The 223,532-nt window shown below is 63.9% G+C and carries 222 protein-coding genes, 3 tRNA genes and 2 pseudogenes; 161 read left to right on the top strand and 66 right to left on the bottom strand.

Annotated features, from left to right (window positions below):
* The first annotated feature begins 37 nt into the window (after positions 1–37).
* The 7 genes from AAC640_RS06865 to AAC640_RS06835 all read left to right on the top strand — a co-directional run bounded on the left by AAC640_RS06865 (position 38) and on the right by AAC640_RS06835 (position 10,466).
* A complete protein-coding gene (locus AAC640_RS06865; protein WP_340265377.1) occupies positions 38–1,477 on the top strand; it encodes an aldehyde dehydrogenase in 1,440 nt (479 codons plus the stop codon).
* A 25-nt stretch (positions 1,478–1,502) separates the two neighbouring features.
* Positions 1,503–2,663, top strand: a complete 1,161-nt coding sequence (locus tag AAC640_RS06860; protein ID WP_340265340.1) for an LLM class flavin-dependent oxidoreductase — start codon at positions 1,503–1,505, stop codon at positions 2,661–2,663.
* 337 nt (positions 2,664–3,000) lie between these two features.
* On the top strand, positions 3,001–5,244 hold the full coding sequence (locus tag AAC640_RS06855; protein ID WP_340265339.1) for a TonB-dependent receptor: 2,244 nt from the start codon (positions 3,001–3,003) through the stop codon (positions 5,242–5,244).
* Positions 5,245–5,363: 119 nt separating this feature from the next.
* Complete coding sequence (locus AAC640_RS06850) at positions 5,364–6,716, top strand: serine hydrolase domain-containing protein (RefSeq protein WP_340265338.1); 1,353 nt, start codon at positions 5,364–5,366, stop codon at positions 6,714–6,716.
* 122 nt (positions 6,717–6,838) lie between these two features.
* Positions 6,839–8,356 carry an alpha/beta hydrolase domain-containing protein gene (locus AAC640_RS06845; RefSeq protein WP_340265337.1) on the top strand — a complete coding sequence of 506 codons (1,518 nt, stop codon included), beginning with the start codon at positions 6,839–6,841 and terminating at the stop codon, positions 8,354–8,356.
* 145 nt (positions 8,357–8,501) lie between these two features.
* Entirely contained in the window at positions 8,502–10,247 is a 1,746-nt protein-coding gene (locus tag AAC640_RS06840; protein WP_340265336.1) for a CocE/NonD family hydrolase, read from the top strand.
* Between the two features lie 30 nt (positions 10,248–10,277).
* Complete coding sequence (locus AAC640_RS06835) at positions 10,278–10,466, top strand: hypothetical protein (RefSeq protein WP_340265335.1); 189 nt, start codon at positions 10,278–10,280, stop codon at positions 10,464–10,466.
* Between the two features lie 31 nt (positions 10,467–10,497).
* Here the strand turns inward: AAC640_RS06835 and trmB are convergent, their stop codons facing one another.
* From trmB to AAC640_RS06810, 5 genes are all read right to left on the bottom strand, one after another.
* Entirely contained in the window at positions 10,498–11,193 is a 696-nt protein-coding gene (trmB, locus tag AAC640_RS06830) for a tRNA (guanine(46)-N(7))-methyltransferase TrmB (RefSeq protein WP_340265334.1), read from the bottom strand.
* A 191-nt stretch (positions 11,194–11,384) separates the two neighbouring features.
* Positions 11,385–11,564, bottom strand: coding sequence for a hypothetical protein (locus tag AAC640_RS06825; RefSeq protein WP_340265333.1), 180 nt, complete (start codon positions 11,562–11,564; stop codon positions 11,385–11,387).
* Positions 11,565–11,759: 195 nt separating this feature from the next.
* On the bottom strand, positions 11,760–12,965 hold the full coding sequence (gene metK / locus AAC640_RS06820) for a methionine adenosyltransferase (RefSeq protein WP_340265332.1): 1,206 nt from the start codon (positions 12,963–12,965) through the stop codon (positions 11,760–11,762).
* A 58-nt stretch (positions 12,966–13,023) separates the two neighbouring features.
* On the bottom strand, positions 13,024–14,619 hold the full coding sequence (gene lnt / locus AAC640_RS06815) for an apolipoprotein N-acyltransferase (RefSeq protein ID WP_340265376.1): 1,596 nt from the start codon (positions 14,617–14,619) through the stop codon (positions 13,024–13,026).
* A gap of 8 nt (positions 14,620–14,627) precedes the next feature.
* Positions 14,628–15,263, bottom strand: coding sequence for a YqaA family protein (locus AAC640_RS06810; RefSeq protein WP_340265331.1), 636 nt, complete (start codon positions 15,261–15,263; stop codon positions 14,628–14,630).
* Positions 15,264–15,435: 172 nt separating this feature from the next.
* Between AAC640_RS06810 and AAC640_RS06805 the strand changes: the two genes are divergently transcribed.
* From AAC640_RS06805 to AAC640_RS06795, 3 genes are all read left to right on the top strand, one after another.
* Complete coding sequence (locus tag AAC640_RS06805; RefSeq protein WP_340265330.1) at positions 15,436–16,194, top strand: hypothetical protein; 759 nt, start codon at positions 15,436–15,438, stop codon at positions 16,192–16,194.
* Between the two features lie 98 nt (positions 16,195–16,292).
* The gene (locus AAC640_RS06800) at positions 16,293–16,940 is read left to right on the top strand and encodes a glutathione S-transferase family protein (protein WP_340265329.1); all 648 of its coding nucleotides are present in this window, start codon (positions 16,293–16,295) and stop codon (positions 16,938–16,940) included.
* Between the two features lie 157 nt (positions 16,941–17,097).
* Complete coding sequence (locus AAC640_RS06795) at positions 17,098–17,733, top strand: hypothetical protein (protein ID WP_340265328.1); 636 nt, start codon at positions 17,098–17,100, stop codon at positions 17,731–17,733.
* Positions 17,734–17,816: 83 nt separating this feature from the next.
* Here the strand turns inward: AAC640_RS06795 and AAC640_RS06790 are convergent, their stop codons facing one another.
* Positions 17,817–18,275 carry an acetyltransferase gene (locus AAC640_RS06790; RefSeq protein WP_340265327.1) on the bottom strand — a complete coding sequence of 153 codons (459 nt, stop codon included), beginning with the start codon at positions 18,273–18,275 and terminating at the stop codon, positions 17,817–17,819.
* Positions 18,276–18,351: 76 nt separating this feature from the next.
* Here AAC640_RS06790 and AAC640_RS06785 point away from each other — a divergent pair, with 76 nt between their 5' ends.
* The 9 genes from AAC640_RS06785 (at position 18,352) to AAC640_RS06745 (ending at position 24,469) form a co-directional block, all read left to right on the top strand.
* Positions 18,352–19,686, top strand: coding sequence for a DNA-packaging protein (locus AAC640_RS06785; protein ID WP_340265326.1), 1,335 nt, complete (start codon positions 18,352–18,354; stop codon positions 19,684–19,686).
* Between the two features lie 61 nt (positions 19,687–19,747).
* On the top strand, positions 19,748–20,086 hold the full coding sequence (locus AAC640_RS06780) for a hypothetical protein (RefSeq protein ID WP_340265325.1): 339 nt from the start codon (positions 19,748–19,750) through the stop codon (positions 20,084–20,086).
* Positions 20,087–20,205: 119 nt separating this feature from the next.
* Complete coding sequence (locus AAC640_RS06775; RefSeq protein WP_340265324.1) at positions 20,206–21,333, top strand: phage portal protein; 1,128 nt, start codon at positions 20,206–20,208, stop codon at positions 21,331–21,333.
* A gap of 20 nt (positions 21,334–21,353) precedes the next feature.
* Positions 21,354–21,674 carry a DUF6127 family protein gene (locus tag AAC640_RS06770; RefSeq protein WP_340265323.1) on the top strand — a complete coding sequence of 107 codons (321 nt, stop codon included), beginning with the start codon at positions 21,354–21,356 and terminating at the stop codon, positions 21,672–21,674.
* Positions 21,671–22,081: an HK97 family phage prohead protease gene (locus AAC640_RS06765; RefSeq protein ID WP_340265322.1), complete on the top strand. Its 411-nt coding sequence runs from the start codon at positions 21,671–21,673 to the stop codon at positions 22,079–22,081. Before AAC640_RS06770 ends, AAC640_RS06765 begins: the two co-directional genes overlap by 4 nt.
* Before the next feature lie 71 nt (positions 22,082–22,152).
* Positions 22,153–23,268, top strand: coding sequence for a phage major capsid protein (locus AAC640_RS06760; RefSeq protein WP_340265321.1), 1,116 nt, complete (start codon positions 22,153–22,155; stop codon positions 23,266–23,268).
* A 66-nt stretch (positions 23,269–23,334) separates the two neighbouring features.
* Entirely contained in the window at positions 23,335–23,874 is a 540-nt protein-coding gene (locus AAC640_RS06755) for a head-tail connector protein (protein ID WP_340265320.1), read from the top strand.
* On the top strand, positions 23,871–24,068 hold the full coding sequence (locus tag AAC640_RS06750; RefSeq protein WP_340265319.1) for a hypothetical protein: 198 nt from the start codon (positions 23,871–23,873) through the stop codon (positions 24,066–24,068). Before AAC640_RS06755 ends, AAC640_RS06750 begins: the two co-directional genes overlap by 4 nt.
* On the top strand, positions 24,065–24,469 hold the full coding sequence (locus tag AAC640_RS06745) for a DUF3168 domain-containing protein (RefSeq protein ID WP_340265318.1): 405 nt from the start codon (positions 24,065–24,067) through the stop codon (positions 24,467–24,469). The genes AAC640_RS06750 and AAC640_RS06745 overlap by 4 nt, the downstream gene beginning before the upstream one ends.
* 114 nt (positions 24,470–24,583) lie before the next feature.
* Here AAC640_RS06745 and AAC640_RS06740 read toward each other — a convergent pair whose 3' ends face one another.
* The gene (locus tag AAC640_RS06740; RefSeq protein ID WP_340265317.1) at positions 24,584–24,910 is read right to left on the bottom strand and encodes a hypothetical protein; all 327 of its coding nucleotides are present in this window, start codon (positions 24,908–24,910) and stop codon (positions 24,584–24,586) included.
* Between the two features lie 55 nt (positions 24,911–24,965).
* Between AAC640_RS06740 and AAC640_RS06735 the strand changes: the two genes are divergently transcribed.
* The 11 genes from AAC640_RS06735 (at position 24,966) to AAC640_RS06685 (ending at position 34,825) form a co-directional block, all read left to right on the top strand.
* Positions 24,966–25,373, top strand: a complete 408-nt coding sequence (locus tag AAC640_RS06735) for a phage tail tube protein (RefSeq protein ID WP_340265316.1) — start codon at positions 24,966–24,968, stop codon at positions 25,371–25,373.
* Positions 25,370–25,684, top strand: a complete 315-nt coding sequence (locus AAC640_RS06730; RefSeq protein WP_340265315.1) for a gene transfer agent family protein — start codon at positions 25,370–25,372, stop codon at positions 25,682–25,684. Before AAC640_RS06735 ends, AAC640_RS06730 begins: the two co-directional genes overlap by 4 nt.
* Positions 25,681–25,944 carry a phage tail assembly chaperone gene (locus tag AAC640_RS06725; protein ID WP_340265314.1) on the top strand — a complete coding sequence of 88 codons (264 nt, stop codon included), beginning with the start codon at positions 25,681–25,683 and terminating at the stop codon, positions 25,942–25,944. Before AAC640_RS06730 ends, AAC640_RS06725 begins: the two co-directional genes overlap by 4 nt.
* Positions 25,945–25,990: 46 nt before the next feature.
* Positions 25,991–26,539 (top strand): tail tape measure protein, encoded by a 549-nt coding sequence (locus AAC640_RS06720; RefSeq protein ID WP_340265313.1) that lies wholly within the window; start codon positions 25,991–25,993, stop codon positions 26,537–26,539.
* Entirely contained in the window at positions 26,536–28,866 is a 2,331-nt protein-coding gene (locus tag AAC640_RS06715; RefSeq protein WP_340265312.1) for a DUF2460 domain-containing protein, read from the top strand. The genes AAC640_RS06720 and AAC640_RS06715 overlap by 4 nt, the downstream gene beginning before the upstream one ends.
* Positions 28,863–29,678 (top strand): DUF2163 domain-containing protein, encoded by an 816-nt coding sequence (locus tag AAC640_RS06710; RefSeq protein WP_340265311.1) that lies wholly within the window; start codon positions 28,863–28,865, stop codon positions 29,676–29,678. The genes AAC640_RS06715 and AAC640_RS06710 overlap by 4 nt, the downstream gene beginning before the upstream one ends.
* Entirely contained in the window at positions 29,675–30,070 is a 396-nt protein-coding gene (locus AAC640_RS06705) for an NlpC/P60 family protein (RefSeq protein ID WP_340265310.1), read from the top strand. The genes AAC640_RS06710 and AAC640_RS06705 overlap by 4 nt, the downstream gene beginning before the upstream one ends.
* A gap of 11 nt (positions 30,071–30,081) precedes the next feature.
* Positions 30,082–32,271, top strand: coding sequence for a phage tail protein (locus AAC640_RS06700; RefSeq protein WP_340265309.1), 2,190 nt, complete (start codon positions 30,082–30,084; stop codon positions 32,269–32,271).
* 27 nt (positions 32,272–32,298) lie between these two features.
* Positions 32,299–32,805 (top strand): DUF2793 domain-containing protein, encoded by a 507-nt coding sequence (locus tag AAC640_RS06695; RefSeq protein ID WP_340265308.1) that lies wholly within the window; start codon positions 32,299–32,301, stop codon positions 32,803–32,805.
* Positions 32,806–32,984: 179 nt separating this feature from the next.
* Positions 32,985–34,055, top strand: a complete 1,071-nt coding sequence (locus AAC640_RS06690) for an OmpA family protein (RefSeq protein ID WP_340265307.1) — start codon at positions 32,985–32,987, stop codon at positions 34,053–34,055.
* A 221-nt stretch (positions 34,056–34,276) separates the two neighbouring features.
* Positions 34,277–34,825 carry a superoxide dismutase family protein gene (locus AAC640_RS06685; protein WP_340265306.1) on the top strand — a complete coding sequence of 183 codons (549 nt, stop codon included), beginning with the start codon at positions 34,277–34,279 and terminating at the stop codon, positions 34,823–34,825.
* Between the two features lie 7 nt (positions 34,826–34,832).
* Here the strand turns inward: AAC640_RS06685 and thpR are convergent, their stop codons facing one another.
* A complete protein-coding gene (gene thpR / locus AAC640_RS06680) occupies positions 34,833–35,393 on the bottom strand; it encodes an RNA 2',3'-cyclic phosphodiesterase (protein WP_340265305.1) in 561 nt (186 codons plus the stop codon).
* Between the two features lie 122 nt (positions 35,394–35,515).
* Between thpR and AAC640_RS06675 the strand changes: the two genes are divergently transcribed.
* A complete protein-coding gene (locus AAC640_RS06675; protein WP_340265304.1) occupies positions 35,516–36,253 on the top strand; it encodes a Bax inhibitor-1/YccA family protein in 738 nt (245 codons plus the stop codon).
* A gap of 55 nt (positions 36,254–36,308) precedes the next feature.
* On the opposite strand, the gene AAC640_RS06670 is transcribed toward AAC640_RS06675, so the two are convergent.
* The 3 genes from AAC640_RS06670 to AAC640_RS06660 form a co-directional block, all read right to left on the bottom strand.
* Positions 36,309–36,938 (bottom strand): glutathione S-transferase family protein, encoded by a 630-nt coding sequence (locus tag AAC640_RS06670; RefSeq protein WP_340265375.1) that lies wholly within the window; start codon positions 36,936–36,938, stop codon positions 36,309–36,311.
* A 223-nt stretch (positions 36,939–37,161) separates the two neighbouring features.
* Positions 37,162–39,480 (bottom strand): ATP-dependent Clp protease ATP-binding subunit ClpA, encoded by a 2,319-nt coding sequence (gene clpA, locus AAC640_RS06665; RefSeq protein ID WP_340265303.1) that lies wholly within the window; start codon positions 39,478–39,480, stop codon positions 37,162–37,164.
* A 155-nt stretch (positions 39,481–39,635) separates the two neighbouring features.
* Complete coding sequence (locus AAC640_RS06660; RefSeq protein WP_340265302.1) at positions 39,636–39,833, bottom strand: DUF1192 domain-containing protein; 198 nt, start codon at positions 39,831–39,833, stop codon at positions 39,636–39,638.
* A gap of 101 nt (positions 39,834–39,934) precedes the next feature.
* On the opposite strand from AAC640_RS06660, the gene AAC640_RS06655 reads away from it, so the two are divergent.
* The 7 genes from AAC640_RS06655 (at position 39,935) to AAC640_RS06625 (ending at position 46,554) form a co-directional block, all read left to right on the top strand.
* On the top strand, positions 39,935–40,939 hold the full coding sequence (locus AAC640_RS06655) for an NAD(P)H-quinone oxidoreductase (protein ID WP_340265301.1): 1,005 nt from the start codon (positions 39,935–39,937) through the stop codon (positions 40,937–40,939).
* 101 nt (positions 40,940–41,040) lie between these two features.
* Positions 41,041–41,904, top strand: coding sequence for a UDP-2,3-diacylglucosamine diphosphatase (locus AAC640_RS06650; RefSeq protein ID WP_340265300.1), 864 nt, complete (start codon positions 41,041–41,043; stop codon positions 41,902–41,904).
* Between the two features lie 16 nt (positions 41,905–41,920).
* Entirely contained in the window at positions 41,921–42,949 is a 1,029-nt protein-coding gene (locus AAC640_RS06645) for a glycosyltransferase family 4 protein (RefSeq protein WP_340265374.1), read from the top strand.
* 114 nt (positions 42,950–43,063) lie between these two features.
* Entirely contained in the window at positions 43,064–43,747 is a 684-nt protein-coding gene (locus AAC640_RS06640; RefSeq protein WP_340265373.1) for a DUF1013 domain-containing protein, read from the top strand.
* 154 nt (positions 43,748–43,901) lie between these two features.
* The gene (locus AAC640_RS06635) at positions 43,902–45,608 is read left to right on the top strand and encodes a long-chain-fatty-acid--CoA ligase (RefSeq protein WP_340265299.1); all 1,707 of its coding nucleotides are present in this window, start codon (positions 43,902–43,904) and stop codon (positions 45,606–45,608) included.
* Between the two features lie 42 nt (positions 45,609–45,650).
* Positions 45,651–46,184, top strand: a complete 534-nt coding sequence (msrA, locus tag AAC640_RS06630; RefSeq protein WP_340265298.1) for a peptide-methionine (S)-S-oxide reductase MsrA — start codon at positions 45,651–45,653, stop codon at positions 46,182–46,184.
* A gap of 100 nt (positions 46,185–46,284) precedes the next feature.
* On the top strand, positions 46,285–46,554 hold the full coding sequence (locus tag AAC640_RS06625; protein WP_340265297.1) for a hypothetical protein: 270 nt from the start codon (positions 46,285–46,287) through the stop codon (positions 46,552–46,554).
* A gap of 18 nt (positions 46,555–46,572) precedes the next feature.
* Here the strand turns inward: AAC640_RS06625 and AAC640_RS06620 are convergent, their stop codons facing one another.
* Positions 46,573–47,529: an L-threonylcarbamoyladenylate synthase gene (locus tag AAC640_RS06620; protein WP_340265296.1), complete on the bottom strand. Its 957-nt coding sequence runs from the start codon at positions 47,527–47,529 to the stop codon at positions 46,573–46,575.
* A 108-nt stretch (positions 47,530–47,637) separates the two neighbouring features.
* Here AAC640_RS06620 and AAC640_RS06615 point away from each other — a divergent pair, with 108 nt between their 5' ends.
* The gene (locus AAC640_RS06615) at positions 47,638–48,456 is read left to right on the top strand and encodes an ATP-binding protein (RefSeq protein ID WP_340265295.1); all 819 of its coding nucleotides are present in this window, start codon (positions 47,638–47,640) and stop codon (positions 48,454–48,456) included.
* A 9-nt stretch (positions 48,457–48,465) separates the two neighbouring features.
* On the opposite strand, the gene AAC640_RS06610 is transcribed toward AAC640_RS06615, so the two are convergent.
* Together AAC640_RS06610 and AAC640_RS06605 are read right to left on the bottom strand one after the other, a co-directional pair.
* On the bottom strand, positions 48,466–49,794 hold the full coding sequence (locus tag AAC640_RS06610) for a PQQ-dependent sugar dehydrogenase (RefSeq protein WP_340265294.1): 1,329 nt from the start codon (positions 49,792–49,794) through the stop codon (positions 48,466–48,468).
* A 60-nt stretch (positions 49,795–49,854) separates the two neighbouring features.
* A complete protein-coding gene (locus tag AAC640_RS06605; RefSeq protein WP_340265293.1) occupies positions 49,855–50,028 on the bottom strand; it encodes a hypothetical protein in 174 nt (57 codons plus the stop codon).
* Between the two features lie 220 nt (positions 50,029–50,248).
* On the opposite strand from AAC640_RS06605, the gene AAC640_RS06600 reads away from it, so the two are divergent.
* Entirely contained in the window at positions 50,249–50,458 is a 210-nt protein-coding gene (locus AAC640_RS06600) for a hypothetical protein (protein WP_340265292.1), read from the top strand.
* Between the two features lie 22 nt (positions 50,459–50,480).
* Here the strand turns inward: AAC640_RS06600 and argC are convergent, their stop codons facing one another.
* From argC to AAC640_RS06580, 4 genes are read right to left on the bottom strand one after another with little or no spacing between them, the layout of a single operon-like run.
* Positions 50,481–51,425 (bottom strand): N-acetyl-gamma-glutamyl-phosphate reductase, encoded by a 945-nt coding sequence (gene argC / locus AAC640_RS06595; protein WP_340265291.1) that lies wholly within the window; start codon positions 51,423–51,425, stop codon positions 50,481–50,483.
* Positions 51,422–52,330: a C40 family peptidase gene (locus tag AAC640_RS06590; RefSeq protein WP_340265290.1), complete on the bottom strand. Its 909-nt coding sequence runs from the start codon at positions 52,328–52,330 to the stop codon at positions 51,422–51,424. Before AAC640_RS06590 ends, argC begins: the two co-directional genes overlap by 4 nt.
* Complete coding sequence (locus AAC640_RS06585) at positions 52,290–52,697, bottom strand: MarR family transcriptional regulator (protein WP_340265289.1); 408 nt, start codon at positions 52,695–52,697, stop codon at positions 52,290–52,292. The genes AAC640_RS06590 and AAC640_RS06585 overlap by 41 nt, the downstream gene beginning before the upstream one ends.
* A gap of 55 nt (positions 52,698–52,752) precedes the next feature.
* Positions 52,753–54,156 carry a leucyl aminopeptidase family protein gene (locus AAC640_RS06580; RefSeq protein WP_340265288.1) on the bottom strand — a complete coding sequence of 468 codons (1,404 nt, stop codon included), beginning with the start codon at positions 54,154–54,156 and terminating at the stop codon, positions 52,753–52,755.
* Between the two features lie 140 nt (positions 54,157–54,296).
* Between AAC640_RS06580 and AAC640_RS06575 the strand changes: the two genes are divergently transcribed.
* On the top strand, positions 54,297–54,497 hold the full coding sequence (locus AAC640_RS06575) for a hypothetical protein (RefSeq protein ID WP_340265287.1): 201 nt from the start codon (positions 54,297–54,299) through the stop codon (positions 54,495–54,497).
* Entirely contained in the window at positions 54,497–55,357 is an 861-nt protein-coding gene (locus AAC640_RS06570) for a DUF3298 and DUF4163 domain-containing protein (protein ID WP_340265372.1), read from the top strand. The genes AAC640_RS06575 and AAC640_RS06570 overlap by 1 nt, the downstream gene beginning before the upstream one ends.
* A 21-nt stretch (positions 55,358–55,378) precedes the next feature.
* Here AAC640_RS06570 and rimO read toward each other — a convergent pair whose 3' ends face one another.
* From rimO to serS, 3 genes are all read right to left on the bottom strand, one after another.
* Complete coding sequence (gene rimO, locus AAC640_RS06565) at positions 55,379–56,761, bottom strand: 30S ribosomal protein S12 methylthiotransferase RimO (RefSeq protein ID WP_340265286.1); 1,383 nt, start codon at positions 56,759–56,761, stop codon at positions 55,379–55,381.
* Positions 56,762–57,026: 265 nt separating this feature from the next.
* Entirely contained in the window at positions 57,027–57,791 is a 765-nt protein-coding gene (gene surE / locus AAC640_RS06560; protein WP_340265285.1) for a 5'/3'-nucleotidase SurE, read from the bottom strand.
* A gap of 25 nt (positions 57,792–57,816) precedes the next feature.
* Complete coding sequence (gene serS / locus AAC640_RS06555) at positions 57,817–59,094, bottom strand: serine--tRNA ligase (RefSeq protein ID WP_340265284.1); 1,278 nt, start codon at positions 59,092–59,094, stop codon at positions 57,817–57,819.
* A gap of 90 nt (positions 59,095–59,184) precedes the next feature.
* Here serS and AAC640_RS06550 point away from each other — a divergent pair, with 90 nt between their 5' ends.
* The 4 genes from AAC640_RS06550 (at position 59,185) to AAC640_RS06535 (ending at position 61,851) form a co-directional block, all read left to right on the top strand.
* Entirely contained in the window at positions 59,185–59,625 is a 441-nt protein-coding gene (locus AAC640_RS06550; RefSeq protein WP_340265283.1) for a host attachment family protein, read from the top strand.
* 172 nt (positions 59,626–59,797) lie between these two features.
* Entirely contained in the window at positions 59,798–60,304 is a 507-nt protein-coding gene (locus AAC640_RS06545; protein ID WP_340265282.1) for a hypothetical protein, read from the top strand.
* Between the two features lie 659 nt (positions 60,305–60,963).
* Positions 60,964–61,428 carry an RNA polymerase-binding protein DksA gene (gene dksA, locus AAC640_RS06540; protein ID WP_340265281.1) on the top strand — a complete coding sequence of 155 codons (465 nt, stop codon included), beginning with the start codon at positions 60,964–60,966 and terminating at the stop codon, positions 61,426–61,428.
* Positions 61,429–61,491: 63 nt separating this feature from the next.
* Positions 61,492–61,851 (top strand): PilZ domain-containing protein, encoded by a 360-nt coding sequence (locus AAC640_RS06535; protein ID WP_340265280.1) that lies wholly within the window; start codon positions 61,492–61,494, stop codon positions 61,849–61,851.
* A gap of 165 nt (positions 61,852–62,016) precedes the next feature.
* Here AAC640_RS06535 and AAC640_RS06530 read toward each other — a convergent pair whose 3' ends face one another.
* Positions 62,017–62,175 (bottom strand): YdcH family protein, encoded by a 159-nt coding sequence (locus tag AAC640_RS06530; RefSeq protein ID WP_340265279.1) that lies wholly within the window; start codon positions 62,173–62,175, stop codon positions 62,017–62,019.
* Between the two features lie 190 nt (positions 62,176–62,365).
* Here AAC640_RS06530 and AAC640_RS06525 point away from each other — a divergent pair, with 190 nt between their 5' ends.
* From AAC640_RS06525 to AAC640_RS06505, 5 genes are all read left to right on the top strand, one after another.
* Positions 62,366–62,545: a YdcH family protein gene (locus tag AAC640_RS06525; protein ID WP_340265278.1), complete on the top strand. Its 180-nt coding sequence runs from the start codon at positions 62,366–62,368 to the stop codon at positions 62,543–62,545.
* A 118-nt stretch (positions 62,546–62,663) separates the two neighbouring features.
* Positions 62,664–63,143: a DUF1465 family protein gene (locus AAC640_RS06520; RefSeq protein ID WP_340265277.1), complete on the top strand. Its 480-nt coding sequence runs from the start codon at positions 62,664–62,666 to the stop codon at positions 63,141–63,143.
* A gap of 97 nt (positions 63,144–63,240) precedes the next feature.
* A complete protein-coding gene (locus AAC640_RS06515) occupies positions 63,241–65,304 on the top strand; it encodes an autotransporter assembly complex protein TamA (RefSeq protein WP_340265276.1) in 2,064 nt (687 codons plus the stop codon).
* The gene (locus AAC640_RS06510; RefSeq protein WP_340265275.1) at positions 65,304–69,482 is read left to right on the top strand and encodes a translocation/assembly module TamB domain-containing protein; all 4,179 of its coding nucleotides are present in this window, start codon (positions 65,304–65,306) and stop codon (positions 69,480–69,482) included. The genes AAC640_RS06515 and AAC640_RS06510 overlap by 1 nt, the downstream gene beginning before the upstream one ends.
* Before the next feature lie 137 nt (positions 69,483–69,619).
* The gene (locus tag AAC640_RS06505) at positions 69,620–70,273 is read left to right on the top strand and encodes an outer membrane protein (RefSeq protein WP_340265274.1); all 654 of its coding nucleotides are present in this window, start codon (positions 69,620–69,622) and stop codon (positions 70,271–70,273) included.
* 49 nt (positions 70,274–70,322) lie between these two features.
* Here AAC640_RS06505 and pyrF read toward each other — a convergent pair whose 3' ends face one another.
* Both pyrF and AAC640_RS06495 read right to left on the bottom strand, forming a co-directional pair.
* On the bottom strand, positions 70,323–70,997 hold the full coding sequence (pyrF, locus tag AAC640_RS06500; RefSeq protein WP_340265273.1) for an orotidine-5'-phosphate decarboxylase: 675 nt from the start codon (positions 70,995–70,997) through the stop codon (positions 70,323–70,325).
* Positions 70,994–71,335, bottom strand: a complete 342-nt coding sequence (locus AAC640_RS06495; protein WP_340265272.1) for a hypothetical protein — start codon at positions 71,333–71,335, stop codon at positions 70,994–70,996. The genes pyrF and AAC640_RS06495 overlap by 4 nt, the downstream gene beginning before the upstream one ends.
* 168 nt (positions 71,336–71,503) lie before the next feature.
* Between AAC640_RS06495 and ku the strand changes: the two genes are divergently transcribed.
* From ku to AAC640_RS06480, 3 genes are all read left to right on the top strand, one after another.
* Positions 71,504–72,418, top strand: coding sequence for a non-homologous end joining protein Ku (gene ku, locus AAC640_RS06490; RefSeq protein WP_340265271.1), 915 nt, complete (start codon positions 71,504–71,506; stop codon positions 72,416–72,418).
* A gap of 3 nt (positions 72,419–72,421) precedes the next feature.
* Positions 72,422–74,914 (top strand): DNA ligase D, encoded by a 2,493-nt coding sequence (ligD, locus tag AAC640_RS06485; RefSeq protein ID WP_340265270.1) that lies wholly within the window; start codon positions 72,422–72,424, stop codon positions 74,912–74,914.
* 63 nt (positions 74,915–74,977) lie between these two features.
* A complete protein-coding gene (locus tag AAC640_RS06480) occupies positions 74,978–75,166 on the top strand; it encodes a hypothetical protein (RefSeq protein WP_340265269.1) in 189 nt (62 codons plus the stop codon).
* 109 nt (positions 75,167–75,275) lie between these two features.
* On the opposite strand, the gene AAC640_RS06475 is transcribed toward AAC640_RS06480, so the two are convergent.
* Positions 75,276–75,644: an EF-hand domain-containing protein gene (locus AAC640_RS06475; protein ID WP_340265268.1), complete on the bottom strand. Its 369-nt coding sequence runs from the start codon at positions 75,642–75,644 to the stop codon at positions 75,276–75,278.
* Positions 75,645–75,920: 276 nt separating this feature from the next.
* Between AAC640_RS06475 and purB the strand changes: the two genes are divergently transcribed.
* Together purB and putA are read left to right on the top strand one after the other, a co-directional pair.
* Positions 75,921–77,237 carry an adenylosuccinate lyase gene (gene purB, locus AAC640_RS06470; RefSeq protein ID WP_340265267.1) on the top strand — a complete coding sequence of 439 codons (1,317 nt, stop codon included), beginning with the start codon at positions 75,921–75,923 and terminating at the stop codon, positions 77,235–77,237.
* A gap of 110 nt (positions 77,238–77,347) precedes the next feature.
* Positions 77,348–80,950: a trifunctional transcriptional regulator/proline dehydrogenase/L-glutamate gamma-semialdehyde dehydrogenase gene (gene putA / locus AAC640_RS06465; RefSeq protein WP_340265266.1), complete on the top strand. Its 3,603-nt coding sequence runs from the start codon at positions 77,348–77,350 to the stop codon at positions 80,948–80,950.
* 45 nt (positions 80,951–80,995) lie between these two features.
* On the opposite strand, the gene AAC640_RS06460 is transcribed toward putA, so the two are convergent.
* A tRNA-Pro gene (locus AAC640_RS06460) sits at positions 80,996–81,072 on the bottom strand.
* A 104-nt stretch (positions 81,073–81,176) separates the two neighbouring features.
* Positions 81,177–81,476, bottom strand: coding sequence for a JAB domain-containing protein (locus AAC640_RS06455; RefSeq protein WP_340265265.1), 300 nt, complete (start codon positions 81,474–81,476; stop codon positions 81,177–81,179).
* A 169-nt stretch (positions 81,477–81,645) separates the two neighbouring features.
* Between AAC640_RS06455 and thyA the strand changes: the two genes are divergently transcribed.
* The 4 genes from thyA (at position 81,646) to AAC640_RS06435 (ending at position 86,311) form a co-directional block, all read left to right on the top strand.
* Positions 81,646–82,593: a thymidylate synthase gene (thyA, locus tag AAC640_RS06450; protein ID WP_340265264.1), complete on the top strand. Its 948-nt coding sequence runs from the start codon at positions 81,646–81,648 to the stop codon at positions 82,591–82,593.
* Between the two features lie 104 nt (positions 82,594–82,697).
* Complete coding sequence (locus tag AAC640_RS06445; RefSeq protein WP_422794960.1) at positions 82,698–83,993, top strand: 3-methyl-2-oxobutanoate dehydrogenase (2-methylpropanoyl-transferring) subunit alpha; 1,296 nt, start codon at positions 82,698–82,700, stop codon at positions 83,991–83,993.
* 38 nt (positions 83,994–84,031) lie between these two features.
* A complete protein-coding gene (locus tag AAC640_RS06440) occupies positions 84,032–85,036 on the top strand; it encodes an alpha-ketoacid dehydrogenase subunit beta (RefSeq protein ID WP_340265371.1) in 1,005 nt (334 codons plus the stop codon).
* A 6-nt stretch (positions 85,037–85,042) separates the two neighbouring features.
* A complete protein-coding gene (locus AAC640_RS06435; RefSeq protein WP_340265262.1) occupies positions 85,043–86,311 on the top strand; it encodes a dihydrolipoamide acetyltransferase family protein in 1,269 nt (422 codons plus the stop codon).
* A gap of 9 nt (positions 86,312–86,320) precedes the next feature.
* Here AAC640_RS06435 and AAC640_RS06430 read toward each other — a convergent pair whose 3' ends face one another.
* On the bottom strand, positions 86,321–86,788 hold the full coding sequence (locus AAC640_RS06430; protein ID WP_340265261.1) for a hypothetical protein: 468 nt from the start codon (positions 86,786–86,788) through the stop codon (positions 86,321–86,323).
* Between the two features lie 160 nt (positions 86,789–86,948).
* Between AAC640_RS06430 and AAC640_RS06425 the strand changes: the two genes are divergently transcribed.
* Positions 86,949–88,103 (top strand): AI-2E family transporter, encoded by a 1,155-nt coding sequence (locus AAC640_RS06425; protein ID WP_340265260.1) that lies wholly within the window; start codon positions 86,949–86,951, stop codon positions 88,101–88,103.
* 41 nt (positions 88,104–88,144) lie between these two features.
* Positions 88,145–88,221: transfer RNA gene (locus AAC640_RS06420), tRNA-Asp, on the top strand.
* A 123-nt stretch (positions 88,222–88,344) separates the two neighbouring features.
* Here AAC640_RS06420 and AAC640_RS06415 read toward each other — a convergent pair.
* From AAC640_RS06415 to AAC640_RS06400, 4 genes are all read right to left on the bottom strand, one after another.
* Positions 88,345–88,584: a DUF2842 domain-containing protein gene (locus AAC640_RS06415; protein WP_340265259.1), complete on the bottom strand. Its 240-nt coding sequence runs from the start codon at positions 88,582–88,584 to the stop codon at positions 88,345–88,347.
* The gene (locus tag AAC640_RS06410) at positions 88,581–89,159 is read right to left on the bottom strand and encodes a 5-formyltetrahydrofolate cyclo-ligase (protein ID WP_340265258.1); all 579 of its coding nucleotides are present in this window, start codon (positions 89,157–89,159) and stop codon (positions 88,581–88,583) included. Before AAC640_RS06410 ends, AAC640_RS06415 begins: the two co-directional genes overlap by 4 nt.
* 241 nt (positions 89,160–89,400) lie before the next feature.
* Positions 89,401–89,736: a cell division protein ZapA gene (locus AAC640_RS06405; RefSeq protein ID WP_340265257.1), complete on the bottom strand. Its 336-nt coding sequence runs from the start codon at positions 89,734–89,736 to the stop codon at positions 89,401–89,403.
* The gene (locus tag AAC640_RS06400; RefSeq protein WP_340265256.1) at positions 89,729–89,920 is read right to left on the bottom strand and encodes a hypothetical protein; all 192 of its coding nucleotides are present in this window, start codon (positions 89,918–89,920) and stop codon (positions 89,729–89,731) included. Before AAC640_RS06400 ends, AAC640_RS06405 begins: the two co-directional genes overlap by 8 nt.
* 174 nt (positions 89,921–90,094) lie before the next feature.
* On the opposite strand from AAC640_RS06400, the gene tkt reads away from it, so the two are divergent.
* From tkt to AAC640_RS06380, 4 genes are all read left to right on the top strand, one after another.
* Positions 90,095–92,065: a transketolase gene (gene tkt / locus AAC640_RS06395; protein ID WP_340265255.1), complete on the top strand. Its 1,971-nt coding sequence runs from the start codon at positions 90,095–90,097 to the stop codon at positions 92,063–92,065.
* 31 nt (positions 92,066–92,096) lie between these two features.
* Positions 92,097–93,107, top strand: coding sequence for a type I glyceraldehyde-3-phosphate dehydrogenase (gene gap / locus AAC640_RS06390; protein WP_340265254.1), 1,011 nt, complete (start codon positions 92,097–92,099; stop codon positions 93,105–93,107).
* Between the two features lie 102 nt (positions 93,108–93,209).
* Entirely contained in the window at positions 93,210–94,382 is a 1,173-nt protein-coding gene (locus AAC640_RS06385; protein WP_340265370.1) for a phosphoglycerate kinase, read from the top strand.
* 93 nt (positions 94,383–94,475) lie between these two features.
* A complete protein-coding gene (locus AAC640_RS06380) occupies positions 94,476–95,372 on the top strand; it encodes a fructose bisphosphate aldolase (protein WP_340265253.1) in 897 nt (298 codons plus the stop codon).
* On the opposite strand, the gene AAC640_RS06375 is transcribed toward AAC640_RS06380, so the two are convergent.
* Complete coding sequence (locus AAC640_RS06375; protein ID WP_340265252.1) at positions 95,342–95,533, bottom strand: hypothetical protein; 192 nt, start codon at positions 95,531–95,533, stop codon at positions 95,342–95,344. The two genes, AAC640_RS06380 and AAC640_RS06375, sit on opposite strands and share 31 nt — an antisense overlap.
* A 430-nt stretch (positions 95,534–95,963) precedes the next feature.
* Here AAC640_RS06375 and thiE point away from each other — a divergent pair, with 430 nt between their 5' ends.
* From thiE to AAC640_RS06255, 24 genes are all read left to right on the top strand, one after another.
* Entirely contained in the window at positions 95,964–96,653 is a 690-nt protein-coding gene (gene thiE / locus AAC640_RS06370) for a thiamine phosphate synthase (protein ID WP_340265251.1), read from the top strand.
* A gap of 93 nt (positions 96,654–96,746) precedes the next feature.
* Positions 96,747–97,841, top strand: a complete 1,095-nt coding sequence (locus AAC640_RS06365; protein WP_340265250.1) for a L,D-transpeptidase family protein — start codon at positions 96,747–96,749, stop codon at positions 97,839–97,841.
* Positions 97,838–98,422, top strand: a complete 585-nt coding sequence (locus AAC640_RS06360; protein WP_340265249.1) for a M23 family metallopeptidase — start codon at positions 97,838–97,840, stop codon at positions 98,420–98,422. The genes AAC640_RS06365 and AAC640_RS06360 overlap by 4 nt, the downstream gene beginning before the upstream one ends.
* A 100-nt stretch (positions 98,423–98,522) precedes the next feature.
* Complete coding sequence (efp, locus tag AAC640_RS06355; RefSeq protein ID WP_228166819.1) at positions 98,523–99,086, top strand: elongation factor P; 564 nt, start codon at positions 98,523–98,525, stop codon at positions 99,084–99,086.
* Positions 99,086–99,448 (top strand): hypothetical protein, encoded by a 363-nt coding sequence (locus tag AAC640_RS06350; RefSeq protein WP_340265248.1) that lies wholly within the window; start codon positions 99,086–99,088, stop codon positions 99,446–99,448. Before efp ends, AAC640_RS06350 begins: the two co-directional genes overlap by 1 nt.
* A gap of 37 nt (positions 99,449–99,485) precedes the next feature.
* On the top strand, positions 99,486–100,298 hold the full coding sequence (locus AAC640_RS06345) for an inositol monophosphatase family protein (RefSeq protein WP_340265247.1): 813 nt from the start codon (positions 99,486–99,488) through the stop codon (positions 100,296–100,298).
* 122 nt (positions 100,299–100,420) lie between these two features.
* A complete protein-coding gene (locus AAC640_RS06340; protein WP_340265246.1) occupies positions 100,421–100,795 on the top strand; it encodes an NADH-quinone oxidoreductase subunit A in 375 nt (124 codons plus the stop codon).
* Entirely contained in the window at positions 100,786–101,340 is a 555-nt protein-coding gene (locus AAC640_RS06335; protein ID WP_422794959.1) for a NuoB/complex I 20 kDa subunit family protein, read from the top strand. Before AAC640_RS06340 ends, AAC640_RS06335 begins: the two co-directional genes overlap by 10 nt.
* 1 nt (position 101,341) lies before the next feature.
* Positions 101,342–102,115, top strand: coding sequence for an NADH-quinone oxidoreductase subunit C (locus tag AAC640_RS06330; RefSeq protein WP_340265245.1), 774 nt, complete (start codon positions 101,342–101,344; stop codon positions 102,113–102,115).
* On the top strand, positions 102,115–103,350 hold the full coding sequence (locus tag AAC640_RS06325) for an NADH-quinone oxidoreductase subunit D (protein WP_340265244.1): 1,236 nt from the start codon (positions 102,115–102,117) through the stop codon (positions 103,348–103,350). The genes AAC640_RS06330 and AAC640_RS06325 overlap by 1 nt, the downstream gene beginning before the upstream one ends.
* Positions 103,350–104,018, top strand: coding sequence for an NADH-quinone oxidoreductase subunit NuoE (nuoE, locus tag AAC640_RS06320; protein ID WP_340265243.1), 669 nt, complete (start codon positions 103,350–103,352; stop codon positions 104,016–104,018). Before AAC640_RS06325 ends, nuoE begins: the two co-directional genes overlap by 1 nt.
* A complete protein-coding gene (gene nuoF, locus AAC640_RS06315) occupies positions 104,015–105,331 on the top strand; it encodes an NADH-quinone oxidoreductase subunit NuoF (protein ID WP_340265242.1) in 1,317 nt (438 codons plus the stop codon). The genes nuoE and nuoF overlap by 4 nt, the downstream gene beginning before the upstream one ends.
* Positions 105,332–105,333: 2 nt before the next feature.
* Positions 105,334–107,340, top strand: a complete 2,007-nt coding sequence (gene nuoG, locus AAC640_RS06310) for an NADH-quinone oxidoreductase subunit NuoG (RefSeq protein ID WP_340265241.1) — start codon at positions 105,334–105,336, stop codon at positions 107,338–107,340.
* On the top strand, positions 107,337–108,386 hold the full coding sequence (gene nuoH, locus AAC640_RS06305; RefSeq protein WP_340265240.1) for an NADH-quinone oxidoreductase subunit NuoH: 1,050 nt from the start codon (positions 107,337–107,339) through the stop codon (positions 108,384–108,386). Before nuoG ends, nuoH begins: the two co-directional genes overlap by 4 nt.
* Positions 108,383–108,868: an NADH-quinone oxidoreductase subunit NuoI gene (gene nuoI, locus AAC640_RS06300; RefSeq protein ID WP_340265239.1), complete on the top strand. Its 486-nt coding sequence runs from the start codon at positions 108,383–108,385 to the stop codon at positions 108,866–108,868. The genes nuoH and nuoI overlap by 4 nt, the downstream gene beginning before the upstream one ends.
* 29 nt (positions 108,869–108,897) lie before the next feature.
* Positions 108,898–109,509 carry an NADH-quinone oxidoreductase subunit J gene (locus tag AAC640_RS06295; protein WP_340265238.1) on the top strand — a complete coding sequence of 204 codons (612 nt, stop codon included), beginning with the start codon at positions 108,898–108,900 and terminating at the stop codon, positions 109,507–109,509.
* Positions 109,506–109,811 carry an NADH-quinone oxidoreductase subunit NuoK gene (nuoK, locus tag AAC640_RS06290; protein ID WP_340265237.1) on the top strand — a complete coding sequence of 102 codons (306 nt, stop codon included), beginning with the start codon at positions 109,506–109,508 and terminating at the stop codon, positions 109,809–109,811. The genes AAC640_RS06295 and nuoK overlap by 4 nt, the downstream gene beginning before the upstream one ends.
* A gap of 7 nt (positions 109,812–109,818) precedes the next feature.
* Positions 109,819–111,864 (top strand): NADH-quinone oxidoreductase subunit L, encoded by a 2,046-nt coding sequence (gene nuoL, locus AAC640_RS06285; RefSeq protein WP_340265236.1) that lies wholly within the window; start codon positions 109,819–109,821, stop codon positions 111,862–111,864.
* Positions 111,864–113,417, top strand: a complete 1,554-nt coding sequence (locus AAC640_RS06280; protein ID WP_340265235.1) for an NADH-quinone oxidoreductase subunit M — start codon at positions 111,864–111,866, stop codon at positions 113,415–113,417. Before nuoL ends, AAC640_RS06280 begins: the two co-directional genes overlap by 1 nt.
* On the top strand, positions 113,417–114,853 hold the full coding sequence (gene nuoN / locus AAC640_RS06275; protein WP_340265234.1) for an NADH-quinone oxidoreductase subunit NuoN: 1,437 nt from the start codon (positions 113,417–113,419) through the stop codon (positions 114,851–114,853). The genes AAC640_RS06280 and nuoN overlap by 1 nt, the downstream gene beginning before the upstream one ends.
* Positions 114,850–115,557 (top strand): biotin--[acetyl-CoA-carboxylase] ligase, encoded by a 708-nt coding sequence (locus AAC640_RS06270; RefSeq protein WP_340265368.1) that lies wholly within the window; start codon positions 114,850–114,852, stop codon positions 115,555–115,557. Before nuoN ends, AAC640_RS06270 begins: the two co-directional genes overlap by 4 nt.
* Positions 115,558–115,573: 16 nt before the next feature.
* Positions 115,574–116,353, top strand: coding sequence for a type III pantothenate kinase (locus AAC640_RS06265; RefSeq protein ID WP_340265233.1), 780 nt, complete (start codon positions 115,574–115,576; stop codon positions 116,351–116,353).
* Positions 116,353–117,990, top strand: coding sequence for a ribonuclease J (locus tag AAC640_RS06260; protein ID WP_340265232.1), 1,638 nt, complete (start codon positions 116,353–116,355; stop codon positions 117,988–117,990). Before AAC640_RS06265 ends, AAC640_RS06260 begins: the two co-directional genes overlap by 1 nt.
* A gap of 11 nt (positions 117,991–118,001) precedes the next feature.
* Positions 118,002–118,262: a DUF1467 family protein gene (locus AAC640_RS06255; protein ID WP_340265231.1), complete on the top strand. Its 261-nt coding sequence runs from the start codon at positions 118,002–118,004 to the stop codon at positions 118,260–118,262.
* Between the two features lie 12 nt (positions 118,263–118,274).
* Here AAC640_RS06255 and AAC640_RS06250 read toward each other — a convergent pair whose 3' ends face one another.
* Positions 118,275–119,123, bottom strand: coding sequence for a class I SAM-dependent methyltransferase (locus AAC640_RS06250; RefSeq protein WP_340265230.1), 849 nt, complete (start codon positions 119,121–119,123; stop codon positions 118,275–118,277).
* A gap of 41 nt (positions 119,124–119,164) precedes the next feature.
* Here AAC640_RS06250 and AAC640_RS06245 point away from each other — a divergent pair, with 41 nt between their 5' ends.
* The 5 genes from AAC640_RS06245 to AAC640_RS06225 all read left to right on the top strand — a co-directional run bounded on the left by AAC640_RS06245 (position 119,165) and on the right by AAC640_RS06225 (position 121,632).
* Complete coding sequence (locus AAC640_RS06245) at positions 119,165–119,917, top strand: double zinc ribbon domain-containing protein (protein ID WP_340265367.1); 753 nt, start codon at positions 119,165–119,167, stop codon at positions 119,915–119,917.
* 48 nt (positions 119,918–119,965) lie between these two features.
* Positions 119,966–120,223 (top strand): glutaredoxin 3, encoded by a 258-nt coding sequence (grxC, locus tag AAC640_RS06240; RefSeq protein WP_340265229.1) that lies wholly within the window; start codon positions 119,966–119,968, stop codon positions 120,221–120,223.
* A gap of 3 nt (positions 120,224–120,226) precedes the next feature.
* Complete coding sequence (locus AAC640_RS06235) at positions 120,227–121,057, top strand: carbon-nitrogen hydrolase family protein (RefSeq protein WP_340265228.1); 831 nt, start codon at positions 120,227–120,229, stop codon at positions 121,055–121,057.
* On the top strand, positions 121,054–121,521 hold the full coding sequence (locus tag AAC640_RS06230) for a DUF1178 family protein (RefSeq protein ID WP_340265227.1): 468 nt from the start codon (positions 121,054–121,056) through the stop codon (positions 121,519–121,521). The genes AAC640_RS06235 and AAC640_RS06230 overlap by 4 nt, the downstream gene beginning before the upstream one ends.
* Before the next feature lie 34 nt (positions 121,522–121,555).
* Positions 121,556–121,632, top strand: a tRNA-Arg gene (locus AAC640_RS06225).
* Positions 121,633–122,405: 773 nt separating this feature from the next.
* On the opposite strand, the gene AAC640_RS06220 is transcribed toward AAC640_RS06225, so the two are convergent.
* Positions 122,406–123,431 carry a sensor histidine kinase gene (locus AAC640_RS06220; protein ID WP_340265226.1) on the bottom strand — a complete coding sequence of 342 codons (1,026 nt, stop codon included), beginning with the start codon at positions 123,429–123,431 and terminating at the stop codon, positions 122,406–122,408.
* Between the two features lie 353 nt (positions 123,432–123,784).
* A complete protein-coding gene (locus AAC640_RS06215; RefSeq protein ID WP_340265225.1) occupies positions 123,785–124,693 on the bottom strand; it encodes an alpha/beta fold hydrolase in 909 nt (302 codons plus the stop codon).
* 320 nt (positions 124,694–125,013) lie between these two features.
* Here AAC640_RS06215 and AAC640_RS06210 point away from each other — a divergent pair, with 320 nt between their 5' ends.
* The 6 genes from AAC640_RS06210 (at position 125,014) to AAC640_RS06185 (ending at position 134,870) form a co-directional block, all read left to right on the top strand.
* A complete protein-coding gene (locus tag AAC640_RS06210) occupies positions 125,014–125,598 on the top strand; it encodes an RNA polymerase sigma factor (protein ID WP_340265224.1) in 585 nt (194 codons plus the stop codon).
* Positions 125,564–126,544, top strand: a complete 981-nt coding sequence (locus tag AAC640_RS06205) for a FecR family protein (RefSeq protein WP_340265223.1) — start codon at positions 125,564–125,566, stop codon at positions 126,542–126,544. Before AAC640_RS06210 ends, AAC640_RS06205 begins: the two co-directional genes overlap by 35 nt.
* 180 nt (positions 126,545–126,724) lie before the next feature.
* Entirely contained in the window at positions 126,725–129,283 is a 2,559-nt protein-coding gene (locus AAC640_RS06200; RefSeq protein ID WP_340265222.1) for a TonB-dependent receptor, read from the top strand.
* A 42-nt stretch (positions 129,284–129,325) separates the two neighbouring features.
* Positions 129,326–130,348: an alpha/beta hydrolase family protein gene (locus AAC640_RS06195; RefSeq protein ID WP_340265221.1), complete on the top strand. Its 1,023-nt coding sequence runs from the start codon at positions 129,326–129,328 to the stop codon at positions 130,346–130,348.
* A gap of 923 nt (positions 130,349–131,271) precedes the next feature.
* The gene (locus AAC640_RS06190; RefSeq protein WP_340265220.1) at positions 131,272–133,641 is read left to right on the top strand and encodes a TonB-dependent receptor; all 2,370 of its coding nucleotides are present in this window, start codon (positions 131,272–131,274) and stop codon (positions 133,639–133,641) included.
* Entirely contained in the window at positions 133,641–134,870 is a 1,230-nt protein-coding gene (locus tag AAC640_RS06185; RefSeq protein WP_340265219.1) for a dipeptidase, read from the top strand. The genes AAC640_RS06190 and AAC640_RS06185 overlap by 1 nt, the downstream gene beginning before the upstream one ends.
* A 92-nt stretch (positions 134,871–134,962) precedes the next feature.
* Here the strand turns inward: AAC640_RS06185 and AAC640_RS06180 are convergent, their stop codons facing one another.
* Both AAC640_RS06180 and htpG read right to left on the bottom strand, forming a co-directional pair.
* On the bottom strand, positions 134,963–135,844 hold the full coding sequence (locus AAC640_RS06180) for a Rossmann-like and DUF2520 domain-containing protein (protein WP_340265218.1): 882 nt from the start codon (positions 135,842–135,844) through the stop codon (positions 134,963–134,965).
* Between the two features lie 3 nt (positions 135,845–135,847).
* Positions 135,848–137,734: pseudogene (htpG, locus tag AAC640_RS06175) on the bottom strand (molecular chaperone HtpG).
* Between the two features lie 143 nt (positions 137,735–137,877).
* Between htpG and yaaA the strand changes: the two are divergent.
* A complete protein-coding gene (gene yaaA, locus AAC640_RS06170; RefSeq protein WP_340265366.1) occupies positions 137,878–138,630 on the top strand; it encodes a peroxide stress protein YaaA in 753 nt (250 codons plus the stop codon).
* Between the two features lie 70 nt (positions 138,631–138,700).
* Positions 138,701–139,387, top strand: coding sequence for a CDP-alcohol phosphatidyltransferase family protein (locus AAC640_RS06165; protein WP_340265217.1), 687 nt, complete (start codon positions 138,701–138,703; stop codon positions 139,385–139,387).
* A gap of 27 nt (positions 139,388–139,414) precedes the next feature.
* Here AAC640_RS06165 and AAC640_RS06160 read toward each other — a convergent pair whose 3' ends face one another.
* The 6 genes and pseudogenes from AAC640_RS06160 to AAC640_RS06135 form a co-directional block, all read right to left on the bottom strand.
* Positions 139,415–139,960 carry a pseudouridine synthase gene (locus AAC640_RS06160; protein ID WP_340265216.1) on the bottom strand — a complete coding sequence of 182 codons (546 nt, stop codon included), beginning with the start codon at positions 139,958–139,960 and terminating at the stop codon, positions 139,415–139,417.
* Positions 139,960–141,117 (bottom strand): JmjC domain-containing protein, encoded by a 1,158-nt coding sequence (locus AAC640_RS06155; RefSeq protein ID WP_340265215.1) that lies wholly within the window; start codon positions 141,115–141,117, stop codon positions 139,960–139,962. Before AAC640_RS06155 ends, AAC640_RS06160 begins: the two co-directional genes overlap by 1 nt.
* A 30-nt stretch (positions 141,118–141,147) precedes the next feature.
* Positions 141,148–141,378: pseudogene (locus AAC640_RS06150) on the bottom strand (hypothetical protein); the annotation flags it as partial.
* Between the two features lie 272 nt (positions 141,379–141,650).
* Positions 141,651–141,800 carry a DUF6771 family protein gene (locus AAC640_RS06145; RefSeq protein ID WP_340265214.1) on the bottom strand — a complete coding sequence of 50 codons (150 nt, stop codon included), beginning with the start codon at positions 141,798–141,800 and terminating at the stop codon, positions 141,651–141,653.
* A gap of 323 nt (positions 141,801–142,123) precedes the next feature.
* Positions 142,124–144,343 carry an amylo-alpha-1,6-glucosidase gene (locus tag AAC640_RS06140; protein ID WP_340265213.1) on the bottom strand — a complete coding sequence of 740 codons (2,220 nt, stop codon included), beginning with the start codon at positions 144,341–144,343 and terminating at the stop codon, positions 142,124–142,126.
* A 17-nt stretch (positions 144,344–144,360) separates the two neighbouring features.
* Positions 144,361–145,461, bottom strand: coding sequence for a glycosyltransferase family 4 protein (locus tag AAC640_RS06135; protein ID WP_340265212.1), 1,101 nt, complete (start codon positions 145,459–145,461; stop codon positions 144,361–144,363).
* Positions 145,462–145,721: 260 nt separating this feature from the next.
* Between AAC640_RS06135 and AAC640_RS06130 the strand changes: the two genes are divergently transcribed.
* From AAC640_RS06130 to epsC, 9 genes are all read left to right on the top strand, one after another.
* Entirely contained in the window at positions 145,722–146,297 is a 576-nt protein-coding gene (locus AAC640_RS06130) for a hypothetical protein (protein ID WP_340265211.1), read from the top strand.
* 77 nt (positions 146,298–146,374) lie between these two features.
* Entirely contained in the window at positions 146,375–146,815 is a 441-nt protein-coding gene (locus AAC640_RS06125; RefSeq protein ID WP_340265210.1) for a hypothetical protein, read from the top strand.
* Complete coding sequence (locus tag AAC640_RS06120) at positions 146,812–147,522, top strand: response regulator transcription factor (RefSeq protein WP_340265208.1); 711 nt, start codon at positions 146,812–146,814, stop codon at positions 147,520–147,522. The genes AAC640_RS06125 and AAC640_RS06120 overlap by 4 nt, the downstream gene beginning before the upstream one ends.
* 147 nt (positions 147,523–147,669) lie before the next feature.
* Positions 147,670–148,368 carry a carbonic anhydrase gene (locus tag AAC640_RS06115; RefSeq protein WP_340265207.1) on the top strand — a complete coding sequence of 233 codons (699 nt, stop codon included), beginning with the start codon at positions 147,670–147,672 and terminating at the stop codon, positions 148,366–148,368.
* 3 nt (positions 148,369–148,371) lie between these two features.
* Complete coding sequence (locus tag AAC640_RS06110) at positions 148,372–149,868, top strand: SulP family inorganic anion transporter (protein WP_340265206.1); 1,497 nt, start codon at positions 148,372–148,374, stop codon at positions 149,866–149,868.
* Positions 149,869–150,155: 287 nt separating this feature from the next.
* Complete coding sequence (locus tag AAC640_RS06105) at positions 150,156–150,998, top strand: TorF family putative porin (RefSeq protein WP_340265205.1); 843 nt, start codon at positions 150,156–150,158, stop codon at positions 150,996–150,998.
* Positions 150,999–151,201: 203 nt separating this feature from the next.
* Positions 151,202–151,912, top strand: a complete 711-nt coding sequence (locus AAC640_RS06100; RefSeq protein ID WP_340265204.1) for a response regulator — start codon at positions 151,202–151,204, stop codon at positions 151,910–151,912.
* On the top strand, positions 151,909–153,240 hold the full coding sequence (locus AAC640_RS06095; RefSeq protein WP_340265203.1) for an ATP-binding protein: 1,332 nt from the start codon (positions 151,909–151,911) through the stop codon (positions 153,238–153,240). Before AAC640_RS06100 ends, AAC640_RS06095 begins: the two co-directional genes overlap by 4 nt.
* Positions 153,241–153,351: 111 nt before the next feature.
* Complete coding sequence (gene epsC / locus AAC640_RS06090; RefSeq protein WP_340265202.1) at positions 153,352–154,362, top strand: serine O-acetyltransferase EpsC; 1,011 nt, start codon at positions 153,352–153,354, stop codon at positions 154,360–154,362.
* A gap of 18 nt (positions 154,363–154,380) precedes the next feature.
* Here the strand turns inward: epsC and AAC640_RS06085 are convergent, their stop codons facing one another.
* Positions 154,381–156,012 (bottom strand): alkaline phosphatase family protein, encoded by a 1,632-nt coding sequence (locus AAC640_RS06085; RefSeq protein WP_340265201.1) that lies wholly within the window; start codon positions 156,010–156,012, stop codon positions 154,381–154,383.
* Between the two features lie 71 nt (positions 156,013–156,083).
* Between AAC640_RS06085 and AAC640_RS06080 the strand changes: the two genes are divergently transcribed.
* The 8 genes from AAC640_RS06080 (at position 156,084) to AAC640_RS06045 (ending at position 162,393) form a co-directional block, all read left to right on the top strand.
* On the top strand, positions 156,084–158,105 hold the full coding sequence (locus tag AAC640_RS06080) for a protein-disulfide reductase DsbD family protein (protein ID WP_340265200.1): 2,022 nt from the start codon (positions 156,084–156,086) through the stop codon (positions 158,103–158,105).
* Positions 158,105–158,842, top strand: a complete 738-nt coding sequence (locus AAC640_RS06075; protein WP_340265199.1) for a TlyA family RNA methyltransferase — start codon at positions 158,105–158,107, stop codon at positions 158,840–158,842. The genes AAC640_RS06080 and AAC640_RS06075 overlap by 1 nt, the downstream gene beginning before the upstream one ends.
* 286 nt (positions 158,843–159,128) lie before the next feature.
* Positions 159,129–159,677, top strand: a complete 549-nt coding sequence (locus AAC640_RS06070; protein WP_340265198.1) for a TspO/MBR family protein — start codon at positions 159,129–159,131, stop codon at positions 159,675–159,677.
* A gap of 40 nt (positions 159,678–159,717) precedes the next feature.
* Positions 159,718–160,017 carry an accessory factor UbiK family protein gene (locus AAC640_RS06065; protein ID WP_340265197.1) on the top strand — a complete coding sequence of 100 codons (300 nt, stop codon included), beginning with the start codon at positions 159,718–159,720 and terminating at the stop codon, positions 160,015–160,017.
* A 111-nt stretch (positions 160,018–160,128) separates the two neighbouring features.
* On the top strand, positions 160,129–160,635 hold the full coding sequence (locus AAC640_RS06060) for a type III secretion system chaperone family protein (RefSeq protein ID WP_340265196.1): 507 nt from the start codon (positions 160,129–160,131) through the stop codon (positions 160,633–160,635).
* A gap of 10 nt (positions 160,636–160,645) precedes the next feature.
* Entirely contained in the window at positions 160,646–161,455 is an 810-nt protein-coding gene (gene proC / locus AAC640_RS06055) for a pyrroline-5-carboxylate reductase (RefSeq protein WP_340265195.1), read from the top strand.
* Between the two features lie 47 nt (positions 161,456–161,502).
* Positions 161,503–162,003 carry an asparaginase domain-containing protein gene (locus AAC640_RS06050; protein WP_340265194.1) on the top strand — a complete coding sequence of 167 codons (501 nt, stop codon included), beginning with the start codon at positions 161,503–161,505 and terminating at the stop codon, positions 162,001–162,003.
* A 150-nt stretch (positions 162,004–162,153) separates the two neighbouring features.
* The gene (locus AAC640_RS06045) at positions 162,154–162,393 is read left to right on the top strand and encodes a hypothetical protein (protein ID WP_340265193.1); all 240 of its coding nucleotides are present in this window, start codon (positions 162,154–162,156) and stop codon (positions 162,391–162,393) included.
* A gap of 102 nt (positions 162,394–162,495) precedes the next feature.
* Here the strand turns inward: AAC640_RS06045 and AAC640_RS06040 are convergent, their stop codons facing one another.
* The 4 genes from AAC640_RS06040 to AAC640_RS06025 all read right to left on the bottom strand — a co-directional run bounded on the left by AAC640_RS06040 (position 162,496) and on the right by AAC640_RS06025 (position 166,662).
* Positions 162,496–163,023 carry a CarD family transcriptional regulator gene (locus tag AAC640_RS06040; protein WP_340265192.1) on the bottom strand — a complete coding sequence of 176 codons (528 nt, stop codon included), beginning with the start codon at positions 163,021–163,023 and terminating at the stop codon, positions 162,496–162,498.
* A 298-nt stretch (positions 163,024–163,321) separates the two neighbouring features.
* A complete protein-coding gene (gene fdxA / locus AAC640_RS06035; protein WP_340265191.1) occupies positions 163,322–163,660 on the bottom strand; it encodes a ferredoxin FdxA in 339 nt (112 codons plus the stop codon).
* An 85-nt stretch (positions 163,661–163,745) separates the two neighbouring features.
* The gene (locus AAC640_RS06030) at positions 163,746–164,042 is read right to left on the bottom strand and encodes an RNA-binding S4 domain-containing protein (RefSeq protein ID WP_340265190.1); all 297 of its coding nucleotides are present in this window, start codon (positions 164,040–164,042) and stop codon (positions 163,746–163,748) included.
* Positions 164,035–166,662 (bottom strand): helicase-related protein, encoded by a 2,628-nt coding sequence (locus tag AAC640_RS06025; protein ID WP_340265189.1) that lies wholly within the window; start codon positions 166,660–166,662, stop codon positions 164,035–164,037. Before AAC640_RS06025 ends, AAC640_RS06030 begins: the two co-directional genes overlap by 8 nt.
* A gap of 227 nt (positions 166,663–166,889) precedes the next feature.
* Here AAC640_RS06025 and AAC640_RS06020 point away from each other — a divergent pair, with 227 nt between their 5' ends.
* Both AAC640_RS06020 and AAC640_RS06015 read left to right on the top strand, forming a co-directional pair.
* Positions 166,890–168,431, top strand: a complete 1,542-nt coding sequence (locus AAC640_RS06020) for a peptidoglycan DD-metalloendopeptidase family protein (RefSeq protein ID WP_340265188.1) — start codon at positions 166,890–166,892, stop codon at positions 168,429–168,431.
* A gap of 85 nt (positions 168,432–168,516) precedes the next feature.
* Positions 168,517–169,299 carry a nucleotidyltransferase family protein gene (locus tag AAC640_RS06015; protein ID WP_340265187.1) on the top strand — a complete coding sequence of 261 codons (783 nt, stop codon included), beginning with the start codon at positions 168,517–168,519 and terminating at the stop codon, positions 169,297–169,299.
* A gap of 3 nt (positions 169,300–169,302) precedes the next feature.
* On the opposite strand, the gene AAC640_RS06010 is transcribed toward AAC640_RS06015, so the two are convergent.
* Positions 169,303–169,662 (bottom strand): hypothetical protein, encoded by a 360-nt coding sequence (locus AAC640_RS06010; protein WP_340265186.1) that lies wholly within the window; start codon positions 169,660–169,662, stop codon positions 169,303–169,305.
* A 374-nt stretch (positions 169,663–170,036) separates the two neighbouring features.
* On the opposite strand from AAC640_RS06010, the gene AAC640_RS06005 reads away from it, so the two are divergent.
* The 8 genes from AAC640_RS06005 to lpdA all read left to right on the top strand — a co-directional run bounded on the left by AAC640_RS06005 (position 170,037) and on the right by lpdA (position 180,255).
* Entirely contained in the window at positions 170,037–170,825 is a 789-nt protein-coding gene (locus tag AAC640_RS06005) for a succinate dehydrogenase iron-sulfur subunit (protein WP_340265185.1), read from the top strand.
* 4 nt (positions 170,826–170,829) lie between these two features.
* Entirely contained in the window at positions 170,830–171,288 is a 459-nt protein-coding gene (locus tag AAC640_RS06000) for a PaaI family thioesterase (RefSeq protein WP_340265184.1), read from the top strand.
* The gene (zapE, locus tag AAC640_RS05995) at positions 171,285–172,397 is read left to right on the top strand and encodes a cell division protein ZapE (RefSeq protein WP_340265183.1); all 1,113 of its coding nucleotides are present in this window, start codon (positions 171,285–171,287) and stop codon (positions 172,395–172,397) included. Before AAC640_RS06000 ends, zapE begins: the two co-directional genes overlap by 4 nt.
* Positions 172,398–172,624: 227 nt before the next feature.
* Entirely contained in the window at positions 172,625–173,587 is a 963-nt protein-coding gene (mdh, locus tag AAC640_RS05990) for a malate dehydrogenase (RefSeq protein WP_340265182.1), read from the top strand.
* Positions 173,588–173,689: 102 nt separating this feature from the next.
* Positions 173,690–174,574: a succinate--CoA ligase subunit alpha gene (gene sucD / locus AAC640_RS05985; protein WP_340265181.1), complete on the top strand. Its 885-nt coding sequence runs from the start codon at positions 173,690–173,692 to the stop codon at positions 174,572–174,574.
* A gap of 85 nt (positions 174,575–174,659) precedes the next feature.
* Entirely contained in the window at positions 174,660–177,455 is a 2,796-nt protein-coding gene (locus AAC640_RS05980; protein WP_340265365.1) for a 2-oxoglutarate dehydrogenase E1 component, read from the top strand.
* An 8-nt stretch (positions 177,456–177,463) separates the two neighbouring features.
* Positions 177,464–178,711: a 2-oxoglutarate dehydrogenase complex dihydrolipoyllysine-residue succinyltransferase gene (gene odhB, locus AAC640_RS05975; protein ID WP_340265180.1), complete on the top strand. Its 1,248-nt coding sequence runs from the start codon at positions 177,464–177,466 to the stop codon at positions 178,709–178,711.
* A 143-nt stretch (positions 178,712–178,854) separates the two neighbouring features.
* On the top strand, positions 178,855–180,255 hold the full coding sequence (gene lpdA, locus AAC640_RS05970) for a dihydrolipoyl dehydrogenase (RefSeq protein WP_340265179.1): 1,401 nt from the start codon (positions 178,855–178,857) through the stop codon (positions 180,253–180,255).
* 54 nt (positions 180,256–180,309) lie between these two features.
* Here lpdA and AAC640_RS05965 read toward each other — a convergent pair whose 3' ends face one another.
* Together AAC640_RS05965 and AAC640_RS05960 are read right to left on the bottom strand one after the other, a co-directional pair.
* Entirely contained in the window at positions 180,310–181,491 is a 1,182-nt protein-coding gene (locus tag AAC640_RS05965; protein WP_340265178.1) for a GGDEF domain-containing protein, read from the bottom strand.
* A 132-nt stretch (positions 181,492–181,623) separates the two neighbouring features.
* Positions 181,624–182,292, bottom strand: coding sequence for an HAD family hydrolase (locus AAC640_RS05960; protein WP_340265364.1), 669 nt, complete (start codon positions 182,290–182,292; stop codon positions 181,624–181,626).
* A 161-nt stretch (positions 182,293–182,453) separates the two neighbouring features.
* Here AAC640_RS05960 and glmU point away from each other — a divergent pair, with 161 nt between their 5' ends.
* From glmU to glmS, 3 genes are all read left to right on the top strand, one after another.
* Positions 182,454–183,746, top strand: coding sequence for a bifunctional UDP-N-acetylglucosamine diphosphorylase/glucosamine-1-phosphate N-acetyltransferase GlmU (gene glmU / locus AAC640_RS05955; RefSeq protein ID WP_340265363.1), 1,293 nt, complete (start codon positions 182,454–182,456; stop codon positions 183,744–183,746).
* The gene (locus AAC640_RS05950) at positions 183,746–184,600 is read left to right on the top strand and encodes a metallophosphoesterase (RefSeq protein WP_340265362.1); all 855 of its coding nucleotides are present in this window, start codon (positions 183,746–183,748) and stop codon (positions 184,598–184,600) included. The genes glmU and AAC640_RS05950 overlap by 1 nt, the downstream gene beginning before the upstream one ends.
* A gap of 91 nt (positions 184,601–184,691) precedes the next feature.
* The gene (glmS, locus tag AAC640_RS05945; RefSeq protein WP_340265177.1) at positions 184,692–186,515 is read left to right on the top strand and encodes a glutamine--fructose-6-phosphate transaminase (isomerizing); all 1,824 of its coding nucleotides are present in this window, start codon (positions 184,692–184,694) and stop codon (positions 186,513–186,515) included.
* Here the strand turns inward: glmS and AAC640_RS05940 are convergent.
* The gene (locus AAC640_RS05940; protein ID WP_340265176.1) at positions 186,502–186,696 is read right to left on the bottom strand and encodes a KTSC domain-containing protein; all 195 of its coding nucleotides are present in this window, start codon (positions 186,694–186,696) and stop codon (positions 186,502–186,504) included. The two genes, glmS and AAC640_RS05940, sit on opposite strands and share 14 nt — an antisense overlap.
* A 58-nt stretch (positions 186,697–186,754) precedes the next feature.
* Between AAC640_RS05940 and AAC640_RS05935 the strand changes: the two genes are divergently transcribed.
* A complete protein-coding gene (locus AAC640_RS05935; protein ID WP_340265175.1) occupies positions 186,755–187,969 on the top strand; it encodes an FAD-dependent oxidoreductase in 1,215 nt (404 codons plus the stop codon).
* Here the strand turns inward: AAC640_RS05935 and AAC640_RS05930 are convergent, their stop codons facing one another.
* Together AAC640_RS05930 and AAC640_RS05925 are read right to left on the bottom strand one after the other, a co-directional pair.
* Entirely contained in the window at positions 187,970–189,583 is a 1,614-nt protein-coding gene (locus AAC640_RS05930) for a GNAT family N-acetyltransferase (RefSeq protein ID WP_340265174.1), read from the bottom strand.
* A 95-nt stretch (positions 189,584–189,678) separates the two neighbouring features.
* Positions 189,679–190,899: an NADP-dependent isocitrate dehydrogenase gene (locus AAC640_RS05925; protein WP_340265173.1), complete on the bottom strand. Its 1,221-nt coding sequence runs from the start codon at positions 190,897–190,899 to the stop codon at positions 189,679–189,681.
* Positions 190,900–191,062: 163 nt separating this feature from the next.
* Here AAC640_RS05925 and AAC640_RS05920 point away from each other — a divergent pair, with 163 nt between their 5' ends.
* Both AAC640_RS05920 and AAC640_RS05915 read left to right on the top strand, forming a co-directional pair.
* Positions 191,063–191,797, top strand: coding sequence for a phosphatidylserine decarboxylase (locus AAC640_RS05920; RefSeq protein WP_340265172.1), 735 nt, complete (start codon positions 191,063–191,065; stop codon positions 191,795–191,797).
* Positions 191,794–192,570 (top strand): CDP-alcohol phosphatidyltransferase family protein, encoded by a 777-nt coding sequence (locus AAC640_RS05915; protein ID WP_340265171.1) that lies wholly within the window; start codon positions 191,794–191,796, stop codon positions 192,568–192,570. The genes AAC640_RS05920 and AAC640_RS05915 overlap by 4 nt, the downstream gene beginning before the upstream one ends.
* Before the next feature lie 3 nt (positions 192,571–192,573).
* On the opposite strand, the gene AAC640_RS05910 is transcribed toward AAC640_RS05915, so the two are convergent.
* Positions 192,574–192,798, bottom strand: coding sequence for a hypothetical protein (locus AAC640_RS05910; protein ID WP_340265170.1), 225 nt, complete (start codon positions 192,796–192,798; stop codon positions 192,574–192,576).
* Between the two features lie 248 nt (positions 192,799–193,046).
* On the opposite strand from AAC640_RS05910, the gene rpsB reads away from it, so the two are divergent.
* The 12 genes from rpsB to rpmE all read left to right on the top strand — a co-directional run bounded on the left by rpsB (position 193,047) and on the right by rpmE (position 204,591).
* Entirely contained in the window at positions 193,047–193,808 is a 762-nt protein-coding gene (rpsB, locus tag AAC640_RS05905; protein WP_340265169.1) for a 30S ribosomal protein S2, read from the top strand.
* Positions 193,809–193,909: 101 nt separating this feature from the next.
* Positions 193,910–194,842 (top strand): translation elongation factor Ts, encoded by a 933-nt coding sequence (gene tsf, locus AAC640_RS05900; protein ID WP_340265168.1) that lies wholly within the window; start codon positions 193,910–193,912, stop codon positions 194,840–194,842.
* A 356-nt stretch (positions 194,843–195,198) separates the two neighbouring features.
* On the top strand, positions 195,199–195,924 hold the full coding sequence (pyrH, locus tag AAC640_RS05895; protein ID WP_340265167.1) for a UMP kinase: 726 nt from the start codon (positions 195,199–195,201) through the stop codon (positions 195,922–195,924).
* A gap of 7 nt (positions 195,925–195,931) precedes the next feature.
* Entirely contained in the window at positions 195,932–196,489 is a 558-nt protein-coding gene (gene frr / locus AAC640_RS05890) for a ribosome recycling factor (RefSeq protein ID WP_340265166.1), read from the top strand.
* Positions 196,490–196,533: 44 nt separating this feature from the next.
* Entirely contained in the window at positions 196,534–197,274 is a 741-nt protein-coding gene (gene uppS, locus AAC640_RS05885) for a polyprenyl diphosphate synthase (protein ID WP_340265165.1), read from the top strand.
* Positions 197,275–197,279: 5 nt separating this feature from the next.
* On the top strand, positions 197,280–198,056 hold the full coding sequence (locus tag AAC640_RS05880; protein ID WP_422794958.1) for a phosphatidate cytidylyltransferase: 777 nt from the start codon (positions 197,280–197,282) through the stop codon (positions 198,054–198,056).
* Positions 198,056–199,213 carry a 1-deoxy-D-xylulose-5-phosphate reductoisomerase gene (locus AAC640_RS05875; protein WP_340265163.1) on the top strand — a complete coding sequence of 386 codons (1,158 nt, stop codon included), beginning with the start codon at positions 198,056–198,058 and terminating at the stop codon, positions 199,211–199,213. The genes AAC640_RS05880 and AAC640_RS05875 overlap by 1 nt, the downstream gene beginning before the upstream one ends.
* Positions 199,210–200,343 carry an RIP metalloprotease RseP gene (gene rseP / locus AAC640_RS05870; protein WP_340265162.1) on the top strand — a complete coding sequence of 378 codons (1,134 nt, stop codon included), beginning with the start codon at positions 199,210–199,212 and terminating at the stop codon, positions 200,341–200,343. Before AAC640_RS05875 ends, rseP begins: the two co-directional genes overlap by 4 nt.
* An 89-nt stretch (positions 200,344–200,432) precedes the next feature.
* On the top strand, positions 200,433–203,090 hold the full coding sequence (gene bamA / locus AAC640_RS05865; protein WP_340265361.1) for an outer membrane protein assembly factor BamA: 2,658 nt from the start codon (positions 200,433–200,435) through the stop codon (positions 203,088–203,090).
* Positions 203,090–203,752: an OmpH/Skp family outer membrane protein gene (locus AAC640_RS05860; RefSeq protein ID WP_340265161.1), complete on the top strand. Its 663-nt coding sequence runs from the start codon at positions 203,090–203,092 to the stop codon at positions 203,750–203,752. Before bamA ends, AAC640_RS05860 begins: the two co-directional genes overlap by 1 nt.
* A 10-nt stretch (positions 203,753–203,762) precedes the next feature.
* A complete protein-coding gene (fabZ, locus tag AAC640_RS05855) occupies positions 203,763–204,245 on the top strand; it encodes a 3-hydroxyacyl-ACP dehydratase FabZ (protein WP_340265160.1) in 483 nt (160 codons plus the stop codon).
* Between the two features lie 121 nt (positions 204,246–204,366).
* Positions 204,367–204,591 carry a 50S ribosomal protein L31 gene (rpmE, locus tag AAC640_RS05850; protein ID WP_340265159.1) on the top strand — a complete coding sequence of 75 codons (225 nt, stop codon included), beginning with the start codon at positions 204,367–204,369 and terminating at the stop codon, positions 204,589–204,591.
* 155 nt (positions 204,592–204,746) lie between these two features.
* On the opposite strand, the gene aroB is transcribed toward rpmE, so the two are convergent.
* Positions 204,747–205,859: a 3-dehydroquinate synthase gene (gene aroB, locus AAC640_RS05845; RefSeq protein WP_340265158.1), complete on the bottom strand. Its 1,113-nt coding sequence runs from the start codon at positions 205,857–205,859 to the stop codon at positions 204,747–204,749.
* On the bottom strand, positions 205,850–206,398 hold the full coding sequence (locus AAC640_RS05840) for a shikimate kinase (RefSeq protein WP_340265157.1): 549 nt from the start codon (positions 206,396–206,398) through the stop codon (positions 205,850–205,852). The genes aroB and AAC640_RS05840 overlap by 10 nt, the downstream gene beginning before the upstream one ends.
* An 81-nt stretch (positions 206,399–206,479) precedes the next feature.
* Here AAC640_RS05840 and AAC640_RS05835 point away from each other — a divergent pair, with 81 nt between their 5' ends.
* The 5 genes from AAC640_RS05835 to AAC640_RS05815 all read left to right on the top strand — a co-directional run bounded on the left by AAC640_RS05835 (position 206,480) and on the right by AAC640_RS05815 (position 211,919).
* Positions 206,480–206,668, top strand: coding sequence for a hypothetical protein (locus AAC640_RS05835; RefSeq protein ID WP_340265156.1), 189 nt, complete (start codon positions 206,480–206,482; stop codon positions 206,666–206,668).
* A gap of 5 nt (positions 206,669–206,673) precedes the next feature.
* Positions 206,674–208,497, top strand: a complete 1,824-nt coding sequence (locus AAC640_RS05830) for a hypothetical protein (RefSeq protein ID WP_340265155.1) — start codon at positions 206,674–206,676, stop codon at positions 208,495–208,497.
* A 3-nt stretch (positions 208,498–208,500) separates the two neighbouring features.
* Complete coding sequence (locus AAC640_RS05825) at positions 208,501–209,418, top strand: tyrosine recombinase (RefSeq protein ID WP_340265154.1); 918 nt, start codon at positions 208,501–208,503, stop codon at positions 209,416–209,418.
* An 11-nt stretch (positions 209,419–209,429) separates the two neighbouring features.
* The gene (locus tag AAC640_RS05820; RefSeq protein ID WP_340265153.1) at positions 209,430–210,374 is read left to right on the top strand and encodes an acetyl-CoA carboxylase carboxyltransferase subunit alpha; all 945 of its coding nucleotides are present in this window, start codon (positions 209,430–209,432) and stop codon (positions 210,372–210,374) included.
* A 105-nt stretch (positions 210,375–210,479) separates the two neighbouring features.
* Positions 210,480–211,919, top strand: coding sequence for a M48 family metalloprotease (locus tag AAC640_RS05815; protein WP_340265360.1), 1,440 nt, complete (start codon positions 210,480–210,482; stop codon positions 211,917–211,919).
* A gap of 77 nt (positions 211,920–211,996) precedes the next feature.
* Here the strand turns inward: AAC640_RS05815 and AAC640_RS05810 are convergent, their stop codons facing one another.
* The gene (locus tag AAC640_RS05810; protein ID WP_340265152.1) at positions 211,997–212,158 is read right to left on the bottom strand and encodes a Flp family type IVb pilin; all 162 of its coding nucleotides are present in this window, start codon (positions 212,156–212,158) and stop codon (positions 211,997–211,999) included.
* 130 nt (positions 212,159–212,288) lie between these two features.
* The gene (locus tag AAC640_RS05805) at positions 212,289–212,474 is read right to left on the bottom strand and encodes a Flp family type IVb pilin (RefSeq protein ID WP_340265151.1); all 186 of its coding nucleotides are present in this window, start codon (positions 212,472–212,474) and stop codon (positions 212,289–212,291) included.
* Positions 212,475–212,556: 82 nt separating this feature from the next.
* Here AAC640_RS05805 and AAC640_RS05800 point away from each other — a divergent pair, with 82 nt between their 5' ends.
* A complete protein-coding gene (locus AAC640_RS05800) occupies positions 212,557–212,964 on the top strand; it encodes a (deoxy)nucleoside triphosphate pyrophosphohydrolase (protein WP_340265150.1) in 408 nt (135 codons plus the stop codon).
* Between the two features lie 68 nt (positions 212,965–213,032).
* Here AAC640_RS05800 and bfr read toward each other — a convergent pair whose 3' ends face one another.
* The 3 genes from bfr to AAC640_RS05785 form a co-directional block, all read right to left on the bottom strand.
* Positions 213,033–213,512 (bottom strand): bacterioferritin, encoded by a 480-nt coding sequence (gene bfr, locus AAC640_RS05795; RefSeq protein WP_340265149.1) that lies wholly within the window; start codon positions 213,510–213,512, stop codon positions 213,033–213,035.
* Positions 213,513–213,671: 159 nt separating this feature from the next.
* Positions 213,672–213,842, bottom strand: coding sequence for a (2Fe-2S)-binding protein (locus AAC640_RS05790; RefSeq protein ID WP_340265359.1), 171 nt, complete (start codon positions 213,840–213,842; stop codon positions 213,672–213,674).
* A gap of 54 nt (positions 213,843–213,896) precedes the next feature.
* Complete coding sequence (locus AAC640_RS05785) at positions 213,897–215,141, bottom strand: DUF418 domain-containing protein (RefSeq protein ID WP_340265148.1); 1,245 nt, start codon at positions 215,139–215,141, stop codon at positions 213,897–213,899.
* A 61-nt stretch (positions 215,142–215,202) separates the two neighbouring features.
* Between AAC640_RS05785 and AAC640_RS05780 the strand changes: the two genes are divergently transcribed.
* Positions 215,203–215,973 carry a methyltransferase domain-containing protein gene (locus tag AAC640_RS05780; RefSeq protein ID WP_340265147.1) on the top strand — a complete coding sequence of 257 codons (771 nt, stop codon included), beginning with the start codon at positions 215,203–215,205 and terminating at the stop codon, positions 215,971–215,973.
* A 130-nt stretch (positions 215,974–216,103) separates the two neighbouring features.
* Here the strand turns inward: AAC640_RS05780 and purL are convergent, their stop codons facing one another.
* Positions 216,104–218,281 carry a phosphoribosylformylglycinamidine synthase subunit PurL gene (gene purL, locus AAC640_RS05775; RefSeq protein WP_340265146.1) on the bottom strand — a complete coding sequence of 726 codons (2,178 nt, stop codon included), beginning with the start codon at positions 218,279–218,281 and terminating at the stop codon, positions 216,104–216,106.
* A gap of 191 nt (positions 218,282–218,472) precedes the next feature.
* Here purL and AAC640_RS05770 point away from each other — a divergent pair, with 191 nt between their 5' ends.
* On the top strand, positions 218,473–218,907 hold the full coding sequence (locus AAC640_RS05770) for a DUF805 domain-containing protein (RefSeq protein ID WP_340265145.1): 435 nt from the start codon (positions 218,473–218,475) through the stop codon (positions 218,905–218,907).
* A 78-nt stretch (positions 218,908–218,985) separates the two neighbouring features.
* Here the strand turns inward: AAC640_RS05770 and AAC640_RS05765 are convergent, their stop codons facing one another.
* Complete coding sequence (locus tag AAC640_RS05765; protein ID WP_340265144.1) at positions 218,986–219,366, bottom strand: hypothetical protein; 381 nt, start codon at positions 219,364–219,366, stop codon at positions 218,986–218,988.
* A 169-nt stretch (positions 219,367–219,535) separates the two neighbouring features.
* Between AAC640_RS05765 and AAC640_RS05760 the strand changes: the two genes are divergently transcribed.
* From AAC640_RS05760 to queA, 5 genes are all read left to right on the top strand, one after another.
* Positions 219,536–219,796 carry an exodeoxyribonuclease VII small subunit gene (locus AAC640_RS05760; protein WP_340265358.1) on the top strand — a complete coding sequence of 87 codons (261 nt, stop codon included), beginning with the start codon at positions 219,536–219,538 and terminating at the stop codon, positions 219,794–219,796.
* 23 nt (positions 219,797–219,819) lie between these two features.
* On the top strand, positions 219,820–220,716 hold the full coding sequence (locus AAC640_RS05755) for a polyprenyl synthetase family protein (RefSeq protein WP_340265143.1): 897 nt from the start codon (positions 219,820–219,822) through the stop codon (positions 220,714–220,716).
* A 3-nt stretch (positions 220,717–220,719) separates the two neighbouring features.
* Positions 220,720–221,232, top strand: a complete 513-nt coding sequence (coaD, locus tag AAC640_RS05750; protein ID WP_340265142.1) for a pantetheine-phosphate adenylyltransferase — start codon at positions 220,720–220,722, stop codon at positions 221,230–221,232.
* A gap of 112 nt (positions 221,233–221,344) precedes the next feature.
* A complete protein-coding gene (locus AAC640_RS05745) occupies positions 221,345–222,103 on the top strand; it encodes a peptidylprolyl isomerase (protein ID WP_340265141.1) in 759 nt (252 codons plus the stop codon).
* A 27-nt stretch (positions 222,104–222,130) separates the two neighbouring features.
* Positions 222,131–223,159, top strand: coding sequence for a tRNA preQ1(34) S-adenosylmethionine ribosyltransferase-isomerase QueA (gene queA, locus AAC640_RS05740; RefSeq protein ID WP_340265140.1), 1,029 nt, complete (start codon positions 222,131–222,133; stop codon positions 223,157–223,159).
* Positions 223,160–223,189: 30 nt separating this feature from the next.
* On the opposite strand, the gene AAC640_RS05735 is transcribed toward queA, so the two are convergent.
* The gene (locus AAC640_RS05735; protein WP_340265139.1) at positions 223,190–223,528 is read right to left on the bottom strand and encodes a DMT family protein; all 339 of its coding nucleotides are present in this window, start codon (positions 223,526–223,528) and stop codon (positions 223,190–223,192) included.
* Positions 223,529–223,532: the final 4 nt, after the last annotated feature.

The raw sequence follows: 223,532 nt of genomic DNA, 5'->3' as shown, positions 1-223,532 counted from the left end.
CAAACCACGGTGCTTGCACTGCCGCTAACTCCCGCGAATACTCCCCTATCGCAAGGCGGCCGCTATCGGATGCGTACCTTTCACCGGAAAGACTTGGGCAAGAATCCCGCGTTGCGGCGCCGCCGAAGCTGCCGAAGCCGCCGAGGCTGCGCATCGCGCACTCGATGGGCCATGGGGCAAGATGACCGCTTCGGATCGCGGGATGTTGTTGTATCGCCTGGCCGATCTGCTGGCCGAAAATGCCGAGATGCTCGCCGATCTCGAGGTCACGGACAACGGCAAGCTGCGCAACGAGATGCTGGGGCAGATGCGCTACATCCCGCGTTGGTTTCAATATTATGGTGGTCTGGCCGATAAAATCGAAGGCTCCGTGACGCCCATCGATAAGCCGGGAATGTTCCATTACATCGACCACGTTCCGGTAGGCGTTGTCGCCGCGATCACGCCATGGAACTCCCCAGTTCTGCTTACCGTGTGGAAGCTGGCGCCCGCGTTGGCCGCCGGATGCACTGTCGTCATCAAGCCGTCCGAGTTCACTTCGGCCTCGATGCTCGCCTTTTGCGAGTTCTTCGAGAAGGCGGGCTTCCCCAAGGGCGTCGTGAACATCATCACGGGTTATGGCGGTGAGGTAGGCGAGGCGCTGATCCGTCATCCCAAGGTAGCACGGATCGCCTTCACGGGTGGTGACGTCGGCGGCCGGAAGATCGCCGAATCCGCAGCCGGAAGCTTCAAGCGCGTCTCCCTCGAACTAGGAGGCAAGTCGCCGAACATCATCTTCGATGATGCTGATATTGACGCCGCCGTAAAGGGGGCTGTGTCGGGCATCTTCGCTGCAACCGGCCAGACCTGCATGGCCGGCTCGCGCCTGCTGGTGCAGCGCTCCATCCACGATGCGTTCGTTGCCAAGCTGGTGGCGTTCGTGGAAGCCGCCAAGCTAGGAGACCCCCGCAATCCGGACACCAATGTCGGGCCGATCGCCACGCGCCCGCATCTGCAAAAGGTGCTCGATTACATCGAGGTCGCCAAACGGGAGGGCGCAAAGCTGGTTCTCGGCGGTGAACGGGTGACAGACGGTGAGTGTGCCAACGGCTTCTTCGTCAGACCAACGATCTTCACCGGCGTCCGCAATGACATGCGGATCGCGCAGGAAGAGGTGTTTGGCCCAATCCTGTCGATCATCCCCTTCGAGGACGAGGAAGAGGCGATCCGCATCGCCAACGACACTCAATACGGTCTTGCAGCAGGGATTTGGACGAGCAGCATCGCCCGCGCCATCAACATACCCAAGCGCCTGCACGCCGGCACGGTCTGGGTGAACGCGTATCGTACGGTCAGCTACATGGCGCCGTTCGGTGGCTTCAAGGCCTCAGGCATCGGGCGCGAGAACGGCATCGAGGCGGTCGGGGAATATCTTGAGACCCGATCCGTCTTCATCAACACCGACCTCAATATCCCCGACCCCTTCAATATGCGCTGAACAACGAGAGAACAGGAGGAGAGCAGTGAATAGCTTAACCAACGCGCAAAGCCGCGAGAGCATCAACCCGATCTTCAACGACAACAAGATGAAGCTGGGCGTGTTCGGTTTTAACGCCAGCAATGGCTGCGCCGTGACGATGGCGCCCGAGCGTCACATTCCCGATTGGGATCGGGATTTACTGATGGCGCAGGCTGCCGACCGCATGGGTTTCGAAGCTTTGGTGCCGTTGGGTCGCTGGCGCGGGTTCGATGGTGAGACCAACTTCAATGGCGCGTCTTTCGAGACCACCACCTGGGCGGCTGGTCTTGGCGCATCCACACGTAATCCCTCGATCATGGCAACCCAGCACGTTCCTACTGTTCATCCGATCGTGGCCGCCAAACAGGCCGCTACGGTCGATCAGATCAGCGGTGGCCGGTACGGCCTAAACATCGTCTGCGGTTGGTTCACGCCGGAAATGGAAATGTTCGGCGGCAAGATGATGGAACACGATCTACGCTACGACTATGCGCAGGAGTGGATCGACGTCGTGAAGATGCTGTGGTCGAAGGAGGATTATTTCGACTTCGAAGGTAAGTTCTTCAACATCAAGAAGGGCTTCTCGCAGCCAAAGCCGATCCAGAAGCCGTTCCCACCGCTGATGAATGCGGGCGGTTCGCCCAAAGGTATGGATTTCGCCGCCCGCAACTGCGAGATGGTCTACCTGCTGCTTGATCCGGTCGATGTCGACAAGGCCCGTGCCCAGGTCGCCAAGTATAAGGATCTCGCCCGTGAGCGGTACAACCGCGACATCCAGGTCTGGTGCTATGTCTACGTCGTTCAGCGCGACACCCAAAAGGAAGCCGAGGACTTCCTGAAATATTATGCCGAACAGCATGGCGACGACGTGGCAACGGACAACATCCTGAAGACCCTTGGTGTCGAGACCGGGATCTGGTCACCCGAGGAGGCAGAACGCTTCAAGTTCCACTTCAAGGCAGGCTGGGGCGGGTACCCCCTGGTTGGCACGCCGGAACGTATTGTCGACACGATCCAGACGCTGTCGGACATCGGCCTCGACGGGATTTCGCTGACTTGGGTCGACTACACCGATGGCATCGAACGCTGGGAAAAGGGCGTCATGCCTTTGCTCGAGCAATCGGGCTTGCGTAAGTCATTTGTCAAAACCTCGATGGCGGCCTGACGGGTGACAGCGGCGATCGCACGCGAGTCCGGCAGCATTAACGCGCACTTTAGGCAAGCGATGCGTCAACTTGTCCGTTTTTGGGAGGTGGGTGAATGGTCAGCCGTCGCGAATACAAAAGGCGGGGAAGCGATTGTTTATTTCGCATCCCTCATTGGCCCAAAGAAATAGAGAATACTGTTAAAGTTTATGTCCAAATTGTCCTTCTTTGTCAGCGGAGGGATATTACAGCGGATGGAGATTATACGGCGTCCTGAAACATATCATAAGTTCGTGCACCGGTCGATTTTTCGATAAGACATAAATAATACACAACAACAAATGGGGGGGGATTATCATGAGAAAATTTGGACCTGTGGCGATTGCGCTTGGCGGGCTGCTGTCTTCAGCGAGCTACGCACAGACCCGAGCCAGCGCGCCACCTACGACGTCAGCCGAGGCGGACGCGGCCAGCAGTCGCACTACCGAGATCATCGTCACTGCTCAGCGCAGGGCGGAAAAATTGCAGGACATTCCAATTGCGGTAACGGCGGTGACGGCCGAGACCGCGCAGAATCTCGGACTTTCCAAAGCCGTTGACATCGCTGCGATTACGCCAGGTGCCAATTTCACTGTCAGTGCCGGCTTCTTTTCACCCAATATTCGCGGGCTTGGTGTGGCTTTTACGGCAGCGGGGCTAGAATCTCCGGTCGCAATCTATGAAGATGGCGCGTATCTGACGAATAGCCTCGCCGCCAATGAAATTCTCGATAATTTCGACATCAGCAGCATCCAGGTGCTCCGCGGTCCGCAAGGTACGCTGTACGGCCGCAATGCGTCGGGCGGCGTGATCATCATCAACAGCGCCGATCCGACGTTCAAACTCGGGGGACGCGTGCGTGGGGAGGTCGGCAACCTCGATCATCAGCAGTTGAGCGGAATGATCAACCTGCCGCTGGCTCAAGATCTTGCCTTGCGTATCACCGGAAACTACAAACATAATGGTGGTTACATCCGCAACGCGATCACGGGCGAAAACAACGGCTGGGAAAAAAACCATAACGTAAGGGCGAAGTTGCGCTGGAATCCGGGGGCAGCCAACATCGTTCTTGGGGGCGAATATTATAACCTCCGCAATACCTTGACGCGGACTTCAGCTTTGTCGCGCTACGACGACACTTGCCTTGGCTGCGTCCTCGCGCCCGGCCTTATCCCTGCCTCGGTCGGTTTCTACGAGCAGATTGGTCGATCGTTGGTGCCGCCTCTGCACACCAAATATTATGGCGGCACCCTCAAAATGGATTTTGACTTCGATAACTTCACGTTATCAAGCTTGACGACATACCGTGATCAAAAGTCAGCCAACAATGGCGGTGATACCGATGGAACACCACTTAATCTGTTCGAATTCGTCGGATTCAAGGTCGGTGGAAAGACATTGTCGCAGGATCTTCAAGTATCATCGAATCTGGATGGCAAATTCAACTATATTTTTGGCCTGAACTATCTACGCGACAGGCGCTATTTCAGGGCAGCGTTTCTCGGGGCCTTTGCCGGCGGCGCGATGGACCCTAACACCTCGCCAGGCTTCTTGAACGAGGGGAGCACAGATTCATACGCGGCCTTCCTGGAGGGCTATTACAAGCTTACCGACGAACTGAAGGTCACGGTTGGTGGGCGCTATACCTATGACGAGCGCGGCATGCACGCAGAAGCGTTCGGGTTCTCCGCTGATGGGCGTACGACGCAGCGCGCATTCACGCCGCGTTTCGTGCTGGCGTGGGATAATGGGCCGACCAATCTCTACTACAGCTTCACCCGCGGCTTCAAGGCGGGTGGCTTCCCGGATGGGCAGACAACTGGACCACTTACAACAGTCAGGCCCGAAAAGATTTCCAGTCACGAGATCGGAATCAAGCAATCGATGCTGGACAAGCGGCTCACCCTGAATGCGGCCGCGTTCTACTTCAAGAACAGGGATCAGCAAGTTCAGACGATCCGTGACGTCACTCAAGGTGCTGCCCGCACCTCGAACGCAGCTTTGGAAAACTACGGTGTTGAGGTTGAGGTACGAGCTGTTCCTACGGAAGGGCTTAATGTCGGCATTACGGGTGCCTGGCAACATCCGCGGTACAAGCCGTTCGACGGCGTTATAGGGCTCATATGCTATGACGCTGCTCGGGGGCTGGCAGCGCCGACATTATATTCTTGTAATCCCTTGGTTGATGTCTCGGCGACGAACCTCACCGGCACTGCGCCTCCGCAAGCTCCGCAATGGGCTGGATCGTTCAGCGCCAATTACGAGTTCGCCATCGCATCTTGGACTGCATCGCTTTCGGGTCTCGCGACATACCGCTCCTCGATCAATTTCCAACCTGGTGCGGGCGGTGAACTGAAGCATGATCGCGACGGAAGTCTGTTCCTTGCGAATGCGTCGGGCTATGTCAGCCCTCCCGGGCAGAACCTCCGGATCGGTTTTTACGTCAACAACCTGTTCGACAAGAAGTACGTCACGCGCCGCCAAACGCTCACGCCATTTGGCACATCCTATAATGCCGGCCTCCCGCGCACCTACGGCCTGCGCGTAGAGTATATGTTCTGACCCCGCGCCTCGACCATTAATCGGCCACAGAACCCTGTGGATAGCTGCAGCTTTGGGTATCCACAGGGGACGCGGACGGGCCGATGATGTCAGCGCGGCCTTTCATAAGGAAATATGGAATGAACCAGAGAATGTCGCGTCGGCAAATGGTCGGCACTGCCGTGGCGCTGCCGCTCGCGGCCGCGTGTCCCGCATTTGCGAAGCCGGCGCGATCCCGGCTGAATCCGGCTAAGATCGCCGCGATCCCGTCCGCGCTGCAGTCCTATATCGATCGCGGCATTCTGGCGGGTATTGTCACCATGACCTGCCATCGTGGCCGGATCGTTCAGGTCAATACCCTCGGCTGGAGGGACATCGACACGCGCTCGCCAATGCAGCGCGATACCTTGTTCCGCCTGGCGTCGATGACCAAGCCGGTCACTTCGGTCGCGGTGCTGATGCTGATGGAAGAGGGCAAGCTCAAACTGTCCGACCCGGTGATCAAGTGGATTCCGGAACTCGCGAACCGCCGCGTGCTCCGCAAGAGAGACGGACCGATCGAAGATACGGTTCCGGCGCAGCGGAACATAACGGTCGAGGATCTGCTGACCCACAGAGCCGGTCTGGGCTTGTCATTTATCCTGACCGGCCCGATTGCGCACGCGTACGAAGCGACGATCGGGAGGTCGGTGCATTCGCGCAGCAGGACGACGGATGAATGGCTGGCGGCGATGGGCACGTTGCCGCTGCTCGATCAGCCTGGGGAGCGGATGCAATATGGGCACTCGACGGATGTGCTCGGCTTTCTGCTCGAACGTATCGAGGGCAAGACATTGCAGGATGTGCTGCAGGCCCGCATCTTCGCGCCGCTCGGCATGAAGGATACCGACTTCTGGGTGCCGCCTGCAAAGCAGGATCGGCTCGCCTCCATGTATCAGTTCGATTTAGAAAAGAACGCCCTTGCGAAGGTCGCTGCAAACGAGGTTCTGACGGGAGACGTTACCAAGCGTCCTACCATCTTCTCTGGCGCGGGGGGGCTGATCTCCTCGGCCGACGATTATCTAACATTCGCACAGATGCTGATGGCCGGCGGCCGGCATGGCCGCGTGCGCCTCTTAAAGCCGGAAACGGTGCGCGCAATGCGTACCAACCGGCTTACCGCTGCCCAGCGCCAATTCCCGTTTATCGGTTTGCGGATTTGGCAGGACATGGGCTTCGGACTCGGGGTGGCGATCGTCGAAGAACGGAAGAAGACCAATATCGCCAACGGCAGTGTCGGCTCGTACAGCTGGCCCGGCGCCTGGGGCACCTGGTGGCAGAACGACCCCGTGGAAGACCTGACTATGGTTTACATGATCCAGCAGGCTTACCCGCTCGGCCCCAATTCCGGCGCGTTGCTCGCCGGAGGACGCGGAATGGCGTTCCGGGAAGCTTTGCCGCTATTCGAGCGTATGACCTATGAGGCGGTAGGCTCCCCCCCGCCCCAAACATAAGAGCTTTCGACTTCGCTCGTGGCGGCCGAAGCGCTTGCGCGACCGGCTGGCTGCCCTGCGCATCGGCCTCCGAGCGATGCCTCGACTAAATCGTGCGTCGTTCGCTAGGACGAGTTAAGACTTTGACAAAACGCAATCCACGGCTCGGAGCAATGAGCCACTGGTGTAGCGGCAACCCGATGGAGGGTTTGATGGTAGGTAAGGGATTTTGGTCGAAGCTTGGCGTAAGTGTCAGCCTGGGCGCTCTGCCATTATGGGGATCGATATCTGCGGCGGAGCGTCCGGCGGCACCTGGGGTGATCTCCAACCCGGCGAGACTGCCGACACGCGTTTCGGAGCCCCCGATGGGCGCGGGCAAAGCGCACCTTGCCGATGCAGACCTGCCTTCCAACTATATCGAGAAAGAGTATCTCGTTAGCGGTCTTGCGAACATTTACGGCCATGATGCCGCCGGTCGTCTTGTGGTGGAAAAGGCAGATCAGCCCTATACAACGCGGATCCTGATCCGGCGCCCGCGTGATCGAGCAAAATACAGCGGCGTCGTCATATTCGATCTGCTGCACCCCGAAGCGGGAGTGTCGACACTATGGCCCAGTCTGCGCGACTACATCATAAGAAGCGGAGACGCCTATGTGCAACTCACGACGCGTCGGGAAGCGCGCAATCCGGTGCTTACAGGCACGCCGGGCGCCATCGACCGTTTGAAGCAGGAAGATCCGGTGCGCTACGGCCCCATTGATTTTCGCGACGGCGGGTTGACATGGGACATCATTTCGCAGGTGGGCCGTCTCATCAAGACGAGCTCTTCTGAAAACCCGATGCGGGCCTTCCGGCCCCATTCGACCCTGGCGGGAGGGTTCTCCGGTTCAGGAGCCTTGACCCTGTTCTACATCAACGAAGGCTTCGCCGATGGAGCGCGCATGCCGGGCGGCAGACCGATATTTGACGGCTATTTCGTTGGTGAACCCAGCTGGTATCCGCGCGTGAATTCGACCGTGCCAGCTTCCCTGGACATCGACGACTTCGATCCCAGGCAGCGAGTGAAACCGCGTGATGTGCCAGCGATCTCGCTCTATTCGATGTTGTTTGTCTCTCCCTTCGGGATGGGGCGGGTGCGGCCGGATAGCGACGCTCCGGATGATCGCTACCGATTGTATATAGTATCAGGCGCCTCTCACATGGCGCGTAGGCAGATGGAGGGCGAGTTCAGCTCGCTGGCGCCCAAATGCGACTATCCGGCCAACACTTTACCGCTCGGCCATTATTTCGCACTCACTTTCGAGTATTTGAAGCTCTGGAGCAAGGGGAAGGGTCCCCCGCCGCACGCGCCCCGGCTCGAGCTGGATGCGGCGGGCGCGGTCCTCGACGCCAACGGCAATCCCACGGGGGGAATCCGCTCAACCGCGCTGGACGTGCCGATTGCGCGCTACTTCAAAGGCTCCCCGGGCTTCCTCTGCGAGTTGATGGGCGCCCAGGAACGATACTCGCCCGAGAAGCTACGCCAGATCTATGGTTCTGAAGCCACCTATGTGGCGCGCGTGACGGATCGAGCTCATCAGCTTGTAAATGAAGGCTGGCTTTTGCCCCAGTCCGCCGACGAGGTGATTCACGAGGCCAAAAGCGTGAAATTCGATGATTGAAGCGCCAGCGCCATCAGTCCAGATAAAATCGCTGGCTCAAAGGGCAAGCAAGGTCAGTTCCATAGCGTCAAGCGCAGCGAGAAGATCGTCATGAAGGTAGTCGGCGACCGTCCCGCTCCCCGTCCGTTAAATATGAGGAAGAACGATGAAGGCTGTATTTGAAGCGGACGTTCGCGTGCCGATGCGCGATGGCGTCACCCTGGCCACGAGCGTCTGGCGGCCTGCCGGTGACGAGAAGGTGCCGGCGGTCATGATGCGCACGCCCTACCAGAAGGACGATCTCAAGTTGGGGGTCTTGATGCTGCCCGGCCAAATCGCCCTGCTCCGCGCGGGCTACGCGGTCATCGCCCAGGATGTTCGCGGAACGTTCCGTTCCGACGACAGCTTCGTGCCGCATTCCCAGGATCTGCTCGATGGCGAGGACACGATCCGTTGGCTGGCCGAGCAACCGTGGTGCGACGGGAATGTCGGAATGTATGGCCCATCCTATCTCGGGCTGGTGCAGTGGCAGGCAGCAGCGGCCGACACGCCGGCCCTGAAGGCGATCGTGCCGATGGTGACATGTGCGGATATCTATTCGCTATGGTATTCGCGCGGCGGCGCCCTGTCGCTGCAGCTGCTGCTTTTCTGGAGCACCATCATGGCATTGAACGCCGCCATGCGCGCGCTGCCAGGAGGCAAGGCGGACCTGGCCGATATCCAGCAGCTCGCCGCCACTCTCCAGAACCCCGACCCCCTCTATTGGGCGAAGCCGGTCGGCGATCAGCCCTTGCTGAAGAAGTATCTGCCCTGGTTCGATGATGTCATGGCGCATCCCATGCGAGATGACTTCTGGAAAGCCTTGTCAGTGGTGGACAGGGCCGAGAAGGTCACGACGCCCGCCTTGTCGATCGTCGGATGGTACGATCTTTATGCGACACAACAACTGCGGGATCATCAGGCGTTCAGCCAGCGTGCCGGATCGGCGCAGGCCCGGGCCGGCCAGCGGCTGCTGATCGGGCCGTGGAGCCATATGGTTCACGGCCAGTTCGGCGTTTTTGGAGACCGGGATTTCGGCCCTGCCGCGAACGCGCTGGCGTTCGGCTTCGACGAAGTCCACGTTAACTTCTTTGATCGGTGGCTCAAGGGCCGCGAGGGCGCGCTGGACGGCACGGCACCCGTGCGCCTGTTCGTCATGGGCATCAACCAGTGGCGCGACGAGCAGGCATGGCCGCTTCCGGACACAAACTATGTCGACTATTTTCTCGGCGGGGCGGGGCCCGCGAATACGGCGGGCGGCGCCGGGCTGCTCACGACGAATCGTCCCGCTCATGACATGGTCGATCGCTACCTCTACGACCCGCTCCGCCCCGTGCCGACCGTGGGGGGCGACACGCTGGACATGCGTACCGACGGTCCCAGGGATCAGTCGGCGATCGAGACCAGGGACGATGTCCTGTGCTTTACCACCGCCGTGCTGGATGAGCCGGTCGAGGTCACCGGACCGGTCACGCTCAAGCTGTTCGTGTCCTCGTCGGCGCCGGACACCGATTTCACCGCCAAGCTGGTCGACGTCTCTCCGGACGGACGCGCCATCATCCTCTGTCACGGCGTACTGCGGATGCGCTACCGACAGTCGCTGGATAGCTGCGATCTGATGAAGCCCGATGAGATCTACGAGATCGATATCGACGTGGGGGCTACTTCCAATGTTTTTCTGCCGGGTCATCGCATTCGGCTGGAGGTGTCGAGCAGCAACTTCCCCCGCTATGACCGCAACAGTAATACCGGCGGCGACATCAATAGCGAAAGCGCTGGAGATATGATCGTGGCGTTGAACAAGGTGCACCGGGGACCCGCGCGCCCAAGCCGCATCATTCTTCCCGTCATTCCAGCTAACCGGTCCTCTTGATGATTGGTTTTGGAAGTGGAAAGACTGAAAGTGACCGCCGATCTGGTCCGCCGAAGCCCGAAGGCGACGTTTATCCTGACCGCGGGGGAGAGTTTGCTCCGATTAGGAAACCCCGTGCTTGCGGGTTTCCGCTCGCCTCAGGAAACCACGCTTCTGTTCGCGCAGCCCGAACTGATCAAGCATTTCTCCAACTGCTTTACTTTGGCCTGCTTCGGATAAGATAAGTTCGCGAACTTCGCTGAAGTAGATTCTATCGACGACGATATCTCATATACCAGACTTCATGGCCAAGGCGGCGGGCCTTGGCTTCGTAGCGGGTTTCGGGCCAGCCACCCGGCCGGGTGAGGAAGTCGCTGGGTTCGTGCGCGAGCCAGTCGAAATCCGGGTGGCCGTTCATGACCATGAGCGCCCAGCGGAGATAGATGGGGTGATCGGTGCCGAAGCGGAACTCGCCCCCAGGCTTCAGCTTGCGCGCGATCAGGGCGACCGGGCCGGGGTTCATCATGCGGCGCTTGGCATGGCGTGCCTTGGGCCATGGGTCGGGGTGGAGGAGATAGACAAAGCTCAGCGCGCCGTCCGGAATGCGGCTGAGCACCGACAGCGCGTCGCCCATGTGCAGGCGGACATTGCCCAGCGCCTGGTCGCGGATATGGCCGCAGGCGGTGACGACGCCGTTCAGAAAGGGTTCGCAGCCGATGAAACCGTGATCGGGCAGCAGGTCGGCGCGATAGGCGAGATGTTCGCCGCCGCCGAAGCCGATCTCGAAATGGAGCGGGCGGTCGTAGCCGAAGAGGCTGGCGGCGGTGATCTCGCCCTCCTCCGGCACAGAAAGGGCGGGCAGCAGCGTGTCGACAAGCTGCTGCTGGCCGGCGCGGAGCTTGTGGCCGGACTGGCGGCCGTAAAGACGGTTGAGCGTGGTGGGATCGCCGGATGTGTGCGCGGTCATGCGCGGGCGCTTAGCCCCGTGGCGTGACCGGGGCAAGCGGAGACGCGCTGGAGCCATGTCGTGCCTCCCGCAGCCCGTGAGGAGACGAAGCGGAGCGGGAGGCACGCAGAGCCATGGCGTCAGGTGCAGCGGCCGGCGCCAGGGCCCTTTCCTTTGGAAGCCGGCGGATTGCGCGCGGCCGATCCGTCAGGTCAGTGGCATTTGGTGAAGCGGCCCTTGGCGTCCTTGCACGGCCCCTTCTTGGCGACCGGCTTGGGTGGGCATTTCATGAACTTGCCCTTGGCGTCCTTGCAGGGGGCGGCCAGCGCGGGTGCGGCGCTGCCGACGAGCAGGGCGAGGCAGGCAAGGGCAGATGTCACGGATCGGGTCATCGCCAGTTCTCCTTCAAAGGAGGTTGCCGAACCCGACAGGGGTGGCGGGTTCGACCCCCTTCTTATGGCGCGCCAGTGCGACCGGGCCTAATGAACTTTTCGTCATCTTATGGTGAGGTTGAGCGGCGCCGCCCAACGCGAAACGGCGCGCAGGGCAAGTGCCTGCGCGCCGCTTTCCCGACCGGAGCCGATGGCTTAGAGAGCAGCCTTGAGTTTGTCGACGAGGTCAGTCTTTTCCCAAGGGAAGAAGTCGCCTTCGGGCCTGCGGCCGAAATGGCCATAGGCGGCCGTGGGGCGGTAGATCGGCTTGTTGAGGCCAAGATGGGTGCGGATGCCGCGCGGGGTCAGGCCGCCCAGTTCCTTGATGTTCTTGATCGCCTGCTCGATCTTCGCGTCGTCGAGGCTGCCGGTGCCGTGCGTGTCGACATAGAGCGACAGCGGCTCGCTGACGCCGATGGCATAGGCGAGCTGGATCGTGCAGCGACGGGCAAGGCCGGCGGCGACGATATTCTTGGCGAGGTAGCGGGTGATATAGGCGGCCGAGCGGTCGACCTTGGTCGGGTCCTTGCCCGAAAAGGCGCCGCCGCCATGGGGCGCCGCGCCGCCATAGGTGTCGACGATGATCTTGCGGCCGGTGAGGCCGGCGTCGCCGTCCGGGCCGCCGATTTCGAAGCTGCCGGTGGGGTTGATATGATAGACGGTCTCGGCCGAGAGCAGTTCGCCGGGCAGGACATCGGCGATGACGCCCTTCACATAGTCCTTGAGTTCTGCTTCGTTGGCGCCTTCGTCATAGCCCTTGCCATGCTGGGTCGAGACGACGATCGCGGTCGCGGCGACGGGCTTGCCATTTTCGAAGCGCAGCGTGACCTGGCTCTTGGCATCCGGCTCCAGAAAGGGGGCGCGGCCCGAATGGCGGTCATGCGCCATCTTCGCCAGGATCTTGTGGCTGTAGTCGAGCGTGGCCGGCATGAGGTCGGGCGTTTCGTCGCAGGCGAAGCCGAACATGATGCCCTGATCGCCGGCGCCTTCATCCTTGTTGCCACTGGCGTCGACGCCTTGCGCGATGTGCGCGGACTGGGCGTGGAGGTTGTTTTCGAAGCGGAAGCTTTCCCAGTGGAAGCCGTCCTGTTCATAGCCGATGCGCTTGACTGTATCGCGGACGGTGCGCTCAATCTCTTCCTGCGCGCCTGCGGCCCATTCGCCATTTTCATAGACGCCCTTGCAGCGGATTTCGCCGGCGAGAACGACGAGCTGGGTCGTGGTCAGCGTTTCGCAGGCGATGCGGGCTTCCGGGTCCTTGGACAGGAACAGGTCGACGATGGCGTCGGAAATCTGGTCCGCGACCTTGTCGGGATGGCCTTCGGACACGGATTCCGAGGTGAAGAGATAATTGCTGCGCATGGGACTCCCGTTAGCAGGCTGCTGTCAAAAGCGACATAAAGAAAAGTTTATGTGGCTATTAGCTTCTCGACCGGCGCGTGGCAATGGTCAGTCCGACGAGCAGTACCATCAAGGCGAAGGGCGCCCAGTTACCGATGCGGCTGAACAGCGTCGGAGCAAGCGCGAGCGGCAGCGCAGTGTCGAGGAAGCCCGCCCGGTGCAGCCCGAGCGCGTGGAGCACATGACCCCGCGCGTCGACCACCGCCGACACGCCGGTCGGGGTGGAGCGGATGATCGGGATGCCTTCCTCAATGGCGCGCAGGCGCGCTTGCGCCAGATGCTGGACCGGACCCCAGTTGCCGAACCATGCATCGTTGGAGGGGTTGAAGAGGAAGGCGGGGCGGTTCTTCGCGTCGACCACATGGCCCGAGAAGATGATCTCGTAGCAGATCTGGACGCCCATCTTGAGGCTGGGGCGGCCGAGCGTGGCGGGGAGCGTCAGGCTTTGCGGGCCGGGGCCGGGCCAGAAATCAGCCTCGCCGGGCACGAGGCGGGAGAGGCCGATCGGCTGAAGGATGGCGCGCATCGGCAGATATTCGCCATAGGGCACGAGATGCGCCTTGTCATAACGGCCGAGCAGCTGGGCGCGGGGCGAGACGATGAAGAGGCTGTTGTTCGCGCCGGCGAGCGCGTTGGTGGGCACGCCGTCCTTTTCGACCTGCTTGAAATAGACTTTGGTCGCGCCGGTCATCAACAGGTCGCCCGGCCCCAGCAGTCCCGCCAGGCGTTCGCGCCAGTCCGGTTCCATATCAAGATAAGCGGGGACGGCGGCTTCGGGCCAGAAAATGAGGCGCGGGGCGGGTCGGGGCTGGCCCGACAGAGCCGCGAGCGTGCGGAAATGCGCCTGTTCGAGCTGGGGCGAATATTTTTCGTCCTGGCCGATATTGGGCTGGACCACGCGGATGCGCGGGGCTCCGGCGGGCGTGGCGGGGGCGTGGGATAGCTGGCCCCATAGCGCCAAGGCGCAGAGCGGCGCGGCGATCGCGGCGGCGGGAATCCAGCGGCGGTGCAGGGCGAGGAGGATGGTACCGGCGGCGACGATGACGAGCGCGCCCAGGCCGTAGGTGCCGATGATCGTCGCGGCGATGGCCACGCCGGTGGGAAGCAGGATGACGCCGAGTGGGTTCCAGGCAAAGCCGGTAAAGAGGACGGCGCGCAGATATTCGCTGGCGATCCAGCAGGCGGCGAATAAGAGAAGGAGGGGGATGGCCTGTTCCGGGGGCTGCGGGCCATTGCTGATGCGATTGATCGGTTGCCCGCGCGGCAGCAGCCTGCGCTGAAACCACCATGCGCCCAGGGTCGCAAGCCCCGGATAGACGGCGAGATATAGCGAGAGCAGGATGACGGCGCCATAGCCGAACCAGTGCGGCATGGCGTCCTGGAAGGTGAAGGCGTGAGCGATCCAGTTGAGGCCCAGGGTGAAATGGCCGAGGCCGAACAGCCAGCCGCGAAGGAACGCCGCGCGCCGGTCGGGGGCTTTCTGAATCAGGGTGATGAGCAGCGCGATGCAGGCAAGGGTGATGGGCCAGAACTTCAGCGGCTCGAACCCCGTTGCCGACAGGAAGCCGGCGAGCAGCGCGGCGAGTCGCGGAAAGCGGCCGATCAGGTCCTTCATCAGGCGGGTCAGCGCAGCGTGGCCATGGTGGCGTGGCTGCACTTGTCGGTCTTGCCGCCGCCACCCGACAGGGCCGAGGCCGCGACGAAGCCGCCGACGATCAGCACCAGAAAGGCGGCGGAGAGCAGGCCGAGATATTTTTCGATGAACGCCTTTATCGGGCTGCCGAACTTCCAGAAGAGGAAGCCCACCAGCATGAACTGGAAGGCGCGGCTGAGGATGCTGGCCCAGAGGAAGGTAATGAGGGACAGGCCGATGAAACCGGCGGTGATGGTGATAAGCTTGAAGGGGATGGGCGTGGCGCCCTTCACCAGGATGATTTCCGCGCCATAATCGCGCAGATAGCAGGCGGCGACCGGAAATTTGGCGGTGAGGCCGAGCGCGTGGAGGATCTGTTGGCCGACGGCTTCATAGAGGAAATGGCCGATCGCGTAGCCGAGCAGGCCGCCCAGCACCGAGGCGACGGTGCAGATGATGCCGAAGCGGATCGCCCGTTCCGGCCGGGCAAGGCACATAAGTCCGAGAAGCGGATGCGGGGGGATGGGAAAGAAGCTGGATTCCATGAACGATATCAGGAAAAGCCAGCGTTCGGCATGGGCGTGGGCGGCTTTGGCCAGCGTCCATTGATAGAGCTTGGTGAGCATCGGGGGCGGGCCTAGCGGAGATGGAGATAGGCTGCCAGAGCTTTTATGATTGTTGCGATTTCGAAACGATATCATCGGCGTTCCATGCACAGGCAGGACGGCGTTGACGGTCGGACGGCGTCTGGGCAAGACGATAGCGCAGCCAGTTCTTGTTGGGCGGACCCTTAATCACGTGACTCCAGTTTCCCTGTCCTGGACCAAGACGCGCGAACGCGGCGGCGGCTTGCTGTTTGCGCTGGCGCTGAACGCGCTGCTGCTGCTGGCGCTGCTGACGCTGGCTCCGCGTCCCGAGCCGCGCGTGGACGATCCGCGCCATCCGGTAAGCTTTACGCTGGCGCCCGCGCAGCAGGCGGAAAAGGCCAAGGCACACAAGAGCAAGGCGCGCAAGCGGCGGGTGGAAAAGGCGGCCGAGCAACGGCAGGCGCCGCCGGCGGTCCGCCCGCCGCGGCCTGTCGTCCGACCTGCAAAGGATGCGTCGCTGCCGTTCCTCGTTATCGACAGCGCGCAGATGGCCTCGGCCGATATCGGGCGGATGCCGGCGAAGGACGCAGGGCAGGGCACCAGCGGGCAGGGGCAGGGGCAGGGGCAGAGCGCCGCAGCCGCGGGGCCGGGCGAGGGGCCGGGCGGGGTGCAGCTGTTCGAGGCGGAATGGTATCGGCGGCCGAGCCCCGCCGAGCTGTCGACCTATATTCCGGCCGATGCGCCGGCCAGCGGATGGGGCCTTGTGGCGTGCAAGACGGTGGATGATTTCCATGTCGAAAACTGCCAGGCGCTGGGCGAATCGCCCGTCGGATCAGGCTTTGCCCGCGCGGTGCGGCTGGCCGCGTGGCAGTTTCTGGTGCGCCCGCCGCGCGTCAATGGCAAGCTGATGGTCGGCAGCTGGGTACGCATCCGAATCGATTATAGCCGGTCCAGCAGCGTGGCCGGGTGAGAGGGGCTGGGTGAGACGGGCAATGAGAGGTCGCGGACCCGAAGGCTGCCGTCTTGCCGAGATAATATGATGCTTGCCGACAGTCCGGAGAAGAAGAAATGATCATTTATGGCGCGCGCCCGTCGCCCTTTGTCCGCAAGGTCGTGATCTTTGCGCATGAGAAAGGGCTGGAGCATGACGTGAGGCCCGGCGGCTTTGGCCAGGGAGGGGATGTGTTCGCTCAAGCATCGCCCTTCGGCAAGATGCCGGCGCTGGAGGATGGCGACTTCCTGATCAGCGACAGCAGTGCCATCATAACCTATATGGATGCTATACAGCCCAGGCCAAACCTTATCCCCACCGAGGCGAAGGCGCGCGCGCGGACGATATGGTATGAAGAGTTCGGCGATACCATTTTGCAGCCGGCGGGCATGCCGATGTTCTTCAACCGCATGGTCGCGCCGCTGCTGGGGGTGCCGCAGGATCTGTGCGCGGCGGACAGGGCCGAATCGGAATCCTTGCCGCCAGCGCTGGACTATTTGGAAAAAACCCTGCCGGACAGAGGGTTCATGGTCGAGGATCGCTTCACCCTGGCGGACATCGCGATCGTGTGCCCGCTCATCAATATCGGTTATTGCAGCGGCGTGCTGGCCGAGGGACGCTGGCCCCGGATCGCGCAGTGGATCGCGACGATGCGGACACGGCCCAGCATCGCAGCGGCGCTGGCGGCGGAGGCGAAGGCGATCGCGCGGATGCGCGCAGTGTGAAATAACCTATATGGAACATTTTGGTTGACATCGTCACGCTGTTCTGGCAGATAAGTCGACAGTGGGAAAATGTGAGTCGCCAGCGCGGCGGGAAAGAAGGGCTGGTCCTTTGGGGCCGGCCCTTCTTGCGTTGGGAGGGCGGGTGAAAGGACGGGGCGTGGCGAACAGGGACGGGAAGGATGGCAAGCAGGCGACGAGCGCCAGGGGCGCGACGCGCCGCTTTTCGGGAAAGGCAGGCGACGGGGCGGATCGCGAACTGACGATGCAGCGCAGCCCGCGTGGCGGCGCCGCGAACGGGGCACAGTTGCGCGCGGTGCGGAAGGATGGCTGGACGGTCGAGCGGCGGCGCATCTTCATGGAGACGCTGGCGGTAACCTGCAATGTCAGCGAAGCGGCGCGGGCGGCGGGCAAGAATCTGTCGAGCGCCTATTATCACAAGCGGCGCGATCCCGGCTTTGCGCGCGAATGGGCGCAGGCGATGAGCATCGGCTATGCCGAACTGGAGGCGCTGCTGCTGCGCCAGTCGCTGTTCGGGAGCGAGGTCGAAGAGGTGGTGCTGGACCCGGAGGGCATGGTGAAGAGCCGCAAGGTGAAGCGCGGCCATCCCCATGCCGTGGGCGTGCGATTGTGGGTGCAGCATCGGCGCGAGGTAACGGAGACGCAGGCCGGCGATCAGGTCGACAGGCCCGATGGCGAAGAGGCGCGCGAGCGGTTGCGCGCGGCGCTGGATCAGGTGCGGGAGAGAAGCGGCGCGGTGGTGGCGTTGCCTGCGCCCGACCCGCGATTGTCTTGAGCCTATGGCGGCAGCGGCATGGAAGGAGCCTGCCGGATGTCCTTTCCGCCGCGCTTCCTTTTCGTGGCCTGCGCCCGTCCGGCTCAGCGCCCCGGGTCGGGCGCGTAGCGCAGGTGGAGAAGGGGGTAGGGGCGGCCCTGACCGTCGCGGTCGGAGCGGCCGGCGCGGGCGAAGCCCATGCGCTCATAGAAGCCGAGAGCGCCGTCATTCTGTTCGTTGACATCGGTGGTCATGGCGGGATGAAGTTCGAGCGCGTGAGCGACGAGCGAGCGGCCGACACCCTGCCCATGCCAGTCTGGGTCGATGAAGAGCGCGTCCATATGCGTGCCTTCGATCAACATGAAGCCAACAGCCTGGTCGTCAGCGTCGGTGGCGAGCCACGCGGCCGAGCGGGGAAGGACGTCGGCGACTTCGGCGTCGATCGCGCCACGATCGGCGGGATCGAGGAAGTGATGGGTCGCGTCGACGGCGCGGCGCCAGATGTCGAGCAGGCGGGCGCCATCGGCGGCGCGGGCGGGGCGGATGGAGATCATGCGCGGCATATAGGCGCGAAGCGAGCGGATCGCGAGGCGGCGGGCGACGGACGCAGGGCGAAGCGCGGCGAGGGGAGCGGAGCCGATGGAGGCGATTTCGGATTTCGAGCGGCTGGCGCGCTTGCCGGCCGAGGCCCGCGAGCGCGTGCTGGCGGGCTTGAATGGCGCGGCGGCGCAGGCGCTGGCACATGACTGGCAGTGGCTGGCCCGGCCGGGCCAGCTGGCGCCGTCGGGCGACTGGCAGGTCTGGTTGATGATGGCGGGGCGAGGTTTCGGCAAGACGCGCGCGGGGGCGGAATGGGTGCGGGCCATTGCGGAAAAAGACGGCAGCGCGCGCATCGCGTTGGTCGGTGCCACCCTGGGCGAGGCGCGCAACGTGATGGTGGAGGGACCTTCGGGATTGCTGGCGATCGCGCCTTGGTGGAACCGCCCGGCCTTTTCGCCGGCCCTGCGACGGCTGATCTGGCCCAATGGGGCGATGGCGACGCTGTTCGGCGCGGCGGAGCCGGAATCGCTGCGCGGGCCGCAGTTCAGCCATGGCTGGGCCGACGAGATCGCCAAATGGCCGGGCGGCGAGGCGGCGTGGGACAATCTGGCGATGGGTTTGCGCCTGGGCGCGCGGCCACGCCTGCTGGCGACGACGACGCCGCGGCCGGTGCCGCTGGTGCGCAAGCTGGTGGCGCGGGATGGCGGCGACGTGGTGGTGACGCGGGGGCGGACGGCGGACAATGCCGCCAATCTCGCGACCGGCTTCGTTGCGGCGATGGAGCGCCAATATGGCGCGACGCGGCTGGGGCGGCAGGAACTGGACGGCGAACTGATCAGCGACGTCGAGGGCGCGCTGTGGAGCCGCGACCTGCTGGAGCGGTGCCGCGTGGCGCATGTGCCGGAGCGCGAAGACGGCGAGCCCTTGCTGGCGCGGGTGGTCGTGGGTGTCGATCCGCCCGCTTCGGCGCATGGCGATGCCTGCGGGATCGTCGTCGCCGGGATCGGGCCTGACGGGCGTGCCTATGTCATCGCCGATGCGAGCGTCGAGAAAGCGTCACCCGAAAAGTGGGCGCGCGCGGTGGCGGCGGCGGCGGCGGTCCATGGCGCGGATCGCGTGGTCGCCGAGGCGAATAATGGCGGGGCGATGGTGGAAAGCGTGCTGCGCGCGGCGGACGCGGTGCTGCCGGTGCGCCTGGTGCATGCAAGCCGGGGCAAGGTGGCGCGGGCGGAGCCTGTGGCGGCGCTTTATGAAGCCGGCCGGGTGCGGCATCGCGGCGCTTTCTGGGCGCTGGAGGATGAATTGTGCGGGCTGGTCGCGGGCGGCCCCTATGTCGGGCCGGGACGGTCGCCCGATCGGGCGGATGCGCTGGTCTGGGCGCTGACCGAGCTGATGCTGGGGCGGCGCGGTGACGCACGGGTGCGCGGGCTGTGAGGAACTTGCCCGTTGCTTTCGATTTATTGCTACAGATCAAGTTGACGAGGAGGACAATTCCATGAGGCTGGCCACATTCCTGATGATTGCGGCAGGTGCGTCGCTGGTCGCGACGCCGGTGATGGCGGCTTCGCTGAACAGCAAGGAACGGGCGCGGGTGGCGCGTTCCGCCCCGCGCGACCGGGACGAGGTGCGCTATTGCCTGTTGCAGGCGAAGAAGGGGCGTGATCGCGGCACGGTGATCGGCGCTGCGGGCGGCGCCGGGGTCGGCGCGCTGGCCGGAGGGAGCCTGGGCGAATCCCTGCTGGCAGGTGCGGCGGGCGCGGTCGCCGGGCGCGTGATCGGCAAGAGCGAAGGGACCAACGCGGCCTGCGACCGGGTGCTGGCGCGTAACCCTTGAGATAGCGGGCATCCTGCTGGCCCGGGGCCAGCCAGGGCCTGTCGGGGCAGCTGGCGCTGCCGGGCTTCACCATCCTCTCCCCTGACGGGGGGAGGATTTTTCTTTGTGGCGGGGTTTGCATGAAATTCTTTGGGACGAAGGCGTCGCGCAGTGGCGCGCGGCCGGTGCTGGCGCGCGCCTGGGGCGCGGGTGCGGTGGCGCTGGGGGAGTGGCCGGCGAGCTATGAGGCGCAATTGCGCGCGGGGATCATCAGCAATCCGGTGGCGCAGCGGGCGATGCGGCTGGTGTCCGAAGGGGCGGGGAGCACGCGGCTGACCGCGAGCGGGATCGCGGACGAAGAGGCGGCACGGGTGCTCGCCCTGGTGCTGCGCTGTTCGGGCGGGCAGTCGCTGGTCGAAACGCTGGCGAGCCATCTGCTGCTGCACGGCAACGGCTATGTGCAGATATTGGCGGGCGTGGACGGGAGTCCGGGCGAGCTCTATGCGCTGCGGCCCGAGCGGGTGAGCGTGGAGGCCGATGCGCGGGGGTGGCCGGTGGCCTATCTCTACCGCGTGGGCGACAGCGTCACGCGGCTGCTGCCCGAGGACGGCGCCGGGCGCGCGTCGATCCTGCATCTCAAAGCCCTGCATCCGCTGGACGACCATTACGGGTTGGGCTGTGTCGGCGCGGCGGCGGGCGCGGTGGCGATCCACAATGCGGCGACGGTGTGGAACAAGGCGTTGCTCGACAATGCGGCGCGGCCGTCAGGTGCCATGGTCTATGATCCCAAGGACGGGTCGGTGATGGCGCCCGAACAGTTCGAGCGGGTGAAGCGCGAGATGGAAATGGCCTTTTCCGGCGCGGCGAACGCGGGGCGACCGATGCTGCTGGAAGGCGGGCTCGACTGGAAGGCGATGAGCCTGACCCCGGCGGAGATGGATTTCGTCGGCCTCAAGGCTGCGGCGGCGCGCGAGATCGCGCTCGCCTTCGGCGTGCCGCCGATGCTGATGGGGCTGCCGGGCGACAACAGCTACGCCAATTATCGCGAGGCGAACAAGGCGCTGTGGCGGCAGGCGATTTTGCCACTGGTGGGCAAGATCTGCGGCGGGCTGGCCCAGGGATTGCAGGACTGGTGGCCGGGACTGGCGCTGGCGGCGGACCTGGATGCGGTGCCGGCCCTGTCGGACGAGCGGGTGGCGCTGTGGCAGCGGGTGTCGGCGGCGGACTTCCTGACGGCCGAGGAGAAGAAGGCGCTGCTGGGGATCTGAACCAGGCGGGAGGCGGGGCGATGAAATATGATGGCGAGATGCTGGCGCGGCTGGTGGCGCAGGCCGAGGGCGCGCCGGGGCAGATGGACATGGTGATGATCCGCGCGCTGATCGAGGAGGCGAGCGAGCTGGGCGCCGGGCGGGCGCTGGAACGGCTGGGGCTGGCCGACCGGGGTGCGGAGGGGGATGTGCGCGAACTGCGCGAACTGCTGTCGGCCTGGCGCGACGCGAAGAAGGCGGCGCGCGGCGCGGTGGTCGGCTGGGCGGTGCGGATCGTCATGGCGCTGGTGCTGCTGGGCGTGGCGGTGAAGGCGGGGCTGATCGGCATGGTGCGCGGATGAGTGGGCGCCCTGGCGAGCAGGATGTGCGCTTTGCCGGCTATGCGGCGGTATTCGATCGGGTCGATCGGGGCGGCGACGTGGTGCGGCCGGGCGCCTTTGCGGGCGCGGCGGCGGGGGTGCCGCTGCTGTGGCAGCATCATCCCGGCGCGCCGATCGGAACGGTCGAGCGGATCGAAGAGGACGGGCGCGGCCTGCGCGTGATCGGGCGCGTGTCGGGGCGCACCGCTGCCGGGCGGGAGGCGGCGCGGGCGCTGAAGGAGCGCGCGGTGGACGGGCTGTCCTTTGGCTATCGGGTGCGGGCGGCGCGGGGGCACGGTCCGCGCGAATTGCTGGCGCTGGAGGTGGTGGAGGTGAGCGTGGTGACACATCCGATGCAGCCACTGGCGCGGGTGATCGCGGTGGAGTGACCGGGCGTTCGTCAAAGATCGAGTGTTTTTCAGGCGGTCCTTCCGGGCCGCCTTTTTTGTGGGAGTGGTGAATGACGGATCAGTTGGAATCGAGCTTTGACATGGTCGCGCAGGGTGACCGGATCGAGGCGATGGAGGGGGAGATCGCGGCGCTGAAGGGGGCGTTGATTTCAGCGCAGCGGCCGGCGCTCGACGGGGTGAAGGGCGGGGCGGTCGATCCGGCCCGGGCGGCCTTTGTCGAGCGCTATCTGCGGCAGGGCCATGAGGCCGGCTTGGAGCTGAAGAGCTTTTCGGGCGCGAGCAACAGTGCGGGCGGCTATGCGGTGCCGCGTGAGATCGACCAGATCATCGACGCGACGCTGAAGAGCATTTCGCCGATAAGGGGCATCGCCAATGTCGTGCGCACAGGGACGGCGGGCTATCGCAAGCTGGTGACGTCGGGCGGCATCGTGTCCGGCTGGGCCAGCGAGACGGGCGCGCGGGCCGAGACGGCGACGCCGAGCTTCAACGAGATCGTGCCGCCGTCGGGCGAGCTTTACGCCAATCCGGCGGCGAGCCAGGCGATGCTGGACGACGCGCAGTTCGATGTGGAAGGCTGGCTGGCGAGCGAGATCGCCCGCGAGTTCGCGGCGGCCGAGGGTGCGGCCTTCGTCAACGGCAATGGCACGAACAAGCCCAAGGGATTCCTGACCTATACGGCCACCAACGAGGCGGACGGAGTGCGCGCGTTCGGGTCGCTGCAATATGTCGCGACGGGCGTGTCGGCTGCGTTCCCGGCGTCGAGCCCGCAGGACAAGCTCATTGACCTGGTGCAGAGCCTGCGCGCGCCCTACCGCCAGGGCGCCTGCTTCGTGATGAACTCGGCGACGCTGAGCGTGATCCGCAAGATGAAGACCAGCGACGGCGCGTTCGTCTGGCAGCCGTCGCTCGCGGCCGGGCAGCCAGCGACGCTGTTGGGCTATCCCGTGGTCGAGGCGGAGGACATGCCGGATATCGCGGCAGGATCGCTGTCGATCGCCTTCGGCAATTTCCAGGCGGGCTATGTGATTTCCGAACGCAGCGATACGAGCATCCTGCGCGATCCGTTCAGCAACAAGCCGTTCGTACATTTCTACGCGGTCAAGCGCGTCGGCGGCGCGGTCGCCAATTCGGAGGCGATCAAGCTGATGAAATTTTCGGCTTCCTGACCCTCGCTCCTTCACCTTTATCTTGGGGCATCCTTCGCGGGTGCCCCCTTTTTTCGGGAGGGGCGGATGGTGCTGGTACGGGAAGATGCCGGGGCGGCGGGGGCGTCGCTTGCCGAGCTGAAGGAATATCTGCGGATCACGGGCAGCAGCGAGGACGGGCTGCTGGAGGCGTCGCTCCAGAGCGCCACGGCCTTGTGCGAACAGTTTATCGGGCAGTGGCTGATCGCCGGGGAGGCGCGCGAAACGGTGGTCGGCGACGCCAGCTGGCAGCGGCTGTCGGCGCGGCCGGTGGTGGCGATAACGGGCGTTGATGCGGTCGGGCCGGATGGCGATGCGGTCGCGCTGGGGCCGGGCGATTACGCAATCGACATCGATGCGGCAGGAGATGGCTGGGTGCGGGCGCGGCCAGGTGGCGGGCAGTCGGTGCTGGCCGTGCGCTATCAGGCGGGAATGGCGCAGGAGGTGGAAGGCCTGCCCGCGCCGATCCGGGAGGGGATCATCCGGCTGGCGGCCGAACATTTCGCGGCGCGCAGCGGCGATGTCGCCAGCCCGCCCGCGGTGGTGAGCGCGCTGTGGCGGCCGTTACGCCGGATGCGACTGACATGATGGGCGATCGGCTGGCGCGGCTGGCGGAACAGCGGGCTGAGCGCCGCCGCCGGGCGGTGGTCGAGGCGATGCTGGCTGCCGGGGTGGAGGAAGCGCGGATCGAGGGTGAGGCGGTGCGGCTGTCCGGGCGCGGGTTGCTGCGGCGGTGGTTGAGCGACCTGGATCTGCGCGAACGGGCGAGGGGTGGGCTATGAGCGCGGAAGTGACGGTGCGCGCGGCGGTGATCGCGGCGCTGCGGAATGACGGGGCGCTGCTGGGCGCGATCAACGGGCTGTTCGACGGCACGCCGGCACGAGCGAGCGTGCCCTATGCGGTGGTGGGAGAGTGCATCGCCAGCGAGTGGGGCGCGAAGGATGTGGACGGGCGGGAATTGCGGCTGACGATCAGCCTGTATGATGCGGGCGGGACGCCGGGGCGGCTGGCGGGCCCGCTGGGACAGATTGATCGGGCGGTGCAGGCGGCGGACGCGAGCGCGGAAGGATGGCGGATCGTCGGCGCGCGGCTGGTGCGGTCGCGCGTGATGAAGATCGGCCCGCGGGACGGCGATAGCTGGCAGGCGGTTTTGGACTACCGGCTGCGGGTTGTGGCGCTGTGACGGGTTGTCGTGGCGGCCGACGGGTTTCCTGGGCGATGTCGCCGCCTGTCCGATGACATCCCGACCTTGGCCGGGCGACGGACAGGCGAGGTGGCGAGCCCGGATCAGGCGGGGTCAGCCGCCCTTGGCATAATCTTCGAACTCACCGGTAATCTTGTCGACATATTCCGAAACCTGGTCGTCGGCGTCGGATGCCGCGTCCTTGGCGGCCATGCCGCTGGACTTGTCATCGGCCAGGACGGCGGCGCGGAAGGCGGCTTCCTTGTCGCCGCATTTTTCCTTCAGCATGGCGCGGAAGTCAGAGAGCGTCACCTTCTTGTCCAGCGCGGGCTGGATCTGCTTCGATAGGCATTCCGAAAAGGCCTTCCGGCCCATGCCAACGGCGTCCGGGCTCTGCGGGGCAGCGGCGAGCATCATCATGAGGGGGGCAGCAACAAGCATCAAAGCCTCTCCAAGTCCCAATTCCTACACGGTTTATCTTACAGGAGAATGCGCCATGAGCGTCGAAAAGGGAAGTGCGTTTCTGTTGAAGGTGGGCGATGGCGGATCGCCGGCCGCCTATGCGACGGTCGCGGGGATGCGGACCACGCAGCTGTCGGTGAACGGCGAAGGCGTCAACGTCACGTCGAAGGATTCGGGGGGCTGGCGCGAACTTCTGTCGGGCGCGGGAGTGCGGTCGGTCAGCGTGTCGGCGGCGGGGATATTCACCGGATCGGCGGCGGAAGTACGCGTCCGCAACCATGCGCTGGCCGGCACGATCGAAGAGTATGAGCTGAGCTTCGAAAGCGGCGAGCGCATGCGCGGACGATTCCTGGTGACGCGGCTCGACTATGCGGGCGACTATAATGGCGAGCGCAACTATGCGCTAAGCCTGGAAAGCTCCGGCCCGGTGGTGTCCCAATGAGCGGGGTGGCGAACCCCGCGCGGGGCGAGATCGCGCTGGAGATGGGCGACGACAGGCTGCGGCTGCGGCCGAGCTTCGCCGCGCTGGTGGCGGCGGAGGAGGAGCTGGGGCCGTTGTTCGACCTGGTCGACAGGGCGGCGGATGGCAAATTGGCCCTGTCCGACATCGCGGCGTTGTTCTGGCACTGTCTGGTCGACCCGCCGCAGGGGTGGACGCGCGAAGGGCTGGGCGAGGCGATCGTCGAGGCCGGGCTGGCGAAGCTGTCGCCGGTGCTGCGCGGGATATTCAAACAGATACTGGCGGGACGATGAACTTCTTCAAGGCAGCGGCGCGGCTGGCGGGCGTGGCCGGCTGGCTGCTGGGGTGGCGGCCGGACGAGTTCTGGCGCGCGACGCCAGCGGAACTGGAGGCCGTGTTGCGCGCGGCCAGGGGCGAGGAGGCCCCCGCGGCGGGGATGGATGCGCGGGAACTGGAGCGATTGCGGGCGGTGATGCCGGATCAGGAGCGCGCGCTCCCGTTTCTCGACGGCGCTCGAAACGAACGGCCTTGGGGCGGTGGGTCCCGCTCCTGACCCCTCATCTGAAAAGGGAGGGGTTTTTTAGTCCTGGAGGCAAGGGATGGACGAGGAAATTGAGACGTTGGTGGTGCGGGTGCGCGCCGACACGCAAGGCCTGGCACGGGATGTCGAGGCGATGCGTGGAGAGATGGAAGGGCCGCTGGCGAGTGGCGCGGAGCGGGCGGGTCGGCGGATCGAGCAGGGATTGTTGCGCGCCGTCCGATCGGGCCGCTTCGGCTTTGAGGAATTGAGGCGGGTCGCTTCGGCGGCGCTGGAGGAGATCGCGGCGGGCGCGGTGCGGTCGGCGGCCGGGAGCATTGGCGGGACCGGGGGTGCGCTGTTGAATCTGGCTTCGATGGCCCTGGGCTTGCCCGGCCGGGCGACCGGCGGGCCGGTGGCGCCGGGGCGGGCCTATGTCGTGGGCGAGCGCGGGCCGGAGTTGTTCGTGCCGACGACCAGCGGGCAGGTCGTCGCCCATGGCGGCGGGGCGCGGGATGTGCGCGTGCAGATTGCCGTGTCGGGACGGGGCGAGGGACGGGATAGCGCGCGGATGCTGGCGCGCAGCGCGCGGCAGGTGGCGCGGGCGGTGAAGGGGGCACTGAACGGATGAGCGGGCTTGATTACTGGCTGGCCGAGGCCCGGCGCGGGCAGGAGACGCGCTTCATGAAGCGGTTCGCGCCGACCCACTGGACCGTCAATTTCCCCCGGCCGATGATGGCGAGCATCGTGACAATGGCGGCGGACGCGCTGCGCGTGGATGCGGTTTTCTACGGCTCTGGCGATCTGGCGGGGTTGATCTGGGAAGCGGAGGACAAATGGAGTCATCCTCTGCTGGCCTATGAGACGGCGCGGGATTTTCGACAATGCGTGCTGCGGTTCCGCTGGCGCAGCGGGGGCCTCAAGCGGCTGGACGAGGTGCATGGGCCGACGCTGACGATCGAGGGGCGCGACGCGGCGGGCGCGCCGCGCAACTGGTATGTGCGGCTGTGGAACTATGCGAGCGGTGATCCGCAAGATGCGGACATCGTGCTGGATTTCGCGGCGCTGGATGGCGGCTTCCTGCTGCCGGGCGAGGCCGATCCGGTCTGGGCGGGCGATGTCGACCGGATGTTCGTCTCGCTGGCGCCGCCCGGTTATGATGCGGGCGTCACCCCCTTCGCGGCTGGGGTCGAGGGTTGGGCTGAATTGTCCGACATGCGTTGCGAGGGGGCGGGATCGACGCTGGGCGTCGGCGATGTGATGCTGCCCGAACATGGGCTGTCGATGGCGACGGGCTATGACGACTGCTTCAATCAGACACCGGAGCGGATCGTCGCATCGATCCATGCGCTCGGCTATCGCGGCGACATCAACCATTATGTGGGGATGAGCCATTATTTCCGGCTCGAACCGCTGGGCGGGGGCTTATACATCAGCCTTGCGAGCGGGGTGCTGAACGCGCCTTGCGCGGCGTGGCACGCGGACTTCGCGGCGCGGGCGAAGGCGCTGGGCTTCGGGATCATCTGGTCGCTGTCCTATGAGCTGCTGGACGCCCATTGCTGGAACGACTGGAAGCAGCGGGCGGAAAATGGCGATCCGGCGCTGACGGGCTGGGTGCCGGCATCGACGCTGCTGTCGCCAGCCCATGCGGGAGCGATGAGCTATTTGCGGCTGGTGGCGGGCGCATTTGTTTCCATAGGCTTGGCGACAGGTATTCCGATCAAATTTCAGGTGGGCGAGCCGTGGTGGTGGGTGATGCCGGGCGACGGGCGCATCTGCCTCTATGACGATGCGGCGCAGGCAGCCTTTGGCGGGAGCCCGGTGTCGATCCCGGACGTGAGGGGGACGCTGACCGCTGCGCAGAAGGGATTGCTGGACCAGGCGGGCGCGGTGCTCGCGGCGTCGACGGCGGCGCTGTGCGCGTGGGTCAAAGGGATCGCGCCAGATGCGGTGACGCATCTGCTGGCCTATCTGCCGACCGTGCTCGATCCGCTGGCGCCCGAAGCGAAGCGGGCCAACATGCCGGTCGGTTGGGCATCGCCGGCCTTCGATGTGTTGCAGCTGGAAGATTATGACTGGGTGACGGAAGGGCGGCGGAGCCTGACCGCGCGCGGCGTGGAACTGGCGACGGCGCGCCTCGGCTATCCGGTCGAGCAGCAACATTATTTTTCGGGCTTCGTGCTGCTGCCAAGCCAAGCCGCGCAGTGGCGGCGGATTGCCGATGCCGCCGAGGCGTCGATGGCGCGAGGGACGGCGGCGACCTTCATCTGGGCGCTGCCGCAGGTGGCGCGCGACGGCTTCACCTGCTTTCGATTACAGGGGGACGAACCTATGCAGGCATTTGACGATGTGGCCTTTCCTCTGGCCATCGGGCGGGAGGCGAGCCTGGCGCCCGCCTTTTCGACGCAGATCGTCGAGAGCCCTTCGGGGCATGAGCGGCGCAGTAGCGACTGGGCTGACGCGCGGCTGTCCTTCGATGCCGGACCGGGCGTGCGGTCGGAAGCGGACATGGCCGCGCTGATCGCTTTCTTCCGGGCGCGTCGGGGGGCGGCGCGAGGCTTCCGCTTCACCGATCCCTATGACGACCGCAGTTGCGCCATGGACGAGGAACCGGGCGCGCTCGACCAGCGGCTGGGCATCGGCGACGGCGCGCGGACGGAGTTTGCGTTGCAGCGCTTCTACGGCGAGGGCGAGGAGGCGCAGGCGCGGCGGATCACGCGGCCGGTGGCGGGATCGATCCGGTTGGCGCTGAATGGCGTCGAATTGACGGACGGGTGGAGCCATGTCGGGATGGGCGTCATTGCGTTCGATACCGCCCCGACGGCGGGCGCGGTGCTGACGGCGGGATTCCGGTTCGACGTGCCGGTGCGCTTTGCCGAGGACCGGCTGGATATCAGTCGCGCGACCTTCGCGGCGGGCGAGGCGCCTTCGGTGCCCCTGGTGGAGATACGCGAATGAGCGGGCTGGAGGGGCTGGACAAGGAACTGGCGACGCTGGCCTTTTGCTGGCGGCTGGAGCGGCGCGACGGCGTGACGATTGGCCTAACCAGCCATGATCGCGACCTGGAGGTGGGGCATGTCCGCTACCGCGCGGCGCCGGGGATGACGCCGTCGGCGGTCCGCAGCGGGATCACGGCGCAGGGCGGCGACACCGATCTCGAGGGCGCGCTGGTTGCCGACGCGATCAGCGAGGGCGACCTGATGGCCGGGCGCTGGGACGGCGCGGCGCTGGAGCTGCGCCTGACCGAATGGGAGGCGCCCGGCGAGATGTGGCTGCTGCTGGCGCGCGGGGAGATCGGCAGCGTGGCGCGGCGGGGCGGGGCCTTCACGGCGGAACTGGTGGGGGCGATGGCGGCGCTGGGGGCGCCCGTCGCGCCCTCGACCTCGCCCGATTGCCGGGCGCGGCTGGGTGACCGGCAGTGCCGGGTCGACATGGCCGGGCGACGCCGGATCGCGACGGTGAGCAGCGTGGCCGATGCGGTGGCCAGCATCGGTGGGCTCACGGCCGGGGCCTATGCCTTTGGCACGCTGCGCTGGCTGGGTGGCGCCAATGGCGGGATGGTGCAGGGGGTCGTGGACAATGGCGCGGAGACTGTGACGCTGGCTGATCCGCCGGCCTTCGCGGTGGAAGCGGGGACGCTGGCGCTGCTGACCGAAGGGTGCGACCGGCAGCTGGAGACGTGCCGCAGCCGCTTTGCCAATGTGCTCAACTTTCGTGGCGAGCCCTACCTGCCGGGAACGGATCTGCTGACCCGCTATCTGGGCGCATGAGTGGCCTGGCAGAGCGGATCGTGGCGGCGGCGCGCGATCTTCTTGGCGTGCGCTTCCGGCTGCAGGGGCACAGCGCGGAGCGGGGGCTCGATTGCGTCGGACTGACGCAACTGGTGCTGGCGCGTGCCGGGCATGGCGTGGCGGCGCCGCGCGAATATGGGCTGCGATTTGGCGATGAGTGGCGGGCGCGGAGCTGGCTGGCGGGGGCGGGGCTGAAACCCGCGGACGATGCGCGGCCGGGCGATATCGCGCTGGTGCGGCCGGGGCCGCTGCAACTGCATCTGATGATCGTGGTGCCCGGAGGGCATGTCCACGCCCATGCCGGGCTGGGCCGCGTGGTCGAAACGCCGGGCGCTTCGCCCTGGCCGGTCATCGGTCACTGGCGAATATAAGAGGAAAAGACATGGCGACTTTGGTGCTGACCGCGCTGGGAACGGCGATCGGCGGACCGATCGGCGCTGCCATCGGCGGACTGATCGGCAATGCGTTCGACCAGAATATTCTGTTCCGCCCCAGGGGACGCGAGGGGCGGCGGCTGGCCGACCTGCAATTGCAGACGTCGACCTATGGCACGCAGATCCCGAAGCTGTTCGGGACGATGCGTGTCGCGGGAACTGTGATCTGGGCAACCGACCTCAAGGAGCAGCGGCACAAAAGTGGCGGCGGCAAGGGACGGCCGAGCGTCACAAGCTACAGCTATTCCGCCAGCTTCGCCGTCGCCTTGTCCGCGCGGGCGGTGCGGTCGGTCGGGCGCATCTGGGCCGACGGCAATCTGCTGCGGGGCGCGGCGGGCGATTTCAAGACGGAAGTCGGCGCTTTTCGCCTGCATGCCGGAGGAGAGGAACAGGGGGTGGATCCGCTCATGGCCTCGGCCGAGGGGCTGGATCGCACGCCGGCCCATCGTGGCATCGCCTATGTGTTGTTCGAGGATCTGCAGCTCGCCGACTTTGGCAACCGGATTCCATCGCTGACCTTTGAAGTGGAGGCTGACGAGGGGCCGGTGTCGACCGGCGCGATCGGGTCTGATCTCAGCGGAGGGATGCTCGGCGGTGATGCGCTGGCGGCGCTGGGCGGCTTTGCGGCCGGCGGCGCCAGCATGGCCGATGCGATCGCGCCGCTGGCCGAGGCGTGGGATCTTGGCTTTGTGAGCGCTGAGGACGGCCTGTGGCTGAAGGGGACCAGTGGCGCCATCGCAGCGGATATCGGCACGACATCGCTGTGCCGGCGCAGCAACGGCCGTGCGCTGGATGCGGTGGAGCAGGCGGCAAGCAGTGCGGAGTCGGTGCCAGTGACCCTTGCGCTGCGCCATTATGATGCGGCGCGCGACTATCAGGCAGGCGTGCAGCGGGTGAGCCGTCCGGGGCCGGGCCGCACCGAGGAGGGCATCGACCTGCCGGCGCAGTTGCCGGCCGATGACGCGCGGGCAGTCGCGGCGAGGCGGCTCGGCCATGGCTGGGCGGGCCGGTCGACCATCACCCTGCGCTGCGGCTGGGACGCGCTGCGCCACGAGGCGGGGGACGTTGTAAGCATCGAGGGCAGTCCAGGGCGCTGGCGCATCGAGGAGCGCGAGTGGGAAGCGATGGCCGTGCGGCTGGCGCTGCGCCGGGTGCCCGGCGGGGAAGCGCCCCTTCCTGCCGGCGCTTCGTCGGGGGCGATTGTCCGGCAGGGCGACGCGCCGCATGGACCTACGACGCTGTTGCTGATCGACCTGCCGTCGCTCACGGAAGGGGCGACGGCGCCCCTCATCGTCGCCGCCGCGAGCGGAGGGGCCGGGTGGCGTGGCGCGGCGCTGTTTGCGATGAGCGAGGCCGGCGAGGCGATGCCGATCGGGCGGACGGCGCCGAGGGCGGTCATGGGTCAAGCGGACGCCGCGCTGGCGCCTGGCAGCGCGACACTGGTGGACGAGATCAGCCAGCTGGACGTCACGCTGCTGGCGGATGACATGGCGCTGGGCGATGCCGACGAGGCGGCGATCGCGGCGGGGCGGAATCTTTGCCTGCTGGGCGCCGAACTGATCCAGTTTTCGCGCGCGGTCCAGACGGGGGCGCGGAGTTTCCGCCTGACGGGGCTGCGGCGCGGGTTGTGCGGAACCGAATGGGCGATGGCTAGCCATGCCGTCGGGGAGCCCTTTCTGCTGGTCGAGCAGGAGCGTCTGATGGAACCATTCGCCATGCAACCGGCTCCCGAGATCGGCAGCCTTGTGCGGGTGGCGGCCGTGGGCGTGGGTGACATGGAACCGGTGCAATCGGGGGTGCTGGTGAGCGGTGAGGCGGTCACGCCCTGGGCGCCGGTCCATCTCGACGCGGCGCCCGACGGGACGGGCGGACTGGCCCTTCGCTGGACGCGGCGAAGCAGGAACGGGGGGCGCTGGCTCAGCGGCGGCGATGTGCCGCTGGCGGAGGAAAGCGAGTGCTATGAACTGCGGTTGCTGGCCGGCGACGCGCTGGTGCGCCGGGTGGAGACCGATCAACCCGGCTGGACTTATGACGCCGCGATGATCGCTGCCGATGGCGGCGCGGCCGATCGGGTGGAGGTGCGGCAGGTCGGCACGTTCGCGGTCGGCCGGCCGGCGAGGCTGGCTCTTCCGGCCTGAGTTCCTCAGAAAAACAATTGAAGGATGATGACGATGATCGATGTGACGCCCCGCTGGGCGCTCCCCCAGCTCTTTGCAGGACAGGCGCAGAAGGAAGTCTTTCACAACGAGGCGCTGGCGAGGATCGACATGCTGCTGCACGGCTACGCCGAAAGCGCGGATATTGCCGGGCCGCCCGTTTCCCCGGTGGCCGGCCAGTGCTGGATCGTCGCGGCTGGCGCCAGCGGCGCTTGGAGCGGGCAGGAGGGATCGGTGGCCTGCTGGACGGAAGGCGGCTGGCGCTTTGCCGCGCCCCGCGCCGGATTGAGCCTCTGGGTCGATGATCGGGGCCATGCGATGCAGCATGATGGTGCCGGATGGGGGGACGCGGCGCTGCGCGAGGATGGGCTTTATGTCAGCGGCACGCGCGTCGTGTGCGATCGGCAGGCGGCGATCGCCGATCCATCGGGCGGCACGACGATCGACGGCGAAGCGAGAGGCGTGGTGGTCGCGATCCTGTCGGTATTGAGAACCCACGGCCTCATCGCTCCATGACTTGGGACCTGTTTATTCATTACAATATGGCTATCGGATTTTAGCCTGCACGGAGATATGGGATCACGTTCCTGATGTATTTTCGCAACAGTTCCAGCAAATGTGGACTTGCCATGAAACTTTCCAGTCGATACAGGGTTTCAGCAGTCCTTCGTGACATTTATGAAAGGGGAATTCAGATGCGGAAGCTTGCCCTCGCGGCTGTGCTTGCGACCAGCGCCCTGGCCACTCCGGCCTTTGCGCGTGACAATAGCTGGTATGTCGGTGTCGACGCCGGCGTTGTCCTTGTCGAAGATCAGGACATCGATTTTACGTCCGGTGCCGTCACCACGACCGTTCCCAACGTCGACTATCACAAGGGCTGGGAAGGCGACGCCAACATCGGCTATGACTTTGGCGGTTTCCGCCTGGAAGCCGAGACGGCCTACAAGCGCGCCAAGGTTGACCTGAGCAAGAGCGGTTTCGGCGGTTCTGCCTCCGCGCTTTCGTTCATGGTGAACGGTTTGCTCGACTTTGGTCCTGACGATGGCCTGCAGGGCTTCGTCGGCGGTGGTGCCGGCGTTTCGCGCGGCAAGCTGGCGAATGATCTGGTCAATGACTCCGACACCGGTTTCGCCTGGCAGGCGATCGCGGGCGTTCGCTATCCCCTGACCAGCCACGTCGATGTCTCGTTGAAGTATCGCTTCTTCAACCAGGACAACATCAAGGTGGTTAACGCATATCCGAACGTTGCCCGCGGTATTGCGGCGGGTTCGTCGGTTGAAACCAGGCTGCGTACTCACAGCATCCTGCTCGGCCTGGCGTACAACTTCGGTGAGCCGGCTGCTCCCCCGCCGCCTCCCCCGCCGCCTCCCCCGCCGCCGCCGCCTCCCCCGCCGCCGCCTCCGCCGGTCGCCGAGTGCAGCCCTGGGCCGTACATTGTCTTCTTCGAATGGGACAAGTCGGACATCACGCCTGATGCCGCCACCATTCTGGACAACGCGGTTTCGGCCTACAGCAACTGCGGCAGCGCCCAGGTCATGCTGGCGGGTTATGCGGACCGTTCGGGTTCGGCCTCGTACAACGTTGGCCTGTCCCAGCGCCGCGCTGACTCGGTCAAGGCCTACATGGCCTCGAAGGGCATCCCTGACGGTGTGATGACGACCCAGGCGTTCGGTGAATCGAACCCCCGCGTCGAGACCGCCGACGGCGTTCGCGAACTGCAGAACCGTCGCGTGGAAATCACCTACGGTCCCGGTTCGGGTCAATAAGGAACGTCCATCCTTCTGGATGGAAGATGGTTGGGGGCCGGTCGCGAGACCGGCCCCTTTCCTTTTGCGCGACGGCTGGAAAGGGCTGGGCATGCGCGAGGCCGGCCGGACGAAGCTGGGCGCTCGGAACGCATAAATAAGATGACAATATCGACTGTGTGCGCAACAAAGATGATCTTGCCGCGTTCGCCGGGCATGCTTTTCTGGAGATCGGAAATATCATGAAGAAGGCTGCTCTTGTCTTCGCCCTTCCCATCCTTGCGCCATTGGCAGCGTGCGCTGGCGCGAATGGAGACGTTTCCGCCATGTCGCCCGCGCTGCCTTCGGCGACGGCCACCCTGCTGGCGAGCGACGGCTCGGCGCGTGGCTCTGCGACAGTGACGGAATCATCCGACGGGCTTCATGTCACGGTTCGAGCCAGCGGGCTGACGCCGGGCCAGCATGCGGTCCATGTTCACACTACCGGCAGTTGTACACCGCCTGATTTCGCAAGCGCGGGCGGCCATTGGAATCCGACAGGGCGCCACCATGGCAAGGATAACCCAGCCGGCATGCATATGGGTGACATGCCGAACATGCTGGTCGGTGCCGACGGCAAGGGGGAGATGGACTATGTCATCGCTGGCGGCATGCTCCGCGGCGGCGCCACTCCGCTGCTCGACGCAGACGGAGCGGCGATCGTTATCCACGCCCAGGCCGACGATAATATGAGCGACCCGGCCGGCAATGCAGGCGGTCGTGTGGCTTGCGGGGTGCTGACGGCTTCCTGATCCGCGTCTATTCAAGCGACGGACGGAAATCCCGCCCGTCGCCGGGATACAGGACCGCCATGCGGTAGCGGGCACCATCGGGACCGAGCTGACTTTCGAACAGCGCAAAGCTTTCCACCAGGAACGGCGCGCTTTTGAAAGCGGCGTGGCGCGCCTCAAAGGTTTCGGTCGAACCGGCGCTACGATTGAGGCGGGCGAGAGTGATGTGGGGCAGGTAGGCGCGGTCGTCAGCGGGCAGGCCGATGCCGACACAGGCGCGATCCACCTTGCGATGCAACTGAGCGAGTCCGTCGCGCGGTTGAACCCCCGCCCACAAAGTATCGACATGGCCCTTGCGCTCAAACCGGCCCAGGCCGGAAAGCGCGATCGGGAAAGGATCGAAACGGATCCTCCCCAGGCTATCTGCAAGATCGTCGGCCTGGTGAGGATCAAGCTCCCCTGCGAAACGCAGCGTCAGGTGAAGCTGGTCTTCGTTCTGCCAGCGCGCATTGGCGATGCCGCCCATCAGCGACAGCAACTGATGTCTGATGTCTTCCGGCGGGCGTATGGCGATGAACAGGCGATGCATGAAGGATGATATAGGGATGCTGTGGTCTGTCGTCAGCGGGCGCGACCATGGCTTGAATTGCGCGAGAATAGCGCCGATAATGGTGACACCGGCGCAACGGCGTCGGCGAAGGAGATTTTCTGATGGCCAATTGGTCTGATCCCCGTTCCGGCGTGGCCGGTTTTGGCGGCACCACGGTTGCCCGCGGTGAGGCATTCGATGCGGGCCTGCGCAGCTATATGCTGTCGGTCTATAATTATATGGCCAGCGGCGTGCTGTTGACCGGCGTTGTCGCGATGTTGTTTGCCTCGAGCGGTCTTGCGGCCGGCATTTTCTTCGGGCCCGGCATCCTCAAATATGTGGTGATGTTCGCGCCGCTTGCGTTCGTGATGGTTTTGAGTTTCGGCATCGGCCGCCTGTCCACCTTTGCCACCCAGGCGCTTTACTGGGCCTATGCGGCGGTGATGGGAGTGTCGCTTTCCTACATCTTCCTTGCCTATACCGGCGTATCGATCGCGCAGACCTTTTTTGCGGCCGCCGCGTCGTTCGCTGGCCTCAGCCTGTGGGGCTATACGACGAAGAAGAACCTGTCGGGCTTCGGCACCTTCCTGATCATGGGTGTCGTCGGGCTTCTGGTGGCTTCGCTGATCAATCTGTTCCTGCGATCGAGCGCGATGGACATGGTCATCAGCTTCATCGGCGTTTTGCTGTTCGCAGGTCTGACGGCCTATGACACGCAGAAGATCAAGAGCATCTACGTTCATGTCGCGGGCACGGAGATGATGGGCAAGTCGGTGGTGATGGGCGCGTTGAGCCTTTATCTCGACTTCATCAACATGTTCCTGTTCCTGCTGCGCTTCATGGGCAGCCAGCGCAACTGAGCATAATGGCGGCAAGATCAAAGGCCCGGCGGAATGATCCGCCGGGCCTTTTCTTTTAGGCGGGCTTCTGCATCTGCGCGATCAGGGCGTTGTCCAGTTCCTTCTGGCGCTGGTAGGCGGGTCGTTCGCGCAGCCGGGCGGCATAGGCCTCGAAGGCAGGGCAGCTGGGCATCGTGCCGAAGCTCAGGCCCCAGTCGATCTGCGCCCCGACATAGACGTCCGCGGCCGTGAACTGATCGCCGCAGATCCAGGCCGGGCCGGAAACGGCGCTTTCCAGTGCATCGATCGTGCGATCGAATGTGCCATAGCCCGCCATGCGCTCCCGGCCTTCGGGAACCTCAAAGCCCAAGGCCTTGTTGGTGACGGCCGCTTCCACCGGCCCGGCGGCGAAGAAGAGCCAGCGATAATAGGCCGCGCGATCGTCGGGTGATGGCGCGAGGCGAGCGGCGGGGAAAGCATCGGCCAGATAGGCGCATATCGCAGCGCATTCCGTCACCACCTTGCCGGCGTGGACGATGGCGGGGACTTTGCCCATGGGATTGATCGCCAGATAGTCAGGCGCCTTCATGCCGCTGTCATAGTCCAGGATGACCATTTCATACGGTTGTCCAACTTCCTCCAGTATCCAGCGGGCAATCTGCCCTCGGGACATGGGATTGGTGTAGAGGGTGATACCAGTCACGATTGAGGTCCTTTCAGTTGCATGACGGCTGCTTGCCCGCGCCGGGATGATGAACCGCGAGCCTCTTCTGGTCCACAGCTCAAAAGAGGAGGTTGCCTGTCGATGGGATGGTCGGGAAGATTTCCAGACCTTTCGGGACAAGGGCTGCAGGGCCGGTGAGACAGGAGCTAGAAAAAAGGGCGGTCCAAATGGACCGCCCTGTCTCGACTATTCTGAGGTCTTGGCCTTATTTGGCCGGTTCCGCCGGCTTCGCCTTTCCACCCTTCTTGCCCTTCTTGGGCGCGGAAGGCGTGATTTCGAAGGCGAGGGCATCGTCTTTCAGGCGAACATGGACTTCGCCGCCATGGACGAGCTTTCCGAACAACAGTTCCTCGGCCAGGGGCTGCTTGATCTTCTCCTGCATCAGGCGGCCCATCGGACGCGCGCCGTACAGCTTGTCATAGCCCTTCTTGGTGAGCCATTTCTTCGCCTCGTCATCCAGCGTGATATGCACGTCGCGGTCGGCCAGTTGCAGTTCGAGCTGGAGCACGAACTTGTCGATGACCCGGGCAACGATCTCTGGCGGCAGATAGCCGAACGGCACGATCGCATCGAGACGATTGCGAAATTCCGGAGTGAAGAGCTTCTTCACCGCATCTTCCTGCGCATCCTCGCGGGTCAATTCGCCGAAGCCGATGCTTTCCTTCGCCATGTCGGAAGCGCCGGCGTTGGTGGTCATGATGAGGATGGTGTTACGGAAATCCACCGTCTTGCCGTGATGATCGGTCAGGCGCCCGTTGTCCATCACCTGCAACAGGATGTTGAACAGGTCGGGATGTGCCTTCTCGATCTCGTCCAGCAGCAGCACGCTGTGCGGTTGCTGGTCGACCGCATCGGTCAGCAGGCCACCCTGATCATAACCCACATAGCCCGGAGGCGCACCGATCAGGCGGCTGACCGAATGCCGCTCCATATATTCGGACATGTCGAACCGCTGCAGGGGGATGCCGAGCAGATTGGCAAGCTGGCGCGCGACTTCCGTCTTGCCGACGCCGGTGGGGCCGGAAAACAGATAGTTGCCGATCGGCTTGTCGGGATCGCGCAGGCCCGCTCGCGACAGCTTGATCGCGGAGGACAGCACCTCGATCGCCCGGTTCTGGCCAAACACCACGCGCTTCAGATCCGTGTCGAGCGTTTCCAGCACCGACTTGTCGTCCGCGGACACGGTCTTGGGGGGGATGCGGGCCATGGTGGCGATGACCTGCTCGATCTCCTTGGGCGTGATGGTCTTCTTGCGCTTGCTGGGCACCACCAGCATCTGCATCGCGCCGACCTCGTCGATCACGTCGATCGCCTTGTCGGGCAGCTTGCGGTCGTTGATGTAGCGCGCCGAAAGCTCCACCGCCGCCTTGATCGCGTCGGGCGTGTAGCGGACGTTGTGATGCTCCTCAAAGGCGCTGCGCAGCCCGGCGAGGATCTTGATTGTGTCCTCGACCGTAGGCTCGTTCACGTCGATCTTTTGGAACCGGCGCAGCAGCGCGCGGTCCTTTTCGAAATGATTGCGGAACTCCTTGTAGGTGGTTGAACCGATACAGCGGATCGTGCCGCCCGACAGCGCGGGCTTCAGGAGGTTCGACGCATCCATCGCTCCGCCGCTGGTCGCGCCAGCGCCGATCACGGTGTGGATTTCGTCGATGAAGAGCACCGCATGCGGCATCTTTTCCAGTTCGGTCACGACCGCCTTCAGCCGCTCCTCAAAATCGCCGCGATAGCGCGTCCCGGCGAGCAGCGCGCCCATGTCGAGCGAGTAGATCACCGCTTCCTTGAGCACGTCGGGCACCTCGCCCTCGACGATCTTGCGCGCGAGGCCCTCCGCGATGGCGGTCTTACCCACGCCCGGATCGCCCACATAGAGCGGGTTGTTCTTGGACCGGCGGCACAGGATCTGGATCGTCCGGTCGACTTCGGCGCTACGGCCGATCAGCGGGTCAACCTTGCCCCGCGCCGCCTTCTCATTGAGGTTGACCGTGAACTGCTCCAAGGCACTGTCCTTCTTGCCCTTGCTGTCCTGAGTCTTCTTTTCCTCTTCCTGAGCGCCCTTGGTTTCGCGCTGCTCAGGTGCGGCCGTCCCCTTACCGACGCCATGGCTGATATAGCTCACGGCATCCAGGCGGCTCATGTCCTGCTGCTGGAGGAAATAGACGGCGTAGCTCTCCCTCTCGGAGAAAAGCGCGACGAGCACATTGGCGCCGGTCACTTCGTCTTTCCCCGAGGATTGGACGTGCAGGATGGCGCGCTGGACAACACGCTGGAAGCCGCTGGTCGGGGAGGGGTCGGTTGAACCCTCGACCTTGAGACTGTCGAGTTCACTGTCGAGATACTGGGTGACGGCGTCGCCCAGTTCGCCAAGCTCCACACCGCATGCCTGCATCACCTTCGACGCATGTTCATCGTCGATCAGCGCGAGGAGCAGATGCTCCAGCGTCGCATATTCGTGACGCCGCTCCGACGCGTGGGTCAGCGCGTTGTGCAGGGTGGTTTCAAGGGCGGGTGCGAAAGATGGCATGTCTTATACTCCTGACCCCATTTGAGGGGCTGTCTTGAACCATATGTCGGCATTGCTCGACAGCGGATCAAGATGGGTATCCTGACCACCGGAATTGCCAGACTGCCCGTGCCCGTCGAGACCATTTGAAGAGTCGCAAAGGGCAGGGCGCGGGTTCATCGCTTGAATAACGCCTCGGCAGTTGTCTTGTGGTTAACGGCGTCTTCAATTTTTGATCGGGTGCGGGCTATCTCACCCTCCAGCGCTGTGATGCGCGCTTCCAGATCGGTCACGGACAGCGGCCCCAGATCCTGTCTAAGCAGTTGGGCCAGCGGATCATCGGCTTTTGCCGGGCGATCGTCGTCCATGTCCATGAGGTGCAATGTTGACCGCCCGGGTCAGTCTGTCAATAAGGCGCAGATGGCCGTTCGTCGATTTCGAGTGCGGCGCAACATCAGCGCGAAGGGGCGGCTTCATGGCGCTTGGGAATGCATTGCCGGACGAGATGATCGCGATCGTTGCGCCGGTGCCTGGCGGGCCTGAGGCGCTGGTGATCGAGCGCCGTCCCGTCCCTGTTCCCGCCGCCGATGAAGTGCTGATCCGCGTCGCGGCAGCGGGCGTCAATCGTCCGGACGTGTTGCAGCGGCAGGGCAAATACCCGCCACCGCCAGGAGCGTCCGATATACCCGGGCTGGAGGTCGGGGGGACGATCGTCGCGGCAGGCGCGGGCGCGGATCAGCTGGTCGGGCAGCGAGTATGCGCGCTGCTGGCCGGGGGCGGCTATGCCGAATATGCGGTGGCGCCGGCCGGGCAGTGCCTGCCCGTGCCTGACGGCTATGATCTGGTCGAAGCGGCAGCGCTGCCGGAAACGCTCTTCACCGTATGGACCAACCTGTTCGAGCGGGCCTATGTCGTCGCCGGCGACGCGGTGTTGGTCCATGGCGGAACCAGCGGCATTGGCACCATGGCGATTTCGCTCTGCCGGCTGTTCGATATCACGATCATCGTCACCTGCGGCAGCGACGCCAAATGCGACCAGGCAAGAAGCTGGGGCGCACATCATGCAATCAATTACCGCGCACAGGATTTCGTTTCCGAAGTGAATCGGATCACCGGAGGCAGAGGTGTTCAGGCGGTGCTCGACATGGTGGGCGGCGACTATGTCCCTCGTAACCTGCAATGCCTGGCTGACGATGGACGTCACATATCCATCGCGATGCAGGCAGGCGCCAAGGCGACGATCTTCCTGCCGGCGCTCATGAGCAAGCGGCTGACGCTCACCGGGTCAACCCTGCGACCGCGGTCCTCCGCCTTCAAGAGCCTGGTGGCAGATGAACTGATGCGGGTCGTGTGGCCCTTCGTCGAACAGGGCAAGCTGCGGCCTGCCATGGATACGCGCTTTCCCCTGACGCAGGCTGCTGAGGCGCATGCGCGCATCGACGGAGGCGACCATTTCGGCAAGATCGTGCTGACGGTCTGATCCCGTCACGCCGTCACACAGGCGTCATATCCGGTGCGGAACTGTAACATGCAGCCGCTAAGGATTCGATCCCGAGGATAATCGTTCCGAGGGGTCGGATCATGAATGCCATCTCCCGCTTGCCTTTCCTTGCAGACCTTGAGGAAGGCCATGGCGCGGACTTCGAGATTGCCGAACGGGAAGGCGAGCGCCGCCGCTATCGCACAATCTGGATTTCCGATATTCATCTTGGCACGCGCGGCTGCAACGCCCGGATGCTGATCGACTTTCTCGACAGCGTCGATAGCGACACCATGTACCTGGTCGGCGACATCATCGACGGGTGGCGGCTGAAGAGGCGCTTTTACTGGCCGGCGGCGCACAATGACGTGGTCTGGCGAGTGATGAAACGAGCCAAGCGCGGCACGCGCGTCGTCTATATCCCCGGCAACCATGACGAAATGTTCCGCCAGTTCACCGGCATGAGCTTCGGTGGGGTCGAAATCCGGCGCAAGGCGATCCACATCACCGCCGACGACCGCAAGCTGCTGGTTCTGCATGGCGACGAGTTCGACACGATCATGCTGGCGCACCGCTGGCTCGCCTTCGTGGGCGACGCGGCCTACACGATGATGATGCGCCTCAACGTCATCGTCAACGCGGTGCGGCAGCGTATGGGGCTGCCTTACTGGTCGCTGAGCAAGATGGCCAAGCACAAGGTCAAGAACGCGGTCGAGTTCATTTCCAAGTTCGAGGATGTGGTGGCGCACGAAGCGGCGACGCGCGGGGTCGACGGCGTGGTGTGCGGCCATATCCATAATGCCGAAATGCGCCAGATCGCCGGCATCGATTATTATAATGACGGCGATTGGGTGGAAGGCTGCACGGCGCTCGTCGAACATTTCGACGGGCGCATGGAAGTGCTGCACTGGGCGGACGAGATCGCGGCGCGCGGCATGGACACGCCCGCCCGGATCGCGGCCTGACAGGGTGACCGAGCCGATGCGGATCGTGGTCGTCACGGATGCCTGGTCGCCGCAGGTGAACGGGGTGGTCCGCACGCTCCAGACGATGCATTCCGAACTGGAGAAGATGGGACACGCGGTGAGGGTGATCTCGCCCGATCTCTACCCGTCCCTTCCGTGCCCCACCTATCCGGAAATCCGCCTGGCCTTCGCGCGGTCGAGCGTGGTGGGGCAGGCGATCGCCGCTTTCCGTCCGGACGCGGTCCACCTCGCGACCGAAGGACCGCTCTGTCTGGCCGCGCGGCGCTGGTGCATCCGGGGCGGGGTGCCTTTCACTACCGCCTATCACACCCATTTTCCCGACTATCTCGCCCATCGCACGGGGCTGCCGGCTGCGTGGTTCTGGCGCTATATCCGCTGGTTCCATGGGCCAGCCCGCGCCGTGCTGGCGTCGACCCGGTCGGTGCGCCAGCAGTTGCGCGCCCACGGCCTGCCGCAGGTGCGCGCGTGGGGCAGGGGAGTGGACCTGACCGCCTTCACGCCGGACGCGCCGCCGCCCGCGCTGTTCGCGCAACTTCCCCGGCCGATCCAGCTCTACGTCGGCCGGGTCGCTGTCGAAAAAAACCTCGAAGCCTTTCTGGCGAACGACCATCCGGGCACCAAGGTGGTGGTGGGCGATGGCCCGGCCCGTTCGACGCTGGAGCGCGCCTATCCCGACGCGCATTTCCTGGGCGCGATGTTCAGCGCCGACCTCGCCGGCGTCTATGCCGGCGCGGACGTCTTCGTCTTCCCCAGCCGGACCGACACATTCGGCCTGGTGATGATCGAGGCGCTCGCCTGCGGGACGCCGGTTGCCGGCTATCCGGTGACCGGCCCGATCGACATAATCACCCCGGACAGCGGCGCGCTGTCCGACCGGATCGAGGATGCCATCGCCGCCGCGCTGCTATGCGACAGCAAGGCCTGCGTCGCATACGGTCGCAGCTTCAGTTGGGAACGCAGCGTTCAGGAGTTCCTTACAGGGCTCCACTGCATCGATCCGCAGCTGATGGACAGCGCGGCCTGACGCTTTTCCTTGCCCGGCGGCAAGGGATGCATTATCTCAGGTCGGGCGTGGCCGCCCTGCTTGGGCGGCCCTTGTCATTTTTAGTGCCGGAGAATTCCTGTGTCCCAGCCTCTCATGCCCCATGCGACCGCCAGCTGGCTGGTCGACAATACCGCGCTGAGCTTCGATCAGATCGCGGATTTTTGCGGGCTGCACATTCTGGAAGTGCAGGCGATCGCCGATGATACCGCCGGCACCAAATATACCGGCCGCGATCCCGTGCGCGCGCATGAAGTCACGATGGAGGAAATCCACAAGGGCGAGAGCAATCCCGACTATCGCCTGAAGATGCTGAAAGGGCCGGAGCCCGTCCGCCGCACCAAGGGGCCGCGCTACACGCCGGTTTCCAAGCGGCAGGATAAGCCGGACGGCATAGCCTGGATCCTGCGCAATCACCCGGAAATTTCGGACGGCGCGATCGGCAAGCTGATTGGCACCACGCGCACCACGATTGCCGCGATCCGCGACCGCACGCACTGGAACATCTCCAACATCGTTCCCAAGGACCCGGTGACGCTGGGTCTCTGCTCGCAGCGGGAACTGGATGCGCTGGTTACGCGGGCAGCGAAGAAAGCCGGGATCGAGGCACCCACCGATTCGCGCCTGGACGGTGACCGCGAGGCGCTGATCGAGGAACTGCGCCGCGAACGCGATGATGCCGCCCGCCGCGCGGAAGAGGCGCTCAAGAGCGAGTCCGAACTGATTTCGGGTGCTGCCAGGATACTGGACCCGTTCAGCGACAATAAGGGGCATGTTTGATTTCCTGCCCGCGCGGACATCGATAACGGCCTAAGCTTCGACGCCATGCTGACCCCGGTCGGCATGGCGTTTGTCGTTTCACCCCCGCCATGGCCCCGGCGCCCTTTCTGCTTTACGCTTGCGTAAAGTGGTCGCCTGACCTAGGGTTTGTTCAATGGAGAGCGGCAAAGAGGTCTGGAAAGACCATTATAATCATCCGGTCGCCTGGGATCAGGCTTTCCCCCCGATGTCGATGGTCGACATGGTTGTCGCCAGCGCCACGGCGAAGTCCGACGCGCCGATGATCGATTTCATGGGTCGGCACACCACGTACGGCGAAATGCTCCACACCATCCGCCGCGTCGCCAGGGGGTTGCAGCAGATGGGCGTGCAGCAGGGCGACCGGGTCGGCCTCTATCTGCCCAACGTGCCGCATTATGTCGCCGCCTATTATGGAGCGATGATGGCCGGGGCGACGGTCGTCAATTTTTCGCCGCTCTACTCCGCTGCCGAACTGGAGCATCAGGTCGAGGACAGCGGCACCAAAATCCTCTTCACCCTGTCGGCCAGGGCATTGCTGCCAACGGCCTTGGAAGTGTTGGACAACAGCAGCCTTGAAAGGCTGGTCGTGGGCTGCGTGGCGGAGGCGCTGCCGCCGACCAAGTCCGTGCTCTTCCGCCTGTTCAAGGGTAAGGAAACGCTGCCGATCCCGCACGACGCGCGCATCAGCCATTATGCCGACCTGCTGCATCATGGCGACGATCCCGCGCCTGTGGTCATCGATCCGGTGAACGATGTCGCGCTGCTGCAATATACCGGCGGCACCACCGGGCGCCCCAAGGGCGCGATGCTGACGCATCAGAACCTGACCGCCAACGCCCGCCAGGTCCGGTTGATCGATCCGCAGCCCGAAGCCGTCGATCGCATCATCGCGGTGCTGCCCTTCTTCCATGTTTTCGCCAATACCTGCGTGCTCAATCGCACGGTGCTGAACGGCGGCGAGATGGTGATGCTGCCCCGGTTCGAGGCGGTACAGGTGCTGGCAGCGGTGCAGCGCACGAAACCGAGTTCGATGCCCGGCGTGCCGACCATGTATCAGGCGCTGCTGGATCATCCCGCCACGCCCAACATCGATTTTTCCTCGCTGCGCCTGTGCATATCGGGCGGGGCGCCGCTGCCTCTGGAACTGAAGCAGCGTTTCGAGGCGGCCACCGGCGCGAAACTGGTCGAAGGCTATGGCCTCACTGAAAGCAGCCCGGTCGTGTGTTCCAACCCCTATGAAGGGCTGAACAAGGCTGGCACCGTCGGGCAGCCCGTCCCCGGCACCCGCGTGAAGCTGGTCGATCGGGAGGACCCGACCCGCCCGCCGCCCAAGGGCGAACCGGGCGAGCTGGTCTTTGCCGGGCCGCAGATCATGAAGGGTTATTGGAAGCGCCCGGACGCCGACAGGGACGTGTTCATCGGCGAGTGGCTGCGAACCGGCGACGTCGGGCTGATCGACGAGGATGGCTATGTGAAGATCGTCGATCGGCTGAAGGACATGATTTCCGTCGGCGGGTTCAAGGTTTTCCCGAGCGAGGTCGAGGCGGTCCTCTATCATCATCCGGCCGTCAAGGAGGCGCTGGTGATCGGGGTGCCGGATTCCTATCACGGCGAATGTCCCAAGGCGTTCGTGACGCTCCGGGAAGACGCCGACGTTGACGGCCCTGCACTCCGGGAATGGCTCAATCCGCAACTGGGCAAGCATGAAAAGGTGCGCGAGGTGGAAGTGCGGGCGAACCTCCCGCGAACGCTCGTGGGCAAGCTTTCGCGCAAGGAACTGGTGGCGGAAGAACGGGCCAAGGCCGAAACCGCGTCCGCCCCAACTGGACGGACGGGCTGAGCGTTCCTATCTCCTGCGGCCAGACATGATGAGGAACAGGACATGGCCCAGGAGATTGCGACGCTAGCGGGAGGCTGCTTCTGGTGTACCGAGGCGGTGTATCAGAATCTGAAAGGCGTCAGTGCGGTCGAAAGCGGCTATATCGGCGGCGCCGTCGCTGATCCGACCTATGAGGCGGTGTGTTCGGGCGGCACCGGCCATGCCGAGGCCATCCGCGTCACCTACGATCCGGCGGTTATTTCCTATGCTGATTTGCTGGATATTTTCTTCGCGACGCATGATCCGACGACGTTGAACCGGCAGGGTAACGACATCGGCACGCAATATCGCTCGGCGATCTTTCCCCATTCGCCCGATCAGGCGGCGGAAGCAAAGGCGGCGATCGCGCGCGCCCAGCCGGATCACACCAGCCCGATCGTCACCACGATCGAAGCCGATGCGCCCTGGTATCCGGCAGAGGATTATCATCAGAAATATTGGGACCGGGTAGGCGATCGCAATCCCTATTGCATCGCCGTCATCCCTCCCAAGCTCGCCAAGCTGCGCAAGGGCTTTGCCGATCGGATTGACGGCTGATCCCCCTGCCGCCTGCGGTTGATCGCAGAAAGAGGCGCGCTTAGGCTGAGGTTAATCAGGAGCGTGGCAGGCGGGCGGAAAATGAGGGTGATTGGACATCATGCGTAAAATCTGCACGCTGGCGCTGCCTGCCCTGATGTTGACGCTGCCGTGTTGCATTGCCAGGACCGCAGTCAATGTCGCGACGATGCCGGTACGGGCGGGCGCGCAGGTGGCGGACTGGGCCACGACCAGCCAGGATGAGGCCGATCGCAACTATGGCCGCAAGAAGATGCGCAAGCAGGAAGCGCGCGAGGCGCGCGAACGCAAGAAGGCCGAGGAGCAGCGCCGCCGCGATTGCCGGCGCGCGGGCTACGATGATTGCGGCTGATCGCGTCCGCCGCTCGGGTCAGGCCGCCGCTCGCCTCAACCGGTCGTTGATCGCGATGCCGATCCCCTCGTTCGGGATGGGCGCCACGGCGATGCGGGCCGCCCTGCTGGCGTCGGCCACATGCAGGGCGGCGAACAGGTTGGCGGCGGCTTCCTGAATATCCGCGTCCGGGCTGAGATTGATATTGCAGGGCATCAGCCCGAAGCCGATCAGATATTCATCCTCCTGCGCCCGCAGGGCGTTCAAACGCACCGGCTTCGACGGCGCATAGTGGCTTTCCAGCTGGCCCGGCGCTTCGATCTTCTCGTCGGCCCCGCCGATGGTTACCGGCAGGCCCGTCGCTTCTTCCAGCATGGCCGCGCTCACCGGACCCGGGCGCAACAGGCGGATGCGGTCGGCTTCCGGCGCCGCGATGGTGGATTCCAGTCCCTCGCTGGTCGGGCCTTCGTCCAGTATCAGCCGGATCCTGCCGTCGAGGCTGGCCAGCACATGATCGGCGCGCGTCGGGCTGATCGCACCGCTGCGGTTGGCGGACGGCGCGGCGAGCGGCCGTCCGCTCTCCCTGATGAGCGCGCGCATCGCCGGATGTGCGGGAAGGCGTAACGCGACGGTCGGCAGTCCCGCCATCACCAGGGGCGACAGGCCGCTGTCGTCCCGCACCGGCAGCACCAGGGTCAGCGCGCCCGGCCAGAAGCGGTCGGCAAGCCTGTCCGCGACCGGCGAGAAGATGGCCAGCCGCTCCGCCATCTCGCGATCCGCGACATGCACGATCAGCGGGTTGAAGCTGGGCCGTCCCTTCGCGCTGTAGATGGCCGCGACCGCGCTGGAATCCGTCGCGTCAGCCGCCAGGCCATAGACTGTTTCCGTCGGCACGGCGACTGGCTCACCCGCCCGGATCAGCAGCGCGGCCTCGCGCAGGCCTTCCGCGCCGTAGCGGCAGACCCTGGTGGAAAAGACTGGATTAGCGATCGTCACGACCCCGCGCTATAGACCCCGCAGACTACGAGTAAAAGGCCATTGCTACACAAGGATGACGCTGCTCGCCTGCTTGCCCGCATGCCGGGGGCGGGGTAAGGCGCGGCCATGAACGACGCCCTTTTGACCCGCATAGCCGAAGCGCTGGAACGGATCGCGCCGCCGCCCGCTTCCTCGTCCGATCTGGCCGGCGCTCCCGCCTATGTGTGGAATGGCGCGTCGATTAGCCCGGTCGAACAATTCGCGCCGGTCGACTATGACCTGCTGACCGGCATTGACGCGCAGAAAGGCGCGCTGCTGGAAAATACGCGCCGTCATGCGGCAGGTCATGCGGCCCATGACGTGCTGCTCTGGGGCGCGCGCGGCAGCGGCAAGTCAGCCGTGGTCGCCTCCGTCATCGACCGGCTGCAACGACAGGGGCAGGACATCGCGCTGGTGCAATGCGCGATCGACGAACTGGCGAGCCTGCCGCGCCTCTTCGCCCTGCTGCGCGACGCCCAGCGCGCTTTCGTCCTGTTTCTGGACGACCTGGGTTTTGACGAACATGCCAGCGAGGATGCCCGCGCGCTCCGATCCCTGCTTCAAGGGGGAACCACGGCGCGCCCGGCCAATGTCCGCCTCTACGTCACGTCCAACCGCCGCCATATCGTGCCTCGCCATCTGTCGGAGCAGGACGATCCGATCAACCCGCGCGATGCCGTCGATGACAAGATGGCGCTGTCGGACCGTTTCGGCCTCAGCCTTGGCTTCCACGCGATCGATCAACGGGCCTATGTCGACATCGTCACCGGCTATGCCACTAGCCTGGGCCTCAGCTTCGATCCGCTCGAAGCGATCCAGTGGGCAACGCAGCGGGGCAGCCGATCGGGGCGGGTGGCCTGGCAATATGTCGTTGAGCTGGCGGGCCGCCACGGCCGGGCGGTCTGACGGTCGGGCTTATCGCGGCCCGGTAACGCGCCACACCGCGCCGCCGACATCGTCGCTGACGAGCAACGCCCCCCTGGCGTCGGCGGCGACGTCGACGGGCCGGCCCCGGGCTTTGCCATCCTGACCCAGGAAGCCGGTCAGCACGTCGATCGGCTTTGCCTTGGACACTTCGCCATTGTCGCCGAAGGGTACGAACACGACCTTGTAGCCCGCCGCCGGCTTGCGGTTCCAGCTGCCATGCAGGCCAACGAAGGCGCCGTTGAGGAACGGGGCGCCGATCTTCACCTTGTCGGCAAAGGCGAGGCCCAGCGGAGCCACATGGTTGCCCAGCGCATAGTCTGGCCGCTTGGTATATTCGCGCAGCTCCGGCCGTTGCGGCTGCACCCGGCGATCCTCATAGCCACCCCAATAATTCCACGGCCAGCCATAAAAGGCCCCGAATTCAACGCGGGTCAGATAATCGGGGACCAGATCGCTGCCCAGCATGTCGCGTTCATTCACAACACCCCACAGCGCGCCGCTCTGCGGTTCGAAGGCCAGGCCCACCGGATTGCGCAGGCCCGACGCGAAGATGCGATAATCGCCGGTCTTGGGGTTGACCTCCAGGATGGCGGCGCGATTGGCTTCCGCATCCAGGCCATTGTCCGCGATATTGCTGTTGGACCCTACGCCGACATAGAGCAGGCCCGTCGGACCCGCCACCAGGCTCTTTGTCCAGTGATAATTGGGCGCGGCAGCCGGCAGGTTGAGTATCTTGCGCCCCTTGGCGGTGATCCGGGTCTCCCCCGCCTTGTAGGGATAGGCCATCAGTGCGTCGGTGTTCGCCACATAGAGCGTGTTGTCGACCAGCGCCATGCCGTAGGGGGAATTGAGGCCCGTCAGGAACGGCGTCCTGAGTTCAGCCCGGCCATCGCCATCGGCGTCGCGCAGCAGGGTGATGCGGTTGGCCGACGGCACGCCGGCGCCCGCCTTGTCCATCAGATAGACCATGACCCGGTTGACGATTCCGCCCCCGGCTCGCGGCGGGCTGTTGGTTTCCGCCACCAATATGTCGCCATTGGGCAGCGTCAGCAGGGAACGGGGGTGGGCCAGGCCATCGGCAAAGCGAGCGACGTTCAGCCCCTTGGCGGCAACCGGCTGCTCGCCCGCGCCCCAGGGTCTGGCGGCGGCGACATTGATCGTCGGGATCATCTCGCTGCGCGGTGCGGTGAAGACCGGCTCCTTGCCTGTGTCCGCCCCGGCGGGCAGCTCGGCGGTATCGCCCTGCGCGAAGTAGAAGACGGCGCCGGCGATCAGAACCAGCAGGATAAGGGTCAGGGCGATCAGATGCTTTTTCATGGGCGCCATGTCTATGCCGCGACGCATCGGCTCGCAAGCCGGACCTCGCTGCTTTCCGGCCTATTTTCCCCGTTCGCGCAGCCACAGCAGCAGCGCGATGAGGATGCCCAGCGCACACCCCGTCAGCAGCCCCGCGCTGGGCTGCCCCATCAGCCCGCCCAGGATGGTGCCGGCCAGGATCAACAGGGCGATGATGGCGCCCGCTCCGGTGGGATTTTTCTTGCCTGTCGTCATGATGCGGCTCCCTTGCCATGCTCGGCGCGGCATTGCCAGCCGCTTTCCCGCCCGCGCCGTTTCGGGACGGCGCCGTCCTGATCGGGGACGATTGTGCCAGTGCGGGACTTGGCTAACGGATCCTTCACTCTTCAATCCCGCCCTGCGCCGTCATTGCCCGCAACTGGCATGGCGGTTGAAGCCGGCAGGCTTTACGGGGTCGGTGATGTCGGGGGGTCAGATGCAGTTGCCATATCTTTCGGATCGAAAGAGTTTCGACGACGCCGCTGAACTGATGGCGATGTTCGGCGACAATGCCGGCTATGAAGCGGCCGCGCGGGCCGACCGCAGCCGCGACCTGGGCAATCACATCCACTTCTGCCGCTGGCGGCAGATCGAGCGGCTGATCGTGCTGCTCACGCAAGAGGCGCCGCTGGGCACGATCCACTGATCGGCCCGCTTGCCCGCGACGCTCAGAGCCGCAGGCCGGCGGTCTCCGGCAGGCCGGCCAGAATGTTGAGATTCTGCACGGCCGCGCCCGCCGCGCCCTTGCCCAGATTATCAAGTGCGGCCACCAGCCGCACCTGACCTGTCGCCCCATTGCCAAAGACGAACAACGCCAGCCTGTCGGTCGCGCCGACATGCTCGATTGCCACTTGCGCCATCCCGCCGCTTTCCGCGAGGGTCGCGACGCTGACGATCGGCGATGCGGCATAGGCGTCGGCAAGCGCCGCGTGGACATCCGCAAGCTTGGGCGCCCCCGGCATGGCATGCAGCTGGAGCGGAACCTCGACGATCATGCCGCGATAGGCATTCACGACCGCCGGCGCAAAGATGGGCGGATGCCGCAGGCCCGAATAACGCAGCATCTCCGGCCCATGCTTGTGCGCCAGGGACAGGCCATAGGGCCGGAAGGCGCTCGGTGCGCCGTCAGCGCCTTCATATTCGGCGATCATCGACCTGCCGCCGCCCGAATAGCCCGATGCGCCCGAGACGGTGACCGGCCAGTCCGCCGGCAGCAGCCCGGCCAGCACCAGCGGCCGCACCAGCGAAAGAAAGCCCGTCGGCCAGCAGCCCGGATTGGCGACGAAGCGCGCCGCGCTCAGCTTTTCCCGATGGCCCGGCTCCAGTTCGGCAAAGCCGTAGGTCCAGCCTTCGGCCACGCGATGGGCGGTCGACGCATCGATGACGCGCGTCTCGCCATTGTCGATCAGTGTCACCGCCTCGCGCGCGGCGTCATCGGGCAGGCACAGGATGACGATGTCGGCGGCGTTCAACTCTGCCTTGCGCGCCCCGGCATCCTTGCGCCGGTCACCCTCCAGGGTGACGACGGACAGTTCGGGCCGACCGGCGAGCCGCTCCACGATCTCAAGCCCCGTCGTTCCGACGCCCCCATCGATGAAAATCCTGTGGGTCATGCGCCGATCCTCCGCCGCGCGATGATCGGTTCCGCATGGTCGACCGCCAGCCGGGCGACGACATCAGCCAGCGGCTCGACGACCACGGCCATCCAGTGCGCGTTGGCGTGAACCATATGGGCCGCATCGGTCATGATGCCGACATGGCCCGGGAAAAAGACGAAGTCGCCCCGTTGCAGGGGTGCGTCGGGCGGGATCGGCGATCCGATGCCTTCGCGCTGAAGGTCGGTGTCGCGCGGTGTCTTGATGCCGCACAGACCCAGGGCGACCTGGACCAGGCCGGAACAATCGACGCCGCGATGCCCGCGTCCGCCCCAGACATAGGGTTGTCCAAGGTAGCGCACCGCCGCCGCCACCCAGTCGCTTTCCAATATCTCGGCCGCCACGGCATGGCGGTGATGGACATAGCCGTCGCTGCACATGACGAAACCGTCCTGCGGCTCGCCCGCGAACTGCGCGCCGCCGGGCCAATAATCAGCGATCGGCGACTTGATGTCGGGGGCGCTGAACAGCGGAGCGGTGCCGGCGAAGATCCGGTGATTGGTCACCTCGTGCCGGTCCAGCGCCTCGCGGCGGACATAGCCGACATAGCCGTCATGCCCGCAAAAGCCCCAGGCCCAATCGGTCGTGATATCCAGCGCATGGAAGCTTTCGCCCCGCAGCAATTCGCTCACGGCCGTCGCGGCGGGAGAGGCGGCGGCAAGCACGGGCGTACCCGCCGCAACGCAGGTCAGTTCGATCGCTCGGGCATAATGCGCCGAAAACAGCACGCCTGCCAGGGAGATATCGGCAAGGTCTCCGCGCGCCGCATGAACCCGGCCGTCCAGCGTGACGGACCGGCCGCTCAATTTGAAACGGATGCGTTCAGGCGGTGGGTTCCGCGGAGGAGAGGTCGTGGGGTTCATCGCGGCCGGTTCCTGCGATGAAATGGTGAAAGGCGTCAAGAAATTCCGCCCCTTTGGGCGTCCTGGTGATGAAAATATTGCGCCGGTCGGCCGCATCACGCTCGCGCCGCAGGTAACCGAGCGCCGATAGCTTGTTCAGCGCCCGCGTGATGACGGGCTTCGAGACGTTCAGCGCTTCTGCGAGTCCCCGCACGGTATGGGGACCCGAACGGATATAAACCGTCATCATCAGGGCCATTTGCCGGTTGGTGAGGTCAGGCTTGCCCGACCGTACATAATCGACCAGCGTGCGCATCCATTCTCCGAGCGGCTTCAGGCCGGAGCGGTCGGGATTATTGGCCTTGTCCTGAGCAGATGCTGCATCCATGCCCCCCTAACGCACAATGGCGAATACGGTTGCGTAACGGCCTGCTGTTGCACGATCATTTCGGCGCTGGCGTGCCGTAGCGCTGCTGCAGCAGGGCAAAGACGGAGCGCAGCCCCAGCGCTTCGCCGCCCTTGGGACGACCGGGTCGGGGGGAGGGGCGCCAGGCGAAGGTGTCCAGATGAAGCCACCGCGTGCCATCTGGCACGAAGCGCTTGAGGAACAGCGCCGCCGTGATCGCGCCTGCAAATCCCCCTTCGCCCGCATTGTTGATGTCCGCCACGTCGGACTTGAGCATGTCGGCATAGCCGTCCCACAGCGGCAGGCGCCAGCAGGGATCGTCGACCTCGCCGCCGATCCGCTCCATGTCTGCGGCAAGGCTGTCGTCATTGGTGAAAAGCGCCGGCAGGTCGGGACCGACGGCGACCCGCGCGGCGCCGGTCAACGTCGCATAGTCGATGATGAGTTCCGGCGACTCCTCGCCCGCCAGCGTCAGGGCGTCGCCCAGCACCAGCCGCCCTTCCGCGTCGGTGTTGCCAATTTCCACCGACAGCCCCTTGCGGCTGCGCAATATGTCTCCGGGACGGAAGGCATTGCCGCCCACCGCATTTTCCGCCGCCGGGATCAGCAGGTGCAGCCGCACCGGCAACCGCGCGCCCATGACCAGCCGCGCCAGCGCCACCGCATGGGCCGCGCCGCCCATATCCTTCTTCATCAGCCGCATGGCCGAGGAAGGTTTGATGTCGAGCCCGCCGCTGTCGAAACAGATGCCCTTGCCGACAATGGCGATGCGCGGATGGGCGGGGTCTCCCCAGCGCAGCTCGATCAGCCGGGGCGCGAAGCTGCGGTCGGCGGCCTTGCCGACCGCGTGGATCATGGGAAATCCCTGCTCCAGGGCGTCGCCGCGCGTTACGGTCAGGCTCGCGTCGAATGACTCCGCTACCTTCGCCGTCGCCGCCTCTAGGTCCGCCGGGCCCATGTCGGCGGCGGGCGTGTTGACCAGATCGCGAACCAGCGCCACCGCGTCGGCCAGCCGCACAGCCGCCTCGATCTGCGCGATATCCTTGGTCAGCAGGACGCGAGGGCCGGCGAGGGTATCCTCCTTGCGGTAGCGATCGAAGCGATATTGCGCGCTCAGCCAGCCCAGCATCGCAGCGCCCGCCGTGGCTCCGTCCAGCCGATATTGCCCCTCCGGCAACTGCTCGGCCAGCCGCGCGAGACACCAGCTGCCGAGCTTGCCGCTCTTTGCGACCCCCGCCACCACTGACCAGCTTGAATCGTCCTCCGCAGGGACGATGGCGTGTTCCTGCGGCTTTCCAGAGAATTTCTGCGCCCGGATCATCGCGCGGACCCGCTCGGGCTGCCCGCCAAGCCAGGATTCGAAGCTTTCGGCATCGACGATCTGGATCAGATGGGCGGGTTGATTGTTATCCGCTTTGAGCAGGTCGGCATAGTCGGTCATGGGACAGAGTCTGGACAAAGGCGGGGCGAATGGAAAGCCCCCTTTTCGCCCTCCGGCAGGGTCCGCCCACCCCGCGCCGATTTGCGTCGTGCGGCCGACAGGCCTAGATTGACGATCCACGATCAAGAAGGAGAGACGACATGATGCACAAGGAAGACGCCGGCATCCAGGCGCTGCGCGCCCGTGCCTATGTCCTTGCCGAAAGCGGTCGCTTCGATGGCGCCCATGCGGTCGAACAGGCGCTGATCGCCGAGGGTTGGGCGAACGCCGCCGCGGCGTTGCAGGGCAGCTATACGCGCAAGGCGATCAGCGAGCGTTGCCTGGCGGCCAAACCGCACTGATGCGGGTGGCTGAAGGGGTGGGCCGGCGCGGACCGCTGCCGCTGGCGGCGGCCGCGCTACTGTGCGCCTGTTCGCCGGCCGCTGACACGGCTGGCCCTGCCGACAACAGCGCGCAGGACGCTCCCGCCGCTACCAAGGCCGCCAAATATGTCGAACGGATGGCGGGCGTCGAACAACCGGCGCCGCCGTCCCGGCCTTTCGAGCAGTCCGAAAAGACGGGTCTGCTGGAATTCGCCTATGCTTGGCCGGCACAGGCTGCGGCCGTCCCGGCGATCGCGGACAAGCTGCGAAATGACTTGACCACGGGAAAGGCCGACGCGCTCAAGATGGCGCGGGAAGACCAGAAAGCGGCGGCTGAGGCCGGCTTTCCCTTTCACGCTCACAGCCTGGAGACACGCTGGACCGTTACGGCTGACACGCCGCGCTTCCTGTCGCTGCGATCAACCATCTACAGCTACACGGGCGGCGCGCATGGCATGACGAGCTACAAGGCACTGCTGTGGGACAAGGAGCGGCGCCGCGAAACGAGTCTGCAGGCCGTCATGACATCGGCTGCGGCCTTCGCGTCGGTCATTCATGATCGCTTCTGCGCCGGGCTCGACAAGGCGCGCGCGCAAAAGCGCGGAGGGCCGGTGATGCGCGGCGACGATCCTTTCACTCAATGCATCGATCCGATGCAGGAAGTGCTGGTGCCGACATCGCGCAACGGCAGGCTGATCGACGGCATTACCGTCGTCATCGGCCCATATAGCGCGGGCCCCTATGCCGAGGGCACCTATGAAGTGAAGCTGCCCCTCGACGCCGCCATGCGGAAGGTGATCAAGACCGAATATCGGGACGCCTTCGCGGCCGGATCATAAGATCGCCGTTCCGGGCCGTTGTCAGACCGGTACGCCATAGAGATCATGCTCGTCGGCATCCTCGACCAGCACGTCGAAAATGTCGCCGGTCTTTCGCCCGTCACCGACATCGCGCAGGAAGACATTGCCGTCAATCTCCGGCGCATCGGCTTGGCTGCGCGCCGTCGCGCCGATCGATCCGTCTTCCTCGTCCGGCTCGCCCACCTCGTCCAGGATCACCGGCAGGACGCGCCCGACCTTGGCGGCGAGCTTGGCCGCGCTGATCGCGGCGGTCTTTTCCATGATGCGCTGGTAGCGGTCTTCCTTGACGGCCTCGGGCACCGCTCCCGGCAGGTCGTTGGCGGCCGCGCCTTCGACCGGCTCGAAGCGGAAGGCGCCGACGCGGTCGAGTTGCGCTTCGTCCAGCCAGTCGAGCAGATACTGGAAATCCGCTTCCGTCTCGCCGGGAAAGCCGACCACGAAGGAGGAGCGGATCGCGATATCGGGGCAGATGGCCCGCCAGCTGCGGATGCGGTCCAGCACCTTGGCCTCGTTGGCCGGACGCTTCATCGCCTTCAGCACGGTGGGCGACGCATGCTGGAAGGGAATGTCGAGATAGGGCGTCAACAGCCCCTCGGCCATCAGCGGGATGACCTGGTCGACATGGGGGTAGGGATAGACATAGTGCAACCGCACCCAGGGAGCGCGCCCTTCGGCGGTGCGCAGCTGCCCGAGTTCGCGGGCGAGGTCGGTCATGTGCGCGCGCACCTCGCGCCCCTTCCACTGGCGCGGTTCATGCCGCGTGTCGACGCCATAGGCCGAGGTGTCCTGGCTGATGACCAGCAGTTCCTTCGTGCCGGCGGCAACAAGCTTTTCCGCCTCGCGCAGCACCGCATCGATGCGCCGTGACACCAGATCGCCGCGGATCGAAGGGATGATGCAAAAGGAGCAGCGGTGGTTGCAGCCCTCGGAAATCTTGAGATAGCTGTAATGGCGCGGCGTCAGCTTCAGCCCGCCTTCGGGCACCAGGTCGACAAAGGCGTTGGGGATGGGCGGCGACGCCTCATGCACGGCATTCACCACCGCCTCATATTGATGCGCGCCCGTGACGGCCAGCACCTGGGGGAATTTCTGGCGGATCAGCTCCGCCTCATTGCCCATGCAGCCGGTCACGATGACGCGGCCATTTTCCGCGATCGCCTCGCCAATGGCCTCCAGCGACTCTTCCTTCGCCGAATCGAGAAAGCCGCAGGTATTGACCAGCACGACGTCCGCGCCGGCATAGTCGGCGGACATCTGATAGCCGTCGGACCGCAGCTTGGTCAGGATGCGCTCGCTGTCGACCAGAGCCTTGGGACAGCCCAGCGACACCATGCCGATCTTGGGCGGTTCGGGAATTTTGCTTGCCATGATCGCCGCGCACATAGGGATTTTTGCGCCCGATGTCACGGGGGGCGGGGCAGATCAGTCGCGAAAGCCGCGTCCCTTCGCCGCATCCCCTTGAACGATCTCGATGATCAGCTCGCCGGCCCGGAGCTTTTGCGCCCCAGGGGGCGGCCAACCTCCTCGGCCCGCACAACGCGTTTCCTGCAGTTTCACCGCGCCGCCCGACGCGGCGAGATCGGCCTATAGTCGGCGTTCGCGGCATCCCGCCGTTTCTAAATGGCTTTCGCCCGGCTTGTCAGCTTCGTCAGGCCCCGAACAGCGCCGCTGTCGCCGCCATCGCGCCGTCCTGCGTCAGGTCGTAATGCAGCGGCGTCACCGTAACATAGCCGTCCGCGATCGCGGCGAGGTCGCTGCCTTCGGGCACGGCGTCGCTACTGCCGAGGCCAAACCAGTAATAGCGATAGCCGCGCGGATCGGTGCCCTCGACGATGCGGGTGCGGTCGACATCATGGAAGCCTTGCCGCGCGACGCGGATGCCCTTCACCGCCTCAGGCTCGATCGCGGGGAAGTTGACGTTGAACAGCATGCGCGGGCTCGCCGGCATGGCGATCAGCGGGCGCAGCACCTTTTCGCCCCAGGCGCGCGCGGCGGCAAAGGGCACCGTGTCGCCCATGCCCTCGCGCGCATAGACCTGGCTCAGCGCAATCGATTTGATGCCCGAAATCGCCCCTTCCATAGCCGCCGCAACCGTGCCCGAATAGGTCACGTCCTCTGCCAGGTTCGCGCCGCGGTTGACGCCCGAAAGGATGAGGTCCGGCTTGCGGTCCTTCATCAGATGGCCGACCGCCATCATCACCGCGTCGGTGGGCGTGCCCGTGACGCTGTAATGCTGCTCCCCATGCTGGCGGATACGCAGCGGCCGGGTGAGCGTCAGGCTGTGGCCGGCGCCGGACTGCTCCTCATGCGGCGCTATGATCCAGATGTCGTCGGACAGGGCGCGGGCAATTTCCTCCAGCACCGCAAGGCCCGGCGCATGGACGCCATCATCATTGGTGAGCAGGATGCGCACGCTCGATACTCCCGTCTGTGGCCTTTCAGCGCGGCCTAAGGGTGGTGATCCCGCCCATATAGGGTGCCAATATGTCCGGCACTGTGACGCTGCCGTCTTCCTGCTGATAATTTTCCAGCACCGCGACCAGCGTTCTCCCGACCGCCAGGCCGGAACCGTTCAGTGTATGGAGGAAACGCGTCTGCTTTTCGCCTTCGGGCTTGTAGCGCGCATTCATCCGCCGTGCCTGAAAGTCGCCGCAGTTGGAAACAGAGCTGATCTCGCGATAGGTCTGCTGGCTTGGCAGCCACACTTCCAGATCGAACGTCTTGGCGGCCGAAAAGCCCATGTCCCCGGTGCACAACAGCATCTTGCGATAGGGCAGGCCCAGCGCCTGCAACACGCCTTCGGCCGCCGCGCACATGCGCTCGTGCTCTGCTTCTGAGTCCTCGGGCTTGCAGATGGCCACCAGTTCCACCTTCTCGAACTGATGCTGGCGGATGAAACCGCGCGTGTCGCGCCCGGCCGACCCGGCTTCCGACCGGAAGCAGGGGGTCAGTGCCGTCATCCTTATCGGCAGATCCGCCGGGCTGACGATCTGCTCGCGCGCCAGATTGGTGAGGCTCACCTCCGCCGTCGGGATCAGCCAGCGACCATCGGTGGTCCGGAACAGGTCCTCGGCGAATTTCGGCAGCTGCCCGGTGCCGAACAGCGCCTCGTCCCGCACCAGCAGCGGCGGGTTCACTTCCTCATAGCCATTCTCGCCGGACTGCCGATCGAGCATGAACTGGGCCAGCGCCCTATGCAGCCGTGCCATCTGCCCGCGCAGCGCCGCGAAGCGCGCGCCCGACAGCGCCGCCGCTCCTTCAAAGTCCAGGCCCAGCGCGGGGCCGAAATCCGCGTGATCCTGCGGTGCGAAGGTGAACTGGCGCGGCTCGCCCCAGCGGGCAAGCTCGACATTGGCGGTTTCGTCCTCGCCCTCGGGCACGTCGGGGGCGGGCAGGTTGGGGATTGCGGCGATCAGGCCATGCAACCGCTCGCCCAGGTCCCGGTCCTCAATCTCCAGCGCCGGCATGCTGTCCTTGAGCGCGGCAACCTCGGCCTTCAACGCGTCCGCCTTGGCTGCGTCCTTCGCCGCCATCGCCTGGCCGATCGCCTTGCTGGCTTCGTTGCGGCGTGCCTGGCCCTGCTGCAACTCCGTCTTGATCGCGCGGCTGCGTTCGTCGAGCGCCAGTATCTCGGCGCTCAGCGGCGCGAGGCCACGGCGGGCAAGGCCGGCGTCGAACGCGGCGGGATTTTCGCGGATGAAGCGGATGTCATGCATGAGGCAGCCCTATGCCGTTCCGCGTCCAGCCGCGCAACCCTGAGCGCTGCCGTCCGTTGACAGGCCAAATCCAAGGAAAGGAGCCCGATAATGTGGATCGATCATGACGCGATGGTGCTCGTCGCCGATGGGCGCAAGCTGCTGTTCTTCCGGAACAGGGGCGACCGGATGAGCCCCAATCTGGAAGCCGAGACGGTCAGGGTTCAGGATAATCCCTATGACAGGGATCAGGCGTCGGACGCCCCCGGCCGCGCCTTCAACTCCGTTGGCAGTCATCGCAGCTCGATGGAACAGACCGACTTTCACGAACTGGAGGAGGCGCGCTTCGCGGCCGAGGCAGCCAGCTTGCTCAAGCGGCGCGCCCTCGCCAATGACTATGAAAAGCTGATCGTCGTCGCGCCGCCTACCGCGCTTGGCGAGATGCGCAAACATTATCACAAGGAAGTGCAGAGCCGGCTGATCGGCGAGATTCCCAAGGACCTCGCCAATCATCCGGTGCCGGAGATCCAGCGGATCATCGTTCAGAGCTGACGATCGGAAAAAAGGGGCGGCTTGCGGGCCGCCCCTTTTTTATCACGCCCGTACCGCCTGTCAGGCGGCGGCTTTCGCCTTCCGGTCGGCAAAGCGTCGCCGGGCGAACAGGGCGACGGCGCCGGCCCCGAACAGCAGCACCATCGGGGGCGCGGGAACGTCCGTCCCGCCGGTGCTGGTCGATCCGCCCGAGCTGCTCGACGAGGTTGACGAGGAGGTTGAGGACGACGTTGAGGACGACGTCGACGAACTGGAGCTTGTGCTCGACGAGGTGGACGAACTGCTGGTGACGTTGCCGCTGGAAGTGGACACGTTACCGCTCGACGTGGAGACGTTCCCGCTGGAGGTCGAGACATTGCCGCTCGAGGTGGACACGCCGCCGGTGGACGTCGAGACCCCGCCCGTCGATGTCGAGACCCCGCCCGTCGATGTCGAGACCCCGCCTGTGGACGTCGAAACCCCGCCGGTGGTGGAGCTGGTCGAGCTGCTGATCCCTCCGGTGGAACTGCTGGTGGAGGAGATCACGACTGACCCGCCGCTGCCGCCGCTGCTGCCGCCAAAGAATCCGCCGATAAATCCGCCCCCGCCAAATCCCGGCCCGCCCGCCATCATGATCGGCGCCGCGGCCCCGCCGGACAGCACCGGCATCTCGGCGGGCAGGGGAACGGGCGCGGCCTGATTCGTGACCGTGATCGTCTGCGGCGCGCAGGAGGTGACGGTCTTCACCACCCGCTTCACGGTCCGGACAGGATAGCGCTTGCGCGGCGCGGCCTTCACGCTCTTCGTGCTGTGTACCACCGCCGGGCGCGCGCTTTCCGCCACATGGACGGCGCCCCCGCCGATCAGCGCACCGCCGGCCGCGCAGGCGCATAATTTAGCCAAAGCCATCCGTACCGACATAGGGATCCATTCTCGTTGTCATGATGGCCCTTGGCCGCGTCCGGAAGCTCCGGTCTATGACCAAAGGCCTATTGCCTGTGTGTAAGAACACAAAAGAAGAGGTTAACTTCAACAATGTTAACTTCGATTCAGGATCGTCGGTCGATGGAAACCGCAACAAATCATCAACCATCATGGTTAACGTCCCGGTGTGGGACGAAATCCGTTAAGATAGCGGAACAAATAGGTTCTGCGCGGCCTGCTTTTTCTGCATCCGGCAGGCCGCTTCAGGGGTGGCGCCTCGCGGCAACTGGGCAGCAACTGGGTGGCGAAAAGGCGAGGAGGGGGCGCCAATGCGTGCTTGTATCGTCCCGCTGCGCTGGCTATTAGGCGCCCTCAATCATAAGTCACGGGCTCCGGACTTCTTCAGTGCGCGAGCCTCTCGAGTCGGAGAGCCAGATGGCATCGGTCCTGAATTCCGATAAAAACGGCCAGAATCCACCGAAATCGGCTGTAACACTTCCCCCCGACTATCGTCCTTCCGCTGACGAAGAGTTCATGAATCCCTTACAGCTGGAATATTTCCGGCAGCGGCTGTGGGACTGGAAAAAGCAGATCCTGGCCGAGGCGGAAGGCACGCTCGCCGTCCTGCAGAACGAACCGCTGCGCGAACCCGACCTCAACGACCGCGCGTCGAGCGAGACCGACTGGTCGATCGAATTGCGCACCCGTGATCGCCAGCGCAAGCTGATCTCCAAGATCGACGCCGCGCTTCGCCGCATCGACGAGGGCGAATATGGCTATTGCGAGGTGACTGGCGAGCCGATCTCGCTTGGTCGTCTGGAAGCCCGCCCGATCGCCACCATGACGGTCGAAGCGCAGGAACGGCATGAGCGGCAGGAAAAGGTGTCGCGCGACGATTAACGCTTTCTCCATCGATCCCTGCCACTGTCGCGAAAAATATCGCGACATCGCAGGGCTTTGGACATGAATAGCGAACAGGATATGGCAGAGCGGGGTCCGGCGCGCACGGGGCCGCGAGACAGCCTGTTTCTGCTTACCAATCTGCAGACCGGGGAAGGCACGCCGCTGGGGCGCGCACGGGTTCGCAACCTGTCCGCCACTGGCCTCATGGCCGACTGCGAGCGGGCGGTTCCCGCCGGCGCGCGTATCCAGTTCGATCTGCGCGGCGTGGGCCGGGTCAGCGGCAGCGTGGTATGGTCGCGCGAGGACAGGATCGGCGTCGCCTTCGATGAGGAAATCGATCCCCAACTGGCGCGCAAGCCGGTGTCATCCGCCAGCAGGATGACGCCCGACTATCTGCATCTGCACAAGCGCGGCCGCTGATCCTTCCCCTGTCCTGACAAAAAAAGACCCCGCTGGCGCATGTCGCCGTCGGGGCTTGCGATCGACTCTGGCCCGTTGCATCGCGGCCAGGAAGCAATGGGGGGAGAGGGCCGGGCCGGTCTATCGTCTCGACCAGCCCAGGCCCTTCGCCAATGTGCCGGAGCGTCAGTTCCGCGCCGTCATTTCCTCTTTCAGCCGCAGTTTCTGCTTCTTGAGCGAGGCGACCAGAATCGCGTCAGGCATCGGCCGACTCGTTTCCGCCTTGATTCGTGCCTCAAGCCCCGCGTGCTTGGCTGAAAGAGCTGAAATGTGGCTATTATCCATGACATTCTCCTTAGAGGGGTGATGGAAGATCGAGTAGATCACGATTCCCTGCCTTTGTCTGCGCGCGATTCGCCCTTTGCGATGGGACGCGTTCAAATTTGCGATGGCCCGAAGCGGCTGGCCGGGCTATCAGGGAAGCGATCCGGATAACGGCTTGAGGAAGTGAGTGCAGGTGAGCCGGGAAGACATCATGCGTCGGCTTGAACTGCTGCGAATCGAACATCGCGATCTCGACAGCGCCATCGCCGCGCTGGTCGACAGCGGTTCCGGCGACCAGATGCAGGTTGCTCGGCTGAAAAAGCGCAAGCTGCGGCTACGCGATGAGATCGCCATGTTGGAGGATGCCCTGGTTCCCGACATCATAGCCTGATGAAGGCGCGGCCCTTTCGTGGTTAACCGCGCGCGGAATCGGCCCTGAATGAGACATTCCGCCCTTTCGCATCCGTAATGGGCCTGACAGGACGGGGCGTTTGTGGCACTCATGGTGCATGTCCCGCGCCATACCCCTTGATCGTGGTCTGCATCGACGGCTGGTCGATGGCCTCTACCTGGAAGCCATGGTCATGGCTGACGAGGCGCGCGCCTATTTCGACGTCGGCGAGGCGGGTGAGCCGGACCTGGACAGTCCGCTGCGGCGCGTGTCCTTCGCCTGTGAATCGCTGAAGGTCACGACCCGGCTGATGCACATCATTGCCTGGCTGCTCAGCCAGCGGGCCTGGCAGCGCGGAGAGATTTCCGACGAGGATCTGTCGGATGAAAAATACCGGCTTGGCCGTGCCGCGACCACCGCCACCGAAGTGGCCGCCAGTTTTCCCTTCGCGGCCCGCGCGCTTATCGATGCGAGCCAGGATCTGTATGATCGCGTCGCCAGGCTTCAGGACCGGATGGACGGCATGGCGCGCAACCGGGGCGGGAACCAGGGCGGTCCCGCGCGCGCCCTGATGGACCGGCTGAACACGGCCTTCTGACCGGGCGCGGCGATGCCAGCCGTCCGCAGAGGCAACTCGTCGTTCGCGGGCGCATCCGGGCTGGCGCTTGCTGCCCGACTTGGGCTAGACCCCTGATATGACCACCGCTTTGCGGAGCAGATGCCGCATTTCAGGCCTTCCGCAAGCTGCCCGGCTTTTCAGCGCGCCGCTGCTGCTGTTCGCCTATCCCGTTCATGCGCAGACCGTGCCGGCTCCGGCCGCGCCCGCTACAGGGGGCGCGGCGCAGGACCGGCCGCTCGATCCCATGCCCGACATCGGCGTCGATTGGCCGGACATGGGCCAGCCCGATGCCGTTGCGCCGCTGGCGCCCGATCCGGTCGAACAGGCCCTGCCTGATACCAGCCCCAGCGCGGAGGATGGCGCAATCGACAGCGCCGAAGCCACGGCCGACGCCAGCGCACAATTTGCCGACGGCGCGGAGGAAAGGCGCTATACGCTCTCGCTCTCGGGCATTGACGATATCGCCGACGCGCAGTTCAACACCCGCTTCAATCAGCTGTCCGTGCTCCGCGATGGCGAGGGTAAGCCCGCCAACCTCGCCCAGATCAATCGCCGCATCAAGGAAGACAGCGAACTGCTGGACCGGCTGATGCGCGCCAAGGGCTATTATGCGGCGCGCATCCGCGGCTCCGTTGCCCCGCCCCCGCCGGGCAGCGAGAAACTCGTCGTGACCTTCGACATCGTGCCGGGCGTGCGCTACGCCCTCTCGTCGGTCGAACTGCCTGGCCTGGCCGGGGCCGGGGAGCGGGAGCCAAAGCTGCGCGCCGCCTTCCCGATCCACGCGGGCGACCCCGTCGATGCCGATGCGATCCTCGCGGGGCAGGCCGCACTGTCCCTAGCCCTGTCCGAAAACGGCTTCCCCTTCGCGAAGGTCGGCGAACCCGAAGTGCGGATCGATCATGAGGAGCGCAAGGGCGACCTCGACATCGTCGTCACCCCCGGCGCCTATCGCACCTTTGGCACGATCCTGCTGGACAATGACGAGCTGTTCAGCGCGCGTCACCTTCAGCGGATCGCCCGTTTCCATCGCGGCGATCCCTATATGGCATCCGATGTCGAGGATCTGCGCAGCGCCGTCATCGCGACCGGTCTTGTTTCCTCCGTCACCCTGACCCCGCGCGAGACGGGCGATGGCGAGCATGTCGACCTGGCCGTCGCGGTCCGGCCCGCGCCGCTGCGGACGATCGCCGGCGAACTGGGCTACGGCACCGGAGAAGGCTATCGCGCCGAAGTCAGCTGGCAGCATCGCAACCTCTTCCCCCCCGAAGGCGCGGTCATCCTGCGCGGCGTGCTCGGCACGCAGGAACAGACTGCCTCCTTCACCTATCGCCGCAACAATTTCCGTCGGCGCGACCATGTGCTGACCGGGCTGGTTTCGTTCAGCAACATCAAGCGCGACGCCTATGACGCCCGCACGATCACCCTGTCGGGTGCGCTGGAGCGCCAGACCAACATCCTGTTCCAGAAGAAATGGGTCTGGCGGATCGGCGCTGAACTCATCGCCTCTGACGAAAAGGATGCGTTCAGCGGTGGTAACCGGCGCACGTTCTTCATCGGGGCCGTGCCGCTCAGCCTCACCTATGACGGCAGCGACGATCTGCTGAACCCGACCACGGGGTTTCGCCTGGGCGGCCGCGTCAGTCCCGAACTGTCATTCCAGGGTAGCAGCTTCGGTTACGCGCGCGTCCAGCTGGATGGCAGCGTCTATCAGCCGATGAGCGAGCAAATCGTCCTCGCGGCCCGCGCCCGATTGGGGACGATTCTGGGGTCGACCGTCGACCGCATCGCGCCTTCGCGGCGCTTCTATGCTGGCGGCGGCGCGTCGGTGCGCGGTTATGGCTATCAGGCGATCGGCCCGCGTGACGCCAATAACGACCCGATCGGCGGCAAGAGTCTGGCCGAATTCTCGCTGGAAACGCGGGTGCGGTTCGGCAATTTCGGCGTTGTGCCCTTTGTCGACGCCGGCAACATCTCGACCAGCTTCGTGCCGCGCTTTCGCGACCTGCGGATCGGCGCGGGGGTGGGCGTGCGCTATTACAGCAGCTTCGGCCCGATCCGTGTCGATGTCGGCACGCCGCTCAACCCCCAGAAAGGGGATCCGCGCGTCGCCGTCTATGTCTCGCTGGGGCAAGCCTTCTGATGGCCGATCAGCCGCCCGAAGCAAAAAAGGCGCGCCGCCATCGCGCATGGGATGGTCCGTGGCAGCGCTGGATCGTGGGAGGGCTGGCCTTTTTCCTGCTCGTCGCGGCAGCCGCGCTGGTCTGGCTCGACACGCCGGCCGGGCATCGTTTCCTCGTGTCGCGCATCGCCGGCATCAGTCCGCCTTCGGGGCTTCGCATCCATGTCGACCGGATCGAAGGCAGCATCTATCGTCGTGCTGTACTCCATGGCGTGACGCTGTCCGACCCCAAAGGTCCGTTCCTCGATGCGCCGCGGGTGGACCTGGAATGGTGGCCCATCGCATGGCTCTCCAACCGGCTTGATATCGACCGGCTGGCCATCCCTGTGGCTACCCTCCACAAACTGCCCAGGCTAAACCCCAGCGAGCGCGAGGGGCCGATCCTGCCCGGCTTCGACATAAGGCTCATGGAATTTTCGGTTGGTCGGCTGATCCTGGACAAGAGCATTACCGGCAAGGTGCAGCAGGCCACGATCCTGGGCGACGCGGACATTCGCGGCGGCCGTGCCGTCATCGATCTTTCGGCGCGCGTGCTGAATGGCGAGGACGCGATGAATATCGCCCTGGACAGCCGCCCGGACGACGATCGTTTCGACCTCGACGTCACCGTCAACGCGCCTTCTGGCGGGGTGCTCGCGCTCATGGCCGGGCTCAGGCAGGATGGGAACCTGCGGATCCAGGGCAAGGGCAGCTGGACCCGCTGGAATGGTCGCCTGTCGGCCACCCTCAACGGCAATCCCGCGCTGGATCTTGCACTCGCGGCGCGCAGCGGGGTCTATTCCGCGAACGGATCGCTTGAGGGATCGGCGATCGCCGGGCAGGGTCTGGGCCAGCGCCTGACGTCACCGCGTCTGGCCGTGCGGGGCCTGGCTTCCATGACCAACCGGGTGATCGAGGGCAACCTGTCGCTTCGCTCGTCCGCGATGGACCTCAAGGCAAAGGGTGCCGTCGACCTTCGCAACAATGCGTTCGACAATCTGCTGGTCGATGTGAAGCTCCTGCGTCCCCAGGCGCTGCTCAGGAATATGGGGGGCCGCGACGTTGCCGCCCGCGTCAGGCTGGACGGCCCCTTTGCCGGCTTTGGCTATGAATATCTGCTAAGCGCCAGGCAACTCGCCTTCGGCCGCACGGTGATCAGCGACGTGCGCGCGCAGGGGAAGGGGCGCAAGGCAAAGGGAGCCGCCACGCTCATCCCGATCAACCTGCGGGCGCGCCGGCTGGACGGGCAGGGCGATCTTGTCGAAGGCATCGTCCGCAATTTCGTGCTGGACGGCGTATTGCAGCTCAAGGGCCAGCAGATCATCAGCAATCCGATGGTGATCCGCTCGGACAAGCTTGGCGGCAAGCTTGTCATGCTCGCCGATCTCAAGACAGGTCGCTATGATTTCGGGCTGGACGGCCAGATCAGGGGGCTGTTCATCCGGGGCCTCGGCATTGTCGACCTGACATCAAAGCTGCGCGCGGTGCCGGGACCCAAGGGTGCCTTCGGCCTCAGCGGCAATGCGATGGCGCGGATGCGCCGGCTCGACAACAGCTTCCTGCGTTCGCTCGGCGGCGGCCTGCCAGTGCTGCAAAGCGGCCTTTCGCTGCGGCCCGACGGGCAACTGGACTTCACCAACCTGCGTCTGGAAGCGCCGCTGCTCAGCCTTGCCGCCACTGGCTATCGACGCACCGATCGCAGCTTCCATTTCGAAGGGACCGGGACGCACAAGCGTTATGGCCCGCTGAACCTCACGCTGGACGGCAAGATCGAACGGCCGACCATCGACCTGCTGTTGACGCGCCCACTGGACGCGCTGGGCGTGACTGACATGCACGCTCACCTGGTTCCGGACCAGACGGGCTACAGCTTCACCGCGCAGGGCGGATCCACGCTGGGTCCCTTCACGGGTGACGGCGCGATCCTTCTGCCCAGTGGCGGCCAGGCGGTGGTGCACATCGCTCGCGTCGCGGCGTCCGGCGTCACCGCGAGCGGCGATCTGCGCCCGGTCACCGGCGGGCTGGAAGGCCAGCTGGCCGTCGCCGGGCCTGTCACGGGCATGATCGGCTTTGCTCCGGTCAATGGCGTCCAGCAGTTGCTGCTTCGCCTCGATGCCACCGACGCCAGTTTCGAAGGGCCGACCGTCATCGCGGTGCGCCGGGGCAAGCTGGACGCGACGATCCTGCTCGACCCGGCCGGCACGTCGGTGAAGGCCACGGTGCAGGCGCGGGGGATTCGGGTGGGCGGCCTGCTGGTCGGCCGGCTCGCCGCGAATGCCGATCTGGTCGGTGGCCGTGGCATGGTCCGGGGCAGCCTGTCGGGCCAGCGCGGCCGGCTGTTCGACATTCAGAGCGAGGCGCAGGTCGAACCTGACCGCATCCGCCTTTCCGCACGGGGCACGATAGACAAGCGTCCGATCCGGCTGACGCGCGTGGCGCTGTTCACGCGCAGCGAAGATGGCTGGCGCCTCTCGCCTGTGACGATCAGCTATGCCGACGGCTCGCTTCAGCTGGCGGGTGAACTCAGCGGCGCGACGACCCGTGTCGAAGCGCGCCTTCAGAAACTGCCGCTGGCGCTGCTTGACATCGCCTATGACAATCTCGGCCTGGGCGGCACGGTTACCGGCTCGATGACCTATGTCCATACGCGCGGCGACATGCCGACCGGACGGGCGGAACTGCGCGTGCGCGGCCTGTCCCGATCGGGCCTTTCCCTCAGTTCCCGTCCAGTCGACGCGGGCGTGAACGCAGTGCTGACGCACGACCGGCTCGCCACGCGCATGGTCTTTCTCGCCGATGGGCAGACGATCGGACAGGGCCAGGCATTGCTGACCCCGCTTGGCACGCAGGGCAGCCTGGTCGACAGGCTGAACCGCGCGCCGCTCTTCGCGCAGCTGCGGTTCCGTGGCACCGCTGACACGCTCTGGCGGCTTACCGGCGTGGAGATCGTCGACATCGCCGGGCCAGTCAGCGTCTCCGCCGACGCACGCGGGACGCTCGGCAGTCCGCTGATCGCGGGCGCCCTGTCGACCGACAATGCCACCATCACCAGCCCCGTCACCGGCATGCGGCTGCACGGGGTCAAGGCCCAGGGGCGTTTTTCGGGCGCGCAACTGGTGATGACCGACTTCTCCGCCACCGCGAAAAATGGCGGCACGGTTACCGGATCGGGCAGCTTCACCTTCGCCGGCATCGCGGGCGTGGCCATGGACCTGCGGCTTCAGGCGGACAATGCCGCGCTGCTTGAACGCGACGACATCGCGGCGACCGTCACCGGCCCGATCACGCTCCGCTCCGATGGCGTGGGCGGCACCATCGGCGGCGACCTGATCCTCAACCGCAGCCGCTTCACCCTGGGCCGCGCTGCCGCGGTCGCGCAGATACCCGAACTGCGCGTGGTCGAGGTGAACCGCAATGGCGAGGAGATCGAACAGGTCCGCCGCCGGGTCCCCTGGGCGCTGGCGATCAAGGCCCGGGCGCGCAACCGGCTCATCGTCACCGGCCTTGGCCTCGACAGCGAATGGCGCGCCGACCTCGACATCGGCGGCAACGTCGCAACGCCGTTGATCGCGGGCACTGCCGACCTGGTGAGGGGCGGCTATACCTTCGCCGGCCGGCGCTTCGAATTGCGGGAAGGCAAGATCCAGTTCGACGGCCGCACCCCGGTCAACCCGACGCTGGACATCGACGCCGAAGCCAATGTCAGTGACCTCACCGCCACCATCCATGTCGGCGGTACGGGCCTCAAACCCGACATCAGCTTCACCAGCGTGCCGGCCCTGCCGCAGGACGAACTGCTCTCGCGCATTCTCTTCGGCACCTCGATCACCAACCTGTCCGCGCCCGAAGCGCTGCAACTGGCCTCGGCGGTCGGCTCGCTACGAGGGGGCGGCGGGCTGGACCCGATCAATGCGGTGCGCAAAGCGGCGGGGCTGGACCGGCTGCGCATCATCGCCGCCGATCCGACCCAGGGGCAGGGCACCTCGATTGCGGCGGGGAAATATCTGACGCGCAGGACCTATGTCGAGCTGATCACCGACGGCCAGGGCTATTCAGCGACCCGCATTGAATATCAAGTCACGCGCTGGCTTTCGCTGCTCGGCGCCATTTCCACCCTTGGCCGCGAAAGCGCCAATGTGCGTATTTCCAAGGATTATTGATCGGTTTCTGCATGCAGGCGCGTTGCAATAATACAACATAATCAGCCGTTTATCTGAGGTTCATGCAACTTTCCGGACCGTCCGCGACTTCCCGCATTCCCTCCTCAAAAGGAGGAAAGTGACGAATGGAGTATCATATGCGGAAGATTATGGTCGCAACCCTTCTGGCCGGCGCAGCGGTCGCCAGCCCGGCCCTGGCGCAGGACGCCCCGGCAACCTTCACCGGTCCTCGCGTAGAAGCGATCCTGGGCTATGACCACATCGGCGCGGGCAGCAGCGTCGACAATGACAACAACCGCGACGACCAGTCCATCGACGGCCTGCTCTATGGCGTGGGCGCGGGCTATGACGTCAATCTCGGCAGCGCGGTCGTCGGCGTCGAAGGCGAGTTCACCGACTCCACGGCCAAGAGCAGCCGCCGCGACTTCACCGACCAGTTCGGTTTCGGTCGCGTCAAGCAGGGCCGTGATCTCTATGTCGGCGCGCGCGCGGGCATCCTCGCCAGCCCCAGCACGCTCGTCTATGTGAAGGGCGGCTACACCAACACCAAGCTCAACGTGCTTGCGGGCGACACCAACCAGACCACCGATACGTCCTTCAAGCTCGACGGCTGGCGGGTCGGCGCGGGCGTCGAACATGCGCTCAACCAGAACACCTTCGCCAAGCTGGAATATCGTTATTCCAAATATGACAGCGGCCATATCGACTTCGCGAACGGCGCCACCAGCAGTGAATTCAACGTCGACACGGATCGCCATCAAGTCGTCGCCAGCGTCGGCTGGCGCTTCTGACGCGACCATGGGAGGGGGCCGGCGCAGACCGGCCCCTTCTGCCAGGCGCCTACAGCGTCGCTTCGATCTCCCGCGCGGCGAGGTCCGGATTATCCGCCAGGCTGATCGGCCGCCCCACCACCAGGATCGACGCGCCGCGATCCAGCGCCTCGCGCGGGGTCACGGCCCGTTTCTGGTCGCCCATCGCGCCACCCGCCGGCCGCACGCCCGGCACCACGAAAAAACCGTCCGGCCACGCCCGCCTGGCCAGCCCGACTTCCTCGCCGGAACAGACGATCCCGTCCAGCCCCGCACTGCGCGCCAGATCGGCGAGCCGGGCGACCTGATCTTCCGCACGGCCGCCAACGCCGATGTCGGTCAGGTCATTATCGTCCAGGCTGGTCAGCACCGTCACGGCCACCACCTTGGTGCGGATGCCCGCCGCCGCCTTCGCGTCCTCCAGCATGGCGCGCCCGCCCGCCGCGTGGACCGTCAGGATCGCCGGCTCCAGCCCATGGAGCGCCTGCACCGCCTTGGCCACGGTGTTGGGAATGTCGTGCAGCTTCAGGTCCAGGAAGATCGGCAGGTCGAACTTCATCATCTCCCGGACGCCATGATGGCCATGCGCGCAGAAGAATTCGAGCCCCAGCTTCAGCCCGCCGACATGAGCATGCACGCGCCGCGCCAGATCCTGCGCCTTGGCGAGGTCGGGCGTATCGATGGCGACATAGATCGGGCTGCTCATGCTGTTCCTGTTGCGGATAGAGGCGGGGAAAGGGATGGAATCTCGTCAGCTTCGGCGGGGATCGACACGGGTGGAACGGAACTGGCGGCCGCGGTCGCCGCGACCAGTGCCCGTTCTGTGCTTTCCAGCTTGCGCTTCATCCGCCACCGGCTGGCCCGCGAAATGATCCAGAAAGGAACGGCGCCAGCCAGAAAGGCGATCAGCATCGGAAACCAGATGCGCGTCTCCCAGATGATGTCGCCCCAGATCTTTATTTCGGTCGGCCGATTGTTCGCCTTGCAGAACAGGGCAATCGCTACCGCCAAGACAACCCAGAAGGCAGTCTTCAGGAATTGCATTCGGCATGTCCTCTAGCTGCTGATGCGGGGTAGCTTAGGCCATTTCGCCGCTGTTCGGAAGCGCTTCGTCGGACAAGCCCGCGCGCGGGCCGCAAACCGGCCCGCGCGGCGTGGGGGAACCCTTGCCCCGCGCCGCGCATTTTCCGGTGTTGGCAAGGAGGTTTCATCATGGCGGCGCGCGCATATTGGCAGGGTCAGATCAGGCTCGCGCTTGTTTCGATCCCCGTTGAAATCTACGCCGCGACCAAGTCCGGCGCCCAGATCGCCTTTCACCAGATCCATGAGCCGAGCGGCAAGCGCGTCCGTTACGAAAAGGTCGTGCCCGGCCTCGGCCCGGTCAAGCCCGAGGACATCGTCAAGGGTTTCGAGGTGAGCAAGGGGGACTATGTCCTGCTGCAACCCGAAGAGATCGAGGCGGTCAGGCTGGAAAGCAAGAAGACGCTGGAACTGACGCAATTTGTCGACGCGGATGAAATCGACGTTCTCTATTATGAACGGCCCTATTATGTCGTTCCCGCCGACGATCTGGCGGAGGAAGCCTTCATCGTCCTGCGCGAGGCGCTGCGCCGGGCGAAGAAGGTCGGCATCGGCCAGCTCGCCATGCGTGGCCGCGAATATATCGTGTCGTTGAAGCCCTGCGGTCGCGGCATGATCCTGGAAACGATGCGCTATGCCGACGAGGTCAATCGCGCCCAGTCCTATTTCCGTGAAATTGAGGACGCGACGCCCGATCCCGAACTGCTCGACCTCGCCGAGGCGCTGATCGAGAACAAGACCGCGCCTTTCAAGCCCGACACGTTCCACGACCGCTATGTCGACGCGCTCGAAAGGCTGATCGAAAAGAAAAAGAAGGCGAAGGGACGCCGGATTATCGAGGAAGAGGATAGCGGCCCGGCCCAGCGCGGCGGCAATGTCATCGACCTGATGGCCGCGCTCAAGAAATCGGTCGACACCGGCGGCCGAAGCAGCGCTGCGAAGGGCAGCGCTGCTGCCAAAGGCGCGAATGCCAAGGCCCCGGCGAAGAAGGCGGCCGCCAGCCGCTCAGGCCCGGGCGCGAAGGCGCCCACGCGCAAACGGGCCTGACCCATGGCAGAGGCCGATCCGCTCAAGGACTATAATCGCAAGCGCGATTTCACCCGGACAAAGGAGCCGGCGGGCGAGCCTGGACGACCCAGCGGCAACAGCTTCATCGTCCAGAAGCATGATGCGACCCGCCTTCATTATGACTTCCGCCTTGAAATGGACGGCGTGCTCAAAAGCTGGGCGGTGACGCGCGGGCCCAGCCTTGACCCCGATGACAAGCGGCTGGCGGTCCGTACCGAAGATCATCCCTTGTCCTATGCCGGGTTCGAAGGGGCGATCCCCAAGGGCGAATATGGCGGCGGCACCGTCATGCTGTGGGACGAGGGCACATGGGAACCGGTGCCGGGCAAGAGCGCGAAGGATCTTGGCAAGGGCCATCTCCACTTCATCCTGCACGGCCAAAGGATGAAGGGCGAATGGCTGCTCATCCGGTTGAAACCGCGACCTGGCGAGGGCAAGCGCGAAAACTGGCTGCTGCGCAAGATCGACGATGCCTATGCAGGCGCCGCCGACGATCTGGTCGCCCGCGAACTGACCAGCATAAGGAGCGGCCGCACCATGGGTGAAATCGCCGCGAATGCCCCGGCCATTTCCCTTAAGGGCAAGCGCGGCAAGTCCTTCGATGCGGCGATGGCGCAGGCGGAACAGGCGGTGCCCAAAAAGGCGCGGGTCCGGCGCGGCGCGGCCAAACCGCCGCCCTTCCGGTCGCCCCAGCTTGCCACGCTGGTCGACGCCGTGCCGACCGGCAACAGCTGGCTTCACGAAATCAAATATGACGGCTATCGCGCGCTCGTCAGCGTCGCGGCGGAACAGGTAAAGGTCTTTACCCGCACCGGCCTCGACTGGACCGATCGCTTCGCCGCGCTGGCGGCCGAGATCGCCGCCATGAACCTGCCGCCCGCGCTGATCGACGGCGAAATCGTGGCTCTGGGGCAGGACGGCAATCCCGACTTCTCCACGCTCCAGCGGGTCCTGAAAGGCGACGAGAAGGGCGCCTTGCACCTGTTCGCCTTCGATCTGCTGATGCTGGACGGCGATGATCTGACCGGCCTGCCCAACATCGCCCGCAAGGAAAAGCTGGCGGCGCTGCTGGGCGACGGCGGCGCGCACGTCCATTTTTCCGACCACATCATCGGCGCGGGCGAAAGGCTGTTCCGCACCATGTGCGACGCCGGGCAGGAAGGGATCATCTGCAAGCGCGCCGACGCGCCCTATCGCGGGGCACGCACGAAAAGCTGGCTCAAGGTCAAATGCACCCGGCGTCAGGAATTCGTCATCGTCGGCTGGACCGCGAGTTCGGCGAGCGGGCGGTCGCTGCGGAACATCCTGCTCGCCCAGAATGACGGGCAGGGGCTGGTCTATGCCGGGAAGGTGGGAACCGGGTTCAACGCCCGCAACAGCGAACGCCTGCTTCGCCAACTCAAGGCGCGCGCCCGGGGGTCGCCGCCCGTGGAGGTGCCCCGCGCCGATGCGCGCGGCGCGCAATGGGTGCGTCCCGATCTGGTGGCGGAAATCGCCTTTGCGGAATTTACCGGCGACAATGTTGTCCGGCATGGCAGCTTCCTGGGCCTGCGCGAGGACAGGAAGGCGGCCGACGTCACGCGGGAGGAAGTCATGGCCACGCCCGAACCGGCAAGCGATGTCCACATTTCGAACCGCGACCGGCTGATCTTCCCGGAGGCGCAGGTGACCAAGGGGCAGCTTGCCGACTATTATCAGGCGGCCGGCGCGATCATGCTGCCCTGGATCGCGCATCGCCCGATCAGCCTGGTGCGCTGTCCGCAGGGGCGGGCGAAGAAATGCTTTTTCCAGAAGCATGACAGCGGCAGCTTCGGCGATCATGTCAAGCATGTGCCCATCCGGGAGAAGGACGGCGACCCGCAGGACTATATCTATGTCGACGATATCGATGGGCTGCTCGCCTGCGTCCAGATGGGCACCATCGAATTTCACGGCTGGGGCTCGCGGGTCGAGGATGTGGAAAAGCCCGATCGGCTGATTTTCGACCTCGATCCCGATGAAGGGCTGGACTTTGGCGACGTCAGGAAGGCGGCGCGCGACATCCGTCGCACCCTGGATGATATCGGCCTCACCAGCTTCCCCATGCTGTCGGGCGGCAAGGGTGTCCATGTTGTCGTGCCCCTGACCCCAGGGGCGGAATGGCCGCAGGTCAAGGATTTCGCGGATCGCTTTTCCCGGGCGCTGTCGGCGGCCGAGCCGGACCGGTTCACCGCGACGATGAGCAAGGCCAGGCGCAAGGGCCGCATCTTCATCGATTGGCTGCGCAACCAGCGCGGGGCGACCGCCGTCCTCCCCTATGTGGTGCGGGCGCGGGAGAATGCGCCGGTCGCCGTGCCGGTCAGCTGGGATGAGCTGGAAGATGTCGACCGCGCCGGCGCCTATACGATCGCCGACGTCGACCGGCTGGTCGAACGGGCCGCGTCGCGCGCATTGCGCGGATGGGGCGAGGCGCGCCAACTGCTGCCGGACTATTGAACGGCGGCTTGCCGGATCCGGTCTTCCCCAAGGCCGCGCTTTATTGCATAGCTTCGAGTCACCATGACGAAGCTTCCCGAAGACGCATCGCAGGGCGATGCCACAACCCCGCCCGCCGACACCCAGCCTGACGATCTGGCGACCGCCGCCCGGAAATCCGTAGGCCGGGGCGTGTGGATGGGCACAGCGGTCGGCATCGGCTCCGCCGCCATCGTTGCCGCGCTGCTCTACACCAGCAAGAAGCGCGGCTGAGCCGGGTCGCCCGGCCGTGACCGGCCTGCGGCGCACAAAAAAGGAGGCGGCATGGCCTTCGCTCCATGCCGCCTCATGTTGCGACCCTCAGGTCTGGCTCTGCCGGCCTTCAGCTTGCACCCGTGCTCAGGTAACGGATCAGTTCCGGCTTGCTGACGGATATGCTCTTGTCCGCGTCGGCCGTGACGAACGCGCCGTTCGCCCAAGTGCTCACTTCGGCGGGCGTCAGCGACTTGCCGGTGGTCTTCATCTCCTGGTCCTTGAGCGCGACCATCCAGCGGGAAAATTCCGCCTTGTCGAGCTGTCCGTCGCTATTGGCGTCATAGGCCGGGAATTCGCTGTCGACGATCGAAGCAACAGACTCCGCAGGGGAGGCGGGCTGTTGTTGTTGCGCTGACGCTGCCGGCGCCGTCGCCTCCTGTGCCAACACAGGGGCGGCAGTCAGCAGCAGTGACGACACTATCAACGCGCGAATCATTGAACGCTCCTTCCAGTCACGGACACAGGATGTTGAGCCACATCTGTGAGTTCTTTTGCCTGAATAGCTCAGTCCCCGGCTTGTTTCCTGACTTTTTGTTCACCTCCAACAGTTCATCTTCGCTTTCACCTCCACTCACCGACACGGCCTGGCATATTCACGACGAATGCCTCGCTTTTTCGCTGTTTCGTTCATGCATTTCCGCCCATTTGCCCAAAAATCCTCCACCTGCTAGGCGCCGCCCCATCCATTTTTCAGCAATCAGGATTCGCCCCGATGGTCCCCCGTTACGCCCGCCCGCAAATGACCGCTCTCTGGGAACCGGAAGCCCGCTTGCGCATCTGGTTCGAGATCGAGGCGCACGCGACCGAGGCGCTGGGCGAACTGGGCGTGGTCCCCAAATCCGCCGCCAAGGCACTGTGGGACTGGTGGGCGACCAGCCCCGCGATCGACGTGGCCGCCATCGACGCGATCGAGGCCGTGACCAAGCATGATGTCATCGCTTTCCTCACCTGGGTGGCCGAGCAGGTGGGTGATGAAGCGCGCTTCATGCATCAGGGCATGACCTCCAGCGACGTGCTCGACACCTGTCTTGCGGTGCAGCTGAGCCGCGCGGCGGACATCCTGATCGAAGATCTCGACATGCTGCTGGACGTCATCAAGCGCCGCGCCTTCGAACATAAGCTCACCCCCACCATCGGCCGCAGCCATGGCATCCATGCCGAGCCTGTCACCTTCGGGCTCAAGATGGCGGAAGCCTATGCCGAATTCAGCCGCTGCCGCGCCCGCCTCGTCGCCGCGCGCGAAGAAGTCGCGACCTGTGCCATTTCCGGCGCCGTGGGCACCTTCGCCAATATCGACCCCCGCGTCGAGGAACATGTCGCCGCGAAGCTGGGCTTGGCGATCGAGCCGGTTTCAACGCAGGTCATCCCGCGCGATCGCCACGCGATGTTCTTCGCGACCTTGGGCGTCATCGCCAGCTCGATCGAGCGGCTTGCGGTTGAGGTGCGCCACTTGCAGCGCACCGAAGTGCTGGAGGCGGAAGAATATTTCTCCCCCGGCCAGAAGGGCAGCAGCGCCATGCCCCACAAGCGCAATCCGGTGCTGACGGAAAACCTCACCGGCCTCGCGCGCATGGTCCGCAGCTATGCGATGCCGGCGATGGAAAATGTCGCCCTCTGGCATGAGCGCGACATCAGCCATTCGTCGGTCGAGCGGTATATCGGCCCCGACGCCACCATCACGCTGGACTTCGCGCTTGGCCGGTTGACGGGCGTGATCGACAAGCTGCTCGTCTATCCTGAGCGGATGATGAAGAATCTCGACAAGATGGGTGGCCTTGTCCATTCGCAGCGCGTGCTGCTGGCCCTCACGCAGGCCGGCGTGTCGCGCGAGGACAGCTATCGCTACGTCCAGCGTAACGCGATGAAGGTCTGGGAATCCGACGGTCAGCTGTCGCTGATGGCATTGCTCAAGGCCGATCCCGACGTGTCCGCTGCTCTGACGGCAGAGCAGATCGAGGAGAAGTTCGATCTCGGCTACCATTTCCAGCAGGTCGACACCATCTTCCGCCGGGTATTCGGACAAGCCTGACCCCGAGGACCGGCCGTAAAAAAATCCGGACGACACAGCAGCATTGCATCCGGGGGACAGCGAGGCGCCAGACCCTTGAGTCTTGCCGGCCGAGTGTCCATCCTTGATGCATGCCGCCGGTCGACCCGCCTTTTGCCGACTTCGCTCCCATCAGGAAGCAGTCTGCGCTTCGGCGGGCGATTACGGCGGCCTATAGGCGGCCGGAGCGCGAATGCCTGGAGCCCTTGATTGAGGCTGCGACGATGGCGCCGGACATGAGCCGCGCCATTCGAAAAACCGCCAGTAAACTCGTCACCACGCTCCGCAGCGAACCGCGCCAGAGCGGTGTCGAGGCGCTCGTGCAGGAATATGCGCTCTCGAGCCAGGAAGGCGTGGCGTTGATGTGCCTCGCAGAGGCGCTGCTGCGCGTGCCCGACGACGCGACGCGTGACGCGCTGATCCGCGACAAGGTCGCCGACGGCGACTGGAAGGGGCATCTGGGCACGGGCAGGCCGCTGTTTGTGAATGCCGCGACCTGGGGCCTGGTCGTCACGGGCAAGCTCGTTGGCAGCGTCGACGACACGGGACTGGCCGCCGCGCTGACGCGCCTGATTGCCAGGGCGGGCGAGCCGGTGATCCGCCGGGCCGTCGACCTTGCGATGCGGATGATGGGCGAGCAGTTCGTGACGGGCGAAACCATCGGCAAGGCGCTCAAGCGCGCGCGCGAGATGGAGGCGAAGGGCTATCGCTACAGCTATGACATGCTGGGCGAGGCCGCGACGACGGCCGAGGACGCCGCGCGCTATCTGGCGGCCTATGTCGAGGCCATCCACGCCATCGGCCGATCGTCGGCGGGCAGCGGCGTCTATGGCGGACCTGGCATATCGATCAAATTGTCGGCGCTCCACCCGCGCTATAGCCGGAACCAGGCGGAACGCGTCATGGCCGAGCTTCTGCCCCGGCTGCGCGATCTCGCCCTGCTTGCCAAAGGCTACGACATCGGTCTGAACATTGACGCGGAGGAGGCTGACCGGCTGGAGCTGTCGCTCGATCTGCTCGAAAGCCTCGCCGGTGACAGCGATCTTGCCGGCTGGCAGGGGCTCGGCTTCGTTGTGCAGGCCTATGGCAAGCGCTGTCCCTTCGTCATCGACTGGATCGTCGACCTGGCGCGGCGGACCGGCAGACGACTGATGGTGCGGCTGGTCAAGGGCGCCTATTGGGACACGGAAATCAAGCGCGCGCAGGTGGATGGTCTTGCCGATTTCCCTGTCTATACGCGCAAGGTCCACACCGATGTGGCCTACATCGCCTGCGCCCGAAAGCTGCTGGGCGCCAAGGACGCGGTATTTCCGCAGTTCGCGACGCATAACGCGCAGACGCTGGCCACCCTCTATCATCTCGCCGGCCCGGATTTCGTGCCCCGCGACTATGAATTCCAGTGCCTGCACGGCATGGGCGAGCCGCTCTATGAGCAGGTCGTCGGCGCCGATCGGCTCGACCGGCCGTGCCGCATCTATGCGCCGGTGGGTACGCACGAAACGCTGCTGGCGTATCTGGTCCGGCGCCTGCTCGAAAATGGCGCGAATTCTTCTTTCGTCCATCGGATCGGCGATCCTGACATATCGATTGAGGAACTGATTACCGATCCGGTCGAACTGGTGCTTGCCATGGCGGAGCCGGGGCGACGCCATGACAGGATCGCGGCGCCCCGTGACCTATATCCCGACCGCCGCAATTCCGACGGCATTGACCTCAGCAACGAACGGGCGCTTGTCGAGATCGGCGAAGCGCTTCGCCAAAGCGCCAGCATGGACTGGACGGCAGGTGACGCTGCAACCGGCAAGGCGCGCATCGTACTTAATCCGGCGGACGCGCGCGATCATGTCGGCACGGTCTATGACATGACGGAGTCGCAAGTGCGCGAGGCCGCCGTGCGCTCCGCCGCAAGCGGATGGAGCGATGTCCCGGTGAGTGAGCGCGCGGCTTTGCTGGAGCGGGCAGCCGACGCGCTGCAGGCGCGCATGCCGATATTGTTGGGGCTTATCGTGCGCGAGGCGGGCAGGTCTGTCCCCAACGCCATCGCGGAAGTGCGCGAGGCGGTTGATTTTCTGCGCTATTATGCTGCCGAGGCGCGCCGGACATTGGGCAGATCGCAAACGCCTCTGGGCCCGGTGGCCTGCATTAGTCCGTGGAATTTCCCGCTGGCCATCTTCACGGGCCAGTTGGCCGCAGCGCTTGCCGCCGGCAACCCTGCGCTGGCCAAGCCGGCGGAGGAGACACCGCTGATCGCGGCTGAGGCCGTGCGCTTGCTGCATGAAGCGGGGATCCCCGATGACGCCCTGCAATTGGTGACGGGTGACGGCGAGATCGGCGCGGCGCTGGTCGCCGCTCCGCAGATCGCGGCGGTCATGTTCACCGGATCTACGGAGGTCGCCCGGTTGATCCAGAGCCAGCTTGCCCCGCGCCTCTCTCCTGCCGGCAAGCCCCTGCCACTGATCGCGGAAACCGGCGGCCAGAACGCCATGATCGTCGATTCCTCGGCGCTGACCGAACAGGTGGTGGGTGATGTCCTCGCGTCGGCCTTCGACAGCGCGGGGCAGCGCTGCTCGGCGCTCCGTATCCTCTGCCTGCAGGAGGAAATTGCTGACCGCACCTTGGCGATGCTGAAGGGCGCGATGCGCGAACTGCGGATCGGGCGCACGGATCGCCTTGCCGTCGATGTCGGACCTGTGATCACGGCCCAAGCCAGGGATAGGATCGAGGCGCATGTCGCCCACATGCGGGCCGTCGGACACAGGGTCGAGCAACTGGCGTTGCCGGACACCAGCCACGGGACGTTCGTGGCTCCCACCATCATAGAGATCGGCGCAGTAGGCGATCTGCAGGGGGAAGTGTTCGGCCCGGTGCTGCACGTCCTTCGCTATCGGCGGAAGGACCTTGGCTCGTTGATCGACGCGATCAATGCGACCGGCTACGGTCTGACCTTCGGTCTTCATACCCGACTTGATCGCACGATCGCTCAGGTGACGGACCGGGTGAAGGCCGGGAATCTCTATGTGAACCGCAACGTCATCGGTGCGGTCGTCGGGGTGCAACCGTTCGGCGGGCGCGGGCTTTCGGGCACCGGGCCCAAGGCGGGCGGCCCGCTCTACCTGGGGCGCCTGACCGAATCCCCGCCAGCGCTGCCCATTATATCCGGGCAACGCGATCCAGCGGTGCATGATTTTGCCGCGTGGCTCGACCAGCAGGGGGAAGCGGATGCCGCCGCCTTTGCGCGCACGGCGGGGCAGCGTTCGCCGGTTGGACTGAAGGCTGAATTGCCGGGTCCTGTCGGGGAATGCAATCTCTATGCGCTGCGGCCAGGCGGTGCCGTTCTGCTTCTGCCTTGTACCCGCGGCGGCCTGCTTCGGCAGATGGCGCTCGTTCTCGCCACAGGCAATCATGGTATGATTGAAGGCATGGCCGTGCCTGCCCGATTGCCGGCCAGTGTCTCGCTGCGCTTCTCGACAGAGGGGACGGCCACGCCCGTCGCGGCGCTGGCGGAAGGTGACGGCAAGAGAATAGCCTCCATCGCCGTGGCAATTGCCGACAGGCCGGGGCCGGTGGTGCCGATCCACGTGGTTAGCACGGGAGAGGACGCGGCTAACCCGCTGCCTTATCTGCTTGAGGAAGTGGCGACGTCGATCAACACAACGGCAGCAGGCGGCAACGCCAAGCTGATGACAATGACCTGAAAGCTAGGTCGGATGCGATCGGTATCCGATCGCTCGCGACGACATTGGTCGGGGAGAGAGGATTCGAACCTCCGGCCCCTGCCTCCCGAAGACAGTGCTCTACCAGGCTGAGCTACTCCCCGACCGTCGGCGGCGTCGCGCTGGGCGATGCCGCTGGGCAGGCGGCGGTCTATAGAGGCGGCTTTTCGGGCTGGCAAGCGGCTGCTTGCGCTTTTTTTGGCGTGGTTCAAAGCAGCCCCGCCTCGCGGAAGCTGAACCGCCTGGAGCCACCCTGGATGATGTGGTCGGCAAGCTTCACCTCCATTGGCCGCAGCCGCCGGGAAATGACGCGGGACAGGCGAATATCGTCCCATTTGGGGAGCGGCCAAGGGTCATGTTCACGCCTCTGTTCGATGACGATCCAGTCCCCGTCCACCTGTAGCAGCTGCACCATGATGTCGCGCCAGTCGCTGCCGCCCTCCACCCGGCGTAGAAGGCGCCACTCCTTATCCAGAATGAGAAAAAGCAGGGAGTCCGTATCGGTCATGTAATGATGATGGGCGCTTGGCGGCCCTGCGCCAGCGCGGACTGGTCCGAAATGGTCGCCAGTCCGGCGGAATGGGTCCGAAGCGAACACTATGTGGCATGGTCGCCCCCGCTCGGTTAGATGCTGGGGGCAGGAACGCAGAATCAGCCGCATCAGGAAAGACGCTCCCTTGACCAGCACGAACCATTCGGCAGCACCGCATTATGAGCAGCAATATCTGGACCTGATGCGTCGTGTGTGGACGGAGGGCGATGAGCGGATCGACCGCACGGGCGTAGGTACGCGGTCGATCCTCGGCGCGACCATGCGCTTTTCGCTGACCGATGACGCGGTGCCCCTGCTCACCACCAAGCGCGTCTACTGGAAGGTCGCTGCGCGGGAGATGCTGTGGTTCCTCAGCGGCGACACGAATATTCGCGAACTGGTGCGGCAGGGTGTCCATATCTGGACCGACTGGCCGCTGGATGCCTATCGCAAGGCCACTGGCGAGCACATCGACCGCGACGCGTTCGAGACGCGGATCATCGAGGATGCCGACTTCGCCGCCCGCTGGGGCGATCTGGGTCCGGTCTATGGCGCGCAATGGGTCAACTGGCCGCGCTACCAGCCGGCGGGGGAGGGCCTGTATCGCCGCGCCGAACAGGGCCATAACCAGATCGCCGATCTGGTGGAAGGGATCAGGACCACTCCAGGTTCCCGGCGGCTGCTGTTCACCGGATGGAACGTGGCCGAGCTGTCGCGCATGGCACTTCCGCCCTGCCATATGACCTATCAGTTTCAGGTAGCTGATGGCCGGCTCAACGGCCTGCTGTTCCAGCGCAGTTGCGACCTCGGGCTGGGGTTCGCTTTCAATATCTTCGGCCTGGCGATGATCACGCGCATGCTCGCGCAACAATGCGACCTCAAGCCGGGCGAGGTCATCTGGCAGGGGGGGGACGTGCATCTCTACCTCAACCATGCGGCGCTGGTGGAGGAACAGATTCGCCGGACGCCGTCCGGCTCGCCCCGCCTGCGGATCAATCGGCGCCCTTCAAGCATTTTCGGCTATGCGATCGAGGATTTTGAGGTGCTGGATTACGCTCCTCAGGCCCATATCCCAGCGCCGGTAGCTGTCTGAAGCGGCCCAAAAATTCGGTAAGGATCACTTGCCTATACCTGGCAGTTGTAATATAGTAACTCACGACCGCAATAATATTGCAATGCATGACGAGGAGGCGGGATGTGACCCAGGGGCGCAATTCGGGCGCGGGCCAAGAGGCGGGCAGGCGCAATCTGCCTCCGCTAAGGCTCCATGTACCGGAACCCCCGTCCCGGCCAGGCGATGCCGCCGATTTCGCCAAGTTCGACATCCCACCTGCTGGCGCGGCGCTACGACCTGACGAGGCGGCCGACCCTTCCTCCTTCCGCGAACTGGCTTATGGTCTGATCCGGGTCCTGGACGAGAACGGCGCCGCCGTAGGCCCTTGGGATCCAATGCTACCGGCGGAAACGCTGATCAGGATGCTGCGGGCCATGGCGCTGACCCGCGCTTTCGACGCGCGCATGTTCCGCGCACAACGGCAGGGGAAAACCAGCTTCTACATGAAGTCGACCGGCGAGGAGGCGGTGTCGATCGGCGCGGCGATGGCGCTTGCCCACGACGACATGTGTTTCCCCAGCTATCGCCAGCAAGGCATCCTGATCGCGCGGGACTGGCCCATCGTCGATATGATAAACCAGATCTACTCGAACAAGGGCGACCGGTTGAAGGGGCGGCAATTGCCGATCATGTATTCGGCGCGTGAGGCTGGCTTCTTTTCGATCTCGGGAAATCTGGCGACGCAATATCCGCAAGCCGTCGGCTGGGCGATGGCAAGTGCGGCATGCGGCGACACGCGGATTGCAGCAACCTGGTGCGGAGAGGGATCAACCGCAGAGGGTGACTTCCATTCCGCCTGCACCTTTGCCAGCGTCTATCGAGCGCCGGTGATCCTCAATATCGTCAATAATCAATGGGCTATCAGCAGCTTCTCTGGTTTTGCGGGAGCGGAGGCGACAACCTTCGCGGCGCGGGCCATTGGCTATGGCATCGCCGGCCTCAGGATCGACGGCAATGACGCGCTGGCTGTCTACGCGGCAACGCGCTGGGCGGCCGACAGGGCACGCTCCAATCACGGGCCGACGCTGATCGAACATTTCACCTATCGGGCTGAAGGGCACAGCACTTCCGACGACCCAAGCGCCTATCGATCGGCCGACGAAGCGAGCCACTGGCCGCTGGGTGATCCCGTCGCGCGGCTGAAGCAGCATTGCGTTTCAATAGGCATCTGGGACGAAGAACGGCACGCGGCGATGGACAAGGAACTGGCCGAGCAGGTTCGTGATGCTGCGAGAGAGGCAGAGAAGAACGGCATTCTGGGACACGGCCTGCACCACCCGATGGAATCGATGTTTGAAGACGTGTTCGAGGAAAGGCCTTGGCACCTCGAGGAACAGCAGCGGCAGATGCTGGCAGAATGGAAGGCAGCCGGCCTGTGAGCGAAGCGACCACCGGCATGCCCGAAGCGCGCGTGCAGATGAACATGATCCAGGCGATCAACAGCGCGCTCGACGTGATGATGGATCGCGACGCGGACGTGGTCGTGATGGGGGAGGATGTCGGCTATTTTGGCGGCGTCTTTCGCGCGACGGCGGGCCTGCAGAAGAAATATGGCAAGAACCGGGTATTCGACACGCCGATAACCGAATGCGGCATCATCGGCGTAGCCGTAGGCATGGGCGCCTATGGGCTGCGTCCTGTGCCTGAGATCCAGTTCGCCGACTATATCTACCCCGCGCTCGACCAGCTTGTGTCGGAGGCGGCGCGGCTGCGCTATCGATCGGCGGGAGAATTCACGGCGCCAATGACAGTGCGGTCGCCCTTTGGCGGCGGGATTTTCGGCGGCCAGACGCACAGTCAGTCGCCCGAGGGCATCTTTACCCATGTCTCGGGCGTCAAGACGGTCATTCCTTCAACCCCCTACGACGCCAAGGGGCTGTTGATCGCGGCGATTGAGGATAATGACCCCGTCATCTTCTTCGAACCCAAGCGCATCTATAACGGCCCCTTCGACGGCCATTATGACCGGCCGGCCACAAGCTGGGCCGGCCATCCCGAGGCCATGGTGCCGCAGGGCTATTATCGCGTGCCGCTGGGCCAGGCGCGGACGGTGCGTCCAGGCGAGGCGCTGACCATCCTCTGCTACGGGACGATGGTGCACGTGGTGGAAAGCACGGTCGCTGACATGGGCGTCGACGCCGAGATCATCGATCTGCGCACCCTTGTGCCGCTGGACATCGAGGCGATCGAGAGATCCGTGCGGAAGACCGGGCGCTGCCTGATCGTGCATGAAGCGACGCGGACCAGCGGCTTTGGCGCGGAACTTCTGGCGCTGGTGCAGGAACGCTGCTTCTACCATCTGGAGGGGCCGATCGAACGCGTGACCGGGTTCGACACCCCCTATCCGCATAGCCTGGAATGGGCCTATTTTCCGGGGCCAGTGCGCATCCGGGAAGCCATTAACAAGATCTTGAGGGATTGAGACGCCATGAGCCTCTTTACGTTCAGGCTGCCCGACATCGGCGAAGGCATTGCGGAGGCGGAGATCGTCGGTTGGCATGTCAAGGTCGGTGACCGGGTCACGGAAGACCAGCCAATTGCCGATATGATGACCGACAAGGCCACGGTCGAGATGGAGAGTCCGGTGGCGGGTGTGGTGACGCGGCTTGCGGGACAGCCGGGGGATCTGGTCGCAATCGGGTCGATGCTCGTCGAGATCGCAATAGAGGACGATGGCGAGCCGGAGGCTTCATTGCCGGGTGAGGAAATGGCGCAGGCGGAAATGCCGGGGCGCGTCGTGGAGGAGGTAATCGAAGGCCTCGTTCGCACTGACCCTGTGGAACCGCCTTCTGGTCCTGAGCCGCGTCAGGGCGAGGATCACGAGCCTGCGGATGGCGGTAAAGTGCTGGCGTCTCCCGCTGTCCGGGCACGGGCCAGGGAGTTGGGGGTCGATCTGGCCCAGGTGAAAGCCAGCGGAGATCATGTGCGGCATTCGGACCTCGATGCTTTTCTGCTCTACCGGGCGGGACAGGGCTATCGACCTGCTGGCGCAATCGCCCGGCGGCCTGACGAGGCGGTCAAGGTCATCGGCCTGCGTCGCCGAATCGCCGAAAATATGGCAGCGTCGAAGCGCCACATTCCCCATTTTTCCTATGTCGAGGAGATCGACGTAACCGAGCTTGAAAGGCTGCGAGAGCAGTTGAACGCCGGCCGGGGCGATCGGCCCAAGCTGACGCTGCTGCCGCTGCTGATCGTCGCGATCTGCCGGGCCTTGCCCGGCTTCCCGATGTTGAACGCGCGTTATGACGATGAGGCGGGCGTCGTCACCCGTTATGGCGCGGTGCATATGGGCATCGCGACGCAAACGGCGACCGGTTTGATGGTGCCGGTGATCCGCGACGCCCAGGACCGCAACGTCTGGCAATTGGCGAGCGAGATCGGCCGGTTGGCCGACGCGGCCAGATCGGGCAAGGCGAGCGCGGAGGAGCTGTCCGGATCGACCCTGACGCTGACCTCCCTTGGACCGCTGGGCGGGGTTGCCACAACCCCTGTCATCAACCGGCCCGAAGTCGCGATCATCGGCCCCAATCGAATCATGGAGCGACCCGTGTTCCGCGGGCGGGAGGTGGTGCCCGCGAAGCTCATGAACCTGTCGATCAGTTGCGACCATCGGGTTGTCGACGGCTGGGATGCCGCGAGCTTCGTACAGGCGATAAAGCGCTTGCTGGAAATGCCGGCTCTGCTTTTTGCCGATTGAGCGTGCCTTTTAGCGGACGATCGCGCGATAGCTGAGGCGACCGCGGTCGCCGGGCGAGATGCGCGCCGGAACCTTGAGTCGAACATGGGTTATGTCGGTGGAAACAGCGCGGCGCACGCCGCCCAGCGTGGTCGGCAGCCATAGCTGGTCGAGCCTGCCCCATGTCTGGCCCCCGTCGACGGAGACCTGAGCGGCCGGGTCTTCCAGCGACAGGCTGGTGCCGCGCGGGACCGGGTTTGTGAGGGCGAGGCCGTTTACCGCGCGACGCCCTTCGTTGCGCCAGTTGACGACGAGTACAAGGCGGTCGCCCGGTGCGATCCGGTCGGCATTGGCAAGGATGCGGCGCGCGCGGCCATTAATATCCGTTTGCACCCGTTCGACGAACATTTGCGTTTCCAGGCGAACATCTTGCCGGGCCCAGGCGGCATGCGGCGCTGCCGCTACAATCCCCATCGCCAATATCAAATTCCGCGTCATCCGGCACTGCCCCGTTCGATTTGATGCCGACCAGCATAGGGGAAGCGCCACCAACATTTGGTTAACTGGCCATTTGCGATGGCATACACAGCTGAATGAAATTGACGCACCGCGGTGCGCCGGTCACACATCAGAAACCAGCCGCAGGGAATGATTGTCAGTGACACCCCATGAACAGCATGAGATCGATCGTCGGCGAGACCGTCTGCTCGCCTCGATTGCGCTGACCTGCGGCGTCGGCCTGCTGCTGGCCTTGCCGTTCGCACTTCGAGAGGGGGCGGAATTCTTTCTGCCGCTGGTGGCCGCCGTGGTCATTGCCATCGCGCTCGTGCCCTTCCTGGAGTGGATGGAGAGGCGGCGCATGCCGTCTTCTGTAGCGGCGCTTATAGCGGTCGTCGTGTTCCTGCTGGTGGCCAATACGGCGCTGGTCTTGATCATCGTGCCGGCGACCGACTGGTTCAGGCTGCTGCCCGAGCGCTTGCCCAAAATACAGAACAATCTCGCGCCTTTGATCGATATCTATTCTCAGCTTCAGCATTTCGTTGACGAAACGGTGCGGACGCTGGCTTCTGGACCGGTTGCGGCGACTCAAACGACCGCGGTAGAAGCTCCCCATTCACTGCTGCAATTCGCAGCGACATCGGCCCCGGCGGCGATCATCCAGATGGTGTTCGGCCTGCTGATCATCTACTTTTTCCTGGCTGGCTGGACCCGCCTGCGCCGTCGGACGATCAATAGCCGGGGTAGCTTTGACGGGGCCATGGCAGTCGCGCGGGTGATCCAGAATGTGGTCGACGCGACGTCGGCCTATGTGCTCACGATTGCGACCATCAACCTATGCCTGGGGCTGGCGATTGCGGTCGCCTTGTGGCTGATCGGCCTGCCGTCGCCGCTGATGTGGGGTGGCATCGTCGCGCTGCTGAATTTCATTCCCTATTTCGGACCCATGCTGGCCGCGATGCTGCTGGCGCTTGGGGGGCTCATGGTTTTCGACGATGTCTGGAAGGCGCTGCTGCCTGCCGCGATCCAGATCGGATTCCATCTGGTGGAGGCGAATGCCGTTACGCCCATGGTGCTGGGTCGTCGGCTGACGATGAATCCGCTGCTGATTCTGGTATCATTGACCTTTTGGGCATGGGTATGGGGAACGCCAGGCGCGCTGCTTGGCGTGCCGCTTCTGATCATCGTCCAAACCGTCGTGTCCGCTGCGGGAACGCCTGACATTGCCGGATTCCTGTTCGAACGAGGCACGTTGACTGTCCCGTTCCCCGAAGAAAATGACGAGAAAGAGGAAAGTGACAAAAGAGCCGGTTGACAGGTTAGGCGTGCCCGCATAGATGCCCGCCCACACTGAACGCGGGTGTAGCTCAGTTGGTTAGAGCGCCGGCCTGTCACGCCGGAGGTCGCGGGTTCGAGCCCCGTCACTCGCGCCACTTCTTTTGAAGAATGTGGGTGGCCCATAGGCCAAATTATCCAGTTCCTTCAGCTGCTTATGTGACGACGCTGCCATAGGGACAAGCCCTATATCGGAACGCCGCTTTTGGCTCCGAGCGGGGTCACCGGCGGCGCCAGCGGCCGGTTTCCATCCAGGCAAGCAGACGCTTCAGGGGCAATATCCAGATCCAAACAAGGCCCATGAAGACATAGGTTGGAACCTGCACGACCATCGGCAGACGACCGATCGGCCCGGACAGGCTGCCGACCAGAACCGCCCACAATGCGATCAGCGCCAGGATGATGAACATGCCCAGGGGCTTGCGCCAGCTCGGCTTGTAAGGGGCGGGCTGGCGATTCACGCGTTTTGTCCTTCGATCAGTTCGACTTCGGTCAGAATGACATCCAGCGGCAGGTCCCATGGGTCTGCAGGCAGGCTCGCTTGCTCCTGCACCGACCACGCAAGGCCAATCCGCAGCGCGTCCGGATAGCGGGCGAAGGCGCGGTCATAATAGCCACCCCCCTGACCGAGGCGGTTCATCGCCCGATCGAACCCCAGCATTGGCGCGATAATGACGTCGGGCGCGACCGGAGCGCCGCTGGGTTCGGGATGATGTGTGCCATATAGGCCGGGGAGCAATTGATCATCGGGCGTCCAGCCGAGGAATTCCATGCTGCCGAGGCGATCGAGCACGTGCGGGAGCGCGAGGGACTTGCCCATCGCGGCAAGCTGGGGGACGAGTCGCTGGGCCGGGGCCTCGTCATCAAGGCCCATGTACAGCGCCACGGTCTGCGCTTCGCCTAAACGACGGGCAAGGGGCGAGGGGATGGCCTTGAACGCGAGCCGGTGCGCGAGGGCATCAAGTGTGGACACGAAAGAGCGACGGCGCTCCCGCGCGAGGGAGCGTAACGCAGTCTTGTCGGGATCGTCGCTCATGCAGCCCGTCTAGACCTCGGCAAAGGGCACGCAACCCGTTTCTCGCTTACGCCTGAAATGAAAGGAGCGGGTGACGGGACCGCCTCGGCCGTGTGCCGGAAAATCCTCTGACGCCTCAACGTCAGGTGGGGACCATGTAAGTCGGGCCAGGACCCGCCCAGGGACAGCCCCCTTGGATGTGATTATCGCCTCAGGGATGTTCGCAAAAGCTCGATACCGCGCAGTACCCGTCGCCTCCAATCTAGGCGTCGGGGCCGGGTTCCACAAGTCTGTCGCACAGCTTTTCGATGCGCGCGGCAAGTGCTTCGATCGCCCGGGCTGCGGGCTCGTCCTCGTCCTCCAGCGCCAGGCGCTGCTGTCGGCCGATTGCTTCCCGTTTAAGGTCATGAAGTTCATCGGCGAGGAAGATGGCGGCGAAGAGGAGGGTGCGCGTTTCGGTCAGGCCGGGCGTATTCTGCTGAGCCAGGCGCGCCTTGCGCTCGATTAAGCCCGCGAGATGGGTAAGATGCGCTTCTTCCCCGTCGCGGCAACGGATCGGATAGTGGCGCCCTGCAATCTGTAACGTGGTTTCAGCCATCCGCCCGGCCCTTCAATTCCGCGATGAGGCCGTCCAACGACCGCAGCGCCGCGCGGGCCGCTTCCGGATCGACGATTGGGGACTGGGATGCGGCATTCGACATAAGTCCGTCCGCCTCCTGTTCCAGCCGGCTGACCGCACGCTCCAGCGTGGCGATCGCCTGCATCATGCGGTTGCTTGCCATGTCCCACGCATAACCAAAGTTTTCGCCGCGCAAAAGCAGTCATTGGGCGGCTCGCCGCTCGCCCGGGGCTGGCCACGGTTGACGCCTTGTGTGCAACGCGACAAAGGGGACGCGATTTCGATTCGCAGGCTCAGCAGGGGGCCGCTTCAAAAAGCAGGAAAGACGCCAGCCCAGATGACCGTTTCCGAAAAGTCGCTCGCCAGCGCCATCAGGGCGCTTTCCATGGATGCGGTTCAGGCGGCGAACAGCGGCCATCCGGGAATGCCGATGGGCATGGCGGATGTCGCGACGGTCGTGTTCAAGGATTATCTGAAGTTCGACCCCAGCCAGCCGAAATGGGCTGACCGCGACCGGTTCGTGCTGTCGGCTGGCCATGGGTCGATGCTCATCTATTCGCTGCTGCACCTGACCGGCTATGCGCGCCCCACGATGGAGGATATCCGCAATTTCCGGCAGCTGGGCAGCCCCTGCGCCGGTCATCCGGAGAATTTCGAGCTGGCGGGAGTCGAAGCGACGACTGGCCCGCTGGGTTCTGGTCTTGCAACTGCCGTGGGCATGGCGATTGCCGAACGGCACCTCAATGCACAGTTCGGTGACGGTCTGGTTGATCACCGCACCTGGGTGATCGCGGGTGACGGATGCCTGATGGAAGGCATCAATCATGAGGCGATCGGGCTTGCGGGTCACCTGAACCTGAGCCGCCTGATCGTGCTGTGGGATGACAACAAGATCACGATCGATGGCGCGGTCGACCTGTCGAGCAGCGAGGATGTGCGCGCTCGCTACGCCGCTACCGGCTGGCATGTCGTGTCGTGTGACGGCCATGATGTCGCCGATGTGCGCCGCGCCATCGACGAGGCGCTGGCCGATCCGCGTCCGTCGCTGGTCGCCTGCGCCACCAAGATCGGCTATGGCGCGCCTAACAAGGCGGGCACTTCGGGTGTCCATGGTTCGGCGCTGGGCGTCGAGGAAGTCGCGGCCGCGCGGGAATTTTTGGGCTGGACCGCTGAGCCTTTTGTCATCCCCGAGGATATCGCCGCCGAATGGCGCCGCATCGGTGCGCGTGGCGCGGAAGTTCGTACGGCGTGGGAAGGCCGTCTGGCAAACAATGGCCAGAAGGCCGAATTCCAGCGCCGCATGGAGGGCGACCTGCCCGCCGATTTCTCGCTCAGCGCGTATATCGACACGCTGATCGCCAATCCCCAGAAGGTCGCGACCCGCAAGGCAAGCGAGCTGGCGCTGGGTGCGATCAATGACCTGCTGCCCGAAACGCTGGGTGGTTCGGCCGACCTCACCGGTTCCAACAACACCAAGACCAAGTCGACCGGGCCACTCACCAAGGATGATTATGCGGGCCGCTATGTCTATTATGGCATCCGCGAGTTCGGCATGGCCTGTGCGATGAACGGCATGGCGCTGCATGGCGGTGTCATTCCTTATGGCGGCACCTTCCTGGTCTTTTCCGACTATATGCGCGGTGGCATCCGACTGGCGGCGCTCCAGCAGCAGCGCGTCATCCACGTGTTGACGCATGATTCCATCGGCCTGGGCGAGGACGGCCCGACCCACCAGCCGATCGAGCATGTCATGTCGCTGCGCATGATCCCCAATCTCGATGTCTATCGCCCGGCCGACGTGGTCGAGACGGCGGAATGCTGGGAACTGGCGCTGCGGGACAAGGACGGCCCCTCGGTGCTGGCGCTGACCCGCCAGAACCTGCCGCAGCTGCGCACCGAAAAGGCGGGCGAGAATCTGTCGGCCAAGGGAGCCTACCGCCTGCGCGCCGCCAAGGGCGAGCGCAAGGCTGTTTTGATTGCCACCGGATCCGAAGTCGAAATCGCGGTTGCGACCGCCGATCTGCTGGAGGCGCAGGGTATCGGCGTGGATGTCGTGTCCATGCCCAGCTGGGTGCATTTCGATGCGCAGGCTCAGGCCTATAAGGATGATCTCTTGCCGCATCATGTCCTTCGCGTTTCGATCGAGGCAGGAACGACGTTTGGCTGGGAACGCTATGTGGGCATCGCCGGCCTGCGCTTTGGCATCGACACATTCGGCGCTTCGGCTCCGGCAGAGGCGCTTTATGAGCATTTCGGCCTGACGGCCGCCAAGATCGCGCCGCAGGTGGCGGCCGCTCTCGATCACTAAAAATAATCTACCCAATCAGGAGGCTAGTGCAGTGGCAACGAAGGTAGCAATCAACGGTTTCGGACGTATCGGCCGCCTGGTGGCGCGCGCCATTTTGGAGCGCAACGACCATGATCTGGAGCTGGTGAGCATCAACGACCTGGGCGATGCCAAGGCGAACGCCCTGCTGTTCAAGCGCGACAGCGTGCATGGTCCTTTCCCCGGCGAAGTGAACGTCGATGGCGACGCGATGATCATTAACGGCAAGCGCATCGTCGTGACCGCCGAGCGTGATCCGGCCAAGCTGCCCCATGCCGCGCAAGGCGTGGAAATCGCGCTGGAGTGCACCGGCTTCTTCACCGATCGCGAATCGGCGTCCAAGCATCTGTCGGCGGGCGCCAAGCGCGTCGTGATCTCCGCCCCGGCCAAGGGCGTCGATAAGACCGTCGTGTTCGGCGTCAACCATGAGACGCTGACGGCTGACGACATCGTCATTTCGAACGCGTCCTGCACCACCAACTGCCTGGCGCCGCTTGCCAAGGTGCTTAACGACAGCATCGGCATCGAACGTGGCCTGATGACCACGATCCACAGCTACACCAACGACCAGAAGATCCTCGACCAGATCCATAGTGACGCCCGCCGCTCGCGCGCGGCCGCCATGTCGATGATCCCGACGACCACGGGCGCTGCGCGCGCGGTCGGCGAGGTGCTGCCCGAACTCAAGGGCAAGCTGGACGGTTCGGCCATTCGTGTGCCAACGCCCAACGTGTCGGTCGTCGACCTCACCTTCACGCCCAAGCGCGACACCAGCCTTGAGGAAGTGAACAGCCTGCTCAAGGCGGCTTCCGAATCCGGCCCGCTCAAGGGCGTGCTCGCCTATACCGATGAGCCGCTGGTTTCGATCGACTTCAACGGCGATCCGGCCAGCTCAACCGTCGACAGCCTGGAAACGGCAGTCATCGACGGCAAGCTGGTGCGCGTGCTGAGCTGGTACGACAATGAATGGGGCTTCTCCAACCGCATGGTCGACACGACCGGCGTGGTTGCGGGCCTGCTGTAAGCTGTCACCTATAGCCGTTCGGTTCGATTGGTTCGAGCCGAACGGATTTTTGTTGGTAAGCAGGGGAAGACCGTGGCCAAGCCCTTCAAGACGCTGGACGACATGGGCGACATCAGCGGCAAGACCGTATTGGTGCGCGAAGATTTGAACGTGCCGATGCAGGACGGCAGCGTGACGGACGACACCCGCCTGCGTGCAGCGATGCCGACCATATTGGAGCTGGCGGATCGTGGCGCGAAAGTCCTTATCCTGGCACATTTCGGCCGGCCCAAGGGGCAGAAGAACCCTGAATATTCGCTCTCCAAGATCACCCGCCCGCTCACGGCCGTGCTGGGCCGCGACGTGCAGTTCATCCCTGACTGCTGTGGCCAGGCGGCCGTCGACGGCATCGCCGTGATGCGCCCCGGTGATATCTCGATCCTTGAAAATACCCGCTTCCATGCCGGCGAGGAAAAGAATGACCCGGTGCTGGTCGAAGCGATGGCCTCAATCGGCGATTTCTACGTGAACGATGCCTTTTCCGCTGCACACCGGGCGCATGCCTCTACCGAGGGCCTGGCGCACAAGCTGCCGGCGTTCGCGGGCCGCTCGATGGAAAAGGAACTGAACGCGTTGCAGGCGGCGCTAGGCGAACCGGTGAAGCCGGTCGCGGCGGTCGTTGGCGGAGCCAAGGTGTCGACCAAGCTCGACGTGCTCAACAACCTGGTTGCGAAGGTCGATCATCTGATCATCGGCGGCGGCATGGCCAACACGTTCCTGCACGCGCGGGGCGTGGATGTGGGCAAGTCGCTGTGCGAGAAGGATCTGGCGGACACCGCCGAGGCGATCTTCGAAGCTGCGGAAAAGGCCGGTTGCACCATCCACCTGCCCTATGACGTCGTGGTGGCGAAGGAATTTGCGGCCAATCCGCCGTCGGTGCGGACCTGCAACGTGCACGAGGTTGCGGCCGACGAGATGATCCTGGACGTGGGGCCGGCTGCGGTCGAGGCGCTGGGCGACGCGCTCAAAAATTGCCGGACCCTGGTGTGGAACGGGCCTCTTGGCGCGTTCGAGATCGCGCCCTTCGATAAGGCGACGGTCGCGCTCGCCAGGACCGCTGCGGCGCTCACCAAGGAAGGCGGGCTGGTATCAGTAGCCGGGGGCGGCGATACCGTTGCGGCGCTCAACCACGCCGGTGTGGCGGCCGACTTCACCTTTGTATCAACGGCGGGCGGCGCCTTCCTGGAATGGATGGAAGGCAAGGAACTGCCGGGCGTCAAGGCGCTCATGGTCTGAATGTCAAGGCCGCGGTCCATCGGGACGGCGGCCTTTCAGTTTTTTTCAAGCCGCTGAGGAAGCGGCGCAACCCTGCAGAGAAGGTGTGTGCAGATGCTGGATCAGGACATGATGAAGAAGATCGAGGCCGGCAAGGGCTTCATCGCCGCGCTCGACCAGAGCGGCGGTTCCACGCCCAAGGCGCTCAAGGGCTATGGCATCGAGGAAGGCGCCTGGAACGGCGATGAAGAGATGTTCGGCCTCATCCATGACATGCGCACCCGCATCATCACCTCGCCCGTCTTCAGCGGCGACAAGGTGATCGGCGCGATCCTGTTCGAGCGCACCATGGACGGCAACGCCAATGGCAAGCCGGTGCCCCAGGCGTTGGTCGAGCGCGGCGTCGTTCCCTTCATCAAGATCGACAAGGGTCTGGAGGATGAGGCGAACGGTGTTCAGCTGATGAAACCGATGCCGGAACTCGACACGTTGCTCAAGCGCGCCAAGTCGCTCGGTGTGTTTGGGACCAAGGAGCGTTCGGTTATCAATCTCGCCAACCGCGAGGGCATCGCCGCGATCGTCAAGCAGCAGTTCGAGGTCGGCGCCCAGGTCCTGGCCGCAGGGCTGATGCCGATGCTTGAGCCTGAGATCAACATCAAGAGCCCCGAGCGCGCGCAGGCGGATCAGATCCTGCTTGAGGAGTTGCTGACGGGCCTGGATGCGCTGCCTGAGGGGCAGAAGGTGATGCTCAAGCTCTCGCTGCCGGAAAATCCGGGCCTGTTCGACGCGCTGGTCGAGCATCCAAAGGTGCTCCGCGTCGTGGCGCTGTCCGGGGGCTTCAAGCGCCCGGAAGCCTGTGTCGAGCTGGCAAAGAACAAGGGCATCATCGCCAGCTTCAGCCGCGCGCTGCTGGAAGATCTGCGCCACCAGATGAGCGATGACGAGTTCAACGCGTCGCTCGGCAGTGCAATTGACGAAATCTATACCGCCTCAACCAGCAAGGCGGCGTGAGGGCAGGGCCGGGCGCTGGTCATCGCGATCACCGCCCGGCTTGGCTCACCATGGCTTTGATGGTCAGGGGCGTCCTCGACCGCGTCAGCATTGGCGTCATTGTTGAAATAGGCCCAGTCGGTGCGCCGGCCCCCGACTGTTCGACCATCCAATCGGTCCATTGCAACAGCTTTGCCTCGGCATACCGTCGCCAATATCTACCTTTGCCGCCATGGAAAGGGACATGGGCGAAGCGGACGGTCACGATGCGCGGGCTGGCGGAGCCTGGCATGTCACGGATGCAAAAGCCTGCGCCATGGGCGTCCGGCAGCGGATAGACGGTGTCCTCATATCAGCTCGGGTGACGAAACTCGAAGACGGCGGTTATGGAGCGCGGGGAAAGCGCCTCAGCCGGTCCAGGCTCCGGGCTAGACCGGGCGGCAGGTGATGGATGCAAGCCGACCCCTCTCTCACCCAGCTGCTGAAACTCGCCAACTGCGATGAGCCAATGGAACGGATGATGACGTCGTTTTGCCATTTGGGAGCGGCTCTTGGTGGCGGGCGCGGGTTCCGCCCTTTTCGATTGCGCCCAAAAAGCGCTAAGGCCACCGCATGACAGATTTCACTGACGATGAGCTCGCGCTTGATCCCGGTTTCGCCGATCGCTTCGAGCGGGACGCGCGGCGGCCTGCCTGCCAGCTCTACCTGATCTCTCCTCCCATCATCGAGGAAGGCTTTGCCGCTCGTCTGGCGGAAGCGTTTGATGCTGGACGTGTTGCGGCGTTTCAACTGCGACTGAAGGGGATCGACGAAGACGCGATCGCGCGCGCCGCAGCGCCGCTGCAGACACTTTGCGCGGAGCGGGACATCGCCTTCATCATCAACGACAGCGTCGCGCTGGCCGGACGGCTGGGCGCGGATGGCGTGCATCTGGGGCAGGGTGACGGGGACCCGCGTGAGGCGCGCAAGCTGTTGGGGCCGGCGGTACAGATCGGCGTCACCTGCCACGACAGCCGGCACCTGGGCATGGAGGCCGGCGAGGCGGGGGCGGATTATGTCGCTTTCGGCGCCTTCTATCCGACTGCCACCAAGGAAACCCGTCATCGGCCCGACCCATCGATCTTGAGTTGGTGGACCACGCTGTTCGAGCTGCCGTGCGTGGCGATCGGCGGCATTACCGCGGATAACGCCGCGCCGCTGGTACGCGCCGGGGCGGATTTCCTGGCGGTGAGCGGAGCGGTGTGGGGGCACGCCGGAGGGCCCGGAGCGGGCGTGCGAGCCTTCGCGCCGCTGCTAGGCTGAGGGCAGAGGCCACCTCCGATTCGCGCCGGTCCGACCGGAGGCAGCTTTCCGGACACTTGCGCGTTTTCTCTCCACAATCAGGAGAGCATTGCCGTGAAAAATCACCTGCTGATCCTTGCGCTGCTTTGCACCGCCTGCAACGTGTCCGTTTCGCAGGGCAATGACAGCGCGTCCGGTAAGGGGGGCAATCCACCTGCCGCTCACGCCGTACCGGCCCCTTCGGCGAGCGACCCCTATGCCTTCACGATCGTGCCGGAGACCCCTGGCGTGGCGCCGCGCGCGGACTCGATCCTGCAGGCACAGGTCGCACTGGACCGTGCCGGATTCTCTCCGGGCGTGCTGGACGGCAAGGAGGGGATGTCCTTCACCGCCGCACTCCAGGGATTCCAGCAGGCCAAGGGCTTGCCCGTCACCGGCCGATATGACGAGGCAACCACCAAGGCTCTACTGGGCAACAACCCACCGCCTGCGACATGGCTCATGAAAATCCCCACGGGCTTCGCTCAAGGGCCATTCACGTCCATACCCAAGGGCTTTGCCGAGCAGGCGAAGCTGCCGACTTTGGGCTATAACAACCTGTTGGAGAAGCTGGCCGAGCGCTTTCATACGAAGCCCGAGGTTTTGGTGGCGCTGAACTCACCGAATACAAAGGTAGGCGCGGGCGCAACCGTGCGCGTCCCGGCGATCGGCAATCAGCCCGTCGCGCGGATCGAAGGCGACGAGCGTGGCTGGGGCGCAACCTTGGCAAGCCTGGGGGTCGCCAGGGACCAGCCGCAGGCTGACCATATTGTCGTCGACAAATCCGATGGCGTGCTGCGGGTCTTTGATGCTCAGGATCGCTTGATCGCTCAATTCCCCGCGACCATGGGGTCAAAGCATGATCCGCTGCCGCTCGGAACCTGGGAAATCAAAGGGATAAGCCGCAATCCTGAATTTCATTATAACCCTGATCTGTTCTGGAATGCCGATGCGAACGATCAAAAGGCGGTGCTGAAGCCTGGACCCAACGGACCTGTCGGCGTCGTGTGGATAGACCTTTCGAAACAACATTATGGTATTCACGGCACACCCGAGCCGCAGACCATCGGCCGTACGGAAAGCCATGGCTGCATCCGCCTGACCAACTGGGATGCGGCGCGTCTGGCCCAGATGGTGAAGAGCGGGGTTAAGGCGATTTTCCAGGCATGAGGTTGGGACGCAGGGGTTGGGCGTGGATCGCGCTCGTTATCCTGCTGGTCGCTTTCTTCCTTCGCACTTGTGTGCGGATCGTCCCGGGCGGCGGGTCGGCATCACCTTCTCAACCGCCACCTCCGCCGGGTGGACCGGCCGAGAACGGTGAATTGCTCATCCCCGTAGAAGGCGTGCCGCCAACAGCCCTCACCGATACTTTCGCCCAGTCCCGCGCCGGCGGGGCGCGGTCACATGACGCGATAGACATTATGGCGGCCCGGGGCAGGGCGGTACTGGCGGCGGCCGACGGGCGGGTGGAAAGGCTGTTTTCAAGCGTGGACGGTGGTCTCACCATCTATCAACGCTCGGTCGACGGACGGCGCATCTATTATTACGCCCATCTCGATGCCTATGCGCCCGGCCTCGCCGAAGGGCAGCTGCTGCGGCGGGGACAGAAGATCGCGACGGTGGGGAGCACCGGCAACGCCGACCCCGGTGCGCCACATCTCCACTTCGCCGTGCATGAGACCTCGCCTGGCAAACCTTGGTACTCCGGCCATCCCATCAACCCTTATCCGCTGCTCGCCCACCGGCTGTGAGGGGCGCCCTCTTGCCCTGACGCGCGGCAACATGTAGAGGCGCCCCCAGCCTTAAAGAGGCCGGCTCTTTTCACCTTCAGACATATAGGCAGGCTCTTCCATGAAGATCAGCGGCGTCGAGATTCGTCCCGGCAACAATATCGAATATGACGGAAGCCTGTGGCGCGCCGTCAAGATCCAGCACACCCAGCCCGGCAAGGGCGGTGCCTATATGCAGGTGGAGCTGAAGAATCTCATCGACGGGCGCAAGAACAACGTCCGTTTCCGTTCGGCCGAAACCGTCGAGCGCATTCGCCTGGACACCAAGGACTTCCAGTATCTCTATGCCGAAGGCGACATGCTCGTCTTCATGGATACGGAGACCTACGAGCAGATCAACCTGCCGCAGGATCTGGTGGGCGATGCCGCCGCCTTCCTTCAGGACGGCATGATGGTCATGCTGGAAATGTATGAAGAGCGTCCGATCTCCGTGCAGCTGCCCGAAACTGTGGAAGCGACCGTGGTCGAAGCCGACGCAGTGGTGAAGGGGCAAACGGCCTCCGCCAGCTACAAGCCCGCGATCCTCGACAATGGCGTCCGCGTCATGGTGCCGCCGCACATCGTCACCGGCACGCGCATCGTTGTCGATGTCTATGAGCGCGAATATGTGAAGCGGGCAGACTGATGCGGCTCTGGCGCAGTGCGGCATCGGCTGCCATCCTGGTGATCGGCGCGCTGCCGGCTGCGCCTTTCGCCCAGACGGTTGACAAGCCGTCCAAGGCGCAACTCCAGAACGCGGCGCATGTGCTGAACATCATCAGCGGCGCGCTGCAGTCGAAAGAGGTCGACGATACGGTCAAGACCGCGCTGTTCGAATGCCTTTATGCCAATCCGCTTTCGAAAGTCAGCGAGGCGACCGATAGGGTGATCGCGCGCAATCCCGGCAAGGTGAACGCCAAGGATCCCTCGCAGATGCTGGCGGTGATCGCGGGCACCTGTGGTTACCGTCCCGTTGCGCCTGCGGCCAAGCCCGCTCCGAAAAAGTAAAACAAAGGCCGCCCGTCGGGGCGGCGGAGATTTTTACATGGTATCTCATTCCGGCCTTCTTACCGTCATGGAACGCGCCGCCCGAAAGGCGGGGGCCAAGCTGCGTCGCGATTTCGGGGAAGTCGAGCATCTGCAGGTCTCCCGCAAGGGGCCGGCCGACTTCGTGTCCAAGGCGGACATGCAGTGCGAGCAGACGCTGGTGGAGGAACTGCGCAAGGCGCGTCCCGACTGGGGATTCCTGCTGGAAGAAGGCGGGGTGATCGAAGGTGATCCGAGCAAGCCGCGCTGGATCATCGACCCGTTGGATGGCACGACCAATTTCCTTCACGGCATTCCGCATTTCGCCATTTCGATCGCGGTGGAAGAGCCGCTCTATGGCGGCAAGAAGGAGGTCACAACCGGCCTCATCTATCAGCCCGTCACCGACGAGAGCTATTGGGCAGAAAAGAGCAGGGGCGCCTGGCGCCACGACCAGCGGCTCCGTGTGTCGGCCCGGCGCGACCTGGGGGAGTGCCTGATTGCCACCGGCATCCCGTTCCTGGGCCATGGCGATTTCGCGCAATGGACGCGCGTCTTCGGCGCGGTCGGACCTTCCGTTGCGGGCATCCGCCGTTTCGGTGCCGCAACGCTGGACCTCGCCCATGTGGCCTCGGGACGGTATGACGGCTTCTGGGAAAGCGGGTTGCAGCCATGGGACGTGGCGGCGGGCATCCTGCTGGTGCGCGAGGCAGGCGGCTTTGTCACCGATTTTCGCGGCGGTGATCGGCCCATCGAGCGACGTGAGATCATCGCCGGCAACGATGCCATTCACAGCAAGCTGCATAAGCTGGTGGCGGGAGCGCTACGCTAAGCCAACGTAGCCCGGCCGAACGCACCGGTTACTTGCGAATCATTCTCATCGACCGGGGCCTTGCTTCGCATATGCAGCGGGCCTAAAGCGCGCCCATAATCATTTTCGCCCAGGGGATTCCGTTGGTCGATCTAGCCCAATATCTGCCGATCCTGATCTTTCTTGGGATCGCTCTGCTGCTCTCCAGCGCGTTCGTGTTCCTGCCGATGCTGGTCGGCCGGTTGACCGGGGCGCACAAGCCCGACCCAGCGAAGCTCAGCGAATATGAGTGCGGCTTCCCGGCGTTCGAGGAGCCGCGCAGCCAGTTCGACGTGCGCTTCTACCTCGTGGCGATCCTGTTCATCATCTTCGACCTGGAAGCGGCTTTCCTCTTCCCCTGGGCTGTCAGCCTCAACCAGATCGGGTGGGCAGGCTGGTCGACGATGATGATCTTCATAGCGGAGCTGGTGCTTGGCCTCGTCTATGCGTGGAAGAAGGGAGCCCTCGATTGGGAGTAGAACTTGATCGTCCCATGCCCGGCACATTGCCGCCGGTGGGAACGCAGCCTGACCAGGATTTCTTCAACGCGTTGAACGGCGAGGTCAGCGACAAGGGTTTCCTCGTCACCTCGACCGAGGAGCTGTTCCAGTGGGCGCGTACGGGCTCGCTTTGGTGGATGACCTTCGGCCTGGCCTGCTGCGCGGTGGAAATGATCCACGTCAACATGCCGCGCTACGACATGGAACGGTTCGGCGCCGCGCCGCGCGCGTCCCCGCGCCAGAGTGACGTCATGATCGTCGCGGGAACGCTCTGCAACAAGATGGCTCCTGCGCTCCGCAAGGTTTACGACCAGATGTCGGAACCGAAATATGTGATTTCCATGGGTTCGTGCGCCAATGGCGGCGGCTACTATCACTATAGCTATTCCGTCGTGCGGGGCTGCGACCGGATCGTGCCGGTCGACATCTATGTGCCGGGCTGCCCTCCGACGGCCGAGGCGCTGCTCTATGGCGTGATGCAGTTGCAGCGGAAGATCCGCCGGATCGGGACGATTGAGCGCTGATATGGGCCATTCTGCACCGAAGATCGCGGCCATTGACGGTATCGCGGAGGAAATCGCCGGCCTGCTCGGCTCGATGCTGCTCGATACGGTCGACCATGCCGATGAGTTGAGCTTCACCGTCGAACGCGAGAAACTGGCCGACGCCATGCTGCTGCTGCGTGACAAGGCGCAATATCAGCAGATGATGGAGATCGCCGGGGTCGACTATCCCGACCGGCCCGAGCGGTTCGAGATCTGCTATCATTTGCTGAGCGTCACGCGGAACCACCGCGTTCGCGTCAAGGTCTCAACCGATGAGGATACGCCGGTGCCGACCATCACGCACATCTGGCCGGTCGCCGGCTGGCTGGAGCGCGAGGTGTTCGACATGTATGGCGTCATCTTCGACGGCAATACGGACCTGCGTCGCATCCTGACCGACTATGGCTTCAAGGGCCATCCGCAGCGCAAGGATTTCCCGCTGACCGGCTATGTCGAACTGCGTTATTCCGAAGAGGACAAGCGCGTCGTTTACGAGCCGGTCCGCCTCGCGCAGGATTTCCGCAGCTTCGATTTCATGAGTCCGTGGGAAGGCGCGCAATATGTGCTGCCGGGCGACGAAAAGGCGCCGCAGGCTCCGGGCGCGCCGAGTCCTGCCGCCGCTACGCCGCCTCCTGTTCCGCCCCAGGGCGGCCCGGCTGCCGCCACGCCCAAGGTCACGGAAAAGCCCGGCGTCAGTGGCGCGGGCGAGCCGACCGACAGCGAGGCTAACAAGAAGTCCGAGGACAAAGCCTGATGTCCGACTATCTGGAAAAGCTGGATCACATGACCGACGCGGCGGACCCGACGCTCGGCGACACGGAGATCCAGAACTACACGATCAACTTCGGCCCGCAGCATCCCGCGGCGCATGGCGTTCTGCGTCTGGTTATGGAACTGGACGGCGAAATCGTCGAGCGCTGCGACCCGCATGTCGGCCTGCTGCATCGCGGCACCGAGAAGCTGATCGAGTATAAGACCTATCTGCAGGCGCTGCCCTATTTCGACCGCCTCGACTATTGCTCGCCGCTCGGCATGGAGCATAGCTATGTGCTGGCGATCGAGAAGCTGCTCAATCTGGAAGTGCCGCTGCGCGCGCAATATCTGCGCGTGTTCTTCGCGGAACTGACGCGCATCTGCAATCATATGCTCAACCTTGGCAGCCATGTGATGGACGTCGGTGCGATGACGCCGAACCTGTGGCTGTTCGAAATCCGCGAGGATTGCCTCAACTTCTTCGAGCGCGCGTCGGGCGCGCGGATGCACTCGGCCTATTTCCGGCCGGGCGGCGTGCATCAGGACGTACCGCTGAAGCTTTTGACCGACATCGCCGACTGGCTCGACACCCGCCTGCCGCGCCTGTTCGAGGACGCGATCAGCCTTGTCGCCGACAACCGCATCTTCAAGCAGCGCAATGTCGACATCGCCATCGTGTCGAAAGAGGATGCGCTAAAATGGGGCTTTTCGGGTCCCATGGTCCGGGGCAGCGGCATTCCGTGGGACATTCGCAAGAGCCAGCCCTATGACGTCTATGACCGTGTGAACTTCGACGTTCCGGTCGGCACCAACTATGATTGCTATGACCGCTTCATGGTGCGCGTCGAGGAAGTTCGCCAGTCCGCGCGGATCATGAAACAGTGCCTGAACGACATGCCGGAAGGGCCGATCGCCAGCTTCGACCGCAAGGTTTCGCCGCCACTGCGCGGGGAAATGAAGCGCTCGATGGAAGCGCTGATCCATCACTTCAAACTCTATACCGAGGGTTTCCATGTGCCCGCCGGCGAAGTCTATGTCGCGACCGAAAGCCCCAAGGGCGAATTCGGCGTCTATCTGGTCGCGGACGGCAGCAACAAGCCCTATCGCTGCAAGATCAGGCCGACGGCCTTCTCGCACCTGCAGGCGATGGACTTCATGATGAAGGGCCACATGCTCGCCGACACCACCGCCGTTCTGGGCGCCATGGACATCGTGTTTGGAGAATGTGACCGCTAATGGCTGACGCAGTTCATATCCCGGACGAGGTCGAAACGCGCGCGCGCTGGGGCGGGTTTGCGTGGACGGCCGAGAATGCCGAGCAGGCGAAGAAGGTCATCGCCCGCTATCCCGCCGGCCGTCAGCAGTCGGCGGTGATGCCGCTGCTCGATCTGGCCCAGCGTCAGGTGGGCGCGGAAACGCAGACCAATGGCTGGCTGCCGGTGCCGGTGATGGAGTATATCGCCGACCAGCTCGAAATGCCCTACATGCGCGTTTACGAGGTCGCGACCTTCTACACCATGTACAACCTCGCGCCGGTCGGCCGCTATCATGTGCAGGTTTGCGGCACCACGCCCTGCATGCTGCGAGGCTCCGATGACGTGTTTTCGGCCTGCAAGAACAAGGGTCTGGTGAAGGGCGGCACGACGCCCGACGGCCTGTTCACGCTGACCGAGGTCGAGTGTTTGGGCGCCTGCGCCAACGCGCCGATGGTCCAGATCAACGACGATAATTTCGAAGACCTGACCTATGACAGCATGAGTGCGATCCTCGACGATCTCGCCGCCGGCAAGAGCCCCAAGATCGGACCGCAGATCGAGCGTCAGACCAGCTGCCCCGAAGGCGGGCCGACCACGCTCAAGGACATGGTCAACGGCAACCACGACTATCGCGGGGAATGGGCATGAGCGACGTGATTGCGCCTCTCAGCGACAAGGATCGCATCTTCACCAACGTCTATGGCTTCCAGGACTGGGGCATCGACGCGGCGATCAAGCGCGGCGATTGGGATAACACCAAGAAGCTGCTGGAAATCGGCCAGGACGAGATCATCGAGCGCATCAAGGCGTCTGGCCTGCGCGGTCGCGGTGGCGCCGGCTTCCCGACCGGCATGAAGTGGAGCTTCATGCCCAAGGAAAGCAAGGATGGCCGCCCGAGCTTCCTGGTGATCAACGCCGACGAATCCGAGCCGGGCTCGTGCAAGGACCGCGAGATCATCCGCCACGATCCGCACAAGCTGATCGAGGGCGCGCTGGTCGCCGGTTTCGCGATGCGGGCGCGCGCCGCCTATATCTATATTCGCGGCGAGTTCATCTATGAGGCGAAGGTGCTCTTCGCCGCCGTCGAGCAGGCCTATGAAAAGGGGTTCCTGGGCAAGAACGCCTGCGGGTCGGGCTATGATTTCGACGTGTTCGTGCATCGCGGTGCGGGCGCCTATATCTGCGGCGAGGAAACCGCGCAGATCGAAAGCCTGGAAGGCAAGAAGGGCCAGCCGCGCCTGAAGCCGCCTTTCCCGGCTGGCGCGGGCCTCTATGGTTGCCCGACCACGGTGAACAATGTGGAATCGATCGCGGTCGCCCCGACGATCCTGCGGCGCGGTTCGGAATGGTTCTCCAGCTTCGGGCGGGAGAACAACAAGGGCACCAAGCTCTTCCAGATCAGCGGCCATGTGAACAAGCCCTGTGTCGTCGAAGAGTCGATGGGCATCAGCTTCAAGGAACTGATCGACCGGCACTGCGGCGGCATAAGAGGCGGCTGGGACAATCTGCTTGCCGTGATCCCCGGCGGGTCGTCGGTGCCGCTGGTTCCCGCCGCGCAGATCATGGACGCGCCGATGGACTTCGACGGGCTGAAAGCGGTCGGATCGGGCCTTGGCACCGCCGCCGTCATCGTCATGGACAAGTCCACCGACATCGTCCGCGCCATTTCGCGGCTCTCCTACTTCTACAAGCATGAAAGCTGCGGCCAGTGCACGCCCTGCCGCGAAGGCACCGGCTGGATGTGGCGGGTGATGGAGCGTCTGCGCTCGGGCGAGGCGGACATCAGCGAAATCGACATGCTCCAGCAGGTCACCAAGCAGGTCGAAGGCCACACCATCTGCGCTCTCGGTGACGCGGCGGCCTGGCCGATCCAGGGCTTGATCCGGCACTTCCGTCCGGAAATCGAGCGCCGGATCAACGAACATAAGGGTAGCGCCCCGGTGATGGAGGCAGCGGAGTAACCATGCCGAAGGTCAAAGTAGACGGCGTAGAACTCGAAGTCCCGGCGGGCGCCACTGTCCTCCAGGCGTGTGAACTGGCGGGCAAGGAAATCCCTCGCTTCTGCTATCATGAGCGCCTCAGCATCGCCGGCAACTGCCGCATGTGCCTGGTTGAGGTGAAGCCCGGACCGCCCAAGCCGCAGGCGTCCTGCGCGTTGCCCGCCGCAGACAATCAGGAAATCTTCACCCAGACCGAAATGGTCAAGAAGGCGCGCGAAGGGGTGATGGAGTTCCTGCTCATCAACCACCCCCTCGATTGCCCGATCTGCGATCAGGGTGGCGAATGCGACCTCCAAGACCAGTCGGTGGCCTATGGCCGGGGCGGGAGCCGGTTCCACGAGAACAAGCGTGCTGTCACCGAGAAATATATGGGTCCGATCGTCAAGACGGTCATGACCCGCTGCATCCAGTGCACCCGCTGCGTGCGCTTTGCCGAGGAAGTCGCGGGCGTGCCGGAAATCGGCGCCATCTATCGCGGCGAAAATATGCAGATCACCACCTATCTCGAACATGCCGCCAAGAGCGAGCTGTCGGGCAATGTGGTCGACCTCTGCCCGGTTGGCGCGCTGACCTCCAAGCCCTACGCCTTCGAGGCGCGGCCGTGGGAGCTGCGCAAGACGCCGGCGATCGACGTGATGGACGCGGTCGGCACCAACATCCGCCTCGACAGCCGGGGCCGTCAGGTGCTGCGCGCCGTGCCGCGCATCAATGACGACGTGAACGAGGAATGGGCGTCGGACAAGACCCGGCACAATGTCGATGGTCTGGTCCGCAAGCGGCTTGACAAGCCCTATGTCCGCAAGGACGGAAAGCTGGTGCCCGCCACCTGGGAAGAGGCTTTCGCGGCCATAGCGACGGTCCCGCATGGGGGCTCTGTCGCGGCGCTGGCGGGTGACCTGCTCGATTGTGAGACGATGTTCGCGGCCAAGCTGCTGGTCCAGAAGCTTGGCGGCACGATGCTCGAAGGGCGCCAGACCGGCCTTGCCTATGACGTATCTTCGCTGAGCGCCGTCAATTTCAACACGACGCTGAATGGTATCGAGACAGCGGACGTCATCCTGCTGGTTGGGACCAACCTGCGCTGGGAAGCGCCTCTGGTAAACACCCGTATTCGGAAGGCGATCAAGAAGGGCGCCAAGGTCTTCGCCCTCGGCCCGCAAGTCGACCTCACCTATAAGGTCGAATGGCTGGGCAATGATGCCTCGCTGCTGGCCAAGCTGCCGCAGGCCGTCATCGAGGCGTTTGGCAAGGCTGCCCGTCCGGCGATGATCGTCGGTGGCGGCGTGCTGGCCAAGGACGGCGCGCATGGCGACACACTGGCGCTGGTCGAGGCGCTGGGCCTGATCAAGGACGGCTGGAACGGCTATAATGTCCTGCACTTTGCCGCCGCGCGCATGGGTGGGCTGATGCTTGGCTATGCGACGCAGGGTGGCGTCAAGGCGGTGGCGGCTGCCAGGCCGAAGCTGCTCTTCTCGCTCGGCGCGGACGAGGTCGATTATTCCGCGTTTGAGGACAGCTTCAAAGTCTATGTCGGCCACCATGGCGACAAGGGCGCCCATGCGGCTGACGTGATCCTGCCGGGTGCGAGCTATGCTGAAAAAGCGGGCACCTATGTCAATCTCGAAGGCCGGGTGCAACGCGGCGAGAAGGCCGTGTTCGCGCCGGGCGACGCCCGCGAGGACTGGTCGATCCTGCGGGCTTTGTCGGAAGTGCTGGGCGCGACCCTGCCGTTCGACAGCTTTGAAGGCCTGCGGGCGGAAATGGCCAGGGTGGTGCCGGCGCTGGGCGTCGAGGGGATCGCCGATTATGGCTGGTCCGTACCCAGCCTGCCCACCGGGGCGAGCGGCGAGTTCCGGTCGCCAATCAAGGATTTCTACCTTACCAACGCCATCTGCCGCGCCAGCCCGACGATGCAGCAATGCTCGGCTGAATTGATTCACGGGACAAGCTTCGCGGAGGCAGCAGAGTGACCGCTTTCTTCCAAAATCTGGGCCTCCCGTTCGAAGGCGCTTGGTTTCTGTCCACCATCATAGGCATATTGGTGATCGCCCTGCCGCTGATGCTGGCCGTGGCGATGATCATCTATGCCGACCGCAAGATCTGGGCGGCCATGGCGCTGCGTCGTGGCCCCAATGTTGTGGGCCCCTTCGGACTGCTCCAGTCTTTTGCGGATGGGGCGAAGGTGTTCCTCCAGGAAACCATCATTCCCTCGGCGGCCAACAAGGCGCTCTTCATCATCGCGCCGATCATCACCTTCACCGTCGCGCTGATGGCCTGGGCGGTGGTGCCGTTCCAGACGGGCGTGGTGCTGGCGAACATCAATGTCGGCCTGCTCTACATCCTCGCGATCAGCTCTCTGGGCGTGTACGGCATCGTGCTGGCAGGCTGGGCGTCCAACTCCAAATATCCCTTCTATTCAGCGATCCGCGCCAGCGCGCAAATGATCAGCTATGAAGTCTCGATCGGCTTCATCCTGATCACCGTGGTGTTATGGGCCGGCAGCTTCAACCTGTCGACCATCGTGGAAAGCCAGAAGGGCTATTATGGCTTCCTGAACGGCAATGGTTTCAATCCGCTGCTGTTCCCGATGGCGATCATGTTCCTGATCTCCGCCATGGCGGAAACCGCGCGCGCGCCCTTCGATCTCACCGAAGCAGAGTCCGAGCTGGTAGCCGGCTATCAGACCGAATATTCGTCCATGGCCTTCGCGCTCTACTGGCTTGGCGAATATGCCAACGTCATCCTGATGTGCGCGCTTAACGCCGTCCTGTTCTGGGGTGGCTATCTGCCGCCGTTCGACTGGGCGCCGCTCTATCTGGTGCCGGGTATCCTCTGGCTGTTCGCCAAGATCCTGTTCTTCTTCTTCGTCTTCTCCTGGGTGAAGGCCACGGTGCCCCGCTACCGTTATGACCAGCTGATGCGACTGGGCTGGAAGATCTTCCTGCCGACCTCGCTTTTCTTCGTCTTCCTGGTCTCGGGCTTCCTCATGTTTACGCGCTACGGAGGCGTTCAATGAGCCTCGGTTATTACGTCAAAAGCTTCACCCTCTGGGAGTTCGTGAAGGCGCATTGGCTGACCTTGAAATATTTCTTCAAGCCCAAGGCGACAATCAACTACCCGTACGAGAAGAACCCGATCTCGCCGCGCTTCCGGGGCGAGCATGCCCTGCGCCGCTATCCCAACGGGGAAGAACGCTGCATCGCGTGCAAGCTGTGCGAGGCGATCTGCCCGGCGCAGGCGATCACGATCGAGGCGCAGCCGCGCGAGGATGGCAGCCGCCGGACAACGCGCTACGACATCGACATGACGAAATGCATCTATTGCGGCTTTTGTCAGGAGGCCTGCCCGGTGGATGCGATTGTCGAGGGACCCAATTTCGAGTTCTCGACCGAAACCCGCGAGGAGCTGATCTACGACAAGGCCAAGCTCCTTGAAAATGGCGACAAATGGGAACGCGCGATTGCCGCGAACCTTGCCGCCGATGCACCCTATCGTTAAGCCGCGCGCGCCAAGGGGAACATGATCCTGTGATTCACGTGCTAGCCTTTTACCTGTTCGCCATTTTGGTGGTGAGCAGCGGCGCGCTCACCATCCTGTCGCGCAATCCGGTCCATTCGGTGCTGTGGCTGATCCTTGCCTTCTTCAACGCGGCGGGCCTTATGGTCCTGTTGGGCGCCGAATTCATCGCGATGCTGCTCGTCATCGTCTATGTCGGCGCGGTGGCGGTCTTGTTCCTGTTCGTCGTCATGATGCTGGACATCGACTTTGCGGAACTGCGCGCTGGCTTCGTCAGCTATCTGCCTTTCGGCCTGCTGATCGCGCTGGTGCTGCTGGCCGAGATTGTCCTTGGCATCGGCATCTGGAGCGCCGGGCCCATCGAGCTGGCGCAGCGGGCGGGTCCAGTCACTCCCGATCTCTCGAACATCCAGGCGATCGGTGGATTGCTCTACACGCGCTATATCTTCCTGTTCGAAGCGGCGGGTATTGTGCTGCTGGTCGCGATGATCGGCGCGATCGTGCTGACGCATCGGGCACGGGGTGGCGTGCGGGGTCAGAATATCGCAAAGCAGAATCGCCGCCGCCCGCAGGACGCGGTCCGCAACATCAATCAACCAGTCGGGCAGGGGGTGGAGCTGTGATAGGCCTGCAGCATTATCTGGTGGTCAGCGCGATCCTGTTCGTGATGGGCGTGCTGGGCATCTTCATCAATCGCAAGAATGTCATCATCATTCTGATGGCGATCGAGCTGATCCTCCTTAGCGTCAACATCAACCTCGTCGCTTTCAGCGCTTTCCTGGGCGATCTGGTCGGCCAGATCTTCTCGATGTTCGTGCTGACCGTGGCGGCTGGTGAGGCGGCGATTGGTCTTGCCATCCTCGTCATTTATTTCCGCGGTCGCGGCACCATCGCTGTCGACGATGTCAATCGGATGAAGGGCTGAGCCTGACATGATCCAGCTTATCGTCCTTCTTCCCCTCATCGCGGCTGCCATCGCGGGTCTTGGTAACAAGGCTTTGGGCAAGGTGCCGGCGAAGATCGTCACCACAGGTGCGCTGTTCATCAGTTGCGCCCTGAGCTGGCCCATCTTCATATCCTTTCTGACCGGCCATGCCGAAGCCTATGTCGCGCCCGCCTTCACCTGGATCCAGTCGGGAAGTTTCGACGCCCAGTGGGCCCTGCGCGTCGACGCGATGACGGCCGTCATGTTGGTGGTGATAACCAGCGTGTCGAGCCTCGTTCACCTCTACAGCTGGGGGTACATGGAAGAGGAGCCGGATCAGCCGCGCTTCTTTGCTTATCTTTCGTTGTTCACTTTCGCGATGCTGATGCTCGTGACGGCGAACAATCTGCTGCAGATGTTCTTCGGATGGGAAGGCGTCGGCCTCGCTTCCTATCTGCTGATCGGTTTCTGGTTCCGCAAGCCGAGCGCTAACGCCGCCGCGATCAAGGCGTTCGTCGTCAATCGCGTGGGCGATCTTGGCTTCATGCTGGGCATTTTTGGCACCTATCTGGTGTTCAACACCATCTCGATCCCGGAGATACTGGCGGCCGCGCCGTCAATGGCCGGATCGACTATCGGTTTCCTGGGCCACCGCTTTGACACCATGACCGTTCTCTGCCTGCTGCTGTTCATAGGTGCGATGGGCAAGTCGGCGCAGCTGGGCCTTCACACATGGCTCCCCGACGCGATGGAAGGCCCGACCCCGGTGTCGGCGCTGATCCACGCGGCGACCATGGTGACGGCCGGCGTGTTCATGGTGTGCCGCCTTTCGCCGATGTTCGAAACATCGCCGACGGCGCTGGGCTTCGTGACCTTCATCGGGGCTGCCACCTGTCTGTTCGCGGCGACCGTGGGCACGGTGCAGAACGACATCAAGCGCGTCATAGCCTATTCAACCTGCTCACAGCTCGGCTATATGTTCTTTGCTGCGGGCGTGGGCGCCTATGGCGCGGCGATGTTCCACCTCTTCACACACGCCTTCTTCAAGGCGCTGCTGTTCCTGGGGGCTGGCTCGGTCATTCACGCGATGCACCACGAACAGGACATGCGTTACTATGGCGCGCTGCGGAAGGAGATACCGATCACCTTCTGGACGATGACGCTGGGCACGCTGGCCATCACTGGCGTCGGCCTGCCGCTTGTCGGCGTCGGTTTCGCCGGCTTCTATTCGAAGGACGGCATTCTCGAGGCAGCCTATGCTTCGGGCGGCGCAGGCGTGGGCGCATTCCTTGTTGGCGTGTTCGCGGCGCTGCTGACCAGCTTCTACAGCTGGCGTCTCGTCTTCCTGACCTTCTTTGGCAAGCCGCGCTGGGCCGCTTCCGAGCATATCCAGCACGCGATCCACGGCCATCATGAATCGCCGGAGGAAGAAACCGAGCATGACGGCCATGAGGCTCATGGCGATCACGGCCATACCGCGACCGGCACCGGTGGTTATCATGCACACGAGAGCCCCTGGGTCATGCTGATTCCGCTGGTGGTGCTGAGCCTGGGCGCGGTGTTCGCCGGCTTCATTTTCCATGACCAGTTCATCGGAGCCGAGGGCGGAGTCGAATTCTGGAAGGGCGCATTGTCGTTCGACAGCCATCTGATGCATGCCGCGCATGAAGTGCCGGTGTGGGTCAAGTTCGCGCCGTTCACGGTGATGCTGACCGGCCTCTTCATCGCGTGGCTGAGCTACATCAAAAACACCGACTGGCCGCGCCGCTTCGTTGCCGAATTTGGCGTGCTGTACCAATTCCTGCTCAACAAATGGTATTTTGACGAGCTTTATCACTTCCTGTTCGTCAAGCCTGCCTTCGCCATCGGCCGTTTCTTCTGGAAGTTTGGGGATGTCGGTTTCATCGACCGGTTCGGGCCGAACGGACTCGCCGCGCTGGTCGTGCAGGGCAACAAAGTCACCCGTCGGCTTCAGTCCGGCTATCTCTACACTTACGCGCTGGTGATGCTGATTGGGCTCGCGGCGGCTGCAACCTGGGCGATGACACGATAATGGCCGGCTTCCCCATCCTTTCCCTGATGATGGCAGTGCCGATGGCGGGGGCCATCGCCTGTCTGTTTGCAGGCGCAAATCAGGCGCGCTGGATTGCCTTGCTCGCGACGCTGGTCGATCTGCTGCTGGGCGTCGTGCTCTGGGCGGGTTTCGATCAGTCCGCTGGCGCGGCACAGTGGCAGTTCCAGGAATATGCGCCGATCTTCGGGCGGTTCGCCTGGGCGCTCGGTATCGACGGGATAGCGCTGGTCCTGATCATGCTGACCGTATTCCTTATGCCGATCTGCATAGGTGCCAGCTGGCGGGCGATCGAAAAGCGCGTCGGCGAGTATATGGCCGCGTTCCTCTTCATGGAGGTGCTGATGATCGGCGTGTTCACCGCGCAGGATCTCTACCTCTTCTATGTGATGTTCGAGGCGGGGCTGATCCCGATGTACCTCATCATCGGGATCTGGGGCGGGGCGGACCGCATCTACGCCTCCTACAAATTCTTTCTCTATACCCTGCTTGGATCGGTCCTGATGCTGATCGCGATGATGTGGATGGTGCATGAAGCAGGCACCACCGACATCCCGACGCTGATGGCCTATAATTTCGATCCGCATGTGCAAATCTGGCTGTTCCTAGCCTTTTTCGCGAGCTTCGCGGTCAAGATGCCGATGTGGCCAGTCCACACCTGGCTCCCGGATGCGCATGTCCAGGCGCCGACTGCGGGTTCGGTGATCCTGGCCGGCGTCCTGCTCAAGATGGGTGGCTACGGATTTATCCGCTTCTCGCTGCCCATGTTTCCTGAAGCTTCGGCCCAGCTGTCATGGCTTATCTGGGGACTGTCGATCGTCGCTGTCATCTATACCAGCCTGGTCGCGCTGGTGCAGACCGACATGAAAAAGCTGATCGCCTATTCGTCAGTGGCACACATGGCGATAGTCACCGTCGGTCTGTTTGCCTTCAATCGGGCGGGCCTTGAGGGTGCAATGATGGTGATGCTGGGTCACGGCCTGGTGTCAGGTGCGCTGTTCCTTTGCGTCGGCGTCATCTACGACCGACTGCATACCCGCGAGATTTCGCGCTACGGCGGTCTTGCCATCAACATGCCGCGCTACGCTACGCTGTTCCTGCTGTTCACCATGGCGTCGGTCGGCCTGCCGGGCACCAGCAATTTCGTTGGCGAGTTCCTTTCGCTGATGGGTGTTTATCAAGCGTCGAGCTGGGTCGCGTTTGCCTGCACCACCGGCATCATTCTGGGCGCGGCCTATATGCTCTATCTCTATCGGCGCATATGTTATGGCGGGCAGAAGAATGCCGATGCGGCTGCCATGCCGGATCTTTCCTCGCGCGAGATCTGGCTGTTGGCGCCCATCGCGGCTGCGGTTCTATGGATGGGGGTCTATCCCGAAAGCTTCCTCAGCCCCATGCGGCCCGATATCCGGGCTCTGGAGGCACGGCTGGCTGCTACCGCGCCGGCGGGTGATTCAAAGATCAGGATGGGCGCCATCATGCCGTCAGGCGAGGCTCACCATGAAGATGTTGCGGCGCACGGGGAGGCGCATTGATGATTGATTCCGCTTCCCTCCTGGCGGTCCTGCCGGAGTTGATCCTGACGGTCGGCGGCCTCGCGTTGATGCTTGTCGCGGCCTATGGGGGCGATGGCACGGCCAAGGTCGTGAACTGGCTGTCGGTACTGACGCTGGCTGTCGCGGGCGCCACTTTGTCCATCTCCCTGGCTCATGGCCCGGTGGCCTTTGATGGTCTGGTGAGGGCCGATGCCTTCTCGGTTTTCTCCAAAGCGCTGATCTATGCGGCCGCAGCCGCTGCGATCCTGCTTGCACCCCGCTATTTCCTGGCAGGCGGCGCGCTGCGTCCGGAATATCCGATCCTGATCCTGTTCAGCACGATCGGCATGGGCATGATGGTGTCGGCCGGCGACCTGTTGACGCTGTATGTCGGTCTCGAAATGCAAAGCCTTGCCGCCTATGTGCTGGCAAGCTTCATGCAGCAGGATGAGCGGTCGTCCGAAGCGGGCCTCAAATATTTCGTACTCGGCTCCCTCGCCAGCGGCATCCTGCTCTACGGCGCGGCGCTGCTGTATGGCTTTACCGGCGGCACGACGTTCGGCGGCATCGCCGTCGCGCTGGGCGACGGCGTCTCGAAGGGCGAGTTGTTCGGTATGGTGTTCCTGCTCGCGGGCCTGGCCTTCAAAATGAGCGCGGTGCCCTTCCACATGTGGACGCCCGACGTCTATGAAGGCGCGCCCACGCCGGTCACGACGTTCTTCGGCAGCGCGCCCAAAGTCGCGGCGATGGGGCTCACCGTCCGCGTCGCGATCGAGGCGTTGGGCCCGGCCGGCCTGGACTGGCAGCAGGTGGTGATCTTCGTGGCGCTGGCCTCGATCATCTTCGGTGCAGTCGCTGCGATTGGCCAGACCAACATCAAGCGGCTGATGGCCTATTCGTCCATTAACAATGTCGGCTTTGCACTTATCGGCCTTGCCGCCGCCACCCCCGCGGGCGTTGCCGCGACCATGAGCTACATGGCGATTTACGTCGTCATGACGATCGGCGGTTTCGCCTGCATTCTGCAGATGCGTGATGCCGACGGGCGCCCTGTGGAAACAATCGAGAGCCTTGCCGGCCTGTCCCGCTCGCGCAAGGGGCTAGCGGCGGCGCTCGCCATCTTCATGTTCTCGATGGCAGGCATTCCGCCACTTTTCGGCTTCTGGGCGAAGTTCCTGGTCTTCGACGCCGCAGTCGGGGCGGGCCTGACCGCACTCGCCGCTTTCGGCATCGCGGCTTCGGTGATCGGCGCCTTCTATTATCTGAAGATCATCAAGACGATGTATTTCGATGAGCCGGCCGCACCCTATGAGGCGCGCGGCGGGATGGTCGAAAATGTCATCCTGACCGCCTGCGCGGTGGTTATCGTGATCGGCTATTTGCTCAACCCCGTGCTTGACAAGGCAAGCGCGGCGGCGGCGGCGTCGCTCTTCTGACCGAGTTTCTTTTCGTCGAGGAGACCGGCTCCACCAACGCCGACATGCTGGCGTTGGCGGAGCAGGGCATGGCCGAAGGAACTTGGCTGCGTGCCTTGCGGCAGACCGGCGGCAAGGGACGGATGGGCCGCGCGTGGGAAAGTCCGGAAGGCAATCTCTATTGTTCGACCCTCGTCAGGCTGCGGCCAGGCGATCCGTTGCCCCACACGCTGGCCATGGTTGCCGCCAACGCGGTTCACGCGCTGGTGGCGCCGCTGTGCGGCGGGCAGGCGCGGATCAAATGGCCCAATGACATTCTGGTCGATGGCGCCAAGATCGCCGGGATTCTGCTGGAGCGATCGGGCGACGCGATCGTCGTGGGCATTGGCATCAATGTGACAGAGCACCCGGCCGGCCTTGATCGGCCTGTGACCAGCCTGTTTGCGCAAGCAGCTGCCGACGCCGAAGCCGGCGCGTTGCAGCAGCGGCTGGCAGTGTTGTTTGCGCACTGGCTGGGCGTATGGCGCGCCCAGGGTCTGGAGCCCGTCCGTGCCCATTGGCAGCTGAATGCCCACCCCCCGGGCACGCCGATGCGGGTCGTTCAGCCGAACGGAGAGGTGGTGGAGGGGTGTTTCGATTCCCTCGACCGCGACGGGATGCTGATCCTGCGCTTGGCGAATGGCGCCGCGCGTGCCATTCATGCCGGCGATATCCTTCTCATCTGACATCCGGGGGACTCCCATGCTTCTCGCGATCGACGCGGGCAACACCAATGTGGTTTTCGCGCTGCTGGACGGGCGGGAGATCCGCACGCGCTGGCGGATCGCGACCGATCCCCGCCGGACCGCCGATGAATATGCGGTATGGCTGAACCAGCTGCTGATGCTGGAAGGCTATGCGATTGGCGACATCGACGCGGTCATCATCGCGACGGTCGTGCCGCGCGCGCTGCATAATCTTCAGGTGCTGGCAGAAAAATATTTCAAGGTGACGGCGCTGATCGCCGGGCAGGCGCCGGTGGGCTGGTGCATCGACCTGGACGTTGCCGAGCCTGCGTCGGTAGGGGCTGACCGGGTTGTCAATGCGATCGCCGCGCACCATCTGTACGAGGGCGATCTGATCGTCATCGATTTCGGGACGGCCACGACCTTCGATGTCATCGACTATCGCGGCACCTACAAGGGAGGCATCATAGCGCCGGGCATCAACCTGTCGCTCGATGCATTGGTCGCGGCGGCGGCAAAGCTGCCCCGGATTGCTATTTCCCCGCCGGAGAATCGATCGGTTATCGGTCGCACCACGGAATCGCAGATGCTGATCGGCGTTTTCTGGGGTTATGTGGCGATGATGGAGGGTCTCGTCGCGCGGATGCGGGCGGAGATCGGCCGCCCCGCCAAGGTAATTTCGACGGGCGGCCTCGCCGTCCTGTTCGACGAGAACAGCGATATTTTCGATGCGATAGCGCCTGACCTCACCATTTTGGGGCTGGCGCTGTTGTACGAACGGAGTTTGAAAGACTGATGAAACCGGGAAATGAGCTGATCTTCCTGGCCCTTGGCGGGTCGGGCGAGATCGGCATGAACGTCAATCTCTATGGATGCCAGGGCAAATGGGTGATGGTCGACCTGGGTCTGACCTTCGCTGATCCTGCCTATCCCGGGGTCGAACTGGTGCTGCCGGACCTTGCATTCATCGAGGAGCGGCGGGAAGATCTTCTGGGCATCGTGCTGACCCATGGGCATGAAGACCATATCGGCGCGATCCCCTATCTGGCTGCCGATCTGGGCGTTCCGCTTTATGCCACGCCCTTCACCGCCGGTTTGATCCGGCTGAAGCTGGAAGAAGAGGGGCTGACGCAGGAGGTCGAACTCAACGTCATCGACAATGAGGGAAGCTTCGCTCTTGGTCCATTCGGCTTTCGCTACGTGCCGCTCGCTCATTCCATACCCGAAGGCAACGCGCTGCTGATCGACACGCCCTTCGGCCGCATCTTTCACACTGGCGACTGGAAGCTGGATGAACGGCCGCTGCTGGGCCAGCCTTCCACGCCGGCAGAGCTGTCTGCGATCGGCGATCAGGGCGTCCTCGCGCTGGTATGTGACAGCACCAATGTCTTCAATTCTGAAGCAAGCGGCTCAGAAGCGGATGTGCGCGAAGGATTGATGCAGACGATCGCGAAGGCGAAGGGCAGGGTGCTCGTCACCACCTTCGCCTCCAACGCGGCCCGGTTGCAGACGCTCGGCGAAGTGGCCAATGCCACCGGCCGCCGCCTTTGCGTGGCGGGTCGGTCGCTTGATCGTATCATCGCAACGGCGCGGTCGGCCGGCTATCTGGGCGATTTTCCGCCGACGGTGGACTGGGATGATGTCATGGCCCTGCCGCATAATGAGGTGATGATCATCGCCACCGGCGGGCAGGGAGAACCGCGCGCGGCACTGTCCCGCATCGCGTTCGACAGCCATCCCATCAAGCTGAGCGCGGGCGACACGGTCGTTTTTTCGTCAAAGCAGATTCCGGGCAACGAGATAGCCATCGGCCGCATCCAGAATGCGCTGGCCACCAAGGGTGTGTTGATGGTGACGGATCGGCAGGCTGAAGTGCATGTGTCCGGCCATCCGGGACGCCCGGAGCTGGAGGCGATGTATCGCTGGGTGCGGCCCCAAATCCTGCTGCCTGTTCACGGCGAAAGGCGTCACATGGCCGAGCAGGCCCGCCTTGGCCTGGAGAGCGGCATTCCCCATGTCGTGGTGCAGTCGAACGGAGATCTGCTGCGGCTGGCGCCCGATGGTCCGGAAATCATCGGCCAGCAGGCGACCGGGCGTCTGGTGCTGGACGGTGACGTGATCCTGCCTGCCGACGGATCGACGATGAACGAGCGGCGCAAAATCGCACTTCACGGCCAGATCAGCGTCGCGGTCGCACTGGACCGTCAGGGCAGGCTGATCGGACAGCCGGCGCTGCGCACGCAGGGCTTGCCCGTGGAGGAGGACAAGGGGGCCTTCCTGACGGAGGCGGCCGATGAAGCGGCTGGGGCCGTGGGCAAGGGATCGCTGGAAGAAGAGGCGCTGCGTGAGCGCGTCCGGCTGGCGGTGCGGCGCACCGCGACCCGCTGGACCGGCAAGAAGCCGGTGGTGGACGTTCTGCTCGTGCGCGCGTAAGGCTGCCTGTCATGAACTGGTATGCGATAGTCGCCATCTATGTGTTGTTCTGGGTGATAAGCGCCTTCATCGTGCTGCCGTTCGGCATTCGCACGCCCGATGAGACCGGGGAGGAGATGTTGCTGGGTCAGGCCGACAGCGCGCCCAGCAATTTCAGGCCGGGCACGGTCATGATCCGTGCGACGATTTTGTCGACTGTGTTGTTTGGCGTCTATTACGCGAATTATGTGGAAGGCTGGGTGACGCTTCAGCGCTGGACGCATATTAGCTGAAGAAAGCATGCCTCATCTCTTGCGCTTGAGCGCATCGGCAAGCGAGACCGTGGCGCTGCCGCGCCGCGCGGGCTGGGCCTGGCTGGGGGCCGGCTTCCATCCGCTGAGATACAGAACCGCCATCTGTTCTGCCGTCCGCCCGTCCGGGTCGCTGGCGGCAGCGAACTGCTCCAGGGCGAGCGTCAGCGTCTGTCGCCGCAGCGATGGCGGATGCGATATCAGCACATTGGTCGCGCCCATGCCCCGCAGGTCCTTCATCAGCCGAAGCATGTCGGCATAACGTACCGTCAACATCTCGCTGTCGGCAACGGGCATGGAGAAGCCGGCCCGGCTCAGCAGATCGCCGGCCGACCGGACATCCACCTGGGGATGGACATGCTGGCCGGCACGATCGCCTTCGGCGGCCAGCAGTGCTGCGCGGAGGCGGGCAAGCGTTCCCGCTCCAGTGAAGGCGGCCAGCATCAGCCCGTCCGGCCTAAGCAGCCGCCGCATCAGGATCAGGGCGCCGGGCAGATCGTTGACAGTGTCGAGCGTGCCGCAGGCGATGACCAGGTCGAAACTGTCATCGGCGAAGGGAAGCGCGTCCTCATCGACCTGAATCCCGCCCTGTTCGCGCGCCGCCACGAAGCCCGGATCGGCGCAGATCACATGCTTGCCCATCGCTTCGAGAGCGCGGCGGGCGCTATCGTCCGGGCAGCCTATCACCAATGCTTCGGGCAGGTCCCGCTTCACGTCGCTCAGCCGGTCCAGCAGTTCGTCGAGCATCAGTCGATAGAGGAAGTCATGATCGGCGAAATGCGCGGCCATCCGGTCGCGACGGCGGCCACGCAACGCTCTGTCAAAGATGTCGGGCTGGGTCATGGCGGGTCTTGTGCATCGCTGGCGGAGCGGGAACAAGGGAGATCATGCCGCTGAACACGCTTCTCAAGGGCGCGCTGCGCCCCCTGGTTGATTATGCCTTGCCGCCGCGTTGTCCCGGTTGCGGCTTCATTGTCGAAGCGGACGATGCCTTCTGCCTCGATTGCTGGAGCGGGATGCATTTTCTGGGGCAGCCCTGCTGCGCCCGGTGCGGCCTGCCGTTCGATCATGATATGGGTAACGGTGCGCTTTGTGGCGCATGCATCGCCTCTCCCCCGCCGTTCGACAGCGCACGGGCGGTACTCGCCTATGGCGATGTGGCGCGCAAGGTGGCGCTGCGGCTGAAATATGGCCGGCGCATCGGCCTTGCCCGGCTGATTGCGGGTCAGATGATGCGCCGGCTGCCGGATCTTGAAGCGCCGGCGGTGATCGTGCCGGTTCCGCTGCATCGCCGGCGGCTGTGGTGGCGCGGCTTTAACCAGTCGGCCCTGATCGGGGATCAGCTGGGCCGTCTCGCGGGTGTTCCGGTCGATCGGCATGGATTGCTGCGCCACCGTCCCACTTCGCCCCTGCGTGGCATGAGCCCCGCCCAGCGGGCCAAGGTCGTCCAGGGCGCTTTCGCTCTCGCGCAGGGTCATGGCTTCCTGGGCCGTTCGGTGCTGCTGATCGACGATGTGCATACCAGTGGCGCGACCGCCGCCGCTTGCGCCCGCGTGTTGAAACGGGGCGGCGCTTCCAGCGTTCATCTGCTGTGCTGGGCACGCGCCTTGCCCGACCGGGTCGATCCGGCTGATTGACAAAGCGGCCCGCAGCCCCGATTTCAGCGACAAGGAGCCTGAGAAGACATGTCTAAGGTCGAAATCTATACCAAAGCCTGGTGCGGCTATTGTGCGCGCGCCAAGGCACTGCTGACGGGCAAGGGTGTGCAGTTCGAAGAATATGACATAACCATGGGCGGTCCCAAGCGGGCCGAAATGCTGGACCGTTCCAATGGCGGGACGACGGTGCCGCAGATCTTCATCGACGGGCGGCATATCGGTGGCAGTGACGACATGGTCATGCTCGACCGACAGGGTAAGCTCGACCCGCTGTTGGGCCTTTAGTCCATGCGCGCCGCGATCTTCCAGATGACCAGCGGGATCGATCCTGCGGCCAACAGCGCCGCCATTGTCGATGCCGCCGCGCGCGCCAGGGGGGAAGGGGCCGACATGCTCTTCACACCCGAAATGGCAGGCTATCTCGATCGCGACCGCGGCCGGGCAGCGGCCACGCTCAGGTCGGAAGCGGACGACCCAGTGCTTGGTGACGTGCGGGAGGCGGCAGCTCGCCATGGTCTGTGGGTTCACCTGGGGTCACTTCCGCTCAAGGATGAGCGTAGTGATGGCCGCTGGGCCAATCGCAGCTTCATGATCGATGACAGCGGCGCAATTCGGGCACGCTATGACAAGATCCACCTGTTCGACGTTGATCTCGCGACAGGCGAGAGCTGGCGCGAATCCTCTGTCTATGGGCCGGGTGAACGGGTCGTGGCGGTCGACACGCCGTGGGCGCGGATGGGTCTGTCCGTCTGCTATGACATGCGCTTTCCCGATTTATATCGGGCGCTTACCAATGCTGGCGTGACCGTGCTGCTGATGCCCGCGGCTTTTACCGTGCCGACCGGCGAGGCCCATTGGCATGTGTTGCTGCGGGCGCGAGCGATCGAGGCCGGCTGCTTTGTCGTCGCTGCGGCCCAGACCGGGCGTCATGCCGATGGGCGGGAGACCTACGGCCATAGCCTGGTCGTCGACCCATGGGGCGACGTGCTGCTGGATATGGGCAGGGAGGGCGGCTTGGCCCTTGCCGACATTGATCTTGCGCGCGTAGAGGAAGTGCGCGGGCGGGTGCCCGCCCTCGCCAACCGGCGTGACATTTCGGTGGATGTGACTGTGCTGTGATTGTCTTCGATCTGAAATGCGCGAGCCAGGGCCATGTGTTCGAAGCCTGGTTTGGATCGAGCGCCGATTATGAAAGCCAGCTCGGGCGCGGCTTGGTGAGCTGCCCGATGTGCGGCGACAGTGACGTGCGCAAGGCGCTGATGGCGCCGGCCGTCGCCGCCAAGGGTAACAGCCGGTCGGTGGCCGTCCCCGCCGAAGGCGGCGCCATCGCCGCCACCGGCGACGAAAACCGCATGCGCGAGATCATTCGGGCCCTGGCCGAGGTCCAGGCAAAGGCCTTGGAAAATTCGACCTGGGTCGGTCGGGGTTTCGCCGAACAGGCACGCGCGATGCACTATGGTGAAAAAGACCGCGAGAGCATCCATGGAGAGGTCGCTCCGGCGGAAGCCCGCGCCTTGATCGCGGAGGGCGTCGATGTCGCGCCTCTGCCATTTCCGGTCCTCCCCCCCGAAGCGAAGAATTGACCGCGCCCGCCGCCCGGCATAGAGCCGTCATCGGGCACCCGTAGCTCAGCAGGATAGAGCATCAGATTCCTAATCTGAGGGCCATGGGTTCGAATCCCGTCGGGTGCGCCATTTTTCCTTGTTATTTCAATGTCTTGATCGCCTCTTATTCCCGGAGAGGCGCAATTCTATGTTGCATTGATGTGCTGCCATTTTCATTGGTTTTCAGCCATTTTCACAGTACTATCCGCAGCTCCATGCAACATGGATGCAACATGAGACTGGTTGAATCCGTCCTCAAAAACGGCGGAAAAGCTGGGCTCCAGCAGTCTCGCAGGACAGAGGGAAGTGGGCGGGAAGAGTGCTCCAGCAGTCTTGCGGCGATCGGGGGCAGGGTGGTGCGCCGTCGGTTACCCTCCAGCACAACCTACCGAAATGGGCGCTCAGGGTGTAATGCCAGCATTTCTGCGGCTTTCCAGCGATTTTCGCCCGATCGCGGTTGCTGTGAAAGTAGGGGGCAGCGGTGGGTAGGGGGGCGGCTAGCCGTTCAGGTGATGGCGGTTCTCAGTCTCAGAGGCCCGCACCGTCTCTCGCGGCCTGGAGGGGCAGAAACATCCTCGCCCCCCTGTCGTACTCCTCGAAGCCCATCTTCGCGTAGAACCGTTTAACGTCATCGTTGATGGGCACCACATCCGGAACGTCGACTATAAGGCCAGCGGCTATTATAATGGCCTGACAGCGCAATATACCGTGGTCTGGAATCCCCCGCGCACCTATGGTCTCGAAGCGAGCTATACATTCTGATGCCGATGGCCGCCCTTGAGCATCTTGATCACCGCCGGCCACATAAGCGATTACGCCGGCGCGCCGGCCTTGCTCGATGTGGGCGGCTTTGATTTTCGGCCTTACAGCGGTGAAGATTTCGTATGCGTAACCGAAACGGTCGTCCCCGGGTATCCGCCGTCGATTTCAACGGCGGCCCCCAGCTGATGTGCAAGAGCTTCGACAATGCTGGTGCCAAGGCCCGGACTGGCATCGGCCAGCGTTTCGGGCGTGCCGACGCCGTTGTCGCTGACGGACAAGGTCCAATTGCTATTATGCGCATGATAATCGACGACGATTTTGCCGTCGCGATCGCCTGGAAACGCGTGTTTCAGCGCGTTGATCACCAGTTCCGTGACGATCAAGCCAAGACTGACCGAGATGTCGGCATTCACGCTGCTGCCATCGGCGGTCACCGCGATCGACACCTTATCATGATCGTGAATCATTGAGGCACCCAAACTCTCGCACAGTCGGGTCAGATACCCCCGCAACTCGACCTCCCCCAACCTCGATGCAGCCAGCTGCTGCTGGAGAGTGGCGATCGACATGACCCGATCATGCGCATCTTGAAGATGCGCCCGCGCTTCGTCCGATTGCACCTGCCGGGCACTTTGCATGAGCACGCTCGCGATGATCTGGAGACTGTTGGCGACCCGGTGCTGAAGCTCCTGGAGTAGAATTGCCTTTTCCCGGAGCAGATCATCCTTGAGTTTCTCGCTGATCCGCGCCTCGGTAACGTCGGAGACTGTGAGGAGCAGGCGGGCCTGCTCGGCATCGCCATAGGCCAGCTTTTGCGCGTTCAGAACGAGCCGTCGGGGCTTAGATCCACCCTTGAAGTCCATCTCATAGGCATCGATTCTGGCATGGCCCGCCAAGGTGGCGCCGAGCAGCGAGCGAAGCTGAGGCATGTCCCATTCGCCTGCGCCGAGCATAGACACCGGCCGTCCACAGACGTTATGCGGCTCGAGGCCGAAAGTGCGATAAAAGGATGTGCTTCCGGCGATGACGGTCAGATCGCCGTCGAGGAGCAGCGCAGGGGCGGCGGAAGAAGTCAGGATCGCCAGAGCAAGGCCATAGGCGACGTCAGGATGAATGGGCGGGTTCACGGAGAATGCCCCCTTTCCGGGGAAACCGGAAAGCTCGCGGTCATGAAAGCCTTGTCCGGATAGTAGCGAGCCGAACACTCCGCCACGAGGACAGCATCGCAGAGATATCATAGCACCGATCGCGCAGGAGCCCGGCATCAATTCGACACCGGGTAATGTCCCATCTCTGATTCGGGGCGGGTGATAGCTCTGCCTCCACAGGATGCCAAAGGCGATCTGCCCGGTTCGCTCAACCCCATGGCTCATACTTCAAGATGGTCGAATATATCGAGGCCGGGAAGAATGTGCCAAATGTTCTGACAACGGACACCAGGCAGCCGTTGGCTGCGACTGAATTCATGTCCGATCCAATATCAGAGGAAGTTCTTGAGGTCCGCGACAAAGCTTTCAAGTCGATCATGGTGAACCCAGTGCCCGGCGCGTTCATAACTGGTGACAGCCGCATTCTTGAAATGGCTTGCTCGCCCATCTTTTCCGGGGTGATGAGCCCAGCTGTCCGCACCGTGGATCAGCCATACTGGGCAGTCGATGTTATGCCATAGCTCGTGAAGCTCTTCGTCAGTGATACCCATCGGCAATCCCGCTCGCACATAATTGTCGAACTTCCAGCTGAAGGTGCCGTCCTCATTTCGACTGATACCGTGAACGGTCAAGTGCCGAGCGTGCGCTGCGGACAGATGCGGGTTTTCTTCGTGCAGGCGGGCATAGGCCTGTTCGAGGGTCGTGTACCGCCGGGGTGTTCTGGCGCTGAGAGCACGCCGTTCATCGATCCAGGTTCGCCAGCGTTCCGCGACGGGCAATTCCGACTTATGATCAAGTGGCGAGATGCCGAGACCCTCGATCACTGCCAGCCTACGAACCCGTTCGGGATGTATGCCGGCGTAGCGCAGCGCAATCGCCCCTCCCAGGGAATGGGCCACAATCGATACCGGCTCGTTGCTGCTTTGCTGAATAAGCTGTGCCAGGTCTGCAACGTAGAAGGGCATCGAATAGCTGCCATCGGGCGACCAGGCGCTGTCCCCATGGCCGCGAAGATCAGGGCAAATCACATGCCAATCGTTGCGGAGAGCCTGGGCCACCCAGTCCCAGTTACGGGCATGGTCTTGCCCTCCGTGCACAAGGACAAGCAAGGGTGCATCGGCATTGCCCCAGTCCAGGTAATTCAGGGCAAGCCGCTGCGACACGAAACGATGCGATGTCGGGCCGAGATCTTCCACTTGTTCTTGTCCTCCGGGTGCGGGGTCAGTCGGCGCGGCTTTCATGCTAGCGGCTTTGCTGTCGGGCTTGCAAGATCGCAAGGCAAGGCGAAAGAGCCATCGAGCTAGAGGCGCAGACCTGCCTGAAGGCGTCCGATCAACGCGAGCAAGTCGCGCATAAGGCACCGTATTTTGGAATCGTGTCGAAGGGAAGTAACAAAAAATCAAAACTTCTCAGATGGCAAGCGATGAAAAGGGGGCGGTAGCGAACCCCCAGAAGACTTGCGGCACGGCTCTGACGAAATTTGAGGAGTCATCGTCGGAAATTTCGCGGCCATGCATCTTATGATAGGACAGCATGGAGGAATTCGGGAGGAGCAATCCGCGTGGTGGGGTGCCGCAGCGAGGTCATCGCCTGGGTCGGGAGCAATATCGTTCCCCACGAGGGAGAATTGCGCGCCTGGCTCCGCCGTCGATCATTGCCTGGCCAGGATATCGACGATATCATCCACGACGCCTATCTCTGCATCGCCCAACTGCCAAACGTGGATCATATCCGCAATGGACGCGCCTATCTTTTCACGACCGCGCGATCCGTAATGCTCCGGCGGGTTCGGCGCGATCGCATCGTGCGGATCGAGAGCCTGACCGAGGTCGAAGCCATGACGCTGCAAGACGCCGATCCCGGACCCGAACGGAGAGCCAGCGCGCGGCAGGAACTGGGGCGCGTTCAAAGACTTATAGCCGCACTGCCCGATCGTTGCCGCGAGATCTTCCAACTGCGGCGCATAGAAGGCATGCCCCAGCGCCAGATCGCCGAACGCTTGGGGCTTACCGAACATGTTGTGGAAGCGCAGGCGGTACGCGGGCTAAAGCTGATTATGAAGGCTATTGCCGAAGAAGAGGGGAGCGGAAACGAGTTTCAAGGAAGACGATATGAGCAACGCCCGGGCATGCGCCAAGATGACTGACGACAGCGCCGCACGATGGGCCGTCAAACTCGACTTCGGCCCCCTTACAACCGTCGAGGAGACGGAACTGGAGAACTGGCTAGCGGAGGACCCGCTGCACCAGGGGGCGTTGTTGCGCGCTCAGGCGACTCTTGCATATCTTGACAGGGGGCGGGCGCTTAAGCCCCTCGGCGCACCATCGGAAGAGCCCTGGTCGGTCGACGCCGCCATCCCGACACGCCGTCGCTTTCTCCAGCTTTCAACCGGTGCGGCTGCGCTGGCGGCGGGCTTTGGGGCGCTTCTAGTCGCGCGTCATTTAGGCCACGACGAAATTCGTACCGACATTGGCGAGGTCCGCCGCGTGCCGCTCGCCGACGGATCCGTTGCCGTGCTTAACACCGCCAGTCGGCTGGCGGTGGCGTTGCAGCCCAAGCAGCGTGCTATCGAACTTAAAGAGGGGGAAGCCTGGTTCCAGGTAGCGCACGACAAGTCACGCCCCTTCGTGGTGAAGGCCGGCACCGTGCGGGTTCGGGCCGTCGGGACGGCTTTCGCCGTGCGCCGGCGTGCGGAAGGGGCTGACGTTCTGGTAACGGAGGGCGTCGTCGAAACGTGGATCGAAGGCCAGGAGGGGAGCATCAGACGACTTGTCGCTGGCTCCCGATCCTATGTCGCTGATGGCGTGGAACCCGCAAAATCGACGGTCGAGAATATGCCGCAGGAGTTAGAGCGCACGCTTGCATGGCGTGGCGGCGAGATCGTGCTGGATGGCCAGACCGTGGCTTATGCCGTGTCCGAGCTTAACCGCTATAACCGTCAACGCATCATCATAGGCGACGTATCGATCGGGCAGGAGCGCCTCGTCGGCTATTTTCGTACCAACGACCCTGCGACATTCGCGGACGCGGTCGCCGATATGACGGGCGCGCGGATTGTGCACAGGGAAGACCAGATACTTTTGACCCGATAGTCTCACGTTCGTCCCAGACGCCTGCAGATCACCCAAAGGTCGTGTAGGCAGCGCATGGTCTCGGGTAGCCGTTTTCATTAAAATATGAAAAAAATAAGTCTCCCCGTCGGAAAGGGTTCTGCCGTGCATCAGAGCAGTAGGGAAGGGCGCGATAGGGCGCCGCCTATCTGGGGGAAATATATGATTGTCTCGACCGCGATTTTCGCCGCCGTTTCCGTCCATCCTGCCGCAGCGGAAGTTCGTAGCTTCGCGATTCCGGCCCAGCCGGTCGAAGCTGCCATAGCCGTTTTTGCCAAGCAGTCCGGTCGTCAAATTCTTGCCAGCAAGAGCCAGCTTAGAGGAAAGCAGGCGAATGCCGTCATCGGTCGACTTGAAGTAGAGGCCGCGCTTCAGCGGCTCCTTTCGGGGACCGGACTTGTTGCAAAGCAGCCGGCCGACTCCACCGGTATCATCACCATTCGCCGTGCAGCTGCCCCTGCGACCCAAGTCTCGGCTCCGGCGACGCTGACGTCGGCCGAAGAAGGCACTCCCGCAGGCGACATCATCGTGACCGCCCGCCGTCGAAATGAAACGTCGATCTCTGTTCCGGTTGTCGTGACCGGCGTAAGCCAGAGCGAAATCAACCGTCGGAATCTGACGCGGGTGGACCAGCTCAACAATGTCATCCCGCAGCTTCAGATCGGACAGGGCGCCATTCAGGGCGGCAGCGTCGTTCTGCGTGGCATCGGCGCGAACGCCAGCACCACCACCGCTGATCAGGGCGTGACGTTCAACATCGACGGCGCCCAGGTCGCGCGTTCGAGCATCCGCCGGATCGGTCAGATGGATCTGGCGCAAATCGAGGTGCTGAAAGGCCCGCAGGGCCTGTTTTTCGGCAAGAACAGCCCCGGCGGCGTCATTTCGATCCGCACCGCCGACCCTACGAAGAAATTTGAGGCAAAAGCATCGGCTCAGTACGAATTCGTCGGCCGTGAGGTACAGTTTGACGGCTTCGCATCGGGTCCGTTGACAGATACGCTTGGCATCCGGGTCGCCGTGATGGGCAGCCATATGGACGGCTGGGAGAAGAATATCTATCCGTCCGATCTGCGCTTCGCATCGCCCAGAGGCCGACTGCCGCATGACAGGGAGTTGGGCGGGCGGCTGACGCTCAAGTTCGATCCGTCCGATCAGTTCGACGCCCGGTTCAAGCTCACTTACGGCAAGCTCAAGACGGCGGGACATTCCGAAATCAGGCAATATGTCTATTGCCCGTTTGGAGCGCCACAGCTTGCGATCGGCGTCAATGGGTCGGGTGAAAATTGCAAGGCGGACAATCGCATTTCCTATTCGGGCTATGGACCGGATTTGAAACAGTTCGGATTGGGCATCAGCGACGGGGAGCCGGATCTTCAGCAGGGGCAGCTACTATCCTCGCTGGAAATGAATTTCCGCCCGACGGACAAGATGACACTGACGTCATTGAGCAGCGTTTATAAGGCGAAGGTCGATTATACCGATCCCTATTTCAACACAAGTGATCCCGCGTTCGTATTTGTTGGCGATTATCATTTCAAACTTACGGAATTGTCACAGGAATTTCGACTGGCGAGCAGCTGGGAAGGGCCGATCAATTTTCTGGTCGGCACTTATCTGCAAGACAGCAAATTTATCTACGACACCCAGGATGTTGCATTTCCGGATAATCCAGCTTTATTCGGCCGCAACAAGCTTACCCTCAAAGGATCACATCTTTCCCTGTTCGGTCAATTGCGCGTAAACCCGGTCGAAACCGTGGAGCTGACAGCGGGCGGGCGCTATTCGTGGGAAAAGAAGACGGCTTTCATCAAAAGTATTGTCGGCGGCACTCCGCCCATCAGCCCCAACCAGGATTGGAAGAACTTTTCACCGGAATTGACGGCCGCATGGCGCCCCTCCAACAAACTGACGGTGTTCGGCAGCTACAAGCGTGGCTTTCTCAGTGGAGGCTTGACCCCAGGCGGTCGGATCTACGATCAGCAGATCACTAAAGGTGGCGAAGTTGGCGTAAAGGCGCTTCTTTTCAACGACAGTGTGCGCGCGAACATAAGCGCTTACAAATACGTCACCACCGGCCTTCAGGTCACATTTGTGCAGGGTCTCCAATTCGCGATCGACAATGCCGGTAAGGGTACGGTCAAGGGGATCGAAGCGGACATCAACTGGCAAACCGGAATAGAAGGGCTGACTCTCCGCGGCGCGCTGGGCTACAATAAAGCGGACTATGATATCTATACGGCGAGTTGCTATCCGGGGCAGACAATTTCTGCAGGATGCAATGGTGGGTTAAGGCCCGACGGTGTTTTCACGCTTCAGGACCTGAAGGGCCGCCCCTTCGCCAACGCGCCCAGATTGTCAGGCAACGTCGGTGTGAACTTCGAACGCAACATCAGCGAGAACTGGCGGATCGGCCTCTCCGCCGACGGGAGTTATAGCAGCAGCTATTACACTGAATCCAATCTGGCGCCGAGCAGCAAGCTTGACGGTTTCTGGATGCTGGACGCGAACATCCGCCTGACCAGTGCCGATGATCGCTGGGAGTTCGCCCTTCGCGGCCGTAATCTCACCAACGAATATGTCTACCAGATTTCGAATTCGGTGCTCTTTACCGGGGGTCCATCGGGCACCAACGGCCCGACCTTCGATGCAGACCGCTACGCGTTCATCAACAGGGGCCGGCAGATAGCGCTCCAGGTCACGCGTCGTTTCGGCGGTCAGTGAAGGTTTGCCCCCAATCGTCCCAATCAATTCAGGATCGACACAATGAAAAATGACCCGACCAACGATCAAGCCGTGCATCTGGGAGAACTGCCGAGCATATCCCGCCGAACCGCGGCGGGCGGGTTCGCGGCCCTCGTCGCTTCCCTCGCCGGGGCAGGCGCAAGCCAGGCCGCTACCGGCGACATGATCGGAAAGCCTTACCGGCCTGCCATGCTGGGCACGGATTATGCGACGACGGATTCGGTGTATTTCGACCCGGATTATCCTTCCATGCATTTTCCCCATATTTTCAAGAGCAAGGGCAAGACGATCCAGTCGTTCATGTGGCTGGCCGATGGTCCGGGGGCCAAGGGCTGCGTTATCCTTTCGCCCCAGCGCTATGGTGGCGACTGCCTCGACAGCCTTGTTCCCGCGCTGGTCGGGGCTGGCATCCACGTGATGCGCTTCAACCCGCGCGGAATGTGGGATGACAAAGAAGTATATTCGTTCACGTCGGCGCTCGAAGACCTGCATTCGGCGGTTGCGTTCCTTGGAGAAAATGGCGGGCAGCACGTCGTCCCGCCCGGCACCGGCCCCGACCGGACGTTCCAGATCGACCTGGATCATATCGCCGTTCTGGGCAAAAGCGGCGGGGGCGGCATGATGGGCTGGATCGCCACGTCCGAAAATCCGGCTCTCAAAACCGCGATTACCGTCAGTCCAAACAAGCTCGTGTCAAAGCCGCTGTCGCCTGAAAGCGTGAAATTCTTCAGCGACCTCAAAGCATCGCTGGGCGGCCGCATCGATCTCGAAAAAGAACTCAATGCGTTGACTCCGGCTGATTATGCTCGTTTCGACATGGTCAAGGCCGCGACAAAGCTTGCCGACAAGAATGTGCTGCTAGTGGGCCACTCAAGCCGCGATTATATCGACACGCTGCACAAGCCGCTCGTGGATGCGATGCAGAAAGCCAATGCGAAGCATTTCTCCCAGGTGATCTTCGAGGCCAATGACTATTACTTGACCGCGCGGGTGGCGCTGGCCAGGCTGGTGGTATCCTGGTTGAAGGAGGAGTGCGCTTTCTAGCGCGTCGATCGATCCGCATCACAGTTCCCTTTACAGCTGTAGGCTGGGCGGCCGCGGTCGACACGTAGCCGCTGAAGCCAGGGATTTATGTGCCCGCGAATATTTCGTGCGACCGGGTGTATAAATTCTCTGCTTAGACTTGGCATAAGACGAAAGGCACGCTGTCAAGGCAGCGTTCTCCGACAGGTAACCATCGATAGAGGCGGGCCATCTTGGTGTTCACGCCCGCCTCTTCCAGGAACATGAGGCTCTTCGGATCAATCAAGTGCTGGGCTGCCTTTCACAGGTTTCGCCTCGCCGTCACCTCCGATCGGTTCTGTCCGGCTGCACACAGGTTCTTTCCTGAACGACAGTCTGAGCCGCCGCGCTGGATTTCACATCTCGCCGGTGCTGAGCGAACCACCATGTTCGGCCAGGAGCAGTCTTGCGCCTGTGCCAGTTTGATGCCGGGATGAGAGACCGGACATGCCTGTCCAACGCTGCCTCCTGCTCCAGTGAGAGCTTGCGAGACTGTTGGAGACGGGCCCGGATTGTTCCCGCTGTCACCGCACCCCGCGCCGGATCAGCGCCTTGTAGACCCCCAGCTACTCGCTGCCTGTCGAACCGCCATGCCGCCATCAACGGCGCCCAGCACCCGATCCCGCAAACCCTGGGAGCAACTTTGCCCTGATTGCCAATCCTTTGCCGCGCTCCATCTGACAGCTGCGTATGAATTACACGATCAGCATCTGGGGAATCATATCTCTGGATGAAGAGCATAGCGGACTTTCCCGAAAACTTCGTTTCGTCTGGCAACCGATAACAATTTCGCCAGTGAAGTGGCCACTGCTGGCTCCGCCGATGGGAGGGGAGGGGTCTGTTCGCGGAACAGGCCCGATCTGAATGGCGCCAATGGCCCCAAGGGGCGACAAGGGAGCTATTTGATGCACAGGATTCCTCGCCTCCGTCGTGGCGCCTCGCTGCTTGCCTGCTGCGCGGGCGCGCTTATGCCTTATGCCGCGTGGAGCCAAGCGCCGGCTGATGAAGGAACCGACACCATCACCGTCACGGGCCGCCGCATCTCTCAATCTTCCGAAGCGATCGGCGAGGACAAGATCAGCAACGTCGTGGCGGTGACGCGGGAAGCGCTCCTGTCCGCGCCGTCAGGCATTTCGGGCCTCAAGATGCTGGAGCAATTGCCCGGTTTCAACGTGCAGACGGATGGCGCGCTAGGCCTCTACGAGTTCGGCAACAGCGTCCAGACACGCGCTTTCAATCTCGACCAGATCGGGTTCGTGGTCGATGGAATCCCGACCGGCCGCAGCGATGCCTTTGGCGGTAGCCCGGTCTTCCGCTATGTCGACAATGAAAATCTGGGCGTGGTCGAGGCCTCGGTGGGCGCAGGCGATGTCAGCCTGCCCAGCTATTCGACGCTAGGCCCCGTAGTGCGGTATAACAGCATCGCGCCCCAGGAGGACATGGGCCTGTTCGTCTCGCAGAGTTTTGGCGACTTCAATATGAAGCGCACGTTCATCCGGGCAAGCACGGGGCGTGTCGGACCATTCAAGGCCTATGTCAGCCGGACCAAGTTGAATACCGACTTGTGGCGCGGTCCCGGCTCGGTCGACCGCGAACATTGGGAGGCCCAGGTCCAGGCGGACCTCGGCGGTGACAGCTGGGCTCGGCTCAAGTTCGTGTCGAATGACTTTTTCGATTATGATTCGCCGACGATCACGCGCGGGCAATATGCCTGTTCGGTCCAGAACGCGCTCGGTCAGTGCGGGCGGGACTTCGCCTATATCGAAAATGTGCCGAACACGACGCCCGGCTTCGCCCCGACCGCGCCCGGCATCTATTATTCCTATGCGGCCTATACCGCAGTTTATAATCTCGCCATCAACGTGCGGAAGGACAGGCTGTATGGCGCCACTGTCCACGCCGGCATCGCTGACGGCGTCTGGGCGGAATCAACGCTCTATTGGGAAAACAAGGATGGCTATGGGGTGTCTCCGGACAGCTATTCCAACTCGCTGAGCCGCTACACGCCGCAGGCAGCGGCGGGCCTTCCGGTTGTAGCCCCACTGGGCGTCCAATATGGCCGGTCTGGCGTTGGCGGCGATCGCTACGGAATTACGAGCAAGCTGCACTGGGAGGTTGGCAGCAACGCCATCGAGGCGGGGATCTGGGCGGAGACCGACAAATATCACCGGACCCAGGCCCGCTACAACACCACGGATGGCGCGCCTGACGGGACGCCCAATTTGAATGCGCCAGTCTATCTGCGACGGGATTACCGATCCAAGCGCGACACGCTCCAGATATTCCTCAAGGATACGATCAAGCTGGCGGACGATCGGCTGGTCCTTGATCTGGGCTTCAAGGGCCTGGTGATGGACTATGTTCAGCGCGGCTATCGGGACTTTGACGACTATTACCGGGTTGTGGGCGGCGTCGGTGTACCCGGCTGGGGTCCGCAGGCCAACACCGCCCATTACAAGGACATGTTCCTGCCGATGGCCGGTCTGCTCTACAAGCTCGATGGGCGAACACAGGTCTTTGCATCCTATGCCGAAAATATGGCGCTGCCCAAGGGCATGGACGACATCTATTCCGTGACGCGTCCGGGTAGTCCCGCGCTGGTGCCTCAGCCCGCACCCGAGCGATCGAAGAATATGGAACTGGGAATCCGCACCAACCAGGGCCAGCTCTACGCCTCTCTTGCGGCCTATTATACCCGGTTCGCCAACCGCATTCAGTCGATCACAACCTTCGTCCCGGGCGGTGGTAATTCTACCGAGACATTCTATCAGAATGTCGGACGTGTGCGCGCTTACGGCGTGGAGTTTGCGGGAACCTACAAGCCGGCCTTCCTGGGCGGGCTTGCCTATGGCAATATCAACGTCACTTACAATAATGCAAAGTTCAAGGACGATATCATCGCCTCGACCATCATCCCGATCGCCGGCAAGTTCCTGCCCGATAGCGCCAAATGGATCGTGGGCGGCGGCGTGACGGTCGAACCGGCCAGCTGGCTGGTCGCGAACATATCGGGCAAATATACGAGCCGCCGCTGGTCGACCTTCAACAACGCCCCGGGATCGAGCGTGCCGGGCTACACGGTCTTCAGTGCCTACGCCGACATCGGCGATGGCTTCAGCTTCGGCCCGGTCAAGAGCATCAAGGCGCGGATCAACGTGGACAATATCTTCGACAAGGACACGCTTTCCTTCATCTCCTCTTCGGTTACCGGCGACGGCGTGTTTCGTCCGCTCTCACCGCGTACCTTCCAGTTCACCCTGTCCGGCGAAATCTGATGCGGCCAGGACTCTGCAAGGGGGCGGCGCTCGCGCTGATGATCTCTTGGGCGGCGCAGGGGCAAGGACAGGACGTGTCCAGGGCAGCCGCGCGTCTGCATGAGCGGCTTGTCACGCTCGACACCCACCTCGATACCCCTGCCTCGCTGGACTTGCCCGGCTGGTCGATCGAGGAAGGTCATGACGTTCACACCGACTATACCCAGGTGGACCTGCCAAGGATGAAGAAGGGCGGGCTCGATGGCGGCTTCTGGGCCATTTACACGCCCCAGGGCCCGCTGACCGTGGAGGGTTTCCAGAAGGCGCGAGACTTTGCCATCCTGCGCGGCCTTTCGATCCGGGAGATGGTGGCGGCCCATCCCGCCGACTTCCAGCTCGCGCTTGAGGCGAAGGATGCCGCGACGATCGCGAAAGCGGGCAAGCGCATCGTCTACATGTCGATGGAGAATGCCTATCCCCTGGGCGAGGACGTGTCTCTGCTCAAGACTTTTTACGACATGGGCGTTAGGGTCGTCGGCTTTGCCCATTTCGCGCATAACCAGTTCGCCGACAGTTCGACCGACCCATCGAAGAAGCCGCGATATGGAGGGCTCAGTCCTTTAGGCAAGGAATTGCTCAAGGAGATGAATCGGCTCGGAATCGTGCCGGACGCGTCGCACAGCAGCGATCAGGTGCTCGATGATTTGCTCGCGATGTCAACGACACCCGTGCTGCTCACGCATTCCGGTTGCAAGGCCGTCTACGATCATCCACGGAATATTGACGATGATCACCTAAGGGCGCTCGCCGCCAAGGGCGGCGTCATCCAGATGAACGCCTACGGAGCCTATCTGCGCGAGATCAAGCCAAACCCGGAACGCCAGAAGGCTTTGGCCACCCTGTTCGCGCAAATGCGCGAGGATGCAAAGCTTTCACCCGAAAAGCGCGCCGAACTGCTCGCCCAGCGGCAGGAAATCGACCGTCGCTTTCCGGAGACAGACAGGGCGACATTCGACGATTTCATGGCGCACATGCTTCATGCTCTCAAAGTGGTGGGGCCGGACCATGTCGGCATCGGCCTTGACTGGGACGGGGGCGGTGGCGTGGCTGGCCTGGAAGACGTGCGCGATTTGCCCCGGATCACCGCTGCCTTGTTGCAGGCTGGCTACAGTGAGGTCGATATCCAGAAAATCTGGTCGGGCAATGTGTTGAGAGTGCTGGCGGCGGCCGAGGCAGCGAAGGCGCGGTAGGGGAAGCACAGAAGATGCGGGCGCGTCCGACGGGGCGAGCGCCAAAAGCTCGCTACCTACCCGCCCAGTAAGCTATCGATGAGGGGGCGTTGTTAACAATCCTCCTCAAGGGCCGATCGGCATGTCGATAGCGAAGCCGTTCCGCCCCTGCGCTCCAGTGCATCCAGAGTAGCGATCGCCATCGCCCGATAAGGCGGGAGTAGGGCGGGGCAAAGTTGTCGGAGGGCGGCGAGGTGGCGAATGATCGTCTCTCGATCGCCGCGAAGCAGGGGACCCGACAAGCCTGCCAGGCCGTCTGCGAGGCTGTTTTCCAACGCCGCACGGACCAGCGGCCCCAGCAAAGCCGCCGGGTCGTCCACGCCCGCCGCAGAAAGCGCCTCGAACGAACCCGCGATCAGCGTGACGAGGTGATTGGCGCCATGGCAAAGGGCGGCGTGGTAAAGCGGGCGATGCTCCTCCACGATCTCCATGGGCGCGCCGCCCAGGCGCCTGACGACGGCGAGAGCGGCCGCTCTCGCCTGGTCGTTGGACCCTGTTACCGCGAAGCGCGCGCCGATCATGCGCCCGATCTCTTCTTCCGGATCGCCGGTGAAGGTCATCGCCGGATGGATCGCCGCCGTCAGCCATCCCTTGGCGCGCAGCGGCGCCAATGTGCTGGCGCCACTGCGTCCGCTGACGTGAAAGACGAGCGGCGCATCGGCCCTGTCAACGGCTGCCATTTCCTCGACCCTCTGATCCATCGCATCGTCGGCAATGGCGAAGACCAGCAGATCGCAGGTCGTGGCGATGTCGGCCAAAGATGGCGCGCAACGCCCTTGACCGATGGCCTTGATCGCGGCGGAACAATGCGCGGGGTGCCGGCCCCATAGCAGCAGCGGTCCCGCGGAACGGTCGGCAAGGGCTAGCCCCATCGCGCGTGCGACCCGGCCCGTGCCGACAATTCCCACCTGTCGATAGGGCGGCGCGTCCGGCATCGCCTATTCGACCGCGCGGCTCATCAGCCGGTCCAGTCGTTCGGCAAAGGCCCGCGCATCGGCGGGCTGCTCCCCGTCGGCGATGCGCGCCTGGTCGAGCAGCAGGTGCGCGAGATCGGCCTTCAGGGGGTTGCTGTCGTCGGTATCCGCCAATTTTCGGATGAGCGCATGGCCCGGATTGATCTCCAGCACGGGGAGGGCGGTTTGCGGCAACTGACCGGCACTGGCGAGCAGCTTTTCCAGCTGTCGGTCCATGCCGCTGTCGGATGCGACCACGCAGACGGCGCTGCTGGTGAGCCGTTCGGACGCGCGCACGTCTGAAACAGCGTCCGCCAACGCGCCCTTGGCGAAGGCGAGGAAGCGCTCGATTGCGTCCGCATTCGCCGCTTCCGGTCTTTCAGCGCCCTCCACCAGTGGGATAAGACCAAGGTCGGCCGCGCCCTGCGTCACCGAGCGGAAGGGCTTGCCTTCGAAGTCCATGCCGACCGTTGTCCAGAAACTGTCGACCTGGTCAGTCAGCAGCAGTACCTCGATCCCTCGCGCGCGGAAACCTTCCAGCTGTGGCGAGCTTGAGAGCCGGTCGATGTCGCTGCCGGTCGCGTAATAGATCGCGGTTTGATTGTCCTTGAAGCCCGCGATATAGTCATTGAGCGATCGCCGGCCGTCCAGGTCGGCGGTGCTCCTGAACCGCGCGAGGCCGAGCAGGATTTCGCGCCGCTCAAAATCCTCATACAGGCCCTCCTTCAGGACCGCGCCGAAATTCTCCCAGATCCGTTGATAGGCTTCGGCGTCGTTCGCCGCTGTCTTCTGCAATTCGGTCAGGAGCCGCCCGGTCACGCCCTTCTGGATGGCAGCGAGGACCGGGCTGTCCTGGATCATCTCGCGCGACATGTTGAGCGGCAGGTCCGCCGAGTCGACCAGACCCCGCACGAAGCGCAGATAGCGCGGCAGGATGGGCGTTTCATCGGTGATGAAGACGCGGCGTACATAGAGCTTGATTCGCCCCTTGCGGTCGGGATCGAACAGGTCAAACGGCTTGGTTTCGGGGATGAAGGTCAGGACGGAATATTCATACCGGCCTTCGGCGCGATAATGGATCGTGCGCTCGGGCTTGTCATACTGACCTGCGACGCTGCGATAGAAATCGGCATAATCCTCCTCGCTGATTTCCGACCGGGGCTTGAGCCACAGCGCCGCGCCATCGGCGATCAGCGCGCTCTCCGCATCGGGCTTCTCGAACAGGGTGATCGGCACCGGGACATGGCCGGATTACGCCTTGACGATCCGCTCAACGGTGAAGCGTTCGGTATAGGATTTGGCATCGTCCAACAGATGCAGAACGACCCGCGTGCCACGGACCGGGGCCTGCGACGGGTCGACCGGGCCCACCGTATAGGCGCCAAGCCCGTCCGAGTTCCAGCGGGCCGCCTCGTCGCTACCTGCCCGGCGGGAAAAGACTTCCACCTCCTTTGCCACCATGAAGGCGGAATAGAAGCCGACGCCGAACTGCCCGATCAGTTGCGACCCTTCCTTGCCTTCACCGCTCGCGATCCTGTTCATGAACGCCTTCGTGCCCGATCGCGCGATCGTTCCCAGCGTGTCGCTCATGTCCGCGGCGGTCATGCCGATGCCATTGTCCTCGATCGTGAGCCGGCCTTGGTCCGGGTCGAGGGTGATGCTGATGCGCGGCTGCGGATCGTCCCCCAGCAGGGATGGTGTGGCTATGCCCTCATAGCGCAGCTTCTCGCACGCGTCGGCTGCGTTGGAAATCAACTCGCGCAGGAAAACGTCCCGGTCGGAATAGACCGAATGGACCATCATGTGCAGCAGCTTCGAAACATCGGCCTCAAAGGCATGGGTTTCCGCCGCCGCTACAGTATCGATCGTCATGGATGCTTACCCCTTGGAACTTTGGAACCGCGCGGAAATGGCGGTGGTCTGCTGATTTTGCAAGATCGCGCCTGCGGCCAAAGAACCTAGGCGCTCCGCACCCTCGTTTGACGCCTGCACGCGCGAGCGCTACCGCCGCCGCGATGATCGTCCTTCTTTCACCCGCCAAGACTCTCGACTTCGACAGCGCACTGCCGCCGCTCGACCCTTCCGTTCCACATTTCTCGGATGAGGCGTGCAGCCTGGCCCGATCGGCGTCAAATTTGACACAGAAGCGCCTGTCCGAGCTCATGCACATTTCCCCTCGGCTGGCCAAGCTGAACGCGGACCGTTTCCGTGACTTCCCAGACCTGCCGGAGCGGCCCGCCTTGTTCGCCTTTGCCGGTGACGTTTACACAGGTTTTGAAGCCGATACGCTGGATGAGGCGGGCATTGCCTTCGCGCAGGATCATGTCCGCATCCTCTCGGGTCTCTATGGTTTGCTGCGACCGCTTGATGCCATCCGGCCCTATCGGCTTGAGATGGGGACGCGTTGGGCGCCCCGCCGCAAGAGCCTGACAGACTGGTGGGGCGACCGCATCGCGCGGTTGCTGCTCGATCAGCTCGAGGCGGAAGGATCAGGGGTCGTGCTCAACCTTGCGAGCCAGGAATATTTCGCGGCGGTCAAGGACAGGCTGAAGGGCGTCCGCGTGATCGATGTAGATTTTCGCGAACAGGGCCCCGACGGTCCGCGCTTCGTCAGCTTCACCGCCAAGCGCGCGCGCGGCATGATGGCCCGATGGCTGTGCGAGCATCATGTCACTGACGTGGAAACCATGCGCGGCTTCGACAGCGACGGCTACCATTTCGACGCCGACGAAAGCGAAGCCGATCGATGGCGCTTCAGCAGGATGTGAAGACATCGGGCTGAGGCTGCTCGCGCCCGGATTGCGTTGCGCCCGGCGGCTTGTTCCCCCAATAGGGGACATGACAGATTCATTACACAGCAGCCCGGCCAAGCTCGACAGAATCCAGCAGAATCTTCTCGCCGCGGCAGAACGAAAGCTGCTCACCCGGTTATGCAGCCTTATGCCAGCTTGGGTCACGCCGGATCTGCTGACATTACTGGGGGTGATCGGCGCCTTCATGACCTTTGCAGGTTATGCTGCCAGCTTCTGGGGACCGGAATGGCTGCTGCTCGCAATCGCCGGCTATGCCGTCCAATGGTTCGGCGACTCCATGGATGGCAGCCTCGCGCGATATCGTCGCATAGAGCGGCCCTCCTATGGCTATTTCATCGACCATAGCTGCGATGGCCTCGTCGTCCTGCTGATATTGGCCGGCATGGGGCTCAGTCCTTTCGTGACCATGGATGTCGCCATGATCGCGCTGGCGGGCTATCTGCTGCTGTCGATCCATGCCTATCTGTCCGCCCGCGTGCTGGGCGAATTCAAATTGTCCTATCTGGCGGCGGGGCCGACCGAGCTGCGGCTGGTGCTAATCGCGCTGACCGTCATGATGATGATCTTGGGTTTCGGGCCAGGGATGTTCGGTCGGTGGTCCGGATTCGATATTTTCGTCGGCGGAGTTGGCGCCATCCTCATCATCCTGTTCATCATTCAGACGCTGGTGACGGGGCGGAGGCTAGCGGAGCAGGACGCCCGTACCTCCTGAACGAGGCCGGTTTTTTCTGGCGACGCCTTATCGATCCACTTCGCGCCACTGCCCCTGTGCGATGCCGTCGAGCGACCAGTCGCCGATCCGCCACCGAATGAGGCGCAGCGTCGGGTGGCCCACCGCTGCTGTCATGCGCCGCACCTGGCGGTTGCGTCCCTCGCGGATAGTCAACCGCAGCCAGCAATCCGGCACGCTCTTGCGGAACCGCACCGGCGGGTCGCGCGGCCATAGCGACGGAGGCTCGATGCGCTCGACTTCGGCCGGCAGGGTCGGACCGTCCTTCAATGTCACCCCGCGCCGCAGTGCCGCAAGAGCGGCCTCGTCCGCCTCGCCTTCCACTTGCGTCAGATAGGTTTTCGGCATCTTGAAACGCGGGTTGGCAATGCGTGCCTGCAGCCGGCCATCATCGGTCAGCAACAACAAGCCTTCGCTATCCAGGTCCAGCCGCCCGGCAGGGTAGACGCCGGGCCTGTCGAGGAACGCTGCCAATGTGGGGCGGTGCGGCCCGGTGCGTTCATCGCTGAACTGGCAGAGCACGCCATAAGGCTTGTTGAACAGGATGAGCGTCATCAGGCATCTTCTTCGCTGTCGAACGCAAGGCTGCCTTGATCGATCAGCGCTTCGATAAGGGCTTGCGTTTGGGGCGAGGCGGCCTGCGCCGCGGATAGTGCCGGGCTTCTTTCGGCGCACAGCCGCTCGGCCGCCAACGCCGTATCGCCATCGCAATCGAAGCACTCGCCGTCAACGAACAGCAGGATGGCCTCCTCGGTCCGACGGATGAACGCGAAGCGGCTGGCAGGATTGCGCACCAGCGGCATGCCTTGGGCAAGATGGCTGCACAGCGTTTCCCTCCCGATCGGCCGTTCCGGCCGCCAGTCGGTTTCGGCATATTTGGGCAGGCTGTTATAGCTTCCGAACCAGCGCGCGAAGGCGTCGCGGTCGGCCAGAGTCTCCATCACCATGGCGTGCAGGCGGTCGAGCGCTGGCGCGGCAATCTCGCCGGGATTGCCCTGCGCACTGAGGTCTGGGTCCGCATAGCGATCATCTTCGGCCATGCCGTTCGCCTGATGCTCGCTCCAATGTTCGACCAGTTCAGCTCGCGATGGCGCGCGAAAGCCGATCGAATAGGTCATGCAATCGTCGCCGACCGCCACGCCATCATGCGCGAAGCCAGGCGGCACATAGAGCATGTCGCCGGGTTCGAGGACCCATTCACCCGTGGGCTCGAAGTCGGCGATCAGACGCAGATCCTCGTGTGGCAACAACGGCGTCGCGGCATCGCATCGCGGCCCCACGCGCCATCGCCGCTTGCCCAGGCCCTGAACGAGAAATACGTCATACTGATCGAAATGCGGCCCAACGCCGCCGCCGTCGCTCGCATAGCTGACCATCACGTCGTCGATGCGCCAGTCGGGTACGAAGCGGAAGGGACCGATGAGCGCCGCCACCCCGGGAGAATGATGATCGACCGCCTGCACCAACAGCGTCCACGGGCCGCTCGTCAGCTTGCTGAACCTGTCGGGGTCGATCGGTCCGCTTTCCACCGCCAGATGATGTGCATCCCGGGTGATGAGGCGGGATTCCACGCCCTCTTCGCAGGCCAGCCCTGCGAGTTCATCGGGTTCGAGAGGATTGCGCCAGTCAGCCCATGGATTGCGGATCAGCAACGGGCGCTTTTGCCAATAATCGCGAAGGAACAGGTCAGAATTGAAATGGGGGATCTGCATGCCCCTCCATGCGTCTGCGCAAGCGCGCTGTCAAAGCCGGCGACTGCCCGCGAACCTACTATCCAGAGCATCGATTGTAACCGCATCCTGCCGTTTTTCGGGGCGGATGTAGATCGACGTCAATTGCGGGATCGCGCGCTTGAGGTCACATTCGATCTCTTCGATGATCGTCTCTGCGCGCCCCATCAGGATGTCGTCGACGAAGTCCGCGCTGATCGCGACGAACACGGCGTCGGGCGCGGTATGAATGGTGCGGACATGACGACATTGGCGCGAAGGCGGGTTGCGTTTTTCTTCGCTCACACCCCCTCATCCAGCCGGCCATGGGCTGGAAGCGCGGTTGCGGGGCGCGCCGTCATGACAGGCCGATCGAGCAGGCGTCCAAAGGGCAAGCTCCTGATTGTGCCAAGTCGCAACCGTCATTCAATCGGGCGCCGGGAGATCAGTTCCCAGCCGCGCTCTTCCGATGCGCATTATACGGAGATTGGCAGCACTCTTTCCACCTGCCCGTCGAGGCGCGATCGCAAAAGCCGCTAGGCCGACTCGTCCCGGTCCTTGAGCGCACTCGCGATCATGGCGGCGAGCGTTTCCTCCGCCCGGCTGCGGATGGCCGTGTCCTTGGCCGCGAGATCGTGGCGGATCCATTCCGGAATTCGCTCGATCACCGGCAGAACCGTGTTCATGATTGCATCGTCCATGGACATGCTATGGGATGGGAATCGTCGTCCGGCAAGATACTCGGCTAGGAAGATCGTCGCCGGTTTGTTGCAAAAGAAAAGCAAGCGTCAATATGTGGCAGCAGATCGCAGCCATCACTGTCGAGACGCATGGTCAAGGTCTGATAGACATTACCGGCGAAGTGCGGCGCTGGGTGAATGGCAGCGGGATCGAACAGGGTTGTTGACGCTTTTTTGCCGCCACACTTCCGCATTCCTTCTGATCCAGGAAAATGCAGCGCCCGGAAGCGCGTGCCGACCATCGGATCGGTGAGTAATGCCCATATCCTTTACGCAATCGTGACGACGCTTGCATTGCCGGTGCGACCGAGCAGCTTGACGACGACCCTCTGGTCCATCCGATCAAAGGCGATATCGACAGATGCGTCGCCAATCGCCAGCCGATGCAGCTGCAATTCATCAAGGAAGCTGGGAAGAGTGGGTTCAAAAAAGGAAATCTCGGCGCCTGCCACGTCGAATTTCAGTCCCAGCGTTGCTTGAATCAGGGACAGCGGCGCGGCGGCCGACCAGGCTTGGGGGCTGCATGCCACCGGATAAAAAGTGGGCCCCTGCGCCCGCCGGCGCGGAAAGCCGCAGAACAGTTCCGGCAGGCGCATCAGGTCGACATAGGTGGCTGCGGCGAACAGCCCTTCGAAAATCTGTGCCGCTTCGCGGCGATAGCCGTAGCGGGAAAAGCCTGCCGCGATCAACGCATTGTCATGCGGCCAGATGGATCCGTTATGATAGCTCATCGGATTGTAGCGCGCTTCGGTCGACGCGATTGTTCGTATGCCCCAGCCGGAGAAGGATGCGGGCGCCATCAAGGTGCGGACCACCGCTTCGGCGCGTTCTTCGCGGGCGAGACCGGTAAACAGGACGTGGCCCGCATTCGATGATCGCACTCGGCAAGGCCGCTTTTCCCCGTCGAGCGCCAGCACATAGGTGCCCAGCTCCGCGTCGAAGAAAGCGGCGTCGAACTTGTCGCGGAATGCATCGGCGCGGAGCCGATAGTCCGTGCTCCGCTCCGCATTGCCGAGCGCGCGATAAAGCGTCTCTGCCGCCCGCCAGGCACCATAAACATAGGCCTGCACCTCAGCGAGCGCGATCGGGCCGCGCGCTATGGTGCCGTCGGCATGGAACACCGAATCGTGGCTGTCCTTCCATCCCTGATTGACCAGGCCCTGGTCGGTCAGCCGGCCATATTCGACAAAGCCATCCTTGTCGCGATCGCCATGATCGTCGATCCAGGCAAGCGCGGCCTCTATGTGCGGCAGTAGCGATGCGATGAAGGCGGCGTCGCCGGTGCGATCGAGATATGCGCCCACCAGCATAACGAACAAGGGCGTCGAATCGATGCTGCCGTAATAATGGCGGAATGGCACCTCGCCCAGTTCCGCCATCTCGCCATGGCGCACCTCATGCAGGATCTTGCCTGGTTCCGCATCGGCGGCGGCGTCGAAGGTCGTGGCCTGATGCGCCGCCAGATAGCCCAGCACGCCCCGACTGATTGCGGGGTCAAGCCAAAGGGTCTCCAGCGCGGTGATGATCGCGTCCCGACCGAACACCGTGCTGAACCAGGGGATGCCGGCATAGGGGTAGGGTCCATATTCCGTGTCGGTCGACAACATGGTGATGTCGGCCACGGAACGACGGGCGACCTCATTGAACAATTGGTTGGATGATCGCACGCTGGCCGCGCGCGCGCGCGCCTGCTTCAGCGACTGCATGGCTTCGCGCAGCGCCTTGAGGAATTGACGACTGAAGGGTTCGCGGGACAATGGCGTGCGCTCGCACGCCACGCACATATATAGCGTCCGACGCTCGCCGGGCGGGACTGCCACCTCGAACCGGGCGTGCCTGTCGGCCAGTTCGTTGGGCGCCGGCTCGAAGCACAGATGAGTCTCGCGAATCTTGTTGTCCCGCCCCTCGTAACTCAGCAGCACATCAGCGGGGCCGATCACCGGATCCTGCATGGTTCCCTTGCGCAACCGGGTCATTCCCCGGATCTCGAACAGATCGGCGAAATCGGCCGCAAAGCTGATGCCGAGAGATATTATATGCGCTTGCGTATCGAAATTCCGGATGGTGATCCGCTCGTAAATAGCATCTTTCCAAAGGAAGCGTGTTCGACGCAGGTGGATGAGATCATGTTCCACCGTCATGCGACCATTTTCTCCCGTGAAATCGGGATTCGTAAGGTCGCAAGTCAGCATCGCGTTGTCATCACGCAACGCCGAACTCAACAGTATTGGCCGCAAGCCGTTTATCGTGAGGTAAAGGTGCGACAGATGACGAGTGTCGCGGTGATACAGGCCCTCGGGGCTTCCGGGGCCGGCGATGGCGTCGCCGCTATGGTCGAATACGGCAAAGCTGTCGCCATGCTTGAGCGTACGCGGCCTGCGTTCATGCAGGGACGCGGTGGCGGGGATGAAGAACTGGGTCTGTTGCTGCGACAGGATTTGCGCCGGCTCCGGAGTCGGGGCTTCCGGCTGCACCTGGCTTGCCGTCATATGACTCTCCTCACATTCTATCCGACGGCCTGGAGATGAAGCTCCGGATCGCCGCCGCGCAGGCGGCGCAGCCGCGCAGCCTGCGTGCGCGCACCAGGAAGTGCGTGATAGAGTGCGACATAGTCGGCCGCCATCCGGCCTGCTGTGAAGCGTGCGTCAAAGGCGGCACGCACCCGGCCGCGGTCAAGCTCGCCCAATCGGCCCACGGCTTCCACTGCCTGATCCTCGCTGTCCACGATGAAGCCGGAGACGCCATGGTCGATGACTTCGGGAACCGACCCGCAGTTGAAGGCAATGACCGGGGTGGCGCAGGCCATGGCCTCGATCATGACGAGGCCGAAGGGCTCAGGCCAGTCGATGGGGAAGAGGAGCGCGTTTGCTCCGCCCAGGAAGTCCGCCTTCTGCGCCTCGTTGATCTCCCCGATGTAATCGATGTTGGGGTGCATGCTGATGAGCGGCGCGATCTCGCTCTCCCAATAGTCGCGATCCACATTGTCGATCTTGGCCGCAATCTTGAGCGGCTTGCCCGATCGCGCGGCGATCCGGATCGCCCGATCCGGGCGCTTTTCCGGAGAAATGCGGCCTAGGAAAGCGAGATATCCCTCATCGCCTGCTATGCGCGGCGTCAGCAGGTTTGCCGGCAGGCCGTGGTGGATGGTCCCCGCCCAGTTGACCGGCGGCATCGGCAGGCGCTGATGATCGGAAATCGACACCAGACTATGGTTCGGAAAGGCGCGGTAGAAAGCCGGCAGGTCGGGCAGGTCGAGCCGTCCATGCAGCGTGGTGATGGTCCGGCCCACGAAATCCTGAACGAGCGGCATGTGGATCAGGTCGATATGAAAATGCAGCGCGTCAAATTCGTCCGCGCGCTGACGAACGGCTTCCAGCAGCATAATGTGATAGGGGATCGGGTCCCGCACATCAGGATTGAGCCGCAGCGCCATCTCCGTCACGGGGACCAGTTCGGCCCGGGTCACGGAATCCCCGCTGGCGAACAGCGTTACGTCATGTCCTTGGTCGACCAAAGCTTCCGTCAGATAGGACACGATCCGTTCGGTGCCGCCATAGAGTTTCGGCGGCACGCTTTCAGCCAGCGGGGCGATCTGCGCGATCTTCATGCGGTGTTCCCTCGATGTTGAACGGTGCCGTTACCAATGCGGCACGGCCGTTGACGTGAGTTTAAAGTCGCAACTGTCTCCAGAGTTGCATGGACGTGCGATTGCCCATGCATATTTTGCGAGGACACACATTTCGTCGCTGTTTCAGGCCTTTCGAACAGCCGGTCACATCGCTGACTTCGCACTGAAACAGTCCAGTTGCATGGGAGCGCATAAAATCAGCCAGCTGTCCGATAAGGGGGCCGATACGGCCTCGAGCAATGGAGGATGTGGTGACCATCGCGGCGATCGATTTCGAAGCGTCTTGCCTGCCCCGGCATGGGCGCTCCTTCCCCATTGAAGTCGGCGTCTCGGTTGCAGGCAGGACGCGTAGCTGGCTCATCCGCCCGCATGATAGCTGGTTGGGCTGGGATTGGACCGCTGAGGCGGAGGCCCTGCACGGTCTGACCCTATCCCGGATTCTGCGTGAAGGCCTTCCCGTAGACGCCGTGCTTGACCGGCTGATAGCGGCCGCAGAGGGACATCGTGTGGTGGCCGATAGCGTGATCGATCAATATTGGCTGGAGACGCTGGCCCGTGCCGCCGGCGAAAGCGCCCCTTTCCTGATCGATCATGTTTCGATAGTGCTGGATGAATATAGTGCCGGCGACCAGAGCATCGGCGCTGCCGTTGCTCATGCGGATTCCGTTCAGCCGGTTCGACACCGCGCGGGGTCTGATGCGGCCTGGCTGGCCGCCCTGATTCACCATGTTGTGAGTGATCGGCCCCACATCCCGGCCATGCCGCCGGCCGCGAGGATCCCGGCTGCTTCGGTGAGCGCCGGCAACAATTTGTAACATCCGGCAAATTTCAGAGACATTCGGACCGCCTAAATCTTCTGCGCCTGCCTCACGCACGCAAAGGAGACGATCCCATGTTTCACATTCTCGCAGCGGCCTCCGCCGCGCTGTCCTCAACGACGCCCGTTCACAGCCTCGACATCAGCCACGCGTCCAGCGACTATCGCGCCCAGTATCGCACTGAATCGACCATCCACCTCCGACAGGTCGAGCCGCGCTTCGGCAACCGCCCCGCGATGCCGGTCTGCCGCTGGCAGGCTGAACTGGTCCTCAACCGCACCGTCGACGCACGGGGTCAACCCATTGCCGTCGCAGCCAAGCCGATCCACCGCTTCACCCCCCTGTCCGGCAGCTATGCGGGGCCATGCTCTGCGGCGCGCAGTCAAATCGGCGCCGAAGTAGCGCGCTATTCGCAGGCGCGCGCCGCGGAAGCCGCGAGCGTGGCGCAGCAGGATCGTGCCGTGTTGGTGAATGACCTGGATGGCATCCACGCCGTGTCCGTGAAGGGCGGATGAGTCCACCACTGATCCTGGTCGTCGAGGAGCAGCAGGACCTGCGCGACCAGGTTCGGGAGGGGCTGGAGCAGAACGGCTTTCGGGTCCTGCCCGCTGCCTCGTCGTCGGACATCTGGCGCGCCATGGAGTCCATGCCGGTGCGGGCGATGGTGCTCGATGCCGCGCTTCGCGGACCGCATGGGTTGGACCTGTGCCGCGACGTGCGCGAACGGAGCGAGGTGCCGATCATCCTGGTCGGCGCGAACAGCAGCGAGGTCGACCGGGTGGTCGGGCTGGAGCTCGGCGCCGACGACTATATGGCCAAACCCTACTCGCCCCGAGAACTGGCCGCACGGCTGCGCGCCGTGCTGCGTCGCGGGCGAAGCGAGCGCATGCTGGGCCTGAGGCGGCAGACGACGGCGCGGTTCGATGGCTGGGCCGTCGATTCCAGCCGGCGTGAGGTGCGTGATCCGGGCGGTCGCATTGTTGACCTTACGGTGGCGGAATTTTCGCTGCTCGCCGTGCTGATGGATCATTCGCATGCCGTTCTCTCGCGTGAGCGCCTCATGGAACTGGGCGGGGTACGCGACGCGCCTTCATCCGATCGCAGTGTCGATGTGTTGGTGAGCCGCTTGCGGCGCAAGCTTGGCCGTGGTGGCCATGCAGCGCCGATCGTGACGGTGCGGGGCACCGGCTACATGCTGAGCGCCGTCGTCGACCGGAGCTGATCAGCCTCGGTGCAGGCCGCAGATCGGGAAAGTTTTCGAGACATATTATTTAACAAAGCCGCTGCGCCGCAGCAAAGCCGCTTCCCTATTCTTGAGGATCAGCCCGGTCTGCCTCTGACCGGTTCGAACCAGAAGGATGGAGAAGCCATGAACGAGCTTATCGGTCGCGTGTTCAGCTTCGAGACGAAAGTCTTCCCGAACGAAAGCGCGCTTTACAATCAGTTGGCCAGCGACGGTCAAAGCCCCAAGGCACTGATGATATCCTGCGCCGACTCCCGCATCGTGCCGGAACATATCATGCAGGCGCAGCCTGGCGATCTGTTCGTCTGCCGCAACGCGGGAAACATCGTGCCGCCGCACGCCACCCAGAATGGCGGCGTCACCTCAACCGTCGAATATGCGGTGATGGTGCTGGGCGTGCGTGACATCATCGTCTGCGGCCATAGCGACTGCGGCGCGATGAAGGCGCTGTCCACCGACGCGGACCTGGCCGCGATGCCCAATGTCGCGGCCTGGCTGCGGCACAGCCATGCGGCACAGAAGGTCTGCCGCGAAAACTATCGTGGCGATCTGAGCGACGCCGACAAGTTGCGCAACATGGCGCTGGAAAATGTCGTCGCACAGCTCGCGCATCTTCGTACGCATCCCTCTGTCGCGTCCGGCATCGCACGCGGCGAGATCGCGCTGCACGGCTGGTATGTGGATATCCATGCAGGCCAGGTGCTTGGCCTGGATGGCGAAACGGGCCGCTTCCTTCCCCTGCGCGAAGGCCAGCCCATGCCGATCGCTCTTCCCCATGGCCGCCGCCTTGCGGCCGGCGCCGATTATGCCGAGGCGGCGGAGTAAGTGATGAACAAGCCTCTTTCAGGCGGCACGTTCAGCCGCGACTTCACCGCGTCCATCGTTGTGTTCCTTGTGGCTATGCCGCTTTGCATGGGCATTGCGGTCGCTTCCGGCGTGCCGCCGGAAAAGGGGCTCATCACCGGCATCATCGGGGGCCTTGTCGTCGGCCTGCTCGCCGGATCGCCGCTTCAGGTCAGCGGTCCGGCGGCGGGGCTTGCGGTCATCGTGTTCGAAATCGTCCGCGAACAGGGGCTCTCCGCTCTTGGGCCCATCCTCATCCTGGCGGGCGCGATCCAGCTCGTCGCCGGTATCCTCAGGGTCGGTGGCTGGTTTCGCGCCATATCGCCGGCGGTGGTGCACGGCATGCTGGCCGGCATCGGCGTGCTGATCGTGGTCGGCCAGTTCCATGTGCTGTTCGACGACAAGCCCTTGTCCAGCGGCCTGGCCAACCTGATCGCCATGCCGGGCCAGATCTTCGGCCTCAGCAATCAGGACGCGGCGACCGCTTTTGCGATCGGCCTTGTCACCATCGGTTCAATGATCGGGTGGGAGAAATTTCGCCCTGCTTCGCTCAAGCTGCTGCCGGGCGCGCTTGTCGGCGTGGTGCTGGCGACGCTGGTTGCCTTTGCCTTGGGCCTGCCGGTGGCGCGGGTCGTCGTGCCCGAATCCATAGTGGCGGCCGTCACGCTGCCCGATCAGGGGCTGCTCCAGCAGCTCATGAACCCCGCCATCATCACCACGGCGATTGCGATCGCTTTTATCGCCAGCGCCGAAACGCTGCTGTCGGCCGCCGCGGTCGACCGCATGCACGATGGCGTGCGCACTAACTATAATCGTGAACTGAGCGCGCAGGGGATTGGCAACCTGCTCTGCGGCGTCGCGGGCGCCTTGCCGATGACGGGTGTGATCGTGCGCAGTTCCGCCAACGTCCAGGCTGGAGCGAAGACGCGTCTGTCCACCATCCTGCACGGCATCTGGATCCTGGGGTTCGTCGCCCTGCTGCCGTGGCTGCTGCGGGAAATTCCCATGGCTGCGCTCGCTGGCGTCCTGGTCGTTACCGGTGTGCGGCTGGTCAGCGTCGACCATGTGAAGCACCTGCTCCATCGCTATGGCCCTCTGCCGGCCGTTGTCTGGGCGGCGACGCTCATCATGGTGGTGGCGACCGATCTACTGACCGGCGTGCTCGTGGGCATCGGCCTGTCGCTGCTCGAACTGCTGCCCCATGCGCGGCGCCTGCGTTTGGGCGTGGACGAGGAGCATCGCGACGACGCGCACGAGGTCGCGCTGCATGGCACCGCTACCTTCCTCACGCTGCCCAAGCTCTCAGCCAGGCTGGAAGCCGTGCCCGCCCAGCGGGCCGTCATCCTGAATGTCGAGCGGCTCTCCGATATCGACCACACCTGCGCGGAAATGGTGCGCGAATGGATCGACCGCCGCCGTGGCACGGGAACACCCGTCGAACTGTTCGGCGCTACCGGGCTGGTTCGCAAGCTCGTCGCCTGATCCCCGACCCCATCGGGCGACCTGAGCCGCCGCGTCTTTTCCGGGCGCGGCGGCTCTTTCATTTGCTGACGCCATCGGGAAACAGAATGGACACATCCAGAATGGCACAGGCAAATAACCGTGCTGCCGGGGACACAGCCGGAGCGCGTCCCTTCGCAGATGCGGAAATAGCCGTTCCTCCCCACGGCTGCGCGCCCTAGCCTTGTCTCGATCCGCCGGCACCCGAGGCGCCAAGATCGAAGGGCCATGAGCGGACGCAGGACGGAACATTCTGACCAAAAAGGGGAATGTTCATGAAATATCAGATCGCCTGTGCCGCCCTCGCTCTTCTGTCGAGCGTGCCGGCCTTGGCGCAGGAAGAACCCAAAGGTCCGGTGACCGTGTCCGGCAGCGTGGCGCTGGTTTCCGACTATCGCTTTCGCGGCGTGTCGCAGACCGACAAGGGGATGGCCATCCAGGGCGGCATAACTGCAACCCATGAAAGTGGGGCCTATGTCGGCACCTGGGCGTCCAACCTCGCCGGCTGGGGTCAGTTCGGGGGCGCCAACATGGAGCTCGACCTGTTCGCGGGCTATGCCATCCCGCTGGGCGGCGCGACGCTGGACGTCGGGCTTACCTGGTACATGTACCCTTCGGGCGCTGACAAGACCGACTTCGCCGAACCCTATGTGAAGCTATCGAGCCAACTGGGACCGGTAAAAGGCCTGTTGGGTGTAGCCTATGCGCCCAAGCAGCAGGCGCTGGGCAACTGGTGCAGTGATGCGGCCTGCACGATCTTCAATCCGGGCGACAAGGAAGACAATCTCTATGTGTGGGGCGACATCAGCGGGGCAGTGCCGAACACGCCGCTCACGCTGAAGGCGCATCTGGGCTGGTCGAACGGCAATCCCGGCCTCGGTCCGAACGGCACCTCGATCGCGCCGACGGGAAAATATCTCGATTGGCTGGTCGGCGCTGATTTCGCTGTCCCCGGCACGCCGCTGACCCTGGGCGTCGCCTATGTCGATACCGACATCGCTCGCGTCGAGGAAAATTACATCCGCCCCAACTTCATGGTTCAGGACGGCGACAATTTCGGCAAGTCCATCGCGCGCAGCCAGGTGGTCTTCTCCCTCTCGGCCGCATTCTGACGTGAACCAAGCCGGGCCGGGCGGTTTCGCCCTGGCCCGGCATGACATTTCTTGCTCGGCTGACGAGCGAAAATGTCCCCTCCATGACAAATTGTTGCTGCACTCCCTGCCGCCTGCTTCCCCGGCAACGTCCGGTTGACCGTTCCGGTGCCCCCCCTTATCTCCGGGCGCATGAGCCGACACCGCCTCGCGCCTTTCCCGGCATGACCGCTCCCACGATCATCCTCGTCGAAGACGACCCGCCGCTGCGCACCCTGACCGCGCGGGCGCTTCAGGAACATGGCTATCAGGTGCGACCTGCCTCGTCGGGCCCGGAAATGTGGGTAGCCTTTGATGCCGGTCCCGTCGACCTGGTGGTTTTGGACGTGATGCTGCCCGGCACCAATGGCATCGATCTTTGCAGGCAGATCCGTCGCAAGAGCGATGTCCCCATCATCTTCATCAGCGCCAAGGGCAGCGAGACGGACCGGATCGTCGGCCTGGAACTGGGCGCCGACGACTATCTGCCCAAGCCCTTCGGTACGCGCGAGCTGATCGCCCGCATCCGCGCCATCTTGCGCCGGGTCGGTGTAGAGCGCGGCCCCGAAGACCATCGGGAGAATGAGGCGCGCTTCGACGGCTGGATCGTCAACTTCCCGCGCCGCGAGCTGCGATCGCCGACCGGAGCGGCCGTTGATCTGACCGGCGCGGAATTTGATCTGCTGGGCAGCTTTCTCAGTCACCCGCAGCGGGTCATTGCCCGAGAGCGCCTGATCGAGCTGTCGCGCACGCGCATGGGCGACAGTTCCGATCGCAGCATCGACGTTTTGGTCAGCCGTCTGCGCCGCAAGCTGTCGACGCAGGACAGGGCGGCGCCGATCACGACCGTGCGCGGGGTCGGCTACATGTTCAATGCCGAGGTGAGCCGCGCTTGAGGCGGCATGTCCGCCGTTCGCTGGGGCTTGTCGGTCGGCTGTTCGTCATCCTGCTGCTGGCGCTGACTCTGGAGTTCGCGGTCGGCACCCTGATCTACGAGCGCGCCGGCCACCTGTCGCTCCAGGATGATGAGGCCCGGCGTCTGGCCGAGCATCTGGTCATCGCCCGCAAGCTGCTCGCGGAGCAGCCGGCCGAGGACCGGCACGCGCTCGCCATCCAGCTGACCACCGACCGCTATGACGTGCACTGGACGCCCGCCGCTCCGCCGCCACCCGCCCTTGCCCCCGAATTGGCGCGGATGCGGCGTCAGATCGTCACATGGGAACCATCGCTGGATCAATCGCAGCTCTGGTTGCGCCTGGCCTCGCCAGGACGCGTGGCGGAGATCAACGGTGGCCTGCAACTTCCTGACCGGAGCTGGCTCTATTTCGGCATGCGGCACAGCGGCGGGAAGTGGACCTTCACCATCGGGCGTATCGGCCTTGCGCTCATCCCGGTGGTGGCGCTGCTGGTGGCTGGCGGGGTGCTGATCCGCAGGACCCTGGCGCCGCTCAAGGACCTGACCAGAGCCACCGAACATATTGGCCTCAGCAATGAAGTGGTCGTGACAGAGGGCGGCACCAGTGACGTGCGCGATCTCATCCGCGCCTTCAATGCCATGCAGAAACGCATCCATCGCCTGATAAGCGAGCGCACCGAGACGCTCGCCGCTGTGGGGCATGATCTGCGCACGCCGCTCGCGCGTTTGCAGCTCCGGCTGGAAGGGCTGACCGACAGCAACACGCGCGAGGCCCTGGGTGAGGACCTGGCCGAAATGGGGGCGATGATCGAATCCCTGCTCGCCTTCCTTGGCGGTGAGAAGAATGGAGAGGCGGCGATCCGCACCGATATTGCCGTCACGGTCGCGACGATCGTCGACGCTTTCCAGGATCAAGGGCAGGACGTCGTCTATGAGGGTCCCGCCCATCTGGAGATCATGGCCCGGCCCCTGTCTCTTCGCCGCGCGGTGATGAACCTCATCGAAAACGCCCTGCACTATGGCCATCGCGCTGATGTCCGGGTCGAGCGCCGGGCGCGCGAACTCTTGATCCGCATCGATGACGAGGGGCCGGGCATCCCTCGCGACAAGCTGGAGGAGGTGCTCAAGCCCTTCGCCCGGCTGGACGAGGCGCGGCAGCGCAACACGCGCGGTCTTGGCCTTGGGCTTGCCATCGTCGCCAAGGCGGTGGAGCAGGAAGGGGGCTTGCTCACCCTGGCCAACCGTCCGGCAGGCGGCCTGCGCGCGGAAATTTGCCTGCCGCTGGCCGTTCCTGCCGAAAAGCGCTGAGATCGGCCTGGTCCATCCGGGAAAAGAGAAACTGTCCAGGGTCAAGCAAAACTCGTTTATGGAAGCGCTGCTCGCCGGTCTATGCGGGGGATCATGATGCAAGAGGCACATATGACGGCAGACGGCGAAGGCGACGATCGCATCCTTGAAGGCTATTGGGACATAGGCCGGCTGGTCAGTGAGCTGGGCGTGGTGCGCACGCGCTGGCGGCAGGAACAACAACATCACGCCGAATATGGCGCTGAAGGATTCCCGTCGCGCGACAATCTGGCGAAGATCATGACGGCGCTTTGCGGCGCGCTTTTCCCCTTACGTCTTGGACCGAGCTTCGTGCGGATTCACAATGAGGATGCGTTCGTCGCGCAGACGTTGCAAACCGCGCTCAGCCGCCTTTACGGCCAAATTCGGCTCGAGCTGCTCTATGCCATGCAGGGGCAACCCGCCGAGGCGGTGGACGCCGAAGCGGCGCGCATCATCGGCGCCTTTGCCGATGGCCTTGCAACGGTTCGCGAACTGCTCGACAGCGACGTAGAGGCTGCCTATCTCGGCGATCCGGCCGCGCGCAGCGTGGACGAGGTGTTGATCTGCTACCCCTCGATGCTGGCGATCATCCATCATCGCCTGGCCCATCGCCTCTATGATCTCGGCGCGCCGCTGGTGGCGCGGATCATCTCGGAAATCGCTCATAGCCGCACCGGCATCGACATCCATCCCGGCGCGCGGGTCGGTCGCAGCTTCTTCATCGATCATGGCACCGGGGTCGTCATCGGCGAAACGGCGATCGTGGGTGACCGGGTCCGACTCTACCAGGGCGTGACGCTTGGCGCGCGCAGCTTTCCGGCCGACGAAAAGGGCGCACTGGAAAAGGCGTTGCCGCGGCATCCGATCATCGAAGATGAGGTCGTCATCTATGCGGGGGCGACGATATTGGGCCGCATCATCATCGGCAGCCGATCGATCATCGGCGGCAATGTCTGGCTGACGGATAGCGTGCCGGCCGACAGCAATGTGCGTCAGGCCAAGGCGCAATATGAGGTGACGAGCCGCGTAGAAGTGTCAGCGCCGCACCGGGTCCACGCGCTGATCGACGCGGATCGCGAAGGATATGCGGAAAATATCTGACCGTCGGGGGTGAAGGCTTTACTGCGCCGCGCAGCTGTCGCCCTCACCCGCCGTCAGGTCCAGGCAGCGGCCGTCAATCTCTCCCTTTGGCACCGGCAGATGGATGAGCGCGGCCAATGTCGGCATGATGTCCACGGTTTCGACGCTCATGGGCTGTTCGAACGGCTTCATACCCTTGCGCCAGAACAGGATCGGCACCCGGCGATCACTGTCCCAGGGCGAACCATGGGTGGCCACAGCGCCCTTGGAGGGATCGGCGATCGGCGTGATGTGCGGCTTCAGCAGCAGCAGCAGGTCGCCTGATCGTTCCGGATCAAAGCTTGCCTGTGCTTCCTGCAGCAGCGACCAGGTTTCCGGCGGCCCCTCAGGGGCGGGCGCGGCCGCGATCTGCGCCTTGGTGAAGACCGTCTGCACCTGCGGATGGCCGCGCAGGATGGCAAGCGCCGCCGCCTCCACCTTGGCGCGCTGAGCCGTGGTCAGCCCCCGGTCGAAATAGAGGTCGCCCGAAGGTCCATCGCCCCAGATCAGGGTTCGGCCGTTGATGCCCGTCTTCTGCGCGACGGCCGCTGACAGGGCCTTGGGCAAAAGCGCGGGGTCGACCCGCTGTTCCATCGGCATTGCGTTGAGCTGGTGCCGCTCGGGCAGGTCATGGCCGCCATGGTCGGCGGTCAGCACCACTACATAATCCAGCCCGCCTCGATCAAGCTGGTCGAAGAAGGCGCCAAGTTCTCGGTCCAGCCGGTCGACCTGGATGCAGCTTTCGGTGCCTTCGGTGCCATAGGCATGACCGATAAGGTCGGTCGCCGACAGCCCGATGGAAATGATGTCTGTCTGCGCCTGCTTGCCAAGGTCCATGGTCTCGATCGCCGCGGCAGCAAAGGCCAGCGTCATCGCATCCTGTTCGGGCGAGGCGCGGAAGCTGGCGAAGCTGCCCGCCGCGCGTGCGAAACGGCCAGTGCCGACCGTTTTGCCGCCGCTCACACTGACAGGAAAGTCCTTTGCGTCGCATTGCGGCGGCAGGTCGAAGCCCGGATTCTCCTGCGCCAGCCGATCGGCGAATATCTGGTTCACTTTCGCGACCAGCGGCGGCGTCGTCACGCCGGGATAGCTCACATAGCCTTTGGCGCTCAGCCACCAGACCGCGTCCGCCTTGGGGCCTGCCATCATGATCGCCGCGCGATCCTTGCCCGCGATTGACACGACGCGGCTTGCCGGATTGGCCGCCTTCATCCGTCCGCCCAGGGTAGGCACGCGCAAATGGATGGGGGAAGCGACATAATTGTCGCTGCTGCTGCCGGGCTGATGTTCATCCTCGGCGCAGTAGACCGTCTTGTCAGGCCGGGCCGTCCCCAGATCGAACCAGCTGTTGGCGATGAGTCCGGTACGCGACGGGCGGCTGCCGGTCAGTATCGTGCTGTGGCCAGGGCAGGTTTCGGTCGCGGCATGGCTCTGATAGCCGCGCGGAAAGACCGCGCCCTGTGTCAGCCGTTTCAATCCCGCGCTGAAATAGGGGCGATATTCGCTGAACAGGTCGGCGGAAAACTGGTCGACCGAAATCGCGATGATCAGCCGGGGCGGCGCGTCGGGCTGCTGGGCCAGCGCTGGCGTCGCGGCGGCAAGGAGCAGGGCGATGACGGCTTTCTTCAGCATGGATAGGCACCCTTCTTGACGACGGATGCTGGGGGACCTAGCCCCCTCTCAGTCACCCGACCAGAGGCCCGATGCGGATTTTTCATGTCTTTCTGATGACGCTTGCGTGCCTGCTCGCTCCCGCCGCCCGCGCGCAAGGCGCTTTCGGGCCCGGCACGCCGCATATCGATGCGCGACTGGTCGCCGAAAGCGTGGAGCCCGCGCCGGGCCGGACCACCAGCATCGCCTTCGCCATGACCCCCGAGGCGGGCTGGCACGGCTACTGGGAAAATCCGGGCGACGCCGGCCTCGGCCTGACCGTCAAATGGACGCTGCCAGCGGGCGTCAACATAGGTCCGCTCCGCTATCCGGTGCCGGAGACGCTTTTGATCTCCGGCCTGATGAACCATGTCTATGAAGGGCCATACGCCATTCTGGCGCCGCTCAGCATCGGCTCCCGCGTGCCTCCGGGCACGCGCCTGCCTGTCAGGGCGCGCGCCGAATGGCTGGCCTGCACCGACAAGATCTGCGTGCCCCAAAGCGCCGATCTGACGCTGGACCTGATCGCGGGGACGGGCGGAGTCAGCCCTGCGATGCGTACGCGCTTCGACGGCTGGCGCGCGCATCTGCCAAGGCCGCTGGGCAGCGAGGCGATCTATGCATTCGCTGATGGCAAGATGCGGCTGTCGGTGCCGTTCCCTGCGGGAGCTGCCGCCAGCGACGTTCACCTCTTTCCGCTACAAGAAGGGCTGATCCGTTACGCCGCGCCGCAGACGGTAAGTCGGGCCGGCGACCGGCTGCTGGTCGAAACGGATGAGGGGCAGGGGTTCAAGGGCGGCGTGGTACGCGCGGTGTTGCGCACGGGCGATCATGTCGGCTTCCTGCTGACCGCCCGACCGGGGATGGTTGCAGCGAGCGGGGCAGGCGTTGTGCAGGCAACTTTGGTGGCGCTGGCTGGCGCGATCCTGGGCGGGTTGCTGCTGAACATCATGCCCTGCGTTTTCCCCATCCTGGGGCTCAAGGCGCTCAAGCTCGCTCGCGCGGGCGGCGACGAGCGAGAGGTGCGGCGCGAAGCCTGGGCCTATACCGCCGGCATCGTGCTCACCTGCCTGTTGCTGGGGGCTGCGCTGATCGCGGTGCGGGCCGCTGGCGCTGCGGTCGGATGGGCGTTCCAGCTTCAGGACCCGCGTGTCATTCTGTTGCTGTTGCTGCTGGTGACGGCCGTTGGTTTCAATCTGGCCGGGCTGTTCGATCTCGGCGCCTTTGGCGGCGGCGAGCGGCTGGCCGGCAAGGCGGGCATGGCGGGCGCCTTCTGGACCGGGGCGCTGGTTGCCTTCGTCGCGACGCCCTGCACCGGGCCGTTCATGGGCGCGGCGATGGGGGCGGCGCTGGTCCTGCCAGTGCCGGACGCGCTCGCCCTGTTCGCAGGACTCGGCCTTGGCCTTGCTCTACCCTTCCTGCTGCTCGCCTATCTTCCTGCGCTGCGTACCCGTCTGCCGCGTCCTGGCCCCTGGATGGCAACCTTCCAGAAAATCCTGTCGGTGCCAATGTTCCTGACCGCTCTTGGCCTCGCCTGGCTGCTTGGGCAGCAGCGGGGCGTTGCCGGCATGACCATCGGCTTGGCAGCGCTGCTGGGGTTGGCGTTGCTGCTCTGGTGGCTCGGCGCACGACAGCGACACGGCAGACGTGGCGGCGCCCTCACGGCCGTGGGAGCGGCGCTTATGCTCGGTGCGGCCATCACCCTGTTGCCGACCCGCGCGCCGGCCGTGGCGCACTCCGACAGCAGCGTCACATCCTTCGACGAAGCCCGCCTCGCCAGCCTGCGCGCGGCGGGAAAGCCGGTATTCCTCTATTTTACCGCTGACTGGTGCCTCACGTGCAAGGCGAACGAAGCCGCGGCCATCGACCGCGCCCAGACGCGTGAGGCGTTCGACCGGGCGGGCGTTACGGTGATGGTCGGCGACTGGACCAATGCCGATCCGGCGATCACGCGCTTCCTGGAAGCGCAGGGCCGCTCCGGCGTCCCGCTCTACCTGTTCTATGCCGCGGGCAAGGACGCTGTGGTGCTGCCCCAGTTGCTGACGCCTGCGACCCTCACGGACCTCATACGCTGATGACGAAGTTGCGCGCCGACCAGCTTCTTGTTGACCGCGGTCTTGCCGAAAGTCGCGCCCGGGCCCAGGCGCTGATCCTGGCCGGCCTTGTCTACCTGGGCGACAGGAAGGTGGAAAAGGCCGGGCAGCAGGTGCCGGACGATGCCGCGCTGGAAGTGAGGGGCAGAGACCACCCCTGGGTCTCGCGCGGCGGCATCAAGCTTGCCCATGCCATCGATCACTTTGCCATCGACGTGACGGGCATGGTCGCGATCGACGTGGGCAGTTCGACCGGCGGCTTCACCGACGTGCTGCTCAGCAGGGGCGCGGCCCGGGTCTACGCTGTGGACAGCGGCACCAACCAACTCGCATGGAAGCTGCGGTCCGACCCGCGCGTCGTCGTTCATGAACAGACCAGCGCGCGCATCCTGACCGCCGATCATGTGCCCGAGCAGATCGATATCATCGTGTGTGATGCCAGCTTCATCTCGCTGGCCAAGGTGCTGGAGCGCCCTCTCAGCTTCGCCCGCGTCGACGCTCATCTGGTTGCCCTCATCAAACCGCAGTTCGAAGCCGGTCGAGAGGAAGTGGGCAAGGGCGGGGTCGTCCGCGACCAGGATGTTCACCACCGGGTCTGCGAAGAGGTGAGCCATTGGGTGACCGAGCAGGGCTGGCAGGTCGAAGGCATCGTCCCCAGTCCCATTACGGGCCCACAGGGCAATGTCGAATTTCTCATTCACGCCCGGCTTGGCGAATAATCGCCGCGCTTTCGGTGTGCAGGGCATGGTTCATTTTATCGTGACGGTGCCCCCGCTGCGTTGCTTGAACGCCCGTCGGCCCCTCCTTAGGTGCCGCCCCTGTCGGCATCGTCAACATATTCGGCGTGTCGCTAGCGAGCCTCATCACCCTGTTCCTGATCTCTACCCTCTATTGACGGGTTGCGAGACAGGCCGTTTCACCGCAAACCGTGAGTCGGCGGCTTGACTCAGCCGTGAAGGATTCGCCCGAAGCCGCCGAAATGAGGATAGTGGAGCTGCGTTGCCGATGAACGAGATCGCATCCCCCGGTCAGTTGCGCCTGTCTTATCTGCGCTGGGCGCTCGTCCTGGTTCCGCTAGTGGTCCTGCTCGGTTTACTGTCCGGCAAGTTTGCCAATAGCGGCTATGGCAATCGCTGGTTCAACGCCTTGGTGAAGCCTGACTTCATGCCGCCGGGCTGGGTGTTCGGCGTCGCCTGGACCATTCTCTACATTCTCATGAGCCTCGCGCTCGCAATGGTTGTGCACGCGCGCGGCGCGAAAGGGCGGGGCGCCGCGATCCTGCTGTTCGTGGCGCAACTCGTGCTGAACCTGATCTGGTCGCCGCTCTTTTTTCGCGCGCATCAGGTCGACAACGCGCTGATCCTGATCATTGTGCTGTTCCTGACAGTCGCCGTCACCAGCTGGCTGTTCTCGCGCATCCGCCGCGCGGCCGGGTTGCTGCTGCTGCCCTATCTCGCCTGGCTGGCCTTTGCCGCGACGCTCAATTATGAGATCGGCCGCCTCAACCCGGAGGCCGAGACCCTTGTCGCGCCGGCGCTCAAGACCCAGATATGATTTTTTGGCGCCGACGCGCGCCTCATCTAGGATACGGAACATGCAGAGCGAAAACCGCTTTTTCGACGACATTGCCAAGCTGGTGAACGGCGCGGCCGGAACGGTCGCGGGCATGAGCCGCGAGTTCGAGACTTCCGCCCGCGAAAAAGCCAAGGAGTGGATCGGCGGCATGGACTTTGTCAGCCGTGATGAATTCGACGCAGTGAAGGCGCTTGCCGCCGCCGCCCGGGAAGAGGTCGAACTGCTCAAGGCCCGGATCGACGCGCTGGAGGGCCGGTCGACCGAACCCGTGACCAAGACTGTCCGGACCCCGAAGGGCAGATCGCCCGAAGCGGAATAGCCGAGCAGTCCTCCGCCTGTCCGTTGGATTTCTGCAACGATCCCCCGTGTTCATGCGTTTTCCCGAGTCGCGCGGTTTTCACCGCATGGAAAAATGCTCTATGGCGGGCGGATGATGGACAGCGACGAATATGAAAATGGCGGCCAGGAAGCCGCGCCGATCGACATGCTGGCTGCCTATTTCGAGGCGAACGGCTGGAGCTTCGATCAGGTCGGCGATGATGAGATCGTAGCGAGCACCCAGGGCAGCTGGGCGCAATATGAACTGCGCGGCATCTGGCGGGACGAAGATCAGGTGCTACAGATGCTGGCTCTGCCCGACATTCGGGTCGCGGAGGAACAGCGCGCCGCCATCTATGAAACGCTTGGGCTCATCAACGAACAGTTGTGGCTCGGGCATTTCGAACTCTGGTCATCAAGCGGCATCGTCCTGTTCCGCCATGGCGCACTGCTGGGGGCGGGCGGCGTGCTGACGCTCGACCAGGCGCAAATATTGATCGAAACCGCGATCGACGAATGCGAGCGCTTCTACCCTGTGTTCCAGTTCGTGCTGTGGGGTGGCAAGAGCCCCAGCGAAGCGATTTCCGCGAGCCTGATCGAAACTCGCGGCGAAGCCTGAACCCTGGACGATGCGTCAGAACGGGCCCGATCACCTCTTTCTTGTCGGCTGCGGCAACATGGCCGGACAGATACTGTCCCGATGGCTGGCCTGCGGCCTTGATCCAGCCCGCGTGACTGTGTTCCGGCCGAGCGGCCGGGCCGTGGCCGAGGGCGTCTCGGTGGTGACCGCCTATCCGGCTGCGCTGCCCGCCGGCACGACCGTCATGCTGGGCATGAAGCCCTATCAGCTGGCCGATGTCGCAGCCGCGCTCGCACCCCTTTGCCCACCCGGCGCGCCTCTCGTCTCCATCCTTGCCGGCACACCGCTGTCGGAGTTGCGGCAGCGCTTTCCCCTGGCGGAGATCGTGCGGGCCATGCCCAATCTGCCGGTCGGCATTGGAGAGGGCGTGACGGCGCTTCATGCGGATTCGGGTGCCTCCGCCGCGACACGGCAGGCCGTCGCAACCCTCATGGCGCAACTGGGCCTTGTCGAATGGATTGCCGATGAGGCTCTGTTCAATGCAGTCACGGCGCTGTCCGGCTGCGGCCCGGCCTTTCTCTTCCGCTTCATTGACGCTTTTGCGCGGGCGGGGGAAGCGATCGGTCTGCCGGCCGACCAAGCCGGCCGCATGGCGCTTGCCACCGTGCGGGGGTCGGCGAGCATGGCCGCGCAGGCGACTGACAGTCCGGCTGTCCTCGCCGATCGGGTGGCAAGCCCCGGCGGCATGACACGGCAGGGCCTCAACGTACTGGATGCCGACGATCGGCTGCTTACTCTGCTGACCAACACGCTGGTTGCCGCGCGCGACCGGGGTGAGGAGATGGCACGAGGCGGCTAGAGCCTTTTCCAAGCAGATGGAATCATCTGCTGACCCGGAGCACAATCATGTTGGACCCTGACACGCCGATCCTTATCCTCACTACCGGCGGCACGATCGACAAGATCTATTTTGATGCGCTGTCCGACTATCAGGTCGGCGAAACGGTCGTGTCGAAGCTGCTCGACATCGCGCGCGTCAAGCGTCCCGTCCGGATCGAGGAGGTGACGCGCAAGGACAGTCTGGAACTCGACGATGCTGACCGCGCCCTCATCCGCAACCGTGTGGCAGCCGCCCCGGAAAGCCATATCATCATCACCCATGGCACCGACACGATGACCGATACGGCCACGCTGCTTCAGGCCGTCCCGGGAAAAAGGATCATATTGGTGGGCGCCCTCGCGCCTGCCCGCTTCAGCGAGAGCGATGCCAGCTTCAACCTGGGTATGGCATTCGCCACGGTTCAGGTCGCCGCGCCCGGTGTGTATATCACCATGAGCGGATCGGTCTTCCGCGCTGACCAGGTGGTGAAGGACCGGGCCAAAGGCGCCTTCGTGCCGATCGACTAGCCCGGCCGGATTTCGTCACTCAGCAAAGGCCGCGATGGCTCTGGTGAAATGTTCGCACGCTCCCCCTGCGCGTCTCCATTGCGGCCGCTGGAACCTGTCCCCCCACTGAGCATTGTTTGAGCGGGTGGCGTAACGACGAGGAGGAATTTCATGGCGGATTATCAGGAGCGTCCGGCGACGACGACGACGATCGTCGAAAAGCGCAGCGGCGGCACGATGATGGCGGTCCTGCTTCTGGTGGTAGTCGTAGCGATTGCGGCCTTCTTTTTGATCAGCAGCCAGTCCCGCAAGGACAACGCCGTTTCGGCAGCGGCGACGCAGGTGGGCCAGGCCGCAAGCGACGTCGGCGATGCTGCCCGCGACGCTGCCACCAGCACCAAGAGCCAGTAAGGCGAGAGCGATCCCTCGCCCCGCAAACAGAAAAGGGCGCCCCGTCAGGGACGCCCTTTTCTCATTCAGCGATCTGCCGTGGCCGGCTCGATCAACTAACGGTCAGCCTTCCACCTTGGCGTATTTGGGAGCGGCCTCATTGAGGATACGCAGGATTTTCTTGAGCGCGCTCGGTTCGTCCGTTTCTTCCATCGCGGCGAGTTCGCGGGCGAGGCGGCTGGAGGCGGCTTCGAAGATCTGGCGTTCGGAATAGCTCTGTTCGGGCTGATCATCGGCGCGGAACAGGTCGCGCGTCACTTCGGCAATCGACACCAGGTCGCCCGAATTGATTTTCGCTTCATATTCCTGCGCGCGACGCGACCACATGGTGCGCTTCACCTTGGGTTTGGCCTTCAGCGTCTCGATCGCTTCCTCCAGCGTCTTGTTGGAGGACAGCTTCCGCATGCCGACACCCTCGGCCTTGTTGGTGGGCACGCGGAGCGTCATCCGCTCCTTTTCGAACCGAAGCACATAGAGCTCCAGTTCCATGCCCGCGATCTGCTCCTTCTGCAGTTCCACGACACGACCAACGCCGTGCTTGGGGTAAACGACGTAATCACCAACGTCAAAGGACAGCGCCTTGGCAGCCATTTGCAACCTTTCTAATTCTGAACGGGGACGGAAAAGCGTCGCGCCAAAGATGCGTAGATAAGGGCGCAAGCCAAGGAAATCGCGGCGCTCCCGTCAAGACATGAGGCAGTTTTCTCCCGGACGGATGCGACCATCTTCCGTCTCTTGAAGACCCGTTTAGCAGATTCGTAACAAAATGGCCACCCCGGAGGTGAAGGGTAGGCGTGTCGCTGGATCAGCATCGCAAGAGATAGTGCGGATCGAGCGCCCAAGGCACAAGGGCTGGGGTCTTGACTTCGGCGCTTTTGTACGGGGTGCGTCAGCTGCCCGAGCCGGGCTCCGGCGAGAAGAACTGCTCGAACTTATTCTCTACGCCCTTCATCTCGTCGGCGCCCGCCGGCGCTTCGCCCTTGACCGTGATGTTGGGCCATTCGGCGGAAAATTTGGTGTTGATCTCCAGCCATTTTTCCAGCCCGTTTTCGGTATCGGGCAGGATCGCTTCGGCCGGACATTCCGGTTCGCACACGCCGCAGTCGATGCATTCATTGGGGTTGATGACCAGCATGTTCTCGCCCTCGTAGAAACAGTCCACGGGGCAGACCTCGACGCAATCCATATATTTGCAGCGGATGCAGTTGTCGGTCACGACATAGGTCATCGATCAGCACTCTTGAGCATTTTGAACAGCGGCAGCCCTGCTATGCCCGGCGCGTCTGAAGGTCAATGAGGATATTTTTGGGATGTCAGTCGCCCAGCTTTAGTTCCTCATAGCAATCCTGCGCCTCCGGGGCCGGGCCGCGTCGTCCGGGCAACTGTGTGACCCGCACCACGCGCACGCCGCTGGGATGCGGGAAGGTGATGAGGTCGCCCGCGCGCACGGGGGCGTGGGCGCGCTCGATCCGGCGACCGTTCAGCCGGATATGCCCTTCCTCCGCCAGCTTCTGCGCCATCGTCCTGCTTTTGGCGAGCCGCGCGAACCAAAGAAATTTGTCAATCCGCAGGCTGGGTCCGTGGCCGCTGGTCGGCGCCAGGTCAGCCATTGCGCCCCAGCAGGTCCGCAAGGCCGGCAAAGGCGTGGTTGGCAGCTGGGGCGGCTGGAGCCTGGCGACTCTCGGCCCTGGGCTCGCGACCGCGGGCCGGCGGGCTCCGCCGCCTCTCGCCCTGGGGGCGCTGCTGCTCGGATCGCGGCTTCTGCCGGCCGCGGAATATCCAGTTGGCCGCTCCCTCTGCCGGCTGTTCCACAGGGCGGAAGCCTGCAAGGCGCATCAGTTGAAGGAACCCGGCGTCGGACAGGCCCAACGAAACGATCTGCGGGCTTTGCGCGGTGAATGCTTCGCCCTTGGCGATCGCCTCATGCGCGGTGCGCGCCATCCGCTCGGCCATGTCGATGCGCAGCATCTGTTCGCCAAAGCCCCGAAAGCCTGCAATCCGCGCGCCCATCTGCGCAGGCTTGTCGCCCGCCGGAATCAGGGTGAGGCCTGGCCCAGGCAGCGGCAGGCACGGCTTGGCGATACGGGCGGCGAGCAGCGACGCGCGCCAGCGTGCGGCGCCGGGCTTCAGCAGGCCGGGGTGATAGATATCGAGCACGCCGATATCGATGCCGGCGCGGCGCAGCAGGTGTCGCTGATCCTTGTCGAGATGGCCTAGCGCCGAATCGAGGTCGGTGCGCGCAATGACGCCGCCCGCATCGGCAAGCTGGGCGAAGACGGCACGAACTACAGCGGGCACTTGCGGGTCGGCGGAGCTGGCCACCATTTTTGTGAGCGGCAGGAGGTGCTTCTCCTTCTGCGCCTCCAGCCAGCTGTCAAGGCGCGCGGCCACCTGCTTCTGCACGTCCTGCCCCAAGGCCATAAGGCCACGGTCCAGCCGGATTTCCGGCGCCAGCAGCGATGGACCCGCGAGCAATGCGGCGACCATATTGCCCTGCCAGCTGATGCCCGGCGCCTGTCCCGCCTCGTCCATGAGCGCAAAATCGGTATCCGGCGCGCTCAGCAATTCGTCAGCCTTCACTCGCAATATCCTTCCAAGGCGACGTTCCGCCGCCGCCAGCAGCATCTTCCTGTCCTGATGCCGCGTAGCCGGATCGACCGAGAAACGAAATCCGTCAAGCCGCCCGATCGTCTCGCCATCGACGCAGACCGTCCCGTCCTGCTCCACATCGACGGGCAGATTGTCCGCGCTCTGGCCGATATCCCGCAGCAGGACGGCGGTGCGGCGGTCCACGAAACGCTGGGTCAGCGCGGCGTGCAGCGCATCCGACAGCTTTTCTTCCAGGGTGCGCGTCCGCTCGGCCATCTCCGCCGGATGGGCCAGCCAGTCGGACCTGTGCGCGATATACGCCCAGGTGCGCGCGGCGGCGATCCGGCCGGACAGCGTGTCGATATCCCCCTGCACCGAATCGAGTCGCGCGATCTGCTGGGCGAACCAGTCGCGCGGGATATGGCCGTTGCCTTCCGCCAGGAAGCGCCAGATACGGCTGACAGTGCGGGCATGATGATCGGCGCCCAGCTTCTGGAAGTCGGGCAGGCTGCACGCTGCCCACAGCCGCTCGACCTGTGTCCTGCCCTTCGCCCGCTCGGCCACCAGCGGATCGTCCGCAAGGCGCTTGAGCACCGCAAGGTCGACCGCTTCCGGCGCGGCGCGCAGTTCCGGACGATCCGGCCGCGCCTCCAGGTCGATGATCAGTTGGCCGACCGTGTCGGTGCGCGGTTCGCCGTCTCGCCAGTAAAGCTGGTCGACGGGGGGAAAGCGATGCGCCTCGATCGCGTCGATCTCCTCGGGCGTGAAGGCCGCCTCGCCATCCTCGTGGCCCAGGCTGCCGAAGGTCCCGTCCCGATGATGTCGACCTGCGCGCCCGGCGATTTGCGCCATTTCCGCAACTGTCAGCCGTCGGCTGCGCCGTCCGTCGAACTTGCGTAGCGAGGCGAAGGCGACATGGGCGACAGCCAGGTTCAGCCCCATGCCGATCGCGTCGGTCGCAACCAGATAGTCGACCTCGCCATTGAGGAACATCTGCACCTGTGCGTTGCGCGTGCGCGGCGAAAGGGCGCCCATGACCACCGCTGCACCGCCCCGAAAGCGGCGCAGCATCTCGGCCACGGCATAAACCTCCTCGGCGGAAAAGGCGACGACCGCCGACCGCTTCGGCAGGCGCGACAGCTTCTTGGCGCCGGCGTAGGATAGGGTGGAAAAGCGCGGACGGCTGATGATCTCGGCCTCAGGTACGAGCGACTTCACGACGCGGCCGATGCTCGCGGATCCCAGGATCATCGTTTCTTCCCGGCCCCGTGCGCGCAGCAAGCGGTCCGTGAAGATATGCCCCCGCTCAGGGTCGGAGCCCAGCTGCGCCTCGTCCAGCGCGACAAAGGCGAAATCGCGTCCAGCCCTGTCGGGCGAGCCACCGACTGGCATCGATTCGGCAGTGCACAGGAAATAGAGCGCGCCGGGCGGGACGATCTTTTCCTCGCCAGTGATGAGCGCGACCTGATGCGCGCCCTTGATGGCTACGACCCGGTCATAGACCTCGCGCGCCAGCAGCCTGAGCGGAAAGCCCATCATCCCGCTGGAATGACCGCACATGCGCTCGACGGCCAGGTGCGTCTTGCCGGTGTTGGTGGGACCCAGCACGGCTGTGACGGGCGATCGCGCGAATTGGGCCATGATCCTCTTTATGTCGGTCAAGGGAGGGGCAAGGGCAAGGGGGGGCGGTGCGCGGCGTCTCCTTTCACGACATCTGTGGATTTCAACGAACGAGCGGCACGTTTCGTCGTGCAAAAAGGGTTAAAAAAACCGTCTTTATTTGACTTTAACCCTGTGCGTTCACAACACTCCCCACAAGCGCGCGGCGGGGGTCGGGCGTATTTTCGCCCTCGGGGGGCTTCTTACACGTGTTTCATGGCAGCCAGCTCAGTCCTCAGCAGGGGGGCGCGTCCGCGTCGCTGTGGCTGACCGACGCCATCGGCAGGGGTCTCGCCCCGACCACCGAGGCGGGTGGCTGGCGCGCCCGGCTGGCCGACTGGGCCGAAGATGTGGAGCTTGTACCCGACCTGGGGCAGCGGGTCGGCAGCCTCACCTGGTTCCGCGGCCTCGCCACATGCTTTGCCCTTTGCGCGGCGGCGCTCTACCTGTCTCCCGGCTTTCACCCGTTGCCCGGCGCGCCCCAGCCGTTGCTTGCCCAGCCGCAGTTCGACGAAGTGCGCAGCCAGATGATCACCCCACTCGCGCTGGGCGCCGACAGCGGACGGCACATGGGGCCGGGCGATGCCGTCCAGCCACTGCGCGAGACGCCCGAACGCCCGCAGATCGAACTGCGCGCCCAGATCGGCGGCAGCGATACGCTTGCCCGCGCCCTGTCGCGCGCCGGCGTCGGCAGCGACGACGTGGCGACCGTGGTGAGCCTCGCCGGCAGCGATATCGCGGCCGGCATGAAGCCTGGCACGCCGCTCGACATCATCCTGGGTCGCCGCGCCAGCCGCGACAGGCCGCGGCCGCTCGACCACCTGTCCTTCCGGGCGCGCCTGGACCTCGCGATGGATGTCAGCCGCGTCGGCGGCGTGCTTCAGGTCAAACGAACCCCGATTCACGTCGACGATACGCCGCTGCGTATTCAGGGGGTTATCGGCGACAGCATCTATCAGTCGGCGAGGGCCGCCGGCGCGCCGCCCAAGGCGATCCAGAACTTCCTCCGCGTGATCGCGCAGCAGGTCGACCTCGGGTCGATCCATGCCGGCGACCGCTATGACATCATCACGGAATATCGGCGCGCCGAAACCGGCGATGTCGAAGTCGGCGACCTGCTGTTCGCAGGACTCCATCGGCCCAGCGGGCGCGGCATCGACATGCTCAAATGGACCAGCGAAGGGCGCAGCCAATGGTTCGAGGCGTCCGGCGTCGGCGAACGGCGCGGCGTGCTGTCCCAGCCCGTCCAGGGCCACATATCCTCCAGTTTCGGCATGCGTCGCCATCCGATCCTGGGCTATACCCGGATGCACGCCGGCATCGACTTCGCCGCGCCTTATGGGTCGCCCATCTATGCAGCGACCGATGGCGTGGTGTCCTATGCGGGGCGTCATGGCGGTCACGGCAATTATGTCCGCTTGGAACATGGCAACGGCCTTGCCACCGGCTACGGCCATATGAGCCGCATCGCCGCGCGCTACGGCCAGCGCGTTCGTCAAGGCGAGGTAATCGGCTATGTGGGGTCGAGCGGCCTGTCGACTGGCCCGCACCTGCACTATGAACTTTATCGCAACGGCCAGACGATCAATCCGATGTCGGTCAGGTTCACGACAACCTCGCAACTGGCGGGACGCGACCTTGCCGCCTTCCGCGCCCGCCTGGCCCAACTCAAGAGCCTGCACGTCGGACTGCCCGCCCAGCTTGCCCGGAAAGATGCGGACCATAAGGTTTCGCCCGTGGTAGGAAACTGAACAGCTTCGGCGGCGGGTGGGCTGCGATTGTGACAGGCTGGGGAGAATCCTTTCCGCCGCGCCTCCGCTCGGCTAACCCGCGCCCATGACCGAGATTACCGCCCTTCTCCTTGCCGGATCGCGTCCCGGGGCTGACCCGCTGGCGCAAGCGGCCGGCGTGCCCGTCAAGCCGCTGGCGCCTGTGGGGGGCGCGCCGATGATTAACCGCCCCGCGCGCGCCTTGCTGGCGCATCCTGCGGTCGCGCGCCTCGTGATCCTCACCCAGCAGCCGGACCTCTATGCGGCGCATCCAGCGACCGCCTGGCTCGCGGATCACCCTGCCGTGCGTTTCGAGCGCAGTGGCGCCGGCATCGCCTCGACCCTCATGGACATGCTTGACCGCCCCGATGCGGCCTATCCGCTGCTGGTCACTACCGCCGACCATGTGTTGCTGGACGGCCCCATGCTCAATCAGTTTGTTGCGGAAGCCGCGGGCGCCGACATTGCCGTCGCCATGGTCGAGCGCGCGACGCTGCTTGCGCGCTATCCGCAATCGCGGCGGACGTGGCTCAAATTCCGGGACGGCTGGTGGTCGGGGGCGAATCTCTTCTGGTTCGGGAGCGGCAGGGCGCGGGCCGTGATCGCGCTGTGGCAGGAGGTCGAGCAGGACCGCAAGAAAGGCTGGAAGATCCTGGCTGCCTTTGGACCTGTCGCATTGTTAGGTGCGCTTTCGCGTATCCTGACGCTACGCGGCGGCATCGCCCGTGTCGGTCGCCGCTTCGGGCTGACCGCCAGGCTGGTGGCGATGAGGCAGCCGGAAGCCTGTATCGATGCGGACAAGGTGGAGGATGTCGCGTTGATCGAACAGATTCTGGCGGGGTTCGACTGAACGCTACGCCTTCCGCGCGCGCCGAACCATCTGCCGCAATATCTGTCCCTTCGTAGGCGGCTTGCCGCGGCTCAGCTGCATCATCTGGTGGACCTGTACGGCGGAAACCTGCTGTTCAGCGCGGCGGTAGCCGGCGCACCATTGCTCGACCTGATGCGGGAAATGGCTTTGTGACGCCTCCTCCAGCGATGCCAGTATGATCGCGCGCGCACGCTCCGCGGTCCATTCCATCGTCGTGGCACGATGCTCGGCGAACTGCCGTTCCGCTAGTGCAAGCGCATCCGGCGTCGCCTCCATCTTCAACCGCACGAACAGATTGCGCGCTGCCAGGCGGTCCACGCTCCAGACTTCCGAATCGGTCATCTCTGCTCCTCCCCACTTACAGGGTCGCGCATCCGGGAACGGAGTCAATTCGCGGGTTCCGCCTGGATCCGTATCGCTCGCCGGCTGCCATAGCGCACGACGATCTGCGAGCTTTCGTGTCTCCGCCAGCCGCAGCGCTCCTGGCAGCCCAATGAAATATCTGATGAGGTTCGGAAATGGCCAGATATGCGATCTTCCGCAAACAAAGCTCCCGCGCTCCCAAGAGGATGGGCCGCCGTGACCCGGCAGCCCTACCTTGGCAAGTGCGGTTCCAAACGGCGTCTTGGGACTGGACCTTTTCCCAATCTTTGCTATTGCGCCGACCAACTGCAATCCAGCTGCGCACCATGACATCCGCGAGGTAGCGAAAGACGATGGCCGAATTCTCTCTGCCCAAGAACAGCAAGATCACTGGCAAGGGCGCGAACCACAAGGCGCCCGAGGGCGCCCGGAACGTCAAGAGCTTCAAGGTCTATCGCTATGATCCCGACTCGGGTCAGAACCCGCGTTATGACACGTTCGAAATCGACCTCGACAATTGCGGACCGATGGTTCTCGACGCGCTGCTGAAGATCAAGAATGAATATGATCCGACCCTGACTTTCCGCCGGTCCTGCCGCGAAGGCATCTGCGGTTCCTGTTCGATGAACATGAACGGTAAGAACGGCCTTGCCTGCACCACCTCGATTGAGGAATGTGCCGGTAAGGAAGTGCGTGTCACGCCGCTGCCGCACATGGATGTTATCAAGGACCTGGTGCCGGACTTCACTCACTTCTATGCGCAGTACAATTCCATCAAGCCCTGGCTGCAAACCGTCAGCCCTGCGCCCAGCGGTAAGGAGCGGTTGCAGTCGCCCGCCGACCGCGAGAAGCTCGATGGCCTCTATGAGTGCATTCTGTGCGCCTGCTGCTCGACCAGCTGCCCCAGCTACTGGTGGAACAGCGACAAGTTCCTGGGGCCGGCGATCCTGCTGCAGGCCTATCGCTGGCTGGCGGACAGCCGCGACGAATATACCGGGGAGCGCCTGGACGAGCTCGAAGATCCCTTCCGTCTATATCGCTGCCACACCATCATGAACTGCGCGAATGTCTGCCCGAAGGGCCTGAGCCCTGCCAAGGCGATCGCCGAAACCAAGAAGATGATGGTCGAACGGCAGCTCTGATGCAGTGAGCGATGGCGCGGGTCATCTGAGCCCCGTGGCCGAGGGGCCATGGGCGGGCTGGCTGTGCTGGGCCGGTTCGAGGGCAGGCACATTCCTTGAGGCGATCGGCCCGAGCTATTCGCGCAGCGATGCGCAAGGATGTGCTACTGTAATGCTCGAGACCCGGCCGTTCCATGCCAATCGGCTGGGCGCTCTGCATGGCGGGTTTCTTGCCGCCTTCGCGGATCATGCCTACTTCGCGGCATTGGCCGCAATGGGTCGGCCTGACCAAGCCCGTGCGGTGACTGTTGACCTCGTCATGCAATATTGCGGATCGGGCCGGATCGGCCCCGATCTGTGCGCCGAAGTGGAGTTGCTGCGCGAAACCGGACGAATGATGTTCATGCGGCTGAGGATCCTTCAGGAAGAGGAGCTGGTAGCGGCATCCAGCGCTACCGTTCGCAAGGCGCCGTCGCGTTCATGAGCCGGGTAATCGATCGGTATCGGGCGCTGGTCGCGGCAGGCGAGCTTCGCGCTGACAAGGACCAGGAGGCCGCCGCCGCGCGGCTCGATGCGCTCCAGCAGGAACTGGAAGCCGCGCCGCCGCGCGGTTCGACACTGTGGAAACTGCTGCGCAAGCTGCCCGAACCGCCCCGTGGCCTCTACATGTGGGGCGGCGTTGGGCGCGGCAAGTCGATGCTGATGGATCTGTTCTTCGATACGGTGAAGGTCTCCGCCAAGAAGCGTGCGCATTTCCATGAATTCATGCTCGACGTCCACGCGCGCCTGGCGGAGGCCCGCAGGGAGGAAAAGGGCGATCCGATCCCGCCAGTGGTGGAATCGCTTGCCGACGAGGCGCGGCTGCTCTGTTTTGACGAGATGGTGGTCAATAACATGGCCGATGCGGCGATCATGTCGCGCCTGTTCACCGGATTGCTGGACAAACGGGTGACGATCGTCACCACATCCAACCGGGAGCCTGACGAACTCTACAAGAACGGCCTCAACCGCCAGCTATTTCTGCCGTTCATCGACCTCATCAAGGCGCGGCTGGATGTCATGACCCTAAACGGCCCTACCGACTACCGGCTTGACCGCCTGGGTGACGCGAAGCTGTGGCACTCGCCCAACGGTCCGGAAGCAACCCGGGCGCTTTCAGAAGCCTTTTTCCGCCTGACTGACTATCCGGTCGAGGATCGCGCCAAGGTGCCGGCCGAGGAGTTGGTGGTGCAGGGCGGCCGGACACTGCATGTGCCCAAGAGCCTGAAAGGCGTCGCCGTTTTTTCCTTCAAGCGCCTGTGCGCTGAAGCGCGCGGCGCGCCCGATTACCTGGCGATCGCACGGCGCTTCCACACCGTCATCCTGGTCGGCATTCCCGTGCTCGGTCCGGAAAAGCGCAACGAGGCCGCGCGTTTCGTCACGCTCATCGACGCGCTCTACGAATATAAGGTGAAGCTGCTAGCGGCTGCCGATGCCGAGCCAGCCAGCCTCTATCCCGAAGGGGACGGGGCGTTCGAATTCGAGCGTACCGTATCGCGGCTGATGGAAATGCAGTCGGACGATTATCTGGCGCTCGGTCACGGCCCGAAATAGGATGGGCGGCGGCCGTGTGCCGCGACCAATCATTGGCACGTTATAGAGGCAGGGTGTCCCGCAGCGGCCCTCCGGGTTCCTACCCGTCGCCCCGCACCATCATAATGCAAGTGCGAATGAATTGCAAAGATATTTGGGCCGGCCGATGTTTCGCAGGTTGAAACCTTGACGATATCGGCTTAAGCGGTCCGGCAATTCCAAATTCCGAGCTTGGAGGATGATTGCATATGGCCCGTAAGAAGATTGCGCTGATCGGCGCTGGCAATATCGGCGGTACGCTTGCGCATCTCGCCGCGTTGAAGGGTCTGGGCGATATCGTCCTGTTCGACGTCGTCGAAGGCGTGCCGCAGGGCAAGGCGTTGGATCTGTCGCAATGTGGCCCTGTCGAAGGCTTCGACGCCAAGATCATCGGCACCAACGACTACGCCGACATCAAGGATGCCGACGTCATCATCGTGACGGCCGGCGTTGCCCGCAAGCCGGGCATGAGCCGTGATGACCTGCTGGGCATCAACCTCAAGGTCATGAAGTCGGTGGGCGAGGGCATCAAGAACAATGCCCCCAATGCCTTCGTCATCTGTATCACCAACCCGCTCGACGCGATGGTATGGGCGCTGCGGGAATTCTCCGGCCTGCCACACAACAAGGTCGTCGGCATGGCGGGCGTTCTCGACTCCGCGCGCTTCAGCCACTTCCTGGCCGAAGAGTTTCAGGTGTCGGTGAAGGAAGTGAACAGCTTCGTGCTCGGCGGCCATGGCGACACCATGGTGCCCGTCGTCGAATATTCGACCGTCGCTGGTATCCCGATCCCCGACCTCATCAAGCAGGGCCGCTCCACCAAGGAGCGCATCGACGCCATCGTTCAGCGCACCCGTTCGGGCGGCGGCGAGATCGTGGCGCTGCTCAAGACCGGCTCGGCCTTCTACGCGCCTGCGACCAGCGGCATCGCCATGGCCGAAGCCTATCTCTATGACCAGAAGCGCCTGCTGCCTTGCGCCGCAAATCTGACCGGCCAGTATGGCGTCGACAATCTCTATGTCGGCGTCCCCGTGATCATCGGCAAGGACGGCGTCGAGCAGATCATCGAAATCGAACTGAACGACGAGGCGAAGGCCAATCTTCAGGTGTCGGTCGACGCGGTCAAGGAATTGCTGGAAGCCTGCAAGGGCATCGACTCCTCGCTCGCCTGAGCCATCAAGAGCTGCACCAGTCCGTCCCAGGTGAGTGCGCAGCCTGGGTCGGTCTGCCTTTAGACCCAAAGTGCCACGTCCACGGAATGCAAAGGGACTGACATGTCCATTCTGGTGAACAAGAACACCAAGGTCATCACCCAGGGTATGACCGGTGCCACCGGCACCTTCCACACCGAAACCGGGCTTGCCTATGGCACGCAGATGGTTGGCGGCGTTACGCCGGGCAAGGGTGGCACGACGCATATCGGTCTGCCCATGTTCGACACGGTTGCAGAAGCCAAGTCGAAGACAGGCGCCGACGCCTCCGTCATCTATGTTCCGCCGCCGTTCGCGGCCGACTCGATCCTGGAAGCGATCGACGCCGAAATCCCGCTGATCGTCTGCATCACCGAAGGCATTCCGGTGCTGGACATGGTGAAGGTGAAGCGCGCCCTGTCGGGTTCGAAGTCGCGCCTGATCGGCCCGAACTGCCCCGGCCTGCTGACCCCCAATGAATGCAAGATCGGCATCATGCCGGGCAACATCTTCTCCAAGGGCACCGTAGGCGTCGTGTCCCGTTCGGGCACGCTCACCTATGAAGCGGTGTTCCAGACCACCAATGCGGGCCTGGGTCAGACCACCGCGGTGGGCATCGGCGGCGATCCGGTCAACGGCACCAACTTCATCGACGTGCTGGAGCTGTTCCTGGCCGACGACGCGACCGAATCGATCATCATGATCGGTGAAATCGGCGGCGACGCCGAAGAGCAGGCCGCGCAGTTCCTGATCGACGAAGCCAAGAAGGGCCGCAAAAAGCCGATGGCTGGCTTCATCGCCGGCCGCACGGCGCCTCCGGGCCGTCGCATGGGCCATGCCGGCGCGATCGTGTCGGGTGGCAAGGGCGACGCGGAAAGCAAGATCGCGGCGATGGAAGCGGCGGGCATAAAGGTTGCCGCCAGCCCGTCCGAACTCGGCACGACGCTTCTGGAAGTGCTGAAGGGCTAAGCCTCGGACAAGGCGGCCGGGCTGCACCCCGGCCGCTTGTTACCCCGCTCCGCGACTGCACGCGGTGGGCATGGGACGCATGACAATGGGTTACGAGAACCAGGATTTCGAGATCGAGCGCGGGCCGAGCTGGGCGCGCACCAACTGGCCACCGACGGATACCGATGACCTGACCGGCGCGCTGGACCCCACGCAGATGCAGGTTGCCGTGAAAGCGGCCGCGAAAGCCGGCGGCAAGGCCGTTAGCGACGCCGATGCGGTCAGCGCCGCGGACGACGCCATCCGCGCGCAACTGCTGATCCGCACCTATCGCGTGCGCGGACATCTCGCCGCCAATCTCGACCCTCTGGGCCTCACTCATCGTGACCTGCCGGCCGATCTGACGCCGGAATATCACGGCCTGACCGACCCCGAGAAGAAGATCTATCTTGGCGGCACGCTTGGCCTCCAATATGCGACCGTGCGCGAGATCGTCGCCATCCTGCGCGCCAATTATTGCGGCAATGTCGGCCTTGAATATATGCACATCGCCGACGTCGAGGAGCGCGTATTCCTGCAGGACCGGCTCGAAGGCAAGGACAAGGAGATCCACTTCACGCCGGAAGGCAAGAAGGCGATCCTGGCCAAGGTCATCCACGCCGAACAATATGAGAAATTCCTGGGCCGCAAATATGTCGGCACCAAGCGGTTCGGCCTCGACGGCGGTGAATCGATGATTCCCGCGCTGGAGGCCATCATCAAATATGGCGGGCAGCAGGGCGTACGCGAGATCGTGTACGGCATGGCCCATCGCGGTCGCCTGAATGTGCTCGCCAATGTGATGGCCAAGGGATTCCGGGTCATCTTTCACGAATTTTCCGGTGGCACCGCCAACCCGGAGGATGTGGGTGGCTCGGGCGACGTCAAATATCACCTCGGCACCTCGACCGACCGCGAGTTCGACGGGGTCAAGGTTCACATGTCCCTCGTCCCCAACCCCTCCCACCTCGAAACCGTTGACCCGGTTGTGCTGGGCAAGGTCCGCGCGCAGCAGGTGTTTCGCGATGACCTGGACAAGCATGAGCAGGTCCTGCCGGTCCTGATCCATGGCGACGCTGCCTTTGCGGGGCAGGGTATCGTTTGGGAATGCCTCGGCTTTTCCGGCGTGTCGGGCTACAATACCGGCGGCTGCATCCACTTCATCGTCAACAACCAGATCGGCTTCACGACCAGCCCGCAATTTTCGCGCGGTTCGCCTTATCCGAGCGACGTCGCAAAGGGCGTCCAGGCGCCGATCCTGCACGTCAACGGTGATGATCCGGAAGCGGTAACCTTCGCCTGCAAGCTGGCGATCGAATATCGCCAGACCTTCCATCGCGACATCGTCATCGACATGTGGTGCTATCGCCGTTTCGGTCACAATGAAGGTGACGAACCATCATTCACCCAGCCGCAGATGTACGCGAAGATCCGGCAGCATCCGCCAGTCAGCGACGTGTATTCGGCTCGGCTAAAGGCTGAGGGCGTGGTCGATGACGATTTCGTCAACCAGGTGACGGGCGACTTCGTCAACCATCTGGAAGAGGAGTTCGAAGCCGCCAAGAGCTACAAGGCCAACAAGGCGGATTGGTTCGCCGGCCGCTGGTCCGGCCTGCATCAGCCGGCCAATGCCGAAACGGCGCGGCAGAATGTCGAGAGTGGCATCAGCCAGAAGCTGTTCGACAGCCTCGGCAAGACGCTGACCACGGTCCCCGAGGGCCATAACGTCCACAAGACGCTGCGCCGCGTGATCGACGCGAAGGCGGAGATGTTCAGGTCGGGCGAGAATTTCGACTGGGCGACCGGCGAGGCGCTGGCCTTCGGTTCTCTGCTGTCGGAAGGCTATGGCGTGCGCCTGTCGGGTCAGGATTCGGGCCGTGGCACCTTCAGCCAGCGGCACGCGGTCTGGACCGATCAGGACACGGAAAGCAAATATATCCCGCTTTCGACTGTCCGCCACGGCCGGTTCGAAGTGCTGGACAGCCCGCTGTCCGAATATGGCGTGCTGGGCTTTGAATACGGGTTCGCGCTCGCGGACCCCAAGAGCCTGGTGATGTGGGAAGCGCAGTTCGGCGACTTCGCCAACGGCGCCCAGATCATCTTCGACCAGTATATCAGCTCGTCGGAAAGCAAATGGCTGCGCGCCAATGGTATCGTCTGCCTGCTGCCGCACGGCTACGAGGGGCAGGGGCCCGAACATAGCTCGGCGCGTCTGGAACGCTATCTCCAACTCTGCGCGGAGGGCAACATCCAGGTCGCCAACTGCACGACGCCGGCCAATTATTTCCACATTCTGCGCCGGCAGATGCTGCGCCCGTTCCGCAAGCCGCTGATCATCATGACGCCCAAGTCGCTGCTGCGGCACAAGCTGGCGGTCAGCAAGGCAGAGGATTTCCTGGGCGAAACCCACTTCAAGCGCATCCTGTCGGATATCAACCCGGCGCCGGACGGGGATACGAAGCGGCTGGTGCTCTGCTCTGGCAAGGTGGCGTACGACCTGATCGAGGCGCGCGATGCGGCCGGCGACCAGGACACGCAAATTCTGCGCATCGAGCAAATCTATCCGTTCGCGACCGAAGCGCTCGCCACGCGCATCAAGCGCATGACTAACCTCGAGGAAGTCGTCTGGTGTCAGGAAGAGCCGCGCAACAACGGCGCCTGGTTCTTCGTCGAACCTTATATCGAGGAAGCGCTCGCGCAGGCCGGCAAGGCGCCCATGCGAGCCCGCTATGCGGGTCGCAAGGCATCGGCATCCCCCGCCACGGGCCTGGCCAAACGCCATGTCGCTGAACAGGGTGCCCTTGTCGCCGACGCGCTGGGCCACAGCGTTCGTGAAGAAATCCGCCGCCAGAAGAAAGGCTGACAAAGCTCATGGCAACCGAAGTCAAAGTCCCCACGCTGGGCGAATCCGTCACCGAAGCAACTGTCGGCCAATGGCTCAAAAAGCCGGGCGACGCGGTGAAGGCCGATGAGCCGATCGTTTCCCTCGAAACCGACAAGGTTGCGGTCGACGTGCCGGCGCCCGTCGCCGGCACGCTGGGTGACATCATCGCCAAGGAAGGCGATACGGTGAATGTCGGCGCACTGCTGGCCATGATCAACGAAGGCGCGGCCGCTGCAACTGCACCGGCTGCTTCGCCTGTCGCCGCCCCGGCGGCCAAGGCGGAAAGCGCGACTCCTGCGCCGGCCGCATCCGCTCCGGCAGAAGAGGATGAGGGCGGCAGCCTGACCCTGTCCCCGGCGGTGCGCCGGCTGGTGCTGGAGCATGGCCTTGATCCAAGCAAGATCAAGGGCACCGGCAAGGATGGTCGCCTGACCAAGGATGATGTCATGGCCGCCGTGGCCGCCGGCACCGCCAAGGCATCGACCTCGGCGCTGGCCGCAGCGCCCGCCGCTGCTGCCCCGGCCGCTGGTCCCAGCCGCGCGCAGGAACGCGTCAAGATGACCCGTTTGCGCCAGACTGTGGCCAAGCGGCTCAAGGAAGCGCAGAACACGGCCGCGCTGCTCACCACCTATAATGACGTCGACATGACGAACGTCATCGAGGCGCGCGCCAAGTATAAGGACCTGTTCGAAAAGAAGCATGGGGTCCGTCTGGGCTTCATGGGCTTCTTCACCAAGGCCGTCTGCATGGCGCTGCGGGACATTCCCGGCGTCAACGCGCAGATCGAAGGCGACGAGATCGTCTATAACGATTTTGCCGACATCTCGGTCGCCGTTTCGGCGCCGAACGGCTTGGTCGTGCCGGTGATCCGCAATGCGGAATCGCTGAGCGTTGCCGACATCGAAAAGACGATCGGAAGCTTTGGCAAGAAGGCCAAGGAAGGCACACTCACCATGGAGGACATGAAGGGCGGCACCTTCACCATCTCCAATGGTGGCGTCTTTGGTTCGCTGCTGTCGAGCCCGATCATCAACCCGCCCCAGTCGGCGGTGCTCGGCCTCCATCGAATCGAGGACCGTCCGGTCGTGCGCGACGGCCAGATCGTGATCCGTCCGATGATGTATCTTGCGCTCAGCTACGACCATCGCCTGATCGACGGTCGGGAAGCGGTCACCTTCCTCGTCGCGGTCAAGAATGCGATCGAGGACCCGACCCGCCTGCTGATCGACCTGTAAGAAGGTCGCGCCGACCCATCCCGTTCGGGCTCAGCCTGTCGAAAGCCCCGTCCTTTCTGTATCGAGAGGACAAAACAAAATAATGCCCCTCGATAGGTTGAGGCGAGAAAGATATCTCGCTTCAAGGGCGAACGGAGATTGTTATGGCAGACTTCGATTACGACGTTCTGGTGATCGGCGCGGGGCCTGGTGGCTATGTTGCCGCGATCCGCGCGGCACAGTTGGGCCTAAAGACCGCCTGCGCCGAAAGCCGTGACACGTTGGGCGGCACCTGCCTCAACGTCGGCTGCATCCCGTCCAAGGCGCTGCTGCACGCGTCGGAACTATACGAGGAAGCCGCAGGCGGCGCGTTGGCCAAGCTGGGCGTCAAGATCGACAAGATGAGCCTCGACCTCAACACCATGCAGGCGCAGCGCGTCGATGCGGTGAAGGGACTGACCGGCGGCGTCGAATTTCTGTTCAAGAAGAACAAGATCGATTGGCTCAAGGGCCTGGCGAGCTTCACCGGCCCGAACACGGTGGTCGTGGACGGCAAGTCGGTGACGGCCAAGAATATCGTCATCGCCACGGGGTCATCGGTGACTCCGCTGCCGGGCGTCGAGGTCGACAATGCCGGCGGCAAGATCGTCGATTCGACGGGCGCGCTGGAACTTGGCAAGGTTCCGGGCCATCTGGTGGTTGTCGGCGGCGGCGTGATCGGCCTGGAACTCGGTTCGGTGTGGCGGCGCGTTGGCTCCAAGGTCACCGTGGTCGAATATCTCGACCAGATCCTGCCCGGCATGGACGGCGAAGTTCGTAAGGAAGCGCACAAGATCTTCAAGAAACAGGGCTTCGAATACAGGCTCGGCACTAAGGTGACAGGCGCTGAGGTCGGCAAGAAGGGCGTGACCCTGACTGTCCAGCCCGCTGCCGGTGGCGAAGCAGAGACTATCGAGGCCGATGTCGTGCTCGTGTCGATCGGTCGGCGGCCCAATACCGATGGCCTTGGTCTCGACAAAATCGGTCTGGAAGTGAACGCGCGCGGGCAGATCGAGACCGATCACGACTTCGCGACGAAGGTCCCGGGCGTGTGGGCGATCGGCGACGTGATCCCTGGCCCCATGCTGGCGCACAAGGCCGAGGATGAGGGCATTGCCGTTGCCGAGAATATCGCGGGCCTCACCGGCATCGTGAATCATGATGTGATCCCGTCGGTGGTCTACACCAAGCCCGAGATCGCCGGCGTGGGCCTGACCGAGGAAGCGGCCAGGGAAAAGGGCGCGGTCAAGGTCGGCAAGTTCCCGATGATGGCGAACAGCCGCGCGAAGACCAATCATGAGCCTGAAGGCTTCGTGAAGGTTATCGCCGACGCGGAGACGGACAAGGTGCTGGGCGTCTGGATCATCGCAACGCCCGCCGGCACGATGATCGCGCAGGCGGCGCAGGCGATGGAGTTCGGCGCGTCGAGTGAGGATATCGCCTATACCTGCCACGCCCATCCGACCCACAGCGAAGCCCTGAAGGAAGCCGCGATGGCTGTCGCGGGCAAGCCGATCCATATCTGAGCGGCTGCCGCTGCAGTGAGGAAGGGGCCGCCGACGAGCGGCCCTTTTTTCATGTCAGGCGCTCAGCGTGTGGGTCATCTTGCGGGGTGGGGCGTCAGGCGCGGACAGCGCGCGGCGGACGCAGAGCCGGTTCCGGCCGCCGGCCTTTGCCTCATACAGCGCCTCGTCCGCACGGGCGATGCAGTCATGTACTGACCGGTCGGTCCCCTGCACCGCCGACAAGCCGAAACTCGCCGTGAGCGGTCGGTCGAGGTCCAGGCGCTTTCCCATCTCCGCCGCGAACCGCAGGCGGACCTCGTTGGCGATTTCCGCTGCGTGTGCGGCATCGGTCCCGGGGAGGAACAGCACGAACTCCTCTCCGCCGAAGCGGGCAGCGAGCGCGCCCGGTGGCGCCGCCTCGTGCAGTCGCCTGGCGAGCGCGGCGATCACCTGATCTCCTCGCGCGTGGCCGAACTGATCGTTGATCGCCTTGAAATGATCGATGTCGCAGACGATCAGGCTGCCGTTCAAGTGCAGAGGGCCGAGCCCGGCAACCGCTTCGTCGAAGCCGCGCCGGTTGAGCAGGCCGGAAAGCGGGTCGACCATCGCCTCACGGCGATAGCGTGCCAGCAGGTCCACGACCTGGGTGGCCAATGCCGACAAGGCAAGGAACAGGCCGAAGATCGATGCCAGCGCCTGCATTAGATAAGCATATTCGCTGTTCGGGAAGTCATCGCCCCTCACCGTCAGAGGAACGGTGCTACCCCGCACGAGATTGTCGAGAGCCGTAAGGGCGGCGGCGGCAAACAAGGCGCGGTCAGCATGTCCGCGCAAATGTCCTTTCCCTGCGACCAGTGGCAATCCGATCAGCAGGAAGCAGCCAAAGTCCGACGCAGCCAGTTCGAGGGGCAGATTGCCAAGGGCGATCGCCGTGCCGCTGAGCAGGATTGACGTAGCCCAGATCGCCAGCCGTGCCGGAAGGAGCCATCCCGGCCGCCAGCGAAGAAGAAGCGCGTGGCCGAAAAGCAGAAAGCCCGTGGCGAACAGCAGGTCCGCGACGATGCTCCAAAGCTGCGACGGATATGCGGCATAGCCCGCCGGAACCGAAAATCCGCCGCCGATGCAGAGGAAAGCGGCGCTCCACCAACCGGCGGTTCCTCTGCCCCAACTCCACATGATGAGAAAGACGATGCTGAAGCTGGCCATCATGAAGGGCAGGAAGAAGGCGTAATTTTCTCCCATATCATGGCCCTTCATATACTTGGCGGATGTCTTGTCTGCGGCGGCGTCGCGTTCGAAAACCGTCTATAAGCAACGGCTTAACAAATACTTCCAGAATCGACGAGATGTTGGTCCGATATGGATCAATAAGTGGGGCGACAGCCGCGCTCAGTTGGTCCAGTTCTCGAGCAGAGGCACCAGTTCGTCGAAATGATGGATCACCGCGTCGGCCTCCAACTGCTCGACCGGCCCATCGAGGAAGCCGAAGCTGACGGCAATGCTGGGGATGCCCGCATTGCGGGCGCCGGCGATGTCATTGCTCGTGTCGCCCAGAAAGACGGCTCGGCCACCGCCGGCGCGGGCGATCATCTCGTGGATCGGCGCCGGGTGGGGCTTTGCAACGCCCAGCGTGTCGCCACCCACGATGCTCGCAAAGTGATCGGCCAGGCCGATCTGGTGCATCAGCGGAATGGTGAAGCGCTCCGCCTTGTTGGTGCAGACGGCAAGCTTCACGCCTGCATGTTTCAACGCGTCGATCGCTGCGATCAGGCCGGGATAGGGGACCGAGTGAATGGCGAGATTCTGCTCATAATAGTCGAGAAGGATCGGCAGAGTCCGCGCCAGCAGGTCGTCGTCAAAACCGCCCGATGCGGATAGCGCCCTTTCCAGCATGACCTTGGCGCCCTTGCCGACGAAGGGGCGAATCGCATCGACCGGGAAGGACGGTCGCCCGATCGTGCCGATGGCGTAGTTGACGGCAGCGGCCAGGTCGCCGCTGGTGTCAAGCAAGGTGCCGTCGAGGTCGAAGCCGACAATGTCGAAAGGAATGAGCGTCATGGGGCGGCTCATGCGGCCTCCACGGTGGCAAAGGCAAGTCAAACGTGGCAGAGAATGTCTGGATTCTTCAATCGCCTGTTACATAGAAAAGGATGCGTTCCGCCGTGACCGCCAGCCGTCCCCTTGCCGTCATCATCCTTGCCGCTGGGCAGGGCACGCGCATGAAATCGTCAAAGCACAAGGTCCTGCATTCTGTGGCCGGCCGCCCGATGCTGCTTCACCTGCTGGCCACCGTCGCCGTCCTTGGGCCGGAACGGCAGGTCGTGATCGTCGGCGCGGGCCGCGAGCAGGTGGAAAAGGGCGTCGCCGGAACCGGCGCCGTCATCGCCGTTCAGGAGCAGCAGCATGGCACCGGCCACGCGGTCGCGCAGGCGCATGATGCGTTGGCGGGTTTCGCTGGCGATGTTCTGATCCTCTATGGCGACGTGCCGCTGGTGCGGGCCGAAACGATGCGGGCGATGCTCGACCGGCTGAACCTGGGGGATGAGCCGCGCGCGGTCGTGCTTGGTTTCCGCCCGGAAGACGCCGCCGCCTATGGCCGCATTATCACCGATGGCCAGGGCATGATTGAAAAGATGGTCGAATATAAGGACGCCGATGCGGCAGAGCGCGCCGTAACCCTGTGCAATTCCGGGCTGATGGCGGTGCGCTCGACCGACCTGTTCGTGCTGCTCGACAAGATCGGCAATGACAATGCGGCGGGCGAATATTATCTGCCCGACATCGTCATGCTGCCCGGCGCGCAGAGCGCCGTCATCGAAACGGAGGCCTGGGAAGTCGCCGGCGTCAACAGCCGCGCCGAACTGGCCGGCCTGGAAGCTGCCTGGCAGGATCGCCGCCGGGCGGACGCTATGCGCGACGGGGTTACCTTGATTGCCCCGGAAACCGTGTTCTTTGCCTATGACACGGTGCTGGGTCGCGACGTGGTGATCGAACCCAATGTCGTGTTCGGCCCCGGAGTCACGATCGCCGACGATGTCACCATCCATGCCTTTTCCCATCTGCAGGGGGCCAGCGTCGGCAAGGGAGCGGAGATCGGCCCCTATGCCCGGCTTCGCCCCGGCGCACAGATCGGCGCCAAGGCCAAGGTCGGTAATTTCGTCGAGATCAAGAAGGCTGAACTGGGCGAGGGCGCGAAGGCCAATCACCTGTCCTATATCGGCGACGCCAGCATCGGTGCGGGCGCGAATATCGGCGCGGGCACGATCACCTGCAATTATGATGGCTTTTTCAAATATAAAACGGAAGTCGGCGCGGGCGCCTTCATCGGGTCGAACAGCGCGCTGGTGGCGCCGGTGAAGATCGGTGACGGTGCGATTGTCGGCGCGGGCAGTGTGGTGACGCAGGCGGTGGAGGCCGACGCGCTCTGCCTTGTCCGGCCCGCGCAAGAGGGCAAACCCGGTTGGGCCGCGCGGTTCCGCGCCAGGATGCAGGCACGCAAAGCGGCGCAGTGATCCGTCCTGTCTTTCGCCGCCGCTGGTTGCTCGCGCCTGCCGCGCTGCTGGTGTTCGGCATCGCTTGCTGGCTCTGGCTGATGCACAATGCGCGGGCGATGCCCGTCGTGCGTCGGCTGGATATTGCACTGCCGTTTCCGTCCGACGCTCCGCGAAGGCCCGTGACGCTCGCCTTCATGAGCGACACGCATCTTTCCGGCCCTGACAATAGCCCGACACGGATGGCGCGAATCGTGCGGCTGGTCAACGAACTGAAACCGGACCTCGTCCTGCTCGGCGGAGATTATATCGGTGATGACAAGGGCGGCGCAACCTACGGCCCGGACGACAGCATCGCACCCTTCGCCGATCTGAAACCGCCCCTTGGGGTGGTTGCCATATTGGGTAATCATGACGCGATGCGCCACGCGGGGATTGGCCGGAAGCAATGGCGCAAGCGGTTCGCGCAGATCGGCGTTCGCCTGCTCGACAACCAGGCGGAACGGCGCGGGCCGCTCGCGATCGGTGGGTTGCGCGACATCTATACGGGGAAGCCGGACATTCCCGGCACCTTACGCGCGATGGCGGCGGTCGGGGGCGCGCCGGTCATCCTGTCGCACGGTCCCGATATCTTTCCCTTGTTGCCCGATCGGCCCTCGTTGGCGCTGGTGGGCCATACCCATTGCGGACAAGTGGCACTGCCGTTCGCCGGAATCGTGTATGTGCCCTCGCGCTACCGCACACGCTATGCCTGCGGTCTGTACCGCGAGGGACGAAAGACTTTGCTGGTGTCCGGCGGCATCGGCACCAGCGGGTTGCCCATCCGTCTGCTTGCGCCGCCGGATGTCTGGCTGGTTACAATTCGTCCAGATTGAACGCGCCCCCTGTTTCTGCCCGGCTTGCCGTGGCATAGGTCGGTGAAGCGTTGGTTTTCACGCCTTTGCATGGCTTTGGGGCTCAGGATTCATGTGCGGTATCATCGGGATCATCGGTAAGGACGATGTGGCGGAGCGATTGGTGGAGGGGCTCAAGCGCCTCGAATATCGCGGCTATGACAGTGCGGGCGTGGCGACCGTGCACGACGCGACGATCGACCGCCGGCGCGCCGAAGGAAAGCTGGCCAATCTGGTCAAGGAACTGGAGCGCGCGCCGTTGCCGGGGACCATCGGCATCGCCCATACCCGCTGGGCGACCCATGGCGCGCCGACCACCAGCAACGCGCATCCGCACGCCACCAAGGAAGTGGCCTTGGTCCACAACGGCATCATCGAGAATTTCAAGGCCCTGCGCGAGGAGTTGATGGCGCGCGGCCGGGTGTTTGACAGCGAGACTGACACTGAAGTCGTTGCCCATCTGGTGAGCGAGCAGGTGGAACTGGGCGCTTCGCCGACCGAGGCGGTTCGCCAGGTGCTTCCGCGTCTGCACGGGGCATTCGCGCTCGCCATTCTGTTCCGCAGCCATCCCGACCTGTTGATCGGCGCGCGCCTCGGCTCGCCGCTGGTCGTCGGCTATGGCGATGGCGAAACCTATCTCGGCTCCGATGCGCTGGCGCTGGCGCCGCTGACGCAGCGGATCGCCTATCTGGAGGAGGGCGACTGGGTCGTCGTCACCCGCGACGGTGCGGAGATTTTCGACAAGGATAACAACCCCGTCGAGCGCCCAGTCACCATTTCGGGCGTGACCGGCGAGTTGATCTCCAAGGGCAACCACCGCCACTATATGCTCAAGGAGATCTACGAGCAGCCGGTGGTCGTCGCGCAGACGCTGAAATCCTATCTGCGCCGTATGGAGGATCAGGTATCGCTGCCGATCCCCGATTTCGACCTCGGCTCCATCCGTCGGGTGACGATCGTGGCGTGCGGCACCAGCTATTATGCCGGCATGGTCGCGAAATACTGGTTCGAACAATTCGCCCGCGTGCCCGTGGACATCGATGTGGCAAGTGAGTTCCGCTACCGCGCGCCCGTGATGGAGGATGGCGGGCTGATGATCGTCATCAGCCAGTCGGGCGAAACGGCCGATACCCTGGCCGCGCTGCGCCACGCCCGCGCTGAGGGGCAGAAGATCGCCGCCGTCGTCAATGTGCCGACCAGCACCATGGCGCGGGAGGCCGACCTGCTGTTGCCGACCAATGCCGGGCCGGAGATCGGCGTCGCCTCGACCAAGGCTTTCACTTGCCAGCTTGCTGTGCTGGCCGCCTTCGCCGCCAATCTCGCCCGTGCCAAGGGCCGGCTGGATGCCCGGGCGGAGAAGGAATTGGTCCGCCACCTGGCCGAGGCACCGGCGGCGCTGAATGCCGCGCTTGCCTATGACGAATCGATCCAGGCGATGGCGCATCTGGTCGCGGAGGCGCGGGACGTGCTTTATCTCGGGCGCGGGCCGGACTACCCGCTGGCGCTGGAGGGGGCGCTCAAGCTCAAGGAAATCAGCTATATACATGCCGAAGGATATGCGGCGGGTGAAATGAAGCATGGGCCCATCGCGCTGATCGACGACAAGGTGCCGGTGATCGTGCTGGCCCCCAGCGGTCCGCTCTTTGAAAAGACCGTCAGCAACATGCAGGAAGTGCAGGCGCGCGGCGGCAAGGTGATCCTGATATCCGATTATGACGGCGTGCAGGCGGCTGGCGACGGCTGTATCGCGACCATCACCATGCCCAAGGTGCATCCGCTGATCGCACCGATGGTCTATGCCGTCCCGGTGCAACTGCTCGCCTATCATGTCGCGGTGGCCAAGGGCACGGATGTCGACCAGCCGCGCAATCTGGCCAAGAGCGTCACTGTCGAGTGAAGGGATAGCGGTCGCGAATCCGGCGGTTGAAGAAGCCGCCCTTCGACATTGCCTTGCGCATGTCCGCGACCAGCTTCTCCGGCACGCCATAATAGCTGTAGCGTCGTCCGCTGACGAACTGCACGTCCAGCCGGTGGTGGGCGGCGTCATAGTCGAAGTGGCGGATGACCGTGGACGGCATGACAGTTATAACCCTCTGCCGATAGCGGTTGTTTCCTGTGTGCGGGAGAGGATGGCCGATGGCCAAGCAACTGGTGATCGTCGGCGGGGGCCCGGCGGGGATGATGGCCGGGCTGCTCTTTGCGCGAGCGGGCGTGCCGGTCACGGTGCTGGAAAAGCATGGCGACTTCCTGCGCGATTTTCGCGGCGATACCGTTCACCCCTCGACGCTGGAGCTGTTTCGCGAACTGGGGCTGCGTGATCGGTTGCTGGAGCGGCCCCACACGCGGATCAGCGAACTGGCTGGCCGCATCGCCGGACAGCGGATGCGGATCGCCGATTTCCGGCGCCTGCCCGTGGACAGCCGGTTCATCGCGATGATGCCGCAATGGGACTTTCTGGATTTCGTCGCCCAGGAAGCGAGTCATTATAGCGGGTTCACCCTACGCATGAACGCGGAGGCGACCGGCCTGACCCATGACCCGTCCGGCCGGATCGATGGCGTTATTCTGAAGGGTGGCGAGGTCGCGCCGGCCGCTTATGTGATCGCCGCCGACGGACGGCGATCTGTGCTACGGGAAGCGGCGGCGCTGCCGCTCAGGGATATCGGCGCGCCCATGGACGTCTTCTGGTTCCGCCTGCCCAAGCGAGCGACGGCGGACAACCAGACCATGGGCGTGTTCGAAGCCGGGCGGCTATTCGTGCTGATCGACCGGGGCGACTATTGGCAATGCGCCTACGTCTTCGCCAAGGGGCAGGCCGATGCGGTGCGCGCGCGGGGACTGCCCGCCTTCCGCGCGGAAATTACGACGCTGATGCCGGGCATGGCCGATGCGGCGGAGGGGTTGACCGATTGGGACCAGGTGAAGCTTCTGTCCGTCGCGCTCGATCGGCTGACGCGCTGGTATCGTCCCGGACTGCTGGCGATCGGTGACGCTGCTCATGCCATGTCGCCGGTGGGGGGAGTGGGCATCAACCTAGCCATCCAGGATGCGGTGGCAGCGGCGAACCTGATGGCGGGGCCGATGGCGAAGGGCGAGGATGTCGACATGATCGCGCCACGCGTTCAGCAACGCCGGCTCCTGCCCACGCGCCTCATCCAGCGGGCGCAGAAACTGGCGCATGACCGGATCATCGGCGCGCTGTTCGATCCGGATGTTCGGCTGATCGAGCCGCCTTGGCCCGTGAAGCTGCTTGATCGATACGCCTTCCTGCGCGGCATTCCGGCCCGGCTTGTGGGCCTCGGTTTTCGGCGCGAGCATATCCGTTCGCCCGATGCGGGGCGTCGGCTTTAGCTATCCTCCACCCGGCGAATTATGGCCGCCCGCCGGCACCGGGCCGCCGCTCGGCGCATGCGCGTGGTCGGGATTGCTATCCCAATCGATATGATACAGGTCGAATCGCCGATCCCGCAGGTTGCGCACGGTGCCTTCGGCGCGCGCCCAGCTCAGGTCTGCAAGGTTCACGTCCGCCATGGTGAGCGTCTCGACATTCTCGGTGGATTCCGCGGCGATGCCGTCGCGCGCAAACGGCAGGTCGCAGGGCGTCAGAATGGCACTTTGCGCATATTGGATGTCCATATTGTCGACGTTCGGCAGGTTGCCGACATTGCCCGACATCACGACATAGCATTGGTTCTCGATCGCCCGCGCCTGCGCGCAATAGCGCACCCGCATATAGCCAAGCCGACTGTCGGTGCAGAAGGGGACGAAAATGATGCGCGCGCCTTGGTCTACCAGCCGTCGGGCAAGTTCGGGAAATTCGCTGTCATAGCAGATGAGCACGCCGATCGGACCGCAGTCGGTCTGGATCACGTCGAGCGAGTCCCCGCCCTTGATGTTCCACCAGAAGGCTTCGTTTGGCGTCGGATGGATCTTTTCCTGCGTGTGGACCGACCCGTCGCGCAGTGCGACATAGGCGATATTCTGGATGTCGCCATCATCGGCGCGGGTCGGGTGGGAACCCCCGATGATGTTGATATTATACTCCAGCGCCATCCGCGTCAGTTCGCGGGTCAGGCGCGGCGTGTAGCTTGTGAGCTTGTCGATCGCTTCGAGCGGCGTCAGCCTTTTGGTTTCGAAGGAGAGCAGGGGCAGCGTGAACAGTTCCGGAAAGACGATGAAGTCGGATCTATAATCTGCTGCAACATCAACGAAATATTCGATATTCCTGACAAACGCTTCGAAATCGGAAACAGCGCGCGCCTGCAACTGGCAGGTGGCGAGCCGAACGCTTTCGACGCCGCGCGGTACGCGCATCTCCGGCGCTTCGTCGGGGTCGACATAGGGGTTGCGCCAGACGAGGTGGGCGGCGTGGCCATCCGACTGCTTGTCTTCGGGAAGATAGTTTTCCAGCACGCCGAGCGGCTCGAACTGATTCTTGAGCTGGAAGCTGATCACTTGGTCGCGCAGCTTGCCATGAGCCACCTTGTCCAGATAGTCGCTCGGGCCATCTACCCGACGCCTGGCGCGGGCGTAGCCGGGCATGCGGCCAGCGATGACGATGCCGTGCAGGTCCAGGTCCTCGGCCAGTTCCTTGCGTTCGTCATAGAGGCGCTGGCCAATGCGCAATCCGCGCAGCTTGGGATCGACCGCCATTTCATAGCCATAGAGCCACTCGCCGGCGGCACTGTGGCGCGTACCAAAGCCGTTGGCGGTGATCTCCTCCCAGTCATGGGGGGAAAAGGCCATGGTCTTGCTGACCCGCATCGTCGCGCAATAGCCCACGATCCGATTGTCATAGAGCGCGACGAAGCAGCCTGTCGGGAAATTGTTGATCTGGCCGCGCAGCGTCGCCAGCGAATAATTGGACATCCCCGGATAGACGCGCGCGATCAGCCGCTGGATGCCGCGCACGTCGGACGGGAGGGCCCGGCGAACCTCCAGGCGCTTCTGGGCTTTGGTCGTCATCGCTCGTCTCCCGCCATGGAAAAGGCGACGCCGATCTCCGGCGCCGCCTCATTCCGTTTCCGTATTGAACCGCGCAGGCGCGGATCAGTTCCGTGTCAGTTCCACTGACCCATGGCGGTTTCGAGGTTCGCACGGATCGCCTCGAAGAACTGCTCGGTGGTCATCCAGGCCTGATCCGGACCGATCAGCAGGGCGAGGTCCTTGGTCATCGCGCCGTTCTCGACCGTCTCAATGCAGACCTTCTCCAGCGTTTCGGCGAAGCGGGTGACTTCCGGCGTCTCGTCAAACTTGCCGCGATAGGCGAGGCCCTGGGTCCAGGCGAAGATCGACGCGATCGGGTTGGTCGAAGTTTGCTTGCCCTGCTGGTGCTGGCGATAGTGGCGGGTCACCGTGCCGTGTGCGGCTTCGGCCTCGACAGTCTTTCCATCGGGCGAGAGCAGCACGGACGTCATGAGGCCGAGCGAGCCGAAGCCCTGCGCCACGGTGTCCGACTGGACGTCGCCGTCATAATTCTTACAGGCCCAGACGAACTTGCCGCTCCACTTGAGGGCAGAGGCGACCATGTCGTCGATCAGGCGGTGCTCGTAGACGGCGCCCACCGCCTTGAACTGGTCTGCGAATTCATTGTCGAACACTTCCTGGAACAGGTCCTTGAAGCGTCCGTCATAGGCCTTGAGGATCGTGTTTTTGGTCGACAGATACAGCGGCCAGCCGCGACCCAGCGCGTAGTTCATGCTGGCGCGGGCGAAGTCGCGGATAGACTCGTCGAGATTATACATGCCCATCGCGACGCCGGAGCTTGGGAAGTTGAAAACCTCCTTCTCGATCTTCTCGCCATTGGTGCCATCCCACACCATGCGCAGCTTGCCGGGGCCGGGGACCAGGAAGTCGGTGGCGCGATACTGGTCGCCGAACGCATGACGGCCAATGACGATGGGATCGGTCCAGCCCGGCACCAGGCGCGGCACGTTGCGGATCACGATCGGCTCGCGGAAGACGACACCGCCCAGAATGTTGCGGATCGTGCCGTTGGGCGACTTCCACATGTCCTTGAGGCCGAATTCCTCGACGCGCGCTTCGTCAGGGGTGATCGTGGCGCACTTCACGCCGACGCCAAATTCCTTGATGGCGTTGGCGGAATCCACGGTGATCTGGTCGTTGGTTTCGTCGCGCTTTTCGATGCCGAGATCATAATATTTCAGGTCGACGTCGAGGTAGGGGAGGATGAGGCGCTCACGGATCCACTGCCAGATGATCCGCGTCATTTCGTCGCCATCAATTTCCACGACAGGATTTTTGACCTTGATCTTCGCCATGCGCCTCTTTCGCCTTCTTCGTTTCGGGTGGAATGCGCCCTGCCCTACGGAAAGTGGCGGCAATGTTCAACCGCGCATTGGGGTTCGCGATGCAATGTCAATAACGGAATAGTGGGGGTATCGGCCGTTGTCACTGCAAGTGACTGTCCCTAAAGACATGGCGATGGAAAATGATGAGATCAGCGTCGCCCTGGGCGGCAACGTGAAGTGGCGCTTCCCTTCGGTCCATGCCGAAGGGATAAAATTTGGCCTGATCGCCGTGGCGATAACGCTGCTTTTGTTCCTGGTCGGCTGGCACATACCTGCGTGGCTGATGGTGATGGTGACGATCTGGGTCTTCGCTTTCTTCCGTGATCCGGTCCGCGCCGTGCCGCAGGATGAAGGGGCGATCATCGCGCCGGCCGACGGGCTTGTGACCCTCATCCAGCGTGTGCCGCCGCCTCGGGAAATGATGGGGCCAGACGGGTTGGGGGATCAGCCGATGATCCGTGTCTCCATCTTCATGAGCGTGTTTGACGTCCACATCAATCGCACGCCGATTGGTGGCACCGTAAAGTCGGTCGTCTATATTTCCGGCAAGTTCCTGAATGCGGACCTCGACAAGGCCAGCGAAGACAATGAGCGCCAGCACATCCTGGTGGAACGCCATGACGGGGTGCGCGTGGGCTTCACCCAGATTGCGGGGCTGGTCGCGCGGCGGATCGTGCCCTTCGTCAAGCCCGGCGACCTGATCGCCGCGGGCCAGCGTATCGGCCTGATCCGTTTCGGCAGCCGCGTCGACGTCTATCTTCCGGCCGGTACAGCGCCGCGCGTGGTGCTGGGCCAGCGGACCGTCGCGGGGGAGACGATCCTGGGCCAGATCGGCGACATGCGGGTCATTTCCGGGATCCAGCAATGAGACGGCGGCGCGCCATCCCACGGGGGTTGCGCCGGGGGATCACGCTGCGGATGGTCGCGCCCAATGCCGTTACCGCCATGGCGCTCTGCTTCGGCCTGACCGGTGTGCGCTATGGCATTTCCGGCGAGTGGGAAAGGGCGGTCCTTTCGATCCTGATCGCTGGCGTACTCGATGGCCTTGATGGCCGGATCGCCCGGCTGCTGCGGGGCGAAAGCCGCTTTGGCGCGGAACTGGATTCGCTGTCTGATTCGATCGCGTTCGGCGTCGCGCCGGCCCTGATCCTCTATCTCTGGTCGCTGCATTCCATGCCGAAATTCGGCTGGATCTTCGCGCTTGCCCACGCGCTGTCCTGTGCGCTGCGGCTCGCGCGTTTCAACGCGAATATCGATGCCGACGAGCAGCCCCATAAATCCGCTGGCTTTCTTACCGGCGTGCCTGCGCCGGCGGGCGCTGGCCTTGCCTTCGTGCCGCTTTATTTGTGGCTGGTCACGGGGCAGGACATTTTTCGCGCCTGGTATGTGGTCGCCCCCTGGACCGCGTTGGCGGCCTTTCTGATGATTTCCAGCATCGCGACCTACAGCTGGTCCGCGCTGCGCCTGCGCAAACGCATCCGGCTGGAAGCCATAGCGGTGGCGGGTCTTCTCGCCGCCTTGCTGATCACAGATCCCTGGCTGACGCTGCTCGTGCTCTGCGGTGGCTACCTTGTCAGCATTCCCTTCGGCATGATGTCCTATGCCCGGGCACGCCGACAGCAGCCCTCGTCTGACGCCTGAGGATCAGGCGTAAGCCTGAGCGGGGGCAGCAGCACCGGTCTTGCCGCCATCGGTTCCGACCCGGCGCCGCACGATCCGCATCCGATAGACCGGCGCCTCCTTAGGGATCGGGTCGAACAACAGCGCCGCCGCCATCTTGTCATGATAGAGGGCGAGCATGCTCGTGATGGTGGTTGCGGCGAGCAGGAAGGCCGCAAGAAAGACAGTGGCTGCAATCACGGTGAACATGGACGCTCACTTTCCCTTTGCCGTCGAACGGCGGGTTGCCAATGGCGGTTTTAATCCGGCCGGCCGGCCTTTTGTTCCGCATGTTCACTATATGTTCTTGGGTTAGGGTCAAGTCAACCCCTTGCGCACAGTCGACTGTCGCGCTAAGGGCGCCCCCATTCCACATGGGAATCGCACATATCCGGTGCTGACGGCGTTCGCGTCCCAGTTCCTGGTTCCCAGAGGCATCAACCGGAAGGAGAAAGACCATGGCGGCTCCTGTCGTCACCATGCACCAATTGATTGAGGCTGGCGCCCATTTCGGCCACCAGACCCACCGCTGGAACCCGCGCATGAAGCCGTACATCTTCGGCGAGCGCAACGGCATCCACATCCTTGACCTCTCGCAGACCGTGCCGCTCTTCGGCCGCGCGCTCGACTTCGTGTCGGCCACCGTCGCTGCCGGCGGCAAGGTGCTGTTCGTCGGCACCAAGCGCCAGGCGCAGGATCCGATTGCCGAAGCTGCGCGCAAGTCGGGCCAGCATTTCGTCAACCATCGCTGGCTGGGCGGCATGCTCACCAACTGGAAGACCATCTCGGGCTCGATCAAGCGCCTGAAGACCCTTGAGGAAAAGCTGTCGGGCGACACCCACGGCTTCACCAAGAAGGAAGTGCTTCAGATGACCCGCGAGCGCGAGAAGCTCGAACTGTCGCTGGGCGGCATCCGCGACATGAACGGCATTCCCGATGTCATGTTCGTGATCGACGCCAACAAGGAAGAGCTGGCGATCAAGGAAGCCAACACCCTGGGCATCCCGGTCGTCGCCATCCTCGATTCGAACGTCTCGCCCGACGGGATCGCCTTCCCGGTTCCGGCGAATGACGATGCCAGCCGCGCGATTCGCCTCTATTGCGATGCCGTCGCCGCCGCTGCGACCAAGGGCAACCGTGGCGCGCAGCAGGCTTCAGGCGTCGACCTTGGCGCTCTGGACGAGCCGGAAGTCGAAGAGATCGTCGCCGCTCAGGCCTGATCCGCGGTCTTCGAACTGCAATTATGACAGGCTAGGGCGCGCTCCACCGGAACGCGCCCTAGCCTTTATCTTAACCCCCCTGTACATTTAGGAGCCGAAACATGGCCGAGATTACCGCTGCCGCCGTCAAGGAACTGCGCGACCGTTCGGGCGCCGGCATGATGGACTGCAAGAAGGCGCTCGCCGAAGCCAATGGCGACATGGAAGCAGCCGTCGACTGGCTGCGTGCCAAGGGCCTTGCCGCCGCGCAGAAGAAGTCGAGCCGCACTGCCGCTGAAGGTCTCGTGGGCGTCGCCGTCGCCGGCACGAGGGGCGTTGCCGTCGAAGTGAACAGCGAAACCGACTTCGTGGCGAAGAACGACCAGTTCCAGGATTTCGTCCGCACCGTGGCTCAGGTGGCCATCGGCAGCGGCGCGGCCGATGCCGAAGCCCTGTCGTCGCAGGCGCACCCTGCCGGCGGCACGATCGGCGAAAAGCTGGTCTCGAACATCGCCACCATCGGTGAAAACCAGAATCTGCGTCGCGTCGGCCGTGTCGAAGTGAGCCAGGGCGTCGTCGTTCCCTACGTCCACAATGCTGCCGCGCCGGGCCTGGGCAAGATCGGTGTTCTCGTCGCGCTGGAAGGCGACGCGCCCGCCGATGTGCTGGAGCCGCTGGGCAAGCAAATCGCGATGCACATCGCGGCCGCTTTCCCGCTGGCGTTGACCGCTGATGAGATCGATCCGGCGATCATCGAGCGCGAAGCGGCGATCGCGCGCGAAAAGAACGCCGACAAGATCGCCGGCAAGTCCGAGGAGATCGCGGCGAAGATCATCAATGGCCCGGTGGAGAAGTTCCGCAAGGAAAATGCTCTGCTGACCCAGGCCTTCGTGATGGACGGCAAGACCCCGGTTCAGGACGTCATCGCCGCTGCGGCCAAGGATGCCGGCAAGTCGATCACGCTCAAAAGCTATGTCCGCTTCCAGCTCGGCGAAGGCATTGAGAAGGAAACGAGCGATTTCGCCGCGGAAGTGGCTGCTGCTGCCGGCGTCTGATCGCCAGGTCTCCTTGACGTTGCATGGCGGCGCGGTTCCGATGCGAACCGCGCCGCTTCGCGTTTCAGGCGGTTGCGCGTGATCGCTTTGCGTGTCCGGTCAAGCCGGTCGTTGATTCCGACCTCAGCTGCGCGCTCGGATGAGCGGAGCGACGGCCAATCCGCTCGGCCGTTTTGCAGCCTTCTGATACGCCCTGCCGGCTGATGGATGGCCCGGCGGGAGTGACGACCCGCTGATCGGCGGTCAGGATCGTCGATGCATCTTGCCTGCGCGACGACGAACGCCCTTGGCATCGCGCCTTGGCACCTCTAATGTCCGGCCGCTTTTCCTGCCAATCAAAAGGATTCTCGCCCCGCATGACCCGGCCTGCCTTCAAGCGCATCTTGTTGAAATTATCTGGCGAAGTGCTGATGGGGCAGGGGCAGTTCGGCATAGAGCCGGAAACGGTGAACCGCGTCGCTACTGAAATCGCGGCGGCAAAGGATGCCGGCTTTGAACTGTGCGTTGTCGTGGGCGGGGGCAATATTTTCCGTGGCCTTGCCGGCGCGGCCAAGGGGTTCGACCGGGCGAGCGCCGACTATATGGGGATGCTCGCCACCGTGATGAATGCCCTGGCGGTGCAGAACGCGCTGGAAAAGCTGGGCTACGATACCCGGGTCCAGTCGGCGATCCCGATGGCGACGGTGTGCGAGCCCTATATCCGGCGCAAGGCCGTGCGGCACATGGAAAAGGGCCGGATCGTTATCTTCGCGGCCGGCACCGGCAGTCCCTTCTTCACCACGGACACCACTGCGGCGCTGCGGGCGGCGGAAATGAACTGCGACGCCCTGTTCAAGGGGACGAGCGTCGATGGCATCTACAATGCCGATCCCAAGAAGGTGGTGGATGCGGCTCGCTATGACGAGATCAGTTTTGACAAGGTGCTGAACGACAATCTTAAGGTCATGGACGCAAGCGCCATTGCACTCTGCCGCGAAAACAATATTCCCATCGTGGTGTTCAACATCCGCGAAACCGGCAATCTGGCCAAGGTGCTGGCAGGCGACGGCGTCGCGACGATCGTGCAAAATCAGGAGCGCTGAAATTACCATGGCCCAATATGACAAAGCGGATCTGGAACGCCGGATGCACGGCGCGGTCGAATCGCTGAAGGGCGATCTGTCCGGCCTGCGTACCGGACGCGCCCATATTCAGCTGCTCGATCCGGTGACGGTCGAGGTCTATGGCGCGCACATGCCGCTCAACCAGGTGGCGACTGTGTCCGCGCCCGAACCGCGCATGCTCTCCGTACAGGTCTGGGACAAGGGCAATGTCGGCCCGGTCGACAAGGCGATCCGTTCGGCGGGCCTTGGCCTCAACCCGATCGTCGATGGCCAGACGCTCCGCCTGCCGATCCCCGATCTGACCGAGGAACGGCGCAAGGAACTGGCCAAGCTCGCCAGCAAATACGCCGAAAGCGCGCGCGTTGCCGTGCGCAATGTCCGCCGCGACGGCATGGACAGCCTGAAGGCGGACGAAAAGAAGGGCGAGATCAGCGAGGACGAGCGCAAGCGCAAGGAAACCGAGGTGCAGAAGCTGACCGACAGCACCATCGCCGACATCGATGCTGCGGCCGCGGCCAAGGAAAAGGAAATTCTCGGCCACTGAGCCGGGATCCCGCCGCCTGTGCCCATCGCGCGCGCTTCACTCTGATGGCCACTCAAGCCAAGTCCGACCCTGCCCATGGTGCGCCGCCCCATGGCGCCCGCCATGTCGCCATCATCATGGACGGCAATGGGCGCTGGGCGAAGAAGCGCTTCCTTCCCCGGATCGCCGGCCATCGCGCCGGGGTGGAAGCGGTTCGCCGTGTCGCCCGCGCGGCGCGCGATCTGGGTCTGGAATGCCTTACGCTTTATGCCTTCTCCTCGGAAAACTGGAAGCGCCCGGCCAGCGAGGTCGCTGACCTGATGGCATTGCTCAGGCATTTCATCCAGTCTGACCTGGATGAATTCCATGCCAATGGCGTGCGTCTGCGAGTGATCGGCAATTATCGCGTGCTCGACCCCGCACTGGTGGACATGATTGACGGCGCGGTCGCGCGCACTGCGGCCAATAGCGGGCCGATTATCGCCATTGCGCTGAATTACGGCGCGCAGGATGAACTGGTCCGCGCCGCGCAAAGGATCGCCGCTCGCGTTGTCGCCGGCGAGATTGAGGTCCAGAACATCGAGTTGGGCGATGTGGAGGCGGAGCTCGATACTGCCGATCTGCCCCCCCTCGATCTGCTCATCCGCACCTCGGGCGAACAGCGGCTCAGCAATTTCATGCTGTGGCAGGCTGCCTATGCGGAACTCTACTTCACAGATATGCTTTGGCCCGACTTCGACGCGCGGGCGCTGGCGAGCGCGCTTGACGCGTTTCGCCTCAGGGACCGCCGCTTCGGCGGCCTGTGATCGTGGTGGGCAGCGAACTTCGCAAGCGCACCATCGTCGGTATCGCGCTTGTCCTGCTGGCCTCGGTCGCGCTCTATTTCGGCGGTTTCCCCTTCTGGCTGCTGCTGGTGGTGGCGGGCGTGCTGATGCAGGGGGAGTGGGGCGACCTCGCCGGCGTTACGCCCGACCATCGGCGTCTTGCGATGTTTGCCGTTTCGGTGCCGCTGGCACTGCTCTGCCCGCTCGCGGCGGGCGTTTCCTGGGTGGTGTTCACGGCGATGGTCACCGCCTTTTTCTTCGTCGCGCTGGTGACGCGGTCAATCAGGCTGGCACTGGGCGTCCCCTATATCTGCCTGCCCGTGATGGCGCTTCTGTTCCTGCGGGAACAGCCGCCCGGCAGCTTCGGCCTTCTGCTCGCCTTCTGGGCGCTGTCCCTCGTGTGGGCCACCGACATAGGCGCCTATTTCGCTGGCCGCGCGATTGGCGGTCCCAAGCTTGCTCCGCGGATCAGCCCGTCCAAGACATGGGCAGGCCTGGCCGGCGGCGTGCTGGCCGCGCTCGTGCTCGGCTTCCTGCTGCACCGCGTCGCCGGCTTGCCGATCCAACTGGCGGCCGCCAGCGGTCTGCTCGCCGTGGCGGCTCAACTTGGCGACCTTCTGGAAAGCCACATGAAAAGGCGGGCTGGTGTAAAGGATAGCGGAACGCTGCTACCCGGTCATGGCGGCGTCATGGACCGGCTGGACGGCGTGGTTGCTGCCGCGCCGCTGGCCGCTCTCCTCTATCTCTTTCTGGTGCTCCCCTGATGCGCAAGGTCTCCATCTTCGGCGCGACCGGTTCGGTAGGCATGTCCACGCTGGACCTCATTCAGCGTGAGCCTGACAAGTATGAAGTGGTGGCACTGACGGCCCATGGCGATGTCGCCGGCCTGGCCGCCGCTGCCCGCAAATGTGGCGCCCGCATCGCCGTCATCGGCAATCCCAAGCGCTATGAGGCGCTGAAGGATGCGTTGCGCGGTTCGGGGGTCGAGGTCGCGGCCGGCGAGCAGGCGCTGGTCGATGCCGCACAGGCTGGCGCGGATTGGAGCATGGCCGCGATCGTTGGTTGCGCCGGCCTTCGCCCGACCATGGCCGCGCTCAAGAACGGTGGCACCGTCGCGCTCGCCAATAAGGAATCGCTTGTCTCGGCCGGCGCGCTGATGATGGATGCCGCCGCCCGGTCGGGCGCTACGCTACTTCCCGTAGACAGTGAGCATAACGCTATTTTTCAGTGCCTTGCTGGAAGTCATTTGGAAGATGTGTCAAGAATTATCCTGACCGCCAGCGGCGGTCCATTCCGCACCCGCAGCCGGGAGGAGATGCGCACCATCACCCCGGCGCAGGCGGTGGCGCACCCCAATTGGTCGATGGGCGCGAAGATCAGCGTCGACAGCGCGACGATGATGAACAAAGGCTTGGAATTTATCGAGGCCGCCCATCTCTTCCCTGTCGGTCTCGACCGCATCGAGATACTGGTTCATCCCCAGTCGATCATCCATTCCATGGTTGAATATCGTGATCGTTCGACGCTGGCGCAGCTCGGTTCGCCTGATATGCGCATCCCCATCGCCAGCACGCTTGCATGGCCGCAGCGGATGGGCACGCCCTGTCAGCCACTGGACCTCGCGAAGGTTGGTCGCCTCGACTTCGAAGCCCCTGATCCCGAACGCTTTCCAGCGCTTCGTCTGGCGCGCCACGCGGCCGAGCAGGGGGGCGCGGCGCCGGCGATCCTCAACGCCGCCAATGAGATCGCCGTGGCCGCTTTCCTCGCAGGCGCGATCGGCTTCCTTGATATCGCCATGATTGTGGAGGATGTCCTGAACCGCTATAGCGCGCCTGTGCCGGACGGGATCGACGATGTGCTGGAAGCGGATGCGAAGGCGCGGATCCTGGCGGGCGAAGTGATGGAAAGATTGACTGCTTGATCCAGAATCCCGGGTTCTTTCTGACCGTCCTGGCCTTTGTCGCGGTCATAGGGCCGCTCGTCTTCGTGCATGAACTGGGCCACTATCTGGTGGGCCGCTGGTGCGGTGTGAAGGCGGAGGCTTTCTCGATCGGCTTCGGCCCGGAGATCGCCGCCTGGGTGGACCGGCGCGGCACGCGCTGGCGCATCGGCGCGCTCCCGCTGGGCGGCTATGTCCGGTTCAAGGGGGACATGAACGCTGCCAGCCAGTCAGACCCCGCTTGGCTGGAATTGCCCGCCGCCGAACGCGCGCAGAGCTTCCCGGCCAAGCCGTTGTGGCAGCGCGCCGCTATCGTCGCGGCCGGACCCGCGATCAATTTCCTCTTCGCCATCGTCATTCTCGCAACCTTCGCCTTCGTTCATGGCGAAAGCCGTACGCCCGCCGTCGCGGGGCAGGTGCAGCCGGGGAGCGCCGCCGCTGCTGCCGGCATCCAGGCGGGTGATCGCATCGTTTCGATCAACGGGCGCGAGATGGCGACCTTCGATGATATCCGCCTGTTCGCTCAGATCCGTCCGGGCGAGCCTGTCACGATCCTGCTCGACCGCAAGGGCCGGCAGGTCGAAAAGCAAGGGCGCATCGGATCGGTCGAAGAAGGGGACGGCTTCGGCAACAGCTTCCGCATCGGTCGCTTGGGTATCGCGCCGGGCGAGCCGGTGATCGAGCCCGTCAGCCTCTGGCGCGCGCCTGTCGTAGCTGTTCAGCATACCGGCCGTATCGTCCGCACCATGGTGGAAACGCTGGGCCAGATAATGGGGGGCGGCCGTTCGCTCAAGGAACTGGGCGGGCCGCTGAAGATCGCCGAAGTGTCGGGCCAGGCTGCGACGCTGGGGCTGGAAAGCTTCGTCTTCTTCATGGCGCTCATCTCTATTAACTTGGGGTTCATCAACCTCTTGCCAATCCCCATGCTGGATGGTGGCCATCTGCTGTTCTACGCAGTGGAGGCGGTCCAACGCCGGCCGGTCAGTCCTCGGGTGCAGGAATGGGCCTATCGCTCGGGCCTTGCGGTCCTTTTGGCGATGATGATGCTCGTGACGTTCAACGATTTATCTTCTTTCGGTCTGTGGGAGCGCCTCTCCGGCTTGATCGGCTGAGCCGTATCGGGCAGGGAGGCGCGATTTGGCGTCGTCTTCCGGCGTGAATGAACATTGCTTCTTTGTAAAAGGGTGAGCGGGTGACAGCGATGATGAGCAGCAACAGACAGCGCCCGGTTGTCGCGGCCCTTTTGGCGACGACCATGATCGCTGGCATGTCGGCTGTGCCGGCGGCGGCGCAGGACGCGCCTGCGCCTGCCGCTGCGCCGGTGGTCCCCGCCGTGGCGCCTGCCGCCGGCATTGTCCGCAGCATCGCGGTCGCGGGCCAGCAGCGGCTCGAACCCGATACGGTACTGTCCTATACGAAGCTGCGCACCGGCCAGGCCTTCACCCAGGAATCGCTCGACCAGGCCCTGCGCGACCTTTACGAAACCGAACTGTTCGCCGACGTCCAGATCCGCAACGATAATGGCGCCCTCACCATCGAGGTGAAGGAAAATCCGGTCATCAACCGCATCGTGCTGGAAGGCAACAAGCGGCTGAAGGAAGAGAAGATCCGGCCGGAGATCAAGCTCGCTCCGCGCCAGATCTATACCCGCTCGAAGGTTCGTGCGGACGTCGCCCGCATTATCGAACTCTATCGCCGGCAGGGCCGCTTCGCCGCCACGGTCGAGCCCAAGATGGTGCAACTCGACCAGAACCGCGTCGACATTGTCTTCGAAATCACCGAAGGGCCCAAGTCCAAGGTCCGCCAGATCAACGTCATCGGCAATGACAAATTCAGCGACAGTGAACTGCGTAGCCAGATGGTGACCAAGCAGTCGCGCTGGTTCCGCATCTTTTCTTCAGGGACCAGCTACGATCCCGATCGCCTCGCCTATGACCAGCAGAAGCTACGGCAATTCTACCTGACCGAAGGCTATGCCGATTTCCGGGTGATTTCGGCAGTCGCGGAACTGACGCCGGACAAGCAGGACTTCATCATCACCTATGTGGTGGAAGAAGGGAAGCGCTACAAATTCGGCGACGTAAAGGTCGAATCGGACATTCGCGACCTGTCGGGCGCCGCGCTCACCAAGACGCTGCCGATGAAGAAAGGCGACTGGTACAACGCCAAGAAGGTCGAGGATACGGTCGACACGTTGAGCGAGACCGCGGGCCTGTTCGGCTATGCCTTTGCGGACGTCCAGCCGGACTTCAACCGCGACAAGGACAGTTTGACGATGGGGATCAATTTCCGCATCGGCAATGCGCCCCGCGTCTATGTCGAACGCGTCGACATCAACGGCAATACGCTGACCCAGGACAAGGTGGTTCGCCGCGAGTTCCGCCTGGCGGAAGGCGACGCCTTCAACAGCTTCCTCGTCAAGCGGTCGAAGGACCGCATCAATTCGCTCGGCTTCTTCCAGGAAAAGCTCGACATCGAACAGAAGCCGGGTTCGGCGCCCGACCGGATCGTGCTGGAAACCAATGTCCAGGAAAAGTCGACCGGCGAGTTGTCGCTTTCGGCCGGCTTCTCCAGCCTTGAACGCTTCATCGTCTCGGCCTCCATCACCCAACGCAACTTCCGCGGCAAGGGCCAGGAATTGCGGGCGAGCGTCAATTATTCCAGCTATTCCAAATCCGTCGAGCTGGGCTTTACCGAACCCTATTTCATGGACAAGAATATCGCGCTGGGCGGCGACATCTATCGCCGCGACCTGAACAGCTTCCGCTATCTCAACAATAACGACCGCGACACGACTTACAAGCAGGCGACGACCGGGTTCCAGATCCGCGCCGGCGTGCCGATCACCGAATATATGTCGCTGGCGCTGCGTTACAGTCTCAACCTGGACAATGTGACGCTGGACAAGAACACCTATTACACCAATGGCGTCTGTGACCCCATTCTGGCGGGCCGCTATCTTTGCGACGCTATCGGCAAGCGGACGACGTCCTCGATCGGCTATTCACTGATCTACGACAATCGCGACAACCGCATCCGCCCGACGCGCGGTAACAACGTGGTCCTCAGCCAGGATTTCGCGGGCCTGGGCGGCAGCGTCAAATATATCCGTACGCGTCTTAACGGGGCCAAATATTGGCCGGTGGGCGGCGGCTTCATTTTCTCGCTGTCGGGAGAAGGCGGCTATATTCACTCGCTGGAGGGTGAGCGGACCGATGATGCGGGCACTCCGGTCGACAAGATCAGGCTGACCGACCGCTTCTTCCTGGGCAATCCGCAAATTCGTGGCTTCGATATCCGCGGTGTCGGCCCTCGAGTGGTCCGTCGCTATTACACCACGACACCCAACGGAACCGATGCGGCTGGCAACCCGCTATTTGCCGGCACACTCGGCACCGGCAGCAACAATCGGACCGACGACGCCTTGGGCGGCCGCATCTATTATCTCGCCCATGCGGAGATGGAAATTCCGCTGGGCTCCGGCGCGCGGGAGATGGGCTTGCGCCCGTCCGTGTTTGTCGACGCTGGCGCCGTGGGCGGGCTGAAAAATCCCTCGCTGATCGGCGGCGCAGTGGGCTTCCCGGGCTTCTGTACCTCCAGCACGAACACCGCCGCGCCCCGGACGAACGCCAGTGGGACGCCCGCTGCGCCCGTTTGCCCGTCGGGTTACGACACGGTCAGCAGTGGCTTTGTGGAAGAATATCTAGGCGACACGCTCAAGCCGCGCGTGTCCGTGGGCTTTGGCGTCAACTGGAACTCGCCCTTCGGGCCGTTCCGCATCGACATCGCCAAGGCCCTGCTCAAGGAACCAGGGGACGACACTCAGCTCATCAGCTTTAACGTAGGGACACAATTCTAATGAGGATGATTTTTAAGGCCGCAGCGCTGGCTCTGGCGCCCATGACAGCCATCGCGCTTTCCAGCGTGCCGGCCGCCGCCCAGTCTAAGGCTGGGATCGCCGTCGTCGACTTGCAGCGCGCCGTCGCGACCAGCTCGGCCTACAGCACCGCGCGTAGCCAGATCCAGACGACCTACAAAGCGCAGATCGACAGCTTCACCACGCGCAAGAATGCCATCGATGCGGATCTCAAGGCCAAGGGCACCGCGCTCGAAGCCGCGATGAAGGCGGCCGGTAACAAGCCGACGCCCGCGATCCAGGCGCAGTATGAAGCCTATCAGAAGGCCGGGCAGAACGGTCAGGCCGAATTGCAGCGTATGGGCCAACCGATCGCGCTCGCCAATGCCTATGTCGAGGAGCAGATTTCGGCCAAGCTTTCGGACGCGCTCAAGTCCGCGATGACCAAGGCGAAGGTCGACCTGATCCTGGCCCCCGACGCCACCGTGTCTTACCAGCCGACGGTCGACATCACGCAGCAGGTCGTGACGGAACTCAACACGCTGGTGCCCAGCGTTGGCATCATCCCGCCGGCCGGATGGCAGCCTGGCGCCAACCGCGGCGAGGCTCCGATGCCGGCCGCCGCGGCGCCTGCCAACCCGTCGCAACAGCCGACTTCGCGCTGATCGCACGCCTATGACGGGTGAAGTCGACGCGGCACCCGCCGCCATGGGACCCATGGATATCCGTGGGGTCATGGCGGCCCTGCCGCACCGCTATCCGATGCTGCTCGTCGACCGCGTGGTCTCGCTCGTTCCCAACGAGACGATCCACGCGGTCAAGGCCGTGTCGATCAATGAGAGCTTCTTCCAGGGGCATTTCCCCGGTCGGCCGATCATGCCGGGTGTGCTTATCGTCGAAGCGCTGGCGCAGGCTGCCGGTGTGCTGACGGTCGAGACGATGAACCTGCGAGGGTCTGGCAAGCTCGTCTACTTCATGAGCATCGACGGCGCCAAGTTCCGCAATCCCGTGGAACCGGGCTGTCTGGTCGACCTGCATGTGGAACTGGTGCAAATTCGCGGACGGGTCTGCAAGTTCACCGGCAAGGCGATGGTCGACGGCAAATTGTGCGCAGAGGCCCAATTTGTCGCGATGATCGCAGATCCGCCGGTCGATTGATGCAGCGGGGAAGGTCGGGGCCTTCCCCCTTGCAATCGCCTGCGAACCCATGTAACCGCGCGCCTTCGCAGATATTCGCATCCACGGCCGGTCGGAAACCGGCCATTACCGGAGCAGACTCATGAAGGCCGATACGCACCCCGATTACCACTTCATCACCGTCCAGATGACCGACGGCACCACCTTCCGCACCCGCTCGACCTGGGGCAAGGAAGGCGACACGATGGCGCTCGACATCGACCCCAAGTCGCACCCTGCCTGGACCGGCGGCACTCGCCAGCTGGAACAGGGCGGCCAGGTGGCACGCTTCAACAAGCGTTTCGGCGGCTTGACGCTGAAGAAGTAATTGCTTCGGCATTGCTGAGACCGAAAGGGCGCCTCGACAAGGCGCCCTTTTTGTTTGTGCGGCGGAGAACAGGAATGCGCAATAGCAGGCCCTGAACTTGATCGTCATCCCAGCGCAACGGATGCAGGCGAAGCGTCAGGTCAGAGGTCTCCCTCTCAACCGGCTGCGGCGCGATCCTCATTCAAAAACGCCGCGACATCATCCAGCACGACGTCCTTTGACAGGAATGTCTGCCCGATGCCGCGCGCCAGCAGGAAGGGCAGGGTGCCACCTGCCATCTTCTTGTCGTGCAGCATGTGCGCGACCAGCGTGGCGCCGTCAGCCTTCACATCAGCGCTCCCCAGATCATGCGGCAGTCCCGCTGCGTTCAGATGCGCCGTCACCCGTTCGGCATCCTCGGCCGGGCACAGTCCCAGCCGAGCCGAATAGCGGAAAGCAAGGGCCATGCCCGCCGCCACGGCCTCGCCATGGAGCAGGATGTCGGAAAAGCCGGTATCGGCCTCCAGCGCATGGCCGTAGGTATGACCGAGGTTCAGCAGGGCGCGTCGTCCGGTCGTCTCGCGCTCGTCATCTGCGACGATCGCCGCCTTGGCGCGGACGCTGCGCTCGATCGCGAATTCACGCGCCTTCGCGTCGCCCTCCAACAGCTTATGACCGTCGCGCTCGCACCAGGCGAAGAAGTCGGGATCGTCGATCAATCCATATTTGACGACTTCCGCATAGCCCGCGCGCGTCTCCCGCGCCGGCAGCGTATCCAGCGTCGAGGGGTCGATCAGGACCAGGCTCGGCTGATAAAAGCTGCCGATCAGATTCTTGCCCGCACTGGCGTTGATGGCGGTCTTGCCGCCGACCGAACTGTCCACCTGGGCCAGCAGGGTCGTCGGCACCTGGATGAAATGGCAACCGCGCTTGAGGATCGATGCGGCAAAGCCAACCAGATCGCCGATCACCCCGCCGCCCAGCGCCACAATATGGTCGCCGCGCTCGACCTCCATCGCCAGCAACTGGTCCAGCAAATTTTCCAGATGCCGCCAGCTCTTGGTTTGCTCGCCGGCCGGCAGGATGATCGGGTCGATGGCGATGCCCCCGGACCGCAGGCTTGCCTCCAGCCGCGGCAGCTGTGCGCTTGCGACATGGGTGTCGGTCACCACCACCAGCCGCCCCTTGCGAGCATAGCCGGACAGATGGTCCGCCGCCCGGTCGAGCGCGCCCTGTTCGATCACGATATCATAGCTGCGCGCATCCAGCGCGACGCGGACTATTGCCATGCGACAAGTTGCTCCAGGATGCGGTCGACCGCCACATCGTGCGGCGCGGCGATGCTTTTCACGTGAATGGGGGCGAGTGCGTAGACCGGGTTGCGCTGGGCGGCCAGCCGGGTCAGCACCTCGCGCGGGTCCTTGCCCTTGAGCAGCGGCCGTCCTTCCCGGCGCGACACCCGGTCGACCAATATATCAATGTCCGCGTCGAGCCAGATGGCGGTCGCATGCTCCAGGATCAGCGTGCGCGTCTCATCCTGCATGAAGGCGCCGCCGCCGGTCGCGATCACCTTGGGCTCCCCGTCCAGCAGCCGGGCGATCACGCGCCGCTCGCCATCGCGGAAATAGGCTTCGCCATAGCGTTCGAACATTTCGGTGATGGTCATGCCCGCAGCCTTCTCGATCTCCTCGTCGGCATCGACGAAGGTGAGGCCCAGCCGCGCGGCGAGGCGGCGGCCCACGGTCGATTTGCCCACCCCCATCATGCCGATCAGGACGATGGGTCCGCGCTTCCGATGATCGGCCATGGATTTGCTGTTTCGCTGCATGACGAGGGGGGCTATACATTCCCGCGTCTCGGAGGCAAATCGCAACTTTCCTCAACTTCCGGCTCGGCCGCACAAGGATCCATGAGAAGCAATCGTTCCTTCAGCACCTTCGACAGCAGTTCGCGCCGTCGCGGCAAGCGCCTGCCCATCATCCCCATCATCCTCATCGCGCTTCTGGTGGGGCTGTTCGCTCTGCTGTGGTCGCGCGGCGGGGAGCGTCCGCAACAGCGTGTGGAAAGAGTAATTCCCGCGGACAAGCTGGGCAAATAGGCACGATGCGCCAAAGCCGGGTGAATGCGAAGTGGGCGCTTGGGACGCTCGCTCTGGCGCTTGCGCTGCCCGTGGTCGCGCAGGAGACGCCTGAGTCCCTGTTGCCCCCCGGCTTCGGTGAGACTCCGGCGAGCCAGCCCCCCTCTTCGGCGCCACAGCCCGGCAAGGCGCCCGCTGGATCGGCTGCGCCCGCACCGATGGTCCAGCCCCTTCCTTCCTCGCCGTCGCCCGACGCGGCACTTTCGGACAATGGCACCGCAACCGCGGCCGAAGCGCAGCTTTCCGAAGAGGGCCTTGCAGCGCAGAAGGCCAAATATGACCTGCCGGAGGGCGCGCATCGCTCCCTCGATCGGGTCGGACCGCTGACGCCCGACCAGTTGGGCTTCGCTCCCAATGCCTTCGGAGCGCAACTTGGTCCCTTCCTCGCCACGCTGATGAAGGAGACGCGCGCGCCGATCACCTCGCGCTGGGCGTCGATCCTGCTGCGGCGCGCGCTGCTGTCGGCAACCGATACGCCGCGCGGCATCAACGGCGCCGACTGGGTCGCCGAACGCGCCTGGCTGCTGCTGCGCATGGGGGAAGCGGACAGCGCGCGGCTGCTGGTTCAGAGCGTCGATTCCGACCAGTTCACCCCGCGCCTCTATGCCGTCGCGATGCAGACCTATCTGGCGACCGCCGACCCTGCCGGCCTGTGCCCGCTTTCGGCCGGCGCGCTGCGGACCAGCAAGGAGCCCGGCTGGGACATGACCCGTGCGATCTGCCCGGCGCTGTCAGGCGACCAGGGATCGGCCAGCGGCGCGCTCAACCAGGCGCAGCGGCGCGGGGCGGTGCGCGGCATCGACTACAAGCTTGCGGAAAAGGTCGTCGGCACCGGGTTCAACGCGCGTCGATCGGTCAAGATCGAGTGGGATGCGGTCGATCATCTGACGGCCTGGCGATTCGGTCTCGCAACGGCGCTCAATGTGCCTATCCCTGATGCGCTGTACGCTACCGTTGGCCCGCATGTGCGGGCTTGGGAGGCGCGGGCCCCGGCGCTCAGCGCCCTGCGCCGACTGCCGGGCGCCGAAGCGGCGGCTCGCTTGGGCGTTTTTTCCAGCAGCGCGCTCGTCGGCTTCTACAGCCAGCTTAGCGCCGATGGCGATCTGCCTGATGAGGTGGCCGACCGGCTCGACGCTCTGCGGACCGCTCATAGCGGCGCAGCCGCCGCAGACCGTGTCGAGGCGATGCATACGCTTTGGCACGACAACAGCCGCCCCGATTATGTGGGGCTGCTCGCGACCGCGCGTGCGGCCGCCGCCCTGCCGCCCGAGCCGGTGGATGCGCGGGACGCCGCCAATCTCGTCGCGTCGATGCTGACGGCAGGCTATGACCGCAGCGCCGCGCGCTGGAGCGGCATCGCGCGGCAGGCGGAGGGTGATGGCGCCGGGGATATGTGGGCGCTCCTGGCGGTTGGGGCGCCGAGCCCCGTGGTCGAGATCAGCAAGGGAAGCGTGGCCTCCTATATCGAAGGTGCCGGCGCGCCCAAGGGGCAGATGCTCCTGGCCGCCCTTGCCGGCCTTGCCCGGCTCAATGGGCAGGACATCGCGTCACTCGCGCAGGACAAAGGCCTGAACCTCGCTACCAACAGCCGCTGGGCCCGTGCCATCAGCCAGGCGGCCGCCCGTGGCGAAAAGGCGACCGTCGCGCTGCTGGCGGCGGTGGGTATGCAGACGGCGGATTGGCAACGGCTGCCGCCGGCGCATCTCTACCACATCGTCGCGGCGCTCCACCGTGTCGGGCTCGATCCCGAAGCGCGGATGATCGCGGCAGAGGCGATCACGCGGATCTGACGCGTGGGAGAAGATCGCGCCCTCATTGACCGCTTTCTTGAAATGATGGCGGCAGAACGGGGCGCGTCGCGCAACACCTTGCTTGCCTATCGCGCGGACCTTGTGGGCGCGGCCGAGGCGATGGGTGGCTTGTCCGCCGCTTCCAAGACCGCCGTGGGAACGCTGTCGGACGCCTGGGCGACACTTTCAGCCTCTTCGGTGGCGCGGAAAGCATCTGCCCTTCGCGCCTTCTACGGCTTTCTGGCGGAAGAGGGACTGCGCATTGACGATCCCTCAAGCGCCTTGCCTCGCCCGGCGACGCGGCGATCATTGCCGAAAATTCTGTCGACGGCGGAAGTCGATTCGCTTTTCGCCCTTATCGATTCGAAGCTTGCGGTCGCGTATCCCGCGCCTCTCGACCTGCGGCTTTCCGCGCTTATCGAACTCCTCTATGGGTCAGGACTGCGCGCAACCGAGCTGGTCTCCCTGCCTCGACGCGCGCTGTCTGCTGATCGTCCCTTCCTGATCCTCAAGGGCAAGGGCGCGCGGGAGCGGCTGGTGCCGATTTCCGATCGCGCGCGGGCGGCAGTGTCCGCATGGCTCGCCCATGTCCCTGCGGATAGCCCCTGGCTGTTCCCTTCGGGCAAAAGCCATTTGAGCCGCATTCGTCTTTATCAGATGGTCAAGGCGCTCGCCGCCGCTGCCGGCATCGCGCCGCAGCGGGTCAGCCCCCATGTGCTGCGCCACGCCTTCGCCACCCATTTGCTGGAAGGCGGCGCCGATCTGCGCGCGCTCCAGTCCATGCTGGGCCATGCGGATATCGGCACGACCCAGATCTACACCCATGTCGACAGCCGTCGCCTGGTGGAACTGGTCAACAGCCGCCATCCTCTTGCGACCATGAGCCAACGCCTCGTTGACGACGGGGCATCATCGCCCTAACGCCGTCGGCCATGGTTAGCTTTCTGGAATTTGAAAAGCCCATCGCCGAACTGGAGGCGCGCGTCATCGAACTGCGCGCTACGGCCAGTGCCGGCGATATCGACATCAGCGGCGAGATCGACAAGCTCGAACAGCGCGCGGCCAGGATGCTTGTGGACAGCTATGCCAAGCTCTCGCCGTGGCAGAAGACGCAGGTCGCCCGCCATCCGGACCGCCCGCATTTCAAGGATTATGTCGCGGGCATGTTCGACAATTTCATGCCGCTGGCGGGCGATCGTGCCTTTGCCGACGATCAGGCGATCCTGGGCGGTTTCGCGACGCTGGACGAACGGCGCCTGATCGTTATCGGCCATGAAAAGGGTGATGATACCGCCAGCCGCGTGCGCCACAATTTCGGGATGGCCAAGCCGGAAGGCTATCGCAAGGCGATCCGTCTCATGCAGCTGGCCGACCGGTTCGGCCTGCCGGTGGTGACGCTGGTCGATACCTCGGGGGCTTTCCCGGGGGTGCAGGCGGAAGAGCGCGGCCAAGCCGAAGCCATCGCCCGATCGACCGAACAGTGCCTGGCGCTCGGCGTGCCAATGGTCGCGGCCGTGGTCGGCGAGGGTGGCTCGGGTGGCGCGGTCGCGCTGGCCGCCGCCAATCGCGTGCTGATGTTCGAACATGCCGTTTATTCGGTGATCTCGCCGGAAGGCTGCGCCTCCATCCTCTGGCGCACCGGCGACCGGGCGAGCGATGCCGCCACGGCCATGCAGGTCACCGCGCAGCATCTGAAGGCGCTGGGCGTCATCGACCGCATCGTGCCGGAGCCGGTTGGCGGCGCGCATCGCGAGCCCGTACAGGCGATCGCCAACCTGGGCGCCGCGATCGGTGAGGAGCTGGATGCGCTTGCCGGCATGAGTCCGCAGGAGCTTCGTACGGACCGTGCTGATAAGTTCCTGGCGATCGGCGCCTGACGCTTTCCTTTCTGGGAACAGGACTTCGGGCTACTCGTTACGTCTCGGTAAGGAGTGGGCGAGGGAGGTAGCGTGAATCGGACATATATACTGGGCGCTGCCGGCATGGGCCTGGCGCTGGCTTTCGCTGCGCCATCGGTCATCGGCCAGCAGCCAGCTGTCCGCACCGCCTCATCCATCAGCGCTCAGGACAAAGCGAGCGGCGCGAAGCAGCATCCGCAGCTGCTGGAGGAGTTTGGCGGCGCTTATGCCGGGCCTCAGGGACGCTATGTGGAAACGGTGGGACGGCGCATCGCGGTCCAGTCCGGCCTTTCCAACGCGCAAGGGGACTTCACGGTCACCCTGCTGAACTCCCCGGTCAACAACGCCTTCGCGATCCCCGGCGGCTATGTCTATGTGACGCGCCAGCTGATGGCGCTGATGAATGACGAGGCGGAACTGGCCGGCGTGCTGGGGCACGAGGTTGGCCACGTCGCGGCCCGACATGGCCAGCGGCGGCAACAGGCCGCGCAACGCAACGCCATCGGCGGCACGTTGCTGCAGGTGCTCACCGGAGCGCTGCTGGGCGATTCGGCCATAGGCGGGCTGTTGCAGAAGGGGATTGGCACCGGCAGCCAACTCCTGACGCTCAAATTCTCGCGCACCCAGGAATATGAGGCGGATGATCTGGGCATCCGCTACCTCGCGTCGGCCGGCTATGATCCACGGGCGTTGTCCACCATGCTCGCTTCGCTGGCGGCGCAGTCCAACCTTGATGCCCGAACCAGCGGCACGGCGCGGTCGGTTCCGGAATGGGCCAGCACGCATCCTGATCCCGGCTCCCGCGTGAGCCGGGCAGCCCGTAACGCCGCGGCGACCGGATCGACCGCGACGACACGCAACCGGGACGCTTTCCTGACCGCGCTGGATGGCGTTCTTTATGGTGATGATCCTAAGCAGGGCGTCATCGAAGGCACCCGCTTCCGCCACCCGGAGCTTCGTATCGCCTTCACGGCGCCGTCCGGCTTCGGCATGGAAAATGCCGCCAGTAGCGTGTCGGTGACGGGGTCGGGCGGCCAGGCGCAATTCAGCGGCGGCGCCTATTCTGGTGATCTGGCGGGCTATATCGATACGGTCTTCGCCAAGCTGGGGGGTGGCGGCAGCGTGCCGGCGGGCGAGGTGCGCCGCACGACCGTCAATGGATTACCCGCCGCCTGGCGAACGATTCGCGCCAGCACCCAATCGAGCCAGGTCGATGCGACCGTCTTTGCCTATGATTTCGGTGGCGGGAAGGTCTATCATTTCCTGCTGCTGACGGCGGCAGGGCAGGGGATCGGCCCCTTCGCCCCGATGGTGCAGTCTGTCGAGCGCCTGTCGGCGCAGGAGGCCGCCTCCATCAAGCCGCGCCGCGTCAGCGTCATAACGGTGAAGCCGGGCGACACGGTTCAGTCGCTCAGCCGGCATATGGCCTATCCCGATTATCAGTTGGACCGGTTCCTGACGATCAATGCGCTGAGCGCTCAAAGCGTCTTGCGCCCCGGCCAGCGGGTGAAGATCATCATTTGACATCTACCGCGAACTCCACGCACGAAAAAGGCGGCGGAATTGCTTCCGCCGCCTTTTGTTTCGCAATGGCGTCGAGCTTACTTCAGGTTGCCCGAAACATTGTTGAAGGTGTTGCCGAGCTTACCGCCCAGGCTGGTCATCGCGCCGATGGCGGCGACGGCGATCAGGGCCGCGATCAGGCCGTATTCGATGGCGGTCGCGCCCTTTTCGTTCTTCAGCATCTTACGCATGAACTGCATGTCTGGTCTCCTTGACTACATTCCCGTTAAACTACCCGGCCGCCCCGCTAGAATAGGTCAGCATTGATCGGTTTAGATGGATCAGGTTGAAAAAGTTTTAATGGCGCACACAGGTGTCAATTATTGATGGTTAATGCGCGAGAACTTGTGTGGAGACGTTGTTCCACATGCCCGTGGTCTTGTTCGCGACATTGGAAAGCGCTGTGATCATCGCTAGGCAGACGAGCGCAAGGATGAGGCCATATTCGATTGCCGTGGCGCCACGCTCGCACCGCACCAGCCCCGATCGGGCAAGCATTTCGATCATCGCGCGCATGCCACATCCTGTTTGTTGCAGACAGTCCCTGATGACCTTGTAAAAGAGCCAGAGTTAACAAACCCCTTGTGACCGGACCGATATGACGACAAATTTTCCCCTGCTGGTCGTGGCCGCCGCGCTGGTCGATGCCGATGGCCGCGTGCTTCTGCAGCAGCGTCCGCCCGGCACGGCCATGGCCGGCCTGTGGGAATTTCCCGGTGGCAAGGTGGAGGTGAATGAAACGCCGGAAGGGGCACTGATCCGCGAACTGGAGGAAGAACTGGGGATCCGCACCCATGCCAGTTGCCTCGCGCCCGCCTCTTTCGCCAGCGAAGCGCTGGGCGACCGGCATCTGTTGCTGCTGCTTTATGTCTGCCGCAAATGGCAGGGCATGCCCGAAGCGCGCCACGCGACCGCGTTGCAATGGGCGCGCCCGGCGCAGATGTATGCGCTCGATATGCCGCCGGCGGACCTGCCGCTGATCGGACTGCTTGATTCCCTGATCTGAAGGGTGGCTGGCGCGCGGATGACATGGGCGGGGCGATCCGCCGGATGTGTCGCCCCGCGCCTGGCTATTTAGTCTTCGGCTGCCTTGCTTTGCAGCTGGACGTAATTCTGGATGCCCATGCGCTCGACCATCTCGAACTGCGTTTCCAGCGTGTCGATATGCTCTTCCTCGCTTTCGAGGATCGACTGGAACAGGTCGCGGCTCACGAAGTCGCGCACCGATTCGCAATGGGCAATCGCATCTTTCAGGACAGGCAGCGCCTCATATTCCAGCTCCAGATCGGCCTTTAGCACCTCTTCGACGGTTTCGCCGATCTTGAGCCGGCCAAGCAGCTGGAAATTGGGCAGACCGTCGAGAAAGAGGATGCGCTCCGCCAGCTTGTCGGCGTGCTTCATCTCGTCGATGGATTCCTCATATTCGAACTTGGCCAGCTTCTCGACGCCCCAATGGTCCAGCATCCTGTAGTGCAGGAAATACTGGTTAATGGCGGTCAGCTCATTCTTGAGGACCTCATTCAGATAGTCGATGACCTTGGCATCGCCCTTCATCGTTCCATACTCCGGCTGTCGGGAAGAAGCCGGATTATAGGCATGGGACCGTCATTTTGTTAATGGAAAAACCCAGCAATTGGGCCATGATGTGGCCGGCGGCGACGATGTTTTGATCGGGGTGCGGTTATGTCCCCCACATGATTATTGGCTGTGGGGTCAGGCGGACGCGCGTTCGGCGGCGATGATCGTGCGGGCAAAGGGAACGCACTGGCCGCATTTTGGCCGACGCCCGAGACGCGCATAAGCGCTGCACGGCGTTTGCGCGCCGCTGCGGACCGCGTCCTTCAGATCCTTTTCCCGAATGGCATTACACACGCAAACGACCATGACCTTCTCCTGAGCCATCGAATAACTCAGATGATAATGGGTCGCAATAGTATTTTACATGCTGTTGCGAATCTTTTGCGGCTTGCCGCGAGAGAGGCTGCGCCACAGCCATTCCACCGGTCCCATCTTGAAGCGCGTCAGCCAGGCCGGCGACCAGAGCAGCATGACAGGCCAGGCGGACAGTATCACCAGCGGCAGCTGCACGGGCCGGAGCGAGCCGAATAGGCCGAGGCCCCAGCCATAGAATATCGCGCACATGACGAGGCTGGTCGCGATATAGTTGCTCAGCGCCATGCGTCCTACCGCCGCTATCCGCCTTGCCATCGGGTGATCGCGATGGCGCGTCTGGATCCACAGGATCAGCGCGGCCCATCCCACCGCCAGCGGAATGCGAAACAGGAAAGACCATGCCAGCATCGTGGCCAGCGCCGCCAGGGCTGGGAAATCGCGCAGCATCAGCCAGGCGGCGAGCGCGATCATCGGGGGAAGGCCGATCAGGAAGCAGTGCCGCGCAGTGCGCCGATACTGTTCGGGTTCCCAGCGTCCGGTCAGAAAGCCGCCCTTCAGCATGGCCATGCCCAGCAGCATGAAACCCAGCGTATCGAACGCGGTGAACAGGAACGCCCAACTCCATTCGCTGGGGAACAGGGCCAGATGATGGCGCATAATCGTCCCGAATCCGCTGCGATAGGTCGCGACCTCGGCGAGCAGGATGGAATGCCGGGGATCAGTGAAGGAGCCGGTGAAGCTGGCAAATCCCTCCCGTACGCTCGCCGCTGTGCCCGGCGTGGCAGCGGCATGGGCCCAGCCATAGAGGCTGACGATGAAGGCGAGGCAGATCAGGAAGTGCAGCAGAAAGAAGAGGAAGGCCCATTTGACGAGCGATAGCGGCTCCCGACGCATGAAGGGCAGGGCGGCCAGCCCCACCAGCGCATAGATCATCAATATGTCGCCCGACCAGAGCAGCAGATAGTGAGCGAGGCCCAGCAGGAAAAGCCAGCCCGCCCTGACCATATGCGTTCGGCGCCCATCACGGCCCGCCATTTCCTCGCGGTCGACCAGCAGCAGCATCGACGCCCCGAACAGCATCGAAAACAGCGCTCGCATCTTGCCGTCGAAAAACAGGAAGCTCACCAGCCAGAACAGCCTGTCCCCCATCGACAGCGGCCCCGCTGCCATCGGGTTGAAATAGCTGTTCTGGGGCAGGGCGAAGGCGGTGATGTTCATCCACAAAATGCCCATGACCGCGCAGCCGCGCAGCACGTCCATGGCAGGGTTGCGGGATGAGGGGGGATTCATGGGGCCTGAGTTCCTCAAAGATACTGGCAATGCGGGACATGCTCTGCCAATGCGACTAGCCATGAACAGCGGGCGCAAGCAACGGATTAGCGACGCCTTCGGCGCGGCGGCGGATCGTTATGACGATCATGCCGGCCCGCAGCGCGCCGCCGCTGCGCTGGTCGCGGACCTTGCCCAGCGGCAAAGCCCCGGCGGGGTGAAGCGCATCCTTGAAATCGGCTGCGGCACGGGGCTGCTGACCCGCCATATCCAGGCGCGCTGGCCTGCCGCGGAACTGGTCGTCACAGACATTTCCCCGGAAATGCTGGCGCGCACGGCCAAGGGAGGCTTTGTCGCTGGCACCTTTATGGCGATGGATGGAGAGGCGCCGCCCTTGGAAGGCGAATGGTTCGACCTCATCCTGTCCAGCCTGGCCTTTCAGTGGTTCGACAATCTGGGCGACGGCATCGCCCGCCTCGTCGGCTTGCTCCGGCCGGGCGGTAGCCTGATCTTCTCGACCATGGGGCAGGGCAGCTTCGCGCGATGGCGGCAGGCGCATGCCGCCTGCGGCCTGACCCCGGGCGTGCCGGTTTACCCAAGCCTTGCCGAGTTGCGTACGCTGCTCTCCCGCCATGAGGACGCATTTGCCTTTGATGAGGATCATGCGCTGTCCTGTCACGGTGCGAAAAACCTGATTGCCCATCTCAAGGGCATCGGCGCGGTCGTGCCCAGCGAAGGTCGCCAGCCGCTGGCGCCCAGGGATCTGCGCCGGGTGATGGCGGCCTTTGATCAGGCGGGCGGCGATGACGCCTATCAGTTGTTGTTCGGCAGGATCACGCGCGCGAGTGCGTGACCTGATCGTCACAGCGCTGGCTGGAACGTCGTGAGGCGCTGGCCTGTGCGACCCTGGCCGGTCATCTCATAAAGTCGCTACGCGCGATGACGCCCGTCCAAGCACAAGCGCCCCACCTCCAATGGGAGCCCTAAAGCTCCGCGTCCATGAGCGAGGGGAAGAAGTCCTCATGCGCTGACCGCAGGTCTGCGAGCGCGACGCCTGCCACCTTGTCTCCGCCCACCGTGCCGATCCGCACCGCGCCTGGAATCTCGATTCCCGGCGCTGTCGTCACGACGTAGCGACCCTGATCCTCGCCAAAGGCACTGGCGGTCGTGAGCGTCGCGTCAAGTTCCACGCCGATGCCGCCGGCCAGCGCCATCTCCGTTATGGCCACGAGCAGGCCGCCATCGGAAATGTCATGCACCGCGGTCGCATTGCCCTTGGTCACCAGCGCACGGACGCGCTCGGCGTTGGCGCGTTCGACGGCGAGGTCGACCTTGGGCGCGTCGCCTGCTTCGCGGCCGGCAATCTCGCGTAGCCAGAGCGACTGGCCGAGATGCGTGCCTTCGCCGCCGATCAGCCAGATCGCGTCGCCCGCTGCCTTGAAGGCGACGGTCGCCATGACGTCGATGTCCTTGAGCAGACCGATGCCGCCGATCGCCGGCGTTGGCAGGATCGCCGAACCGCCGCCGGTCGCTTTGGACTCATTGTAGAGCGAGACGTTGCCCGACACGATCGGGAATTCCAGGGCGCGGCAGGCCTCGCCCATGCCTTCCAGGCAGCCTGTGAGCTGCGCCATGATCTCGGGCCGCTGCGGATTGGCGAAGTTCAGGCAATTGGTCACCGCCAGCGGGGTGGCGCCAACAGCGGAGATATTGCGATAACATTCGGCGATCGCCTGCTTGCCGCCTTCATAAGGGTCGGCATAGCAATAGCGCGGCGTACAGTCGGTGCTGATTGCGAGGCCCTTGCGCGTGCCATGCACCCGCACGACCGCCGCATCGCCGCCAGGCCGCTGCACGGTATCGGCGCCGACCATGTGATCATATTGCTCCCAGATCCAGCGGCGGCTCGCGATGTCGGGCGAACCCATGAGCTTGAGCAGGTCACTGCCCACGTCCGCGCGCTGCGGCAGGTCGCCCAGCGGCTCGACCTGCGCCCACGCCTTGTAGTCCTCGCGCGAAAGCGACGGCCGGTCGTAGAGCGGCGCATCGTCGGCCAGCGGCGCGAGCGGGATGTCGCACACCGTCTCGCCCTTGTGGACCAGCACCATGCGGCCGGTATCGGTGACATGGCCGATGACGGCGAAATCCAGTTCCCACTTGCGGAAGATCGCTTCGGCGAATGCTTCCTTGCCGGGTTCGAGCACCATGAGCATACGCTCCTGGCTTTCCGACAGCATCATTTCATAGGCTGTCATGCCGGTTTCGCGCTGCGGCACCTTGTCCATGTCCAGTTGGATGCCAACGCCTCCCTTGGACGCCATTTCGACCGAGGAAGAGGTGAGGCCGGCCGCGCCCATGTCTTGGATCGCGACGATCGCGTCCGACGCCATGAGTTCCAGGCATGCCTCGATCAGCAGCTTTTCGGTGAAGGGGTCGCCCACCTGCACGGTCGGGCGCTTTTCCTCGCTGTCCTCGCCGAAATCGGCAGAGGCCATGGTCGCGCCATGGATGCCGTCGCGCCCGGTCTTTGAGCCTACATAGACGATCGGATTGCCGACGCCGCTGGCAGCCGAATAGAAGATCTTGTCGGTGTCGGCGACCCCCACGGTCATGGCATTGACCAGAATGTTCCCGTCATAGGCGGGATGGAAATTCACTTCGCCCCCCACGGTCGGGACGCCCACGCAATTGCCGTAGCCGCCGATGCCATGCACCACGCCGCTGATGAGATGTTTCATCTTCGGATGGTCGGGCCGACCGAAGCGCAGCGCGTTCATGTTGGCGACCGGCCGCGCGCCCATGGTGAAGACGTCGCGCAGGATGCCGCCCACGCCCGTCGCCGCCCCCTGATAGGGTTCGATATAGCTCGGGTGGTTGTGGCTCTCCATCTTGAAGATCGCCGCCTGCCCGTCGCCAATGTCGACGACGCCCGCATTCTCGCCGGGGCCGCAGATGACCTGCGGCCCTTCCGTGGGCAGCTTTTTCAGGTGGATGCGGCTCGACTTGTAGGAACAATGTTCCGACCACATGACCGAAAAGATGCCCAGTTCCGTCAGATTCGGCTCCCGGCCGAGCGCCTTGAGGACGCGGTCATATTCTTCCGGCGACAGGCCGTGTTCGGCGACGGTTTCCGGGGTGATTTGGGTGGCTGCGGTCGACATGAGCGCGCCTTTAGCGGCGGCGCGGCGGATAGACAATCCTCAGCCCGCCGATGCCGGGAAAACAGCGGTTCGCCGGAAGCCCGCCATTCGCGTGCAAGCTCCTTTTGACCGGGTCGGCAAAAACAGGAAATGGCGTGCGCCCCCGCTGCCATGCTACTTCTCCGGACCAGAACTGATGAGGGGTCTTGTCCATGGAATGGATGTTCTTGCCATTGCGCCGCTACGCCCGCTTTTCGGGACGCGCGCGCCCGAAGGAATATTGGATGTTCATCCTCTTCCTGATGCTCTGCTTCATCGGCATCGCCATTCTCGAAGGACTGCTTGGCCTCAGCACCACCGAACATTGGGCGCGGCATGGGCCCTGGTGGGTCGACACGGGCTACCGCACCCGCGGCGGCCCGCTGACCGGCCTGTTCGGCCTCGCGATGCTCATTCCCTGGCTGGCGGTCGCGGTGCGCCGCCTGCATGACAGCGACCGCAGTGGCTTCTGGCTGCTGATCCTTTTCTTCCCGATCGTCGGCAGCCTGGTCCTGCTCGTCTTCTTCATCATGAGCGGCACGCGCGGCCCGAACCGCTTCGGCCCCGATCCGGTCGAGGTCGGCGAGCCTGAACTGCGGCGCGACTGACATGAACGCGACTGACATGAAAAGGGCCGGGCTCCAAAGGAGGCCGGCCCGATGAAGGGGTGATTAGGTGAAGCGCGGTTAAGCCTTGCAGCTAAGCGCGCTCTTGCCAGGCAGGGTGGCGGTGATCTGCTCGCCGCTGCCTTCGACCGAATAGCCCTCGGCGATGAAGGGCTTGCCCGGTTCGGCGGCGACCAGCTTCGTGGGCGAACCGTCCTTTTTGGTGCGAAGGTTCACCGTCTTATCGTCGCTCATGAAGTCGACGAAGATCAGGCTGTTGTCCTTGCACCGATATTGGTGGCTTTCCTTGACCGACGGCGGCAGTTCGACCGGAGCCGCATTTGCAAGCTTTTCCGCCATCGGATCGGCGGGACCGCCGACGACTTCGGGTTGGTCATTTTTGTTGCAGGCCGACAGCAGGGTTAGCGCGGCGACGGAAATCAGAGGGAGATAATATTTCATAGCGATCCTCCTATGGGCATTTGCCGACGGAAGCGTCAACGCAAAAGTCACAATTTCCCTCCAGCCTCTTGGGCGATGATATGACGCGGTCATGACAGAACCAGCGGAATCGCTGCCGCTCGCGCGGTGCGGGCTTGACCGGGCAGGCGGGCAGCGTCAATGCATGACCATGGCCGAGGACCACAAGAGCGAGCAGGGCGATCTGTCCCAATTGTCATTCGAAGATGCGCTGCGCGCGCTCGAATCGATTGTCCGCCGTCTGGAAAACGGCGACGTGCCGCTCGATGAGTCCATCTCGCTCTATGCGCAGGGCGAAGAATTGCGGAAGCGCTGTCTGGAAAGGCTCCAGGCGGCCGAAGCGCGCATCCAGAAGCTCACTCTTGATGCCGGCGGCGCAGTGACGGGTGCCCAGCCGTTCGGCGCGGATTGAGCGGGGCGGATATGCGGGATGACATGTCCAGCACGGCGCTGGTCGCCACGCGCGCGGCTGCCCTGGCGGCGGACATCGATCGGTTGTTTGACGTCTTGCTATCCCTGCCGGACGATCCGCGCCGTCGTCTCTACGAAGCGATGCGTCACGCCACGATCGGCGGCGGCAAGCGGCTGCGTCCCCTGCTGGTCCAGGCGGCAAGCGACCTTTTCAACATCTCCCGGGAGTCCGCCCTGCGTGTGGGCCTCGCGGTTGAGTGCATCCATGTCTATTCGCTTGTGCACGATGATCTGCCGGCGATGGACAATGATGACATGCGCCGCGGCAAGCCGACGATCCACAAGGCGTTTGACGAAGCGACGGCGGTCCTGACCGGCGACTGCCTCCATGACCTGGCCTTTGAGGTGCTGGCCGACGAGCAAACGCATTCCGACCCGTTCGTGCGCATCGAACTGGTGAAGGCGCTCGCCCTCGCCAGCGGGCCGGCCGGCATGGCAGGCGGGCAGATGATGGATCTGGTCGCGGAAAAGCAGAGCTTCGACCTCGTCACCGTGACCCGGCTACAGCAGCTCAAGACCGGGGCACTGATCGCCTTCTGCGTCGATGCCGCAGCCATCATGGCGCGCATCCCTGCCGAGGCCCGCAGGAGCTTGCATGGCTATGCACGTGATATCGGCCTTGCCTTCCAGATTGCCGACGACCTGCTGGATGTCGAAGGCGACGCCGCGCTCGCCGGCAAGGCGCTGGGCAAGGATGCGGCTGCGGGGAAGGAGACCTTCGTCTCGCTGCTGGGGCTGGACAGGGCGCGGGAGCAGGGCCGATTGCTTGTCGATCAGGCCAAGGCCCATCTGCACGGGTTCGGAGCGGAGGCTGATCTGTTGCGGGCGATCGCGGATTATATCGTGGAAAGGGACCGGTAAGGGATGAGCAGGCAACGGGTGGGGGTTTATCCCGGCACATTCGATCCGATCACGCTCGGTCATATGGACATCATCCGCCGTGGGGCCAAGCTGGTGGACAAGATGGTGATTGGCGTGACCACCAACATCGCCAAGTCGCCGATGTTTTCCGACGAGGAACGGCTGGAGATGGTGCGGCGCGAATGTGCCGGCGTTGATGCCGAAATCGTCGTCACCGGTTTCAACTCCCTGCTCATGGACTTTGCCGAATCGCAAGGCGCCAGCATCATCATCCGCGGGCTGCGCGCCGTGGCGGATTTCGAATATGAATATCAGATGGCCGGCATGAACCAGCAGATCAACGGACGCGTCGAAACCGTTTTCCTGATGGCCGACGTATCGCTCCAGCCGATCGCGTCCCGGCTGGTGAAGGAAATCGCGCTCTATGGCGGGCCGATCGACAAGTTTGTCAGCCCCCGTGTGCGGCAGGACGTGGTGGCCCGCGTCGCCGCGCTCGGCCAGGCTGGCACCCGGTAAAGCGTTGCGCTCAGCCTTCGTTCAGTTGCCAATCGCGAAGAGAGCGCTATCAGGGGCGACTTCGGCATCCAGTCGTCCGGTTTTGGGGCCTGTTTTTAGGGAAAGCTCATCCATGCGGTTCAGTTCGGCGATCAAGACCGTGGCGATCGGTTTCGCGCTCTATGCCTCGGGCGGCGTCGCCCTGGCGCAGGGCGGCGGCAGCAATGCCGACGAGATGAAGAGGGCCGAAGCCTCTGCGCGCGCCGAACAGAATGTAAAGACGCTGGGCAGCGATGTGACGGCCAAGCTGCCGCCTGCCACTGTGCCCGCGGACCCGCAGAATATCTGGGACCTCGACCTGTCGAGCGGCGGCCGCGTGCGCATCCAGCTGCGCCCCGACATCGCGCCCAATCATGTCGAGCGGATCAAGCAACTGACCCGTCAGGGCTTCTACAATGGCCTCAAATTCCACCGGGTCATCCCTGGCTTCATGGCGCAGGGCGGCGATCCGAAGGGGGACGGCACCGGCGGGTCGACGCTTCCTGATCTGACGGCTGAATTCAATCCCATGCCGCATCTTCGCGGCACGGTGTCGATGGCGCGCGCGCAGGATGACAACAGCGCGAACAGCCAGTTCTTTATCGTCCTGCTGCCGCGCATGCAGCTGGACAAGAAATATACCGTCTTCGGCCGCGTGATCGAAGGCATGCAATATGTTGATGCGATCGCGCCCGGCGAACCGCCCGCCAACCCCACAGTGATCCTGCAGGCATCGATCGATAGCGACGGCAAGCCGCCGGTCACCGCGCTGCCTACCCCGCCCGCGCCTTCGATCGTCGCGCCGGCGCCGGCAGCGCCCGCGGAAAAGGCTGCCCGCGCGAAAAGGAAATAGGAGCCCCGGCGAAAGGGGCTGCTGGTCATGCGCGTAGAATTATTCGACTTCGATCTGCCCCCCGAGCGCATCGCGCTACGGCCGGTGTCGCCGCGCGATGCCGCGCGATTGATGCTGGTCGCGGGCGATGCGCCGATCGAGGACCGGATCGTGCGCGACCTGCCCGACCTGCTGCGCGCGGGCGACGTACTGGTTTTCAACGATACGAAGGTCATTCCTGCTCAGCTGGAAGGCATGCGCGGCCAGGCCAGGGTAGGTGCCACGCTGCACAAGCGCCTGGGCCTGCGGCAATGGCAGGTTTTCCTTCGTAACGCCAAGCGCGTGCGCGATGGTGACCGCATAGATTTCGGCGCGGGCGTCACTGCCATTGCCGGACCGCGGGACGAAGATGGCGGCGTGACGCTGCTCTTCGAGGGCGACGATCCGGTCGAACTGTTGCTTGAACGGGCAGGGCAGATGCCCTTGCCGCCCTATATCGCGAGCAGGCGTCCCACCGATGCGCGGGATCGCAGCGATTATCAAACGATGTTCGCCCGGGAGGATGGCGCCGTTGCCGCCCCGACCGCCGCGCTGCACTTCACCCCCGAACTGATGGACCGGCTCGCCCAGGTCGGCATTCAGTCCGAAACGCTTACCTTGCATGTCGGCGCGGGCACCTTCCTCCCGGTCAAGGCGGAGGATACGGACGACCATCGCATGCATGCCGAATGGGGACGCATAGACCAGGCAACGGCCGCGCGCCTTAATGCGGTGCGGCGGAAAGGCGGCCGGCTGATCGCGGTGGGTACCACCAGCCTGCGTCTGCTGGAAAGCGCCTGCGACGATGACGGCATCATTAATCCCTTCGCCGCCGAAACCCGCATCTTCATCACGCCAGGCTACCGCTTCCGCGCCGTGGATGGGCTGATGACCAACTTCCACCTGCCCAAATCGACATTGTTCATGCTGGTAAGCGCCTTGATGGGCCGGGATCGCATGCAAGCGGCCTATGCCCACGCGATAAATCAGGGCTATCGCTTCTATTCCTACGGGGATAGCTCGCTTCTGCTGCCGTAAATTGTCGCTTGGCCCGATCGGCGCCGGCCCTCACGCTCGTCCGATGAACAGGAACCCTACCGCGGCCATGATACAGGCGAACGCGGCGAGATGGCGCCAGTGCAGAGGCTCGCCCAACACCGTCACCATGAAGCCGCCGAAGATGATGAGCGCGATTGCTTCCTGCGCGATCTTGAGCTGACCGGCGCTCCAGCCGCTGGCGAACCCGATGCGATTGGCGGGGACGGCGAAACAATATTCGACCAGCGCGATCATCCAGCTGATCAGGATCACCAGCACAAGCGGCTTATGCATGCCGCCTTTCAGATGCCAATACCAGGCGACGGTCATGAAGACATTGGACGTCACAAGCATCAGGATGGTCGGCATCAAC

This window comes from Sphingobium mellinum (assembly GCF_037860795.1).
In the GTDB taxonomy this organism is placed as follows: Bacteria; Pseudomonadota; Alphaproteobacteria; order Sphingomonadales; family Sphingomonadaceae; genus Sphingobium; species Sphingobium mellinum.
The sequence above is the reverse complement of the archived record's forward strand: the minus strand, read 5'-3'. Positions and strand labels throughout refer to the sequence as shown.

Bases quoted from the DNA above. Each gene is read 5' to 3' on its own strand.
- AAC640_RS06325 (WP_340265244.1), top strand. From the start codon at position 102,115: ATGTCCGACTATCTGGAAAAGCTGGATCACATGACCGACGCGGCGGAC.
- AAC640_RS06495 (WP_340265272.1), bottom strand. From the start codon at position 71,335: ATGCAATTCCTGAAGACTGCCTTCTGGGTTGTCTTGGCGGTAGCGATT.
- putA (WP_340265266.1), top strand. From the start codon at position 77,348: ATGCCGCCGGTCGACCCGCCTTTTGCCGACTTCGCTCCCATCAGGAAG.
- AAC640_RS05820 (WP_340265153.1), top strand. From the start codon at position 209,430: ATGGTTAGCTTTCTGGAATTTGAAAAGCCCATCGCCGAACTGGAGGCG.
- grxC (WP_340265229.1), top strand. From the start codon at position 119,966: ATGTCTAAGGTCGAAATCTATACCAAAGCCTGGTGCGGCTATTGTGCG.
- thpR (WP_340265305.1), bottom strand. From the start codon at position 35,393: ATGCATCGCCTGTTCATCGCCATACGCCCGCCGGAAGACATCAGACAT.
- AAC640_RS06045 (WP_340265193.1), top strand. From the start codon at position 162,154: ATGGCGGATTATCAGGAGCGTCCGGCGACGACGACGACGATCGTCGAA.
- nuoG (WP_340265241.1), top strand. From the start codon at position 105,334: ATGCCGAAGGTCAAAGTAGACGGCGTAGAACTCGAAGTCCCGGCGGGC.
- AAC640_RS06850 (WP_340265338.1), top strand. From the start codon at position 5,364: ATGAACCAGAGAATGTCGCGTCGGCAAATGGTCGGCACTGCCGTGGCG.
- uppS (WP_340265165.1), top strand. From the start codon at position 196,534: ATGGCCACTCAAGCCAAGTCCGACCCTGCCCATGGTGCGCCGCCCCAT.
- thiE (WP_340265251.1), top strand. From the start codon at position 95,964: ATGACAGATTTCACTGACGATGAGCTCGCGCTTGATCCCGGTTTCGCC.
- AAC640_RS05840 (WP_340265157.1), bottom strand. From the start codon at position 206,398: ATGCAGCGAAACAGCAAATCCATGGCCGATCATCGGAAGCGCGGACCC.
- AAC640_RS06655 (WP_340265301.1), top strand. From the start codon at position 39,935: ATGGCGCTTGGGAATGCATTGCCGGACGAGATGATCGCGATCGTTGCG.
- AAC640_RS05790 (WP_340265359.1), bottom strand. From the start codon at position 213,842: ATGGTCGTTTGCGTGTGTAATGCCATTCGGGAAAAGGATCTGAAGGAC.
- pyrH (WP_340265167.1), top strand. From the start codon at position 195,199: ATGACCCGGCCTGCCTTCAAGCGCATCTTGTTGAAATTATCTGGCGAA.
- AAC640_RS06350 (WP_340265248.1), top strand. From the start codon at position 99,086: ATGCGGCTCTGGCGCAGTGCGGCATCGGCTGCCATCCTGGTGATCGGC.
- AAC640_RS06155 (WP_340265215.1), bottom strand. From the start codon at position 141,117: ATGCAGATCCCCCATTTCAATTCTGACCTGTTCCTTCGCGATTATTGG.
- AAC640_RS05960 (WP_340265364.1), bottom strand. From the start codon at position 182,292: ATGACGCTCATTCCTTTCGACATTGTCGGCTTCGACCTCGACGGCACC.
- AAC640_RS06190 (WP_340265220.1), top strand. From the start codon at position 131,272: ATGCACAGGATTCCTCGCCTCCGTCGTGGCGCCTCGCTGCTTGCCTGC.
- fdxA (WP_340265191.1), bottom strand. From the start codon at position 163,660: ATGACCTATGTCGTGACCGACAACTGCATCCGCTGCAAATATATGGAT.
- AAC640_RS06725 (WP_340265314.1), top strand. From the start codon at position 25,681: ATGAACTTCTTCAAGGCAGCGGCGCGGCTGGCGGGCGTGGCCGGCTGG.
- AAC640_RS06510 (WP_340265275.1), top strand. From the start codon at position 65,304: ATGGCCGATCAGCCGCCCGAAGCAAAAAAGGCGCGCCGCCATCGCGCA.
- AAC640_RS06005 (WP_340265185.1), top strand. From the start codon at position 170,037: ATGGCCGAATTCTCTCTGCCCAAGAACAGCAAGATCACTGGCAAGGGC.
- purL (WP_340265146.1), bottom strand. From the start codon at position 218,281: ATGTCGACCGCAGCCACCCAAATCACCCCGGAAACCGTCGCCGAACAC.
- AAC640_RS06585 (WP_340265289.1), bottom strand. From the start codon at position 52,697: ATGGATGCAGCATCTGCTCAGGACAAGGCCAATAATCCCGACCGCTCC.
- AAC640_RS06475 (WP_340265268.1), bottom strand. From the start codon at position 75,644: ATGATTCGCGCGTTGATAGTGTCGTCACTGCTGCTGACTGCCGCCCCT.
- mdh (WP_340265182.1), top strand. From the start codon at position 172,625: ATGGCCCGTAAGAAGATTGCGCTGATCGGCGCTGGCAATATCGGCGGT.
- AAC640_RS06410 (WP_340265258.1), bottom strand. From the start codon at position 89,159: ATGAGCGACGATCCCGACAAGACTGCGTTACGCTCCCTCGCGCGGGAG.
- AAC640_RS06650 (WP_340265300.1), top strand. From the start codon at position 41,041: ATGAATGCCATCTCCCGCTTGCCTTTCCTTGCAGACCTTGAGGAAGGC.
- AAC640_RS06375 (WP_340265252.1), bottom strand. From the start codon at position 95,533: ATGGACCGATTGGATGGTCGAACAGTCGGGGGCCGGCGCACCGACTGG.
- AAC640_RS06535 (WP_340265280.1), top strand. From the start codon at position 61,492: ATGAATAGCGAACAGGATATGGCAGAGCGGGGTCCGGCGCGCACGGGG.
- AAC640_RS06160 (WP_340265216.1), bottom strand. From the start codon at position 139,960: ATGACGCTCATCCTGTTCAACAAGCCTTATGGCGTGCTCTGCCAGTTC.
- AAC640_RS06135 (WP_340265212.1), bottom strand. From the start codon at position 145,461: ATGAAGATCGCGCAGATCGCCCCGCTGGCTGAAAGCGTGCCGCCGAAA.
- AAC640_RS06440 (WP_340265371.1), top strand. From the start codon at position 84,032: ATGAACATGATCCAGGCGATCAACAGCGCGCTCGACGTGATGATGGAT.
- aroB (WP_340265158.1), bottom strand. From the start codon at position 205,859: ATGGCAATAGTCCGCGTCGCGCTGGATGCGCGCAGCTATGATATCGTG.
- ligD (WP_340265270.1), top strand. From the start codon at position 72,422: ATGGCAGAGGCCGATCCGCTCAAGGACTATAATCGCAAGCGCGATTTC.
- lpdA (WP_340265179.1), top strand. From the start codon at position 178,855: ATGGCAGACTTCGATTACGACGTTCTGGTGATCGGCGCGGGGCCTGGT.
- AAC640_RS06745 (WP_340265318.1), top strand. From the start codon at position 24,065: ATGAGCGCGGAAGTGACGGTGCGCGCGGCGGTGATCGCGGCGCTGCGG.
- AAC640_RS06580 (WP_340265288.1), bottom strand. From the start codon at position 54,156: ATGACCGACTATGCCGACCTGCTCAAAGCGGATAACAATCAACCCGCC.
- trmB (WP_340265334.1), bottom strand. From the start codon at position 11,193: ATGACCGCGCACACATCCGGCGATCCCACCACGCTCAACCGTCTTTAC.
- AAC640_RS06235 (WP_340265228.1), top strand. From the start codon at position 120,227: ATGCGCGCCGCGATCTTCCAGATGACCAGCGGGATCGATCCTGCGGCC.
- AAC640_RS06635 (WP_340265299.1), top strand. From the start codon at position 43,902: ATGGAGAGCGGCAAAGAGGTCTGGAAAGACCATTATAATCATCCGGTC.
- AAC640_RS06660 (WP_340265302.1), bottom strand. From the start codon at position 39,833: ATGGACATGGACGACGATCGCCCGGCAAAAGCCGATGATCCGCTGGCC.
- AAC640_RS06455 (WP_340265265.1), bottom strand. From the start codon at position 81,476: ATGACCGATACGGACTCCCTGCTTTTTCTCATTCTGGATAAGGAGTGG.
- sucD (WP_340265181.1), top strand. From the start codon at position 173,690: ATGTCCATTCTGGTGAACAAGAACACCAAGGTCATCACCCAGGGTATG.
- AAC640_RS06685 (WP_340265306.1), top strand. From the start codon at position 34,277: ATGAAGAAGGCTGCTCTTGTCTTCGCCCTTCCCATCCTTGCGCCATTG.
- AAC640_RS06785 (WP_340265326.1), top strand. From the start codon at position 18,352: ATGGAGGCGATTTCGGATTTCGAGCGGCTGGCGCGCTTGCCGGCCGAG.
- AAC640_RS06720 (WP_340265313.1), top strand. From the start codon at position 25,991: ATGGACGAGGAAATTGAGACGTTGGTGGTGCGGGTGCGCGCCGACACG.
- AAC640_RS06760 (WP_340265321.1), top strand. From the start codon at position 22,153: ATGACGGATCAGTTGGAATCGAGCTTTGACATGGTCGCGCAGGGTGAC.
- AAC640_RS06705 (WP_340265310.1), top strand. From the start codon at position 29,675: ATGAGTGGCCTGGCAGAGCGGATCGTGGCGGCGGCGCGCGATCTTCTT.
- AAC640_RS05785 (WP_340265148.1), bottom strand. From the start codon at position 215,141: ATGAATCCCCCCTCATCCCGCAACCCTGCCATGGACGTGCTGCGCGGC.
- purB (WP_340265267.1), top strand. From the start codon at position 75,921: ATGGTCCCCCGTTACGCCCGCCCGCAAATGACCGCTCTCTGGGAACCG.
- epsC (WP_340265202.1), top strand. From the start codon at position 153,352: ATGACGGCAGACGGCGAAGGCGACGATCGCATCCTTGAAGGCTATTGG.
- AAC640_RS06380 (WP_340265253.1), top strand. From the start codon at position 94,476: ATGCTGGATCAGGACATGATGAAGAAGATCGAGGCCGGCAAGGGCTTC.
- AAC640_RS06765 (WP_340265322.1), top strand. From the start codon at position 21,671: ATGAGTGGGCGCCCTGGCGAGCAGGATGTGCGCTTTGCCGGCTATGCG.
- AAC640_RS06050 (WP_340265194.1), top strand. From the start codon at position 161,503: ATGTTGGACCCTGACACGCCGATCCTTATCCTCACTACCGGCGGCACG.
- AAC640_RS06605 (WP_340265293.1), bottom strand. From the start codon at position 50,028: ATGACGACAGGCAAGAAAAATCCCACCGGAGCGGGCGCCATCATCGCC.
- AAC640_RS06480 (WP_340265269.1), top strand. From the start codon at position 74,978: ATGACGAAGCTTCCCGAAGACGCATCGCAGGGCGATGCCACAACCCCG.
- nuoI (WP_340265239.1), top strand. From the start codon at position 108,383: ATGAGCCTCGGTTATTACGTCAAAAGCTTCACCCTCTGGGAGTTCGTG.
- rimO (WP_340265286.1), bottom strand. From the start codon at position 56,761: ATGTGCGCGGCGATCATGGCAAGCAAAATTCCCGAACCGCCCAAGATC.
- nuoN (WP_340265234.1), top strand. From the start codon at position 113,417: ATGATTGATTCCGCTTCCCTCCTGGCGGTCCTGCCGGAGTTGATCCTG.
- AAC640_RS05860 (WP_340265161.1), top strand. From the start codon at position 203,090: ATGAGGATGATTTTTAAGGCCGCAGCGCTGGCTCTGGCGCCCATGACA.
- AAC640_RS06400 (WP_340265256.1), bottom strand. From the start codon at position 89,920: ATGGCAAGCAACCGCATGATGCAGGCGATCGCCACGCTGGAGCGTGCG.
- dksA (WP_340265281.1), top strand. From the start codon at position 60,964: ATGGCATCGGTCCTGAATTCCGATAAAAACGGCCAGAATCCACCGAAA.
- serS (WP_340265284.1), bottom strand. From the start codon at position 59,094: ATGCATGACATCCGCTTCATCCGCGAAAATCCCGCCGCGTTCGACGCC.
- tsf (WP_340265168.1), top strand. From the start codon at position 193,910: ATGGCCGAGATTACCGCTGCCGCCGTCAAGGAACTGCGCGACCGTTCG.
- AAC640_RS06435 (WP_340265262.1), top strand. From the start codon at position 85,043: ATGAGCCTCTTTACGTTCAGGCTGCCCGACATCGGCGAAGGCATTGCG.
- AAC640_RS05830 (WP_340265155.1), top strand. From the start codon at position 206,674: ATGCGCCAAAGCCGGGTGAATGCGAAGTGGGCGCTTGGGACGCTCGCT.
- AAC640_RS05925 (WP_340265173.1), bottom strand. From the start codon at position 190,899: ATGGCGAAGATCAAGGTCAAAAATCCTGTCGTGGAAATTGATGGCGAC.
- AAC640_RS06775 (WP_340265324.1), top strand. From the start codon at position 20,206: ATGAAATTCTTTGGGACGAAGGCGTCGCGCAGTGGCGCGCGGCCGGTG.
- AAC640_RS06730 (WP_340265315.1), top strand. From the start codon at position 25,370: ATGAGCGGGGTGGCGAACCCCGCGCGGGGCGAGATCGCGCTGGAGATG.
- AAC640_RS06700 (WP_340265309.1), top strand. From the start codon at position 30,082: ATGGCGACTTTGGTGCTGACCGCGCTGGGAACGGCGATCGGCGGACCG.
- nuoE (WP_340265243.1), top strand. From the start codon at position 103,350: ATGGCTGACGCAGTTCATATCCCGGACGAGGTCGAAACGCGCGCGCGC.
- AAC640_RS06070 (WP_340265198.1), top strand. From the start codon at position 159,129: ATGAACGAGATCGCATCCCCCGGTCAGTTGCGCCTGTCTTATCTGCGC.
- coaD (WP_340265142.1), top strand. From the start codon at position 220,720: ATGAGCAGGCAACGGGTGGGGGTTTATCCCGGCACATTCGATCCGATC.
- AAC640_RS05760 (WP_340265358.1), top strand. From the start codon at position 219,536: ATGGCCGAGGACCACAAGAGCGAGCAGGGCGATCTGTCCCAATTGTCA.
- AAC640_RS06330 (WP_340265245.1), top strand. From the start codon at position 101,342: ATGGGCCATTCTGCACCGAAGATCGCGGCCATTGACGGTATCGCGGAG.
- AAC640_RS06385 (WP_340265370.1), top strand. From the start codon at position 93,210: ATGGGCGACATCAGCGGCAAGACCGTATTGGTGCGCGAAGATTTGAAC.
- AAC640_RS05980 (WP_340265365.1), top strand. From the start codon at position 174,660: ATGGGTTACGAGAACCAGGATTTCGAGATCGAGCGCGGGCCGAGCTGG.
- AAC640_RS05835 (WP_340265156.1), top strand. From the start codon at position 206,480: ATGAGAAGCAATCGTTCCTTCAGCACCTTCGACAGCAGTTCGCGCCGT.
- AAC640_RS06255 (WP_340265231.1), top strand. From the start codon at position 118,002: ATGAACTGGTATGCGATAGTCGCCATCTATGTGTTGTTCTGGGTGATA.
- AAC640_RS06280 (WP_340265235.1), top strand. From the start codon at position 111,864: ATGGCCGGCTTCCCCATCCTTTCCCTGATGATGGCAGTGCCGATGGCG.
- odhB (WP_340265180.1), top strand. From the start codon at position 177,464: ATGGCAACCGAAGTCAAAGTCCCCACGCTGGGCGAATCCGTCACCGAA.
- AAC640_RS06165 (WP_340265217.1), top strand. From the start codon at position 138,701: ATGACAGATTCATTACACAGCAGCCCGGCCAAGCTCGACAGAATCCAG.
- metK (WP_340265332.1), bottom strand. From the start codon at position 12,965: ATGCGCAGCAATTATCTCTTCACCTCGGAATCCGTGTCCGAAGGCCAT.
- AAC640_RS05965 (WP_340265178.1), bottom strand. From the start codon at position 181,491: ATGAAGGGCCATGATATGGGAGAAAATTACGCCTTCTTCCTGCCCTTC.
- tkt (WP_340265255.1), top strand. From the start codon at position 90,095: ATGACCGTTTCCGAAAAGTCGCTCGCCAGCGCCATCAGGGCGCTTTCC.
- AAC640_RS06645 (WP_340265374.1), top strand. From the start codon at position 41,921: ATGCGGATCGTGGTCGTCACGGATGCCTGGTCGCCGCAGGTGAACGGG.
- AAC640_RS05805 (WP_340265151.1), bottom strand. From the start codon at position 212,474: ATGCGCGCGATGATCGAAATGCTTGCCCGATCGGGGCTGGTGCGGTGC.
- AAC640_RS06770 (WP_340265323.1), top strand. From the start codon at position 21,354: ATGAAATATGATGGCGAGATGCTGGCGCGGCTGGTGGCGCAGGCCGAG.
- AAC640_RS06590 (WP_340265290.1), bottom strand. From the start codon at position 52,330: ATGAACCCCACGACCTCTCCTCCGCGGAACCCACCGCCTGAACGCATC.
- proC (WP_340265195.1), top strand. From the start codon at position 160,646: ATGCGTCAGAACGGGCCCGATCACCTCTTTCTTGTCGGCTGCGGCAAC.
- AAC640_RS06625 (WP_340265297.1), top strand. From the start codon at position 46,285: ATGCGTAAAATCTGCACGCTGGCGCTGCCTGCCCTGATGTTGACGCTG.
- AAC640_RS06125 (WP_340265210.1), top strand. From the start codon at position 146,375: ATGTTTCACATTCTCGCAGCGGCCTCCGCCGCGCTGTCCTCAACGACG.
- AAC640_RS05815 (WP_340265360.1), top strand. From the start codon at position 210,480: ATGGGCCTGGCGCTGGCTTTCGCTGCGCCATCGGTCATCGGCCAGCAG.
- AAC640_RS06195 (WP_340265221.1), top strand. From the start codon at position 129,326: ATGAAAAATGACCCGACCAACGATCAAGCCGTGCATCTGGGAGAACTG.
- AAC640_RS06185 (WP_340265219.1), top strand. From the start codon at position 133,641: ATGCGGCCAGGACTCTGCAAGGGGGCGGCGCTCGCGCTGATGATCTCT.
- frr (WP_340265166.1), top strand. From the start codon at position 195,932: ATGGCCCAATATGACAAAGCGGATCTGGAACGCCGGATGCACGGCGCG.
- AAC640_RS05770 (WP_340265145.1), top strand. From the start codon at position 218,473: ATGGAATGGATGTTCTTGCCATTGCGCCGCTACGCCCGCTTTTCGGGA.
- lnt (WP_340265376.1), bottom strand. From the start codon at position 14,619: ATGAAGGACCTGATCGGCCGCTTTCCGCGACTCGCCGCGCTGCTCGCC.
- AAC640_RS06430 (WP_340265261.1), bottom strand. From the start codon at position 86,788: ATGACGCGGAATTTGATATTGGCGATGGGGATTGTAGCGGCAGCGCCG.
- AAC640_RS06530 (WP_340265279.1), bottom strand. From the start codon at position 62,175: ATGGATAATAGCCACATTTCAGCTCTTTCAGCCAAGCACGCGGGGCTT.
- rpsB (WP_340265169.1), top strand. From the start codon at position 193,047: ATGGCGGCTCCTGTCGTCACCATGCACCAATTGATTGAGGCTGGCGCC.
- bfr (WP_340265149.1), bottom strand. From the start codon at position 213,512: ATGAAGGGCGATGCCAAGGTCATCGACTATCTGAATGAGGTCCTCAAG.
- AAC640_RS06145 (WP_340265214.1), bottom strand. From the start codon at position 141,800: ATGAACACGGTTCTGCCGGTGATCGAGCGAATTCCGGAATGGATCCGC.
- AAC640_RS05935 (WP_340265175.1), top strand. From the start codon at position 186,755: ATGGCCAAGCAACTGGTGATCGTCGGCGGGGGCCCGGCGGGGATGATG.
- AAC640_RS06600 (WP_340265292.1), top strand. From the start codon at position 50,249: ATGCAGTTGCCATATCTTTCGGATCGAAAGAGTTTCGACGACGCCGCT.
- AAC640_RS05755 (WP_340265143.1), top strand. From the start codon at position 219,820: ATGTCCAGCACGGCGCTGGTCGCCACGCGCGCGGCTGCCCTGGCGGCG.
- AAC640_RS06265 (WP_340265233.1), top strand. From the start codon at position 115,574: ATGCTTCTCGCGATCGACGCGGGCAACACCAATGTGGTTTTCGCGCTG.
- AAC640_RS06515 (WP_340265276.1), top strand. From the start codon at position 63,241: ATGACCACCGCTTTGCGGAGCAGATGCCGCATTTCAGGCCTTCCGCAA.
- AAC640_RS05780 (WP_340265147.1), top strand. From the start codon at position 215,203: ATGAACAGCGGGCGCAAGCAACGGATTAGCGACGCCTTCGGCGCGGCG.
- AAC640_RS06115 (WP_340265207.1), top strand. From the start codon at position 147,670: ATGAACGAGCTTATCGGTCGCGTGTTCAGCTTCGAGACGAAAGTCTTC.
- AAC640_RS06740 (WP_340265317.1), bottom strand. From the start codon at position 24,910: ATGCTTGTTGCTGCCCCCCTCATGATGATGCTCGCCGCTGCCCCGCAG.
- AAC640_RS06520 (WP_340265277.1), top strand. From the start codon at position 62,664: ATGTCCCGCGCCATACCCCTTGATCGTGGTCTGCATCGACGGCTGGTC.
- AAC640_RS06200 (WP_340265222.1), top strand. From the start codon at position 126,725: ATGATTGTCTCGACCGCGATTTTCGCCGCCGTTTCCGTCCATCCTGCC.
- AAC640_RS06075 (WP_340265199.1), top strand. From the start codon at position 158,105: ATGACGAAGTTGCGCGCCGACCAGCTTCTTGTTGACCGCGGTCTTGCC.
- AAC640_RS06570 (WP_340265372.1), top strand. From the start codon at position 54,497: ATGCGGGTGGCTGAAGGGGTGGGCCGGCGCGGACCGCTGCCGCTGGCG.
- AAC640_RS06030 (WP_340265190.1), bottom strand. From the start codon at position 164,042: ATGGCTGACCTGGCGCCGACCAGCGGCCACGGACCCAGCCTGCGGATT.
- AAC640_RS05875 (WP_340265163.1), top strand. From the start codon at position 198,056: ATGCGCAAGGTCTCCATCTTCGGCGCGACCGGTTCGGTAGGCATGTCC.
- glmU (WP_340265363.1), top strand. From the start codon at position 182,454: ATGAAATCGTCAAAGCACAAGGTCCTGCATTCTGTGGCCGGCCGCCCG.
- AAC640_RS06550 (WP_340265283.1), top strand. From the start codon at position 59,185: ATGTGGATCGATCATGACGCGATGGTGCTCGTCGCCGATGGGCGCAAG.
- queA (WP_340265140.1), top strand. From the start codon at position 222,131: ATGCGCGTAGAATTATTCGACTTCGATCTGCCCCCCGAGCGCATCGCG.
- AAC640_RS06015 (WP_340265187.1), top strand. From the start codon at position 168,517: ATGACCGAGATTACCGCCCTTCTCCTTGCCGGATCGCGTCCCGGGGCT.
- nuoF (WP_340265242.1), top strand. From the start codon at position 104,015: ATGAGCGACGTGATTGCGCCTCTCAGCGACAAGGATCGCATCTTCACC.
- AAC640_RS06750 (WP_340265319.1), top strand. From the start codon at position 23,871: ATGATGGGCGATCGGCTGGCGCGGCTGGCGGAACAGCGGGCTGAGCGC.
- AAC640_RS06710 (WP_340265311.1), top strand. From the start codon at position 28,863: ATGAGCGGGCTGGAGGGGCTGGACAAGGAACTGGCGACGCTGGCCTTT.
- AAC640_RS06250 (WP_340265230.1), bottom strand. From the start codon at position 119,123: ATGACCCAGCCCGACATCTTTGACAGAGCGTTGCGTGGCCGCCGTCGC.
- AAC640_RS06695 (WP_340265308.1), top strand. From the start codon at position 32,299: ATGACGATGATCGATGTGACGCCCCGCTGGGCGCTCCCCCAGCTCTTT.
- AAC640_RS06675 (WP_340265304.1), top strand. From the start codon at position 35,516: ATGGCCAATTGGTCTGATCCCCGTTCCGGCGTGGCCGGTTTTGGCGGC.
- AAC640_RS06640 (WP_340265373.1), top strand. From the start codon at position 43,064: ATGCCCCATGCGACCGCCAGCTGGCTGGTCGACAATACCGCGCTGAGC.
- AAC640_RS06715 (WP_340265312.1), top strand. From the start codon at position 26,536: ATGAGCGGGCTTGATTACTGGCTGGCCGAGGCCCGGCGCGGGCAGGAG.
- AAC640_RS06120 (WP_340265208.1), top strand. From the start codon at position 146,812: ATGAGTCCACCACTGATCCTGGTCGTCGAGGAGCAGCAGGACCTGCGC.
- AAC640_RS06110 (WP_340265206.1), top strand. From the start codon at position 148,372: ATGAACAAGCCTCTTTCAGGCGGCACGTTCAGCCGCGACTTCACCGCG.
- AAC640_RS06690 (WP_340265307.1), top strand. From the start codon at position 32,985: ATGCGGAAGCTTGCCCTCGCGGCTGTGCTTGCGACCAGCGCCCTGGCC.
- AAC640_RS05915 (WP_340265171.1), top strand. From the start codon at position 191,794: ATGAGACGGCGGCGCGCCATCCCACGGGGGTTGCGCCGGGGGATCACG.
- clpA (WP_340265303.1), bottom strand. From the start codon at position 39,480: ATGCCATCTTTCGCACCCGCCCTTGAAACCACCCTGCACAACGCGCTG.
- AAC640_RS06140 (WP_340265213.1), bottom strand. From the start codon at position 144,343: ATGACGGCAAGCCAGGTGCAGCCGGAAGCCCCGACTCCGGAGCCGGCG.
- AAC640_RS06615 (WP_340265295.1), top strand. From the start codon at position 47,638: ATGAACGACGCCCTTTTGACCCGCATAGCCGAAGCGCTGGAACGGATC.
- AAC640_RS06790 (WP_340265327.1), bottom strand. From the start codon at position 18,275: ATGCCGCGCATGATCTCCATCCGCCCCGCCCGCGCCGCCGATGGCGCC.
- AAC640_RS05910 (WP_340265170.1), bottom strand. From the start codon at position 192,798: ATGTTCACCGTGATTGCAGCCACTGTCTTTCTTGCGGCCTTCCTGCTC.
- AAC640_RS05800 (WP_340265150.1), top strand. From the start codon at position 212,557: ATGACGACAAATTTTCCCCTGCTGGTCGTGGCCGCCGCGCTGGTCGAT.
- AAC640_RS06215 (WP_340265225.1), bottom strand. From the start codon at position 124,693: ATGAAAGCCGCGCCGACTGACCCCGCACCCGGAGGACAAGAACAAGTG.
- AAC640_RS05810 (WP_340265152.1), bottom strand. From the start codon at position 212,158: ATGCAGTTCATGCGTAAGATGCTGAAGAACGAAAAGGGCGCGACCGCC.
- AAC640_RS05940 (WP_340265176.1), bottom strand. From the start codon at position 186,696: ATGCCGTCCACGGTCATCCGCCACTTCGACTATGACGCCGCCCACCAC.
- AAC640_RS06345 (WP_340265247.1), top strand. From the start codon at position 99,486: ATGGTATCTCATTCCGGCCTTCTTACCGTCATGGAACGCGCCGCCCGA.
- AAC640_RS06405 (WP_340265257.1), bottom strand. From the start codon at position 89,736: ATGGCTGAAACCACGTTACAGATTGCAGGGCGCCACTATCCGATCCGT.
- AAC640_RS06010 (WP_340265186.1), bottom strand. From the start codon at position 169,662: ATGACCGATTCGGAAGTCTGGAGCGTGGACCGCCTGGCAGCGCGCAAT.
- pyrF (WP_340265273.1), bottom strand. From the start codon at position 70,997: ATGAGCAGCCCGATCTATGTCGCCATCGATACGCCCGACCTCGCCAAG.
- fabZ (WP_340265160.1), top strand. From the start codon at position 203,763: ATGACGGGTGAAGTCGACGCGGCACCCGCCGCCATGGGACCCATGGAT.
- AAC640_RS06040 (WP_340265192.1), bottom strand. From the start codon at position 163,023: ATGGCTGCCAAGGCGCTGTCCTTTGACGTTGGTGATTACGTCGTTTAC.
- AAC640_RS06085 (WP_340265201.1), bottom strand. From the start codon at position 156,012: ATGCTGAAGAAAGCCGTCATCGCCCTGCTCCTTGCCGCCGCGACGCCA.
- yaaA (WP_340265366.1), top strand. From the start codon at position 137,878: ATGATCGTCCTTCTTTCACCCGCCAAGACTCTCGACTTCGACAGCGCA.
- AAC640_RS06575 (WP_340265287.1), top strand. From the start codon at position 54,297: ATGATGCACAAGGAAGACGCCGGCATCCAGGCGCTGCGCGCCCGTGCC.
- AAC640_RS06080 (WP_340265200.1), top strand. From the start codon at position 156,084: ATGCGGATTTTTCATGTCTTTCTGATGACGCTTGCGTGCCTGCTCGCT.
- AAC640_RS06100 (WP_340265204.1), top strand. From the start codon at position 151,202: ATGACCGCTCCCACGATCATCCTCGTCGAAGACGACCCGCCGCTGCGC.
- AAC640_RS06205 (WP_340265223.1), top strand. From the start codon at position 125,564: ATGAGCAACGCCCGGGCATGCGCCAAGATGACTGACGACAGCGCCGCA.
- AAC640_RS06180 (WP_340265218.1), bottom strand. From the start codon at position 135,844: ATGCCGGACGCGCCGCCCTATCGACAGGTGGGAATTGTCGGCACGGGC.
- AAC640_RS06780 (WP_340265325.1), top strand. From the start codon at position 19,748: ATGAGGCTGGCCACATTCCTGATGATTGCGGCAGGTGCGTCGCTGGTC.
- AAC640_RS06260 (WP_340265232.1), top strand. From the start codon at position 116,353: ATGAAACCGGGAAATGAGCTGATCTTCCTGGCCCTTGGCGGGTCGGGC.
- AAC640_RS05920 (WP_340265172.1), top strand. From the start codon at position 191,063: ATGGAAAATGATGAGATCAGCGTCGCCCTGGGCGGCAACGTGAAGTGG.
- argC (WP_340265291.1), bottom strand. From the start codon at position 51,425: ATGACCCACAGGATTTTCATCGATGGGGGCGTCGGAACGACGGGGCTT.
- AAC640_RS06060 (WP_340265196.1), top strand. From the start codon at position 160,129: ATGATGGACAGCGACGAATATGAAAATGGCGGCCAGGAAGCCGCGCCG.
- AAC640_RS05735 (WP_340265139.1), bottom strand. From the start codon at position 223,528: ATGCCGACCATCCTGATGCTTGTGACGTCCAATGTCTTCATGACCGTC.
- AAC640_RS06825 (WP_340265333.1), bottom strand. From the start codon at position 11,564: ATGACCCGATCCGTGACATCTGCCCTTGCCTGCCTCGCCCTGCTCGTC.
- nuoL (WP_340265236.1), top strand. From the start codon at position 109,819: ATGATCCAGCTTATCGTCCTTCTTCCCCTCATCGCGGCTGCCATCGCG.
- AAC640_RS05765 (WP_340265144.1), bottom strand. From the start codon at position 219,366: ATGAAATATTATCTCCCTCTGATTTCCGTCGCCGCGCTAACCCTGCTG.
- AAC640_RS06610 (WP_340265294.1), bottom strand. From the start codon at position 49,794: ATGAAAAAGCATCTGATCGCCCTGACCCTTATCCTGCTGGTTCTGATC.
- AAC640_RS06360 (WP_340265249.1), top strand. From the start codon at position 97,838: ATGAGGTTGGGACGCAGGGGTTGGGCGTGGATCGCGCTCGTTATCCTG.
- AAC640_RS06755 (WP_340265320.1), top strand. From the start codon at position 23,335: ATGGTGCTGGTACGGGAAGATGCCGGGGCGGCGGGGGCGTCGCTTGCC.
- bamA (WP_340265361.1), top strand. From the start codon at position 200,433: ATGATGAGCAGCAACAGACAGCGCCCGGTTGTCGCGGCCCTTTTGGCG.
- efp (WP_228166819.1), top strand. From the start codon at position 98,523: ATGAAGATCAGCGGCGTCGAGATTCGTCCCGGCAACAATATCGAATAT.
- AAC640_RS06800 (WP_340265329.1), top strand. From the start codon at position 16,293: ATGATCATTTATGGCGCGCGCCCGTCGCCCTTTGTCCGCAAGGTCGTG.
- AAC640_RS06810 (WP_340265331.1), bottom strand. From the start codon at position 15,263: ATGCTCACCAAGCTCTATCAATGGACGCTGGCCAAAGCCGCCCACGCC.
- AAC640_RS06735 (WP_340265316.1), top strand. From the start codon at position 24,966: ATGAGCGTCGAAAAGGGAAGTGCGTTTCTGTTGAAGGTGGGCGATGGC.
- AAC640_RS06855 (WP_340265339.1), top strand. From the start codon at position 3,001: ATGAGAAAATTTGGACCTGTGGCGATTGCGCTTGGCGGGCTGCTGTCT.
- AAC640_RS05930 (WP_340265174.1), bottom strand. From the start codon at position 189,583: ATGACGACCAAAGCCCAGAAGCGCCTGGAGGTTCGCCGGGCCCTCCCG.
- AAC640_RS06130 (WP_340265211.1), top strand. From the start codon at position 145,722: ATGGAGGATGTGGTGACCATCGCGGCGATCGATTTCGAAGCGTCTTGC.
- AAC640_RS06025 (WP_340265189.1), bottom strand. From the start codon at position 166,662: ATGGCCCAATTCGCGCGATCGCCCGTCACAGCCGTGCTGGGTCCCACC.
- AAC640_RS06505 (WP_340265274.1), top strand. From the start codon at position 69,620: ATGCGGAAGATTATGGTCGCAACCCTTCTGGCCGGCGCAGCGGTCGCC.
- AAC640_RS06065 (WP_340265197.1), top strand. From the start codon at position 159,718: ATGCAGAGCGAAAACCGCTTTTTCGACGACATTGCCAAGCTGGTGAAC.
- rpmE (WP_340265159.1), top strand. From the start codon at position 204,367: ATGAAGGCCGATACGCACCCCGATTACCACTTCATCACCGTCCAGATG.
- zapE (WP_340265183.1), top strand. From the start codon at position 171,285: ATGAGCCGGGTAATCGATCGGTATCGGGCGCTGGTCGCGGCAGGCGAG.
- ku (WP_340265271.1), top strand. From the start codon at position 71,504: ATGGCGGCGCGCGCATATTGGCAGGGTCAGATCAGGCTCGCGCTTGTT.
- AAC640_RS06525 (WP_340265278.1), top strand. From the start codon at position 62,366: ATGCGTCGGCTTGAACTGCTGCGAATCGAACATCGCGATCTCGACAGC.
- AAC640_RS06840 (WP_340265336.1), top strand. From the start codon at position 8,502: ATGAAGGCTGTATTTGAAGCGGACGTTCGCGTGCCGATGCGCGATGGC.
- AAC640_RS06105 (WP_340265205.1), top strand. From the start codon at position 150,156: ATGTTCATGAAATATCAGATCGCCTGTGCCGCCCTCGCTCTTCTGTCG.
- AAC640_RS05745 (WP_340265141.1), top strand. From the start codon at position 221,345: ATGCGGTTCAGTTCGGCGATCAAGACCGTGGCGATCGGTTTCGCGCTC.
- glmS (WP_340265177.1), top strand. From the start codon at position 184,692: ATGTGCGGTATCATCGGGATCATCGGTAAGGACGATGTGGCGGAGCGA.
- msrA (WP_340265298.1), top strand. From the start codon at position 45,651: ATGGCCCAGGAGATTGCGACGCTAGCGGGAGGCTGCTTCTGGTGTACC.